Source organism: Mycobacteroides abscessus ATCC 19977 (genome assembly GCF_000069185.1).
GTDB lineage: Bacteria > Actinomycetota > Actinomycetes > Mycobacteriales > Mycobacteriaceae > Mycobacterium > Mycobacterium abscessus.
In genome coordinates, this window is sequence record NC_010397.1 from 2223404 (window position 1) to 2454089 (window position 230686).

General features: G+C 63.7%; 194 protein-coding genes, 2 tRNA genes and 1 pseudogene (2 of these 197 cut by a window edge). 132 read left to right on the forward strand and 65 right to left on the reverse strand.

Annotated features, from left to right (window positions below):
* Both lnt and MAB_RS11255 read left to right on the forward strand, forming a co-directional pair.
* Positions 1–970, forward strand: partial view of an apolipoprotein N-acyltransferase gene (gene lnt, locus MAB_RS11250; RefSeq protein ID WP_005086490.1) — the 3' portion only. It extends 839 nt beyond the left edge of the window; the window shows 970 of its 1809 coding nt (coding positions 840–1809); its start codon lies beyond the left edge, outside the window; it ends in the stop codon at positions 968–970.
* 5 nt (positions 971–975) lie between these two features.
* Positions 976–1737, forward strand: coding sequence for a polyprenol monophosphomannose synthase (locus MAB_RS11255; RefSeq protein ID WP_005061374.1), 762 nt, complete (start codon positions 976–978; stop codon positions 1735–1737).
* A gap of 62 nt (positions 1738–1799) precedes the next feature.
* Here MAB_RS11255 and MAB_RS11260 read toward each other — a convergent pair whose 3' ends face one another.
* Positions 1800–2057 carry an SDR family NAD(P)-dependent oxidoreductase gene (locus MAB_RS11260; RefSeq protein ID WP_005110720.1) on the reverse strand — a complete coding sequence of 86 codons (258 nt, stop codon included), beginning with the start codon at positions 2055–2057 and terminating at the stop codon, positions 1800–1802.
* A 50-nt stretch (positions 2058–2107) separates the two neighbouring features.
* Here MAB_RS11260 and MAB_RS25315 point away from each other — a divergent pair, with 50 nt between their 5' ends.
* The gene (locus tag MAB_RS25315) at positions 2108–2236 is read left to right on the forward strand and encodes a hypothetical protein (RefSeq protein ID WP_005092327.1); all 129 of its coding nucleotides are present in this window, start codon (positions 2108–2110) and stop codon (positions 2234–2236) included.
* Here the strand turns inward: MAB_RS25315 and MAB_RS11265 are convergent.
* The 4 genes from MAB_RS11265 to MAB_RS11280 all read right to left on the reverse strand — a co-directional run bounded on the left by MAB_RS11265 (position 2233) and on the right by MAB_RS11280 (position 7094).
* A complete protein-coding gene (locus MAB_RS11265) occupies positions 2233–2568 on the reverse strand; it encodes an RNA polymerase-binding protein RbpA (RefSeq protein WP_005061379.1) in 336 nt (111 codons plus the stop codon). The genes MAB_RS25315 and MAB_RS11265 overlap by 4 nt on opposite strands.
* A gap of 196 nt (positions 2569–2764) precedes the next feature.
* Positions 2765–3658, reverse strand: coding sequence for a class I SAM-dependent methyltransferase (locus tag MAB_RS11270; RefSeq protein WP_005110723.1), 894 nt, complete (start codon positions 3656–3658; stop codon positions 2765–2767).
* A 32-nt stretch (positions 3659–3690) separates the two neighbouring features.
* Positions 3691–6699: an MMPL/RND family transporter gene (locus MAB_RS11275; protein WP_005092322.1), complete on the reverse strand. Its 3009-nt coding sequence runs from the start codon at positions 6697–6699 to the stop codon at positions 3691–3693.
* Positions 6696–7094, reverse strand: coding sequence for an MmpS family transport accessory protein (locus MAB_RS11280; RefSeq protein WP_005080067.1), 399 nt, complete (start codon positions 7092–7094; stop codon positions 6696–6698). Before MAB_RS11280 ends, MAB_RS11275 begins: the two co-directional genes overlap by 4 nt.
* 225 nt (positions 7095–7319) lie before the next feature.
* On the opposite strand from MAB_RS11280, the gene MAB_RS11285 reads away from it, so the two are divergent.
* Together MAB_RS11285 and MAB_RS11290 are read left to right on the forward strand one after the other, a co-directional pair.
* Positions 7320–13685: a type I polyketide synthase gene (locus tag MAB_RS11285; RefSeq protein ID WP_005096246.1), complete on the forward strand. Its 6366-nt coding sequence runs from the start codon at positions 7320–7322 to the stop codon at positions 13683–13685.
* A gap of 6 nt (positions 13686–13691) precedes the next feature.
* The gene (locus MAB_RS11290) at positions 13692–14483 is read left to right on the forward strand and encodes a thioesterase II family protein (RefSeq protein WP_005098177.1); all 792 of its coding nucleotides are present in this window, start codon (positions 13692–13694) and stop codon (positions 14481–14483) included.
* Between the two features lie 25 nt (positions 14484–14508).
* Here the strand turns inward: MAB_RS11290 and MAB_RS11295 are convergent, their stop codons facing one another.
* The gene (locus MAB_RS11295; RefSeq protein ID WP_005061394.1) at positions 14509–14874 is read right to left on the reverse strand and encodes a hypothetical protein; all 366 of its coding nucleotides are present in this window, start codon (positions 14872–14874) and stop codon (positions 14509–14511) included.
* Between the two features lie 276 nt (positions 14875–15150).
* On the opposite strand from MAB_RS11295, the gene MAB_RS11300 reads away from it, so the two are divergent.
* The 5 genes from MAB_RS11300 to MAB_RS11320 all read left to right on the forward strand — a co-directional run bounded on the left by MAB_RS11300 (position 15151) and on the right by MAB_RS11320 (position 19319).
* The gene (locus tag MAB_RS11300; protein ID WP_005080063.1) at positions 15151–15480 is read left to right on the forward strand and encodes a hypothetical protein; all 330 of its coding nucleotides are present in this window, start codon (positions 15151–15153) and stop codon (positions 15478–15480) included.
* Between the two features lie 108 nt (positions 15481–15588).
* Entirely contained in the window at positions 15589–16422 is an 834-nt protein-coding gene (locus MAB_RS11305; protein WP_005080062.1) for an ABC transporter permease, read from the forward strand.
* A gap of 10 nt (positions 16423–16432) precedes the next feature.
* Entirely contained in the window at positions 16433–17182 is a 750-nt protein-coding gene (locus MAB_RS11310; RefSeq protein ID WP_005080061.1) for an ABC transporter ATP-binding protein, read from the forward strand.
* A complete protein-coding gene (locus MAB_RS11315) occupies positions 17127–18188 on the forward strand; it encodes an ABC transporter substrate-binding protein (protein WP_012296523.1) in 1062 nt (353 codons plus the stop codon). Before MAB_RS11310 ends, MAB_RS11315 begins: the two co-directional genes overlap by 56 nt.
* 33 nt (positions 18189–18221) lie before the next feature.
* On the forward strand, positions 18222–19319 hold the full coding sequence (locus tag MAB_RS11320; protein WP_005080059.1) for an LLM class flavin-dependent oxidoreductase: 1098 nt from the start codon (positions 18222–18224) through the stop codon (positions 19317–19319).
* Here the strand turns inward: MAB_RS11320 and MAB_RS11325 are convergent.
* Positions 19316–20200 carry an SCO6745 family protein gene (locus tag MAB_RS11325; RefSeq protein ID WP_005086484.1) on the reverse strand — a complete coding sequence of 295 codons (885 nt, stop codon included), beginning with the start codon at positions 20198–20200 and terminating at the stop codon, positions 19316–19318. The genes MAB_RS11320 and MAB_RS11325 overlap by 4 nt on opposite strands.
* Positions 20201–20268: 68 nt before the next feature.
* On the opposite strand from MAB_RS11325, the gene MAB_RS11330 reads away from it, so the two are divergent.
* Complete coding sequence (locus MAB_RS11330; protein WP_005080057.1) at positions 20269–20703, forward strand: pyridoxamine 5'-phosphate oxidase family protein; 435 nt, start codon at positions 20269–20271, stop codon at positions 20701–20703.
* Here the strand turns inward: MAB_RS11330 and MAB_RS11335 are convergent.
* Entirely contained in the window at positions 20700–22577 is a 1878-nt protein-coding gene (locus tag MAB_RS11335) for a CocE/NonD family hydrolase (RefSeq protein WP_025269720.1), read from the reverse strand. The two genes, MAB_RS11330 and MAB_RS11335, sit on opposite strands and share 4 nt — an antisense overlap.
* A 74-nt stretch (positions 22578–22651) precedes the next feature.
* On the opposite strand from MAB_RS11335, the gene MAB_RS11340 reads away from it, so the two are divergent.
* Positions 22652–23152, forward strand: coding sequence for a TspO/MBR family protein (locus tag MAB_RS11340; protein ID WP_005092308.1), 501 nt, complete (start codon positions 22652–22654; stop codon positions 23150–23152).
* A 13-nt stretch (positions 23153–23165) separates the two neighbouring features.
* Here the strand turns inward: MAB_RS11340 and eccE are convergent, their stop codons facing one another.
* The 11 genes from eccE to eccA all read right to left on the reverse strand — a co-directional run bounded on the left by eccE (position 23166) and on the right by eccA (position 37894).
* A complete protein-coding gene (gene eccE, locus MAB_RS11345; protein WP_005110729.1) occupies positions 23166–24164 on the reverse strand; it encodes a type VII secretion protein EccE in 999 nt (332 codons plus the stop codon).
* Positions 24161–25546 (reverse strand): type VII secretion-associated serine protease mycosin, encoded by a 1386-nt coding sequence (gene mycP, locus MAB_RS11350; protein ID WP_005110731.1) that lies wholly within the window; start codon positions 25544–25546, stop codon positions 24161–24163. The genes eccE and mycP overlap by 4 nt, the downstream gene beginning before the upstream one ends.
* The gene (gene eccD / locus MAB_RS11355; protein ID WP_005080050.1) at positions 25543–26931 is read right to left on the reverse strand and encodes a type VII secretion integral membrane protein EccD; all 1389 of its coding nucleotides are present in this window, start codon (positions 26929–26931) and stop codon (positions 25543–25545) included. Before eccD ends, mycP begins: the two co-directional genes overlap by 4 nt.
* A gap of 65 nt (positions 26932–26996) precedes the next feature.
* Positions 26997–27860: an ESX secretion-associated protein EspG gene (locus tag MAB_RS11360; protein WP_005122576.1), complete on the reverse strand. Its 864-nt coding sequence runs from the start codon at positions 27858–27860 to the stop codon at positions 26997–26999.
* 32 nt (positions 27861–27892) lie between these two features.
* Complete coding sequence (locus MAB_RS11365) at positions 27893–28183, reverse strand: WXG100 family type VII secretion target (protein WP_005062633.1); 291 nt, start codon at positions 28181–28183, stop codon at positions 27893–27895.
* A gap of 22 nt (positions 28184–28205) precedes the next feature.
* On the reverse strand, positions 28206–28499 hold the full coding sequence (locus MAB_RS11370) for a type VII secretion system protein EsxS (RefSeq protein WP_005058926.1): 294 nt from the start codon (positions 28497–28499) through the stop codon (positions 28206–28208).
* Between the two features lie 60 nt (positions 28500–28559).
* Positions 28560–30131: a PPE domain-containing protein gene (locus MAB_RS11375; RefSeq protein WP_005110738.1), complete on the reverse strand. Its 1572-nt coding sequence runs from the start codon at positions 30129–30131 to the stop codon at positions 28560–28562.
* A gap of 5 nt (positions 30132–30136) precedes the next feature.
* Complete coding sequence (locus tag MAB_RS11380) at positions 30137–30445, reverse strand: PE family protein (RefSeq protein WP_005091736.1); 309 nt, start codon at positions 30443–30445, stop codon at positions 30137–30139.
* Positions 30442–34473, reverse strand: coding sequence for a type VII secretion protein EccC (locus MAB_RS11385; RefSeq protein WP_005110740.1), 4032 nt, complete (start codon positions 34471–34473; stop codon positions 30442–30444). The genes MAB_RS11380 and MAB_RS11385 overlap by 4 nt, the downstream gene beginning before the upstream one ends.
* Positions 34470–36035 (reverse strand): type VII secretion protein EccB, encoded by a 1566-nt coding sequence (eccB, locus tag MAB_RS11390; RefSeq protein ID WP_005110742.1) that lies wholly within the window; start codon positions 36033–36035, stop codon positions 34470–34472. The genes MAB_RS11385 and eccB overlap by 4 nt, the downstream gene beginning before the upstream one ends.
* Positions 36032–37894, reverse strand: coding sequence for a type VII secretion AAA-ATPase EccA (gene eccA, locus MAB_RS11395; protein WP_005091869.1), 1863 nt, complete (start codon positions 37892–37894; stop codon positions 36032–36034). Before eccA ends, eccB begins: the two co-directional genes overlap by 4 nt.
* A 396-nt stretch (positions 37895–38290) precedes the next feature.
* Between eccA and MAB_RS11400 the strand changes: the two genes are divergently transcribed.
* Positions 38291–39004, forward strand: a complete 714-nt coding sequence (locus MAB_RS11400; RefSeq protein WP_005110745.1) for a siderophore-interacting protein — start codon at positions 38291–38293, stop codon at positions 39002–39004.
* Positions 39005–39028: 24 nt separating this feature from the next.
* Here MAB_RS11400 and MAB_RS11405 read toward each other — a convergent pair whose 3' ends face one another.
* Both MAB_RS11405 and MAB_RS11410 read right to left on the reverse strand, forming a co-directional pair.
* A complete protein-coding gene (locus MAB_RS11405) occupies positions 39029–39340 on the reverse strand; it encodes an SDR family NAD(P)-dependent oxidoreductase (RefSeq protein ID WP_005086073.1) in 312 nt (103 codons plus the stop codon).
* 103 nt (positions 39341–39443) lie between these two features.
* On the reverse strand, positions 39444–40601 hold the full coding sequence (locus MAB_RS11410) for a flavin-dependent oxidoreductase (RefSeq protein WP_005091867.1): 1158 nt from the start codon (positions 40599–40601) through the stop codon (positions 39444–39446).
* A gap of 59 nt (positions 40602–40660) precedes the next feature.
* Between MAB_RS11410 and MAB_RS11415 the strand changes: the two genes are divergently transcribed.
* The 9 genes from MAB_RS11415 (at position 40661) to MAB_RS11455 (ending at position 50949) form a co-directional block, all read left to right on the forward strand.
* Positions 40661–41530, forward strand: a complete 870-nt coding sequence (locus tag MAB_RS11415) for a LysR family transcriptional regulator (protein ID WP_005088772.1) — start codon at positions 40661–40663, stop codon at positions 41528–41530.
* Positions 41531–41733: 203 nt separating this feature from the next.
* Positions 41734–42477 (forward strand): GntR family transcriptional regulator, encoded by a 744-nt coding sequence (locus tag MAB_RS11420; RefSeq protein WP_005091866.1) that lies wholly within the window; start codon positions 41734–41736, stop codon positions 42475–42477.
* Positions 42478–42485: 8 nt separating this feature from the next.
* On the forward strand, positions 42486–42713 hold the full coding sequence (locus MAB_RS11425) for a 4Fe-4S dicluster domain-containing protein (protein WP_005058882.1): 228 nt from the start codon (positions 42486–42488) through the stop codon (positions 42711–42713).
* A gap of 12 nt (positions 42714–42725) precedes the next feature.
* Positions 42726–44123, forward strand: a complete 1398-nt coding sequence (locus MAB_RS11430) for an ABC transporter substrate-binding protein (protein WP_012296526.1) — start codon at positions 42726–42728, stop codon at positions 44121–44123.
* Positions 44120–44998 (forward strand): ABC transporter permease, encoded by an 879-nt coding sequence (locus MAB_RS11435; protein ID WP_005086063.1) that lies wholly within the window; start codon positions 44120–44122, stop codon positions 44996–44998. Before MAB_RS11430 ends, MAB_RS11435 begins: the two co-directional genes overlap by 4 nt.
* Entirely contained in the window at positions 44995–45741 is a 747-nt protein-coding gene (locus tag MAB_RS11440; protein WP_005086062.1) for an ABC transporter ATP-binding protein, read from the forward strand. Before MAB_RS11435 ends, MAB_RS11440 begins: the two co-directional genes overlap by 4 nt.
* On the forward strand, positions 45741–48449 hold the full coding sequence (locus MAB_RS11445; protein WP_005110750.1) for a fumarate reductase/succinate dehydrogenase flavoprotein subunit: 2709 nt from the start codon (positions 45741–45743) through the stop codon (positions 48447–48449). The genes MAB_RS11440 and MAB_RS11445 overlap by 1 nt, the downstream gene beginning before the upstream one ends.
* A 101-nt stretch (positions 48450–48550) precedes the next feature.
* Positions 48551–49912 (forward strand): salicylate synthase, encoded by a 1362-nt coding sequence (locus MAB_RS11450; protein ID WP_005096783.1) that lies wholly within the window; start codon positions 48551–48553, stop codon positions 49910–49912.
* Between the two features lie 89 nt (positions 49913–50001).
* On the forward strand, positions 50002–50949 hold the full coding sequence (locus MAB_RS11455) for a MerR family transcriptional regulator (RefSeq protein WP_005088757.1): 948 nt from the start codon (positions 50002–50004) through the stop codon (positions 50947–50949).
* A 4-nt stretch (positions 50950–50953) separates the two neighbouring features.
* Here MAB_RS11455 and MAB_RS11460 read toward each other — a convergent pair whose 3' ends face one another.
* Positions 50954–52606 carry a (2,3-dihydroxybenzoyl)adenylate synthase gene (locus MAB_RS11460; RefSeq protein WP_005088755.1) on the reverse strand — a complete coding sequence of 551 codons (1653 nt, stop codon included), beginning with the start codon at positions 52604–52606 and terminating at the stop codon, positions 50954–50956.
* 98 nt (positions 52607–52704) lie between these two features.
* Between MAB_RS11460 and MAB_RS11465 the strand changes: the two genes are divergently transcribed.
* From MAB_RS11465 to MAB_RS11490, 6 genes are all read left to right on the forward strand, one after another.
* Positions 52705–57081: a non-ribosomal peptide synthetase gene (locus MAB_RS11465; protein WP_005086055.1), complete on the forward strand. Its 4377-nt coding sequence runs from the start codon at positions 52705–52707 to the stop codon at positions 57079–57081.
* The gene (gene mbtG, locus MAB_RS11470) at positions 57078–58367 is read left to right on the forward strand and encodes an NADPH-dependent L-lysine N(6)-monooxygenase MbtG (RefSeq protein ID WP_005086054.1); all 1290 of its coding nucleotides are present in this window, start codon (positions 57078–57080) and stop codon (positions 58365–58367) included. The genes MAB_RS11465 and mbtG overlap by 4 nt, the downstream gene beginning before the upstream one ends.
* Positions 58348–58560: an MbtH family protein gene (locus MAB_RS11475; protein WP_005086053.1), complete on the forward strand. Its 213-nt coding sequence runs from the start codon at positions 58348–58350 to the stop codon at positions 58558–58560. Before mbtG ends, MAB_RS11475 begins: the two co-directional genes overlap by 20 nt.
* Before the next feature lie 61 nt (positions 58561–58621).
* On the forward strand, positions 58622–58771 hold the full coding sequence (locus tag MAB_RS11480; RefSeq protein ID WP_005086052.1) for a ribbon-helix-helix domain-containing protein: 150 nt from the start codon (positions 58622–58624) through the stop codon (positions 58769–58771).
* 27 nt (positions 58772–58798) lie between these two features.
* Positions 58799–59143, forward strand: a complete 345-nt coding sequence (locus MAB_RS11485) for a VOC family protein (RefSeq protein WP_005086051.1) — start codon at positions 58799–58801, stop codon at positions 59141–59143.
* A 4-nt stretch (positions 59144–59147) separates the two neighbouring features.
* Positions 59148–59990 (forward strand): class I SAM-dependent methyltransferase, encoded by an 843-nt coding sequence (locus tag MAB_RS11490; RefSeq protein ID WP_005086050.1) that lies wholly within the window; start codon positions 59148–59150, stop codon positions 59988–59990.
* Between the two features lie 43 nt (positions 59991–60033).
* Here MAB_RS11490 and MAB_RS11495 read toward each other — a convergent pair whose 3' ends face one another.
* Positions 60034–61545, reverse strand: a complete 1512-nt coding sequence (locus tag MAB_RS11495) for a PPE domain-containing protein (RefSeq protein ID WP_005110755.1) — start codon at positions 61543–61545, stop codon at positions 60034–60036.
* Positions 61546–61936: 391 nt separating this feature from the next.
* Here MAB_RS11495 and MAB_RS11500 point away from each other — a divergent pair, with 391 nt between their 5' ends.
* The 6 genes from MAB_RS11500 (at position 61937) to MAB_RS11525 (ending at position 82007) form a co-directional block, all read left to right on the forward strand.
* Positions 61937–65305 (forward strand): non-ribosomal peptide synthetase, encoded by a 3369-nt coding sequence (locus MAB_RS11500; RefSeq protein WP_012296527.1) that lies wholly within the window; start codon positions 61937–61939, stop codon positions 65303–65305.
* A gap of 8 nt (positions 65306–65313) precedes the next feature.
* Positions 65314–69087, forward strand: a complete 3774-nt coding sequence (locus tag MAB_RS11505) for a type I polyketide synthase (protein WP_005088747.1) — start codon at positions 65314–65316, stop codon at positions 69085–69087.
* Positions 69084–74129: a type I polyketide synthase gene (locus tag MAB_RS11510; RefSeq protein WP_005086046.1), complete on the forward strand. Its 5046-nt coding sequence runs from the start codon at positions 69084–69086 to the stop codon at positions 74127–74129. The genes MAB_RS11505 and MAB_RS11510 overlap by 4 nt, the downstream gene beginning before the upstream one ends.
* Positions 74126–80083 (forward strand): condensation domain-containing protein, encoded by a 5958-nt coding sequence (locus MAB_RS11515; protein WP_005110759.1) that lies wholly within the window; start codon positions 74126–74128, stop codon positions 80081–80083. Before MAB_RS11510 ends, MAB_RS11515 begins: the two co-directional genes overlap by 4 nt.
* A 64-nt stretch (positions 80084–80147) precedes the next feature.
* Positions 80148–80948, forward strand: a complete 801-nt coding sequence (locus tag MAB_RS11520) for a class I SAM-dependent methyltransferase (protein ID WP_005086044.1) — start codon at positions 80148–80150, stop codon at positions 80946–80948.
* Positions 80949–81068: 120 nt separating this feature from the next.
* Complete coding sequence (locus MAB_RS11525) at positions 81069–82007, forward strand: methionyl-tRNA formyltransferase (protein WP_005086043.1); 939 nt, start codon at positions 81069–81071, stop codon at positions 82005–82007.
* A gap of 75 nt (positions 82008–82082) precedes the next feature.
* Here MAB_RS11525 and MAB_RS11530 read toward each other — a convergent pair whose 3' ends face one another.
* The 12 genes from MAB_RS11530 to MAB_RS11585 form a co-directional block, all read right to left on the reverse strand.
* The gene (locus MAB_RS11530; protein ID WP_005115909.1) at positions 82083–83831 is read right to left on the reverse strand and encodes an ABC transporter ATP-binding protein; all 1749 of its coding nucleotides are present in this window, start codon (positions 83829–83831) and stop codon (positions 82083–82085) included.
* Positions 83831–86419, reverse strand: coding sequence for an ABC transporter ATP-binding protein/permease (locus MAB_RS11535; RefSeq protein ID WP_005086041.1), 2589 nt, complete (start codon positions 86417–86419; stop codon positions 83831–83833). The genes MAB_RS11530 and MAB_RS11535 overlap by 1 nt, the downstream gene beginning before the upstream one ends.
* A 67-nt stretch (positions 86420–86486) precedes the next feature.
* Positions 86487–87764: an MFS transporter gene (locus MAB_RS11540; RefSeq protein ID WP_005091851.1), complete on the reverse strand. Its 1278-nt coding sequence runs from the start codon at positions 87762–87764 to the stop codon at positions 86487–86489.
* Between the two features lie 113 nt (positions 87765–87877).
* Positions 87878–88789 (reverse strand): ectoine hydroxylase, encoded by a 912-nt coding sequence (thpD, locus tag MAB_RS11545; protein ID WP_005086039.1) that lies wholly within the window; start codon positions 88787–88789, stop codon positions 87878–87880.
* The gene (locus tag MAB_RS11550; protein WP_005086038.1) at positions 88786–89178 is read right to left on the reverse strand and encodes an ectoine synthase; all 393 of its coding nucleotides are present in this window, start codon (positions 89176–89178) and stop codon (positions 88786–88788) included. The genes thpD and MAB_RS11550 overlap by 4 nt, the downstream gene beginning before the upstream one ends.
* Positions 89179–89222: 44 nt before the next feature.
* Positions 89223–90503 (reverse strand): diaminobutyrate--2-oxoglutarate transaminase, encoded by a 1281-nt coding sequence (ectB, locus tag MAB_RS11555; protein ID WP_005086037.1) that lies wholly within the window; start codon positions 90501–90503, stop codon positions 89223–89225.
* A 28-nt stretch (positions 90504–90531) separates the two neighbouring features.
* The gene (gene ectA / locus MAB_RS11560; protein ID WP_005086036.1) at positions 90532–90993 is read right to left on the reverse strand and encodes a diaminobutyrate acetyltransferase; all 462 of its coding nucleotides are present in this window, start codon (positions 90991–90993) and stop codon (positions 90532–90534) included.
* A gap of 310 nt (positions 90994–91303) precedes the next feature.
* Positions 91304–92947: an FUSC family protein gene (locus MAB_RS11565; RefSeq protein WP_005091849.1), complete on the reverse strand. Its 1644-nt coding sequence runs from the start codon at positions 92945–92947 to the stop codon at positions 91304–91306.
* Between the two features lie 3 nt (positions 92948–92950).
* The gene (locus MAB_RS11570) at positions 92951–93574 is read right to left on the reverse strand and encodes a MerR family transcriptional regulator (RefSeq protein ID WP_005086034.1); all 624 of its coding nucleotides are present in this window, start codon (positions 93572–93574) and stop codon (positions 92951–92953) included.
* 79 nt (positions 93575–93653) lie between these two features.
* A complete protein-coding gene (locus tag MAB_RS11575; protein WP_005088731.1) occupies positions 93654–94862 on the reverse strand; it encodes a Dyp-type peroxidase in 1209 nt (402 codons plus the stop codon).
* Positions 94863–94864: 2 nt separating this feature from the next.
* On the reverse strand, positions 94865–95329 hold the full coding sequence (locus tag MAB_RS11580; RefSeq protein ID WP_005086032.1) for a copper chaperone PCu(A)C: 465 nt from the start codon (positions 95327–95329) through the stop codon (positions 94865–94867).
* Between the two features lie 6 nt (positions 95330–95335).
* The gene (locus tag MAB_RS11585; RefSeq protein WP_005086031.1) at positions 95336–96049 is read right to left on the reverse strand and encodes a FadR/GntR family transcriptional regulator; all 714 of its coding nucleotides are present in this window, start codon (positions 96047–96049) and stop codon (positions 95336–95338) included.
* Positions 96050–96142: 93 nt separating this feature from the next.
* On the opposite strand from MAB_RS11585, the gene MAB_RS11590 reads away from it, so the two are divergent.
* Positions 96143–97408, forward strand: coding sequence for a CynX/NimT family MFS transporter (locus MAB_RS11590; RefSeq protein WP_005086030.1), 1266 nt, complete (start codon positions 96143–96145; stop codon positions 97406–97408).
* A 61-nt stretch (positions 97409–97469) separates the two neighbouring features.
* Here the strand turns inward: MAB_RS11590 and MAB_RS11595 are convergent, their stop codons facing one another.
* The gene (locus MAB_RS11595) at positions 97470–97895 is read right to left on the reverse strand and encodes a DoxX family protein (RefSeq protein WP_005091846.1); all 426 of its coding nucleotides are present in this window, start codon (positions 97893–97895) and stop codon (positions 97470–97472) included.
* A 286-nt stretch (positions 97896–98181) separates the two neighbouring features.
* Here MAB_RS11595 and MAB_RS11600 point away from each other — a divergent pair, with 286 nt between their 5' ends.
* Positions 98182–100476, forward strand: a complete 2295-nt coding sequence (locus tag MAB_RS11600) for an MMPL family transporter (protein WP_005096793.1) — start codon at positions 98182–98184, stop codon at positions 100474–100476.
* A 42-nt stretch (positions 100477–100518) separates the two neighbouring features.
* Here MAB_RS11600 and MAB_RS11605 read toward each other — a convergent pair whose 3' ends face one another.
* Positions 100519–101271, reverse strand: a complete 753-nt coding sequence (locus MAB_RS11605; RefSeq protein ID WP_005091844.1) for an AfsR/SARP family transcriptional regulator — start codon at positions 101269–101271, stop codon at positions 100519–100521.
* 254 nt (positions 101272–101525) lie between these two features.
* Between MAB_RS11605 and MAB_RS11610 the strand changes: the two genes are divergently transcribed.
* From MAB_RS11610 to MAB_RS11685, 16 genes are all read left to right on the forward strand, one after another.
* Entirely contained in the window at positions 101526–103148 is a 1623-nt protein-coding gene (locus tag MAB_RS11610) for an aldehyde dehydrogenase family protein (protein WP_005110774.1), read from the forward strand.
* The gene (locus MAB_RS11615; protein ID WP_005110776.1) at positions 103145–104287 is read left to right on the forward strand and encodes an acyl-CoA dehydrogenase family protein; all 1143 of its coding nucleotides are present in this window, start codon (positions 103145–103147) and stop codon (positions 104285–104287) included. The genes MAB_RS11610 and MAB_RS11615 overlap by 4 nt, the downstream gene beginning before the upstream one ends.
* A gap of 20 nt (positions 104288–104307) precedes the next feature.
* Positions 104308–105585, forward strand: a complete 1278-nt coding sequence (locus tag MAB_RS11620) for an aspartate aminotransferase family protein (RefSeq protein WP_005110778.1) — start codon at positions 104308–104310, stop codon at positions 105583–105585.
* Between the two features lie 37 nt (positions 105586–105622).
* A complete protein-coding gene (locus MAB_RS11625; RefSeq protein WP_005086023.1) occupies positions 105623–106120 on the forward strand; it encodes an SRPBCC family protein in 498 nt (165 codons plus the stop codon).
* 38 nt (positions 106121–106158) lie between these two features.
* Positions 106159–106647 carry a hypothetical protein gene (locus MAB_RS11630; protein ID WP_005075257.1) on the forward strand — a complete coding sequence of 163 codons (489 nt, stop codon included), beginning with the start codon at positions 106159–106161 and terminating at the stop codon, positions 106645–106647.
* A complete protein-coding gene (locus MAB_RS11635; protein ID WP_005086022.1) occupies positions 106628–107164 on the forward strand; it encodes a flavin reductase family protein in 537 nt (178 codons plus the stop codon). Before MAB_RS11630 ends, MAB_RS11635 begins: the two co-directional genes overlap by 20 nt.
* Positions 107164–108582 (forward strand): NAD(P)/FAD-dependent oxidoreductase, encoded by a 1419-nt coding sequence (locus MAB_RS11640; RefSeq protein ID WP_005086021.1) that lies wholly within the window; start codon positions 107164–107166, stop codon positions 108580–108582. Before MAB_RS11635 ends, MAB_RS11640 begins: the two co-directional genes overlap by 1 nt.
* The gene (locus tag MAB_RS11645) at positions 108579–110321 is read left to right on the forward strand and encodes an NAD(P)/FAD-dependent oxidoreductase (protein ID WP_005086020.1); all 1743 of its coding nucleotides are present in this window, start codon (positions 108579–108581) and stop codon (positions 110319–110321) included. The genes MAB_RS11640 and MAB_RS11645 overlap by 4 nt, the downstream gene beginning before the upstream one ends.
* 8 nt (positions 110322–110329) lie before the next feature.
* Complete coding sequence (locus MAB_RS11650; protein WP_005110781.1) at positions 110330–111649, forward strand: cation:proton antiporter; 1320 nt, start codon at positions 110330–110332, stop codon at positions 111647–111649.
* Between the two features lie 27 nt (positions 111650–111676).
* Positions 111677–112663: a bifunctional lysylphosphatidylglycerol flippase/synthetase MprF gene (locus MAB_RS11655; protein WP_005110783.1), complete on the forward strand. Its 987-nt coding sequence runs from the start codon at positions 111677–111679 to the stop codon at positions 112661–112663.
* Positions 112664–112731: 68 nt separating this feature from the next.
* Entirely contained in the window at positions 112732–113487 is a 756-nt protein-coding gene (locus MAB_RS11660) for an HD domain-containing protein (protein WP_005088716.1), read from the forward strand.
* A gap of 88 nt (positions 113488–113575) precedes the next feature.
* Complete coding sequence (locus MAB_RS11665) at positions 113576–113968, forward strand: hypothetical protein (protein ID WP_005110786.1); 393 nt, start codon at positions 113576–113578, stop codon at positions 113966–113968.
* The gene (locus MAB_RS11670; RefSeq protein ID WP_005115911.1) at positions 113965–114858 is read left to right on the forward strand and encodes an alpha/beta fold hydrolase; all 894 of its coding nucleotides are present in this window, start codon (positions 113965–113967) and stop codon (positions 114856–114858) included. Before MAB_RS11665 ends, MAB_RS11670 begins: the two co-directional genes overlap by 4 nt.
* A 10-nt stretch (positions 114859–114868) precedes the next feature.
* Entirely contained in the window at positions 114869–115048 is a 180-nt protein-coding gene (locus MAB_RS11675; protein WP_005086014.1) for a DUF1272 domain-containing protein, read from the forward strand.
* Positions 115049–115122: 74 nt separating this feature from the next.
* Positions 115123–115758, forward strand: coding sequence for a TetR/AcrR family transcriptional regulator (locus MAB_RS11680; protein WP_005086013.1), 636 nt, complete (start codon positions 115123–115125; stop codon positions 115756–115758).
* Between the two features lie 9 nt (positions 115759–115767).
* On the forward strand, positions 115768–116262 hold the full coding sequence (locus MAB_RS11685) for an SRPBCC family protein (RefSeq protein WP_005110790.1): 495 nt from the start codon (positions 115768–115770) through the stop codon (positions 116260–116262).
* Between the two features lie 5 nt (positions 116263–116267).
* Here MAB_RS11685 and MAB_RS11690 read toward each other — a convergent pair whose 3' ends face one another.
* Positions 116268–117389: an NAD-dependent epimerase/dehydratase family protein gene (locus MAB_RS11690; RefSeq protein WP_005110793.1), complete on the reverse strand. Its 1122-nt coding sequence runs from the start codon at positions 117387–117389 to the stop codon at positions 116268–116270.
* 241 nt (positions 117390–117630) lie between these two features.
* Here MAB_RS11690 and MAB_RS11695 point away from each other — a divergent pair, with 241 nt between their 5' ends.
* Positions 117631–118086, forward strand: a complete 456-nt coding sequence (locus MAB_RS11695; protein ID WP_005115912.1) for a MarR family winged helix-turn-helix transcriptional regulator — start codon at positions 117631–117633, stop codon at positions 118084–118086.
* On the opposite strand, the gene MAB_RS11700 is transcribed toward MAB_RS11695, so the two are convergent.
* Both MAB_RS11700 and MAB_RS11705 read right to left on the reverse strand, forming a co-directional pair.
* Positions 118083–119582, reverse strand: a complete 1500-nt coding sequence (locus MAB_RS11700) for a flavin-containing monooxygenase (protein WP_005086008.1) — start codon at positions 119580–119582, stop codon at positions 118083–118085. The two genes, MAB_RS11695 and MAB_RS11700, sit on opposite strands and share 4 nt — an antisense overlap.
* 27 nt (positions 119583–119609) lie before the next feature.
* Complete coding sequence (locus MAB_RS11705; protein WP_012296531.1) at positions 119610–120818, reverse strand: PrsW family intramembrane metalloprotease; 1209 nt, start codon at positions 120816–120818, stop codon at positions 119610–119612.
* A gap of 164 nt (positions 120819–120982) precedes the next feature.
* Between MAB_RS11705 and rpsA the strand changes: the two genes are divergently transcribed.
* The 3 genes from rpsA to coaE all read left to right on the forward strand — a co-directional run bounded on the left by rpsA (position 120983) and on the right by coaE (position 124281).
* The gene (rpsA, locus tag MAB_RS11710) at positions 120983–122428 is read left to right on the forward strand and encodes a 30S ribosomal protein S1 (protein WP_005110800.1); all 1446 of its coding nucleotides are present in this window, start codon (positions 120983–120985) and stop codon (positions 122426–122428) included.
* Between the two features lie 123 nt (positions 122429–122551).
* Positions 122552–123073: a 23S rRNA (adenine(2058)-N(6))-methyltransferase Erm(41) gene (gene erm(41) / locus MAB_RS11715; protein WP_012296532.1), complete on the forward strand. Its 522-nt coding sequence runs from the start codon at positions 122552–122554 to the stop codon at positions 123071–123073.
* Positions 123074–123093: 20 nt separating this feature from the next.
* Positions 123094–124281, forward strand: a complete 1188-nt coding sequence (gene coaE / locus MAB_RS11720) for a dephospho-CoA kinase (protein WP_005088698.1) — start codon at positions 123094–123096, stop codon at positions 124279–124281.
* A 10-nt stretch (positions 124282–124291) separates the two neighbouring features.
* Here the strand turns inward: coaE and MAB_RS11725 are convergent, their stop codons facing one another.
* Complete coding sequence (locus MAB_RS11725) at positions 124292–124957, reverse strand: TetR/AcrR family transcriptional regulator (RefSeq protein WP_005058758.1); 666 nt, start codon at positions 124955–124957, stop codon at positions 124292–124294.
* Between the two features lie 363 nt (positions 124958–125320).
* Here MAB_RS11725 and MAB_RS11730 point away from each other — a divergent pair, with 363 nt between their 5' ends.
* From MAB_RS11730 to MAB_RS11745, 4 genes are all read left to right on the forward strand, one after another.
* Positions 125321–125716, forward strand: a complete 396-nt coding sequence (locus tag MAB_RS11730; protein ID WP_005118172.1) for an MmpS family transport accessory protein — start codon at positions 125321–125323, stop codon at positions 125714–125716.
* Positions 125713–128667: an MMPL/RND family transporter gene (locus tag MAB_RS11735; RefSeq protein WP_012296533.1), complete on the forward strand. Its 2955-nt coding sequence runs from the start codon at positions 125713–125715 to the stop codon at positions 128665–128667. Before MAB_RS11730 ends, MAB_RS11735 begins: the two co-directional genes overlap by 4 nt.
* A gap of 824 nt (positions 128668–129491) precedes the next feature.
* On the forward strand, positions 129492–129908 hold the full coding sequence (locus MAB_RS11740; protein WP_014850524.1) for an MmpS family transport accessory protein: 417 nt from the start codon (positions 129492–129494) through the stop codon (positions 129906–129908).
* Positions 129905–132898 carry an MMPL/RND family transporter gene (locus tag MAB_RS11745; RefSeq protein ID WP_005079211.1) on the forward strand — a complete coding sequence of 998 codons (2994 nt, stop codon included), beginning with the start codon at positions 129905–129907 and terminating at the stop codon, positions 132896–132898. Before MAB_RS11740 ends, MAB_RS11745 begins: the two co-directional genes overlap by 4 nt.
* Positions 132899–133045: 147 nt before the next feature.
* Here the strand turns inward: MAB_RS11745 and MAB_RS11750 are convergent, their stop codons facing one another.
* The 4 genes from MAB_RS11750 to MAB_RS11765 form a co-directional block, all read right to left on the reverse strand.
* Positions 133046–133522, reverse strand: coding sequence for a DUF5078 domain-containing protein (locus tag MAB_RS11750; RefSeq protein ID WP_005088941.1), 477 nt, complete (start codon positions 133520–133522; stop codon positions 133046–133048).
* 62 nt (positions 133523–133584) lie between these two features.
* Positions 133585–133995: a hypothetical protein gene (locus tag MAB_RS11755; protein WP_005079214.1), complete on the reverse strand. Its 411-nt coding sequence runs from the start codon at positions 133993–133995 to the stop codon at positions 133585–133587.
* A 42-nt stretch (positions 133996–134037) separates the two neighbouring features.
* Complete coding sequence (locus tag MAB_RS11760) at positions 134038–135036, reverse strand: Gfo/Idh/MocA family protein (protein ID WP_005110811.1); 999 nt, start codon at positions 135034–135036, stop codon at positions 134038–134040.
* Positions 135029–135553, reverse strand: coding sequence for a ribonuclease FAU-1 family protein (locus MAB_RS11765; RefSeq protein ID WP_005110813.1), 525 nt, complete (start codon positions 135551–135553; stop codon positions 135029–135031). Before MAB_RS11765 ends, MAB_RS11760 begins: the two co-directional genes overlap by 8 nt.
* Positions 135554–135620: 67 nt before the next feature.
* Between MAB_RS11765 and uvrB the strand changes: the two genes are divergently transcribed.
* The gene (uvrB, locus tag MAB_RS11770; RefSeq protein WP_005110815.1) at positions 135621–137780 is read left to right on the forward strand and encodes an excinuclease ABC subunit UvrB; all 2160 of its coding nucleotides are present in this window, start codon (positions 135621–135623) and stop codon (positions 137778–137780) included.
* Here uvrB and soxR read toward each other — a convergent pair whose 3' ends face one another.
* The gene (gene soxR / locus MAB_RS11775) at positions 137781–138233 is read right to left on the reverse strand and encodes a redox-sensitive transcriptional activator SoxR (RefSeq protein ID WP_005110817.1); all 453 of its coding nucleotides are present in this window, start codon (positions 138231–138233) and stop codon (positions 137781–137783) included.
* Positions 138234–138307: 74 nt separating this feature from the next.
* Between soxR and MAB_RS11780 the strand changes: the two genes are divergently transcribed.
* The 4 genes from MAB_RS11780 to MAB_RS11795 all read left to right on the forward strand — a co-directional run bounded on the left by MAB_RS11780 (position 138308) and on the right by MAB_RS11795 (position 142571).
* Entirely contained in the window at positions 138308–139744 is a 1437-nt protein-coding gene (locus tag MAB_RS11780) for an MFS transporter (protein ID WP_005110819.1), read from the forward strand.
* Positions 139745–139757: 13 nt separating this feature from the next.
* Positions 139758–141209, forward strand: a complete 1452-nt coding sequence (locus MAB_RS11785) for a M20/M25/M40 family metallo-hydrolase (RefSeq protein ID WP_005110822.1) — start codon at positions 139758–139760, stop codon at positions 141207–141209.
* 161 nt (positions 141210–141370) lie between these two features.
* On the forward strand, positions 141371–141811 hold the full coding sequence (locus MAB_RS11790; RefSeq protein WP_005075327.1) for a universal stress protein: 441 nt from the start codon (positions 141371–141373) through the stop codon (positions 141809–141811).
* 244 nt (positions 141812–142055) lie between these two features.
* Positions 142056–142571, forward strand: a complete 516-nt coding sequence (locus MAB_RS11795; protein WP_005091828.1) for a hypothetical protein — start codon at positions 142056–142058, stop codon at positions 142569–142571.
* Positions 142572–142609: 38 nt separating this feature from the next.
* Here the strand turns inward: MAB_RS11795 and MAB_RS11800 are convergent, their stop codons facing one another.
* Positions 142610–143287, reverse strand: a complete 678-nt coding sequence (locus tag MAB_RS11800) for an MBL fold metallo-hydrolase (RefSeq protein WP_005110825.1) — start codon at positions 143285–143287, stop codon at positions 142610–142612.
* Positions 143288–143438: 151 nt separating this feature from the next.
* Here MAB_RS11800 and uvrA point away from each other — a divergent pair, with 151 nt between their 5' ends.
* Entirely contained in the window at positions 143439–146393 is a 2955-nt protein-coding gene (uvrA, locus tag MAB_RS11805; RefSeq protein WP_005110827.1) for an excinuclease ABC subunit UvrA, read from the forward strand.
* Positions 146394–146403: 10 nt separating this feature from the next.
* Positions 146404–147885, forward strand: a complete 1482-nt coding sequence (locus MAB_RS11810) for an AMP-binding protein (RefSeq protein WP_005079233.1) — start codon at positions 146404–146406, stop codon at positions 147883–147885.
* Here MAB_RS11810 and MAB_RS11815 read toward each other — a convergent pair.
* The 4 genes from MAB_RS11815 to MAB_RS11830 all read right to left on the reverse strand — a co-directional run bounded on the left by MAB_RS11815 (position 147882) and on the right by MAB_RS11830 (position 153360).
* Entirely contained in the window at positions 147882–148100 is a 219-nt protein-coding gene (locus MAB_RS11815; RefSeq protein ID WP_005079236.1) for a hypothetical protein, read from the reverse strand. The two genes, MAB_RS11810 and MAB_RS11815, sit on opposite strands and share 4 nt — an antisense overlap.
* Before the next feature lie 26 nt (positions 148101–148126).
* Positions 148127–149503 carry an alpha/beta hydrolase gene (locus MAB_RS11820; protein WP_005110831.1) on the reverse strand — a complete coding sequence of 459 codons (1377 nt, stop codon included), beginning with the start codon at positions 149501–149503 and terminating at the stop codon, positions 148127–148129.
* A 92-nt stretch (positions 149504–149595) separates the two neighbouring features.
* Entirely contained in the window at positions 149596–152928 is a 3333-nt protein-coding gene (gene lysX / locus MAB_RS11825; protein WP_005110833.1) for a bifunctional lysylphosphatidylglycerol synthetase/lysine--tRNA ligase LysX, read from the reverse strand.
* Between the two features lie 57 nt (positions 152929–152985).
* The gene (locus MAB_RS11830; RefSeq protein ID WP_005058706.1) at positions 152986–153360 is read right to left on the reverse strand and encodes a DUF1844 domain-containing protein; all 375 of its coding nucleotides are present in this window, start codon (positions 153358–153360) and stop codon (positions 152986–152988) included.
* A gap of 266 nt (positions 153361–153626) precedes the next feature.
* On the opposite strand from MAB_RS11830, the gene infC reads away from it, so the two are divergent.
* From infC to MAB_RS11860, 6 genes are all read left to right on the forward strand, one after another.
* Positions 153627–154241, forward strand: a complete 615-nt coding sequence (gene infC, locus MAB_RS11835) for a translation initiation factor IF-3 (RefSeq protein WP_071997922.1) — start codon at positions 153627–153629, stop codon at positions 154239–154241.
* Between the two features lie 31 nt (positions 154242–154272).
* Positions 154273–154467 (forward strand): 50S ribosomal protein L35, encoded by a 195-nt coding sequence (gene rpmI, locus MAB_RS11840; protein WP_005058702.1) that lies wholly within the window; start codon positions 154273–154275, stop codon positions 154465–154467.
* Between the two features lie 62 nt (positions 154468–154529).
* Positions 154530–154919 (forward strand): 50S ribosomal protein L20, encoded by a 390-nt coding sequence (rplT, locus tag MAB_RS11845; RefSeq protein WP_005058700.1) that lies wholly within the window; start codon positions 154530–154532, stop codon positions 154917–154919.
* 44 nt (positions 154920–154963) lie between these two features.
* Positions 154964–155716, forward strand: a complete 753-nt coding sequence (locus MAB_RS11850) for a TrmH family RNA methyltransferase (protein ID WP_005079247.1) — start codon at positions 154964–154966, stop codon at positions 155714–155716.
* A 66-nt stretch (positions 155717–155782) separates the two neighbouring features.
* Complete coding sequence (locus MAB_RS11855; protein WP_005079249.1) at positions 155783–156739, forward strand: oxidoreductase; 957 nt, start codon at positions 155783–155785, stop codon at positions 156737–156739.
* A gap of 69 nt (positions 156740–156808) precedes the next feature.
* A tRNA-Cys gene (locus tag MAB_RS11860) sits at positions 156809–156879 on the forward strand.
* A 46-nt stretch (positions 156880–156925) separates the two neighbouring features.
* Here MAB_RS11860 and MAB_RS11865 read toward each other — a convergent pair.
* The 4 genes from MAB_RS11865 to MAB_RS11880 form a co-directional block, all read right to left on the reverse strand.
* Entirely contained in the window at positions 156926–157228 is a 303-nt protein-coding gene (locus MAB_RS11865) for a WXG100 family type VII secretion target (protein ID WP_005110837.1), read from the reverse strand.
* A gap of 10 nt (positions 157229–157238) precedes the next feature.
* Entirely contained in the window at positions 157239–157544 is a 306-nt protein-coding gene (locus MAB_RS11870; RefSeq protein ID WP_005110839.1) for a WXG100 family type VII secretion target, read from the reverse strand.
* An 88-nt stretch (positions 157545–157632) separates the two neighbouring features.
* The gene (locus MAB_RS11875) at positions 157633–158187 is read right to left on the reverse strand and encodes a hypothetical protein (RefSeq protein WP_005079252.1); all 555 of its coding nucleotides are present in this window, start codon (positions 158185–158187) and stop codon (positions 157633–157635) included.
* Positions 158188–158199: 12 nt separating this feature from the next.
* A complete protein-coding gene (locus MAB_RS11880) occupies positions 158200–158802 on the reverse strand; it encodes an MspA family porin (protein ID WP_005119835.1) in 603 nt (200 codons plus the stop codon).
* Between the two features lie 974 nt (positions 158803–159776).
* On the opposite strand from MAB_RS11880, the gene MAB_RS11885 reads away from it, so the two are divergent.
* Positions 159777–160787: an adenylate/guanylate cyclase domain-containing protein gene (locus MAB_RS11885; RefSeq protein WP_005079255.1), complete on the forward strand. Its 1011-nt coding sequence runs from the start codon at positions 159777–159779 to the stop codon at positions 160785–160787.
* 18 nt (positions 160788–160805) lie between these two features.
* Complete coding sequence (locus tag MAB_RS11890; protein WP_005115237.1) at positions 160806–161576, forward strand: rhomboid-like protein; 771 nt, start codon at positions 160806–160808, stop codon at positions 161574–161576.
* Here MAB_RS11890 and MAB_RS11895 read toward each other — a convergent pair.
* Together MAB_RS11895 and MAB_RS11900 are read right to left on the reverse strand one after the other, a co-directional pair.
* Positions 161533–162036 (reverse strand): methylated-DNA--[protein]-cysteine S-methyltransferase, encoded by a 504-nt coding sequence (locus tag MAB_RS11895; protein WP_005058688.1) that lies wholly within the window; start codon positions 162034–162036, stop codon positions 161533–161535. The genes MAB_RS11890 and MAB_RS11895 overlap by 44 nt on opposite strands.
* The gene (locus tag MAB_RS11900; protein ID WP_005091823.1) at positions 162033–163514 is read right to left on the reverse strand and encodes an Ada metal-binding domain-containing protein; all 1482 of its coding nucleotides are present in this window, start codon (positions 163512–163514) and stop codon (positions 162033–162035) included. The genes MAB_RS11895 and MAB_RS11900 overlap by 4 nt, the downstream gene beginning before the upstream one ends.
* Positions 163515–163815: 301 nt before the next feature.
* Between MAB_RS11900 and pheS the strand changes: the two genes are divergently transcribed.
* From pheS to MAB_RS11965, 13 genes are all read left to right on the forward strand, one after another.
* Positions 163816–164871 carry a phenylalanine--tRNA ligase subunit alpha gene (gene pheS / locus MAB_RS11905; RefSeq protein WP_005079261.1) on the forward strand — a complete coding sequence of 352 codons (1056 nt, stop codon included), beginning with the start codon at positions 163816–163818 and terminating at the stop codon, positions 164869–164871.
* The gene (gene pheT, locus MAB_RS11910) at positions 164871–167354 is read left to right on the forward strand and encodes a phenylalanine--tRNA ligase subunit beta (protein WP_005110844.1); all 2484 of its coding nucleotides are present in this window, start codon (positions 164871–164873) and stop codon (positions 167352–167354) included. The genes pheS and pheT overlap by 1 nt, the downstream gene beginning before the upstream one ends.
* Positions 167355–167618: 264 nt before the next feature.
* On the forward strand, positions 167619–168662 hold the full coding sequence (gene argC, locus MAB_RS11915; protein WP_005079267.1) for an N-acetyl-gamma-glutamyl-phosphate reductase: 1044 nt from the start codon (positions 167619–167621) through the stop codon (positions 168660–168662).
* Complete coding sequence (gene argJ / locus MAB_RS11920; protein WP_005079269.1) at positions 168659–169873, forward strand: bifunctional glutamate N-acetyltransferase/amino-acid acetyltransferase ArgJ; 1215 nt, start codon at positions 168659–168661, stop codon at positions 169871–169873. Before argC ends, argJ begins: the two co-directional genes overlap by 4 nt.
* Entirely contained in the window at positions 169870–170751 is an 882-nt protein-coding gene (gene argB, locus MAB_RS11925; RefSeq protein WP_005058672.1) for an acetylglutamate kinase, read from the forward strand. Before argJ ends, argB begins: the two co-directional genes overlap by 4 nt.
* Entirely contained in the window at positions 170748–171950 is a 1203-nt protein-coding gene (locus MAB_RS11930; protein WP_005110845.1) for an acetylornithine transaminase, read from the forward strand. Before argB ends, MAB_RS11930 begins: the two co-directional genes overlap by 4 nt.
* Positions 171947–172888, forward strand: coding sequence for an ornithine carbamoyltransferase (argF, locus tag MAB_RS11935; protein WP_005110847.1), 942 nt, complete (start codon positions 171947–171949; stop codon positions 172886–172888). The genes MAB_RS11930 and argF overlap by 4 nt, the downstream gene beginning before the upstream one ends.
* Complete coding sequence (locus tag MAB_RS11940; protein ID WP_005058664.1) at positions 172885–173373, forward strand: arginine repressor; 489 nt, start codon at positions 172885–172887, stop codon at positions 173371–173373. The genes argF and MAB_RS11940 overlap by 4 nt, the downstream gene beginning before the upstream one ends.
* Before the next feature lie 22 nt (positions 173374–173395).
* Positions 173396–174610, forward strand: coding sequence for an argininosuccinate synthase (locus tag MAB_RS11945; protein ID WP_005079277.1), 1215 nt, complete (start codon positions 173396–173398; stop codon positions 174608–174610).
* Positions 174607–176028: an argininosuccinate lyase gene (gene argH / locus MAB_RS11950; RefSeq protein WP_005110848.1), complete on the forward strand. Its 1422-nt coding sequence runs from the start codon at positions 174607–174609 to the stop codon at positions 176026–176028. Before MAB_RS11945 ends, argH begins: the two co-directional genes overlap by 4 nt.
* A 9-nt stretch (positions 176029–176037) precedes the next feature.
* Positions 176038–176823: a hypothetical protein gene (locus MAB_RS11955; RefSeq protein ID WP_005110850.1), complete on the forward strand. Its 786-nt coding sequence runs from the start codon at positions 176038–176040 to the stop codon at positions 176821–176823.
* On the forward strand, positions 176820–177458 hold the full coding sequence (locus tag MAB_RS11960) for a hypothetical protein (RefSeq protein ID WP_005115239.1): 639 nt from the start codon (positions 176820–176822) through the stop codon (positions 177456–177458). The genes MAB_RS11955 and MAB_RS11960 overlap by 4 nt, the downstream gene beginning before the upstream one ends.
* The gene (locus tag MAB_RS11965; protein WP_005088913.1) at positions 177455–178009 is read left to right on the forward strand and encodes a CinA family protein; all 555 of its coding nucleotides are present in this window, start codon (positions 177455–177457) and stop codon (positions 178007–178009) included. Before MAB_RS11960 ends, MAB_RS11965 begins: the two co-directional genes overlap by 4 nt.
* Here MAB_RS11965 and MAB_RS11970 read toward each other — a convergent pair.
* Positions 177987–179363: a hypothetical protein gene (locus tag MAB_RS11970; RefSeq protein ID WP_005110852.1), complete on the reverse strand. Its 1377-nt coding sequence runs from the start codon at positions 179361–179363 to the stop codon at positions 177987–177989. The two genes, MAB_RS11965 and MAB_RS11970, sit on opposite strands and share 23 nt — an antisense overlap.
* 143 nt (positions 179364–179506) lie before the next feature.
* On the opposite strand from MAB_RS11970, the gene MAB_RS11975 reads away from it, so the two are divergent.
* From MAB_RS11975 to MAB_RS11985, 3 genes are all read left to right on the forward strand, one after another.
* The gene (locus tag MAB_RS11975; protein WP_005079291.1) at positions 179507–182476 is read left to right on the forward strand and encodes an acyl-CoA synthetase; all 2970 of its coding nucleotides are present in this window, start codon (positions 179507–179509) and stop codon (positions 182474–182476) included.
* Between the two features lie 97 nt (positions 182477–182573).
* The gene (locus tag MAB_RS11980; protein ID WP_005058646.1) at positions 182574–183053 is read left to right on the forward strand and encodes a hypothetical protein; all 480 of its coding nucleotides are present in this window, start codon (positions 182574–182576) and stop codon (positions 183051–183053) included.
* 8 nt (positions 183054–183061) lie between these two features.
* Complete coding sequence (locus MAB_RS11985; RefSeq protein WP_005058643.1) at positions 183062–183265, forward strand: Trm112 family protein; 204 nt, start codon at positions 183062–183064, stop codon at positions 183263–183265.
* Here MAB_RS11985 and MAB_RS11990 read toward each other — a convergent pair.
* Positions 183255–183860 carry a TetR/AcrR family transcriptional regulator gene (locus tag MAB_RS11990; protein ID WP_005058640.1) on the reverse strand — a complete coding sequence of 202 codons (606 nt, stop codon included), beginning with the start codon at positions 183858–183860 and terminating at the stop codon, positions 183255–183257. The genes MAB_RS11985 and MAB_RS11990 overlap by 11 nt on opposite strands.
* 88 nt (positions 183861–183948) lie before the next feature.
* Here MAB_RS11990 and MAB_RS11995 point away from each other — a divergent pair, with 88 nt between their 5' ends.
* From MAB_RS11995 to tyrS, 3 genes are read left to right on the forward strand one after another with little or no spacing between them, the layout of a single operon-like run.
* Complete coding sequence (locus MAB_RS11995; RefSeq protein WP_005091814.1) at positions 183949–184566, forward strand: DNA-3-methyladenine glycosylase; 618 nt, start codon at positions 183949–183951, stop codon at positions 184564–184566.
* Positions 184532–185581 (forward strand): ADP-ribosylglycohydrolase family protein, encoded by a 1050-nt coding sequence (locus MAB_RS12000; protein WP_005091813.1) that lies wholly within the window; start codon positions 184532–184534, stop codon positions 185579–185581. The genes MAB_RS11995 and MAB_RS12000 overlap by 35 nt, the downstream gene beginning before the upstream one ends.
* Before the next feature lie 12 nt (positions 185582–185593).
* Entirely contained in the window at positions 185594–186919 is a 1326-nt protein-coding gene (tyrS, locus tag MAB_RS12005; RefSeq protein ID WP_005091812.1) for a tyrosine--tRNA ligase, read from the forward strand.
* Positions 186920–186931: 12 nt separating this feature from the next.
* On the opposite strand, the gene MAB_RS12010 is transcribed toward tyrS, so the two are convergent.
* The gene (locus tag MAB_RS12010) at positions 186932–188590 is read right to left on the reverse strand and encodes an ABC-F family ATP-binding cassette domain-containing protein (RefSeq protein WP_005114333.1); all 1659 of its coding nucleotides are present in this window, start codon (positions 188588–188590) and stop codon (positions 186932–186934) included.
* Between the two features lie 357 nt (positions 188591–188947).
* Here MAB_RS12010 and MAB_RS12015 point away from each other — a divergent pair, with 357 nt between their 5' ends.
* The 18 genes and pseudogenes from MAB_RS12015 to MAB_RS12100 all read left to right on the forward strand — a co-directional run bounded on the left by MAB_RS12015 (position 188948) and on the right by MAB_RS12100 (position 206250).
* A complete protein-coding gene (locus MAB_RS12015; protein WP_005079304.1) occupies positions 188948–189583 on the forward strand; it encodes a tetratricopeptide repeat protein in 636 nt (211 codons plus the stop codon).
* On the forward strand, positions 189576–190580 hold the full coding sequence (locus MAB_RS12020; protein ID WP_005079306.1) for an HAD-IIA family hydrolase: 1005 nt from the start codon (positions 189576–189578) through the stop codon (positions 190578–190580). The genes MAB_RS12015 and MAB_RS12020 overlap by 8 nt, the downstream gene beginning before the upstream one ends.
* A gap of 49 nt (positions 190581–190629) precedes the next feature.
* Positions 190630–190839 (forward strand): hypothetical protein, encoded by a 210-nt coding sequence (locus MAB_RS12025; RefSeq protein ID WP_005079308.1) that lies wholly within the window; start codon positions 190630–190632, stop codon positions 190837–190839.
* Positions 190840–190841: 2 nt separating this feature from the next.
* Positions 190842–191648, forward strand: coding sequence for a TlyA family RNA methyltransferase (locus MAB_RS12030; RefSeq protein ID WP_005079310.1), 807 nt, complete (start codon positions 190842–190844; stop codon positions 191646–191648).
* The gene (locus MAB_RS12035; RefSeq protein WP_005058622.1) at positions 191645–192565 is read left to right on the forward strand and encodes an NAD kinase; all 921 of its coding nucleotides are present in this window, start codon (positions 191645–191647) and stop codon (positions 192563–192565) included. The genes MAB_RS12030 and MAB_RS12035 overlap by 4 nt, the downstream gene beginning before the upstream one ends.
* Before the next feature lie 2 nt (positions 192566–192567).
* Positions 192568–194328, forward strand: a complete 1761-nt coding sequence (gene recN / locus MAB_RS12040) for a DNA repair protein RecN (RefSeq protein WP_005110859.1) — start codon at positions 192568–192570, stop codon at positions 194326–194328.
* A gap of 140 nt (positions 194329–194468) precedes the next feature.
* Positions 194469–195653 (forward strand): putative cytokinetic ring protein SteA, encoded by a 1185-nt coding sequence (gene steA, locus MAB_RS12045; protein ID WP_005079314.1) that lies wholly within the window; start codon positions 194469–194471, stop codon positions 195651–195653.
* 7 nt (positions 195654–195660) lie between these two features.
* Positions 195661–196593, forward strand: a complete 933-nt coding sequence (locus tag MAB_RS12050; protein WP_005058615.1) for a copper transporter — start codon at positions 195661–195663, stop codon at positions 196591–196593.
* A gap of 133 nt (positions 196594–196726) precedes the next feature.
* Positions 196727–198406, forward strand: a pseudogene (locus MAB_RS12055) (CTP synthase); the annotation flags it as partial.
* 7 nt (positions 198407–198413) lie between these two features.
* The gene (locus tag MAB_RS12060; RefSeq protein ID WP_005110861.1) at positions 198414–199058 is read left to right on the forward strand and encodes an NUDIX domain-containing protein; all 645 of its coding nucleotides are present in this window, start codon (positions 198414–198416) and stop codon (positions 199056–199058) included.
* Positions 199055–200002: a site-specific tyrosine recombinase XerD gene (gene xerD / locus MAB_RS12065; RefSeq protein WP_005079319.1), complete on the forward strand. Its 948-nt coding sequence runs from the start codon at positions 199055–199057 to the stop codon at positions 200000–200002. The genes MAB_RS12060 and xerD overlap by 4 nt, the downstream gene beginning before the upstream one ends.
* A gap of 140 nt (positions 200003–200142) precedes the next feature.
* Positions 200143–201024 carry a ParA family protein gene (locus tag MAB_RS12070; RefSeq protein ID WP_005110864.1) on the forward strand — a complete coding sequence of 294 codons (882 nt, stop codon included), beginning with the start codon at positions 200143–200145 and terminating at the stop codon, positions 201022–201024.
* The gene (locus MAB_RS12075) at positions 201021–201902 is read left to right on the forward strand and encodes a segregation and condensation protein A (protein WP_005075441.1); all 882 of its coding nucleotides are present in this window, start codon (positions 201021–201023) and stop codon (positions 201900–201902) included. The genes MAB_RS12070 and MAB_RS12075 overlap by 4 nt, the downstream gene beginning before the upstream one ends.
* Positions 201899–202660, forward strand: a complete 762-nt coding sequence (gene scpB / locus MAB_RS12080; protein WP_005079323.1) for an SMC-Scp complex subunit ScpB — start codon at positions 201899–201901, stop codon at positions 202658–202660. Before MAB_RS12075 ends, scpB begins: the two co-directional genes overlap by 4 nt.
* A 4-nt stretch (positions 202661–202664) precedes the next feature.
* On the forward strand, positions 202665–203405 hold the full coding sequence (locus MAB_RS12085) for a pseudouridine synthase (protein WP_005079325.1): 741 nt from the start codon (positions 202665–202667) through the stop codon (positions 203403–203405).
* Between the two features lie 8 nt (positions 203406–203413).
* Positions 203414–204085, forward strand: coding sequence for a (d)CMP kinase (gene cmk, locus MAB_RS12090; RefSeq protein ID WP_005110867.1), 672 nt, complete (start codon positions 203414–203416; stop codon positions 204083–204085).
* The gene (gene der, locus MAB_RS12095) at positions 204082–205482 is read left to right on the forward strand and encodes a ribosome biogenesis GTPase Der (protein ID WP_005079328.1); all 1401 of its coding nucleotides are present in this window, start codon (positions 204082–204084) and stop codon (positions 205480–205482) included. The genes cmk and der overlap by 4 nt, the downstream gene beginning before the upstream one ends.
* A gap of 201 nt (positions 205483–205683) precedes the next feature.
* Positions 205684–206250: a LysM peptidoglycan-binding domain-containing protein gene (locus MAB_RS12100; RefSeq protein WP_005079331.1), complete on the forward strand. Its 567-nt coding sequence runs from the start codon at positions 205684–205686 to the stop codon at positions 206248–206250.
* A gap of 71 nt (positions 206251–206321) precedes the next feature.
* Here the strand turns inward: MAB_RS12100 and MAB_RS12105 are convergent, their stop codons facing one another.
* Positions 206322–207686: an HNH endonuclease signature motif containing protein gene (locus MAB_RS12105; protein WP_005110870.1), complete on the reverse strand. Its 1365-nt coding sequence runs from the start codon at positions 207684–207686 to the stop codon at positions 206322–206324.
* Positions 207687–207848: 162 nt separating this feature from the next.
* Here MAB_RS12105 and MAB_RS12110 point away from each other — a divergent pair.
* Positions 207849–207925: transfer RNA gene (locus MAB_RS12110), tRNA-Pro, on the forward strand.
* A 256-nt stretch (positions 207926–208181) separates the two neighbouring features.
* Entirely contained in the window at positions 208182–209630 is a 1449-nt protein-coding gene (locus MAB_RS12115) for a hypothetical protein (protein WP_005134352.1), read from the forward strand.
* A 3-nt stretch (positions 209631–209633) separates the two neighbouring features.
* Here the strand turns inward: MAB_RS12115 and MAB_RS12120 are convergent, their stop codons facing one another.
* Complete coding sequence (locus tag MAB_RS12120; RefSeq protein ID WP_005110873.1) at positions 209634–210719, reverse strand: hypothetical protein; 1086 nt, start codon at positions 210717–210719, stop codon at positions 209634–209636.
* A 171-nt stretch (positions 210720–210890) separates the two neighbouring features.
* Here MAB_RS12120 and MAB_RS12125 point away from each other — a divergent pair, with 171 nt between their 5' ends.
* A complete protein-coding gene (locus tag MAB_RS12125) occupies positions 210891–212390 on the forward strand; it encodes a hypothetical protein (RefSeq protein WP_005110875.1) in 1500 nt (499 codons plus the stop codon).
* A 9-nt stretch (positions 212391–212399) separates the two neighbouring features.
* Here the strand turns inward: MAB_RS12125 and MAB_RS12130 are convergent, their stop codons facing one another.
* Positions 212400–213323 (reverse strand): hypothetical protein, encoded by a 924-nt coding sequence (locus tag MAB_RS12130; RefSeq protein WP_005114340.1) that lies wholly within the window; start codon positions 213321–213323, stop codon positions 212400–212402.
* Between the two features lie 561 nt (positions 213324–213884).
* Here MAB_RS12130 and MAB_RS12135 point away from each other — a divergent pair.
* On the forward strand, positions 213885–214373 hold the full coding sequence (locus tag MAB_RS12135) for a lipoprotein LpqH (protein ID WP_005088888.1): 489 nt from the start codon (positions 213885–213887) through the stop codon (positions 214371–214373).
* Between the two features lie 486 nt (positions 214374–214859).
* Here MAB_RS12135 and MAB_RS12140 read toward each other — a convergent pair whose 3' ends face one another.
* A complete protein-coding gene (locus MAB_RS12140) occupies positions 214860–215519 on the reverse strand; it encodes a TetR/AcrR family transcriptional regulator C-terminal domain-containing protein (RefSeq protein WP_012296540.1) in 660 nt (219 codons plus the stop codon).
* A 63-nt stretch (positions 215520–215582) separates the two neighbouring features.
* On the opposite strand from MAB_RS12140, the gene MAB_RS12145 reads away from it, so the two are divergent.
* The 12 genes from MAB_RS12145 (at position 215583) to MAB_RS12200 (ending at position 225162) form a co-directional block, all read left to right on the forward strand.
* Entirely contained in the window at positions 215583–216533 is a 951-nt protein-coding gene (locus MAB_RS12145) for a PDR/VanB family oxidoreductase (RefSeq protein ID WP_005110882.1), read from the forward strand.
* 11 nt (positions 216534–216544) lie between these two features.
* Positions 216545–217243: an MSMEG_1061 family FMN-dependent PPOX-type flavoprotein gene (locus tag MAB_RS12150; RefSeq protein ID WP_005110883.1), complete on the forward strand. Its 699-nt coding sequence runs from the start codon at positions 216545–216547 to the stop codon at positions 217241–217243.
* Between the two features lie 50 nt (positions 217244–217293).
* Complete coding sequence (locus MAB_RS12155; protein ID WP_005110886.1) at positions 217294–217953, forward strand: DNA alkylation repair protein; 660 nt, start codon at positions 217294–217296, stop codon at positions 217951–217953.
* Between the two features lie 60 nt (positions 217954–218013).
* On the forward strand, positions 218014–218589 hold the full coding sequence (locus MAB_RS12160) for a hypothetical protein (protein WP_005110889.1): 576 nt from the start codon (positions 218014–218016) through the stop codon (positions 218587–218589).
* Complete coding sequence (locus tag MAB_RS12165) at positions 218574–219353, forward strand: APH(3'') family aminoglycoside O-phosphotransferase (RefSeq protein WP_005114345.1); 780 nt, start codon at positions 218574–218576, stop codon at positions 219351–219353. Before MAB_RS12160 ends, MAB_RS12165 begins: the two co-directional genes overlap by 16 nt.
* Before the next feature lie 47 nt (positions 219354–219400).
* Positions 219401–219766 (forward strand): ArsR/SmtB family transcription factor, encoded by a 366-nt coding sequence (locus tag MAB_RS12170; protein ID WP_005079340.1) that lies wholly within the window; start codon positions 219401–219403, stop codon positions 219764–219766.
* Positions 219763–220410: an SRPBCC family protein gene (locus MAB_RS12175; RefSeq protein ID WP_005091790.1), complete on the forward strand. Its 648-nt coding sequence runs from the start codon at positions 219763–219765 to the stop codon at positions 220408–220410. Before MAB_RS12170 ends, MAB_RS12175 begins: the two co-directional genes overlap by 4 nt.
* Before the next feature lie 36 nt (positions 220411–220446).
* The gene (locus MAB_RS12180) at positions 220447–220962 is read left to right on the forward strand and encodes a VOC family protein (RefSeq protein WP_005110894.1); all 516 of its coding nucleotides are present in this window, start codon (positions 220447–220449) and stop codon (positions 220960–220962) included.
* Positions 220959–222422: an FAD-binding protein gene (locus MAB_RS12185; RefSeq protein ID WP_005079346.1), complete on the forward strand. Its 1464-nt coding sequence runs from the start codon at positions 220959–220961 to the stop codon at positions 222420–222422. Before MAB_RS12180 ends, MAB_RS12185 begins: the two co-directional genes overlap by 4 nt.
* A gap of 122 nt (positions 222423–222544) precedes the next feature.
* Positions 222545–222940, forward strand: a complete 396-nt coding sequence (locus MAB_RS12190; protein ID WP_005058575.1) for a hypothetical protein — start codon at positions 222545–222547, stop codon at positions 222938–222940.
* Between the two features lie 132 nt (positions 222941–223072).
* Entirely contained in the window at positions 223073–224449 is a 1377-nt protein-coding gene (locus MAB_RS12195; protein WP_005115243.1) for an ABC1 kinase family protein, read from the forward strand.
* 83 nt (positions 224450–224532) lie between these two features.
* Positions 224533–225162, forward strand: coding sequence for a TetR/AcrR family transcriptional regulator (locus MAB_RS12200; protein WP_005058569.1), 630 nt, complete (start codon positions 224533–224535; stop codon positions 225160–225162).
* 3 nt (positions 225163–225165) lie between these two features.
* Here the strand turns inward: MAB_RS12200 and MAB_RS12205 are convergent, their stop codons facing one another.
* A complete protein-coding gene (locus MAB_RS12205; protein ID WP_012296542.1) occupies positions 225166–226686 on the reverse strand; it encodes an ABC1 kinase family protein in 1521 nt (506 codons plus the stop codon).
* 248 nt (positions 226687–226934) lie between these two features.
* Between MAB_RS12205 and MAB_RS12210 the strand changes: the two genes are divergently transcribed.
* The 4 genes in view from MAB_RS12210 to secA2 are tightly spaced (at most 47 nt apart) and all read left to right on the forward strand, a layout consistent with a single transcriptional unit that may run on beyond the window.
* Positions 226935–227411: a type II toxin-antitoxin system Rv0910 family toxin gene (locus tag MAB_RS12210; RefSeq protein ID WP_005058565.1), complete on the forward strand. Its 477-nt coding sequence runs from the start codon at positions 226935–226937 to the stop codon at positions 227409–227411.
* A gap of 47 nt (positions 227412–227458) precedes the next feature.
* A complete protein-coding gene (locus MAB_RS12215; protein WP_005110899.1) occupies positions 227459–228745 on the forward strand; it encodes an acyl-CoA dehydrogenase family protein in 1287 nt (428 codons plus the stop codon).
* 41 nt (positions 228746–228786) lie between these two features.
* On the forward strand, positions 228787–229620 hold the full coding sequence (locus MAB_RS12220; RefSeq protein ID WP_005114349.1) for a GNAT family N-acetyltransferase: 834 nt from the start codon (positions 228787–228789) through the stop codon (positions 229618–229620).
* A gap of 39 nt (positions 229621–229659) precedes the next feature.
* Positions 229660–230686, forward strand: partial view of an accessory Sec system translocase SecA2 gene (gene secA2 / locus MAB_RS12225; protein WP_005110903.1) — the 5' portion only. It continues 1298 nt past the right edge of the window; the window shows 1027 of its 2325 coding nt (coding positions 1–1027); the start codon lies at positions 229660–229662; the stop codon falls past the right edge of the window.

Sequence of the window (230686 nt, forward strand, 5' to 3'; positions counted from 1 at the left end):
CAGCCATGGCGCGACCGACGGGCGGACTGTCACCGTCGCCGCTGTTCAGGGGAATGTGCCCCGGCTGGGCCTGGATTTCAACGCGCAGCGGCGCGCCGTGCTGGATTACCACGTCAAGGAGACCGTCCTGCTCGCTCAGGATGTCAAGGCCGGGAAGGCCCCCGCCCCGCAGTTCGTGGTGTGGCCCGAGAATTCCTCAGACATCGATCCCATCCGAAACGCCGACGCGGCCGAGGCCATCAACGAGGCGGCGCAAGCCATCGGGGTGCCGATTCTTGTGGGTGGCGTGCTGCGGCACCCGGACTCCACCCCCGAACAACCGAAGTCGATCAACTCGATCATCGTGTGGGACCCGAACACCGGCCCCGGCGAACGTCATGACAAGCAGATCGTGCAGCCGTTCGGTGAGTATTTGCCGTGGCGCAGCTTCTTCGCGCACTTCTCCGAGTACGCCGATCGCGCCGGATACTTCGTGCCTGGGGACGGCAACGGTGTCGTCACTGCCGGCGGCGTCAACATCGGTGTCGCCACGTGCTGGGAGGTGCTCTTCGACAGGGCGCTGCGCCAATCCACACTCAACGGTGCCGAGATTCTCGCGGTACCGAGCAACAATGCCCTGTTCGGCAGCGCGATGAGCGAGCAGCAACTGGCCATCTCGAAGGTGCGGGCCGTTGAACACGACCGTGAAGTCGTCGTCGTCGGAACCACCGGGATCAGCGCCTTTGTCTCCCCGGACGGGGTCGACGCGGGTCGCACCACGTTCTTCGAACCGGCGTACATCGATATGCAGGTGCGACTGCACAACGACCTGACACCCGCCACGCAATGGGGTCCCTGGGTGGAATGGGCGCTTGCTCTGATCGCCGGACTGGCCGTCCTGGCCTCGGCTGGCCTGGCGATACTGCACAATGGAGGGCTGAAGAGGCCGGAACCCGAGGTTGAGCCGGCCTCACCGACTAAGGAGACCTGACCGGAGTGGATCCCGTGACCGAACGTCCGAGTGCCCGGACCCTGGTGATCATTCCGACGTACAACGAGCGGGAGAACCTCCCGCTGATCCTCGGTCGGTTGCACAAGGCACAGCCCGATGTGCACGTGTTGATAGTCGATGACGGGAGTCCGGACGGTACCGGGGAACTGGCCGACGAGGCCGCCCTCGCCGACCCTGACCGTGTGCACGTCATGCATCGCAAGGAAAAGGGCGGCCTGGGTGCCGCGTACATTGCGGGGTTCGGCTGGGGTTTGGCCCGTCAGTACTCGGTGCTGGTGGAGATGGACGCCGACGGCAGCCACGCCCCCGAGCAGCTGTCCCGACTGCTGGACGCAGTGGACGCCGGGGCGGATCTGGCGATCGGTTCGCGGTACGTGCCCGGCGGCACCGTGGTCAACTGGCCGTGGCGCCGACTGGTGCTGTCCCGCAGCGCGAACGTGTATGCCCGGCTGGTGCTGGGCGTGAAACCGCACGACATCACCGCGGGCTACCGCGCGTACCGGCGTGAGGTATTGGAAAAGCTGGATTTGGGAGCCGTCGAATCACACGGCTACTGCTTCCAGATCGACCTGACACTGCGCACCATCGCCCACGGCTTCGAAGTCGCCGAGGTTCCGATCACCTTCACCGAACGTGCGATCGGAGAGTCCAAGATGAGTGGCTCGATCATCAACGAGGCCCTGGTCAAGGTGACCAAGTGGGGTGTGCAAAGCCGCTTGGACCGGGCCCGCGGCGTCAATCGCTGAGGTATCCGATCCTCAGGCGTTGCAGGCCATCAGGCCACCGTCGACAGGAACAACCGCGCCGGTCAGATCTGACGCGACCGGTAGCACACGCGGTGCGCCAGCGAGCGTAGGCGTCCTTGTCCTCGGCGGGGATCGCGTCCGTCATCGCGGTATCGATGGTCCCGGACAGATGCAGTTGACCGTGATTCCGTCCCGTCCCAGATCGTCTGCCAGGCATTGTTCACGAGGATGTCGAGACGGCCGAACCGCGCACCCGCGGCAGCGACGACCTCGCTGATTTGTGCGTCATCGGTGACGTCCAGGGCCCCAGGGCACGGCACGCTCACCGATCGCGTCGGCGACTACTGCCGCGTCTTCCAGACGCCGATCGGTGACTGCGACAAATGCCCCGTCCTCGGCGAAAATCCGGACAGTGGCTCACCCCTGGGCGGCGCCGGTGATCAGCACGGCCGATCCCGCTATAGACCTGCCCGACACACTCATGGGTGTGCGTGACTAGCCGCGGCGGCGACCCTTGATCAGCTCCAGGCGCTCTTTGAGCAGTTCATCAAGCTCTTCGACACTGCGGCGTTCCAGGAGCATGTCCCAGTGTGTGCGGGGCGGCTTGACCTTCTTGGGTTCGGGCACGTCGCCATCAAGCAGTGTGCCCTCCAGGCCGTTGCGGCACGCCCAGTTGGCCGGGATCTCGGCGTCATGAGCGAACGGAACATCGAACTCTTCGCCGTTCTCGGTGCGATAACGGGCCATGCGACGCGGCGCCAGGTCGTGGTCACGATCGGTTTCGTAGCTGACGGCGCCGAGTCGGCTGCCTCGTAGAACACGATCTGCCATGTGTACTTCTCCTCTTCACTGCGGGTCTGTGCGATCGGATCCCGCGTTCGATTGCTGGTGGCTGTCTACCTCAACGCGGTATCCGCGGCGTTAGTTCCCTGTTCACGCAGGTTGTGGCCCTCATTATAGTTCGTGAACACTCGCCTGACCGTCACCGCTACGCATCTGTGACGCGTGGCGGAGTTTTACGTCCGCGTCAACTGCGCTGCGCGGTCGTGATTGCCGCCCGGCCGTCGACCGAGGACCGACCGACATCGGCGGACGCGTAGTGCTGCAGTAGCTCGCGCGTGGTCAGGTGCGCCTCGCAGGTGAAGCCATGCGCGGCCAGCAGAGCGTCCGCGCCGGTCGCGGTGAGCCCGGTGAGATACGGTTCCCCGAACCGGGCAGCGGCCTGGGTCCAGAGCCGGGCGCGAAGGGACGTACTGTCTCCGGCCACGACATCGGTGTCCAGATAGTCGAAAACCAGGCGGCTGCCGGGCGCACACAACGAGGCGAGATCGGCCAAAGTCGCATCAAGCGCTTCCCGGGTGAGGTAAGCGGTGACGCCAAGCCAAACGACCAGGCTCGGCCGGGTGGGGTCGAATCCGCTGTCGAGAAGCTTCTCGCGGAGCGTGTCGTGCTCGAAATCGCAAGGAACCCAAACAATCGGGTTGGGGGATTGCACTGGCCGGAGCCGCTCCATGACGGCCCGTTTGTCTGCTTGAGTGGTTGGTGCGTCCACCTCGAAGATCTTCACGGTGCTGTTCGAGACTCGGCGCAACGCGGTGGTGTCGAATCCGGCACCCAACAGCACCAGCTGGTCGACACCATCGTTGACGGCGGCCTCGACCACGTCGTCGGTGTAGCGCGCCCTCAAGACCAAGAAAAAGTGGCCGGCTGCGCCGAATACAGATTTCAGCACCTCGATGAATGCGCGCGCGGCCAGGGGATGGATCAAACACACCCGTAATAAGGGACTGTGGATGAAGTACCGCGAGTAGGGATCATCGAGCAGACGACGATCCGGCGGCTGCAACGTTTCCGCTGCGCGCTGGGCGGCACAGGATTGCGCCGTGAAGCTCGCCCGGCGATCGAGGCGCCGACTTTTCACGCGGTGGTCTCCGAATCTCTGGTAGCCGACAATTACCGAATCACCGCCGGATCCGTCTCTCGAAATGCGCGGCACGGCACCCGCATGGGCCACCAGAACCACCGTCCCAGCAGTGTCGCGATGGACGGGATGACGAGCGAGCGCACGATGAGGGTGTCCAGCAGCAGTCCGACGCCCACGGTGGTGCCGATCTGCGCCAGGGTGCTGGAGTAGCCGGCGATCAACGCGAACATGGTGAAACCGAAGATGAGGCCCGCTGTGGTCACCACACTGCCGGTGCCCACCATGGAACGGATGATGCCGGTTTTGATTCCGGCCCGGAGCTCCTCCTTGAACCGGGCGACGAGCAATAGGTTGTAGTCGGCGCCGACCGCGACCAGGAATATGAAGGAACACGGCGCCACCGCCCAGTGCAGGGGCAGGCCAATGCCGTACTGCCATATGGCCACGCTGAGGCCCCACGCCGAAAGGAACGACAGCCCCACGGTGCCGACGACGGCGACGGCGGCGACGAAGCTGCGCAACAGCAGCAGAACCACACAGAAGACGAAGGCGAATGCGGCGACGGCGCTGGTGATGAAGTCTTCCTTGGCGAAGGCGGCGATGTTGAGCAGTGTGCCGCCGGCGCCGCCGATGCTGATCTTGCTGCCGCCTAGTGAGGTGCCTTTGAGTGCGGCTTTGGCGGTGGGGATGATCTTCGCGCTGTAGTCCATGCTCTCTTTGCTGAACGAGTTCACGTCGCCCATCACGAGCATGCGGGTGATCTTGCCGTCCGGGGAGAAGAAGACGGACAGCGCGGACTGGAAGAGCGGTGATTCGAAAGCCTGGCTGGGTAGGAAGAAGTACCCACTGGGGTCCCCCTTCATGTACGTGTCGGCGATCTCCCGCAAGAACGCGGTGACTTCGTTCATCTGGACCAGTAGCGAGTCCGCCATGCCGCGGATGGGCGTGAGCGTGCGCTGCGAGTCGGCCAGAAAGCGGTCCAGCAACCGGACTTGTGACACCAAGTTCGGCAAGGACTCCGAGGCGATGCGGGAAGCATCCACGAGGTCTTCGAACTTGCGGCCCCCGGACTGGTTGAGTCCGTCCAGAACCGCCAGACCGGTCAGTGCCGAATTGCACGGGATGAGTTGCCGACAGTCCGGAACCATATCGACTAGCTGGCCCGCCGCATCGATGCCGCTGGCGAGCAGCGGCTGCATCTCATTGTGGATGCCCTTCGCCGTTTTCAACAATTCGATCAGCCGCTGGCGGGTGGCATTGCCTGCGCCGCCGGGCAATTCGACGGCCCGCTGGGTAACCTCAAGATCCTTGAGAACCACTTTCACACCCACGGAGAGCTGATCGATCTGGCCGGTGATCCTGGCAATACCGTTGAGTTGCGTGCTGACCATCTCGGCTATTTGGGACATCCGTTCGCCGATGTAGCCACCCTGATAGGTCAGAGTGCCCTGGGGCAGTGGGGAGATCAGCGGACGGGTAATGCCTTGTACCGCTTGGACGCCATCGACGGAGTAGACGGCGTTGGTGAGTTTGGCCAGGGCGATCAGGTCGGCGGAGTTGCGCATGTCGTGGTCGGATTCGACGAAAAGCAGGTTCGGGTTGAGCAGGTTGGGGGGTAGGTGCCGATCGGCGGCATCCAGGCCCAGGTTTGCTTCGGTGTTGGCCGGTTGTGCGGCGCGTTCGTTGTAGCTGATGACGTAGGTGGGCAGGACCAGGATTGCCAGCGCCAGCACGGCCAGGCTGCCGGCGAGCACGGGGCCGGGCCAACGGACCACGTGGGTGGCGATGCGCCGCCAGCGCCGCACGGCCCGGTCCCCGCGTGGTTCGTAGAGTCCGAGGCGGCAGCCGATGGCCAGTAGCGCCGGGCCCAGGGTCAGCGCGGCGGCCAGGGCGGTAAGGATGCCGATGGTGCAGGGCAGACCGGAGGTGGAAAACGCCGCGAGTCGGGTCAGTGTCATACAGGCGGTGGCGCCGGCAACGGTGAGCCCGGAGGCGAAGATGATGCGTTGCACGCTGGATAACGCGGTGTAGTAGGCCGAGGTGGGGTCTTGGCCGGCGCGGCGTGCTTCTTGATATCTGCCGAGCAGGAAGATGCCGTAGTCGGTACCCGCGCCCAGCACGATGCCGGCCAGCAGGCTGGAGGCGAAGATGGAGATGCCGATGATGCCGTGCTGGCCGAGCAGGGCCACGATCGGGCGGGCGGTCACCAGCGCGACCGCCACCACGAGCAGGGGCATGGAGGCGGTGAACAGTGAGCGGTAGGTCAGCGACATGATGATGGTGATGCAGATGGCGCAGGCGATGATGATCGGCAGGATGGACCGATTGATCGCCAGCAGTTCATCATTGACGACCGCCGAGGGGCCGGTGACGTAGATCTTGACTCCGTCCGGCGGCGGGTAGGCCTTGACGATGTCGCGGACGGCTTGGGTGGATTCCATGGCCAGGGCGGTGCCCATATTTCCGGCCAGGTTCAGATAACTGAAGGAGGCCTTGCGGTCGCGGCTTTCGAACGCCGGCGCGAAGGAGGGGTCGGACCACAGGTCGATGGTGGTGATGACGTGTTTGTTGTCGGCCTTGAATTTTTCCATCAGGTCGGCGTAGTAGCGGTGCATCTCGGCGCCGAACGGCTTGTCGCCCTCGGCCAGGACCGCCACGAAGTTGTTGGTGCCGCCGTTGCCGAAGTACTTGCCCATGTTGGCCAGCGCCTGTACCGAGGACGCCTCGTCGGGCAGGAAGGACAACGCGTGTCCCTCGATCACCTTCTCCAGTTGCGGCCCAGCGGCATTGAGCCCGCACGCCAACAACACCCATAGGATGACGATGGGTATGGATAGTCCATACAACAGTCGGGCGTACAGCGGCCGCCGCTGCCCGGCGTTGGTGCTTGTGCCGGCGTAGGTTCCCCGACGAAACGGCACCACAAACTCGTTGCGTACCCGCCTACCGAATGCCCGTGATCGAGCCGAGAATGTCTCGGCGCCAACGGGAGCCGCTATCGGGCCGGTATCTGCTTCGCTCTCGTCCTTCTTCTTCATGCGACTTGCACCTTGCAGCTGGCGATGCCTCCGCTGGCGGTGGCGACTTGCTCGTCCCGGACCTTCCCATCGACGGTGATCCGGCATCCGACTCCCGAGCTGTTGGACTGTACGACCATGCTGGTCACCAGGGACGGCTCCACGGTGCGTAGCGCCTCCTGCCAGGGCAGGACCGTGTCGACGTTCTGGTTGTGGCCGTCGTCGTCCAGGTAGGACACCGTCGCCGGAGTCCCGGCGGGGCCGACGGCCTCGTATTGGATGGTCCGTTCAGAAAGGCTGCCCAGCGTGGGGAGGCGGCTGACCGTCCCGGCCGCCTCGTCGGGGATATCGCTCGCACGCAGTTTGAGGATGAACAGCGCCGCGACGGTAAGCACTGCCAGCACAACAAGATACACCCAAGTGTTTCTCATTGATTGGCCTTTGAGGGAAGCGGCAAAGTCATTGTGAAACACCCTTCGTGTTGCCAATCATGCGCGTACAGTGCGAATTCCACAGGATGACAGGGCAGGTAAAGCATCTTTGATGGTGACGATGATGGCAGATGAGCTGAGGGTGTCCCGCGGTTTCCGCAAAAGTTTCGGTGTTTCCGGTTGGTCCAATTACTAGGAGAGGGCAGCACATTGGTCGCGGTGGCCATCATTGGCATTGGATGCAGGTTTCCCGGGGGTATTGGTGATGCGGATAGTTTCTGGAACTTTGTGTTACACAAAGGGGACGCGGTCGCAGACATTCCGAAAGACCGGTGGGATGCGGATAAGTATTACGACCCGGACCCCGATACCCCGGGCCGGATGTATACACGCCGGGGTAGTTTTCTGACGCAGGAGTTCCGGCGGTTCGACGCGGATTTCTTCGGGATTTCGCATCGCGAGGCGGCCGTGCTGGATCCGCAGCAGCGGCTGCTTTTGGAGACCACGTGGGAGGCGCTCGACGACGCGGGGATCGCCGGGCAGGCGGTGGGCGGCAATGTGGGTACGTTCATTGGCGGCTTTATGAACGACAACATGATCAGTCGGGGTTTGGCCCGAAACCTCGAGAAGATCAACAACTTTGCGGCCTTTAGTGCCTCGCAGACCTTGCTGTCCAACCGCATCGCCCATGCCCTGGATCTGTGGGGTCCGAGCATGACGGTAGACACGGCGTGTTCGTCCTCACTCGTTACCACCCATCTGGCGGTGCGGGCGGTCGCGAACGGAGAGTGCGACGTGGCGCTTGCCGGCGGGGTGAACGTGATGTTCCAGCCGGAGACGTTCATTACCATGTGTAAGGGCCGATTCCTGGCTGCCGATGGCCGCAGTAAGTCGTTCGACGCCGCGGCCGACGGTTATGGCCGGGGTGAGGGCGTCGGGATTGTGGTGCTCAAGAACCTCGAGCAGGCCCAACGGGACGGTGACCATATCTATGCGGTGATCCGCGGCAGCGGGGTTAATCAAGACGGACGAACGATCGCGCTGCCGGTGCCAAACCCGGTGTCGCAGCAGCGCCTCGCGGACCGGGTGATCAAGGAGGCGGGTATCGATCCGGCACTGGTCGGGTACATCGAGGCGCACGGCACCGGCACCAGTGTGGGTGATCCGCTGGAGGCGCAGGCGTTGGGCCACTCATACGGCAGGGTGGCCGGGCGGGCGCGGCCGTTGGTGATCGGTTCGGTGAAGAACAATTTTGGGCACACCGAGGCCGCGGCCGGAGTCGCGGGCTTGATCAAGGCCGCGCTCACCGTGCAGCGCCGCACCATCGCACCGCAGGTCGTGCTGGACAAGCTCAATCCCGAAATCCCGTTTGACCAGTTGCAGATCCGGATCCCGACGGAGGTCGAGCCGTACCCCGATCTAGGCGCACCAGCCTATGCGGCGGTGAACAGCTTCGGCTATGGCGGGACCAACGCACATGTACTGGTGCAGGAGCCCCCCGCGCCGGTGCAGACGGAGGCTCCGGCTCGAGACAGCATCCGGATATTCCCAGTCTCCGCCCGCAGCGGCTCCGCACTGCACGAGGTGGCCGGGCGCTACGCCAAGCAGTTGAGCTCGGATCTCTCCCAGGACGGTGCGCAGCGTTTGAAGACCGCCGCGACGGCTCGTCGAGCGCAACACTACCTGCGCAAGGGGTTCATCTACCGTGACGCTGATGATCTTCTCGCGCAGCTGAATACCTATGCGGCGAGCGATGAGGCGGCGCCACCGCGCGCCCTCGTCGAGGGGATCTCCGATCCGGTGTTCGTCTTCAGCGGCATGGGCCCACAGTGGTGGGGGATGGCGCGTGCTTTGTTGGAGCGCCCTGGGATCTTCCGGGACGCCGCCGCCGAGATCGATGAAGTCTTCCAAGAGATTTCGGGCTGGTCTGTGATCGCCGAGCTGCTACGGCCACAGGCAGACTCACGCGTGAGCCGCACCGAGATAGCCCAGCCGGCCAACTTCCTGGTGCAGTCCGCGCTGGCAAAGCACTTGCAACAGTTCGGAATCCGGCCCACGGCTGTGGTGGGGCACAGTGTCGGCGAAGTGGCTGCCGCGTATGTCAGCGGCGCGCTCTCGCTGCGGGATGCCGCAACGGTCTCATTCCACCGGTCTCGTCTGCAAGCCAAGACGGCGGGGTCGGGCGGCATGCTCGCGGTGGGCCTGGACGCCGAGGAGGCCCAGCGCCGCGCCGCACGATTCGGTTCCGCGGTATGCGTCGCCGCCATCAACAGCACGGCGGCGACGACACTCTCCGGCGACTCCGCGGCACTGCAGACCCTGCACGACGAGCTTGCCGGCGACGGGATTTTCGCCCGGATGCTGCACGTCGAGGTGCCGTACCACAGTCAGCTGATGGATCCCATCCTCGGTGAACTGGCGACCGCGCTGGCGGGGTTGACCCCACGCAAGGCAGCGGTTCCGGTGTACTCCACGGTCACCGGAGAAAAGATGCACAGCGCGGCCTTCGCCGAGCCCGACTACTGGTGCAAGAACGTGCGCGACAGCGTCTTGTTCGCGAAAGCCGTGGATACGCTCATCGTGGACCGGTACCGGGTGTTCCTGGAACTCGGGCCCCACCCGGTGCTTCTCGGGAACATCCGCGAAAGTTTTGTGCGCCACAGCGTGTCCGGCGCCGCGATCCAGACGCTGCACCGTGACCAGGATGACGAACAGTCGGTGTTGCAGGCCATCGCCGATCTGTATGCGGTGGGGGCGATTGACGCGCCGGGACAGGCCGATATCTACGAGAGTGGCGTGGTCCCGCATATGGATCTGCCGAAGTATCCGTGGTCGCAAGAAGAGGTGTGGGAGGAGGATCCGCTCACGTTGCGTGCGCGATACGGTGACGCCGACCGCTTCGCTCTGCTCGGTGACCGCGTGGACGCGTTGACGCCGCAGTGGGAAGTCACCCTGGCTCCCGCGAATCTGCCCTGGCTACCCGACCATACGGTGTTGGGCTCTGTCGTGTTGCCCGGCACCGCGTACCTGGATGCCGCGTTGTCCGCGGTCCGTCAACGCTCTGGCCGGGCGCAAGCGGGCCTGGATTCGGTGGTGTTCGCGGTGCCGCTGGTGGTCGCCGACCATGACGCCCCGATCACGCGAATCACCGTGGACGAACCGACTAAGCGGTTCACCGTCAACGGCCGGTCCGCGCACACCCAACTGTGGACGGCACATGCCAACGGGCGGCTGGTCGAGGCGAATCTGGGGTCCAAGCGGATCGACGTGTCGGCGTGGTCGGCGAACGACAGGGTGTTCGACGGCGAGGACGTCTACAAGGGACTGTCGGCCGTGGGGCTTTCGTACGGTCCGGCATTTCAGCGCATCCAGAGTGTGCGCATCGGCTCGGCCGGTTGTGTCGCCCAACTGGCGAGTCCGGAATCCGTTTCCGCGCAACGGCATGCCGTGCATCCCGCGCTTGCCGATGCTGCCCTGCAGTGCATAGCGGTGCTGTTGGCGGCACGCCCGGAGCTGGACATACCTCCGACGGCGCATGTGCCGGCGTCGATTGACCGGGTGCGCCTCTATGGCGAGGTTCCCGAGGATCCGGTCGCGGTCGTCGAGATCACCAGCACGCAGCCGTTGTGTGCCAATGCCTACCTGGCTTCGCGGGACGGCGAGGTCGCCTTGGCCATGACCGGGGTCACGCTACGCCCGGTGGGATCGGCCTCGACGCCGCTGTCCGAGCTTGAGCAGTACTTCTACGAGCCTCGCTGGGAGCCTTTGGAAGAGGAGATTGAGGGTCAACCCGCGCCTACTACCACCGCACCCGCGGCCCGTCCCGCGAACGTGATTGTCGAGATCGCGCAGGTACCCCTGGCCGTGGCCGAAGGAGCCCGCCGCGCGGCCGCCGCGGGTGTGGTCGTCCTGAATGCGGACACCGTGGAAAAAGCAAATCTCGCAGTCACTTTCGCCGAGGCCCTGGATCGGGACGAGTTCTTGAGGGTGTTGGTCACGGTGGGCTCCGGAAAGTCCGCGGTGGAGAACGTCGCGGGGCTCGTCACCGTCGCACAGTCGTTGCGCATGGTCATGGAGGCCGAGACCGAACGCGGTGTCGTGAGCCCGGATGTACAGGCAGTCCTCGTGAGCAAGAACGCTTTCCTGGCTCCGGGTGATCGCGACCTGGATCTTGATCAGGCGGCATTGGTGGGCGCACGCAGAGTGCTGGCGAACGAGCAGCATCCCGCCAAATGGTCTCTGGTGGATCTGCCGGCAGCCGTCAGCGCGGAGGAGGTGACCGCGGAGATCGGCGCGATGAACCGCGCCGAAGAAGTCGCGGTGCGCCAGGGCCTGCGCTGGACCCAGCGGATGCGGCGGTCCCTGCCCGAACTCGTCGCACCCTGGGAGGAACCATTTGAGCCCACGGACCCCGAGGTGGCCTATGAGGTGCAGATCCCAGATACCCGCACGCTCAAGGACATCAAGCTACGTGCATGTGATCGCATAGAGCCCGGTCCACGGCAGGTGGAGGTCCGTGTCGAGACTGTGGGACTCAACTACAAGGATCCGCTGAAGGTGCTCGGTATCCTCACGGAGCGTGAGCTCGGCAAGACGTACTTCAAGCTGGAGCCCGGCATGGAGGGCTTCGGCGTCATCACCCGAGTTGGCTCACAGGTCACCGAGGTTCGGGTAGGCGAAAGTATCGCGGTGGCGGAGCGAGGCCTGTTGCGCCGCTACCTGACATTCGACCTCGACGGCGGCGCAGCCTGGGAGCCGATAGCGGACGTGCACCTGCAGCGCGACGAGTTCGACCCGCTCGCCGTGGGTTCCGGTGTTCCGTTCTTCACCGCGGGCTACGCCTTCTACAAGCTCGCTGATGTGCGGCCCGGTGAGACCGTTCTCATCCACGGTGCGGCCGGCGGTATGGGCATGGCCGCGGTACAAGTTGCCGCCAATATGGGTGCGGTCGTCTACGCGACGGCGGGTAGTGAGGAGCGGCGGCGCGCGGCGCTGGACCTGGGCGCGACCGCGGCCTTCGACTCACGGTCTGTCGGATTCGTCGACGACATCCTGCAGATCACCGAAGGACGTGGGGTCGACGTGATCTACAACTCGCTGCCCGGCGAGATGATTGCCCAGAACTTCGCCGTCGCAGGGGAGTTCTGCCGGATCATTGAGATCGGCAAGGCCGATATCTACTTCGGCGGGGCAACCGATCTTAAGCCCTTCAGCGGTAATCTGTCGTTCCACTCGATCGATATGGACCGGATGCTGCGGTTGCGCCCGGAGATTTTCCGTGAGTTGCGGCGCGAATGCACCGAGATGCTCACCGCGGGCAAGCTCACCCCGCTGCCATACACGAGGTTCCCGATCGAAGAGGTCGTCGGGGCGTTCGAGGCGGTGTTCCGCGCCGAGCACATGGGCCGGATTGTCCTGGATCTGCGCGATCAGACCCCGACGCTGTTGCCCCGGAAGCCCGAGCCAGCCCCGGTGCGTCCGGGTCACTCCTACCTCATCACCGGTGGATTCGGCGGGTTCGGTTTGGCCACGGCCCGCTCACTGGCCAGGGCCGGCGCAACCCACCTGATTCTGGCCAGCCGCAGCGGCGCCGCCACCGAGGTGGCGCGCGCCCAGATCGAAGCCTTGCGTGCCGCCGATGTCGACGTGTGGGAAGAACAGGTCGACATCAGTGACTATGACCAAGTCGCGGATCTGATCGCGAAGGTGGAGGCCTCCGGACATCCGCTGCGCGGTGTCTTCCACGCCGCCGCGGTGGCCCACGACGAGGTGATCGCCGATATCAGTGCGGAGTCGCTGCGCAAGGTGTTCCGGCCGAAGGTGCAGGGTGCGCTGAATCTCGACAAGGTCACGCGCGAGCACGATGTTCCGCTCGATCATTTCGTGCTGTATTCCTCGATCAGCGGCCTCATCGGCATCGTTCCGCAACTGACGTATGCGGCAGCCAACAGCGTGTTGGACGGCCTCGCCGCATCGCGGCGCGCGGCCGGGCTGCCTGCGCTGTCGGTGAGTTGGGGTGCGATGAGTGGTGGCGGCATGGCCGAGTCGGATGCGATCGTTAAGTTCCTCGACTCGGTGGGGCTGCGCCGCCTCAACATGGACATGGGGGCGGCCTTCATGCGGGAATGCTCACGCTTCCCGTTGTCGCATGTTGCCATCGCCGGCATCGATTGGGGGGTCTTGCGCACCCCCTTGCCCTCGACCGCCAAGAGCACGCGTTTCGCCCATTTGTCGGCAGAAGCCGCCGCGGTATCCAATGAACAGGCCGCATTCCGTGCGGCGGTGTTGGCACTGCCGGAGGAAGAACGGGGTCCGATGGTCACCAAGGAACTGGCCAAGGAACTCGCCAACGTCCTGAAGGTCGACGTCGACAGCATCGATCCCAAGGGACCGATCGCGGATCTGGGGATCGATTCCCTGATGGCGGTGGAGTTCGCGGCACGCGCCGGTAAGCAGTTGAACATTCAGATCAGTGCCTTCCAGTTCACCCCGGACCTCACCCTCGAGGCGGTGGGTGCCCGGGTGGCACTACTTATCGCTCAAGGGGTCGGCGATCCCGATCACGACGGGATATAACTGGTTGTGACTGTTATCCAGCCCCCTGCTCCGCTTGAATGCTGGTGGTGGCCAAGGCCCTATCAGCAGTCTCTGCCCACGGTGCTGTTTTTCCCGGGTGCCGGGGCGAACCACGCCGGCGAGCAGCACCTCGTCCCATATCTGGCGGGCGTCAACTTCGGGGTCTGGCGAATGCCGGGGCGCAGCACGCGATCGCAGGAACCGCCCCCGGAGAAACTTCGGGTACTTGCCGATGAGTGCGCGTCGGCGATTATCGGACTCGGCTGCCGTCGACCGGTGCTGGCGGGCAAGAGCTTTGGTGGCTTGTTCGGATATGCGGTATGCCAGGCGCTCCAGGCGCGGGACTTCGAAGTGGGCCGGTTCATTCCGGTGGTGAGTGGGCATCCGTCGCTGTGGCGAATGGACGCGTTATACGCCAAGACCCGGGGGCACAGCCCGCAACAGCATGCGCTCTGGAGACTCACCAACGACGAGCAACGCGGGGCGTGGCCACCGAAGAAGATAGCGGACGAATCATTGCTGGCGCAGGCGCGGCTACACGCGGTGATCGATTTCAGCCTTGGCCTGCAATCGATTTCACGGCGCCGGATCACCACACCCATCACCGAGGTGAGCGCCAAGGACGACGAGGTGCTCCCCAAGTTCGCACCACCACGCCGCTGGGCCCCCTACACCCAAGGGGAATTCACCAGCATCCTCGTCACGGGAGGACACTACTTCTACTGGGCCAACCCGCAGGCCCTCTCGACCATCTTGACCCATGAAGCCGAGTTCGCCCTCAGCGGCTCGTTCTCGTAGCCGCCGGGGACGCGTCATGTACCGGCTACGGGTTTTCGCGTTGGCAATCCGGTCCGGTGTATTGCCAGTTCGGGTTGCTTGAGTATTGGCAGCCCGGGCCCACATACTTCCAATTGGGGGCCGGGGCGGGCAGTCGCCCGCCTTCGCCGCGCCAATCGCGTCCTCCGTACCGCCAGCCCCAGTTGTCGAACCAACTGTCCGGGTTGACGCAGCCGGTGACGGTTCCCGGGCCCCACGGCGGTGGGGGTGAGGGGTACGGCCCGTCGAAGCACACATCCGCGGGGGCCGGTGTCGGCTGTGCCGACGCTGTCGCCGCGTTCATGATCGCGACCGGCGCGGCGATGATGCTCGCTGCTAACACGGCCTGCCCGAGCATGGTGATCTTCTTCATCGCACAACCTCCGACGTTGGATGCCGCTGTGATCTCGCAAGATTAGCGCAACGGAAGCCGTTTTCCAGGCAATTGCGGTAATTGCGCTCGTTCACGTAGGGCGGCGCGAACCGGCGGCCGCCATGCGGGTCTACCAGTAGCGTTGCCGGGGGCAGTGTGGGCGTGGGTGCGACCGCAACGAGTTTGCCCGACGGGCACGATGCGCCGCCCGAGCGGCGTGGGTTTCACCGGGGCCGTGCGTGAACGGGGAAACGGCCCACCACTACGCTGCTGCACGTGGCACGTCGCAAACACGCTCAGCCCTGCAAGTGGTGCGGGCGTGAAGTCGACGACGCCGAGCTGGGTCGGCGACGCCAGTATTGCCGCCAGTCCTGCCGACAGCGTGCCTACGAGCAGCGGGCGGCGGTCAAGGGCACCTCGGTACCCGCGGATGCGGTGGTGCTCACCGCTGACGAAGCCGCCGACCTGGCCGATCGGGTCTATCAGGCCCGATGTGCGGCCGAGGATGTCGCAACCGCTGTGGAGGAAGGTGCGACGCAGGACGAGTTGCGCCAGCTGTGCGAGGAGCTGCTGCGGGCCGCCAAGGCTGCCGACGGCTGGCGTTAGTTCTTTTACGTCTGCTCGCGCATAACTCTTCACGGGATCTGAACGCGCTCATAGGTTGTCAGAAACTGCCGATACCGCCGCCGACCCGTAAGGATTCTCGAGCTTTTCATGACCACCCGTAATACGTTGGTGGCCGCTGCGGCGACTGACTCCGACGCTCCTGAATCCGGCCCATCCCGGCGGGAGTGGGTCTTAGAGCGGCGCTGGGAGATTGTCCGTTTTCTCTCGCCGCTCGCCGTGCTGCTGATCTGGCAGGCGGGTAGTGCATGGGGGCTGATCGACCCCGATATCCTGCCCGCGCCATCGACGATCGCTCGCGCCGGATTCGAGCTGATCGCCAACGGACAGCTAGCCGAGGCGCTGCGGGTCTCGGGAGTTCGTGCCGCCGAAGGTCTGTTGCTGGGCGGTGTGATCGGGGTGGTGCTGGGTGCTGCGGTCGGTTTGTCCCGGCTTGCCGATGCCGTGGTAGATCCCACCATGCAGATGATCCGCGCATTGCCACATCTCGGACTCATCCCGCTGTTCATTGTGTGGTTCGGCATCGGTGAGCTGCCCAAGGTGCTGATGGTGGCGCTCGGAGCGGCATTCCCGCTATACCTGAACACCACGTCCGCGATTCGGCAGGTGGATCCCAAACTCTTCGAAACCGCTCAGGTACTGGGTTTCTCCTTCTGGCAGCGCTTGCGGGTCATCGTCATTCCCGGTGCGACCCCGCAGGTGCTCGTGGGACTGCGCCAGTCTTTGGCGCTGTCCTGGCTCACGCTCATCGTCGCCGAGCAGATCAATGCCGACGCCGGCGTTGGATTCCTCATCAACAACGCGCGCGATTTCCTTCGTATCGACGTCATCATCTTCGGCTTGGTGGTCTACGCGTTGCTGGGCATTGTCACCGACGCCATCGTGCGTGTGCTGGAACGGCGTGCGCTGCGATACCGATCATGAAAGGTCAATCATGACAGCGGTCTTCGAGGTCACCGAATTGTCGCCGCACTCCACCACGGCTGCGGCCGAACTGACGTCGGTGACCAAATGGTACGGGCGCAACCGCGTGCTCGACGACGTCTCGCTGCGGGTCGGCTGCGGTGAGATCGTGGCGCTGGTCGGTCGCAGCGGCTCCGGCAAGTCGACGGTGCTCCGGGTGCTGTCCGGATTGGCTGGAGACCATACCGGCGAACGAAAGGTGCTGGGGGCGCCTGCGGTTGCCTTTCAGGAGCCGCGCCTTTTTCCGTGGCGGTCAGTGCGTGACAATGTGCTGTACGGCCTCACTCGGACCAAATTGTCCAGGGATGAGGCGCTTTCGCGCGTTGATCGGGCACTGGACGAGGTCGGCCTCGCGGATAAGGCACAGGCCTGGCCGCTGACACTCTCCGGTGGGCAGGCGCAGCGGGTTTCGCTGGCCCGCGCTCTGGTCGCGGAACCGCAGCTGTTGCTGCTCGACGAGCCTTTCGGCGCCCTCGATGCGCTGACCCGGCTCTCGATGCACCGCCTGCTGCTGAATCTGTGGGAGCAGCACGGCTTCGGAGTATTGCTGGTCACTCACGATGTGGACGAGGCGATATCGCTTGCCGACACCGTGCTGGTGCTCGACGAGGGCCGGCTGGCGCACACCCTGCGCATCCGCAATCCGCGTAAACCCCGGGGGAAGCATGACGCCGAAACCGAGAACCACCGAGGAGAGCTCCTTGCACAGTTGGGTGTTTAAGTCGATCGTCAGCGCGACCGCGGTGGTGCTGTCGTTGACGGCCTGCACCACCGGACGTGACGACAAGGGTGATGCCGCCGCGCCGGCGCTTGTTCCGCTGTCGGGGCTCTCGAATCTCACGCTGCGCGTGGGTGATCAGAAGGGCGGCACCGAGTCACTGTTGCGGGCGGCGGGGGAGCTGGACAATGTGCCCTACAAGATCGAATTCTCGACCTTTACTTTCGGTCCTCCACAGATCGAGGCGCTGACCGCGGGCAAGATCGACTTCGCCGTCACCGGGAACACGCCGCCGATCTTCGGTGCAGCCTCGAAGGCCAGGATCAAGGTGGTATCCGGGTACACAAACGATGCTTCCGGTGATCAGATCCTGGTTGCCGATGCCTCGCCTATCCGATCGGTGGCCGACCTGCGCGGCAAGAAGGTGGCCGTCGGTAAGGGCAGTTCGGCGCACGGCCATCTGCTGCTTCAGCTGCAGAAGGCGAATCTGACCATCAAGGACATCCAGCCGGTCTTCTTGCAGCCAGCCGATGCGTTCACCGCGCTGAGCCAAGGTCAGGCGGACGCCTGGGCCATCTGGGACCCGTACACGGCGCTGGCCCAGAAGCAGTTGAAGGTTCGCACTCTCGTCACCGCGACCGGCGTCTCGAACGGATACGGATTCGGGGTCGCCTCGCAGGTTGCCCTACGTGATGCTCAGCGCAACACCGCGTTGTCGGATGTGGTGCAGCGCATTGCGCGGGCCAGCGCATGGGCCAGGGCTCATCCTCAGGAGTGGTACGGAAAGTACGCCGCCGCGATAGGAATCGATCCGGCGGCGGGAGAGCTTGCGCAGTCGCGCAGCTTGCGGTTGCCGATACCGCTCAACGCGGAGGTGAGCGCCTCGGAGCAGCAGCTGGCGGACCTCTTCGCGCAGTCGGGTCAGATTCAGGGCAAGCCCACCTTTTCCGATTTTATCGACAGCCGGTTCGACAACGTGCTCAAGCAGTTCTTCACCCCTTCCCAATAACCCGCATTTTTCCTCACAAGGAAGGCAATTCCCTTGGCCGCGAAGTTTTTCTGGTTTCTCCCCACCAACGGTGACAGCCGTTCGATTGTGGGCGCCTCACACGCGTCGACGCATCACACAGTTCCGGAGGGGTATCGGGAACCCAGCCTGCGCTATCTCGGCGAGGTCGCACGTGCAGCGGACCGGCTGGGCTTCGAGGGGGTGCTGACCCCCACCGGAACCTGGTGCGAAGACGCATGGCTGACCGCGGCAGGGCTGCTGGATCAGACGGAACGGTTGAAGTTCCTGGTGGCCTTCCGTCCGGGCCTGGTTCCGCCGACGCTTGCCGCACAACAAGCGGCGACTCTGCAACGCTTCTCCAACGGCCGGCTGCTCCTCAACGTCGTCAGCGGCGGAGATGACGCCGAACAACGACGTTTCGGCGATTGGCTCACGCACGATGAGCGCTACGAACGTACGGGGGAGTTCTTGCAAATCGTCCGGGATATCTGGCGGGGCAGTCCCGTCGACTTTTCCGGAAAGCACTACACGGTGACCGATGCGCGGGTGTCGGAGCCGCCAAGCCCATTGCCGGAGTTGTACTTTGGTGGATCTTCTCCGGCGGCGCTGCCGATCGCGGCCGACCATGTCGACGTGTATCTGACCTGGGGTGAGCCCCCCGCTGCCGCCGCCGCGAAGATCGAGGCCGTGCGTGCGCTGGCGAAGGAACGCGGCCGCACCCTGCGGTTTGGTATTCGCCTGCACACCATCAGTCGCGATACATCGGAAGCGGCCTGGGCGGTGGCCAATTCGTTGGTCGGCGAATTGACCCCCGATCAGATAGCCAAGGCGACGGCACTGCACTCGAAGTCCGAATCCGAAGGGCAGCGCCGCATGACGGCCCTGCACGGTGGCCGCCTCGACAAACTGGAGATTTATCCGAACCTGTGGGCGGGGGTCGGCCTGGTGCGCGGCGGTGCCGGTACAGCGTTGGTCGGCAGCCACGAAGAGGTCGCCAACCTGATTTCCGAGTATCACGCGCTCGGGTTTGACGAGTTCATCCTGTCCGGATATCCGCATCTGGAGGAGGCCTACTGGTTCGCCGAGGGCGTGCTTCCATTGTTGAAGAAGCGGGGTGCACTCGCCGCCTAGGTCAGATGGGCACTGTCGTCGTCGAGATCGTTGCGGCGCAGTCCCATCGGGGTAGAGGCCGGCAGGTCACCGGCCGCGATCACCTGCCGGGTGACGGGGGTGAGGGATCGGAAGAGCGTTTCCAGTTCGGCATCGGTGAGGACATCGAGCACCGGTAGGAAGGCCCGGTCGGTTCGGTCTTCGATGTCGGCTTTCACCGCGGCGCCATACGGGCTGAGGCCACCCCCCTCGAGCAGGCCGCGCCGGGTCAGCTCTGCTTCGACCTCGCCCCATTCCTCCTCGTCGTAATCGCGGCTGCGCATGATGGTGTCCTTGGTGGCCCGCCCTGAGGCGACGTGGAACACGTTGGATTCGCGGCCGCCGATGCCGGCGGCGACCAGCGCGGCAACATGGCCGTCTCCGCGCTGCTCGCGAAGCAGTGTGGCGGCGTGCCAGAGCGCTGCCACGGGTTCGTCCGGCCAGGGAACGGTGGTGAGCGCCGCGTACAACGGACGGCCGGATGACGAGGCCTCGTGTGCGGCCCTGCCGAGCAGTTCGGCGGCAGTGCGCAGGTTTTCGTCGTCGGTCAAGCCATAGCGGCGCAACGCGGCGACGGCGCCGGCCTGCCGGACCGCCAGGGCCTGCGCGGGGCTGATGCTGTCCCAGGCGCCGTCGAGCGATTTGCGCACGCGGAAGGAGGCGAAGTTGTAGAAGATGGCCTGCACCACGCGGGCGTCGGCCCTACCCAGGGGTGCTGAGCGAGTGGCGAAGTAACCACGCCAGAAGCCGCGATATCCCAGATCCTCGACGGCGGCACGTGCCTCCGGGGCGAAGTAGACGATTCCGTGCACGGGCTCAAAGCGCTCGTAGAGCCGACGTGCCAGGACTGCTGAACGGGCCATGAATTCAGTGAACCACGCGCTGTTTCCAAGCCGCCGCAGGTGTCGGTGGGGGCTCGTAGGGTTGTGTCATGGGATTGAGTTTGGAAGAACGACAGGCATTTTTGGCTGAGCCCCATGTGGCGGCGATCTCGGTGAGTGCCGGGGTGGGCCGCGGCCCGCTGACCGTGCCGATCTGGTATTACTACACTGCGGGTGGCGAGCTGTGGATTCCGACCGGCAAGGGATCGCGCAAGCATCGGCTGATCGAGGCGGCGGGCCGGTTGACCCTCATGGTGGATCGTGAGCGGCCGACGGTGCGCTATGTCAGCGTGGAGGGCCCGGTGACCAAGATCGGGGCCCTGGCACACGACCAGCATCGGCAGGTGGCCGCGCGTTACATCCCGGAGGAACTGCTCGAGGGCTACCTCAAATACGCCGAAAGCTACGGTGAGCAGATCGCTGTGTACGTCTCGCCGGAGCACTGGCTCTCGGCGGACCTCGGCGGCCCGGAGAACTGGGGCTAGTTTCCGGGTGGGTCATCCGGTCGGCGGGGCATCGGGAAGGTCTCGGTTCCCGGGTCACCGGCCGGTATCACCGGCAGGGTGAGCGTTGACGGGTGCGCCGCATCGTGCAGGATTATTTGTGTCGCGGTGCGCAGCTCGGCATTCCGCCCGAACGGTGCGGCGGTGTTCGGATTCGGGGCGTACTGCGGAAAGTCGCTGCTGGAGATCTCCAGCCGAATGCGCTCGCCGGTGCGGAACTGGTAACTCACCGGCCAGATGTCGATGTGGTACTTATGGGGCTGGCCTATCGGCATCAGACGGCGCTCGGACAGGGATTGGGCCAAGGATGTGCGCACGATGCCGTTGTTGAGGTTCGCCGCTGTGCCATCGGCTTGCACGGCAACAAGTTTCGCGGTGAAGTCGGTGTCTGGCGCCGACGACGACGCCCATAGGTCGACACTGATCGGGCCGGTGATCTCGGTATTGGTGCTCAGTGGCTCGGTGGTGTACGTCAGCACATCCGGCCGCTGCTCCACGGCGCGCTGGTCGTAGCGGCCCTGCGGTGCGCTCTCGGCGGCGCAGCAGGAGTGTCCGCCGGCGCTCGGCACTGGATTGGCCGGGTCATAGAGATAGACATCGGGTGCGTCGTGCGCGGCAGCCGAGTCACGCAGTGTCCCGTTGTGCTGCGTGCCGCGCCCGCCAAGGTGGTATACGGTCCAATTCGTCTGAGGTAGGGGCCAAGCGGACGCGTGCTTCCAGCGGTTGGCTCCCATCAGGTAATAGTCGAGCCGCGGCGACTCGGTCGCTACGCCATTGTCCGAGCCCTTGAGGAAATGATCGAACCACGCTAGCTGCATTTCGTTGACGGGGCTGTTGGCGCCCGGCCCCAGTCCCTTCAACAGCGGTGACGGGCTTGATGATTCGCGCCCCCAGGCCAGATGATCCCACGGGCCGATGACCATGCGCTGATAGCGCCGTGCCCCCGGCGAACCGCCCCTGGCGGTCATGCCTGCGAAGTTCTCCAGACCCCCGCGTAGGAATGCGTCGTACCAGCCTTCGAAATGCAGCACCGGAACCGTGACATTCTGATACCGGTCCCTGATGCTCCAACGCTTCCAGTAGTCGTCCCGGGTCGAATGCCGGATCCAGTCGAAGTACCACGGAGCCACCCGGGGGTCTCCGGGTTGCATCGGTGGAAGATCCTGGTAGGGAAGGTGATTGAGCCAACGGCCGCGTTCGGCCGCGGCGGCCCGTAGCTGCTCCAGGGCAGCGAGGTCGGCCCGGTTCTTCGCCGCGGTGGTGGCGATCGTACCCATGGCCCACGGCTGCACGAACCCGAGCCGGAACGCGCCGCCCTCGTAGGTCCAGCCGTCGTAGTAGTCGGATGCGGTGTTGGAGGGGACGATGGTCGTCAGGTGTGGGGGAGTCGTGGTGGCGGCGAGCCATTGGGTCGCACCCACATACGACGAGCCGTACATGCCGACCTTGCCGGTGGCGCCGGGAAGCCCTGCCGCCCACTCCACGGTGTCATAGCCGTCGTCGCCGTCATTGCCGAACTCGGTGAAAATGCCGTCCGAAGTGCCCTGCCCTCGCACGTCCTGTACGACCACCAGATAGCAGTGAGAGGCGAACCAATCCGGGGTGCGAAATCGCGACGGCTGAATTTGTGCGGTGTCCTTGCCGTACTGAGTGCGCATCAAGATGACCGGCACCGGGTCTTTGAGCTTCGGGCGGTAGATATCGGCACGCAGGATGGTGCCGTCGCGCATGGTGGCGGGCACATCGGATTTCTTGGCGACCGCGCATGGGCCCCGGTCATCCGAAGGTGGCCATGAGTTGAACGTGGTGCCCTGAGCACACCCCGTGAGGACCAGGCTCAGCGTGATGGCGAATATTCCCAAACGTCTGGCCGATGCTGCGCACACCCAGAAAGGGTACCGAGGGCGGAGTTACCCGATAGATTCCCGGGATGACGGATCGAGTATCGCCACGACTCCCTAATGACATCCCCGCGCTGGGCATCTCTTTGGCGGCCGCCGCGGTAGCGGCGGGGGTGGGAGGGTTAGCGTCCGCGAACGCGGCGGCACAGTACGGCGTGCTCGCGCAGCCGTCCTGGGCGCCGCCCGCCTGGGTGTTCGGCCCGGTGTGGACGGTGCTGTACGTGCTGATGGGTGTCGCGGCCTGGTTGGTGTGGCGCACGCGTCCGCCGGTACCCGCCAGTGCGCTGACCGCCTACGGGATACAGCTGGTGCTGAACGCGCTGTGGACACCGCTGTTCTTTGGTCTCGGTTGGCGTGGTGCCGCGCTGGCGGAGATCGCCGTTCTGTGGATCGCCTTGCTGGTGACGATCGCGCTGTTCTGGGTTCGTAGTCGAGCCGCGGCTGTGCTGTTGTTGCCCTATCTGGTGTGGACTACGTTCGCCGCGTGCTTGAACTTCGCGGTCTGGCAACTCAATACCGCGGCCGTCTGAGCGGCGCTGGCCATCAGACCAGCGCCGGCTCCTGGTCCCGCTGAGTGAGGCCGTCAAGAAATTCCGCGGTGACGGCGGCGCCCGCCCCAGCCAGGGTCTTGGACGACAGCGGGTTCAGTGACCGCAGCACGAGCAAGTGCTCGCCCCAGCACGGTGTCAGTCCTGCCAACGGTGCGTGGGCGGCTGGCTTGTCCTGGGTACGCAGCGCGCACACCACCGTCAGACGCGGCGCATCGGTGGTGCCGGTGAGCTCAAGGGCCGTCCAGCGTTCGGGTAGCCCGGCGTCTCCGACATTGTCCAGCGTTTCGGACAGGTCGTTGTTCACCGCGACCCGGTAGGCGGCCAGGTAGCCATGGTCATCGCTCATACCACGCGAACCCTCCTTGGCCTCCGGGGAGAGCGGCTCTTCCGGAGCTTCCGTCGCGGTGACGTGCCAGCCCAGTTCGCGCAGGTGATCGGCCAGGCGCCGCGCCACGGTATCGGCGGTCTCACGCAAGGGGATACGAGCCGAACGTGCCTGCAGCGCGGTGAGGTTGTCCGCCGCGCTCAAGGTCAAGCTGACCCAGGTCCTGCTGGCGGCGCCATCGACATCAGTCGTGGTGATCCGGATCGACGAGCACCGTACGCCGTAGCGATCAAGGTAACCGGCCAGGAGGCCGACGGGTACGTCCTCACCGGACGGACTCGCCGTCAGCTCAAGGACGACCGTGCTACGCGCGTCGACACCCACGGCGACGACTGGTGCGGCGTCGGCGGGAGCCCGGCCGGAGACCCTGCGGGCCAGCATCTTCGTGAGCCGGCCGAGGATGTCGGTGAGGAAGGTGCCGCGCCACCACACCAGTAACACCAGCGCCAACACACCAGCAGTGATCGCGATCCAGCGGTCGGCTGGGTCGCGGCGGTAGAGCGCGAAAGCACCCGCGGCAACCAGCGTGGCGATCAGTGTCAGCCGCAGCGTTCCAGGCACGGGTGGTCGATAAAACGTGAACTTCTTACTCGCATGGGTACTCACTCAGTGCTCTCCTGTCTGCGACGCGCGCTGAGCGCGGCGACGACGACCACCGCGATCAGGCATACACCGGCGCCCAGGAAGGCGAGCCGCCGGGGAAGTGGATTTTCCGGGGTGGGAGGGGGCGGGGGGACGACCGCACGGGCGCCCGGGCCACTAGATGCGTTCCCGTCCGCGGGGACCTCCCAGGTAAGCGCGGCCACCGGGTCCACCGTTCCGGCTCCCACCAGATTGGACGGCGATCGGCCCGCGTCTCGGGCTGTTCTTTGCAGCCGCGAAATAACCTGCGGTGCAGTCAATTCGGGATAGCGGCTACGTACCAGCGCAGCCACACCCGCTACGTATGCTGTCGCATAGCTGGTCCCGAAGAGGGGCACCGGCTTTCCGTTCTGGCCAATCATGCCGTTGGCCAAACCGCCCTCAGCGTCGTTGGACAGCGAGGTCACGTTCTCGCCATTTGCCGCAATGCCCACCCAGGGCCCGGCCATGGTGAACTTCGACGGGCTTCCGTCGATACCCACCGAACCCACCGACAGCACGTACGGCTGCCACCAGGATGGCACCGATACCGACTCCACCCCAGACCAATTCCGTGGGTCGGCGCCCGAACCGGTCAACGGATTCTGTTGGCAGTTGGCGCTGCCGCCGCTGGTGTTGCCCGCGGCGGCCACGACGACCGCGTCCTTTTCGGCGACCGCATAGCGCAACGCCGCCCCAAGCGCGGCTTGGTCAATGGGCTTGGCCGCCGGAACGCACTCGGCCGAAGAAATGTTGATCACGCGGGCGCCGAGGTTTGCGGCATGCACGATGGACCGTGCCAGGGTATTGACGTACTGGGTAGCGGCGTTTGTGGACGGATCGCCTCCCGCGGTGAGTCGTGGGGAGAACTTGGAGGACTCCTGGCGGATCGAGATCAGTTTGGCGGCGGGCGCGATACCGGAGAATCCATCGGGCCCGGGCTGGGCACCGATGATTCCGGCCACCATGGTTCCGTGCCCGTCGCAGTCGGTGAGCCCATCCGTTGACTGGACATAATCGCCCCCGGGTTCGACGTGCAGTCGCGCACTGGGTTTGACGCCGGTGTCGATGATCGCGACGCTCTGCCCCTCACCGCGAGAAAAGCGCCACGCCTCCTCGAACTCTGGCGACGGCTTGCCGCTGGTGCCCGTGCCGGGCAGTAACACCGTGGTGCTGCACGCGGACGATTGCATGCCCGCGGTTGCGCTGGGGGACGAATCCTTGGGCAACGCGGCGGGATCTGCTTCCGGCTGAATCACTGCGCCGGCAACAGGGGCTGCCACGGGGGACAGCGCCAGTAGCGTTGCGGCGACGACACCGCCCAATGCTCTTCGCGCGCGCGGCGCATCGCGGATAAAATGTGTCATCGGTTGAGGATCCAGCTGAACAGTCCGGTGAGGTACGCGATGACCGGCAGCAGCGAGGCGTCGATACCCGAGGCGAGGAATCCGAGGAGCCGACGGCTGGGCAGTGAGTAGCTCTCCGCCTCACCGATTTTCGGGTTGAACACGACTACCGCCACCGCGGCGACCAGCAAGGCCAGCACGCCAAGCGCCACCAGGGCGCCGGTGTAGCGGTCTTCGACGGCGAAGATCACCAGCAGTGCGGTCGATACCAGGAAGGGAACCGCCAGCAGCCACGCCTTGCATACCGCCGAATCCCAGACTCGTGCACGCAGTGCCGCGCCAGCGCTTACCGCGGCTACCAGGTACCACGCCCACGGACTTGCCGGTGCGGCGCCACCCACCACGGCCAGCGATCCCAGGATGGCCAGAATCGAAGCGCCCGCAATGAATCCGCTCTGGTGGGAGTCACTCAACTGAACGCGACGCGGCAGATCCTTCAGAACCGACATCGCTGGAGCAGAGGGGGTCGCATCACCCGGAGCGGGGATGGTCGGCAGCGGGAAGCGCGCGGCGAAGGCTGACAGTTGGGCAGCACGCACGGTAACCAGCAGCGCCACGATGATCAGACCGCAGCCCACCACGAGCAGCGAGGGGTGCCACAGAACGTGGGCGCCCGCCGCACCGGCGATGCCCAGCGACAGCACCGTGGTCGCGGTGAAGAAGGCAATCAGCTGACGCGCCACAATCAGGTAGATCAGTGACCACGCGGCCACCCCGGCGGCACCGAGGAGAACACGCGGCGCCAGCCCACTACCGGGAACGGCGAGAGCAAGGGCGCCGGCGATCGGCACCAGCGCGGCAACCGCCAGCTCAGCTCCCAGGCGGGCAGAACGCACGTGTGCCACCAATGCTCCGATCGCGGCCGCCACCGCGACAACGGCCAAACCGGCGAGGCTCAACGACGACCCGGTGCGGATGCTGTGCACAATGGCCAGAATCGTTGCCGCTGCGATCAAGCCGAGGACCCCAAAGCGGCCGACCCGGGCAATGTGCTCTGCGCCCCACGGGCGCTTGCGTGATTCGGAGAAAATGACTGCTGCGTCCGCGATGTCTTCGACGATGCCGGGCGCCGCAGGTCCGGCAGGAGTCGGGCGCAGGGTCAGCAAGTCGCCGTCTACGACGCCCACGGTGTCCAGGGTCGCGTCGGCACTGAACGGCGCGCCATTCACCGGCGCCAGGCTGAGCCGTTGTGGGGTTGTTGCCTCGGTGGCGTCGGGGGCGACCATCCGGTGTACCGCGGGAATGATGTCGCGCATCGGCAGCTGAGTCGGCAAGGCGACTTCGGTCAGTTTTTCTTCACCGAGCACGGCTACCCGGACGATGGGCATCACGGCGTTGTCAGACATGGTGTTTCGTTTGACTCTCTCGATAGGGGGTGGGGCTCAAAAGGGAACTAATTACAGGGACAGCATCAATCGAAGTCTCGGGTCACGCGGGCATCTGGGAACCAGTGACCGTTCGGGAGCGTGGCCATCAACTGCTCGACGGCGACTGCGATCGCGAACGGCGCCCCGGGGGCGAAGGTGGACAGCCAGGTGCCATCACCCGCGCGGTGTGGGCTGACGAGGATTCGTCCGGCGCTGGTGTCGACCACACTGATGCCAACCTCTGAGGTCTGCTGGGTTGTGCTGTCACGTTGTCCGGCAACCACTTCAACGTAATTTCGGTTTCCGACGAACGCCGATTCCACCACATTCTGAGCGGCGGGGGGGACACCCAGGTATCCCATGACATCGGCCAGCGAGGCACCCGAACGCAGCTGCTCGTCGGCCTTGGCGCCCACATTGGTGGGCAGGGTGAACTCGGGGAAGCGCGCGGGCGCACGCCAACGCAGTCCCGCCACCACGCTGGGAACCAGCGCCGACGAATCGTCGGCATCCACGACGGTGAAGGTGATCAGGTGCGCGTTGCGCAGGGATACCACGGTTTGCGCGCGGCCCTGCGATTGCTTCCTCGCGATGATTCCTCGCATCACATCCGGATTTTCCGAACCTGCTGCGACATAACGTAGTTCGAGCCAACGGTCGGGGCGGCACACGGTGCGGATCCATCCTGCCACCGCAGGATCGACGGTGCCGTCCGGTTCGAGGATGCCGGCCCGGGTCAGTTCCTGGACGCGTTGAGCATTGAATCCGGCGCGCTGTGCTTCGTCTCGGAAGGGAACGGTGACCGCCAGCACCCAGGGAAAGGTGCCGGCGCTCAACGTGTCTGCGAGGAACCAGGCCTGATCGACCGTCAGCTCGACGGCATCCGGCGACCGGTTGGCCTGGTCCATCGCACGATCAGGTGCATGAGCACCAAGGGCGTTTATGCGCCCCACTTGGCTCCTTCGGCCATGTCGCGGGCGTTCATCGACAAGGTGTTGGTTTCGTGGGTGGAGCCCATGGCGCGGTAGGCGCGGATGAGTTCTTCCATGGCGGTGTTCCACTGGGCCTGCCAGGCGGCCTGGCTCATCGAGGTATCACCGTGCCAGGCCGCCTGCAGGGAGGCCTGCTGGGCGGCCAGGTCAGCACCCAGTGCGGTCAGCACCCCCGAGTAGGTGTTCATCTCACCGGCGTGGGCCAGCATCGCGGGGTAGTTGAAAGTAATCTGCGACATTTCTCTGTCCTGTCTGTTGGGGTTAGACGCCGACGTAACGGCTGGCGGCGGCGGCGTCCTCGGCCACATAGGTGGCCGCGGCATCACCGAGGTTGACCTGCGCGATATCCAGCAGCGCGTTGACCTTGGCCGCTACCTCCACAAACCGGGCATGAGCGGCCTGGAACGCCACCGAGGACTCACCCACATGAAACGCCTGCGCCGACAACGCCGCCGACTCCGCCTGCGAAATCGTCGAACGCATCAACGCCGTCTTGGCTGCGAAGGTGCCCTCGGCGGCCACCAGAGCGGGAATGTGTGCGTCAAGCAAACTCATAAGATGCTCTCCTTATTCTCTGTTACTTCGTCGTGTATTGCGTCGTACTTCTGTGGCGGATCAGGTGCTCGCCCCCCTTTCCCCGGGCGGCCAGTCCTCATCCGGTGCTGGCACGGAAGGGGCTCTATCGGGGTCTGGCTCGGGGTCGGTGCCCCAGCTGGTAGGAAGCATCGGCACGGTGCGAGTTCCGTCCATCTCCGAGGCGGCCTCGCGTTCGATCAAACCGGCCGCGCTTGTCGTCGATGTGGTCCGGGGGAGCGTGCCGGCGAAGCCAAGCTGTCCAGCCCCGCGGCCCGAGGCCCCGACTCCGGCGGTGTGCCGGGTCGCCGGCTCCGAAAAGTCCGGGTCCACCGGCGAGTTCATGTCCATGAACTGCGGTGCAGGATCTTTGATCCGGGCGCCGCGCTTGCGGCGCGCGCGTGAGCGTGCCGAGGCGGCAGCCGCGGCGGCGGCAGAGATTCCGGCCGCCGGCGCCTTGGCGCCGCTGCCCTCATTGAGCGTCGGCCCAAACCTTGCCGCCGGTGGATCCTCCTGCACCGCGTACACCATGTAAGCCGGTGTGGCGGCCGCCGCGGCCGGCGAAGCGGGTGCGTTGGCCGGTGTCGCCGGTGCGTTGGCAGGTGTGGCCGGTGCGCCACCGCCACCGGGCATTCCGCCCATCGCAAATGGCTGCTGCTGAGGTGAACTACGTTCCACTCGCGCCTGTTGCGGCGCGGGTTCGTCGGCGGGTGCATCGGCCTCGACTGGAACCGGATTAACCAACTGGGCCAAGCCCACCAAGAGTAGCGGCAGCCACAGTGGGGCCGACAACATGACGCCCCAGAAGGTGAACCCGAAGGGAATGAAGAACGCCTCGTATGCGATGAAGAACAGCAACGGGCCCCAGGCCACCAGCGCCTCAAGCGGATTACGCATGAAGTCCTGCAAGATCTTCTGCAGGGTGCCCAGTGGGTCGCTGAAGAATTCCTGGATCTGCCGCATGAGCTTGTCGAAGAAGCTCTCGCTGTCGTCTAGCGCCATACCGGATTCGGCGGCCTGTGCCTGGGCGGCCATGCCCGACATATCGGCCGACATGCGGGACATTTCGCCGCCGGGTGCCATGATCGTCGGGGCGGGCGGCGTGGGCGCCACCGATGTGACGGCGGCAGTCGAGACACCTTGGTAGACGCCCATGGTGGTGGCGGCCTGAATCCACATCCGGATGTAGTCGGCCTCGTTCAGCGCGATGGGAATGGTGTTGATACCAAAGAAGTTGGTGGCCAGCAGCACTCCGTGGATCATGTGGTTGGCGGCCAGCTCGGCCAGGGTGGGCATGGCCGCCAGGGCGGTGGTGTAGGCAGCGGCGCTGGTTTCGTGCAGCACGGCGTTGGTGGCGCTCATCGCACTCTGCTGGGTCAGCCAGGCCAGGTAAGGGGCGTGACTGGCAACGTATTGTGCCGCGCTGGGTCCCTGCCAGGACCCGGAGCCGGTGGCGGCAAGCAGTTGTGTCAGCTCCGTTGCGGCAGTGGTGTATTGCACCGAGAGCGCCTGCCATTGCGCGGCAGCGGCCAGCAGTGCGCCCGGCCCGGGTCCGGCGCTCAGCAGCGCCGAGTGGACCTCGGGGGGAGAAGCCATCCAAATCGGAGCCGACACCGGTGTTAACCCCGCGCGATCATGTACGCCGCGGCGGCCTGCATGTCCCCGGTGGTGTAGCTGGCCGCGGACTCCGACACACCGAGTCCGGCCCGGCCCAGCTCCTCGACGGCCTGGGCAGCCACACCGCTGTGCTCGATGCCGCGGGCGCTAAAGCCCGCCGCGGTTTCCAGCGACACCGGATCGGCCGCCGGGGGCACGACCGCACCGATCACCGGTGCGGCCGCGGCGTGGGCGGCGGCCAGACGCGCGGTGAGCGCCTCCACTGCCGCACTGGTGGCGGTCAGACCTTCCGGAACGACGTTGAGATTCATCGTGGGTACTCCCTTCCCTGAGCAGCATGCTCACTGACGAGTGGATTAACGGTCTGTACATACGTTGGAACATCGTTGTCGGACAACAAGATTCCGCGTCCTGCGGGCAGCCGCTCGAAGCGATGTCCGCGGATGCGCCCCCCGTCCTGCGGGCTGCCGCTGAGCATCAGGGTGTTGGCCTGCAACTCATGGAAGCGGCGCAGCATGGGGTTGGTCATCAGGATGTGGCCCGAACCGGTGGCCCGTGCGGTGATGATCACCCGTAGGCCAAGCTCGCGGGCCTCGGCGAGCAGCCCGGTGATCGGATTCCAGGGGCGCTGCCCGATGTAGGGACCGCTCACGGCAGGCGCATCGGGGATCTGGTCCACGTCATCGATGATCAGGTAGTGCCGCTGTGCGGTGACTCCGCGCGACACCCAACTGTGCAGTTCCTCTGGAGACAGCCCAGCCGGTGGTCGCCGCTTCTCCAGTAGGGCACCCAGGCCCAGCATCGCCGGGGTGATCCGATCGATGTTGGGGGTGTACTCGTTCTCCGGGAACAGCGGTTCGTCGACCAGATGCAGACGCCGGTCCAGGACGGTGAACGCCACCTGATCGGGTGTTGAGTGCTCGCGGACTGTTCGGATGATGTGACGCAACAGTGTTGTCTTGCCGGATCCGGTGTCGCCCAGCACCATCAAGAGCGGGTTGTGGGAGAAGTCGAGCGCCACCGGTGCCAGATCCTGTTCCCGCTGGCCGATGACAACTTGTTCGCGCCCCGGGTACAGCGGACCGATGGCGCCGGGTGCCAGGTCTGCCGGCAGCAGCCGGACGGCAGGTGCCTTGGCGCCGGGGTAGTTGGCGTTGACCGAATCCACCGTCTTGGCGTCGGAGGCGGCGAACAGGAAGTGCTCGGCTTGCATGGTCAGGCCGCGGCCCGGCTGATCGTGCGGAACGCTCTCGGCAGGCCGACGCAGCGCGCCCGGTACCCGCACATTGCTGTCCGCCGAGTCGTGCAGCTTGAGTTCGAGACGCAGCCCCAGCGAGTCGCGCATCGCCAGCGGCACTTCGATCCAGTTCGGTGTCGTGATCACGACATGGATGCCGTACGACAATCCGGCGTTAGCCAGCTCGGTGAGCCTGGCGAGCAACGGGTTTCGAGTATTGAACTGATCGGTGTTGTCACGGCTGAACGCGTACAGGTTGTCCACGATCAGGAAGGTCTCGCCGTAGCCGTCGTCCAGCGTGCGGTCGCTGTCACGCAAGGCACGTAGCTGGCTGACCGAGGCGATCCCGCGATCTCTGAACAATCGCTGCCGGTATGCCAGCAGCTGTTCCAGCTCGCCGAAGGTACGCCGGATGCGCTCGGGCTCGAGTGCGCTGGCGACGCTGCCGACGTGCGCCAGGCCGTCGAGTGCATGCAGCTGTCCGCCGCCGTAGTCGATGCAGTAGAACGTGACGTCGCGGGGGGAGTGCAGCGCGGCGGCCGAGAGCATGAATGTCTGCAGTGCCGTCGACTTACCGGACTTCGGACCACCGTGAATGATCACGTTCCCGGCCGCCGATGTCGCGTCGAAGATCAGTGGATCGCGACGCATCTGGAACGGCTTGTCGATTTCGCCGAGAGGCCAGCGTAGCTGTCGGGCCGGAAGTCCGGTCTCGTCGAGCACACTCGCCAGCGGTATCGCGGTGTCCAGTGGTGGTAGCCACAACTGCGGTGCGCGCGGCCCCACCTTGGCGAGCTGATCGCCAACGGTCGAGATCAGCTTGCGGGCCGGCTGGGCGGGCCGATCCGACCCGCCCTTGACGATCACCGTCGTGGGATCAGCGGCCACCGGCAGCGCGGTGAACTGCTTGGGCTGTGGGGTCGCCCGGATTTCCACGGTTGTGGTGGTTGACGGCGGTTCGTAAATACCGTCGACGTACGTGCTGCGGAACTTGATGGGAACCGCACCCGGAGCGGGCACCAGGAACCCAACACCCTTGTGGTCCTTGCCCGATTCGATGTGATAGGCGTCCTCGGTGCCGATGATTTGGCGAGAGGCGCTGGGGCTGGCGACCTTCAAGCCGATGCGATATGAGGTGTTCTTGTCGATGTCCTTGATCTTGCCGACGTCCAGGGTCTGCGACGCGAACAGGATGTGGATACGGAAGGAGCGGCCCTTGCGCGCGACGTAGTCGAACAGTTCGGCGTACTCCGGGTGGTCCTGGAGCATCAGGGTGAATTCGTCGGCAACGACGAAGAGCGTGGGAATCGGCGGCAGATCGTGTCCTGCGGCGATGGCCTCCTCATACTCACGGACCGAGTTGAAGGCACTGCCCTGCACATCGCGACCGGCCTGCTTGAGCAGGTTCTCGCGACGCGCCACCTCCCCCCGCAGCGTGTCGGCGAAACGATCTGCCAGAGAACGTTTTTCTGCCATGTTGGAGATCACGGCGACAACCTGCGGGAAGTCGCGGAAGATGTCGGCGCCCGCCTCACCCTTGAAATCGGCGTAGATGACGATCAGGCGGTCCGCCGAATGGGTCGCCAAGAGCGACAACAGAATCGACATGAGGGTCTGGGACTTACCGGAGCCCGTCATACCGATCATCAGACCGTGCGGCCCCATGCCGCCTTCGGCCTCATCCTTCAGGTCGAACATGAGCGGCTCGCCCGAGGATGTCACTCCGATCGGCACGCGTAGTTCCTCGTCGCGGGAGCGCGGCGACCACAGCGCGGGCACGTCCAGCTGGGAAGCATCCTCGATGCCCAGCAGCGACGTGAAGGTCGCGCCTCCGGTGGCAGCGGATCGCAGCCCGGGATGTGTCGGATTTGAGTCCCAGCGCGAGAGCCGACGGGCCACATGCGAAGCGGTTCCGATCGTCAGCTGATCGGCCTCGTCGATGTAAGGCTGCCAATCGTTGCCGTTCCACCGGGCGATACGTGCGCTTACACCGTTGCGGTTGACCTGCAAAACAGGGCGTTCGGGGTTTAGGTAGTCGGGCAGTTTGGTGGTGCCGTCGGCGCCATCGAGCCGCTGGATGACGGTGACTCCGTCCAATCCTGTCGCGGGAATCGGCGAATTGACGCCATTCAGGTCGTATGCCGGATCATCCAGGATGATCAGCAGGTGCTTGTGAGCGCCGGAGTCGGCGCCGAAGAGCTCGCGCTCGGTCAGCACCGGAGTGAGCGCCTCAAAGAGCTCGGCACCGGTGCGGCGCAGATAGCGTGCCGGACCAACGCCGTCGACCTCACCGCTGATATCCACGTGCGGAAGCCATTTGAGCCAAGACCATTCGGCGTCTTCCACACCGGGGCCCGCCATGGCCACCGTCAGTAGTGTCGGATCGTGGAAGGTAACGGCCTGCGCCACCCATGAGCGGATTGCGGCGCGAGCGATATCGTCGTCGCCGAACACCGTGATGCGCGAAACCTTGTTCAGATCAATACCGAGTGGGGCACTACGCACCGTACGCTGGGTATCCAGCAGACCACGCAAAGCGCTGTGGCTCACCGGCTCCAGATCGATCTCGTCGGCGATGTCCTTGACCCGCACCGGGCTGGCCAACGGCACGTCGTGACGTCCGGCGCGGACCACCAGGTAATCGTCATCGCCGGGATCGCGCTCCCATTGGCGGCGGCTGCCGGGGACGGTGGTCAGCTCCTCCGGATCCGGGTGCGACCATTCCAGCGCCTTGCGCTGCGCAGCCGCGTGGGTGCGCAGGTTCTCGCGCACCACCGACAGGTACCTCAGGTAGTCGGCGCGCTCGGCATCCACCTCCTCGGTCCGAACCTTGTCACCGCCGCCGCGGTACAGCGCCGTCGCGGCCAGCAGCAGCACGAAGGGGAAGAACAGGGTCTGGGGGGAGATGAGCCGGATGCCCGAGGCCACCAGCGCCACCACCATGCCGACGATCAGAATCACGATCACGACTGGCATGGCCCGCCGCAGGAAGGAGGGCGGCACCACCCGAGGCAGCTGCGGAGGCGCCTCGACGGTCACCGTGGCATCGGGTACTGCCGGGGGCGCTACGCGTCGATGGGGTTCGAAGATGAGACGGCTCAACGGGACTCCTGCGCATTCTGGGCAAGTTGGGTGTCGGTCTGGACGGGCACGGCCTGCCGATCGGTCGGGGTGAGGCTGTCGCGCGCCAGTAGGGCATCGGCGCGTGACAGCGACGGCCCGGAGGCGAACAGATCCAGAATTGACGAGGGAATGGTGAGTGCCGGCTTGTGCAAGCCGAGAGCCTCAAGGGTCTTGTCGCCCTCGGCTTCGGTGTCGATGCCATAGCGGACTCCGGTGTCGGATATCCACTGATATCCACCGCGGCCACCCGGCTGCACCAGGTACCCGGTGCCGGGGGCGATGGCTACCCGCGTGGGTGTGGCGGCGGGGGAGATCAGCTGCACGGTGTGGACCGAATCTGAAAGGGGCAGAACGGAACCCGCAAGCAGTGACCACGAATCGGCGGTGGCGTCGGCAGTTCTGGTGAACCGTGTGCACAGCACCGGATCCTCGTCGGCGGCCAGCGGCTTAACGGCGACGTTCGGGAACACGCGAGTATCGATCGCCGACGATGTCGGCAGGTGCGCGATCTGATCGGCGGTCAGCCGTGGCGGCTGCTCCAGCCCGTAGGAGTTGGCGTTGCGCAGAGCCGAGGCGATGACCGGTGAAATCTGTTGCACGCCGTCGGTAAGCACCGCGTAGTGCACCGGAGTGTTATCGGTCGAGTAGCTCACCAGCACCGAGCCGATGGGTGCCGCAACCGGTAGCGGGTAGGAGGTGGGCGCCCCGGCCCCCGCGATAGCGGGGATCACGAGTGCCGGAGCCTCGGGTATGGCGTTGAGCAGACGAGTGGTGACAGGACGCACCGCGGGCGGCGCCGTGAAGCCGAGGGCGCTCGTGACGGCGACATCTCCGAGATTGAGGGCACTGCGCTTACCGTCCCACAGCAGCCAGGTGCCGGCCTCGGAGGACACCACGGCGGCGCGGTCGCGCGGTAAGTCGGCGGCCTTGTCGCCGTCGGTATCCAGCGGGCCGGCGATGACCGTGACGCTGCGGTTATCGGTGCTGGTTTGGCCGGCCTCGCACACCGCCCAGGCGGCGTCGGTGGCCTTGGCCTGCACCATGCGTTCCGGGGCGCCCGGAATGCCGATCAGGTTGCCGCGTGGGAACTTGTCGAGTTGAGTGCTCTTGACCATGGTCGGGTCGGCCGCCTTACCGGCAATCAGGCGAGCCGAGGTGAGGTTGAGCACCGGGTGCAGGTTGTCACCAACACGCACATAGAGCGCGGCCGTGGAACGGTCGGCCAGAATCGGGTCGGTTCCGGCGATACCGGACGGCCGCAGCAGGCTGAACACGAAGCATCCGACCAGGCCGGTGACGACGACGACCGCCCCCATGCCGAAGGCGCGCGATTGGGTGCGCAGCGGATCCACGAGCATCCGGGCATCGTGCAGCGCTACACCGGATGCGATGCGCCGCATGACAAATCGCCACCCGGTGACCTGATGGCCGGTAACGAATCCGCGGCGGTACTTCAGCGGTTCGGGGTTCTCGCTGGCCGGAGTGCGTGACGCGAAGGCCCGGCGCTCGGAGTTCGCGTTGTTGTCTCGATTGTCGCTCATTTCTTGACCGACGCCCCCGAGGCCGAAAGTCCAAGGCCGGCGACGATGGCCTCGACAGAGGCCCGCACATCTTCGACGGTGACCGTCATAAGGTCGTCATCGCTGAACTCTTCTGCGCCTGAATTATCAAGGCGGTGTTCACGTTCCTCCTCGGAGCGTTCAACAACGTTACGAACGAAACGGCCGTTACCGGCCACATCGATGCTGCGGCGTGCGATACCGCGGGTATCCGGAGCCTCCGCGGCGCACATCGCGGAGAAGGCGGTGAGCAGCTCGGCCTCCGCGCCCTCGTCGAACTTGCTGTCCCGAACAGACGCCATCGCCGCGGCGATCTCGACGAGTTCGGACGGTGCGTATGAAGGGAAGTTGATTGATCTCGTGAAACGAGAGCGCAGACCTTCGTTGGTATCCAGGAACTGATCCAGCTCTGCGCGGTACCCGGCGACGATCACGACCAAACGGTCGCGATCGTTTTCCATCCGGGCCAGCAGGGTGTCGATGGCCACCAAACCGAAGTCGTTCTTGGCGCCGGTCGATACCAGGGCGTACGCCTCATCGAGGAACAGGACGCCATCCAGAGCACTGTCGATGACGGCGTTGGTCTTGGCCTCGGTCTCACCGATGTGCTGCCCGATGAGATCGGCACGGTGTACTTCGCGGACATTCTCGCGCTTGAGAAGGCCCAGGCCACAATAGATCTTGGCGACCACGCGGGCGATGGTGGTCTTACCGGTGCCGGGAGGACCCGCGAACACCAAGTGATGCGTGCGGTGACCGACGGCGAGCCCGCGGTCCTGACGGCGCAACGCCATTGCCACCGAACTCTTGAGTCGGGCGACCTGGTCCTTGACCTGTTCCAGACCGATGAACTCGCTGAGCTGCTGCTCGGCCTCGGCCAGCAGGATCGCCTTGCGCTCATGGGCCTCGGGATCGATGAAGTCCTCTTCGCTGGGTTCGGTTTCGGGGTCCCAGGGGTCGGTGCGAGCGGCGATGCGGGCGGAGGTCGTGGTGTGCAGTCCTACGCTCGGATCGGTGAGCGCATGCTCGATCTCGGCGTTCTCCGGATTGGCGGCATACAGATCCTGAAGCACCTCGGTAGCGGTCTCCTCGTCACCGTGGTGGCGCAGATTCAGAGCCTTGGCGAGAGCACCATCGGTCGCCGCCACTTCGATTGGGCCACTGGGGTCTTCGAGGTAGGACAGTGCAGGATTGACCATGCCGAGCTTGGCGAGCGCGATGCCCAGGGTGATCCGCACGGCATGGGATGTCGTGGGGTCCAGCGACTCATCGGTGACCACGGGAGTCAGCAGCGAGACCACATCGGCCCACCGCTGGGCCCGGTTCTGCATGGCGACGGCGACCCACCGGGCGTTGAACCACCCCGGGCGCCGCGCGGTCACGGCGGCGATCAGCTCGTTGGCCTTGTCGTACTCACCCTTGTCCACGAGTGCCGCCGCGTAGGCCAGGTGATAGTCGTCGGGGCCGCCGGCGCGAAACTCGAGGTACAGCCCGGTGTCGTAGGTGAAGGTGAGGTCGCCGGGATGCAGGTTGACCGCATGCTGGAGGTGACCCGCGGTGGCGGTGGTCTCTGAGATGGCTTCCAGGACGTCGACGGTGGCACCGCCGGCGGCCGCGAGGCCGACCCACACATCACACTGGTCTTGAGCGGTACGGCACAGCGACGTGAAGCCATAGCGCGCTGCCGGCAAATCGGCGGGACGCCGCCTGTCGTTGACGGAGAGGCCTAGCGCCCGACAGCACGTCGCGAATCGGCTCTCCAATTCGGGGTCGATGCGCGTCGCCGAGGCCACATCCTGGGCCGCCCAACCGCGCTGACCAACTCGTTCACGAATATCCACTTACAGCCCTTCACCCGATCGACACGCTCGCTGATTGGAGTAGTCGGCTCGCGAACGTGATTGGTTCCTGACGTAGCTCGCTTGAGCTGTCAGCAAATTTTTGACAGATCGCCTGCTGCTGCCGGCGTATGCTCCGTGATGTTGGAGATGGTTAAGCCGGTACTCCAGATCGAGGGCCGAGCATCGCGGTGTGACTGCCGCCACACCCGGGCGTTCGAGTTGACCAACTCGCTCGCGAGTACTCATCTACCGCCTTTATTCATGGCACCGTTGCTTGTTCGGCAAGAGATTAGCATTCCCTTACCTAAGTGTCGATAGCTAACCCTAGCCTTATTCTGAGGGGCATAGTTAGGCTAGCCTAAACTAATCGCTACGGTGACGAATCGAGGGTGTGTAATGCCGAACACAGTGACGCAACCGACACGTGGATGGCAGGGAGCCGTCCTCAAATTGTTCCGAGTCGGCGACTACCAGCTAACAGTTACGGGGCGTAGCGAACTGACGGATCACTATGTGCGAATCAGCTTCGCGGCGGGTGGGTTGCTGCGCCGCCGTGAAGCTCACCCCACTATGTGGATCCGGTTGTGGTTCTCGGACGGGGAGAAGCTGCATCAACGTGCATACACACTGGTCAACCCCGATTCGGTGGCTGATACCACCGATATCGAATTCGCATTGCACGACGGGCTGGCCGCGGATTGGGCGCGGACGGCGCGCAGCGGCGACACCATCGAGGGGACCGTCCTGGGCAGTAGCTTCGCGCTCCCGGAACCGTCTCCTCGCGGCTACGTGATCGTTGGCGACACCGCATCGCTACCCGCGATCAACTCGCTGCTCGCGGCGATCGGGAACCGCCCGGCCACGATATTTCTGGAAGCCGCCCATGAGAGCGACAAGACGCTACCCGTCGCCCGCGAAGTGGTCTGGGTAGATCGCGACGGCGGTCTACCGCTCGTCGACGTTGTGCGTGCCGCGGCCTTCGACGCCTCGGGATACTTCGCGTGGGTCGCTTGTGACACCCGGACCACCCGGCACGTCGCTCGTGTCCTCAAGGACGACTACGGCATCCCGCGCCGTTCGATGAAGGTCCAGGCCTACTGGATGGCATAGGGCCGGCGGCGCACCCGATCCGTTCTACGAGGCAAGCCGCAGATGCGGCATCTGCCGGCCGGCAGTGTCCACGATCGTGGTGACGGTGCCGAACCGATCGGTGGCGCGCCGGCACACCTCGCGGAGCTGCCGGGGGTCGGTGGCATCGGCTGCGATGGCCATCACCCGATCGGCGTCGTAGCCATGAAGCATCTTGGTGAGGTCGGAGGCGTGCCGCGCGCAGATGACGACCCGGTGCCCGTTGCGCACCAGTATCTGGACGACCTGGCGGCCGTTGGGAGCGTCGGCGTTGAGGACGACGACCACATCCTGGTCCGGGTTCGCGTGGATCTGCATGCCTCCATTGAGCCAGCGATTCCTGGAACCAGGATGTGAGCGTCATGTGGATTGGTTGGATGACCTCAGCGGTTGGTTGAATTCACGTCGAGTCCGCGATTGGTCATGCCCTCGTGCGCCGCCGGTAGGACTGAGCCGTCTTCCGAAGCCCCTCCGGGGACTGGTCACCCCAAGATCGCAGCATCGCGCGGTTGGCCAGCACCACCTCATGTGTGGCGGCGATCCGCTGGGACTCGTACGCGGACAGCCCGCCCGCGGGATCGCCGGGGTGTCCGGCCAGCGCCACCGCCAGGGCGCGGGCGTCGACAACGGATTGCGATCCGCCGTTGGCGCCCAAGGGGTACATGGGATGTGCGGCGTCACCCAATAGGGTGACTCGATCGCGGCCCCAGTGCGGCAAGGGGTCGCGATCGACCATGGGGTACTCCACGACGTATTCGGCACCGCGAATCATCTTGTCGAGGTCCAGCCAGCCGAAATCCCAGCCCGGGAAGTGATCGAGTACCTCATCGGCGGTGGCGGGGTCATTCCATCGTGCTCCGGCGGGCAACTCCCCGGCGGGATTGGTGCGCGCGAGGGCTACCCAGTTCACGGTGCGATCGCTGATCGGGTAGGCGATGAGTTCGTGATCGGTGTCGTCATGCGCGACGACCATGGTCTTCCCGGTGAGGAACGGGCCGACATCCGAGGCGCCGCGCCACATCCGCACCCCCGACCAGTGCAGCCGATCTGCCGGATGTAATTGCGCGCGGATCGCCGAGTTCACGCCATCGGCGCCCACCAGGACGGCCGCTTCGATGTCCCCGGTAGCCGTGCGCACCCGCACACCGGCCTCGTCGCTCTCGAAGCCGAGAACCCGGCTAGCTGTTCGAACTGCCTGTGGGCCAATGCGTTTCCGCACCGCATCGAGCAGCATGAGTTGCAATCGTCCGCGATGCACCGAGATCTGCGGGTGCGGGTAGTCGCCTGCCAGGCCCCGCGGTTCGGTGAACAGCACGGTGCCGTGCTTGTCGCAGAACCGGATCTCGGTGGTGGCGATTCCCATGCGGGTCAACCGTTCACCCAACCCAAGCTCGGTCAGTACACCCACGGCGTGCGGCAGCATGTTGATGCCGACGCCGAGCGGTTTGACTTCACGCGCGCTCTCCAGCACCACCACCTCAAAACCCGCGGCGTGCAAGGTCAGGGCCGACGCAAGGCCGCCGATGCCGGCCCCGGCAACCACGATCGATGTCTTGTCTGTGCTCATATGTTCCAGCATCGGAGGAGGCGGTTCAGAAGTCCAAGATCTATTGGTTAGTAGACCTATAACCTGTACTTATGGAGATTCACCAGCTGCGCTATCTGCTGGCGGTGGCCGACACATCGAGCTTCACGAAGGCGGCCGCCGCATTGCATGTCGCCCAACCCGGCGTGAGCGCCCAAATCCGGCTTCTGGAACGCGAACTGGGGCAGGACTTGTTCGATCGATCGGGGCGCCAAGTCCGGCTTACCGATGCCGGCAAGGCGGTGATTCCCTACGCGCGAGCCGCGCTCGCCGCTGTGGACGGTGTGCGTGAGGCGGCTGACGAGATCGGCGGACTCATCCGGGGGCATATCGCATTCGGAACCGTGACATCACACGGCGCAGATCTCTCCTCATTGCTTTCGGCGTTTCATCGTGACCATCCCGCCATCTCGATCACCCTCACCGAAGCCGGGTGCGAGGAGCTTGTTGCCGGGCTGCGCGAGGGCCGGCTGGACGGAGCGATCGTGGCCCTGGGGGCACAACGGCTCGCGGGGCTGGGTCTACAAGTCATTGACGACCAACCCTTGGTGGCGGCGGTCGCGGCCGATGATCTGTTGGCGACACGGCGCACGATCACGCTGCAAAGATTGTGCGAGCACACCCTGATCTGCCTGCCCACCGGTAGTGGCGTTCGGTCCATCCTGGAGTCCGAATGCCGGTCGCTCGGGCTCAGCCCGAATGTGGCCTTTGAAGCGAGTTCGCCGCGAGCCTTGGTAAGTCTCGTAGAACAGGGCCTCGGCATCGCGGTGGTGCCTGCTCCATACGTGCGAAACCGGGCCGGGGTGCTGGCATTGGACATCCGGCCCGCGCTGCGCGGGCGGCTGGCATTGGCATGGCGCCTTGACGGTCCGGTCGGTCCGGCGGCGCGCGCCTTTCTGGAGCGCGCTCGCGCCGTTCTCTGACCGCGGTTCCGATCACCCTGAATGCAACCCGGCGCCGGACGCCATGGTGGCGCAATGGCCCACTCGGGGTGGTGCGCAGCAGGTCGCAGGTGGTGTGCACCGGCGCATTGGAACGGACCTGACAGATGTTCATTTCACCCAGCAGGTAGCCGCTGAGCAGGCCTTTAGCGTGTGGGCGAGGTTGATTCACGTCAGGAGGAGTCGTGGCCGCTGCCGAGCCCACACCGTTGCGCCGCCCGCGTGCCGATCAGGCGCGGCTGGTCGCCGACGTGTTGCGTCATCAGATTCACGCCGGTGGCTACGCCGAGGGTGGTCTGCCGAGCGAGCACGCGTTGGCGGCCGAGTTCTTCGTCTCACGTAACACCGTGCGAGAGGCGCTGACCACGCTCAAGGACGAGGGCCTCATTGAGCGGGGGCCCCGCACCGGAACCCATGTCGCGTTGCGCAAGTACGAACACGGGCTGGATGCCCTGCTTGGGCTCAAGGAGACCTTCAAGGGCTATGGCGAGGTGCGTAACGAGGTGAGAGTCATCCAGGAGGTAAACGCCCCGCCCGCTGTCGCCCATAGGTTGCGGCTGGATCCGGGCGCGCGCGTCATCTTCATCGAGCGCTTGCGCTATCTGGGTGATCTCCCGCTGAGCCTGGACAAGACCTATCTCACCCCGGACGTGGGAGAGGCGGTCATCGAGCATCAGCTGGAGACCAACGACGTGTTCGCGTTGATCGAACGCGTCACCGGGCGCCGACTGGGCTCGGCCAACCTCGCGCTGGAAGCCGTTGCCGCGGACTCGCACTCGGCCGCGACGCTGCAGGTGCCCGATAGTGCTCCGCTGCTGCTCCTCGAGCGATTGACCCATCTCGACGACGGAACCCCCGTCGACCTCGAGTACATCAGAATGCGTGGGGATCGAATCACCTTGCGCAGCAATCTACTAAGGGATATTTGAGGATTCTCATGACGCTGGTCAACAACCGCATCGACGTCCCGGTAACCATCGACGAATCGCTGTGTATCGACGGCTGCACACTCTGCGTCGACATCTGCCCGCTCGATTCATTGGCCATCAATCCAGAAAACGGTAAGGCCTTCATGCACGTCGACGAATGCTGGTATTGCGGCCCCTGCGCGGCCCGATGCCCAACCGGCGCTGTCACCGTCAACATGCCCTATCTACTTCGATAAGTCAGGACCTCCATGAAGAGAACAGCCCTTCTCGCTTCCATGCTCATCGCCCTCGCGACCGGCTGCTCGCTGGACTCCGGCTCCGGTTCGTCCCAGGAGGTGACTGTGGTTATCGGATACCAGTCCAAGACCATCAACACCGTCACGGCGGGCACGCTGCTACGCGCCCAGGGTTATCTGGAGAAGCGACTCGGTGACCTCACTTCGCGCACCGGCACCAAGTACACCGTGCAGTGGCAGGATTACGACACCGGAGCCCCGATCACCGCGCAGATGCTGGCCGAGAAGATCGACATCGGTTCCATGGGCGACTACCCGCTACTGATCAACGGCTCCAAGACTCAGGCCAATGAGAAGGCGCGCACCGAGCTGGTTTCAATCACGGGTTACAACGCTAAGGGTTCGCTCAACATGGTTGTGGTTCCCCCGAATTCAGCGATCACTGAACTGCCTGAGTTGAAGGGCAAGAAGGTGTCGGCCAGCGTCGGTTCCGCGGGGCATGGCACCCTGGTGCGCGCGCTGCGCAATGACGGACTCGACCCGACCAGGGACGTCGAGGTTCTCAATCAGCAACCACAGGTCGGCGCCTCGGCCTTGGAATCGGGCCAGGTGCAGGCGTTGTCGCAGTTCGTCGCCTGGCCGGGCCTACTGGTCTTTCAGAACAAGGCCAAGCTGCTCTACGACGGTGCCGAGCTGAATGTTCCGACATTCCACGGTGTCGTGGTGCGCCGCGACTACGCCACTCAGCACCCCGAGGTGCTTGACGCCTTCCTGCAGGCTCAGCTCGATGCCACCGACTTCATTCACGAGAAGTCCCTGGAAGCGGCACGCATCGTGGCTGAGGGCAGCGGCCTACCCCAGGAAGTGGTGTACCTCTACAACGGGCCCGGGGGGACCTCGTTCGACGCCACCCTCAAGCCGTCGCTCATCGAGGCATTCACAAGCGATGTGCCCTATCTGAAATCGATCGGCGACTTCGCCGACCTCAATATCGACGATTTTGTCCACGACGGACCACTGCGCCAGGCATACACGACTCGTGCGAAGAACTATGAAACCGAGTTGGCCGCCATGGTCAATCCATTGGTGCTGCACCCGGCCGATGGCGCTGATCCGGGACAGGCCGCCGAGATCTGGTTTGACGGGAAAGATTCCACCCAGGTGTATCCCACGGCCCAGGAGCTGTTGAAGGCCGTCAACGCGGCCAATGCGGCCGGCCGGAAAGTCCGTGCGGCTTACGTCGCCGATACCGAATTGGGCACTCGCTGGTTTGCCGACCACGCCAGGTGGGTTCAGGATCCGGCCGGGCTCCACCCGTTCACCACCGGCGCGGGCGCGGCCCGGTACGTCGCCGCACACCCGGGTGCCAGGCCGCTGGACTACGCACAGGCATTGGCGGCCGCGTCATGAGCAGCCTGCCCATTCTGGAAACCCGTCCGCGAACGGTTGCGGTAACGCCCGTCGACGACCGAACCGGCGAGGTGGCAACCGCCCGGCGTACCGGTTCTAGATACTTCGCTTGGGGTGTCCGGGCATCGTCGGTGGCAGCTGCGGTGTTGCTCTGGCAACTCCTGACGGCCAACAAGGTGCGCTTTGGATTGAGGTTCGACACCCTGCCGACCGTCACCGAGATTGTCGCCGCGCTTACCAAGCGCATTGGCACCGAACAGTATTGGCTGGACCTCGGCCAGTCCACCATCCGGATTCTCACCGGCTTCGGCCTCGCCGCGGTCTTGGGCGTCATCACCGGTATCTGGCTGGGGCGTTCGCCGCTGTTCGCCAACATCTTTGGTCCGTTGACCGAACTCGCACGGCCCATTCCGGCGATCGCGATTGTGCCCGTGGCCATCCTGTTGTTCCCCAGCGATGAGGCCGGGATTGTCTTCATCACCTTCCTCGCCGCGTACTTTCCGATCATGGTCAGCACCCGGCATGCGGTGCGCGCCTTGCCGACGCTGTGGGAGGAGTCGGTCCGCACCCTCGGCGGCAGCCGCTGGGATGTGCTGTTGCGGGTGGTGCTGCCCGGCAGCCTTCCCGGGGTCTTTGGCGGGCTGTCTGTCGGTATCGGCGTCGCTTGGATCTGCGTTGTCTCTGCCGAAATGATCTCGGGCCGGCTGGGAGTCGGGTACCGCACGTGGCAGTCATACACGGTGTTGGCGTATCCGGACGTCTTCGTGGGCATCATCACCATTGGCGTGCTGGGGTTCGTGACATCCGCCGCCATCGAATTGGTGGGGCGTCGCGTCACGCGCTGGTTGCCTCGCGCGCAGGAGGCCCGTTCATGACACGCGCTTCCGCTCTGGTTCTCGACGAGGTCAGGCTCGGCTACGGCGGACGTACCGTCGTGGACCGCCTCAGTCTCACGGTGCAACCTGGGGAAATACTGGTTCTGACCGGCCCTTCGGGCTGCGGCAAGTCCACTGTGCTGCGCGCCCTGGCGGGGCTGCTCAAGCCCGATGCGGGAACCATCCGCGCCGACGGCGAGACGGTGGTCACCACCTCGCGCGACCGAGCCATGGTCTTCCAAGATAACGCTTTGTTGCCCTGGCGCACAGTGCGATCCAACATAGAACTGGCGTTGAAGCTGGGTGGTATCGCTCGTCAGGGGCGGCGCGAGGCGGCGCAGTCCTGGATCGACGATGTGGGCCTGACCGGGTTCGAGAACTATCTGCCCAAGAGCCTCTCGGGTGGCATGCGCCAGCGTGTCCAGCTCGCCCGCGGTCTCGCGGGAGCTCCACGTGCGGTCATGATGGACGAGCCATTCGGGGCGCTGGATGCCCAGACCCGTGCCAGCATGCAGCGTCTGCTCATCGACACCTGGCGCAGTCATCCCACCACGGTGGTGTTCGTGACTCACGATGTCGATGAGGCGCTGCTACTGGGGGATCGCATTGTCGTCCTGGGCAGGGCGGGGCAGCCATTGCGGGCACTCTTGGACGTGCCCGAACCTCGTGAGGCCGATATCGACCGCAGTGGTCTACGCACTGAAATCCTTGCCGCACTGAATCATACGGAGCTTGTTGCCTAATGGAGACCCCCGAACTAGACAGCGCCATCCGGCTGGACTGTGACGTGCTGGTGATCGGCGGTGGTACTGCCGGCACCATGGCGGCATTGACGGCTGCCGAAAATGGGGCACAGGTGCTTCTTCTGGAGAAGGCGCATGTGCGGCACTCCGGTGCCCTGGCGATGGGTATGGATGGTGTCAACAACGCCGTCATTCCCGGTAAGGCCGAGCCAGAAGATTACGTCGCGGAGATCACCCGCGCCAATGATGGAATCGTCAATCAGCGCACTGTGTATCAAACAGCGACGCGCGGATTCGCTATGGTGCAGCGCCTGGAGCGCTACGGCGTCAAGTTCGAGAAGGACGAGCACGGCGAGTACGCGGTGCGCCGGGTGCACCGGTCGGGCTCCTATGTGCTGCCCATGCCCGAGGGCAAGGACGTCAAGAAGGCGCTGTACCGCGTGCTGCGGCAGAAGTCGATGCGCGAAAAGATCCGCATCGAGAATCGGGTCATGCCGGTGCGGATATTGACCGAGGCACTGGGCGAGGGCGGCGACGGGGGACAGCAGCGCCGAGCCGTCGGTGCGGCGGGCTTCAACACTCGCACCGGCGAATTCGTGACGGTCGGGGCGAAGGCGGTGATCTTGGCGACCGGCCCCTGTGGCCGCCTTGGCCTCCCGGCGTCCGGCTATCTGTATGGCACCTATGAGAATCCGACCAACGCCGGGGACGGGTACGCGATGGCCTACCACGCCGGTGCCGAGCTGTCGGGGATCGAGTGTTTTCAGATCAACCCACTCATCAAGGATTACAACGGTCCGGCATGCGCGTATGTCGCCAACCCGTTCGGCGGGTATCAGGTGAATGCGCAAGGCGAGCGTTTTGTCGACTCCGATTATTGGTCAGGCCAGATGATGACGGAGGTCAAGAATGAAATCGAGTCGGCGCGGGGCCCTATCTATCTGAAAGTCACCCATCTGCCCGAGGAGACGCTGTCGGCGCTGGAAAATATCCTGCATACCACTGAGCGGCCGACCCGCGGAACTTTTCATGCCAATCGTGGACACGACTATCGTACGCACGATATCGAGATGCACATCTCCGAGATTGGTTTGTGCAGTGGGCATTCCGCCTCGGGAGTATGGGTGGACGAACATGCCCGCACTACGGTGCCGGGTCTGTATGCCGCGGGTGACCTGGCCTGTGTGCCGCACAACTACATGATTGGCGCCTTCGTATACGGCGACCTGGCCGGTGAGCACGCGGCCTCCATACTGTCGAAAACGCCTGCACCACTTGAGCTACCGGTAGATCAGCTCAAAGAGGCGCATGAGCTGATCTACCGTCCGCTGCGCCACCCCGACGGCCCACCCCAGCCGCAGGTCGAATACAAGCTGCGTCGCTTCGTCAATGACTACGTGGCTCCGCCCAAGACGGCGGCCAAACTGTCTTTGGCAGTTCAGACATTCGAGCGGATGGCCGAGGAGGTGGGCCAGATCGGGGCGCGTACCCCGCATGAGTTGATGCGGGCCGCCGAGGTGTCGTTCATCAGGGACTGCGCCGAAATGGCGGCACGCTCATCGCTGACGCGCACTGAGTCGCGGTGGGGCCTGTATCACGACAGGGCTGACCTGCCGGATCGCGACGACGATAACTGGCGCTACCACCTCAACCTGCGCAAGAGCGGCGACGGCATGGATTTTGTGAAGCGGCCGGTCGCACCGTATTTCGTCCCGGTCCCGGGTCTGGACGATCTTCCCTCGGGGGAAACGGCGCCCATCGCGGTGCATCAGCCCGAGCTGCTCGGTGCCAAGGCCCCGGCGACTCGGGTCACCACGGCCATCACGATGGACGCGGAGCAGCCTCCGTCGCCACGGATCGCCGCGGTGCTCGCATTGGAGGCGCCCACGGTGCAGGACTTGCTGCAGTACTTGACCGATGACGATCCGGGTGTGCGGCGCACCGCGATTGCCTCATTGACCGAACATATTCCCGTCGGCTATGAGGCGGCTCTGCTGGATGCGTTGAGCGACAACGATTCTTCGGTTCGCCGTACTGCCGCCGAGGGGCTGCGTGAACTGGTCGAGATGCTGGAGAACCCAGCTGCGATTCGCGGTTACGTCGGCGCTCCCGATCCGTTGGTGCGCAGCACCGCGCTGTATGTAGCCAGTGCCCGACGTGTCGGCGATCCGGTTGCCTATGTTGTGTCGCTGCGCGACCCCGATCACCGGGTCCGGATCGAAGCCGTGCGGGCGCTGGTCTCGGTGGATGATGCGGGTTCCGTCGCCACCGCGGCCACGGACGAGAATCGTGAAGTACGGATCGCCGTCGCCAACGGACTTGCCAAGCTGTCCGCCGGAGGCGAGGCGGTGCGGGCGTTGGTACATGACGGTGACCCGCTGGTGAGGGCCGCCGCGCTCACCGCTCTCGGCGAGTTGGGGGTCGACGACGAGATTCTCCATGCGGTTGAACAGGCGCTGAAGGCTCCGGCTTGGCAGATCCGTCAAGGAGCAGTGCGCGCCCTGGCGGGGGCGTCCCCCGGGCAAGCCGTGTCCGCACTCGTGCGGGCATTGGCCGATACACATCTGGATGTGCGCAAGTCGGCGGTACTTAGCCTGAGCCGATGGGTGTCAACGGAGCCCGCTGTGCGGGAGGCGCTGACGGGTGCGCTTCAGGATGGTGATGCGGATGTGAGAGCCTATGCGCGACAGGCACTTGCGTCCGTCTGATTCGGGAGATCCCAAGCACAGTGGATTCCGTCCGGCAACGTGGCGGAGGTCATGTTACGGGCGGGTTCCGGGGGCACTTAGCATAGGCTAGGCTTACTCAGGTGTCGAAGATGAGTGCGGTTGTAGATCCCGATACCGGCGCCCGGACCTGGGTTTCTGTGCAGGAGGGACTGCCGGATGGCTTTGCCCCGGCCGACCTCGCCGGTGCGCTCGCGCAGGAAATCCCGGAGCGCCACGGCGACGAATACTTGATTTACGAGCGCGATGGCGAATGGGTACTCGCCATCGGCGCGCGCGCCTCCGTTGAGCTCGACAGTGACGGACTGCGTATCGTCCGGGACGGAACCATCGAGAAACGCGATTGGTCCGGACACCCAGGGGCTGCCCTCGAACAGGCCGTGAACGAGATCTCCGACGGCACGCATCGAGTTTTTGGATGGGTCGCCTTTGAGTTCGGCACCTACCGATTCAATCTTCAGCACCGGCTGGCTCCTGGTACGCCGTTGGCTCGGGTCTTCGCTCCCCGCGCCGAGGTCGTGATCACTGCGGACGGGGTGTCGGTCTCTGATGAGAGCTATGTGGAGGACATCAGCCGGCTGATCGAGCAGGGCGTACCGGCGATTCCGGCTCCGGCCTCGATCGATCTGGCCCCGGACCCATCCGATTATCGGGGGCGTGTCGGCATCGCGACCGCCGAGATCCGGTCGGGCCTGTACCACAAGGTGATCCTGTCGCGGCGGGTAGAAGTGCCTTTCGCCATGGACTTTCCGTCCACCTACCGTCTTGGACGGCATAACAACACACCGGTTCGTTCCTTCCTATTACGGCTCGGAGGTATACGAGCTCTTGGCTACAGCCCAGAGCTCGTCACCGCGGTCGAGGCCGACGGAACTGTTGTCACCCAGCCGCTGGCGGGAACCCGTGCCTTCGGACGTGGTGAGGACGCAGACCGTGTCGCCCGCGATGACCTCGAATCGAATGCGAAAGAGATTGTCGAGCATGCGATCTCAGTGCGAAGCTCGCTTGCCGAGATCGCCGAGGTGGTGGATCCCAGCAGTACCAAGGTGACCGACTTCATGACCGTGCGTGAGCGTGGCAGTGTTCAGCACCTGGGATCGACAGTCAGTGGTGAGCTGAGTGCCGGCATGACGCGGATGGATGCGCTGGAGGCGCTGTTTCCTGCCGTGACGGCTTCGGGCATCCCGAAGGCGGAAGGTGTCGACGCCATCCTTCGGCTCGATGATCACCCGCGCGGCCTTTACTCCGGTGCGGTTGTCATGCTGTCGCCGAACGGCGGCTTGGACGCCGCGCTGACACTGCGCTCGGCCTACGAACAGGACGGCCACACCTGGCTGCGGGCCGGTGCAGGCATCATCGAGGCATCCACCCCCGAGCGGGAGTTCGAGGAGACCTGCGAGAAGCTCGGCAGTATTGCCCCGTACGTGATCAAGCGCGAGGCATAGCTCTTCGCGACTGACTATCCGCGCCGCCGCCTCGCCCGGATTGACCCTACCCCTGAGGGCAGGGTCTACGGTCCCGGTGAGGATTAAGCATGCAGATTTCCGAGCTGGCCCGCCGGGCGGGTGTATCGCTGAAGGCCGTGCGCTACTACGAGCGCCTCGGTCTGGTGATGCCGTCGCGCCTGGGCAATGGGTATCGGGACTATACCGATGATGACCTACAGATAGTCGGTGAGATCCGATCGCTTGCCGCGGCTGGAATTTCGCCCTCGCTGGCGCGTCCGTTCATCGAGTGCCTGCGCGAGGGCCATGACCACAGCGATGACTGTCCGTCGGCGCTCGCCGCATATCGGGACAGCATCGCGGCTCTGGACCAGAGCATCGCTTCATTGATCATGCGCCGTCGGATCCTCGCGGCGCGGCTGGATGCGGCCGCGGCGAGAACCTTCACCGAGGAGCCCCGAAACATGGATGATTACACCGAACTTCCCTTCGGCCTGCCGGTGCCGGTCGATGATGGCGCCGCCGACCACCTGCAAGACCGGCCTCTGCCGGACCTGACCTTGATGGCAACTGGCGGGTGTGCGGTCCGGCTACGCGGGCTACCCGAGGGGCGCACAGTGTTGTATCTGTACCCACTGACGGGCCGTCCCGGCCTCGACATCCCAGAGGGCTGGGACGCCATACCGGGGGCACGCGGCTGCACCACCGAGGCGTGCGGCTTTCGCGATCATTTCGATGAACTGCGCGCGGCTGGCGCACAACAGGTTTGGGGACTATCGAGCCAAGATACCGACTACCAGGCGGAGGTTGTCCGACGGCTCAGGCTGCCGTTCCACATGCTTTCGGATCCGGACTTCACACTGGCAGAGGCACTGCACCTGCCCACGTTCGCCGCCGTCGGACACCCGCGTCTTTACGCGCGGATCACACTTGTTGTCCGAGACGGGCGCATTGAGCAGGTCTTTTATCCGATCTTTCCGCCGGATACACATGCCCAGCAGGTGCTTGAGTGGTTGACATCGCACCCGATGGATTGACGGCCTAGCCCGTCAGGGAGGCCAGCAGCGCTCGCTTGTCGATCTTGCCCACAGCGGTCAGTGGCAGTGCGGAAACGGCGACCAGTTTGTCGACGCGTGAATGGGTCGCGGCGCCACGGGCTTGCAGATGCTGATTGAGTTCGGCGGCGGCGACCGGTTTTCCCTTGAAAACAATTGCAGCACAGACAATCTCGCCAAGATACTGATCGGGAAGGCCCACCGCCGCTGCGGCGTAGACCGCCGGATGGGTCTGCAAGTGCGATTCGAGATCCAACGCGGCGATGGATTCCCCGCCACGGAGAATGACATCCTTGATGCGTCCGGTGACTTCCAGATAACCGCCCGGTAGTGCGCGTACCCGGTCACCGCTGCGATAGAAACCGTCGACAGTGAACGAGCGCATGTTGTCGGCGTCGGCGCGGTAGTACCCGTTGAGGGTGTATGGCCCACGCACGAGCAGTTCCCCGGTTTCTCCGGCGGGGACGTCGGCGCCGTCCTCGTCGACTATGCGCACCTCGTCCGCGTCGCACATGGGACGGCCCTGGCTGTTATCCAGGATATCGGTGGGATCGCCTGGCTGTGTGAGGCATAACAGGCCCTCTGCCATGCCGAAAACCTGTTGCAGTCCCTGGGTGAGCGACTCTCGTACCGCTCGTGCGTCGTCGGCGCCGAGTTTGGCGCCACCAACCTGGAGCAGCCTCAGTGTTTCCGGCAGCACCGGCTCCCACGCGGTGGCTTGAGCCCATAGCTGTGCAAGCGATGGCACCACTGCCGTCACCGACACTCGATGGCGAGCGATGGTCGCGAAAGCCGACTCCGGACTCGGATCCGAGAGGAAAACCGTGGTCGCACCGGTGCTTATCGCACCAAGCAAGCCCGGGCAAGCCAGGGGGAAATTATGGCCGGCGGGCAGTGCCACGAGGTAAACGTCGTCCTGGGTCAGACCGCAGACCCGTGCTGCCTGTGTGGCGTTGTAGACGTAGTCCTCGTGGGTGCGAGGGATCAGCTTGGGTGCTGCGGTGGTGCCGCCGGACACCAGCAGTAGGGCAGGAGTGTCCGTCTGCACGGTAGGTAGCGGACCCTGCGGCTCAACACTTTTCAGCAGCGACGTCCAGGATGCGAAGGGGCCCGCATCACCCTCCACGACCACCGTGCGCAGGCGCGGATGCCGCTGGGACAGCGCGACCGCCAGCGCGCGGTAATCGAATCCACCGGCCGAATCGGGGATAACCAATCCGACAGCGTCGGCCACCTCGATGAAGTGGGACAGTTCGGCGGCCCGGTGCCCGGGAAGGCACATCACGGGTATTGCGCCGGCACGCATCAAGCCGAATAGCGCGACGGCAAACGATGCCCGATTGGGGAGTTGGAGCAGCACCCGATCGCCGGGCGCTATCCCCAGCCGGAGGAAGGCGTGTGCGGCATTGTCGGCTGCCTCGTCCAGTTCTCGATAGCTCAGCGCGCGGTGTTCGTCGATCACAGCCGGATGGCATGGCCGCCTGGCCGCGGACACGCGAAGCAGCGATTCGACGGTGTTGCCCGTCCAGTACCCGGCCCGGCGATATTCGTCGGCGCGTACCGAGGGAAACGGGACGAAACCATCCAGTGCGGGGGTTGCGGCTGACGACGCGGTGGTGGTCGATCTGGGCTGAGTCATCGGGGCTCCTCGTGGGTGACCCCTCGCAGTCTAGATAGGGTAGCCTCCTCGTAGTTAGGGCAGCCTGTACTAATAGTGAAAACGCGAGGTGAGATCGAGTGCGCACCGTGAGCGATGGTGACGTCGAGGTGGGCGTTACCAGCGGGGAAGCGCCGGTAGGCCTCGGTATAGCCGCGATGCCCCTGTCCGCGGGGCAGCACCGTATCTGGTTCGCACACGGTGTGACGCCAGTTCTGATGAACCTGTGCCGGTCCTATCGGCTCCACGGTGAACTCGATGTAGACAAGCTGCGTGCGGCGGTCGCCGCGGTCGTGCTTCGTCACGCGGCGCTGCGCACCACGGTCCATGCCGGTGCCGATGGCCATCCGGTCGCCGTGCTGCACAGCGATCTGCAGGCTCGATGGATCGAGCACGATGTGACCGACCTTGGCGGTACCGCACAGGAGCTGCGGCTGGCCGTGCTGGCGCAGCGTGAATACGGCACCGCGTTCGATCTGGCCACGGAAGCGCCATTGCGTGTCACCGTCATCCGTACCGGCTCGGCGGAGTATGTGATGCTTGTGGTCGCCCACCGCATTGGCTGGGATGACGAATCATGGCAGGTCTTTCTGGCCGATTTGACCGCAGCCTATGTCCACGGCGGTATCTCGGAGCCGCTGTCCTCGGCGCCGAAGCAGGGCGGACCCGGCGATGCGGCAGTGGACTATTGGCGCGAGGAACTGTCGAATCCCGCTGAACCGTTAGAGCTTCCGGGGCCCAACGGTGCGGTGGTGCCAACCGATTGGAAGGCGGCGCGTTGTACCGCACATCTTTCCGTATCGGTGATGGAGCAGGTCGAGCGACTTGCGCGCGATTCGGGTTCCACGCCCCATGCGGTGCTGTTGGCGGCGTATTCGGTTCTACTGCATCGGTACACACACGCCAATGACTTCATCGTGGCCTCGCCGGTGCCTGCCCTCGATCCCCATGCGCGTGGCCGCATCGGGCACTTCGGCAACGTCCTCCCACTGCGTATGCGGCCACGCGCTGACGAAAGCTTCAAGGATCTGTTGGCCCGGGTGCGGCGGACCACCCTGGATGGGATGGCGCATCAGGGAGTCAGTCTGGATCGCGTGGTACCGCGAGTTGGTTTCTCCATGGCTACCGATTCTGCCGAGTTGTTCTGTCCGCCCGGAATCCGTTGTGAAAAAGCGGCATTCGAAAGCCATGTGGCATATGTTCCACTCGGTTTGACCGTGGAGGTGAAGTCCGGCGGCGCTGACGTGGTGGCCGAGTATCTGGTCACGGTGCTGGACGAGCGGATGGCTACGCAGCTGCTGCGGCATTTTGCCAATGTGCTCGAAGCCGTACTGGCAGATCCGGACCGCATGGTGGGCGCCGTGGATCTCATGGATGACCGTGAGGCGCAGTGGTTGTGGGCCGCATCGTCGGGTGAACGGTTCGAAGCGCCGCCTGCCACCCTCGGCGAACTGGTGGCCGAGCGGGCGGGTGCACAGCCAGATGCCGTCGCGGTCGTGTACGAGGGGCGTCATTACTCGTACCGGGAGACCAATGATTTGGCGAATCGATTGGCGCACTGGATCATCGAGCAGGGGATCGGTACAGAGGATCACGTCGCGGTTCTTCTCGACAAGTCCCCAGACTTGATCATCACCGCGCTGGCCATCGCCAAGGCGGGCGCGGTATACCTGCCAATCGATCCGGAGTATCCCCCCGACCGCATTGCGCATATTCTTGCCGACGCACAGCCCCGGCTGGTGATCCGGGAGCCGGTGACCGGTCTCGATCAGTTCGATGCCCGCGAACCGGTTGACTCCGATCGGGTGCGGCCATTGACGCCAGACAATGCCGCCTACTTGATCTATACATCCGGTTCAACCGGCATGCCTAAGGGCGTAACGGTTACGCACCGCCCTCTTACCGAGTACTTCAACTGGTTCCGTGCCGAATATCGTGTCGGTGGATCAGATCGCGTGCTACAGGTGGGGTCGCCGAGTTTCGACGTGTCGATAGGGGAGATCTTCGGGATTCTCAGTTGTGGTGGACGCTTGGTCATTCCGCGTCCGGGCGGGCTCACCGACGTCGCCTATCTGACGGCCCTGTTGAACAGTGAGGCCGTCACCTCGATGCACATGGTGCCCTCGCTGCTGGGGCTCATCTTGTCACTTCCGGGAGTGACGCAGTGGAAATCGCTACGCCGCGTGCCGGTAGGCGGCGAGGCACTGCCGGGGCCGGTTGCCGACAAATTCCACGCCACCTTTGATGCCTCGCTGCACAATTTTTACGGCCCGACGGAGGCCATCATCAACGCCTCGCGCTACAAGGTCCGTGGGATCCAGGGCACGCGGACCGTACCGATCGGTACTCCCAAGATCAACACTCAGATTCACATTCTTGACGAGACTCTGCGCCCGGTTCCGGTGGGTGCTATCGGTGAGATATACATCGCAGGAACGCATCTGGCGCGTGGATATCACCGCGCCCCTGCTCTTACCGCGCAGCGCTTCATCGCCGACCCCTTTACTCCCGGGCAGCGGATGTATCGGTCCGGCGACCTGGCGCGCCGCAACGCCGGCGGAGATGTGGAGTTCGTCGGGCGAGCCGACGAGCAGGTGAAGATCCGGGGATTCCGTGTCGAGCTCGGTGAGATCTCATCGGCCATCGAGGTTGATCCCAGTGTGAGTCAGGCGCTGGTTGTGGTGGACGAACTGCCGCACCTCGGTAAGCGCCTGGTTGCTTATCTGACACCGATCGGCGGACACGTGGTCGATATCGACCGGATCCGCTCCAGGATCTCGGCGGCCCTGCCCGACTACATGATTCCGGCCGCATACGTTGTGCTGGACGAGATTCCCATCACCCCGCACGGCAAGATCGACCGGGATGCGCTACCGGCACCCGACAGCGGGACCGTCACGGAACGGCGTGAGGCCCAAACACCGACACAACGTGCGGTATCCGTGCTTTTCGCGCAGGTACTCGGAACAGCCGTGGTGGGTATCGACGACTCGTTCGAGTCCCTCGGCGGCCATTCCTTGCTCGCGAGCAAGCTCTCTGCCACGATTCTGTCCGAGTATGGAGTACGGATCGATATTCGCGAGATCCTGCGCCGGGGTACCGTCGCGAGCTTGGCCGAACTGATAGATCAGCACATGGGCAGCACAGCGGATTCGGTGGACAGTGCGCCCGAGGGCGAACCGATTCCGCTGCTGCCGGGCGGGCACAGCCTCTACGAGTACGGAAACCCCCGCAGGCTCGCGGTGACCTGTGTCTTCCGCCTCCATGACGGCGTCAACCGGGCCGCATTGGAGCAGCTGCTCGGCGCCGTTGTCGGAGAACATGAAGCACTGCACAGCCGGCTGGACCGAGAGAGCATGACGCTGGTGCCGCGCGCGCGCCCGGCGCTACGATTTGTCGAGATCGTCGCGGCGGATCCATCTGTCGCCGCAGCCGCGGAGATCGCGCGTGCAGTGGATCGCCTTGACCCGGAGCAAGGTTGGATGTTGTCGGCGGTGTGGCTGCACCCGGACAACGAGCCGGGAGTTCTCATCCTGGCGGTGCACCACCTGGCGGCTGATCCCATTTCCTGGCGCGTCATCATGTCCGAGCTGGAAGCGCGCTGGCAGGCCGTGGCGCATCAGGTGCCATCGGATGTCGATCAGACGAGCATCGGCCTACGGCAGTGGGCGAATTCGCTGGCGGCCGAGGCGCGCGACGTGAACAGCCTGCCATTCTGGGTTGCTCAGCTTGACGGTGACGATCCCGACATCGGTTCGCGCAGGATCGCTCCCGAGACGGATCGGGACAGTGAGGTGGCCATAACCGCTGAAGCCGCCCCGGTCGGAGTCAGTGAGCTGCTGCTGAATTCCGGTGTGCCGATGGAACGGCTCCTTGCGGCGGCGGTGGCGCGCACCATAGCCCAGTGGCGCCGTGGGCGGGGCCAGGCCACGGTAGAGCCTCTACTGGCGATTCAGATTCCCGGCCGTGGCGAGTCCACCGCGGCAACGGTGGGGCCGCTGAGCACGGTGTATCCGTTGCGCCTCGGCGGCACCGATCCGCTCGCGGTCGGGCCACGTCCTCTGGTGGAGCGTATCGCCCAGCAGTATCGGGCGATGCCGGGGCGGAGTATCGACTACGGCTTGCTGCGCTATTTGCGAGGCGACACCAGGGCGGTATTGCGCAAGTACCGCGATCCGCAGGTATTGCTGACTTATCTGGGACATGACGCGGGATTTGAAGGAGACCTCCTGCAACGGGACGAATGGCTCTCGGTATTGGGTTCTCCTGTTCCGGAGCCCGATTCGTCGGTACGTCATGAGCTGTCCATCGCGGCGCTGATCATGGAGACGACCGAGGGGCCGGTCGTAGGGACCTTGTGGCGCGCGATTCCGGAGGTACTCAGTCGCGCGGAGGTCACCCAACTGCAAGCGATATGGCACGAACAGCTGGGAATTCTGGCAAAGGAGCAATGGTGACGTCGACATTGGCAGTGATAGGTGCGGGCGCCAAGGCGGTCGCGGTGGCCGCGAAGGCAGCCGTACTGCGCGAATGCGGTGTCGACGTGCCCGACGTGGTGGCGATCGAACGCCAGCAGGTTGGCGCCAACTGGCAGGCGTGCGGCGGCTGGACCGATGGGCAGCACCGACTGGGCACCAGCCCCGAGAAGGATGTGGGCTTTCCGTATCGATCCGCCATTCTTCCGGGGCGTAACGCCGAGATCGACGCCCGGATGATGCGGCTGAGCTGGCAGTCGTACCTGGTCGCCACCGGTCAATTCGCCGAATGGGTCGACCGCGATAAGCCGGCGCCGACGCACAAGCGGTGGGCCGACTACCTGACATGGGTGGCCAACACGGTCGATATGAAGGTCGTACACGGTGAAGTGACGGGATTGTCGATTGACGACGACCGATGGGTTGTCGGCACCAAGGACTGTGCCATCGCGGCCGATGCCGTGATGGTGACGGGGCCCGGTCAACCGGAACGTTCCGTGCTGCCCGAGCATCCAAATGTCTTGTCCATCGCTGAATTCTGGCGTCGCTGTGCCGGCCCCATGCGGCTCACCGCTGAGCGCGTTGCCGTGATCGGTGGCGGAGAGACCGCCGCCTCGGTACTCAACGAACTATTCGGACACCGGGTTTCCACCGTCACCGTCATCTCGCCAGGCGTCACGCTGTTTACCCGTGGTGAAGGGTACTTCGAGAACGCGCTGTTCAGTGATCCGACCGGATGGCTGCACCACACGATGGAGGAGCGCCGCGACGCGCTGAACCGGACCGACCGTGGGGTTTTCTCAGCACGTGTGCAGGACTCGCTGCTGGCCGACGACCGCATCCGGCATCTGCGCGGCCGGGTCGCTCATGCGGTCGCGCTGGATGACCGGATCAGGCTGACGCTGCGCAGCGACCGTGCTGGGGAGCCGTCCGAAACCGTGCACGGCTTCGATCTGGTGATCGACGGGGCGGGCGCTGACGCACTCTGGTTCCTGCCGTTGTTCGACCAGAGTGCCCTTGATCTCATGGAGCTCAAGCTCGGTGCTCCGGTGGACGGCAACGTGTTGCAGGAATCGCTCGGACACGATCTGTCCGTCAACGGCCTCACGCCCAAGCTCATTCTTCCGACGCTTTCGGGTCTGACTCAGGGGCCGGGGTTTCCCAATCTCAGCTGTCTCGGGTTGTTGTCAGATCGAGTGCTCGGTGGGCACAGCGGCACCGATTCGGTTCGTCGTGAAAGGAAAATTGTTGAGTACCAACCCATTTGATGACGAGAACGGCACCTTCTACGTTCTGGTCAACGACGAGGAGCAGTACAGTTTGTGGCCCAACGCCATCGAGATCCCGGAGCGGTGGCGAGTGGTCTTCGGTGCGGCCTCGCGGGCTGACTGTGTGGAATACGTCGAGGCCAACTGGCTCGATATGCGACCCAAGAGCCTGCGCGACGTGATGGCGGGATAGGGAGTTCCATGGTGAGGTCCTCGGCACGGACGCTTTCCCACCGTGCTAGCATGCTAGCATCATGGGAGATGAGGGAGTCAAGCAGTTCAACGTCTATCTGCCGTTGAGTTTGATCCGTCAGGTCAAACACCGCGCCATCGAGACGGACATGTCGCTGTCGGCGCTTGTGGCAGAGGCCTTGCGCGACTACCTCGACTCCGATGAACGGTAGACAGTGGCGACTTCTGAAGGAGGCTTGATGAGCACCGATGGCATCGAAGCGGTATTCCTGACAACGCACAACTGGGGCAGGGCTGCCCGGTTTTACCAAGCACTCGGTTACGAACTTGACTTCGAGACCGACCACAATTCGGGTCAACTGCGCAACAAGACCGGTCCGTACCTGTTTATCGCCGAAATACCCGAGAGCGAGCCAACAGCAACACAATTGGTCTTCAAGGTGCCAGCTGCCGACGCGTTCGTCGCCGACCCTGTCCTCGATGTCGTGACCCAATTCGAGGAAACACACTTCGGTTCTCGGGCGATGACGGTGCGAGACCCCGACGGCAGAGTTCTTAGTCTTCAGGCCCCAATCGGCGAGTGATCTCGTGAGCAACCCCGCCGCAGGGAAGCCAGACCACACGGCGCTACGTACCGCCTTGTGGCGGGCTCTGCACGTGGAACTCGATCCACCGCCGCATGTGCTGACCGACCTCGTTGGCCTGCAATTGGCGGCGCCCGAAGAGGATTGGCGTGAACGTCCCGATATGGATCCGCATGGAACTGTCGATTCCCGCTTGGGCATGGTGGCCCGGGCTCGCTTTGTCGAGGATCTCGTCAAACGTCGTGCGGCGGAGGGCGTGGGGCAATACGTCATTTTGGGGGCAGGGCTGGACACGTTCGTGCAGCGGCATCCCGATGCGGGCGAGCGGCTCACAGTTTTTGAAGTCGATCGGCCCGAGACGCAGGCCTGGAAAAGAAAACGGCTGACCGACTGCGGCTTCCAGATACCACGTTGGCAGCGGCTGGTCCCCGTGGACTTCGAGGCAGGAGCATGTTGGCGGGAGCAACTGGAGATCGCGGGATTCGACTCCGGTAGACCCGCCGTGGTCGCGTCCACGGGCGTCAGCATGTATCTGACCCGTGCGGCCATCGTTGCGACATTACGTCAATGTGCCTCACTTGCAACGGGTTCCACGTTGGCGATGACCTTCCTGCTGCCGGATGCGCTGCTCAACGAGAGCGCGCGCACCGTTCGGCAACTGATCGTCGCCAGGGCAGCCGCCGCCGGTACGCCGTGGCTGAGCTTCTTCGCTCCCGAGGAGATGCTCTCGCTAGCTCGCGAATGCGGTTTTGCGCAAGCCTCATACGTGTCCGGCCGCGAACTGATTGAGCGCTATGTGCCCGCCGCCGGACTCTCTGCCGAGGAGTTCCTGGTGGCAACTGTCTGACCGATGGTCGTGACATGCAAGCTAGCCGTCGGTTAACCCCGGCTCAGTCGATAGCTTCATCAGAATCTGTACTCCACGTGGTGGGGATCATGGGCACGATCCGGGCGGTTTCCGGCACATCGGTGTCGCTGCCGGCACTGCCGCGCGCGACAAGACCTGCAGCGGTAGCCGTGGTCTTTGGACTGGTGCCGGCCAATCCGAGATGTCCGGCACCACGAGCCGAGGCGGTGCTTTGGCGCTGTGCCGATCCGGGCGGCTCACCGTAGTCGGCATCGACTGTCACGTTCATGTCCATGTATTGCGGGGCTGGGTCTTTCACCCGTGCACCACGTTTACGTCGTGCCCGCGAGCGGGCAGACGCTGCCGCCGCTGCCGCGGCAGAGATCCCGGAGGCCGGCGCCTGGGCCTTGTTGCCCTCATTGAGCGTCGGTCCGAACTGGATGGCGGGTGGTTCGTCGGGTATCGCCCCTACGAGATATGGCGCAAACCCGGCGCCAGCGGCAGTCGGTGCGGGGGCCGGTGCCGGGGCCGAGGGGGCCGACGCACTTGCGGTCGGTACCGGTGTGGCCGTGGGAGCCAATGCGATTGCAGGGAGGGGCTCTATGTGCTCTCGCTGGCCATTGACGGTGCTGCCTAGCTCGGGCCGAATTTCGTCGGCCGGAGCCGCGTCGACGGCGGGGGGTTGTAGATACTGCCAGGCCGCCAAGATCAGTAGTGGCAACCAGAGAGGCGCCGAAAGCAACGCTGCCCAGAACAGCCAAAACACCTGCGCAAAAAGCACATACGTCATCGATGCGAGTACCAGCAGGAAAGGCAGCCAGGTGGCTAGCGCGGCCCCAGGATTTCGGATGAAATCCTCGATGATCTGGCGCAGTGTGCCCAGCGGGTCGCGGAAGAAATTCAACAGCTGATCAATAACACTGTTGCTGCTGTCCAGCGCCGAGCCGGATTCGGTGGCCTGCGCCTGTGCGGCGAATCCGGACATATCGGCGGCCATCCGGCTCAACTCGCTGCCAGGGGGCATGATTAATGGAGAGGTGGTGGTGGGCGCGGCTGCGGCCACCGCGGTGCTCGAAACTCCTTGGTAGACACCCATCGTGGTAGCGGCCTGCACCCACATTCGAACATAGTCGGCTTCGTTGAGGGCAATTGGGATCGTATTGATCCCAAAGAAGTTGGTGCCCACCAAGATGCCATGAACAGTATGGTTCGTCGCCAACTCGGGCAATGTCGGCATCGCTGCCAGGGCCGTGGTGTAGGCAGCTGCGCTGGTCTCGTGCAGTGCAGCGTTGGCGGCACTCGTTGCGCTCTGTTGAGTAAGCCAGGCCAGGTACGGCGTGTGACTGGCCACGTACTGCGTGGCGCTGGATCCTTGCCATACTCCTGCCGCTGTCACTCCCAGTAGTTGAGTCAGTTCTGTTGCGGCCATTGAGTATTCATACGACAGCGCGTGCCATTGCGCCGCCGCCGCCAGCAGTGGACCCGGACCAGGTCCCGCGCCGAGTAGCGCCGAATGCACCTCGGGGGGAAATGCCATCCAGATTGGGGCCGACATCCAGCTAGCCCCGCAAGCTCACGTGCTCGGTCGTGCCGTATTCGGGCCGAACCGCCCGTTCCTGACTACTCAACCCACAGCCTTTCGGTGATTTCAAGGCCTGCCCCAACAACTCATCAGTTCGGGTAAATTAGCATTGGCTTACCTAATTGTCGAGGCCTTCGTTGTGCGCCTCCCGTGCGGCCCGCATGCGCGGCGCATTGAGCTGACCCTAACGAAATCGATTGATATAGGCTAGCCTTGCCAAAGTAACGATAGGCTTATCTACTTGCCATGAGGGTGAATCCACTTTGCCCCGAAGCACTTTCGGCTCTGCGTCCAACGCTGTACGAACCCGATCGTGCAAACCCGCTGTGATCATGCGGCGTCAATGGACAAAGGAGACATAAGAATGTCGACGTCCCGGGCAGGCAACGCGGCCGCTGCGGAGCGCTTGCGATTGCTACGGGCAGTACTGGCCGAACGTGGGCTCACGGGCTCGGCCGCTGGCGCCCAGAACACGACTGTTCAGGCGCGATCGCCCATGGCTGTGGTCCCCCTATCTTCAACGCAGCGGCGGATGTGGTTCGCGCAAACCCTTTTTCCCGACGAGGGTGCCTACAACATGCCGGTCGGTCTCCGAATTGATGGACCGCTCGATGTCGGCGCGTTGTGTAGGAGTCTTGGCAAGTTGGTCGAACGGCACGCCATTTTGCGGACGCGTTGCGGGCATGGCGCTGATGGCGAGCTGATACAACTGATCGGGGACGCTGCAGATTTCACGCTTTCGGTGGTGGACATCGATGTCGATGCGTCGGGGCGACTTGAGGATGCGGTGCACACCCGCACGCGGGAGATTGTTGATCGCCCTTTTGATCTGGCTTTGGAAAACCCGGTGCGAGCGGAGCTTTTGCGGGCCTCAGCCCATACGCATTTTCTGATTCTGGTGCTGCACCATGTCGCCGCGGACGAGATCACCTGGGACCTGTTGTTCGCTGATCTGTCCGGACAGTACGCCTTCGAGACGGGTCAGAGTGGCTCTGCGCCAACGGCTCCGGACCTCGAATACGCGGACTACGCCGTGTGGGAACAACAACGACTCAGGCGCGGTGACCTCGACGGTCAGCTGCAGTACTGGGTCGACCGATTTACCCCAGCGCCGGCCATTGTTGGCTTTCCGGTTACGGCGCAGTCTTCAGGGCAACGCGGCACAACCAGTGGTCGGTGCCGGCATGCTTTGCCGGATGCCGCTGTCGCCGGACTGCGAGATCTTGCTGAGGAGCACAAGACCACGCCGTTCACGATTGCGCTTGCGGGACTGGCCGCGGTACTGCACCGGTATACGGAGGCAACGGATGTGGTGATCGGGATACCGGCACTGATCCGCGATGCGTCCGAAATCGAAGGTGTGTGGGGAAATTTCACCAATACCCTGGCGATGCGGCTGAACGTCGACGGCGAGACCACCTTTATGGATCTGCTGGGGCGCGCCCGAACGGCGTTCTTCGAAGCCTGCGACAACCGCGACATCCCCTTCGAGACGATCATTGAACGGGTTGCACCGCAAAGAACGACCGGCCGTTCACCATTGTTCGAGGTCATGTTCGCGGCGACTCGCTCGGTCACGAGCCAATTGCAGCTAGCCGGAACGACGGCCACTGATCTGAGACTTCGCAATGCGACGTCGATGTTCGACCTCGCGATCGACCTGGTCGACGGGCAAGTCCTGGCGGCCAGCTTCCGCACCGGAAAGTACGCGCCGGAATTCATACAGCAAGTGTTGGAGCATCTTGCGTCGGTGTTGGCCCATGGAGTGTCGAATCCAGGGCAGTGTGTGCGTGATTTCCCGTTACTCACCGAGCGTCAACACCAGCGCATTGTTCACGACTGGAATGCCACCGACGACACCCGCCATCTCGTCAGTGCACCACTGCACAAACTTTTTGAGCGGCATGTCCGACAGAATCCGGATGCCCTGGCGGTCGTGACCGAGGACGCGCACCTTAGCTACGGTCAGCTGGATGAGCATGCCGGACGGCTGGCCTCGTTGTTGCGTTCCCTCGACATCGGTTACGACAGTCTTGTCGGGATCAATATGGAGCGGTCGACGAACCTCGCGGTGGCCTTGCTTGCCGTATTGAAGACCGGTGCCGCGTTTGTGCCGCTGGAACCGGCCTGGCCGCCGAGCCGGATAGCCGAGGTTTGCGCAAGCGCCCGCCTGGCGGCGGTACTCACCCATGGTGGCCCGGCGCTACGGCTGCCGAGCCTGGAGATACCGGTGCTGAGTCTGGATGAGAATCATCCGAGCGCAAGGGCTGCGCGCGCCCCTTCGTTCGGCTCTCAGATGTCCGACCTTGCGTACGTGGTCTTCACGTCCGGTTCCACGGGCGCTCCGAAGGGGGTGATGGTGACACATGCAGGAATCTGTAACCGACTGTTGTGGCAAGCCGATGTCCTGGGATTCGGCGCCGGCGATGTCGCACTGCACAAGTCGTCACTGGGATTCGACATGGGAATCAACGAGATATTGCTGCCGCTGGTCAGCGGTGGCAGGGTGGTGCTGCCCAAGCCAGGGGCAGAGTCGGACCCTGCGTACTTGCTCGATCTGATCGGACGCACCGGTGTGACGTTCATCGATCTGGTGCCCTCACTGCTGGACCCCATGCTGGATCGGCCCGAGTTCGCCGACGCGACACGTTCGTTGGCTTCGGTGTGGACCGGCGGCGAGGTGCTGACCCCCGAGCTGCTTGAGCGGTTTCTTTCTGCCTGCGCGGTTCCCATGTATCACGGGTACGGGCCCACCGAAGCAACCGTGGCGTGTACCTACGAGATCTACCGGTCCGGTTCACGCAGACGTGGTGTGACTATCGGCAGCCCGATTGGCAACAGCCAGGTCTTCATCCTCGACACGTTGCTACGCCCGGTGCCGCCCGGTGTTGCCGGTGAGTTGTATATCGGAGGCGTGCAACTGGCACGCGGATACGTCGAAGATCCGGTGCGCACCGCTGAGCGGTTCGTCGCAGACCCGGTGTCCGGCACCCCGGGCGCTCGCATCTACCGGACCGGCGACCAGGCACGCTTTCTGCCCGACGGCACCATCGAGTTCCTTGGGCGGGTAGACAATCAGTTGAAAATCCGGGGTCGCAGGATCGCCCCGGAAGAGATCGAGAATGCGCTTACCTCGCATCCCTGCGTCCGTCGCGCCGTGGTCATGGCGCAAGGCGACCGATTGGTCGGCTACTGTGCCAGCGATGACCCGGCGCTGACCTGGCTGCAACTGCGTGACTGGCTACGCACACGATTGCCGGAGCATCTCGTGCCGCCGACCGGAACCATCCTCGACACGTTGCCGGAGCTGGCGTCGGGCAAGATCGATCGCGCTGCGATACAGCGAATTCCCATCGAGGTGAGCGCAGCGATCGTGCCCTACCTCGAACCGAGGTACGCCATGGAGCGGGTGTTGGTCGACCTGTGGCGCGTGGTGCTCAAGGTTCCCCGCATCGGCGTTGACGACAACTTTTTCGACATGGGCGGGCATTCGCTGTTACTGGCTCGCGTTCAGGCCAAACTTTCGGAGCAGCTTGGTTTTTCTGTATCGCTGCTCGATTTGTACGCACATCCGACCGTCGCGGAGCTCGCCACGTACCTGAACGCCGCCCGCGACGGGGGCACCGAATCCGAATCAATGGACGGCGGCGGGCTCGTCGCCGCGCGCACTCGAGCCGAGCGTGGGCGTGATGCCCGGGCTCAGCGTCTATCACAGCAACGGCAAAGGCGGTAGATCCAGTGATGCAGCACTCTTCAACAGCGGCGGAACTTCAGCGCAAATGGCTGCGGGGGGGAGCTTTCGAACCCGATCGGCATCCCGCGTTGGTGGTGTTCCCGCATGCGGGCGGTGGAGCGACCTTCTACCGCTCGTGGTTGACCAATCCGGATTTCTCGGTGCATGTCGTGCAGTATCCGGGGCGCGAGGACCGAATTTCCGAACAACTACCGTCGAGTCTGGGCGCGCTCGCCGACGGTGTGGCTGAGGCGTTGTTGACCGTGGGCGATCGGCCGCTTTATCTGTTCGGCCACAGCATGGGAGCACTGGTGGCCTTTGAGGTCGCGCGGCGGTTGGAGACGGCGGACAGATTTCGGCAGCTCCGGTTATGTGTCTCCTCGTACACGGCGCCGCACCTGGTCCGTAGCCGCGGATTACGGGACATGGATGATGAAGCGTTCGTCGCGTACGGACGTTCGGCCACGGGCGAGGTGAGCGCCGCCACGGGTGAAGCCAGCGCGTTCGATGTAACGGCGCTGCGTGATCTGGTCGTTGCGGGTCTGCGGGCAGATTTTCACCTCGTCGAGCAATACCGGGCAGAGCCGAAACCTCCAGTGGATGCACCGATTCTCGCGCTGTGGGGCGATGATGAAGCGATCGATCCAGCGGATATGGATCTTTGGGCCGACGTGACACGAGGTGGCTATCGATCGGCGACCTTTCCTGGCGGACATTTCTACCTCGCCGCCGAGCGGGACGCGGTTCTGGAGACCGTGCGCCAGTGGTGGGCAGAACTCGACGGCGAGTCGGAAGCCAGTGAGGTCCACGAGGTTCGGGACGACGACGTGGCGGTGATCGGAATCGCTGCCCGGGTGCCCGGTGCCGCCAGTCTCGACGAGTTCTGGACGAATCTTTGTGCGGGAGAGGAATCCCTCACTCGGTTCACTGATGAGGAACTGCTGTCGGCGGGTGTCACGCCCGAGGAACTTCGCGATCCGCGATTGGTGCGGGTTCGGCCGATTCTGGCCGATGTGGCCGACTTCGATACCAAGTTTTTCGGATATGCTCCTAGCGAGGCGCGCTCAATTGATCCGCAGCAGCGGCTCTTCCTCGAATGCGCTTGGGAAGCCGTCGAATCGGCAGGTTATGACCTGCAGCGGTACGACGGCTCGGTCGGTGTGTTCGGAGGCAGTGCCGGTTCGACGTACTACAGGGCAGTCCTGTCAACGGATTACGGAAATCTCAACGGAACCGAATATCTGCAGACCGCGCTGGCTACCGAGAACGATTTCCTGGCGCCCCGCGTCTCCTACAAGCTGAATTTGCGCGGTCCCAGTATCTCGTTGGGCACGGGTTGCTCTACCTCGCTGGTTGCCATTCACCTTGCGGTACAGAGTGTTTTGACCGGTGAATCTGACATGGCACTGGCCGGTGGCGCCTCCATCACCTTTCCGCAGACTGCCGGATATGTGGCTACCGAGAGCGGAGCCATTTCCACGTCCGGTCGGTGCCGGGCATTTGACGCGTCCGCCGACGGCACGTTGGTCGGTGACGGCATCGGCATAGTCCTGCTCAAACGTGCGTCAAACGCTGTCGCGGACGGTGATTCGATACTGGGAATTATCAGGGGAACCGCCGTCAACAACGATGGCGGAAACAAGGCCGGCTTTGCGGCGCCCAGTATCAGTGGTCAGGTTGAGGTCATCACGGAGGCGCTGGCGGTAGCCGAGGTGCCGGCACAGACTGTCGATTATGTGGAGACACACGGCACCGGTACGCCCCTGGGCGACCCGATCGAGATCGCCGCTTTGCACAAAGCCTTTCGCGAAGCCGGGGACACGCGAACACAGGCCTGCCGGCTCGGCACACTGAAGCCGAATATCGGACACACGGGACCTGCGTCCGGAGTCCTCGCCCTTATCAAGGTCTTGCTGGCGTTTCAGCACCGGATGTATCCGCCCGCCGCCAACTTCACGGCGCCCAACCCGCAGATCGAATTCTCAAAGAGCCCCTTCTACGTGGGGACGAGGCTGCGGCGCTGGAATGCACCGGGCGGAAAGCCGCGTCGCGCGGGTGTCAGTTCGTACAGCATGGGCGGTACCAATGCCCATGCCGTACTGCAGGAACCGCCGCGTGCCGAGCTGCCTCCCAAGTCTCAAGAGGGCGCGCACCTGCTGGTGCTCTCTGCACGCACCGCTCCGGCTCTCGAGGCCGCCCGGAAGAATCTGGCGCACCATCTGGCACGGCATCCCGAACAAGATCTGGCAGCTGTTGCCGCCACATTGCGTCTGGGGCGGCGAGCTTTCAGCCATCGGTTCGCCGCGGTATGCGCGGACAGGCCCGAGGCGCTACAGGTGCTCGAAGGCACAGGGCATGCTCCATTTCGGACCGGCACCGCCGCGGACAAGCCCCGGCCGGTTGTGTTTCTGTTTCCTGGGCAGGGCAGCCAGTTCAGTGGCATGGGCGAACAGCTGTACACGACGTCGTCCATGTACCGCAGGCACATCGATGAGTGCGCAACTCTGTTCGAGCCGTTGATCGGGGTGGATCTGCGCACGATGTTGTGTGCCGAGGGAGATGAGGCCACGGACGCGGCGCTCATGCAGACTCGCCTGACACAGCCCGCGCTGTTCACGGTCGGATACGCGCTTTCCCAGCTCCTCGGTGCATGGGGTGTGCAACCCGTCGCCATGCTCGGCCACAGCATCGGTGAGCTGGTCGCCGCCTGCGCTGCCGGAGTATTCACGATCGAGGAGGCAGTTCAGCTGGCGGCACGGCGCGGTGACCTGATCCAGCAGTGCCCATCCGGCGCGATGGCCGCGGTCGGCGGGTCACTCGAGGTCGTTTCCGCGCTGCTGCCCGAAGGAGTGTCGGTGGCCGCTGTCAACGGCCCGGAGCAAATCGTTGTCGCCGGCAGGGAAGAGGGGATCGAGGCACTCCTGAGTACGGGAGCGAATGTGGGTGTGCGTTGTACCCGCCTACCGGTGAATCGGGGCTTCCACTCCGCGCTGGTGGACCCGGCGGTCAGCAGTTTCTCGGCCGCCGTGGCGCGGATGCGGTTACAACAGCCGCAGGTCCCATTCATATCTAATGTGACGGGTACCTGGATCACCGGGGCGCAGGCTACCGAACCCGAGTACTGGGGTCGGCAGCTGCGTGAGACGGTGCAGTTCGCGCGCGGCCTGACCACGCTGTGTGCCGAGTACCCGGACGCGCTGCTTGTCGAGGTCGGTCCCGGTCATACCCTGCGTGGCATTGTTGCCGCGAATACGCCGGCATCCGAAGTTGTTTCGATGCTGGGCGATCGGACCGGCGACAGTGCGACCGTCGCCTTGGCGGCAGCCGGGCGCTTGTGGGCGGGTGGCGCCGAGCTGGCATGGCAGCACTTCGGCGCATCACGGCCACGGGTACCCTTGCCCACCTATCCTTTTGAACGGGAGCGGTTGTGGATGAGTCCGCCGCGTTCTGTTCTCGACAAACCGGTGCAGGCACCCATTGCGCCCGCTGTGCAGGTGCCGTTGGTGACCGCGTCCACCCAGACCGATGTACCGGATGCGGCTGTGGTGGAACAGATCTGGTGCGAGGCCCTTGGGGTACCGAGTGTTGAGTCAGACGACAACTTCTTCGACCTGGGGGGTGATTCCCTGATCGCGGCTCGCGTCGTCACGGCGATAGGGGAGCGCTGCCACATCAAGGTATCGGTAGCCGAACTCTGGGACCAGGGCGCGACCCTCGCCGATCTTGCCGAATTGGTAGAGCGCCGTGCCATCAACAGCAAGGTGGGAGAACAACTTAAGTGACCGTGGAGATGGATGCACCGACCACCGAGACAGGGCTGGCCGATATTGCCATCGTCGGGATGCAGTGCCGCTTCGCCGGAGCCGATGACGTCGACAAGTACTGGTCGCTACTTTCGGAAAAACGAGAAGGAGCACGATCTTTGGATGGGCTGGCGGCGGCGCCCGGGTGGGTGCGCCGCGAGGCCGCTATTGACGGAATCGAACTCTTCGACGCCACATTCTTCGGTTACCCGCCGGCCGAGGCCGCGATGATCGATCCGCAGCATCGGCTCTTCCTCGAGTGCGCTTACCACGTGTTCGAGCAGGCCGGCTACGACCCGGATCGCTACGAGGGACTGGTCGGGGTATACGCGGGCTCCGGACAATCGAGCTACCTCATCGCCAATGTGCTTCCCCATCTGGGTGTCAGTCCTTCTTCGGCAGATGCATTGCCGGCCGGATTCGCCAATTCGCCGGGGTCGCTTCCCGGCCGAGTCTCCTACCATCTGAATCTGACCGGTCCGAGTATTGCGGTCAGCACGGCATGTTCGACGTCGCTCGTGGCGGTACACCTGGCATGTCAGGAACTGCTGGACTATCGATGTGACCTGGCTTTGGCCGGTGGAGTGAGCTTGAATCCTCACCCGGGCAAGGGTTATCGACACACACCTAACGGGCCGCTCTCTCCTGATGGCCGGTGCCGGGCCTTCGATGCCGCCGCGGCAGGCATGTTTCCAGGTGACGGCGTGGGAGTTGTGCTGCTCAAGCGTCTGTCCGACGCGCTGGCCGATGGCGACCGAATCCGGGCCGTTGTCAAGGGAAGCGCGGTCAACAACGACGGACGGCACAAGACCGGGTTCACCGCCCCCAGTGTCACTGCCCAGAGCGAGGTCATCATGGCGGCGCACGCGGTTGCCGGGGTAGAGGCGAGTTCGATCGGCATGGTCGAGGCACATGGGACGGGTACGCCGGTGGGCGATCCCATCGAAGTGGCGGCGCTGACCAAGGCGTTCCGGGAATCCACTGATCGGACTGGCTACTGCATGCTGGGCTCCGCCAAGACGAATATCGGTCATACCGACACCGCAGCCGGGGTGGCGGGGCTCATCAAGGCCGTGCTGTCCATCGAGCATGGCGTAATACCCGCGAATCTGCACTACAGCGCCGAGAATCCGCTGCTGGACCTGGCCGGTAGTCCGTTCCGCGTGGCGGCCGACACTGTGGACTGGCCCGAGGGAGACGGACCGCGCCGCGCTGGTGTGAGCGCCTTCGGGATCGGCGGCACCAACGCGCACGTGGTGCTGGAACAGGCACCGGATCACGTCGAGGCTGAGTCCCCCGGGACCGATGGCGGCCTCGAGTCCTTGCTGGTTTTGTCGGCCGCCACCCCGTCAGCGCTGGACCAACAAGCCAAGCAACTGGCCGATTATGTCCGTAGCAATAGTGAAGTCGATCCAGCAGATGTTGCCGACACTCTGCAATGGGGCCGCCGAAAACTGCCCTATCGGCGTTCGGTGGTGTGTGGGTCGGCGAAGCAGGCGGTGTCGCTGCTGACGGCTCCTGCGCAGGCGACCCGCGCTAGTGACGGAGCGGTACCGCTGGTTTTGTTGTTGCCGGGAGGCGGGGCGCAGTACGTCGGGATGGGCCGTGGACTTTACGAAACCGAGGAGGTCTTCCGGTCGTCGATCGATCAGTGCGCTCAGATCCTGGTGCAGCACTGCGATATCGACCTGCGCAGCCATCTATATGGGGACGGGGGGCTCGATGAGCAGCGGCTCGATGTCGTCTTCCCGGCCGTGGTGGCCACCGAGTACGCACTGGCGACTCAGCTTGCGGCCTGGGGGCTGACACCGAACGCGATGCTCGGGCACAGCCTCGGCGAATACACAGCGGCATGCCTGTCCGGCGTAATCGATATTGATCAAGTCCTGCCGCTGGTTTCGGCGCGCGGACGGTTGTTCGCCCGAATGGGTGGTGCCACGACGAGCATCCTGTTGCCGACAGCCGATGTCACGCCGTTGTTGAGCGGTCGGCTCGTTGTTTCCGGTATCACCGACGCATCCTCGTGCACCGTTTCCGGACCAGCTGCCGAAATTGGGGCACTGGAACAGGAATTGGAAATACGTGGCGTGCAATTCCAGCGCGTGCGGGTATCGATGGCCGTGCATTCTCCAGAGTTGGACCCCGTGCTCGGCGAGTTCGCGGATATCTTGGCCGGTGTTACGCTGCGCCCGCCGCGAGTACCGTACCTATCGAATGTCACGGGTACCTGGATCCGGCCGGAAGAGGCGATCGATCCGGGTTACTGGATCAGGCACAGCCGTGAGCCGGTGCAATTGGCCGCGGGATTCGGTGAGCTGGCCGGCTTACCAGATGCCGTCCTGCTGGAGGTTGGCCCCGGCCAGACTTTGACCAGACTTGCCCAGCCGCAAGGTGACGCCTCATTCGCGGCTTTCGCCACGATGCGGCACCGCGACGACCGGCGGAGCGACCGGCGCGCATTGCTTGCGGCCGTGGGAAAGGCATGGGAGTACGGCGTCGACATCGACTGGAGCCTGTTCTCGGGCGGCCGGCGTCCGGCACGTGTCGAACTGCCGGGCTATCCCTTCGAGCGGCAGCGATACTGGATCGCCCCGTCCGACGGTATACAGCCGATCGCCAGTCCAGAGGCGACTGTCCCGGTGTGGCGCAGCACCACACCGGTGATTCCCGCTGCGGAGTTGCCCACGGCGCGTTGGCTGGTTCTGGTCGGCGAGGGGACGGAGGCTCGTCAGTTCGCCGCCGAGTTCGCCGAAACAATCGGCACCGCTGTCGATCTGCTGGAGCCGGGGCTGGCACCCGCCTCGGGCGAATACGAGCACGTGGTCTTCCTTGGCGATGCCCACGCAGCGAGGATTGACCGCGATCGGTACGCGCAATTGGTGGATGCCGTGGATGTCGCGGGTTCAGGGGTGTCGGTGCACGTGTGCCTGTCCAACGCCTTCGATGTCACCGGGGCAGAAGAGCTCGATGCCCGCCAATGGCTCGCGTTCGGCGCGGCCCAATGGCTACGGCGTAGCGCCGAAGCGCGCACCGTGGATGTGGTGGACATGGACCGGCCTGATGTTCGAACGCTGATTGCGGAACTCTCCGTGCCCGGCGTCAATCGGACGGTCGCCTATCGCAACGGGCGACGCTGGATCCTGGACGGCGAGCCCGTCCAGGGGACCGCGGCAGCGTGGTCGAACGCCGCTGCAGACTTGCGTGGAGAGTCGATTGAGGTTGGGGCCGTCCAGGGATCGGCATCGGCGTCGAATGCGCTGGACGACTTGTGCACCCGGCACGTATGTGCGCACTTGCGAAGCGCGGGTGTAGCCCTGACACCAGGAGCCGAGTTCTCACGCGCCGAGTTGATTGCCCGACTGGGAGTGGTGCCGGACTACCACAAGATGGTGGACGCGTTTATCCGCATTTTGAGCGAGGACGGAATCGTTGCCAGCGAGAACGGCAGGCTGCGGGTCCTCAAGGAGGCACCTACGGCCGTGCCAGACCTCGGGCGCTGGTGCGCCGACCATCCCGAGCTGGCGTCATGGGCCCAGCTACTCGACCAATGCGTCGGGGGATATGACGACGTCCTGCGTGGGCGGATTGCCGGCAATGAGGTCGTCACGCCGGGCGGGGATGACGGTCTGTATCGGACCGTTACCGAACAACGCATCGTGCACAGCGATTTCGCTACATACCGCGACTTGATCGGCAGGACGCTCGCCGGGCTGGCCGTGAACGCCTCCCCGGCGCGACCGCTGCGCGTTCTTGAAATCGGTGCGGGCCGAGGTTATTTGACGTGGCCGGTGATTCATGCGCTGCGCGGCCTGCCGCCCGGCGCGGTGGAATACCACGTCACCGATATCGGCCGGTCCTTTGTGGTGGCCGCTCAGCAGCAGGCCGAATCGGAGGGGCTGGATTTCGTACGCTTCGCCGCGCTCGATATTGTCGCGGATCCGGCCGGACAGAGTGTGCCGCTCGATGCGTTCGACGTCGTCCTGGCGTTCAATGTGTTGCATGTGGCACCGGACCTGACTGGCGCTATTCGCAATACCGCCGCATTCACCGCCCCCGGCGGCCTGGTGTTCATACTGGAAGCCACGTGTGAAGGGCGCGGCGACTCACTGATCGATCCGCTGTTGACCGGTTGGCTCGATTTCGACGACGACATGCGGACCGATTCACCGCTGGTGGCGCCGCAGCAGTGGGCGGCGTTGCTTGACGCCAACGGATTCGCCGGTTCGACCATCTATGACTCCGGTCCGGCAGGTGACCATGCGCTGATTATCGCCGAACGTCCGGAGCCGGTGCGCACTCTGCATCCGGACTTCGATCGGGCGGTCGCCGCGATCGAGGAGATCGCGGCATCGGAACCGTCGGCGCAACGCATGATGCTTACCGGGCCGGGCACGGAATCCATCGACGCCGCGATGACCGAGGCGTACGCCCATGGCACCCTCGCGGTCCGATACCGGGCCGGTGTCGCGGACTGGACCTTTGTCGACAGTTCGGCCTGCGGCGCGAGCGCGGTGACGCCAGACCGATTGGCCGAGGTACTCACCGCGCCCGCGGTGCCCGCGATAGCACTGTGTGGTCCGACGGCCACAGCGGCACACGAGGGGCAGGAATCGGTACCGATGCCGAAGGAATCGGCATCGGCGAACTCGTCATTCAATCAGCGGCCGACACTCGCGACGGAGTACTGCGCACCCCGTTCGGAACTGGAGGAACGCATCGCCGCCATCTGGAGGCGTTTCTTCGGCTACGACCGCATCGGCGTAAACGACCGCTTCCTCGAACTCGGTGGTGAGTCGTTACTGGCCATGCAGATTGCCGCCGAACAACGCAATGCGCTAGGGATCGAAGTAAGCATGCGGCAATTGCTCGAATCTACAACCGTGGCCGATATCGCCGCAGCCATGACGAATGTGCCGACGAAACAAGACGCTTCAACTCCGCCCACACCGCCCGCACGTCGCGGACGTGCCGCGCGGCGTACCGCGGACGGCGTCATACTGCTTGAGGGAGTGCACGAGTGACAGCCGTCGACTACCGTCCCGCACCTGAGTCGGGTGAGGAGATCATTCTCTTCCGGGCGTCCTTCGCGCAGCAGCGCATGTGGTTCCTGAGTCGGCTGGAACCCGGCAGCCACTATTACAACGTCCCGATCGTCCTGCATTTCCGCGGAGCGGTGCGCCGTGACGCGCTCCAGCGCGCGCTCGCGGGAATGGTTTCCCGACACGAGATCCTGCGGACAACCTTCGTCGAGGTGGAGGGCGAAGTGATGCAGGCGGTGGCTGCCGACTCGGCGGTACCGGTTCCGTTGACGGCAATCGAATCCTCCGCGGCGCACTCGTTACCGCCCATAGCGCGTCCCGAGGTGCGCACGGCGGTGCTTGAGCTGGTGTGCACCCCGTTCGACCTGAGCAGCGGACCGCTGCTGCGGGCACATCTGCTCGACGTGCAGGACGGTGAATACCTTTTGGTGTTGACGATGCACCACATCATCGTCGATGGCTGGTCCATCGGTGTCATATGCAAGGAACTGCGCGAACTCTACGCATCCGAAGTCGGGGGTATTCCTGCGGCATTGCCGTCATTGGAGCTGCAGATCGGCGACTTGGCCGAGCAAGAGCACGAGCTCATGTCGGCACCTACGCGAGAGCGTCATCTCGCGTACTGGCGGTCGCAGTTGGCAGGGGACTTGAGCGCACCAGCGCTGCCGTTCGACCGCGACCGCCCTTCGCGCAACGTGTTTCACGGAGCTACCGTCGACTTCACGCTGTCGCCTTCGGATACGGCAGTGATTGCCGCATTCGGGCGCGACAGGGACGCGACAATCTTCGCGACGCTGCTCGCAGCGTTCTACGCACTGTTGTACCGCTACAGCGGATCTGATGACCAGGTTGTGGGCGCCCCGATGGCGAACCGGGAAGACCACCGGGTCTCCGCGCTCATCGGGTTGTTCGTGAACACCGTTCCGTTGCGTGCCCGGGTCGACCCGAACGCCGGTTTCGCGGCCTTGGTAAGCCACGTCCGCGAGGTAACCCTGGGAGCCTACGAGCACCAGGAACTGCCTCTCGAACAGATCATCGACGAGGTTGCTCCTACGAGGCTTCCCGGACGCAACCCGATGGTGGCTGTGCTGTTCGCGATGCAGAGTCCGCCACCGGTCGACCTCGACTTCGCCGGAACGCGGGCTTCCTTCGTCGGAGTGCCGACAGGCACCACTCGGGCCGATGTGGAAATGCACTTCTGGCCCCTCGGAGATCGCATCGGGGTGCAGTTCGTGTACAGCACCGAATTATTCGATGCCGCCACGGTAGAGCAGATGCGTGACGACTACACCGCACTGTTGCGTGCGGCGCTCGCGTCGCCCCACCTGCCGATAGGCCACCTGCCCCTCGGTGCCGGCGAGGCGCTGGTGGTGCAGAGCCTGGCACCGATGTTCCGGCATGCCGAAAACTCGGTGGCGATCGTCGATGCCGGTGTGGAGATCACACATGCCCACTTGCGCAAGACGGCAGCACAATTGGTGGCCGCCATGCCAGGTGTACGCGGCGGGACGGTTGTGCTTGGGTTCGAACGAGGATCGGACCTCGTGGCTGCGGTGGTGGCAGCGGTGTCCGCTGGTGCAGGGCGGCTGGTGTGGCTACCGGCGTCGCTGCCGGCGCCGTATCGGGAACACTCGTTGCGACAGCTGGCGCCCACAGCGGTCGTGGACGACGCCACGGTCGCCGACGCCGCGGCGACCGGTATTCGCGCGATGGGCGAGTCCGAGACGCTGAACACGGATGCGGCGGTTGGGCTTCTCGACAGCAGCCTCGCCGAGCTTCTCGTCGCGTTGTTGTATTCCGGCAGAATAGATTTAAAGAACGACGCTCCGGCCTCACGTGCTGTGCTGACCGCAGACGGCCGATCGGCGCCACCTGGTGTACTAGGTGAGCTGTGCATCGGCCGGCCCGGCGAAGGCGTGCTGCCTACGGGAATTCAGGCACGAATGCGCCGAGACTCCTCGGTGGAGATTGCGCACACCGTAAGGGGGTGCGTTTGGGACGGTAACCGCTGGGCGGACCTGACCACTGTCGAAGCCGTGCTGATTGATCACGAATTGGTCGACGATTGCGCGGTATTGTCGCGGCGGATCAACTCGGGTACCGCCGAGTTGGTTGCTTACGTCGCAACTTCCGCTCCGGCCAGCACGCGCCGGCTCGCGGAGATCGCGCGAACCGTGCTGCCTCCGCTGCTCGTGCCGCGGGCATTCGTTCCCGTTGCCGCGTTACCGGTTACCCCGGCCGGAGCGCTCGATAGCGCGGCGTTGGCCCGTTTACCGGTGATTGACGATGAGCTGGTCGAGCAATGGTCGGCACGGCTCCCCGAAGCCACCATGGTGCGGGCCGTGCCCGATATAGACGAGGCGCCAAGCGTTCTCGTAGGCGACCCGAATCCACCGGCCAAGCAAGCACCGGCGGCTCCCGGGGCGCAGCCCGGCGGCCAGGAGCCCTCCGTGCTCCATGGCGGGCCCGCGGTGATACCGGTAGTTGCATCTCTGCCCGGCGCGCTGACCCGAGCGGCACGTGAAGCAGCTACGACAGAGCTTGTCTTCCTCGATGAATCGGGTACTGAGCGCACACTGAACTATGCGGAAGTACTCGATTCCGCGCAGCGGGTACTCGGCGGACTGCGAGCCGTGGGAATGGCTCCGGGAGATCTGGCGATTGTTCATCTGTCCCGCAACGACGACTTTGTCGCCGCGATCTGGGGATGTTTCCTTGGCGGTATCGTGCCGGTGCCGGTGGCCCCGAACGTGGTCGGCGGCACCGAGAAAGTGGCGGCGGCCTGGCACACACTGAAACAGCCGCTGATTGTCGGCGAAATCCCGCAGCCGGTAGCGCACCAGGGCGCGCGAGTTCTCCTGATCGGCGATCTGCTGACACACGAACCGGACACCGATCACCATGAGCCCGATCCCGATGAGGTCGCGTTGCTCCTGTTGACGTCCGGCAGTACGGGACAGCCTAAGGGGGTGCAGCTGTCGCACCGCAATATCCTGAGTCGCTCGGCGTCGACCGCGCAAAGCAATGCGTTTGGTCCAGAAGATATCTCCTTCAATTGGATGCCGCTGGAGCATGTAGGCGGCATCGTCATGTCGCATCTGCAAGACGTATATGTGCATTGCCGACAGGTGCATGCGGCCACCTCGTGGGTGCTGGCGGATCCACTGCGCTGGTTGACCATCGCAGACCGTTACGGGGTGACGAACACATGGGCGCCGAATTTCGCATTCGGACTGATCGCCGATCGACTCGCCGAGACGCCAGACGCCGCGCAGTTCGACCTGACCCGTCTGCGCTTCATTCTCAATGGTGGCGAGGCGATTGTGCCACGCGTCGCACGACGATTCCTGCGCATGATGGAGGGCTTCGGCCTGCCACGCAATGCCATGCGGCCTTCGTGGGGTATGTCGGAAACCTCATCGGGAGTGGTCTTCTCCCAGAACTTTTCGATAGAAACCACCGCTGACACCGATGAATTCACTGATCTTGGCGGGCCGATACCGGGCACTCGGCTGCGGGTGGCCGATATGGACGGCTCGGTTGTGCCCGAGGGGCAGATCGGGCGGGTGCAGATCAGCGGGCCTACGGTTACGCGCGGATACTATGCCGACCCAGAACGTACCGCGGAAGCATTCGCTACCGACGGTTGGTTCGACACGGGCGATCTTGGCCGTATTCGGGCCGGTGTGCTGACGCTCACCGGCCGGGCCAAGGACATCATCATCGTCAACGGCGTGAACTACTCCTGCCATGCGATCGAGTCGGCGGTGGAGGAGTCACCTTTGGTGATAAGCAGTTACGTGGCAGCGATCGCGGTGAGGTTGCCGGGCAGCGATACCGACGGCCTGGCCATCGTGTTCAGTGCCCAGGCGGCAGTGGCGGAAGAGGATGTGCTCGCCGATGTCCGTGCCCGCGTGCTGGCGGTCGGTCCCAACCCCGATCTGCTCATTCCTGTTCCGCCGGAGAGCATCCCGAAAACGGACATCGGCAAGATTCAACGCAACCTGCTAAGACAACAGTTCGCTGAGGGCAAGTTCGCCGATATCGTGCGCAGGGTGCGTACGTCTGGCGCGCCCACAGACACCATCCCGAACTGGTTCTTCCGGCCGCTATGGCACCGGCGCGATCGTTTGCGGCCCAGTGTCCCCGTTGACGGCGCGGTGCTGCTATTGGGTGATTCGGGTGCCCTTGGCTCCCTACTGGCAGATCGGTTGCGTGCACAGGGTGCACACGTGGTGTGTGCCGCCGTAGCGGATGTTGCCGAGAGATCCGACCGGCCGGCCGGGGTGGGCGCAGTGCAGACCGTGGTGTACCTAGCCGCACCGCAGGAAGACGACGCGAAGGCGAAGAATCATCCAGAACTGTTGGCAGGAAGCCTTCTCGATGTGGCGCGCATAGTTCGAAGTGTCACCAACGGGCGTTTCAACGAGCCGCCACCGGCAGTGTATGTGGTCGGTAGGGGCATTGAGCGGGTCGCGAATACGGACATGGCGGATCCCGAGCTTGCCCCGATTCCGGTGTTGCTGCGTAGCGCAGTGGCCGAGATGCCGGGGTTGAGAGTCCGCTTCATCGATCTGGACCCCCGCGATCTGGCTGCCGGTGCCGATGACATCGTGGGTGAACTGGGTTACGCCACGAATGACATCGAGGTTGCATATCGGGACGGCGTGCGTTGGGTGAAGGGGCTGCAACGGCTGCCTGATGACGCCACGTTGGCTGCGCAGATTCCTTCCGGCGCTGTGCATCTGATCAGCGGGGGATTGGGTGGGCTGGCCTACGAGTTGGCGCGGATGCTGATAGAGCGCTTCGACGGCCGGGTGCTGCTCGTGGGGCATCGCGACCCCGATGAACGGCAGTTGGCGGCGTATCGAAGATTATGCGATATCGCAGGAGGTGCCTCGGTTCGCCTCGAGGTCGCGGACGTGTGCGATACCGGCCGGGTATGGGATGCGGTCACGGCAGCAGAGAACGCGTGGGGCATCCAGCTGGCCGGCATCTGGCATCTGGCCGGTATCTATCGCGAACAATCGTTGGCCGCGATGACTGATGCGGAGTTCGCCGATATCGCAAGGGCTAAGGTCGGCGGAGCGCGCGCACTGCATGCTATTGCCTTGCACCGCCCCGGTATTCGCTTTGTCTCCTTCTCGTCGGTCAATGGATTCTTTGGCGGTTCCACCGTCGGCGGATACTCGGTCGCGAACGCCTATCTGGATGCCTTTGCCCTTTATCAGCGCCGTACGTGTGGTATTGCCGCGCACAGCGTTGCGTGGACAATGTGGGACCGCGTCGGGATGTCGGCCCAGGTAGAGCACGTCGAGGGCACTCGGGCCAGGGGATACCGCGTCGTCGGCCGCGTCGCGGCGCTGAACTCGCTGCTGGTCGCACTGGCCCACGACGAGCCGCATGTGTTGGTCGGCCTGGATGACACCAAGCCCGCGATTCGTGCTCGGTTGAGCGGTGTGGCACCGGCAGGTCAGGTGCTGGTGGCAGACCTGGCGGAGGCGGTACCGGGGTTCGCCGATATGCCGCTCCGCGACAAGTACGACGCCATCGTGCCCACCCGGGTCCAGTCCGCCGGCGTGGCCCGCACGTTCGTGGCGGCGCGTGATGAGACCGAACGGCGGGTGTCCGGGATCTGGCGGCGGGTGCTCGGATCCGATCACTTCGGAGTGACTGACAGCTTCTTCGATATCGGCGGAAACTCGGTACTACTGGCGTTGGCGCAGCGGCTGGTGCAGGAGGAATTCGGGTGCCAGATCGCCCTTGTGGACCTGTTCCGGTATCCGACGGTGTCCAGTCTGGCGGTCTACCTGTCCAGCCGCGAGTTCGCCAGCGATCCGAGCGATCCCGAACCAGTGGCGGTGGCTGACGCCGGCGTGGGTAGCGGCCGTGCCCGGATTCGTCAGGAAGCGCGCCGGCGCCGCCGCGCACGGTAGGCGTGCGGGTGAATGTCGTACTTGTACCGATAGTTCTTTCAGTACTGATGTGAGGAGTGACGAAATGGCACAGATCGACCTGAGCGGTGTAGCGGAGACAGCAATGTGGACGCTGTACACCCGTGCGAACGAAGCGCAACGGTCTGATGGCGTCCTGAAGGACCCGCGGTGTATCGAGTTGTTCGAATCCATCGACTACCCCTATGAAAGCAAGTTTGGAAAAGACCAGACCGGCTTGCATGGTGAGAAATCTCGAATCTTCGACGTCGTGGTTCGTCAGTGGCTGGCCGAGAACCCTAGCGGCACAATCGTCGAGCTGGGTGCTGGTCTGGAAACTCAGTTCCATCGCCTCGATAACGGAACGGTTTTGTGGATATGCCTTGACCTTGACGAGGTCATCGCAGTGCGGGAAAAGTTCCTGGCTCCCACCGAGCGGTGCCGTTACATTGCTGCGGATGCCTGCGACGTGTCATGGTTCGAGCAGGTGGGCCCCGGCCCGGTTCTCATTACCGCGCAGAGCTTTCTGATGTTCTTACACGAAGAGCAGGCTCGGCACTTGCTTGTCGCCATCATCGACCGGTTTCCGGGCGTGGAAATTGTCTTCGACACGATTTCGCCTGCCATATCCCAAAAAATGGTCAAGGGCTACAAGCCGACCGAAAACTACGAGTTTCCCGCTGCGCCATGGGGTATCAAGTGGGATGCCATCGCCCCGTTACTACGGCGATGGCATACAGGTATTTCCAGCGTCGAGGTCCAGAGTTTCGGTGCCGTCCACGGAGCCTTGAATGTCATCAAGCCGCTGTTCCTGCGGATTCCCGCGCTGCGCGGCATGTTGCCGGCGGTGGCGCATCTGAAAGCGTAAGGCAGATAGTCCCCTCGTCTGGGTGGCGAGCTCTGTTATCGAATCATCGAAAAATGCTGGCTATCAGTCGGGTTCGTAAATCGGCGTGTTGGGCAGCGGCGAAGAATGGAAAGGAACGATATGCGCGTAGTGTTTTTCGGGTATCAAACATGGGGTTACCGGACTTTGCAGGCATTGATAGATCTGGGGCATGAGATCGTACTTGCGGTCACTCATCCCATGAGCGAGGATGCCTACAAAGCGATTTGGGCAGCTCCGGTCGAGGAACTCGCGCGCGAACACGGCATACCTGCGCATTTCACCAAGAGGGTCGACGCCGAGACGATCGATCTGGTCCGGAGTGTCGATCCAGACGTCATCGTCGTCAATAGCTGGTACAACCGGATGCCGGTCGAGCTATACGATTTACCGCCATACGGCACCTTGAACTTCCACGATTCGTTGCTGCCGAAATTTACTGGATTCTCACCGGTGCTATGGGCATTGATCAGTGGTGAGTCCGAGTTTGGACTGACCGTGCATCGAATGGACAGCGGGCTCGATACGGGTGACATCCTGGTACAGCGTTCACTGCCGATCGGCCCCACCGATACCGGCACCGAGTTGGTGCTGCGAGGGATGGAACTGATCCCGCGTGTGCTGGCGGAGGCGCTGAATGCGCTGGAGTCCGGCTCGGCCGCCTGGCGGCCGCAGAACAAGGCTGAACGAACCTTCTGCCACAAGCGATCTGAGCAGGATAGCGCGCTGGACTGGGCGTGGCCGGCGGAGGATCTGGAACGGTTTGTTCGTGCGCTGTCCGAGCCGTATCCTCGTGCGTTCGCTTTCTACAATACGGAGCGGATAGAGGTTTTGGAGGCGCGTGTGTCCGAGGCCCGCTACGGCGGCACGCCGGGGCGAGTGACGGTCCAGGAACAGGGCGGCGCTGTGGTGTGCGGACCCGGCGCTCATCGCGCCGCAAACCGTGGATTGGTCATTACACGTATTCGGCGTGCTGACGGAAGCGAAGTCAGTGGGGAAGAGTACTTTCGTCGCGGCGGATACCTAGACGGCGGCAACTGATCTCGCCGCAGCGCTGTGGGGGCGCTGTAGCACGGGATCGACCACGGGATCGACAGCGCCGCGGGCCGTGTCGGCCTAATGGGTGGCTGCGGCGATACGCCAACCCGAGGTGGATTCCTGTTGACGCCAGAACTCGGCGAACCGGCCGCCGAATTCGGTGAGCTCGGCGATCGAACCTTCCTCGACAATCTTGCCGTCATCGATGAACAGGACGTGGTCTGCGTTGCGGATGGCGCTGAGTCGATGCGCGATCATCACCTTGGTGCGAGCGCGTGGATCGCTACCGATGGCCTCGGTGACTGCCGTCTCGTTCTCGGTGTCCAGGGCACTGGTGGCTTCGTCGATGAGCAGTATGGGCGCGGGTTTGAGCAGGGCACGGGCGATGCTGACGCGCTGACGCTCTCCTCCCGACAATGCGGTGCCGGCTTCACCGACGCGGGTTTGGTCGGCGTGGGGGAGCCGTTGGATGATTTCGTCGACACGGGCCAATGCGATGGCCTGTTGGGTTTGTTGCTCGTTCGCGCTGGGGTGCCCGACGAGGATGTTGTCACGAATCGGGCCGTCGAAGAGGTAAGGATGTTGGAAGATCATGCTGACCTGTGCGCGACGGGTGGCCGGGTCCAGAGCGGCGATATCGGTTCCGTCGATCAGTATTTGGCCACTCTCCGGTTCCTGCAGGCCGGCGATGAGCGACAAGATGGTGCTCTTCCCAGAGCCAGACGGACCGATGATGGCGGTGGTGGTGCCCGGTTCGAGGGTGAAGTTGATGCCCCTGAGTACGTGTTCGCCCGCGTCGCGATAGCGGAAGGCCACATCGCGGAATTGGATACGGGGGGCCGGGGTTTGGGCGGAGGCGGGGGCGGGCGCCGGTTGGTCCGCGGCTTCTGCGGTGATGATGGTGTTGAGGCGTTCGAACACAGCGCGGGAGTTTTCCACGGCTCCGGCAAGATCCGCCAGGACGGTGAAGGGCTCCAGGAACCGCACGACCACGACCATCAGCGCGACGGCTTGGGGGGCGCCGATTTCACCGCGCACCGCCAGCATCGTGATGGTGCCGACCAGTAGGATCAGCGCGATTTGGCTTACGACGCTGAATATCAGTTGCCCGGGAATTTGAAACAGCAGCAGCCGCATAGTGGTACCGCGTGCGGCAGCGACGGCTTGACCGGTTTGGCTGCGCGCCGGCGCCACACGTCGGCTGGCCCGCAACGCAGCTTGAGTGCGTGCGAATTCCAGGATGCGTTCGGTGAGTGCGCTATGTGCCCGGGTGTCCGCTTCATCGGCAGAACGCACGATGCGGATACCTGCCAGCAATGCGCCGAGGAGCAGCGGCAGGGTGATCGCGGCGGCCACCCCCAACTTCCAGGAGATGAAGAACAGTCCGGCGGTGAGCGCCGCGGGTAACAGGGCGGCACCGATTAGCGGGGTCAGCAGGTTGGCGATGAATCCGACCAGCTCGGGCCCGCCGGAGGAGATCGCCTGTCGTGCCAGGGCGGTGCGCTCAGCCGAGAACCAGCCGAGGGGGATATGAGTGAGTCTGTCCGCGACCTGGTGCTGGGAGTCGTTCAGCAACGCAAATCCGATGCTATATCCGAGGCGGGCCAGCGCGGTGTCCACCATCCAGCCGCCCACGGTGACCGCAGTCAGCACTCCGAGCCAGGGCAATGCGTCAGCGGGGGCTGTTCCGAAAAGGGCGCCCAGTAGCGGGACCAAGAGCAGGCAGCTCGCTGCCCGTATCGCAACCGAGACAACCGAGAGTACGCAGTAGGCGTATAGCGGGCCGCGGTGCGTGGGCGGAATCAAGCGAATCAGGCTAGAAAGCATCAGAGGTTTCCTCCAGCAAGGACGCTCGACTGCTCGTGGCGGTGGCCCTCCCACAAGCGCCGATACCGGCCGTTATTGGCGAGTAGATCAGTGTGGGTGCCGGTTTCGGCGACCCGGCCGTGATCAAGAACCACAATCTGGTCGGCGTCGGCGATGGTGTGCAGGCGGTGAGCGATAACCAGCACCGTGCGATTGTCAATCAGCCTGCCGAGAGCCTGTTGAACCAGATATTCGGACTCAGGGTCGGCGAATGCGGTGGCTTCGTCGAGGATCAGGATCGGGGTGTCGGCCAACAGCGCGCGGGCAATGGTGAGCCGTTGCTTTTCGCCGCCGGAGAGCTGAGTGTCGGTATCCAGCACGGTGTCATACCCGTTGGGCAGACGCAGGATCCGCTCATGGATCTGCGCATCACGGGCTGCTGATTCGACGTCGTCGTCGGTAGCTTCCGGGCATGCCAGCGCGATGTTCTCGCGGACGGTACCGGCCACCAGCTGCACATCCTGGAAAACAAATCCCACCTTGGCATACAGCTCGTCGGGTGTCAGTGTACGAATGTCGGTGCCGTCGATGCGGATAGCGCCGCGTTCCACATCGTGGAACCGCGCCAACAACGAAGCCAGTGTCGACTTGCCCGAGCCGGATGGTCCCACCAGAGCTGTCACGGTTCCGTGCCGCAACGTCAAGCTCACGTCGTGGATGACCGGAACCCCGGGCCGATAACCAAATGTGACGCCCTCGAAGGACACCGACGCGACAGCGTCAGCCGTCACGGGCGCTTCGATGACGTCGAGTTCGGTCTCGTCGAGCGCAACGGCGATATGGCGGGCGGACTCCAGGCCGCCACGAATACTGCCGAGGCCGTAGGCGATTCCTAGGAGCCGAGCACCAAAGGTAGTACCGAGCACGAGGAACGGCAGCAGCGTAACGGGCTGCATGGCCCCGGACACGACGAACAACGTACCCGCGGTGGCAATCAGCCACAGGAAGGTGGTCGGCCTGGTGACCAGGTCCATGAACGTCTTTCTCCCGATGAACGGCCGCTGCCAGTCGTTGAGGAATCGGAGGTAGTCGTCGAGACGGCGCTTGAATGAGGACGCCGCGGCGCCGCCGAATATCCGGATCACCGGCTGCCCTTCGAGATACGCGGTCGACTCGGTGCTCATTCGGTCTGCCCAACGCGAGGCTTCGACGATTTTCGGCCCGCTCTGGTACATCATCGCCATCATCGTCAGCAAGTAGACGAGTATCGGGATGAGCAGGATGAGGGCCATCCGCCATTCGATGACAAACAGATACACCAGCACTGCGACGGGGCCGACCACGGCCGCCACCGCGTCCGGGATCGAGTGGGTGATCAGGTAGTGCAGGGACATGGTGTCGTCTTGGATGAGTTTCTTGACCGACCCGGAACCACGCTGAGTGAACCACCCCAACGGAACTCGGGACAGTTTGTCCAGCAGTCGCCGCCGGACGTCGGCGCTGAAGCGCAGATCGACCACATGGAGCCACAGCGTGAGAGCCATTCCCAGTGTGGCACCCAGCACCAGCAGCACCAGAAAGACGAATCCGGTATGCCGCAATTGCGCTTCGTCCGCGCCGGCCAACAACTGGCGCGTGAGCTCGACGAGGACAACAAACGGGGCCAGCTCGACCATCGTGATGATCGCCTGTAAGACACCGCCCGCGATCATCTGCTTCTTGACCGGGGCCAGTAGCTCGCCGGCGGCCTGTGATCGCCACCGTCCCTGTGGGGCAGTGGTTTCGGGAGTTGCTGACGGCTTGACCTGCGTATCAGTAGGCACCACAACAGGTTTCGGTGTTGCCTTCTGAGGTGTCTCGCTGTCTCCACGGCGGCTGCCCATCGCGCGGCCGAAGGTCCAGTAGGCGGCGGCATGCACATCCGCCTTGGGGAATCCAAATTCGTCGCGTAGTCGCTTGCGTAGGTGCTTGAGTGATCCTGACTCGGAGCTTGCCCATCCATACCAGTTGGACCAGTCACGGCCCTCGATGGCGGCGGCCAGTGAGGTCTCATCGATCCGATCTACCCAATGCAGCCGCCGCCGGGGATGAGTGGTCAAGGGAATCAACTCATCGTCGGGGCTGTGACGTTCCAGGTATACCTCGATATCCACCTCGGCGGGAAGGGCCGCCACGATCGAGTTGATCGCCGGGATAGACGCGGAGTCGCCGATCAGGAGGAACCCCGACGGAAGGTCCGCGGGCACCTCAAAGCGCGCGGATCCGAACGCCACGACCGGGATGGTCATTCCCGGTTGTGCGGCTACGGCCCACTGGCAGGCGGGGCCGGCCGGTTCATGGATCACGACGTCGATGCTGAATTCGCCCGCATCTTCGTCGGTGGTAACGATCGTGTATGCGCGTTGATGCTCGCTGGTTCCCCCATCGGGATCGGGGAACCAGAATCGGAGCCATTCAGCCGGGGTGTGTAAAAGGTCTTCGAAGAGCGTCGGCGCGGACATCGTGATACGTACGCAGTTCGGTGCGACGGGCGCGGTGCCAACTACGGTGGCCACGTGATCACGCGCCCCGAGCCCGCGCAGTATCGCGCCCTGGAACCCTCTACCCATGTTTAAGTGACCTTTGTTCGTGCCCGCCAGTACTTAGCCCATCCTAACCTAAGAGGTAGGGGCTAGGTCAGGCTCGAACGGTGTCGGTAGGCACGGCGGCCTCATTGCAGGGGATCTCGGTTCCGGCGATCGAGGCCCCGGCCGTTTCGATGAGGAAGGGCAGCGCGCACAGCCCGACGACACAGGCCACCATGAGGTAGGCGGCGGGAAACAAGTCCCAGCCGGTTCTAGCCACCACCAGGTCATTGACCAGCGGCGCGGTCCCGCCGAATGCCGCCGTGGACAGGTTGTACGAGATTGCGAAACCGGCATAGCGCACCTGGGTCGGGAACATGCAAGGGAAGGTTGCGGTGATGGTCGAGAGCTGCGGTATGTACAGCAATCCCAGGACAGCGAAACCAACTATCGCCCAACCGAATCCCTGCCCCATGAGCCAGAACATGGGTAGTGACAGCACCAGTAGTCCGGTCAGCGAGAATGCCCACATCGGTTTACGCCCTACGCGGTCCGACAGCGCACCGCAGAAGGGCAGGAACGCCATCATGGCGACTTCGCCGATGAGGATCACGATCTGGCCTTGAGTCTCGGACATTCCGAGCCTGGTCTTGAGGTATGTGGGCTGATAGCTGAGCAGTGTGTAGTTGGTGATGTTGAGCGCGATGACCAAGAGCATCATGACGACCATGGGCCGCCGGTAGTCGCGCACCAGATCCCTGAGCCGCTCAAAGGCCGTCTCGCGCCCCTCCGGCTCCTGCTCCTGCATCTCCTTGAACAACGGCGGATCGTCGAGGCGGCTGCGCAGGTACCAGCCGATCAGTCCCATCGGAAGCGCGACGAGAAAGGGTATCCGCCAGCCCCAGGTGTGCATGGCGTCGTCGCTGAGGGTGGCGTCCAGGACGAGGACGAACGCGGCCCCGACGGCGAACCCACCCAGGGTGCCGAATTCGAGGAAAGAGCCATACTTGCCGCGCTTCTTGTCGGGCGCGAACTCGGCCATGAACGTTGCCGCACCGCCGTATTCGCCACCGGTGGAGAAGCCCTGTATGACGCGCAGGAGGATCAAGAGCGCGGGCGCGGCCATCCCGATGGTCGCCCAGCTGGGCAAGATGCCGATGAGGGTGGTGGACAAGGCCATCAGCACGATGGTGATGGCCATGACGCTCTTGCGTCCCAGTCGGTCGCCCAGTGGCCCCCAAACCATTCCGCCCAGTGGCCGCAACAGGAAGGAGATCGCATACCCGAGCATGGTGAACGCCGTGCCCAGGGTCGGAAAAAATGCCTGCGTCAGAAAGGTGGTGGTGGCAGCGTAGACGCCGTAGTCGTACCACTCGGTGGCATTACCCATGGCCGATGCCGCGATCGCGCGGTGAAGTTGCCGCCGGCCCTCGGGTGATTGGAAATCCGGTCGAGGGACCGGGGGAGGTTCCGTTTCACCCTCGCGTGGGCCGGCGGACGACATCAGGGCGTGCTCGGTGATTTGGGAGTCAGCGGGGTGAAGTCTCGCGCCGCGATGTATTCCGGCCGCGGCTCGTAGCCCGCGAAGGGTTTCTGTGGCGTGTTCTCCACCGAGTTGAACACCAGGAATACGTTTGAGCGCGGGTAGGGGCTGATGTTTGATCCAGACCCATGCATCAGGTTGCAGTCGAACCACAGCGCATCACCGGGCTGGCCGAGGAATAGCTCGATACCGCTCGTAACAGCGGCCTCGGCCAGAGTCTTGGTTGAAGGTACGCCAATCTCTTGTTCCACCAACGATTTCCGGTGATTGTCGCGCGGCGTTGCCCCCACGCACGGGTAAAACGTGCGATGCGTACCCGGCATTACCTGCAGGGTCCCGTTGTATGCGACATTGACGGTCAGGGCGATCGAGCAGGACACCGTGCGCATCTGGGGCAGGCCGTCTTCGGTGTGCCAGGTCTCGAAGTCCGAATGCCAGTAGAAGCCGCGCCCGCGGAAGGCCGGCATCGCGTTGATGCGAGACTGATGCAGGTATACGGGTCCACCCAGTAGTTGCTCGGCTACATCGAGGACGCCCGGCGAACGCGCCACATCCATCACTACCGAGCTGAGCACGTGGGCCTCGAAGATGGAGCGCACCTCTTGAGACCCAGCCTCCCGGATGATGCGCGGATCGTCATCGCCGATCTGTGCAGGCACCCTGTCGATTTCGTTACGCAACGCGGAGACGGTGGCGTCGTAGACGGTGCTCGGCCGGATGAGGAAGCCTTGCTCGGACATCTGGGTCAGTGCCGGTGGCGCGAGTGGACCACTGCCCGTGGCGCCCCAGACGACGGGTTCCTTGCGGGCGATCGGAGGCTGCTCGGATTCGAGGCGGCTGGGGTAGCGATCGGTGATCGCGGGGGCGCTCATGAGAGCGCAGGCGCAGCCGGGTATGCGCCGGACTCGTCGTGGACCTCCCGTCCGGTGACGGGAGGATTGAACACGCACATCATGCGCATCTCGCTATCGGCGGAAAGCTGATGACGTTCATTGCCGTCGAGCAGGTACATACTGCCCGGTCCCAGCGTGAACACGTCTCCGTTTTCCAGATTCGTCAGCGTGCCGGTGCCCGCGGTGAGCCACACGGCCTCGATGTGGTGCTGGTAGTGGAAGACGTGGACCGTACCCGCATCGATGGTGGTTTCGTGGAAGGAGAATCCGACTCCGTCATCCGCCAGCACGATCCTCTTGCTGTGCCAGCCATCACCGCTGACATCGCGCTCGGTACCCGTGATCTGTTGGGTAGTACGGACGATCAAGATACTTCCTTTCTCTCGTTGAGTGCCCGGGGGCTGTGTGGGAGTTACTGAGCCGATTCGGTGATTGCTTCACGCAGGGTGGCTATACCGATATCGAGTTGCTCATCGGTGGTGGTCAGGGCCGGTAGCAGCTTGACGACCTCGTCCTTGGGGCCGGAGGTCTCTACCAGCAGTCCGCGCTCGAACGCTGCCCGGCTTACCCGCGGTCCTCGTTCGGCGTCGGCGAAGGCGATGCCCTGCACCATGCCGCGGCCGCGTATCGACACCGAGTCGTCGTCGGCGACCAGCGCAGTGAGTTCGTCATGCAGCCTGTCGCCCTTGCGTCGCACGTCATCGCTGAACGTGTTGTCCTGCCAGTACTTTTGCAATGTCGCGGTCGCGGTGACGAAGGCCGGATTGTTGCCGCGGAACGTCCCGTTGTGCTCGCCGGGAGTCCACTGGTCCAGATCTGGCCTGATGAGCGTCAGGGCCATGGGCAGGCCATATCCGCTGATGGACTTCGACAACGTCACGATATCGGGTTTGATTCCGGCTTCCTCGAACGAAAAGAATGAACCCGTTCGGCCGCAACCCATCTGGACGTCATCGACGATAAGAATGATCTCGCGCTTGCGGCACAGGTCTGCGAGCGCCTGCAGCCATTCCGCGCGCGCCACATTCACACCGCCCTCACCTTGTACGGTCTCGACGATGACGGCGGCGGGCTTGTTGAGGCCACCGCCCTCATCGTCAAGCACCTTCTCGAACCATTGAAAGTCCTCGGTAACGCCTCCGAAGTAGTTGTCGTAGGGCATGGGCGTCGAATGCACGAGCGGCACTCCGGCACCGGCACGCTTCATCGAATTGCCGGTTACCGCGAGCGACCCCAGCGTCATCCCGTGGAATGCGTTGGTAAAGCTGATGATCGACTCGCGCCCGGTGATGTTCCGCGCCAGCTTGAGTGCGGACTCGACGGCATTGGTCCCGGTGGGGCCGGGGAACTGCACCTTGTAGTCCATGCCGCGGGGCAGCAGGATGGTCCGTTCGAATTCCTCGAGGAACTGTTGCTTAGCGACGGTGGCCATGTCCAGGCCATGCACCACGCCATCGGTGGTCAGGTAGTCGATGAGAGCGGTCTTCAGTACCGGATTGTTGTGCCCGTAGTTGAGTGCGCCGGCACCGGCGAAGAAATCTAGGTAGCGCTCACCGCTGGTATCGGTGAGCCAGGATCCGGAGGCGGAGGCGAAGGTGGTGGGCCAGGTGCGGCAATAACTCCGAACCTCGGATTCGCGCTCGTTGATGACCTTGGGTAGCCCGGCTTCCTGCGCGGGCATGGTGGCGGTCATTTCTGTATCCCCTTTCGGCCTAATGTTTTTAGGCACTTTCTCTGGGCGCTTGATGTGGTTTCAGTGGAATGAGCCGAAGTAGCGGCTCGGCCTCGTGTGCGTCGGGAAATAGATCCTCGCCGAATCCGGGAGATTCGGTGAGCCTCATGTCCCGCCGGCGGGCAAATCCGGCGAATAACGCACGCGAAGCGGTATTTGACTGTGTGACAGTGGTTTCCATAACCAAGGGCTCGCCCTGCAAGGTGGCGAGGGAGTCTGCGAGCCAGCCCAGCATGCTGGCGGCAAGTCCAAATCCACGGTACGCCTCATCTACGCCCACCTGCCAGATCATCAGTGAACCGGAAGGGCGTAGGTATCCGGCGATGAATCCAATGGGTTCACCGTCCACCCGGGCGACCGCCGACGTGGAAGGAAAATCGGTGCACCACAGCAGGTATGCGTAGGAAGAATTGAGATCCAGCACGCCGGAATCGCGGGCGATGCGCCACATGTGGCGAGCGTCCGACTGTGTCGGGTGGCTAATCGACCACACGGGGGTACAACGTTTTTCAGTCTGTAGTTCAGTATCGACCACTAAAAATCACCATCACGACAACGTGTTTCGTATCAACTCGGGTTTCGTACCGTTCGACCGTAACCACATCGACACCCGAATGGCCAGGACCGGTGTCGGCAAACGGGGCCAACCGGTAGCGTTTGCCGAGGGTATCCACGTGATGTGACCCTCGTCACATTATTGCGGGACTATGAGAACTTGACGGGATCTTGACGCATATGCGTCGAGATGGCCGACCGCCGCATCAGGCCTCGCCGCGGAAACGACGTTCCCAGCGATCGGGGTCGGCAAGCATCTGTCCCGGCGGTGTGGCCCAGCAGGCGGCCACCAGGTCGTAGCCGTGATGAATGAGTGCGGCGTGTGCGGGCCAGTGCACCTGTGTCCATTCCGGTTCGTCGTGAGCGCTGTCCACTCCGGCCCGGATTGCTCCCTCGAGCTCGAAAGAGAGGTCTCGGGCGTGCGCGTAGGCCGCGTCGTGGGCGGCCTGAATCCGGGCTGCGGCCACCAGCCCCAGGGCCGCCCTGCGGATCCGGGCCTCGGTAAATGCGAAGGTGCGGCGATGTGCATGCGGTGCCACCAGATAGATCGAGGCCATGGCCACCGCCACGCCGATCAGCGTCTCGGCCAGCCTGTCACGCACGATCGACGTGACCGATCCGTGCAGGGTGACCACACCTGCCGACAGCAGTGCGATCGGAGTCACGAAGGTCACGGCGACCGCGTAGTTGCGCGGCAGGAACAGCTCGGTGCAGAACTGCAGGGTCGCGATGGCCGCGATCAGTGCGTACCCGGTGAGCGACAGCTGATACAACACCGCGAAGAGTGCGAGTCCGACCACGGTCCCTGCGAACCGGTGCAGCCCGCGCACGGTTCCATGCAGCCGATCGGGTCCCATGTGGACGATCACCAGGGCGCTCAGAATGGCCCATTGGGGTCGCGTCAGGCCGACGGCCGCACTGAGGACTCCTGCTCCGAGGCAGGCGATACCGGCCCGCCCGGCGGTGATCGTCGCGTGCGAACGAAACCGTACCGACCGGCGTAGCCGGTACCAAATACTCGGCCGCACGACAAGAACGTGGTCTCCGGGAATGAGGTGGTCGAGCACCATCTTGTTGCCGACGGAGATTTCGGTGAACCTGCGGTGCGTGTCCAGCATCGTGGTGACCAACGGAGAATCGGACCGGGAGGAGAGTCCGGCGTCGTGCAGGGCCGTCCATGCCGAAGAGATTGCGGCGCCCGCGGCATGCCTGGCGTCGACCGTGGCGTTGCCCGGCCGCGCATAGACGTCTACGGCTTCGACGGCGCGGTGGGTCGCGACGCGCTCGGGTTTCTGACGGTCGATGACGGCACCGGTCATCGAAACAAGTACGGCCGCGCCCGCGCCGAGGCTGGCGCAGACCAGAATCCGCACCGGAGCCACGCCCCACTCGGTAGCCCCGAGCGCACCGCCACATACCAGTACGAAGAACAGTGCGCCCGGCGGCCCGAGCCGAAGTGCGTCGACGGTGTAGACCGCCGGTATCGCGATGGCCGCCAGGGTCAGAATGGTCGCAGCCTTGTTGGTCACACCACCTGGTGCGCAGCTACCCACGACCACGCCGACTGCGGTGACGAGCATCAGGGCGATACCGGCGGTCGCCACCACGGCGGCGCGCACCCGGTAGGGGCGGCCCTCGCCGTACAGGACCGCGAACGCCCCATAGGTGACGTAGAGCGCGGCATTCGGGTAGCCGGCAGCAACCACCAGCGTCCCGGGTATGGCGACGGCGGCCGCAGCGCGTAGCCCGATGCTCCAGCGCCGTCCCGCGGGTGGCGCGGAGAACAGGATGGAGCGAGCCCGGGCGATCTGCGGAAGCGGGTCCGGTGATTCAGGCGCGGGCGGGGTCACACGTCATTTCATACCGTGTCTGTGCCGGTAGGCGCGCTGTTTACAGGCGGGGGAGCAGTAGCGCTGTGGACGGCCCTTGGCGTGGCTGCTCAATTGCCCTCCGCAGAAGCCGCAACGTCCAGGCTGGCCAGCCGCCGTTTCGTCACGCGCAGGCGTGGATTCGTAACCAGCGCTACGTGCCGCGGATATCAGGTTGGCGCCGGGCGCCCGGCCGCGAGGGGTCCGCAGACGTAGCTCGCCGTCAAGGTACGGGCAATCGACGATGTCCTCGTTCTGGCAGCACAGCAAGTGGTTCAGATAGTCGCGTGCACGATGTAGTCGTTCGATCCGGGCCGATATCTCGGCCACCTGTCCGGTCACCGCGCTGCGCCAGGTATCCGGTTGTGCCGAATGCGATGTCACGATGGCGGCCTGCCGTAGCGGCATCATTCCGGTGATGCAGCACAGGTAGGCGATACCGATGCATCGTAGATCCCGTTCGGTATATGTGCGGCGGCCGCTGTGCTGCGCTGGCGAACTGAGAACGCCCTGTTTCTCCCACCACCGCAGTGTGGACGGCGCCACGTCGTACAGCGCGGCCGCCTCGCCGATGTTCACCGTGGGTTCCGCAATCGCGGGTCTCGACATCAAGCTCACTTCACCATTGAAACTTAGGTAACCCTAACTTGCAAGGGGTTTCTTGCCGTAACCTCTCGGGTCAGAACAGCTAGCCCAGCAGTGACCGGCCTAGATAGCCGTCCTCCGTGGTGCCTGGTGGCATGACGAACACGGCAGAACCGACTGCGGTGTTCCATTGGTTGAACTCGTCTTTTTCGGCCAAGCGTTGTTGCACGGGTACGAATTGGCTGGCGATATCGCGTTGGTAGGCCGCAAAGATCAATCCTGCGTTCGAGGATGTGCCCGGAAGGGGTGCGTCATCGAAGTTGTAGGGACGGCGCAGAAATCTTTCGTGTGGATTGCGGTGGCGCGCAAGGGCGACATGTGAAGTCGCGGGGATAACGGGGATGCCGCCCCGGGTCATCGTCAAGTCGGGTTCGTCGGATTCCTTCTCGCCGGAGAGCGGCGCACCATTGTCCGACCGCCTGCCCATCACCAGATCCCGGAGCTTGCGATCCAGCTGGTCCCACCCGTCCAGATTCATCGTGATCCGGCGGAGAACCAGAAGCGTGCCGCCCTTGAGCCACTCGTGGTCCTCGCCTTGGTGCCACAGCAGGCTGTCCAGCTCTGGCGCCGTGGGGTTTACGGTGCCGTCGACCTGCCCCATGAGATTGCGCATCGTGCCCCCGGAGGGGTCTTCGGGGCGCGGTGTGCGGAATCCAGTCTGGCGCCATCGCTCGGAGGCCAGCGAGCGCACGTTCTTAAGGAGCACCCGGGCGGCATGTGCCACCAGCAGTGGACTATCGGCGCATATCTGGAGCAGGAGATCCCCTCCGCACCAACGCTTATCCAGTCGGTCGGTGGAGAACGCGGGGAAGTCCCGCGCCGAGGCGGGGCACCGGTCGGCCAGGCCGGTCTTGGCGAAGACCGATGGGCCCAGTCCCGCGGAAACCGTCAATCGTGCCGTGGTCGTTGCCAGCTCGGGCTCGGTATCGGCCAGGGCCGGAATGCCCTGGGTCAGCCGGGCGGCATCGGTAGTCCAGAGACGCAGTATGGATCTCAGGTTCTCGCGTGCCGTTCCCATGTCTGCGTCGGCGGCGGACAGCAGATCGAGGGCCAAGAACATCGCGTGCGCCTGCGGTGCGGTGGCGATCCCGGCTTGGTGGTCCCCGTAGAACGGTTCGACCTGGCGTTCTGCGCTCGGTCGTGCCGCGTGCGACTGAGCGGACCAGGCCGACAACCCGGCGCCCGCGGTGAGGGCGGCCGCTGCGCCGCCGCCGACAATGAGCCCCCGTCGGGACAGAGAACGAGACGACATGGTCAGGGCTGGTAGTTCTCGTTGCCGCCTGCGAAGTCGCGGATCTGGGCGGTCATCGGCGTGGTCGAGCCATCCTGGAAGGCCAGGGTGATGACGACGTCCTGGCCCGGGCGCAGGGGAGTGGTCAGTCCCATAAGCATGACGTGGTCGCCCCCGGGTGAGAGCTTATGTTCGCCGTGGGCCGGAATGACGACCCCACCTTCCTTGGGACGCATCAAACCGCCTGCGGTCACCTCATGAAGCTCCACGGATTTCGCGGCAGGCGAGGTGGCCGAGACGATGCGCGCCTCGGTGGAACCGTTGTTGTGCACGGTGCCGAATACAGAGGTCATCGAGCCGTCTGGGGCGGACTTGGCCCACTGGTCGGTGATGGTTACCGTCGCTGCCTGCTCGGCGGGGGTGGACTCATGCGCCGAACAACCGGCGAGCAATGACAGCGCGACTGCTGCCGGGATGACGATCTTCACGTTCAGCTAGTCGTGTGGATGGTGGGGAAAGTTCCGCCCGGGCTGATCGCGGCTCAGCCTCAGCTCGGCGAAGAGCTGCTCCGTGGCGGATGTGGCACCCCCGATATCGCCGGCGATGACGCTCTCGACGAGCCTGGTGTGCTCGTGTTCGAATGAACATTCCGCGCCGATGGGGTTACCGCGCATGTAGTGGTCCATCAGTCCCAGCAGCGAGTCGTAAAGTTCCAGGTAGAGGGCGTTGTGACTGGCGGCTACCACGGCCCGGTGTACCGCGATGTCGGTGGAGATGGCTTCCTCGACGTTGTGCGGCTCGACATGGTGTGGCGCCCAAAGTTCGTTGCGGCGTACCAACAGTGCGCGCAGCTGCTCGATGTCATCTTCGTCACGCCGCTGGGCGGCCAGCCCGGCCGCGGTCACTTCGAGGGTCTGCCGCAATTCGATCAGGTCGCGGTTGTTGGCGGCGGCGAAGTAGTCGGCGATGGCCGAGCTGCCACCCAGGGAGAGCACGTAGGTGCCCGAGCCCTGGCGTCGTTCGAGCATGCCCGCGTGGACCAGGGCCTGGACCGCTTCTCTAATGGTGTTGCGGGAAGTTCCAGTGAGCTCGCACAATTCCGGTTCGGTAGGGATGCGTGCCCCGATAGCCCAGCGTCCCGACACAATCTCCTCCCGGAGTTGCTCGGTGACCTGGCCAATCAATGTTTGGCGACGGACCGGCTGCATGACGGCTCATCGTAGCGTGCGTCGGAAATCAGCTTGAACGCATTCATCCATTCATCCTATGATTTGCCGGGCTGTATTTGAGGAGGATGAACGGTGACCGCGACCCTGCGCGACGAAACCCACATGATCTCGGCCGCCGCATTGCGGCGTGGGCGTCTGATGGTGCTGGCCGCTATCCTGCTGTTCGCGCTCTGCCTGCGTTCGGCGGTTACCTCGTTGAGCCCGCTGTTGACCCAGATCTCGCATGAGATCGGGTTCGGTTCCGCCGTGATCGGTGTGTTCGGGATGCTGCCTACGGCCATGTTCGCCATCGCAGGGTTGGTGACGCCGGCGCTCACGGAGCGGTTCGGACTGGAACGCACGACGTTGGCCGCGGTGGTGGCCACCGTCATCGGGATGGCGGCGCGGACCGCGATGAACTCCACCGGCGGACTGTTGGTGTTGTCCTGTTTGGCCCTGCTGGGTATGGGTATCGGCAACGTGGTCATCCCGCCGCTGGTCAAGCGTTACTTCTCGCATCGGGTCGCGCTGATGAGCGCTGCCTACCTGACGGTGCTGCAGATCGGCACGACGGTTCCCGCGTTGACGGCGGTGCCGCTGGCCGACGCCTACGGATGGCGATTCTCCCTGGTGGCTTGGGTGCTGGTTCCGGTGGCGGCCCTGCTGCCGTGGATCGGTGTCGTGATCGCCCGCCGAGGCCATGACGTTGAGGACCACAGCGCCGAACCGCACGCGGATTCTGCTGCCGTTGGACAGGTTTGGCGCTCGCCGCTGGCGTGGGGCATGGCCGGCATGTTCGGTATGACGTCGCTGGTGACGTATTCGATGTTCACTTGGATCCCGGCGATCCTGGCCTCCGCGGGTGGCAGCGCCAAATTGGGCGGGGTGATGGTCGCGCTCTTCTCGGCTGTGGGATTCGTTGGCACGCTTGCTATCCCGCCGTTGGCCGCGCGCATGCGCAACCCCTTCCCATTGGTGGTGGCCTGCCTGGTGTGCTTCCTCATCGGTTTTGCCGGATTGTTGTGGCTGCCAATGCACGGGACCGCCGTGTGGGTGGTCGCGCTTGGATTCGGGCCCTCTACCTTCCCGTTAGGGCTCACGCTGGTAAACCTGCGTACCCGCACCCCAGCCGGTTCCGCGGCACTATCCGGTTTTACGCAGGGAGTCGGTTATGCCGTTGCATGCCTGGGTCCCTTGCTGTTCGGCGTGTTGCATGATGTGAGCGGCGGTTGGTACGCGCCGTTCGGTCTGCTACTGGTGGCGATCACCGTCCTAGGTGTCGGCGCATTTCAGGCATGCAAGCCCCGGACTCTCGAGGACACCTGGAACCGCGGCTCAGGGGCTGTCGTATCAAGCTAACTCAGCTGTGGCGGCCATGGCTACAGGTGACCGCTATCTGCCTACAGTGTCCGGACGGCCTCTAAACGCCTTGGGACACTGCGCCTTCAAGCGCGTCGCTGCGGCGTGATGACCGCTGCGCCGCGGTCAGCGTGGGGCGCAACGTGTGGACTGACAGCGCGGCATAGACGGCGAGCAAGGAGCTTGCGGCGAGGGCGTTGAAACTCAGATCCCGAGCTTTGACGTGGGCGCCGACCGCGAGTGAGAAGTAGAAGGTCAGCATCACTAGCGTTAGCTTCGCGAGCGCCGGCACTCGTGTGCCCAGGAGAAGCCCGGCTGCCGAGGCTCCCTTGACCACAGGAAACACCCAGCGCCCTTGCTGCGGAAACCGCACGGTATCCAGGCATTTGGTGACGTAGTCGATGGGTTGCACACACAGCGCCGCGTCTATGGCTTGGAACGTGGCGAGCAGAGTCAGGATACGTGCTTGCTGTGAGGTCTCGGTCATGCGGTCAGTAGATCACAAAAGTGTCATGTTGCGCAGCGGAACGACGAGCCTGGGAATCCTAATTGATTTGTAACGCAACAAATTTAACCTTCACTGCGGAAGAGTGCAGCTCACTACTGCCAATCCGATGTTGGCTCGTGTGCTGTTTGCTAAGGCGTAGGTTCCGCATCGTTGCCGACACTCGCGTTTGCTCTTACTACTAGGGTACGTCACAGGGCGAGAATTGTTCACCTACTACTCTATGTTAACCGACTCTGAGTGTGTTAACGTCCCGAGTATGCAGCCAATGGTGGACGGCAGGAACAAAAAAGGGCTTCTCGTAACAGTTGCTGGAGTGGTGCAAAAATATCCAGCACTGCTGGTTTGCGCGGCAGCCCTGTTTGCCATTTGTGCGGGTCTCTACGGTCTGCCGGCCAGTCAGCAGCTGCCTGCCGGCGGCTACGACGTCCCGAATTCGGAGTCAATGCGGGCGCAACAGATGCTGCAGGACAAGTTCGGAGTGGGCGGCAATCCGATCTACTTCACCGTGACTTCCCAAGGCGGGGCCACCGACACCGCAGCCCTGGCGGCGGGGCGCAGGGTGCTTGACGCGCTGAACGAATCTCCTTACATCCGACAGGTCACCTGGTGGGGAGCTATACCCGTGGGCACCGCGAATCCGCTGCTGTCCAACGATGGCAAGACGGGGCTGGTAGCGGCCCGTCTTGAAGGTGACGACACGGATGCTCCTGCGCGCGCACGCAATCTGGCTGATCCCTTGATAGGAGATCGCAACGGCGTCTCTATTCAGGGCGGCGGACAAGCCCTGACTTATGACGCTGGAAATCGGCAGTCGCGCGAGGACCTCATCGTCATGGAAGTCATCGCATTCCCCGTGACGTTCCTTGCCTTGGTGTGGATTTTCGGCAGTCTTGTCGCCGCACTGCTCCCGTTGGCTGTTTCCGTGTTCGCGATCGCGGGCACAACGGCCGCACTTAGTGCCCTAAATTTAGCCACAAATGTATCTATTTTCGGTGTTAACGTAGCTACCGCACTCAGCTTGGCGCTTGCTATCGACTACACCCTGTTCATTGTGAGCAGGTACCGCGAAGAACAGGTCGCGGGCGCCACGCCCGCGCGGGCCCTCCATGTCACGATGCTTACTGCCGGGCGAACTGTCCTGTACTCGGCGTTGACGATGGCCTGTACGGTCGCAGTCATGCTGGTCTTTCCTCAGTATTTGCTGAAGTCGCTTGCTTATGCCAGCTTACTGAGTGTACTCCTATCTCTCATAGGCGCTTTATTCCTAGCACCAGCTTTGCTAGTTATTCTTGGCGACAAGCTAGAGAGATTCGATATCAGAAGCGTTGTCGGCAAGCTGTTCAAAGCCAGGAAGATCGGTTCACCGACGGCCAGTGATCGTGCATGGGCTCGTATCGCCGCGTTCTCTACTAATCGCCCCGTTGTTGTCGTAATAATTGTTGGAGCTATCCTTCTGCTGCTGGGCCTGCCGGTCCTCGGCATAAAGATCGCGTATCCCGATGATCGTGTTCTGCCGGTATCGCAGACCGCGCGTTTGGCGGGCGATATTGTGCGCACTGAATTCAGTCAGAATTTCACAGCCGATACACGAATTGTGATCAGAGAAAATGCTTCGTCACGAGAATCTGTTGACGACTACGCAATGAAGATCTCCCACATCAGCGGGGTCCAGTCCGTCAGTGCCCCGGGCGCAACGTTTGCCGATGGCCATCGCGTGGGCCCCGGCGACGCCGGCCGGTCGGGGATCGAGGGTGCCAGCGCCTACATCTCCCTGAGCACGGATACCGACCCGTTCAGTGACCCCGGCAAGCGGCAGCTCGAGACCCTCAAGAGCGTGCCCGCCCCCGGGCCGGTGTTGGTTGACAGCCTGGCCCAACGGAATCTGGACAACATCGGCGGGATCACCGATCGGCTGCCGCTGGTCATGGCGGCCATCGCGGTGGTGACATTCGTCTTGATCTTCCTGATGACCGGAAGTGTGATCTTGCCCATCAAGGCGCTGGTGATGAACCTGTTGTCGTTGTGTGTCGCCTTCGGTGCCTTGGTGTGGATCTTCCAAGACGGTCACCTGGGAGGCCTCGGTACCGTGGCTACCGGACATTTCACCGCGTTCATTCCGCCGCTACTCGCCTGTATCGCGTATGCATTGGCCATTGACTACGAAATATTCGTTCTCTCGCGGATTCGCGAAGCATGGCTGGCCTTGCCTGACAACACCCCGAACCGTAACAAGCAGGCGGTGGCGTTCGGGCTCATTCGCACGGGCCGGATCGTCACGGCCGCAGCCACCGTGATGATCGTGGTGTTCATCGCGATCAGCGCTGGCCAGGTGGCGTTCATGCGCGGCCTGGGGGTTGGGCTGGCTGTCGGTGTGGCAGTGGACGCGTTCTTGGTTCGCCCACTGCTGGTTCCGGCGTTTATGCAGCTGATGGGGCGATTGAACTGGTGGGCTCCGGGCCCTCTCGCGCGGTGGCACCAGCGCTGGGGTCTGGTCGAGGAGCAGGAGATTCCTGCCGAACCCGCAATGACCGCGGCGCCCGAGCCTGACCCGGTGCGCTAACCGGTTCTAAGACGGCTTGAAACAGACACCGGTTACACCTGCTCAGGCCGTCGCCCAGCGGGTGTCGGTCAGCGCGCTGCGCAAGGACTTGGAGGGCGCCACCCTGAGCTCGTCGTACAGAAGTTTTTGGACCTGGCGAAAGATGTGCGCCGCTTCGGCGTGCCGGCCGAGCATGCGCAGCGCCACGATGTGGCTCTCCCAAATCTTCTCGTTGTAAGGCATCTCCAGGGTGAACTGGTGTGCGACGACCGCGGCCTTCTGATAGCGCTGTAAGGCTAGATAGCAGTCGAGCAAGACTTCCTGAGCGAGCTCCTTGTGAGAATTGAGCTCACGCAAGAACCCCTGCGCACGAACACTCTCGGACATGGCGGTCAGGGGTGCGCCCCGCCACTGGGCCAGCGCGTTCTCCAGCATCGCCACCGCAATCGAGGGCACTTTGTTTTGTAGGGCGACTGCTTCATTTACGGCGTCGATAAATAGATGCGCGTCCACATCTCGGCGGTGGATATCGAGAAAATAACCGGAGCGGCCCGCTGTTTGCAGGATATTTGAAGTGGCGCCTTCGTTATCAAGCCATTGTCTCAAACGGCGTACATGAGCGTGCAATGCGTTGATTGTGTCTTTAGTAGTCTCATTAAGTCCGAGTTCTTCAATCAATTCATCGCGTTGTATGACTTCTCTCGGACGAATGGCAAGCAGTGCCAACGCACATTGAAGTCTTACCCCTGATGGGATGCAGATTCGGTCGGCGACCCTTACCTGAACGGGTCCCAACAGATCGATTTTGGCGTGCATCGATAAGGCCCCCTACAGCTACCAGGTTTGGTTAAACCCATGGTCTTGTTTGCGTATTGAGCTTAGCCGTAAACGAAACCCATGTCACCTCGAGGCCACACGGTGAGGATGCTGGCAAAAAATCATCAACAAGTAGCTGCACTGCATCTGTAGTGCCGATATCCCCGATTTCAGAGACAAGTCAGCATCGTTTCAGAGGGCTCTGGCACTGTCCTGGCGAAGGTCGGAAGAGAACCATGAATAGAGGGGCACATATGACGATCAGCGACACCGCGCCCGCGGCCACACTGGTCTCCTACGGGAGCTATATCGGCGGTGAACAAGTAACTGAAGACCGGTGGATTTATGTTGCTGACCCACGTGCAGTACTTCAGGACTCATTTGCTACATTGACGCTGAAGCGACGCCTGGATTCCGGTGAGCAGCAATACGGCGAGGACATGGCCGGCATCGTCGGCCGAGTCGCCGTTGGAACAGACAGGCATATGCAGGCCGCCTTGGCGGCCGCGACACGGGCCGCCAAGGTGTGGCGCGGAGCTCCACTGCAGGTGCGGGTGGATGACTTCCTGGCGCACCTGGGTGCGCGGATCCTCGGTCATCGCGAGCAGATTGAGCAGATGGCTCTTTACGAGGGCCATCCGCGGGAGTTGGTGAAGTGGGAAGTCTCGGGCTGGTTGGCCACCACGACCGCACAGTCCAGAGACTTCTACCGCAGTCAGCTGTGGTACGAGACATTCGACGGTGACTCGCGGCGCATCGTGCGCCGTTGCGCCGATGGTGTGGTGTGCATCAACCCACCGGCCAACGCTCCGATGTCCAGCGCAATGCTCGCGGCCACCAGTGTGATGGCAGGCAACGCGGTGGTAATCCGCGCGCCCCGGTCCGTGCCGTTGGGTGTCTTCTACAGCATGATCGAGATCATTGCGCCGGTCCTCGAAGAGATCGGTGCGCCCGTGGGAACGATCAACGTGGTCTGCTCCGAGCCTGCGCCTACCTTCGAGCAGTGGCTAGGTAGCCCGCTGGTCAACGACATCATGTACTTCGGTGCGGTCGAACCGGGGCTCGAAATCGAGCGCCGATGTGTGGCTGCCGGCAAGAAGCCGATCCTCGAGCTGGCCGGTAACGATGTCGTCGTGGTGTGGTCAGATGCCAATCTCGACTATGCCTCCGATGCGCTTCTCGAAGCGTTCTTCGGTTCCGGGCAGCTCTGCATGATCCCGAACCTTGTTGTTGCACACCCTGATATCGCAGAGGAGCTTATCGCCCTAGTCATCGCGAAGGCGGCGAGCATCCGCATTGGATATCCCGACGAAGACGGTGTACTCCTGTCGCCGGTGCTTCGCCATGACAAGTTCCACAGCGCGCTCGGCGACGCCCTGGACAACGGGGCTCAACTGCTGGCCGGCGGCGGCAGCGTCCATGTCGACGGCTCCCCGTCCGAGGCCGGAATGTTTCTGCAGCCCACCGTAATCCGCGTTGACGGTTTGAAAAACTCGCGACGCGTAAAGGCTGTCGAACACGAGACCTTCTTTCCGCTGCTGCCGATCGTGGTGCCGGACACTAGCGACGGTGACCTGGCTCTCTCGACTGTCATTGATTTCGTGAATACAAACCTCTATGGCCTGCGAAATTCGTTATGGTCAAGTAGCGCAACGGTTATCGATACCTATGTGGCCAATGTCACCAACAGCGGCATCATCAAGGTGAACGAGTCTCATATCGCCTTCGGCGCGCCGCTACCCACACATGGTGGCACCGCCCTGACCGGTGGGGCATTCGGAGAAGCCAACTATCCGGCGCTGCGGACCTCTCATATCCAGGGTGTGTCCGTCTCGTATGTCCCGCATCCGCCGCGGTACTACAAGGAGCAGGCATGATTCTCGAAACTACGGGTGCTGCATACGAAATCACCGAGAACCTGTTGCCGGGAATCCTTGATGCCCTGTCTGACGATCCGTTGCACGAGTTGGAGTCCCCGGGTAACCGCGGAATCGAGATCTTCCGCAAGTTCAATGGGCCTGCCTTGGTCATCCCCGCAGCGCATTCGGGAGTGGGGGCCAGTCCCTTGCAGACGGTGGCGGTGATGCGGGCCATCGCCACAAAGTCTCCGTCGCTGGCGGTGGCGACCGCGATGCATCACTTCTCGGTGGCGACATTGTTCACCTTGGCGGAAAGTTTGCAGGCCAGCGGATTTGAATGGGCGATGCTGGAGGCGATCGCTTCCCAGCGGATGCTGGTCTCCTCGGCGTTCGCCGAGGGCAGCCCGGGACAAAGCGTGATCTCACCCACAGTCACGGCACGGCGCACAGACGGCGGGGTGATCGTCAATGGTTCCAAAAAGCCCTGCAGCCTTTCGGCATCCATGGACTTTTTGTCGATGAGCATGGCCTTACCGGCGCAGGACGGCGGTCAACGGGAAACTATCTTCGCCCTCATCCCCGCCCAGACCGAAGGCGTCACCGTCCATCCGTTCTGGGGCACGGACATCCTGGCCGGTGCCGAAAGCGATGAAGTGCGTCTGACCGACGTGTTCGTCGACGACCAATTGACCGTGCCGGCGAATAACGACGGCGGTGCCCTGGATCTTCTGCAGACGATCGGATTCGTGTGGTTCGAACTGCTGATCACAAGCTGCTACCTGGGCGCGGCAACCGCGCTCGCCGAGCGAGTATTCCAGCGGCGCCGCACCTCGCCGACCGTGCTGTCAGAGCTATCGGTGCGGCTGGAGACGGCCACTTTGTTGCTGGAGAGAATCGCTATGCATCTGCAACACGAAGCGGTGAACCATCGTTCCCTGGTGGGGGCACTTCACGCCCGGTACGGCGCTCAGGACGCCATCCGTGATGCCGCGGCTTTGTCGGTGGAAGCCCTCGGCGGAATCGGCTTTATCACGTCGAATGACACCGCGTACCTCTCCAGTGTCTGCCAGTGCGCGCCCTTTCATCCGCCCTCACGGCTGTCGCTGGCCGACGCGCTGGCCCGTGCGGCCATCGGCGAACCGTTGCGCCTGGACTAGGTAGGGGAGAGGACATTGTCATGTCAGTGACAGCAAGCCCGCAGGCACCGAGTGCCGCGCATATTGCACGGATATACAAAACGCATCTCAGCGGTGGCCGGGCCACCCTGGGCGACATCTTCGGTGGCCACATCGAAACATCTTCCGACGGAGCGTGGCTCACCACGGCCGAAGGCACCCGTTTCCTCAACGCCGGTGGCTACGGCGTCGCCCTCGCCGGCTATCGACACCCGGTTGTCGTCGACCACATTCGTAGGCAGCTGGACCAGCACCCGGTGGCCTCCCGCATGTTCTATGAACCCGCCGCCGCCGAGGCGGCCGCAGCCCTGGCCGCCGTAACGCCCAAGGGCCTTGACCGGATTCATTTCGCATGTTCGGGGGCCGAGGCCACGGAGGCCGCCATGAAGCTCGCCCGCCTCAACGGGTGCCGGCGATTTATCTCGATGACGGGCGGATACCACGGAAAGACATTGGGCGCACTGTCCTTAACGGCCCGGGAAGTGTTCCAGGCGCCGTTCCGACCACTGTTACCCGGTGTGAGCCATGTGCCGTACGGAGACCTCGCGGCGCTACGTACCGAACTCGCGATGAGTACGGCGCGCGCGTGCGTGATTGTAGAACCGGTACAGGGCGAGGCCGGCGTCATCATCCCTCCCGACGGATATCTGGCGGGTCTGCGTGCGGTGTGCGACGAGTACGGGGCGCTGCTGGTCGCCGACGAAATCCAAACCGGACTCGGGAGATTGGGGCAGTGGTGGGGTGTGGACCGGGAGCGTGTAATTCCGGATATCTTGTTGTCCGGCAAGATGCTCGGCGGTGGCGTAATGCCTGTCTCGGCGGCCATCACCACCACCGAGTGTTTCCGTCAACTCGACCGTGACCCCTATCTGCACACCTCGACATTCTCAACCAGCCCACTGGGTATGGCGGCGGTCAGCGGAGCGTTGCGCGTGATCGCCGAGGAGAGATTGGTTGAGCGGGCCGCGGAGCTCGGGCAGATCCTTTTGGACAGGATCAGCTCGGCAAGTGCGCAGTGGTTCGGCCCGGATCAGGTACAGGTACGCGGTCAAGGGCTGCTGATCGGCATTGAGTTCACAGACGCCTCGATCGTGGGAGACCTGCTGATCGAGCTCATCAGCAACAACATCATCGTCAACCACTCACTGAATTCGGATCACGTCCTGCGGTTGACACCGCCGGCCGTCATCACCGACGACGACGTCGAATTCCTCGTCCAGGGCTACCTCAACGCGATTGAGCAGGTGGCTATCCGTGCCAAGGCAGCACTGCCCGGCTGATCACACATAAGCACACAGAAGTAGGAAGGACCCCTTTATGCGTACTGCGCAACTGATCGTCGATTCCAGCTCCCACCCCGATGAGGCCTACCGCGCCATCGCCCAGTTCGAGGAGTACCCCCAATACGTCGAAGACATCTCCTCGATCACCGTACGCCAGGACGACCCGAGTGCTCTGGTGCCGGAAACCACCTACAGCGACTGGGAGGTGATCTTCCGCAACGGTCCACTGCGCTGGACGGAGGTCGATTATCACAACCCCGCCGACCGCAGCATCGCGTTCGAGCAGCTCTCGGGTGACTTTGAGATATTCCGCGGCCGATGGCTGGTCGAGCCCAGCCCGACCGGGTCTCGGGTCAGTTTCGAGGTCACATTCGACTTCGGGATCCCCAGCCTGGCAGGGGTTCTCGAACCGATCGCCGAACGTGTGCTGAAAGAAAGCATTTTCACCATCATGTCCCGCACCATCGCGGATGTGACACCAGTCATCGAGGAGAGTCGAGCCCTGGCCGCAGAAGCCGTTGCCGTGCACTGAACCTCAACCTCCCACGAAAGAACTAGGGGAAAAACGATATGGACCACATCAACCGTTTCGAAACGAAGACCACATTCGGCCTATTGCGCGCCGAATACTTCGTCGGCATGACAGTCTCAGGGGCCCTGCTGATCTGGAACATCTCCGAGGTGCGGTGGCTGCCGGCGATCCTGCTGTTCAGTTACATCGACCTGGTTGGCTACATACCCGGTGTCATTGCTCACTTCACCAAGAAGCGCGAGCCCCTACCGAAGTACTACTACGTGCTCTACAACACCATGCACAGTTTCTTGACCCAGTCGGTGGTGGTGGCGCTGTGGGCCTACTTCATCGGATGGGAATGGGCGCTGCTGGTCATCCCGCTGCACCTATGCGGGGACCGGGCACTGTTTGGCAATTTCATGAAACAGTTCTCGATTCCTTTCGAGCCCAAGGTGATACCGGAGTTTCAAGAGTTCGAGCAGAAACTGAACCAAGCGTCTGCGCATGCCACGAAAGCGCCGGGATATGCCGACATCGCTGGATGAGTACCGGCGCCTGCGCGACACTCGCGTCGGCGTGGACCGGACCCGAACCCTGAGCTTCTACCGCACTCTGTCATCGACCGTGAGCATCGTCTCGGCGATGAGCGAAGAACTCGGCCCCCTGGGACTGACCGTCTCCGCGGTTTCCGCGGTGTCCGCCGAACCGCCGTTGCTGTCGGTATGCCTGGCTCACGAGTCGCAAACCTTGCGGGCCGCAGCAGAATCCGGCAGGTTCGCCGTGCATGTGCTGCAAGCACACCAGCGCGGGTTGGCCACCGAGTTCGCCACGTCGAATACGCCGAGGTTTCGCGCGCACGGATTTGCGCACACCTACGGGGCGCCGGTGTTGACGGAGGCCGAAACCTGGACAGTCTGCGAGGTCGTCGACACGTGTGGGTACGGGGACCGCACGCTGCTGATTGGGCACGTGATCCATACCCACGAGGGCACCAAGGGCGCACCGCTGGTCTGGCATGACAGCAGCTTCCTGCCTGTCACCGAACACCAAGAGAGGGACTAATGAACGGAACAGAAATCGGGCATCTTGCCGAAACGGCTCCCATTTGGTGGCCAGGTAGTCCGGAAAGCGCTGCCCCGATCACCGACGGCCGCCACGACGTCGACGTGCTCGTGATCGGGGCCGGGCTGGCCGGGCTCGCGGCCGCCTACTTCGTCACTGAATTGCGTCCGGAACTGTCGGTGGCGGTGCTGGAGGCCAAACATGTCGGTGCCGGCGCCACCGGCCGCAGCACAGGGATCGTTTCACCCGGCTTGAGCATGCCGATGGCCGCGTTCCGGCGGAAGTACGGCGATGACGCCGCCATCGCCTCGTTCGACGCCACCTTTCACGGAGTGGGACTGCTGCGGGATCTGGTGGCCAAGGAGAACATCGACTGTGACGCCCGCGATGAGCCGCACACCCTTGTCGCCCTGACCGACCGCTCGCTGGCCCGCATGGTCACTCATTTGGAAAATCTCGCCGAACTGGGCCGCGAGGTGCCCTGGCTGAGCTCCCAAGAAGTCGTCCAATGGGCCGGCGCCGGCTACAAGGCGGGATTTGCGTACCGCGATGCCATGGTCGTGGACCCGTACCGGTTGGTCACCGGCATGGCCGACATCCTGCGCCGTCGCGGTGCCCCGGTGTACGAACACAGCCCCGTGATCAGTATCGAGGCCGACGCCACCGGGGTGTGTGTATTCACCGCTCGCGCTCAGGTGCGGGCCCGGCACGCCTTCTTGGCCACCGACGGCTATTCAGGCACTCTGAACCCACTGAAATCATCGGTTATCCCACTGCGCACCCATCTCTTGGCCACGGCGCCGTTGACCGAGGGGCAACTCGCCGAACTGGGCTGGTCGGGTCGCGGCGCGATCATCGACCAACGGACCTTCTTCAACTATTATCGGATGTCCGCGGACAAGCGGGTGGTGTTCGGCGGCGGACCGGCGTTTGTGCCCTCGCGAATTCCTTCCCGAGACATCAAGCGATCCAGGGTAATCCAGCAGCGTGTCCGTCGGGAACTGACCGAGCGATTCCCGGTTCTGGCCGATGTCGAGATTGACGCCGCCTGGTCAGGCATCACCGCCAGTTCTTTTGATCGCAACCCCGTGGTCGGTCCAGTACCTGGAATGGATGGCCTCTGGTTCGCCGGAAGTTGGTGTGGGCATGGATTTTCCACCTCTGTAGATACGGGCTGGCGTTTCGCTAAGACCTTGGTGGGGGAGCCGTTGCCCGCCAATATCCCTTGGTTCCGCTCCGGCGCTCAACGTGTGCCGACCACACTCCTACGCAACGTGGCCACCGGTGCCTATTTGAAGGCCCTTGATGCCGCCGATGCGCTGGACGCCAAAACCAGCAACCCGCCGCAGGTCGCACGACCAACCGCGGGGCGACAGACATCAAGGGGCACGACAACATTGGCGGAGGCGGACAAATGACGACGCAAGAACTGGCCCGTAATCATGACGTGATCATCGTGGGAGGCGGGATCGGCGGCTCGACCCTGGCAGCCATTTTGGCGCGCCACGGGGTGCGGGTGCTCATGGTTGAAGCCAGTGGGCACCCACGGTTCGCGATCGGCGAATCAACGGTCCCGGAAACCATCATGGGGCTTCGCAACCTCGCGCTGCGCTACGACGTCCCGGAGATCGGTGACCTGTCGGCACACGGGACCTTGTCGAAGAAAGTCAGTGCGGGCTCCGGAGTCAAGCGCAACTTCAGCTTCGTCTATCACCGGGAAGGGTTGCGGTCCAAGCCCACTGAATACACCCAATACCCCACCTGGGGACCTCCGATCGGCCCGGACTCCCACTTCTTCCGCCAAGACGTCGACGCCTACATGTACCAAGTAGCCTTGTCATACGGTGCCAAAGGTCTCACTCACACACCGGTGACCGATGTGGCATTCGGCGCCGATGGGGTCACCATCGAGACCGAAGGAGAAGGAGAGTTCACCGCCGGTTATCTGGTTGATGCCGGGGGAATGCGCAGCATCCTTGGTGAGAAGTTGGACCTGCGAATTGACCCGCCCTACCGGACGAAATCACGCACCATCTTCAGCCATTTCACCGGAGTGCGGCCATTCGACGAGGTAGTAGAGGCACAGGCGCGTCAAGGAGCGGTGAGCCCGTTCAGTCAAGGGACACTGCACCATTTGTTTGAAGGCGGCTGGGCATGGGTGATCCCCTTCGACAACTACCTGGGATCGACGAGCAGGCTGTGCAGCGTCGGAATCAATGTGGATCTGGACCGCTACCCGGTTCAGTCCGAACTATCGCCCGAAGCGGAATTTTGGAAGCACGTCGGCAGGTTCCCGGATTTCGCCGCGCAGATGGCAGGCGCCAGTGCGGTACGGCCGTACACCGCCTCGCGGCGCAGCCAGTTCGCGTCCAAGCAGGTGGTCGGCGACCGGTGGTGCCTGTTGCCACACGCCTCGGACTTCATCGACCCGCTGTTCTCGAGCGGTCTGGCGGTCACCGTCATGATCCTTAACGCGTTGGGACACCGCTTGATCGACGCCGTGCGCAACAACTGCTTCAGTACCGAGCGGTTCTCGTACGTGCAGGAATGGACGAAACTTTCATTCGATTACTACGACAAGCTGGTCTCCGCGTCGTACACCAGCTTCGACAGTTTCGAGCTGTGGAACGCCTGGTTCCGGGTCTGGACCATCGGAACCCTATACGGGGTCAACGGGCAGATGGAGGCTTCATTCGACTTCGACAGGTCGCACAATCGATCGGCGTTCGGGGTGCTGGAATGCGCGCCGTATCGCGGTATCCAGGGTATCGACAACAAAGTCATCTCCGAGATGTTCCATCGGGCGTTGGCCGCCATCGACGAATACGATGCGGGGCTGATCGATGCGGCCCAGGCTCAGCAGCAGATCTATGCGGCGCTGCGCGAGAGTGAATTGATCCCGGGTTTCTGGAACACCCTAGATCCCGCAGACCAATGCCCGTCGGGGGCTTTCACCCTGTTCTCGATGACCCGAATTCTCACCTGGGGTAAGTACCAAAGCCCCGAACATGTTCGCGGACAGTACTTCAAATCCGGGTTTGGCCCCGTTATCAAAGAAGCCGCCAAGTTCTACGGCGGTACCGTCAAATCCGGCGTCCGCGACGCGAACCACGCCATACGGGACATGGTGACCTCAAGAAACAGCGACTGGAAGTAGCCCCGGTCGTGAGTAACACAGCGGTGACCGCCGCGGCGGCCTTGTCCAAGGACGTATCCCTGATCTTCTTTGCAGACCTGGTCATCTTGCTGGTGGCGGCCCTGGCGTGCGGTGCCGTCGCCGGCAAGATCGGACTACCCAAAATGGTCGGCGAGATCGCCGCAGGTGTTCTCCTGGGCCCCACAGTGTTCGGCAGGTTGTTCCCCGAAACCAAAGATGCGCTGTTTCCCTCCGCCGGGACCGGCTCGGAAATAATCTCCGGACTGTGCCTGCTGGCGGTGGTGTTGTTGGTCGGCGTCGCGGGCATGCACGTCGACGTCGATAAGCTCAAACAACGGCTGGCCGGTATCGCCACGATCAGCGTGCTCGGGCTCGCCGTACCGCTGGCCGGGGGCATGGCCGTCGGATATCTGGTTCCCGAGCCGTTGCGTCCGGCTGCCGTCGATCGCACCGTGTTCGCGTTGTTCTTGGGCACGGCGGTCGCGGTCTCCGCGATACCGGTTATTGCCCGGATCCTGATGGACCTGGGCTTGGCATCGCACGAGATCGCTCAGGTGATCCTGGCCGCCGCGATTGTCGATGATGTCGCCGGATGGCTGCTGCTGTCGGCAGTCACCGGCATGGCGTCCGACTCCGGAACTGGAGGCGTTGCCGTGCTGAAAATGGCTGTCGCAGCCATCGTCGCGGTGGTCGCACTCACCGCACTTACCCGCCCTGCGCTACGAAATCGGTTGGCGCGCCGATGCTCTCGATGGAGTGCCCCAACATCCACCACCGTCACCGTGGCCACTATCATCGTGTGCGCCACCGCCGGACAACTGCTGGGTTTTGAACCCGTCATCGGAGCCTTCTTCGCGGGCATCCTGGTCATCGCGGCGACACCGGCCGGAAGCCGAGTGCATAAACCGCTGCACGCCATGGCTGTTGCGTTCTTCGGACCGATCTTCTTCGCGACCATCGGGCTGCAACTGGACCTGGGAAGGCTGCTTTCCGGACCGGTGCTGGCGCTGACCGCCTCCATATGTGTGGTGGCGGTTTTCTCGAAATTCCTGGGTGCGGGCATGGGCGCCAGAATCAGCGGATTCAGCTGGCCCGAGTCCGTAGCGGTGGGCGCAGGACTGAACACCCGTGGCGTCATCCAGATCGTGATTGCCATGGTCGGGGTGCGATGCGGGGTGTTCAGCCCCGAGGTGTTCACCGCACTCGTCGTCACCACCATCGCCACGACCGCGATTGCGGGCCCGGTCCTCAAACGCACACTGACACCCCGCCGACAGCTGCCGGCGGTGATATCGAAACCCCCGCAAGAGCCCGCGCTCAACCGATAAATGCCTGCAAAAAGGGAAGTGATAGCCGTGCCTGAGAAAACCGCCAACATCGGCGACCCTGTCGTCGCCATCGCCTCATATGCCGACCACCCCAGCGCCTTTATTGCCTGTAACGACGACACCAGCCACTTCACCACCCCGGATATCGCCGGAATTGTTGCCTACCGCCGCCGCGGCCGAACGGTGTTCGTGCTCGGGGGCCCATTCGCCGCCGAACCTGAACGTGGACCCCTACTCGACCGGTTCCTCGAAGAAGTGGTCGCGGGTCGCAATATGGTCGCAGTGCAAGTGCGAGAAGACGACACGGCATTGTTCGCGTCCCGCGGCTTCACCGTAGACCAATTCGGCAGCTCCTACTCGGTCCGCCTGGCCGATTTCACGAAAAAGGGCAAGCCGCTGGCCAAGGTCCGTCAAAACGTCTCGCGCGCCGGTCGTGAAGGCACTGTCGTGCGGGAAATCGATATTGCCAACGCGCCAAGAGAATTGGAGGAGATCGATCGTACCTGGCTGCGTGCCAAAGGATGGCACGTCAAAAAACTCGACTTCATGGTCGGGCAGCGGGCCGGCCGCGGCAGCGACCGCAAGCGGCTGTTCATCGCCGAACGCGACGGGCACGTCACGGGCTACATCTCGTATTCGCCCGCATACGGAGCCAGACCCGGCTGGCTGTACGACCTGACCCGTCGCCACCCAGATGCCTCGGTGGGCACCATCGAGATGATCAATCTAGCGGCTATCGAGCAGTTCCGCAGTGAAGGTGCCGGATGGCTACATCTGGGCCTGACGCCCTTCGCGAGCATCGACCAGCAATGTCCCGACGGATCCAGCGGCATGGTGCGCTGGATGGTGCGCCAGCTTGCCGAGAAGGGCGACAAGATCTACCCGGCCAAAACACAGGAAGCATTCAAACGTAAATGGGCACCTCACGTCATCGAACCGGAATATCTCGCGTTCGCCAATGGTCCGCGCCTGTCTTCCGTATGGCACCTGCTGCGCCTGACCAATGCCCTCTAAACGAAACGCATGCCTGCCCCAAACACATGTCTGCTAAATCCGTTTACTCCCCTCCGGAAGGCCACATCATGACAACCACGAGCGCACAACCTGGCAGCCTCAGTCGCCCCGAGCAGATGCGCTTCGCGCGCGCCGCGGTGGCCGCCCAGATGAAATCCCTTCCCGGCACCCTCCGGGCGCGGCTACGACGGGTCGATTCCAGCGCGCTGGCACGCGAAAGCGCTCCGCCGGATTCCGCGTTGGCGCGGGACGCCGAACGGTTTGTGGCGGAGCATTACACCACGAGCTTGTACAACCACTGCCTGCGCTGCTGGTACTTCGGGGATTTTTTCGCCCAGTTGGAAGGCCATCGATACGACCCGGAACTGCTTTACATTTCGAGCCTGTTCCACGACATCGCACTCACTCGCCAGTTTCGTGATCAGCGCCCGTACGCTTGCTTTGCGGTCGAGGGCGCAGACCTTGCCAAAGCGTGGCTTGCGCGGAACAATGCCGATGACGCCCTCGCCGCCAATGTCGCCGAAGTGATTGCCGCTCACATGGATGTGCACGTACCCGTCGGCTCGGGCGCCGAGATCGAAACGTACCTGCTGCACGAAGCCGCCCACCTCGATGTGGCAGGCACTCGGGCATCACAGGTGCCGTCGAGCTATACGCGCCTGGTCGCGGGGCGGCACCCGCGCACCGGCTTCGCCCGGGCGTTCAGCGACGCGATGAAGTATGAGTCGTTGCAGCGCAAAGCATCACGGGCAGCAGTGCTATGGAAGGTTGGTATGGCAATCCCGATCAACACCAATCCGCTGGACTCGGCGGCTCACCGATGACGGAGATGTACAGGCTTGATACGTCTGGTGGTGTCGCATGACGCGGTCCCCGGCTGCAGAGCACAGCCGCGACGCTCTCGGACCTGCCATGGCGGTTTTCGGCTTCGTGTTCGTAGTCCTGGGTATCTGGGGTGCCACCGATCCCAAGTCGTTCGGCAGCACGATCGCCAACTTCGGTGAGTACAACCCCCACCTGATCCACGACTACGCGGTGTGTTCCATCACCTTTGGCACCGGCCTGCTGTTGGGCTGGAGGCTACCGATGTGGCGGGCGCCAACCCTGATTCTGGCCGCGATCTGGAACGGCCTGCACGGCTACTTCCACATTGTCGACATGGACATGGCCAACGCCCGATTTCTGGGGCCCGCCGAGGCCGTACTGCTGTGCCTGACCAGTGCCGCCCTGGCCACGCTCGGGATATGGGAGTGGCGGCGCACCAACAGATCTACCGTCCAGTATCGGGACACGGGGGAGCGATGAGCTTGGGACTCGAGAAGCACCGCCGCAGCGTGGATATCGAACGTGGCCGCATCAGCTATCTCGACATCGGTGCCGGTTCACCGACGGTATTCGTTCACGGGGTCCTCACCAACAGTCTGCTCTGGCGCGATGTCGTGACCGCCGTCGCGGCCACGGGACGGCGCTGCATCGCACTGGATCTGCCCGGTCACGGGCACTCGCCCGTTCCGGCGGATGGCATCGACGTCACACTGTCGGGGCTAGCCCAACTTATCGCGGAATTTCTGGACAGCATTGGGATTGACGAGTTCGACCTGGTAGCCAACGACACCGGGGGAGCGGTTGCGCAAATCATGGTTGCCCGTCAACCGGACCGAATCAGAACCCTGGCGCTGACCAACTGTGACACCGAAGGCCATGTGCCTCCCAAACTGTTCAAACCGGTAGTGGCACTGGCCCGGCCACCGCTGATGGCCCTGATCGGCCCACGTCTGTTTGCGCGCCGCAAAGTGCTCAGAGCGCTGTTAGGTGCCGGGTACCGTAAGCCCGGCCGCCTGCCGGATAGCATCGTGGAGTCATACGGACAGCCCGTGTTTGGAACCGCAGAGTCATCCCGTTTTCTGTCAAAGATGTTGCGGGCGATGCATACCCGAGACCTTGAAGCCGCACGTGCCGGCCTGGTGACATTTACCAAACCGACGCTGATCGCCTGGGGTCTGGGCGACTACTTTTTTCCACTCAAGTACGGGCAGCGACTCGCCGAACTTTTCGGTGGCCCAGTAACCTTCGAAACCGTACCGGACGGCCGACTGTACTTTCCCGATGAGGATGCAGACCGGCTGCTGCCGCTGCTTTACAGACACTGGCACTCGGCGGGTCGGCAAGAGTCCTCCACAGAGGTGGGGAGTTGACATGTTGGAGATGAAGCCGGGGTGTGAGAAATGTGGAACGCCGCTGAATCATGCCGCGGCCGCGTGGATTTGCAGTTACGAATGCACGTTTTGCCCGCATTGTCACAATATCGTGAATACGTGCCCGAACTGTGGAGGCGAACTGACACCACGCCCGCGTAGGGCGGCACGCGGCGCCTCGGCTTCATGAGTGCGGTAGCCAACCCGCTTCTAGATACCGGGAGTCGATTACAAAATGGTGTTCAGAGAGTAGTATCGAGGTCTATGAGCGAATCCAAGCCGGGTCGCCGCGAGCGGTATGCCGCGCTGACACGCTCGGCCATCGTCGAGGCCGCCAGAATGCTGTTCGTCGAGCGCGGATTCGATGACACCTCGGTGGACGACATCGCCGAGGCGGCCCAGGTGAGTAAGGGTGCCATCTACCACCATTTCAAAGACAAGCAAGAGATATTCATCGATGTTTACCGCGATGCCACCAAAGGGGTCATCGAGAACGTTGTCAAGGTTCTCATCGATGTACCTGCCGGATCGTGGAATCGGATCGAAGCTGCGGCCAGTGCGGTGATCAAGGGGTATACCGACAATCGCGAGCCCCGAGTGCTCGTACGCCAAGTCATGGGCGTGCTGGGTGCCGAACGCACCCAGGCACTGGAAGGCGAGCTGGCTCTGCCTCTCATCCGGACCCTGCTTACCGAGGCCGAAGAGAACGGCGAATTGAGGGACCTGTCGATCGAAAAGGCGTCCCAACTGATTTTCCGCGTGCTGTGTGAATCGTCCCTATTGATCGCCAATTCCGCCGATTACGCCGAAGCGGCACAAGAGGTGGAGACAGTAATGTTGTGCATGTTCGCCGGATTGCGTAAACCGCCTGCGGCCACCCGCGGGCGGCGTAAGAGCTAGCGGCGTCCCGTGGAAACCATCGAGGTACGACGCAGCATCGCCGCACCGATTGCCGATGTCTTCGACTGGATCAGCAATGCCGAAAACTACACCGACTCACCACTGTTCTTGGCGGCAAAACTGATCCGCTCCGGAAGCGCCGCGGCATACGGAGCCGGTGCGATACGCAGATTCACCTTCCCCTTTGCGGTTGTGCACGAAGAGATCACGCGCTTCGACCCGCCCTATTCGTTCAGCTATCGGGTTGTCAAATGCATGCCACCGGTGCGACATGAAGGTGGTGCCGTAGTTCTGACACCAACCGCCCAGGGCACGGATCTCATGTGGTCGTCGAGTGCCGAGCTTCGGCTGCCGGTCTTTGCGGCACAAACAACGAGAGCGATATTGCCAAGACTGTTCGGCCGTGCTTTCTCCCAGGTCCTCGATGCCGCGCAATCCGCGCTGGAGGTGAACCACGGCCGTGCGAGTACGGCCATGCCTTCGGCCGACGGCCAACTCTCATAAGGCGTCTAACGAGGGGTGTCGGTGCCGCTCCAGCGATCGCGCTCACCCAGACCGGGGGCCCAGCCGGCGGCCGGACGGCCCGCGTACGCCGGTACTGCGCGGTGAATCCCGATCTCGGGAAGGTGGTTATGCACCACGACGCCGCATTCTTGCAGTGGGACGGCAAGTTCGGCGAGAGTGAATGCCTCGTTCGAGTCCAGGCAGCCGCGGCCCGCGAGATGCTCGCTATTGAGCAGCTGCGCGGCCATCACCTCGGCCGCCTTGGCTGAACTGAGATACCACCCGGTGCACGTGATGATCCTGGAGTGCTCAAACTCGGGTGTTTTTAACGAGACCCAAATGGAAACGGGCTCTTCCGTGGGTGCGTCGAACCTGCGCTGAAACCTCAGGAACGGCCACAGTGGAAGTCGACCCAAGATGTCCCGCTTGTTCAGACGCACAATCCAGGAGTTGAGCCGCCGGTTGTCGATGTAGCAGTACGCACGAACCATACGACCGGCGGCCAGCCGCTGCACCCAGCCGTCGTTTCGTTCGGACCAACCGATGCACTCCGTGTCACCGATCGGCTCGGGGAACGAAATGATCACCGCATCATGGGATCCCGAGTAAGCTCCGTGTCTTCCTGATGTGGTGAAGTTCGCGTGCACCAGCCGAATCCCTTCGGCGCCCCGATATCCATTCCATGGCAGGGGGACCGCGATCGTGATGCGTCCCTTCCAATACCGGTCATGCGAAACCAGGTCGTTGACTACGAGATTCGTCACACCTGGTGCGAGACCGGCATTCAAGACAACGGTCCCCGAGGCCCTCAGGTATTGGTTCCTCAATCCCTGTTGTGCGGACATCTCGGTGATGGCGAGGCTGAGCAGCTTGGCGCCGGTGGTCAATGCGATTCTTTCGGCCGTGTAGTTGAGCGGCACCGTGTTCACCACGATGTCCACGCCAGCCATGGCCTCGGCGACCGACTGTTCATCCTCAAGGTCTACATAGACGGAATCGGGTTGGCCATCGGGAGTTCGTAAGCCCCGCAGTACATTCCAGTGTCGTGCACTGAACACGTCACAGACGGCCCTGCCCAGCGCCCCCGATGCGCCAATGACAAGAACCTTCGGCTTGAGATCACTCATGAGCAGGGCGCTCCCTTCGGTGTGGCTGGGCCAAGTTGGTGAAGCAGCTTTCCTAAAAATAACCGACTTGTAGTCGGTAGGCAAGTGATAGTCGGTGGTAATAATTCGGTATGGCCAAGGAAGGGATGTCGATGTCGCCCGGTGGCGGGCAGGAGGCGGTGCCCGGTAGCCCGCATATCATGTGTTCGGGCGTATCATTTATCGATGAATATGATCATCGGGCTTGGTTTATTCTGATCTCGTGGCGCAACAGAACCTCGACGGTAGGCCGGACATCGCAGCGTTACTGGTGCCGCTCGGCCGGTCTTTCATGCGCGCGGAGTTACCGCTTTTGGAGACCCATGGCGTGTCGATGTGGGCGTACGCAGTACTAACGGCCTTGCGGGACAATGAGGCCAGCAGTCAGGCCAGTCTCGCCGATGCCATCGGTGCCGACCGCACCCGCATTATCGCGGTGTTGGACGATTTGCAGGAACGGAAGCTGATCAACCGGCAGCCCGATCCCAGCGATCGCAGAAGCAACCTGTTGTCGCTGACCCCTGCCGGACGTAAGACCGTTACGGCAGTGCAGAAAGCGATACAGGACAACGAGAATCGGATCCTGGCTGGGGTATCTTCCGTCGATCGCGGTGCATTCCTGCGGGTGCTCGAGTACCTCGCGCACCTAGATGATCCGCAGTTCTCGCCCAGGAACTAAGCCGCCGAAGACACGGCCTTGGACTTCGCGATGCCGAACTGCATGTTTTCGTCAATCCGATCACGATGGAACGCAAGGAAATCCAGTACGTAATTGTGCCGGATTGCCCATGGCCCCGAAACTCCCGAGCGGGGCATGTGTGCGTCACCGCGGGTCACGTACCCCGACGACAGGTTGAAGAAGGGCCGGGCCTCGAGTTCCTCGCCGTGCCGGTCCGGATAGGCGTGGGTGTAACCGTGTCGATCCATGTAGTCGAGAAGTCGCACCACGGCACGCGCGCTCAAGTCGGCACGCAGTGTCCATGACGCATTGGTGTATCCGACGCTCCAGGCGGCGTTCGGTACTCCCTCGATCAGATAGCCCTTGTAGATGAACCGATTCGGCGCGTCCACAGGGGAGCCGTCCACGCTCAGCGCGATGCCGCCGAAGATCTGCAGATTCAGCCCTGTGGCAGTGATGATCACATCGGCAGGCAACTCCTGGCCCGAGCCCAACCGGATTCCCGCGGACGTGAAGGTGTCGATGGTGTCGGTGACCATCCGGACCCCTCCATTGCTGATGGCCTCGAAGAGGTCGCCGTCGGTATCCGCGCATACGCGTTGATCCCACGGGTTGTAGCGGGGTGCGAAATGCACGTCGACCGGGTAGCCCGCAGGGAGCAGTTTGGTGATGCGCCGTCTGAGGAACCACTTCGCGAAGCCGGGTGCCTTGCGGCATACCTGATACATGATCCAGTTGAATCCGCCCAGCCAGATGCGTGCGAAATGCTGAACAATGCTGAGTGGAAAGACTTTTCGCATCACATCGACAACCGCGTCAACTCGGGCGATCGGGTAGATATAGCTGGGGGAACGCTGCAGCATATTCACCTTGGCCCCGGCGCGCGCCAACGACGGCACCAGGGTGATCGCGGTCGCGCCGCTGCCGATGACAGTGATCTCCTTGCCGGAGCAATCCAGGTCATCTGGCCAATGTTGGGGATGGATCAATCGCCCGGCGAACTTCTCCACCCCCGGGAATTCCGGGGTGTAGCCGTCGTCGTAGTTGTAGTAGCCGGTGCACAGGTACAGGAACTTGGCGCGGTAAGTCGTCGGGCCGGCCGGTGTGTCGACGCGCACCGACCAGATGTCGGTATCGGTCCCGAAATCGGCGCTGGTGACCTTGGCCGAGAAGGTGATATGCCCGTCGATGTCGTAGTCGCTGGCCGCGTGCTCCAGATAGTCGCGAATGTCCGCGCCATCGGCGATGGTGTTGCGTTCATGCCAGGGGTGGTACCCGAAACTGAGCGTATAGATATCGCTGTCGGAGCGGATTCCGGGGTAGCGGAACAGGTCCCAGGTCCCGCCGATGCGCTCGCGGCGCTCGACGATGTGAAAGCTGCGGCCGGCGCCGCTCAATCGGATAGCGGCATTGATACCGGATATCCCGGCGCCGACGATGAGAACGTCTACTAATTCATCTCTCGGCATGTCCGACATGATGCTCCTGATCGTCATTGATGAGACAACATCTGGCCCATCACGCTACCCCGAGAGGGAAGCCCGATAGCCCGCGAGTGCTTGCAAGATCGGCGCGGCCGCGCGGGCGGCCATGACCGCGTATGCCTCCTCGGTCTGCATCGCGACGTCCCGTGGATCCCGGGAGCCCCGTTCGATGCGATCCCGCACGAAGGCGAGCTCAACGACCTGGGCCGCGAAGTTTTTCACGGCGGCCCCGCCGGGGGCCCCGCCGATTCGTCTGGCAGCGGCGATGGCGTGTTTGCGTTCCTTGAGCGATCCCAGCCAGGTCGCCTCATTGGGAGTGATCAACCCGACTGCCACCATCCCGGGCAGTTTCCCGGCGACCACGTGCTGTTCCCTACGCCGGCTGCGTACGCCGACCACGATCATCAGTACGAACATCGGCACCATCCAGAGCACGTACACGGCTAGATAGCCCTTGAGCCCGAGGAACGATGAGCCATTCCACAAACCGTGCATGACCACCGCCGCCAGGTATCCGGCCAGGATGCGGAAGAACTTGCCCGTGGCGTCACGTCGCCGCAGGGCGTAATACACGCCGACCCCCGTCATGCTTGTGAAGAGCGAATGCGCGAACGGGCCCAGTCCGAGCCGGACGATCGCGGTCAGCACGGACTCTCCCACGGTGTTGCCGCTGCCGATGTAGGCGATGTCTTCGAGCCACGCGAATCCCGCCGCGGTGATACCCGCGTACACCAGGCAGTCGGTCAGTGAATTCAGCTCGTGGCGGCGCCGGCCGGTCAGCATCAGCAGCAGGAAGGCGCCCTTGGCGGCCTCTTCGATGAATGGTGCACGGATGGCGATCGAGGCGAAGGACGTGCTGCCGTCCGGGGCGTAGACCGAGCCGAAGGCCATCTCAAGGACGATCGACACGACGACGGCAAGCGATGCGCCCCAGACGAATGCCAGCACAAGGAGCCGGGAGGGCTCCGGTTCCCAGCGATCCAGCCAGAGATAGCACAGAACCACGATCCCGATGGCGACGCTGGAGAGGACCAGGCCGATCATCGCCCCAACGGGATTGGACAGCAGCAGGCCCGTAATGATCAATCCCGTCACCAGCGCAAGAGCGATGATGACGCCGATCGGCGCACCTACCTGCTTGATCCGCTGCCCAAATCCGGGCATCGGTGGAAGGGGTGTGGGCGCCGGCGCGTAGGACACCACCGAAGAGTAGCTGCGACCTCCCGGGCGCGTGCGGTAGCGCCCCATTGACGCCGCCCCTCGGGGCGGCCGGGTTTGTGCTGGTGGAGCGCGGTCTAGTAAGGTGAAGCACATCTCTGCCGCACGTGCGGAGGTAGAAGCGCGTCCGCAGCTGAGGCTAGCTGCACCCAGCACTGTCCCTACTACACAACCTGTCCGGAGCAACCCCACACATGCCAAGTCCCACCGTCACCTCGCCGCAAGTAGCCGTCAACGACATCGGCTCGGCCGAGGATTTTCTCGCCGCTATCGACAAGACGATCAAGTACTTCAACGATGGCGACATCGTCGAAGGGACCATCGTCAAGGTTGACCGCGACGAAGTTCTTCTTGACATCGGTTACAAGACCGAAGGTGTCATCCCGTCCCGCGAGCTCTCGATCAAGCACGATGTCGACCCCAACGAGGTCGTTTCCGTGGGCGACGAGGTCGAGGCCCTGGTTCTCACCAAGGAAGACAAAGAAGGCCGCCTGATCCTGTCCAAGAAGCGCGCTCAGTACGAGCGGGCCTGGGGCACGATCGAGGAGCTCAAGGAGAAGGACGAGGCCGTCAAGGGCACCGTCATCGAGGTCGTCAAGGGCGGCCTGATCCTGGACATCGGTCTGCGCGGCTTCCTGCCCGCGTCGCTGGTCGAGATGCGTCGCGTCCGCGATCTGCAGCCGTATATCGGCAAGGAGATCGAGGCCAAGATCATCGAGCTGGACCGCAACCGCAACAACGTGGTGCTCTCGCGTCGCGCGTGGCTCGAGCAGACCCAGAGCGAAGTTCGCTCTGAATTCCTCAACCAGCTCACCAAGGGTGCCATCCGCAAGGGTGTCGTGTCCTCGATCGTCAACTTCGGCGCGTTCGTCGATCTCGGAGGGGTTGACGGCCTGGTTCACGTGTCCGAGCTGTCCTGGAAGCACATCGATCACCCGTCCGAGGTTGTTCAGGTGGGCGACGAGGTCACCGTCGAGGTTCTCGACGTCGACATGGACCGTGAGCGGGTCTCGTTGTCGCTCAAGGCCACTCAGGAAGACCCGTGGCGCCACTTCGCCCGCACGCATGCCATCGGCCAGATTGTGCCGGGTAAGGTCACCAAGCTGGTGCCGTTCGGTGCGTTCGTCCGTGTCGAGGAGGGCATCGAGGGCCTGGTGCACATCTCCGAGCTCTCGGAGCGCCACGTTGAGGTGCCGGACCAGGTTGTGGGTGTCGGCGACGACGCGATGGTCAAGGTCATCGACATCGACCTGGAGCGTCGCCGGATCTCGCTGAGCCTCAAGCAGGCCAACGAGGATTACACCGAGGAGTTCGACCCCTCGAAGTACGGCATGGCCGACAGCTACGACGACGCCGGGAACTACATCTTCCCGGAGGGCTTCGACGCCGAGACCAACGAATGGCTCGAGGGCTTCGACAAGCAGCGTGAGGAGTGGGAAGCCCGGTACGCCGAGGCCGAGCGCCGTCACAAGATGCACACCGTGCAGATGGAGAAGTCGGCGGCAGCTGCCGAGGCAGAGGCCGCGGCGGCGTCCACGAGCAGTTCCTCGCGATCCGACGATTCTGCTTCGCAGGGCGGCTCGCTCGCCAACGACGAGCAGCTCGCCGCACTGCGCGAGAAGCTGGCAGGCAACGCCTAAGCGCACGTTCTGACGAAAGAAGGCCCCGGTCATGGCGACCGGGGCCTTCTTCGTGATCTATCGAAACCAGTTGCATGCCCCGATATCTTTGGAGCATGGGCATATTCATGATGGTGCTGCGTCGTGTCCGGCCAACGGTCGCGACGCCAGTGGGGCTGGTATCCGCTCACTGATGACTGGGCGGCGCGGATCGTCGCCGAATCCGGTGTTCGCTCAGGGGAGTTCGTTGTGGATCTGGGCGCAGGACACGGCGCGCTGACGGCACATCTGGTTGCCGCTGGTGCCAGGGTGCTAGCCGTCGAGCTGCATCCGGGGCGGGCTCGACACCTTCGTTCACGGTTTGCCGAGGAAGATGTCCGGATAGCGGAAGCGGACCTGCTCGCCTTCCGGTGGCCGCGACGGCCATTTCGGGTGGTGGCGAGCCCGCCCTACCAAGTCACCAGCGCACTGATACGGAGTCTCTTGACGCCGGAATCCCGGCTGCTGGCTGCCGACCTGGTGCTGCAGCGCGGGGCTGTGCACAAACATGCGAAGCGAGCACCTGTTCGCCATTGGACGCTACGGGCCGGAATCACATTGCCGCGAAGCGCTTTCCATCATCCACCGCAGGTGGATTCGTCGGTGCTGGTGATCAGGCGGCGCTGACCCTGTGACAGACTGCGGGCATGTTGCGTATCGGCCTAACCGGTGGAATCGGTGCGGGGAAGTCCACCGTCTCGCGGACCCTCGCCGGGTGCGGGGCTTTCATCGTGGACAGCGATGTGATCGCACGCGAGGTGGTGGAACCCGGAACGCCTGGGCTGGCGGCGCTCGTGGAGGCCTTTGGAGAAACGATACTGCGTGCCGACGGTGCCCTGGATCGTCCGGCATTGGCGGCCATCGCATTCCAGGACGATGAGCACCGCGCCACTCTCAATGGGATAGTGCATCCGTTGGTGGGGGCGCGCCGGGCTGAACTGATTGCGGCTGCGGGTGAGGAAGCTGTTGTGGTGGAAGATATTCCGCTGCTCACCGAAAACTCACTCGCGCCGTTTTATCACCTGGTTCTGGTCGTTCACGCGGACATCGAAACTCGGGTGACACGGCTTGTCACTCATCGTGGGATGAATGAGCAGGACGCCCGCTCGCGCGTCGCCGCGCAGGCCTCCGATGAGCAGCGCCGCGCGATCGCGGATGTGTGGCTGGACAACTCTGGCGATACCGAGGTGCTTGCGCACGCGGTGCGTGATCTGTGGGCTTCCCGGCTGCTGCCCTACGCACATAATCTGCGCATGCGGCAACGCGCGCCGTGGCGGCCCGAGCTGATGCCTGCGGATCCGACGTGGCCGGTGCAGGCGCAGCGCGTCATCAATCGCCTTGCGGTGGCTTGTGGCTCGCGGGCGCTGCGGATCGACCATATCGGCTCCACGGCAGTACCTGGTCTGGATGCCAAAGACGTCATCGATATCCAGGTGACGGTGGAGTCACTTGCCGTGGCCGACACGCTGGCGGATCCCTTAGCGGGCATCGGGTTGCCGTCGATCCCGGGTATCACCACAGATGACCCACATGACTCTGACACCGCCCATTGGGGTAAGCGCATCCATGCCGCAGCCGATCCGGGACGCGCCGTTCTGGTGCACGTGAGAGTGGACGGCTGGCCGGGGCAGCGATTCGCGCTGATTTTCCGGGATTGGCTGCGGTCCGACCACCAGGCGTGCGCCGAGTATCTTTCGATCAAGCAGGCGGCTGAGCGGGCGGCGGCTGCGGCCGGCGGCGATCCCGGCGCCTACGTGGATGCCAAGGAGCCTTGGTTCGCCCAGGCGTACACGCGGGCACTGGATTGGGCCAATGCATCCCAATGGACGCCTTAGCTTTTCCGTTTCAGTGCTTCTGCTCGACGATGCCGATGCAGGTGGCCGTTAACAGCCTGGTCAGAGCGGGTTCGAAATCGAGGCTCCAGTCCGGTGGGACACCGGGTTCGCTGCGGTAGTCGTGCTCCAGGCCCTCGGGAGGATGCGCAATCTGCCACAGCATTGCGGCCAGCGAGAACCCGGCGACGAGGATGTCCAGCGAGCCTTTGCGGCCGATTTCTGGAAGGGTGCGTTCGATCGACTCGGCGATCGACATGACGGCCACGTTGCTGATTTGCTTGACCTCGGCGACTCGTTCGACGTCGACCTCATGCTCCAGGTGAAGGTGCTGGTTGGCTAGCAGATCGCAAAACAGGGGGTCGTCGACCAGGCCGTGGACCAGAGACTCGGCCACTCGGGCGGGGGACCCGGGTCCGGGTTCGGCAAGCGCCGCGCACACCGTGGCCGACCATCGGGTCCAGCCCTCGGCAGCCAGATGCAACAACACTTCTTTATGCGAACTGAAGTAGCGCCGGACCGCGGAGTAGTGCACTCCGGCGCGATTGGCGACAGCCGTCAACGTCACCGAGGTGACGCCTGATTCCACAGCCAGCGACCGCGCAGCTTCCACGATTGCCGCTGCCCGCTGACGCTTCTTTTCGTCAGTCCGGGCGCGTTGGAATGTCAGTTGCGCCACTTGCCGAGGATAACGCACGGCGTGTGATTTGCGAGCCAACGAACCACCCGGTAGCGTGCGTTACGCACGTCATATGCGTTAAAGATCCTGATGAAACGCGCTGGAAGGGAGCCAACTGTTCCGACCTTAGGCATGGTTTACTTCGAGAAACGTCTGGGCGCCCTCGCCCGGGCAGTGCGGGCTCGAAGCAACCAGCACGCAGCGATTGCTGTGCCGCCCTTTCGCGGGGGGTGGATGGTGCGGAATCCGATCGGTAGTTGAGCCAGGTTCGAGCAAGCACGCGGTACCGGCTTGCGAAACGCCAACGGGTGAAGGGGTTTTACGATTCTCAGCGTTCTGAAGCGGGCTTGGATCCCGGTGGTCATGGTCCTGGTCCTGGTCATCGCGGGCTTCGCGGTATGGCGGATTCGCGGCATCTTCGGTTCGCATCAGCTGCCCACCTACGCCGGCAGCATGACCGACGACAAAAACAACTCCAAGCCCAAGCATGTCCTCTACGAGATCTTCGGCCCGCCCGGCACCATTGCGGACATCAACTACATCGACAAGGAAGGGGAGCCCCACCAAATCAACGGGGCGGTCCTGCCGTGGTCGATCGAGATCATCACCACCGCGCCGTCGATGACGGGCAACATCTTGGCCCAGACGCGCAATGCCGACGGGCTGGGTTGCCGCATCACGGCCAATGACGAGAAAAAAGATGAAAGGTATACCAACGAGGTGAGCGCCTACGTCTACTGCTTTGTGAAGTCCGCATGAGCGGGTCGCACGCAGGACGTTCGGCGGCCGAACCCACCTTCTTGGCCAAATGGATCCGCCGCCTGTCGATCCCCATCGTCATCGGCTGGCTGGCCATCGTCTTTGCCCTGAATACCTTTGTTCCGCAGCTAGAGCAGGTGGGTAAGGAACATACGGTCTCACTGAGCCCGCAGAGTGCGCCGTCGATGCAGGCGATGAAGCACATGGGCAAGATGTTCAAGGAGTCTGACTCCGACAGCGTGGTCATGATCGTGCTCGAAGGGCAGGAACGGCTGGGCCCAGGCTCCCACAAGTTCTACGACGAGATGGTGGCGCGTCTCCGTGCCGACACCAAACACGTTCAGCATGTTCAGGATTTCTGGGGTGATCCGCTGACCGAAGCCGGTGCGCAGAGCACCGACGGCAAGGCCACCTACGTTCAGGTGAACCTCGCGGGAAACATGGGCGAGACGCTGTCCAACGAATCCACCGAGGCCGCCCGAAACATCGTCAAACAGCTCGAGGCGGACTGGACCAAGGACGGCAACAAGCTGCCGGACGGGCTCACCGTATACGTCACCGGCCCCGGCGCGCTGCAGACCGACATGAACCACGCCGGCGATGGCAGCCTACAGCTGATCACCGGGCTGACTTTCCTGGTCATCGTCGTGATGCTGCTGTTCTTCTATCGGTCGATCTTCACCGTGATCATGGTGTTCATGCTGGTGGGTATCCAGCTCAGCGCGGCGCGTGGCGTGATCGCCTTCCTCGGCAACACCGAAATCATCGGACTGTCGACATTCGCGGTGAACCTGTTGGTGATGCTTTCTATTGCCGCGGGAACCGACTACGCGATCTTCCTCATCGGCCGTTATCAGGAAGCCCGGGCCATGGGCGCGGACAAGGAAGCCGCCTACTACGAGATGTTCCATGGCACCGCACACGTCATCCTGGGATCGGGTATGACCATCGCGGGCGCCATGTACTGCCTGAGCTTCACCCGCATGCCGTACTTCCAGACCCTGGGCGTGCCCTGCTCCGTGGGCCTGCTCGTGGGCGTGCTGGTGTCACTGACCCTGGGGCCTGCTCTCATCACTATCGGCAGCCGCTTCGGATTGTTCGAACCCAAGCGCGCCATGCGGATTCGCAGCTGGCGCAAGATCGGGACAACGATCGTGCGTTGGCCGGGCCCGGTTCTGGCGGCCGCCATGGCGATCGCGATCATCGGCCTCGCGGCGCTGCCCGGCTACCGGACGAGCTACGACGACAAGAAGTACATCCCTAAGGACATCCCCGCCAACGCGGGGTTCCAGGCCGCCGATCGGCACTTCTCGCAGGCCCGGATGAACCCGGAAATGCTACTGATCGAGTCCGATCACGATATGCGCAATTCGGCGGACTTCCTGGTGATCGACAAGATCGCCAAGGCCGTGTTCCGGGTGCCGGGAATCGCACGCGTGCAAGCGATTACCCGGCCACAGGGCACCCCGATCGAGCACAGCTCCATCCCATTCCTTATCAGCATGCAAAGCGTCGGTCAGCGGCAGAACATGAAGCTGATGAAGGACCGTATGGCCGATATGAAGGTCCAGGCCGACAAGATGGGCGAAAACGTCGTCATCATGAAGCGGACCCTGGCCAACATGACCACCATGGCGGGCATCACCCACTCGCTCGTCGGTGACATGCATACCCTGCAGGGCACCATCCACGAGATGCGAGACAGTATCTCGAATTTCGACGACTGGTTCCGGCCCATTCGCAACTACTTGTATTGGGAGAAGCACTGCTTCGACATCCCGATGTGTTGGGCCATGCGCTCGATCTTCGACACTCTCGACAAGATCGACGAAATGACCGAAACCATGGACGGCATGGTCGTCAACATGGAGCGGATGGACACACTGATGCCCAAGATGGTGTCGGACATGTCGGCGATGATTCCGATCATGGAAGACATGCAGCGGATGATGCTGACCCAGCACAGCACCATGTCTGGCTTCTACAACCAAATGGACGAGATGAGCCAGAACTCGACCGCCATGGGTAAGGCGTTCGACGCCGCGAAGAACGATGACTCGTTCTACCTACCACCGGAGATCTTCGACAACGCGGATTTCAAACGAGGGATGAAGTCATTCCTGTCACCGGACGGCAAGGCGGTCCGGATGATCATCTCGCATCGGGGCGATCCCGCGACGCCCGAAGGCCTTTCTCACGTCGAGCCGATCAAGCAGGCCGCGATCGAAGCAGTGAAAGGTACACCGCTTGAGGATGCCAAGATCGAATTGGGTGGCACCGCGGCGGTCTTCAAAGACATGTCGGACGGCGCCAAGTACGACCTGATGATCGCGGGCATCTCCGCGTTGTGCTTGATCTTCCTGATCATGCTGTTGATCACGCGAAGCTTCGTGGCCTCGCTGGTCATCGTGGGTACGGTCGCGCTCTCACTGGGCGCCTCGTTTGGTCTATCCGTCATTATCTGGCAGTACATCCTGGGCATCGAATTGCACTGGCTCGTCATGCAGATGGCGATCATCGTGCTACTGGCCGTTGGCTCCGACTACAACCTGTTGTTGGTCTCGCGACTCAAAGAGGAACTGCATGGCGGTCTGAAGACCGGCATCATCCGCTCGATGGGCGGCACCGGTAGCGTGGTGACCTCGGCGGGGCTGGTCTTCGCTTTCACCATGGCAGTCATGGTGGTCAGTGATCTGCGCATCATCGGACAGGTCGGTACCACGATCGCATTGGGCCTGCTCTTCGACACCCTCATCGTGCGATCCTTCATGACGCCGGCCGTCGCCACCTTGCTCGGTCGCTGGTTCTGGTGGCCCCTGAATGTGCGCACGCGCCCGCTACCACCGCCCAGGACGACGGTGGCCGCAGATCCCACACCGCCACCGGTTCCGGTGGGCCCGGGCCACGGCGATGACCCGATCACGACGGAGTTTCCCCGCCCTTCGGTCTAGCAGCTCCGATCCGCGTGGTGTCGGCGGCGGATTATCTGCCGGCACGTCGGCCTGGGGTAATCACGACACCATTCAAGATCACTTCGTAATATCCGAGGTGTTCTCTCCGCGGTCAGCATGAGAATTCCTGCACCGGCGCACTGAACAGTCGCCGGAAATTGTTTGCTGTCTGGGTGGCTGGCGACATGCCGCATGCGTGCGGGCGGTGATATGTGAGAACTCGCCGCTAGTGGTGACGAACGACACGTCTGCCGCGGCGCCCGGTTGTCGATCACGTTTTCACGCCTCGGCGCCGGTGCGTGTCTTGGGCCATTTCCCGGGCCGCGGCCAGGCGGCATCGCACCATTGAGAATTAGCGATGGCAAACACCCTGTGGGTCCGGTAGCTGGTGCGATTCTGAGATCAGTCACCAATGTCGATGTGCAAGCAGGCGCTTTCGTTACATGTAGGAAAAGAAACGCGGAATAGATCTGTGTCATCGGTTGTTGACATCTGCTTGTAGCTAACTAGGCTATTGCGGGTGCTTAGGGCGGTGAACGGGCACGTTGTGAGTGACGACACATGTACAGTTCCCTGACAACCGTATGTAGTATCCCTTACGAATTACTAAGAAATCGGCATGAGCGGAGCCACGTGGGATGAACCGGCGAAGTGGACGGACGCCCCGCGTGCTGACTAACTCCGCAAAAACAACACGGTGTCGTACTGGCTGGTAGATATTTGCGCGCGAATCGCGCTGCTGTGTAGCCGGACGCGATAAGCAGAGTCGAGTTGTTGGCCCCCTGGGCCACACGGGTGAAGGGGAACGGACGATTTTCAAGGTCTTGACGCGGGTATGGATCCCACTAGTCGTGGTGTTGGTGGTCGCGGCCGCCGCATTCGGCGTCTATCGGCTCCACGGGGTATTCGGCTCCACCAACATCAATCAGGCGGTCGGCATCAAGGATGATTCCAAGAACATCATCCCCAAGGACATCGTCTACGAAATCTTCGGTCCCGCAGGGACAAAGGGTGAGGTGAACTATCTGGACGACAAGGCCCAGCCGCAACGTGCTGTGTTCACCACATTGCCGTGGAAGCTGACCATCACGACGACCATGACTTCTGTTTTTGCCAATGTCGTCGCGATGGGGGATAGCGACGAAATTGGCTGCCGCATCCTGTCCAACGGTGAAGTCAAGGACGAACAAAACGCGTCCAACCACAACGCCCAAGTCTTCTGCATGGTGAAATCTGCATGAGTACACACAGCGCTCCTACGCACGGCGCCGCTCAAAAGCCTTCGCGCATCGCGCGATTCATCCACACATTCTCTGTCCCGATCATTCTCGCCTGGCTGGTGCTGACGGTCATCGTCAACGTTGTGGTGCCGCAGCTCGAAGAGGTCGGTAAAGAGCACTCGGTCTCGCTGGCGTCCAAGGACGCCCCGTCCTACCAAGCCATCAAACGTCAGGGTGAACTGTTCCAGCAGTTCAAGGACGACAGCATGGTCATGGTTCTGCTGGAGAACGACACCAAGTTCTCCACGGACATGAACGACAAGGCGCATACCTTCTATCGCGAGCTGGTCAAGCGGCTGCGGGCCGACACCAAACATGTGGAGTATGCCCAGGACTTCTGGGGTGACCGGATCACGGCCGGTGGCGCCCAGAGCGTCGACGAGAAAGCCGCCTACGTCCAGCTGAATCTCCGTGGGGATCAAGGCACGACGGAAGGCAAGGAGTCCGTCACCGCGGTTCAGGACAACGTTGCCAAGCTCATCGACGAGAGCAAGAAGAACGGTACCTATCCGGACGGCCTGAAGGTCTTCGTCACCGGCCAGGCCGCGCTGACCATGGACATGAACGACGCCGGCGACAAGAGCATGCTCAAGATGACGGGTATCACCTTCATCGTCATCACGATCATGCTGTTGTTCATCTACCGCTCGATTACGACGGTGCTGCTCATCCTGTTCATGGTCTTCGTGGAACTGGGCGCCGCCCGCGGTGTGGTCGCGATCTTGGGCAATGCCGAGATCATCGGTTTGTCGACATTCGCGGTGAACCTGCTGACCTCGTTGGCCATCGCCGCCGGTACTGACTATGCGATCTTCTTGATCGGGCGATATCAAGAGCTAAGAGCGGAGGGTAAGGAGCGTCTCGAGTCCTTCTACCTGACGTATCACAGTGTTTCGCACGTGATCCTGGGATCCGGCCTGACCATTGCCGGGGCTACGTTCTGCCTGAAGTTCACCCGTCTGCCGTACTTCGAGTCTCTGGGTGTGCCGTGCGCCATCGGCATGCTGGTCGTGGTGGCCGCGTCGCTGACCATCGGGCCTGCGGTGCTGCTCGTCGCGACGAAGTTCGGGCTGCTGGAGTCCAAGCGGACCATCAAGAACCGGACCTGGCGCAAGGTCGGCACCGCCATCGTGCGCTGGCCGGGGCCGATCCTGGCCGTCACCATGATCATCGCGCTGCTGGGCCTGGGCATTCTTCCGTCGTACACGGTCAACTACAACGACCGGTACTACATCCCGGCAAGTCTGCCCTCGATCCAGGGATTCCAGGCCTCGGACCGGCACTTCTCGAAGGCGAGAATGAACCCGGACATCCTGATTGTCGAGGCGGACAAGGATCTGCGGACTCCGGCGAACATGCTGGTGCTGGACCGCATCGCGAAGAACGTCTTCCGTGTCGAGGGCATCAACAAGGTGCAGAGCATGACGCGCCCCATGGGTGCGCCGATCGACCACAGTTCGGTGCCGTTCCAGGTCAGCATGCAATCGGTGTCCATGACCGAGAACATGAATTACCTCAAGAACAGCATGTCGGACATGTTGAAGATGACCGACGATATGGGTTCGATGATCGCGATCATGGAACGCATGTACAGCCTCATGAAGGAATTGACGGGCGTAACGCACCATATGGCGACTGTTACGACGCCGGACATGATTCATGTTGCCGATGAAATGCGCGACAATATGGCGAATTTCGATGATTTCTATCGCCCATTGCGAAATTACCTGTATTGGGAGAAGCACTGCTTCGATATCCCGATGTGCTGGTCCATGCGTTCGCTGTTCGATGCCCTCGACGGCATCGACAAGCTCACCGAAAGCATGCGCGGGCTGCTGGACGACGTCACCAACATGGACAAGCTGATGCCACAGGTGGTCGAGCAGCTGCCACCCATGATCGCCATCACCAAGAACATGCGAAACACCATGTTGACCATGTACAGCACGATGAACGGCATGATCGGCCAGATGGATCGCATGACCGACACCGCAACGGTGATGGGTCAGGCGTTCGATGAGGCGAAGAACGACGACTTCTTCTATCTGCCGCCGGAGGCCTTCGATAACGAAGACTTCAAGAAGGGCGTCAAGCTGATGATGTCGCCCGACGGTAAGGCCGCGCAGTTCATCATCACGCACGAGGGTGACTACGCCAGCAACGAGTCGTTGGCCAATACGGAGGTCGAACTCAAGGCCGCCAAGGAAGCCATCAAGGGCACACCGCTGGATGAGTCCAAGCTCTACCTCGGTGGTACCGCGCCCACCTATCACGACATCGGTGAGATGGTGAAGTACGACCTGATGATCGCGGTCATCGCGTCGCTGTGCCTGATCTTCGTGATCATGCTGGTCATCACACGAAGCATCGTGGCCGCGTTCACGATCGTCGGCACCATCGCAGTATCACTGGGTGCGTCGTTCGGTCTATCGGTGCTGCTGTGGGAGCACATCCTCGGCCTACAGTTGCACTGGTTTGTGCTGCCGTTCACCGTCATCATCTTGTTGGCGGTCGGGTCGGACTACAACCTGCTCCTGGTGTCCAGGTTCAAAGAGGAGCTGCATGGTGGTCTGAATACCGCAATCCTGCGCGGTGTGGGCGGATCGGGAAGCGTGGCTACCCAGGCTGGTCTGGTGTTCGCGTTCACCATGGGTTCGATGATCACCAGTGATCTCATCGCGATTGGACAATCCGGATCGGCCATCTGCCTGGGTCTGCTCTTCGACACCTTCATCATCCGGGCGTTCATGACGCCGGCGATTGCCGCCCTCATGGGCCGGTGGTTCTGGTGGCCCATGAAGGTGAGCAAGTACGCGACGGACCCGCCGCCGCCCCCGGTGCCCGTTGAGTCGCAGACGCCACCACCCCCGGCTCCTGTACCGGTCGGCCCGAGCCCGGGGCCCGCACACGATGACGCGGTGACCACCGAGTTCCCCCGCCCGCCGGTCTAAACGGTTGGTGCAGTTCGGCCCCCATGCCATGAGCATGGGGGCCGAACTCGTCTACGGGAATCCAGACAATTGGCAGGCATAAGAACAGGTATAAGAAAAAGCCCCGCGGCGTGATGACCACGGGGCTTTTTCTGCGCGCTTGTGTGTTTAGGGACCGTCCCAGACTGACATGTCGGAAGGGTACTTGCTGCAATTCTCGGTGCCCTTGGCAACGACACCCTTGTTGTTGAAGAAGATCTTGCCCCAGTTGGGCCACTGGGATGTCAGAGCCTCGGGCGGGTAGTTCACCGCGAAGACCTCAGACTCTTCCCGACGCCCCGCATAATCCTTGGCGAAGAATTGGTGAATACGATCGATCGTCGCGTCCTGCACTTGCTGCGGCTTGTTGTTCTTGTCGATCATGTACCGCGTGTAATAGATCGGGTCATAATCGCGAACCGCGGCCAGATATTGCTCGGCAGTACACGTGGTCTTCAGCATTCGCCGGGGAACCGGGTAATCATCGGTGGAATCTGCGGAGGCAATGGCGGGAAATGTGCTCGCGGCAATTCCCGCGGTGACTATCGCAATTCCCGCGCTGCGGGCGGGACCACGAAAATAAGCACGAATAGAGTTCAGGCGCATGGCGCTATTGTAGCGGTTCTCGTGCAGGTCCGGGGTACGGAAGTGACTGATTTGACTCGTGATTACGAGTTGAAATGACCGCAGGTGACGGTGTCATTGACAGGGCCGTTGAAGATCCCGAGCGCCGGGGGCACAGTCAGATCCTGAGAGTCGACCACCACATCGTCGACCTGTATCTCGCAGTGCAATCCAACGCCATAGGGCGGCAGCACCCGGACAGTCATCCCGGCTTGCTGCGGGTCTTCCATCACCAGGTTGACTTCCCAGCTCTCACCGGGTCCGAGACGAGGTTGCTCGGTGCGTCGATCCACCGGATCGGTTTTGAATGTCACGGAGATACCGCGGCCAAGTCCATCGACACGAGCGATGTAACTGATGTTGTGTAGCTCGGCTGCGGAGGCTGGTGCTGCCAGAACGGCGAGGGATACCGCCGCCACTCCGACAGTGCCAAGCCCTCTGGTGAGGGGGCGCATACCGCGAATCCTACCGGGGCCCGCCAGGCCGCGGCAACGTGATTAGTCCAGGTCAGCGGGGTCTTCGGTGTGGTCAACTCCGAGTTGTTCGCAGGCTGTGTTGAGCACCCGCTGGACTGCCAGGGTGTCCGCCAGCGGCATCACTGAGCTTTGTGCCCTGCCGTTGAGCAGACACTCGGTGACTTCCGCGAGTTCATGGCTGTAGCCGCCACCGACGGGCGGACGCACCATGGGTTCCGGGGCGGCTCCCTTGCGGTGCAATACGATTTCACGTGGGTGGTGGAAGCGGGGAAGGATGTCGATCCAGCCCTCGGTGCCGAAGATGCGAGCCTGGCCCGGCGTGTGGTGCAGGAGCGAGCACAACAGCGTCGCGGTGCGGCCGTCGTCGTAGCGCAGCAGCAATCCCGCCTCGGCATCCACCCCGGTGGGAAACAACGAGCCGTGGGCCACGACTGCCGCCGGATCTCCGAGGAAGTACTGCGCCAGCGACACCACATATACGCCGAGGTCGAGAAGGGCACCGCCGCCGAGTGCGGGATTGAACAATCGATCCTCGCGGTCGAACGGCCGGTCGACGCCGAGGTCTGCCTGCACCTGGCGAACCTCGCCGATGGCGCCGTCGTCGACAAGGTCTTTCGCGGCGACGATCGCGGGCTGGAACCGTGTCCACATTGCCTCCATCGCGAAAACGCCACGGGCCCTTGCGATGTCGATAACCTCCTGTGCGCCGGAAACGGTCGCGGTGAAGGTCTTCTCGACCAGGATGGCCTTGCCGGCGGTGAGTGCGGCGATAGCGGTTTGGCGATGCTGGGGATGCGGAGTTGCGATGTACACCGCGTCGATGTCTGGGTCGGCGAGGAGCTCCCGATATGAACCGTAGGCCCGGGGAATCTGGTGCGCTCCCGCAAAGTCCTGGGCACGCGGCAGGGATCGCGAGGCCACGGCTGCCAGCTCGGCTCGGGGCGTGAGGGGGAAATCGCGGGCCACATTGCCGGCGATACGACCGGGTCCGACGATTCCCCAGCGAATGGACTCAGGCATGAGCATCTCCACATCTGTCGCGCCAGGTCAACGGCATCCCGGCATCGGCGAGCCAAGCGTTCAGGTCATGCCCGTGCTTGGCAAGTCCGTCGATGGCCGCAACCGCCCGGCGAATGGCGAGTTCTGCTGTGGCGGTGGTTAACAGTCCCGCTTGGTGTGCTTCGAGAAGCTCGTCGATATCAGCCAATTCGGTTTCGCGTCCGCCACGCACCACCAGGTCAAGATAGTGGTCGGTGGCTACCCACCGCGATGGCCCGGCGACGAACTCCCCGATATCCAGGTAGTAGTCCTGATCGCGCTCGTGGCCCGGGTTGAAATGAAAGATATTTGCGCGCAGTCCTAGTGCCGGAACCAGCCAGGACTCCACATAGTGAAACTGCGCGCGCCCGGGTGTCGGCCGCGCCATGTACAGTCCCCACGGCCGTACCTGGTACTGATCCACCGACCGAACGATTCCCTTCGGGTCGGTGTTGGTCAGTGCCGCCAGGTCGAAGATCTCGTGTTTCGGCGGGTGCACGGTGGTTTTCTGCCGCCTTCCTCGCTGGTATTGGAGGGATGTCAGACCCTCGGCTTACCCTGGGGCCATGGCTTTCGCAACAGAACACCCCATCGTTGCGCATTCCGAGTATCGCCCGGTCACCGATATCTTGCGTACCGAGGGGCGGTTCGAGGTCGTCAGTCAGTATGAACCCGCTGGCGACCAGCCCGGTGCTATCGCCGAGCTCGAACGCAGGGTCCGCGCGGGGGAGAAGGACGTGGTACTCCTCGGTGCCACCGGTACCGGTAAGTCGGCCACGACGGCCTGGCTCATCGAACGCTTGCAGCGACCGACGCTCGTCATGGCACCCAACAAGACCCTCGCGGCACAGTTGGCCAACGAGCTCCGGGAAATGTTGCCGCACAATGCCGTCGAGTATTTCGTTTCGTATTACGACTACTACCAGCCGGAAGCGTATATCGCGCAAACCGATACCTACATCGAAAAAGACAGCTCCATCAACGATGACGTGGAGCGTCTGCGGCACTCGGCGACATCCAACTTGCTGTCCCGCCGGGATGTCGTGGTAGTGGCCTCGGTCTCATGCATCTACGGATTGGGTACTCCGCAGTCGTACCTGGATCGTTCGGTGCAGTTGGACGTGGGGCTGGAGGTGCCTCGCGATGCGCTGCTGCGGCTGCTGGTCGACATGCAGTACAACCGCAATGACATGGCCTTCACCCGGGGCACCTTCCGGGTACGCGGCGACACCGTCGAGATCATCCCGTCCTACGAAGAGCTGGCCGTTCGCATCGAATTCTTCGGTGACGAGGTAGAGGCACTCTATTATCTGCATCCGCTCACGGGAGATGTTGTGCGGCAGACTAATTCGCTGAGAATTTTTCCCGCCACGCATTACGTGGCCGGGCCGGAGCGAATGGGGAAGGCGCTGGAGGGTATCGAGCAGGAGCTCGAGGAGCGTCTGTCCGAATTGGAAGGGCAAGGCAAGCTGTTGGAGGCGCAGCGCCTGCGGATGCGCACCAACTACGACATCGAGATGATGCGCAATGTCGGCTTCTGCTCGGGTATCGAAAACTATTCGCGGCATATCGACGGACGCGGTGCCGGTACGCCGCCGGCCACCTTGCTGGACTACTTCCCGGATGACTTCCTGCTGGTCATCGACGAATCTCACGTGACTGTTCCGCAGATCGGTGCCATGTATGAGGGCGACATGTCGCGTAAACGGAACCTGGTGGACTTCGGTTTCCGGCTCCCGTCCGCCGTCGACAATCGTCCACTCACCTGGGAAGAGTTCGCCGACCGTATCGGCCAGACGGTGTATCTGTCCGCAACCCCCGGAAACTATGAGCGCAGTGCGGCGGGTGGCGAGTTCGTGGAACAGGTCATCCGGCCGACCGGGCTGGTGGATCCCAAGGTGGTGGTCAAACCCACCAAGGGGCAGATCGACGATCTCATCGCATCGATCCGGCAGCGCACCGAGGCCGACGAACGTGTGCTGGTGACCACGTTGACGAAAAAGATGGCGGAGGACCTCACCGACTACCTTCTGGAAATGGGTATTCGGGTGCGTTATCTGCACTCCGAGGTGGACACGCTGCGGCGAGTCGAGCTGTTGCGCCAGCTCAGGCTTGGCGAGTACGACGTCCTGGTGGGTATCAACCTGCTACGGGAAGGCCTTGACCTGCCCGAAGTGTCGTTGGTTGCGATTCTGGACGCCGACAAGGAAGGGTTCCTGCGGTCCAGTCGAAGCCTGATCCAGACCATCGGTCGTGCCGCGCGCAACGTCTCCGGCGAGGTGCACATGTATGCCGACACCATGACCGACTCCATGAAGGAGGCGATCGACGAGACGGATCGTCGACGTGCCAAGCAGATCGCCTATAACCAGGCCAATGGAATCGACCCACAACCTTTGCGCAAGAAGATCGCCGACATCCTGGACCAGGTGTACCGGGAGGCCGAGGACACCGAGGAAGTGGCGGTCGGTGGATCCGGCCGAAACTCCAGCCGGGGTCGGCGGGCTCAAGGCGAGCCCGGTCGCGCGGTCAGCGCCGGGGTCTTCGAAGGTCGTGACACCAAGACTATGCCGCGCGCGGAGCTGGCCGATCTGATCAAGGACATGACCGAGCAGATGATGACGGCGGCACGCGATCTGCAGTTTGAGTTGGCGGCCCGGTTCCGCGACGAGATCGCCGATCTCAAAAAGGAATTGCGCGGCATGGATGCCGCGGGCCTGAAGTAGTCAGCCGAGATCGGCAAGCAACAGTGCGCCGGTCGAGCCGTCGTCGGCCAGGATGTCCGCAGGGTTGAACAGGGCGCATTTCGTCATCGACAGGCAGCCGCAACCGATGCATCCCGTGAGCTTCTCCTGCATATCGGCGATGGCGTTCTTGCGCGCTTCTAGGTGTGCGTGCCAGCGGCGGGAGATGCGCTGCCAATCGCGGGTGCTGGGGGCGCGATAGTCCGGCAGGGTCGACAGCACCTCAGCGACTTCCGATAGCGGGATACCGAACCCTGTTGCCACCCGGATCAACGAGATGCGCCGTAGGGCGTGGCGGCGGAAGACCCGCACGTTCCCGGAGGTGCGTTCGGCCGGAACCAGTCCGATATCGGCGTAGTAGCGGACGGCGGACACTGCGATTCCGCTACGCCTGGCCACCTCGCCGATCGGCAGCAGCTCGGTCTTGCCCTTCATGAGGCCTCCTCTATGAAGAGATGTTCGCCGCCCAGAGTTGATCTCAAGTGAACTTTAGCTCATACGGTATCGGCATGGTTCGCGAGTTGGGCGCCGGTGGTTGGCGAGATCTGTTGGACGGGCGCCAACTCGGAATCGTCACCGTCCTGGCTGGCGGCGTGGCGCTATACGCCACGAATGTCTACCTCACCACCAGTCTGTTACCAAGCGCAGTTGTGGAGATCGGCGGCGAGCGCTTCTATGCCTGGGTGACAACGGTGTACCTGATCGCCTCGGTGAGTGCCGCCACAGTGGTGAGCCCCCTGCTGGGGTGGGCCGGCCCACGCGGCGCGTACCTTCTGGCCTTCGGGGCCTTCGCGGTTGGCACCCTGGTCTGCGCGGTCGCTCCCGGGATGCACGTCTTGCTTGCCGGACGAGCCGTACAGGGTGCGGCGGGTGGACTGCTGGCCGGGCTTGCTTATGCCGTCATCAATTTGGCGCTGCCACAGGGCCTATGGACTCGGGCATCGGCACTCACCTCGGCGATGTGGGGTGTTGGAACCTTTGTCGGTCCCGCGGCCGGCGGTCTTTTCGCCCAATGGGGGCTCTGGCGGTGGGCATTCGGGATGCTGGCGGTCATCACCGCGGGGATTGCCGCGATGGTGCCCTACGTGTTGACGCGCGCGCAAAAGCCGAACGCCGCGCGTGCCGGGAACCAGGTTCCGGTCTGGTCGTTGCTCGTGCTCACGGCGGCGGCCAGCCTGGTAGCGGCAGCGGGGCTCCAATCGACGTTGCCCTTCATGGCCACGTTGCTCGCCGCCGCCGTCGTTCTCGTGATCCTCTTCGTCGCGCTCGATCGTCGCTCCCGGGCATCGGTACTGCCGAAGGCGGTATTCGCGCGCAATCCGCTGAAGTGGATCTACTTGACGATCGCGGTGCTGGCGGTGGCCTCGATGGCCGAGACGTACATTCCCTTCTTCGGGCAGCGGCTCGGACATCTGAGCCCTGTCGCTGCCGGATTCTTGGGCGCCACCTTGGCATTCGGATGGACTGTCGGCGAAATGATCAGCGCGTCGGCCCAAGTGCGGACGGTCTCCCGGGTGGTGTCCGTCGCCCCGGCCGTGGTGGCGGCTGGGCTGTTTCTGGCCGGAGTATTACAGCGCGACGGCGCCACCGTCCTCGAGATCGGGTGCTGGGCACTCGGCTTCGTCGTCACGGGTGCGGGTATCGGGATGGCCTGGCCGCATCTGGCGGCCGCAGCGATGTCGGTGTCTGACGACGGTTCGGAAAGCGGGACCGGTGCCGCGGCCATCAGCACCGTACAGCTGATCGCCGGAGCTCTTGGCGCCGGACTGGCCGGTGTGTTCGTCAACCTCGGCGGATCGGCCAGACACGGCGCACAGCTGTTGTTCGTGGGGTTCGCCGTGATGGTGCTGTGCGGTGTAGTGGTGTCTGTCAGGGTGTTTCGCACGGGCTCCGCATCGGAGATGACGGATCGGGCCGGGCAACAGGCGGTTCGCATCCCCAGCTAGGCGTCACAGGTGTATGAACGACACCATGCACCGGATTCTCACTCTCGCCGTCGCCGTGCTCGCCCTCGCGTCCTGCGGAACAACGCAGAACCAGGGTTCTCCGGCGACCACCGTCCCCGCCGTCAACGACGATCGCGGCGCGTTTCGAGATCTGTACCGGGAATTGGTCGAAACCAACACAACGGCGTCGCAGGGGAGTTGCACCGAGGCCGCGCAGAAGATGGCCGCGCGCCTCAAGGGCGCCGGATACGCGGACAAGGACCTGGTGTTTTTCAGCCCGCCGGATCACCCCAAGGACGGCGGGCTGGTGGCGACTCTGGGTGGCTCCGATGCTGCCGCCAAACCGATTCTGCTCCTGGCACATATCGACGTCGTCGAGGCCAAACGCGAGGACTGGAAGCGTGATCCGTTCACGCTCGCCGAGGACAATGGGTATTTCTATGCGCGCGGAGCCGAGGATGACAAGGCGATGGCCGCAATCTTTGTGGACAGCCTGATGCGGTACCGCACGGAGAATTTTGTCCCGAAACGCCCGATTCGCGTCGCACTGACCTGCGGTGAAGAGGGCGGCGGCCAGGTCAACGGTGCCGAGTGGCTCCATCAGAATCGGCCCCAGCTCGTTGACGCCGAATTCGTCATCAACGAGGGTGCCGGTGGCGATCTGAATGAGGACAACAAACCCGTTCTGCTGGAAATCCAGGCAGGTCAGAAGATCTATCAGGACTTCACCCTCGAGGTGACCGACGAGGGCGGACACAGCAGCCAGCCCGGATCGTTCAATGCGATACAGGCCCTCGGGGCGGCCCTGAACCGTCTTGCCGCCACGCCGTTCCCCGTCCAGCTCAACGACATCACCCGGGCCTACTTCAAGGCTCAGGCCCCGCTGCGGCCGGGTGAGGTGGGCCAGGCCATGTCGACAATCGTTGCCAATCCGCAAGATCCGGCCGCCGTAGCGGTACTTTCGAGAAATCCCCTCTACAACGCGATGTTGCGTACCACCTGTGTGCCGACGAAAATTGAAGGCGGACATGCCAACAACGCGTTGCCGCAACGTGCTACCGCCAATGTGAACTGCCGAATACTGCCCGGGCCAGGCTCGGTGCAGCAGGGAGCCCAGGACGCCATCGTCAAGGCCGTCAACGACCCCAAGATCACGGTGAAGCCCGCCGCACCCTTCCGCGCCAATGTTGCGAGCGTCCCGCCGTTGACTCCGCAGATCGTGGACCCCATCAAGGCCGTGGCCGGTGCGATGTGGCCGGGTGTGCCCCTGGTGCCCACCATGTCCACCGGCGCGACAGACGCGATCTACTTCGGCCGTACTCCTGTGTACGGACTCAGCGGCATATTCGCCCAGCCGGGGGAGACGCACGCGCACGGTCTGGATGAACGAATCCAGGTGAAATCCCTCTATGACGGCCGCGCGTTTCTGTATCAAGTAGTCAAGCTCTACGCGAACGGCGCGTGATCGTCCTCATAACCAGATTGAGGCGCGCGCCATACCTGTCCGGCGATCCGACGAGGGAAAATCACCCCTATAGCCCGACACAATCGGCCAAATGACGCATGGCCGGGCCCCTTCCCGGCTAATCTCATCTGGCCTGGTCAAACGGAACTGGAGGACCTTTCATGAGTGCATACAGCACTGTCGTTGTCGGTACTGACGGATCGGATTCGTCGTACCGGGCGGTCGACCGCGCTGGAGCCATCGCGGGCGCCGCCGGCGCCAAGCTGATCGTCGCGACCGCGTACTTCCCGGAGAACAACCCCCATTCGGCAGATGTGCTCAAGGACGACGCGTACAAGGTCACCGGCAAGGCACCCGTCTACGACATCCTGCGTACCGCACGCGAGCGCGCTACCGCAGCGGGAGCGGGCAGTGTCGAGGAGCGCTCGATCGAAGGAGCGCCGGTGGATGCGCTGCTCGACCTGGTGGTCAATTCCAAGGCGGACCTGCTGGTCGTGGGCAACGTCGGCCTGAACACCATCGCCGGACGCCTGCTGGGATCGGTGCCCTCGGATGTCGCGCGCCGCTCCAAGTGCGACGTGCTGATCGTGCACACCACCTAGAACTGGGTAAGCGCGCGAACGGGCCGACATCACCAGCCCGTTCGCGACCAGCCCGTTCGCGCCGTTGAACAACCTCGCTTGCGTTGCGGTCGGTCGCGGTGAGCATAGAGCGACCCTGACCGATCGCTCTATGCTCCGGTCGGTGGATACGCATTCGAGCGACGATGCACGCAATCCCGTGACTGTGCCGAGATGGGTGCAGCGGGTCGAACGCTGGAAAGTTCCCCTCACGATAGCCGTTTCAGTGATTGCACTGGCGGCCCCCATCAGCTCCGCCGCGGCGGCATTCCTGTCCTGGCGAACTGCTCAAGCGTCGGAAGCCGTGGCGCGCCAGGCCTTCGAGTCCGCCGGAGCCAGCCTGACTGTTAGCTCGACGGCAAGACTGACGGGTATGTGCGGAGCAGATTTCGACCCCCTGCATGTCCGGATCACCGTGCAGAATTACGGGCGTCTTGCCGGCAGAGTTCTGAACGTGCGCATGTTCGTGTGGATGATCACGCCGGACGGCTACCGATCCACTGTTCTCGCGTCAACGAGCTCAGGTCCGGTTGAAGTTGCGCCGCTGGACAGTTCAACGGCCAGCCTTGAGGTCGACTGCCAGGGATTGATTCGGATGATGAAGAGCAACCCGAAGAATCTTGTCAACGGGGAACCTTCCGTAGGCCAACTTCTGCAGACCGGGGTTGGCGATACGTTCGTTGAGGTTGAGTTCCCATTGAGAACCTCGGTGAGCTTCCCGTTGGAGCATGTCTCTTGGTGAAGAAGCGGGATGCAGAACAGCGCTGTTCTCTGCCCGTTCTACCAGCCGCGTTTACGCCATTCGGCGAGGTGCGGACGTTCGCTGCCTAGCGTTGTATCGTCGCCGTGACCAGGGTAAACAACGGTATCGTCCGGGTAGCGGCCGAATACGAGGCCTTCGAGGTCGTCCATCAGCGACGTGAATTCTTCCGGGTTCGTCGTACGCCCTGGACCCCCGGGGAACAGCGAATCCCCCGTGAACAGGTGGGTCACACCGGCGGCTGTGAACGCCAGTGCCACCGAGCCCGGGGTGTGTCCACGCAGGTGGATCACGTCGAAGTGCAGGTCCCCGATGTCGAGGCTGTCGCCACCGGCCAGTAGCGTGTTGGGCCGGACGGGGAGTGGCCCGGCGTCCAGATCGTGTGCGGCGCTCGGTGATTGAGTCTTGCCGACGATCGCTTCGAGGGCCTGCCAGTGGTCGAAATGCTGATGGGTGGTCACGATGAGTTCGATATTCGGTGCGCTCTCGTCCACCAGGGTCGCCAGTCGTTCGGCATCGTTGGCGGCGTCGATCAGCAGCGATTTGCCGGTCTTGGTGCACGTGACGATGTATGCGTTGTTGTCCATCGGCCCCACCGAGGCCTTGATGATGGTCGCGCCGTCCACGGAGCGACGTGCCACCCCCGAACCCGGCTCGACGTGGCCGGAGTAGTCGTCATCGATAGTGATGGAGGTCATGCTGCAACCGTAGTGGCCGACAGTGGCGCGAGGGTTGTCGGTACCTCGTCCTAGCATGGAGTGGACGACTCAGTCGGCCTGGTTTACGCATGGGGCAGCAGGGACTGAGCGACGCGAAAACACCTGCATAGGGCAGTGTGAAAGGAGACCGGTGGCCGACCGTCTGATCGTGCGGGGCGCGCGTGAGCACAACCTGCGCGGTATCGACCTTGACCTACCCCGCGACAGTCTCATCGTCTTCACGGGTCTCTCGGGATCCGGCAAATCGAGCCTGGCATTCGACACCATTTTCGCCGAGGGCCAACGTCGGTATGTCGAGTCACTTTCTGCCTACGCCCGGCAGTTCCTGGGGCAGATGGATAAACCCGATGTCGATTTCATTGAGGGGCTTTCCCCGGCGGTCTCGATCGACCAGAAGTCGACCAACCGGAACCCGCGGTCGACCGTGGGCACTATCACCGAGGTTTACGACTATCTGCGTCTGCTGTACGCACGCGCCGGAACGCCGCATTGCCCGGTATGCGGCGAGAAGATCGCCAAGCAGACACCCCAGCAGATCGTGGATCAGGTGCTGGATATGGAAGAGGGCCTGCGGTTCCAGGTGCTCGCTCCGGTGGTGCGCACGCGCAAGGGCGAGTTCGTTGACCTGTTCGAGCAGCTGAACTCGCAGGGCTACAGCAGAATTCGCGTGGACGGTGTAGTGCACTCGCTCACCGATCCGCCCAAGCTGAAAAAGCAGGAGAAGCACGATATCGAGGTGGTCATCGACCGCCTGTCGGTCAAGGCGAGCTCCAAGCAGCGCCTTACCGACTCGGTGGAGACCGCGCTACACCTCGCCGACGGCATCGTGGTACTGGAGTTCGTGGATGCGGATGAAGATTCTCCCCAGCGAGAGCGTAGGTTCTCCGAGAAACTCGCCTGCCCCAACGGCCACCCGCTCGCTGTGGATGATCTTGAACCGCGGTCGTTTTCGTTCAACTCTCCCTATGGTGCATGTCCCGAATGCGCCGGCTTGGGGATCAAGAAGGAGGTCGATCCCGACCTGGTGGTCCCGGACCCGGACATGACACTGGCCGAGGGCGCGATCGCACCCTGGTCGATGGGGCAGAACGCCGACTACTTCGTCCGGCTCATGGCCGGACTCGGTGATGCTCTCGGATTCGATGTGGATACCCCGTGGAAGAAACTGCCCGCGGCCGCCAAGAAGGCAATTCTGGACGGCTCCTCCGAGCAGGTCCACGTGAGGTACAAGAACCGGTACGGGCGCACTCGTTCGTACTACGCGGAATTCGAAGGCGTGCTTGCCTTCCTGCAACGTCGCATGGAACAAACCGAGTCGGAATGGGCGAAGGAACGCTACGAGGGCTTCATGCGGGATATCCCGTGCCCCGTATGTGAGGGCACCCGCCTCAAGCCTGAGATTCTCTCCGTCACATTGACGGCGGGGGAGCATGGCACCAAGTCGATCGCAGAGGTCTGCGACCTATCCATCGCCGACTGCGCGCAGTTCCTGGGCGCCTTGACCCTCGGGCACCGTGAGCAGGCCATCGCGGGTCAGGTACTCAAGGAGGTCCAATTCCGGCTGGGATTCCTGCTGGACGTCGGCCTGCAGTACCTGTCGTTGTCGCGCGCGGCAGGCACATTGTCCGGCGGTGAGGCGCAGCGTATTCGGCTGGCGACTCAGATCGGTTCGGGTCTGGTCGGCGTCCTCTATGTTCTCGATGAACCCTCGATCGGACTGCATCAGCGGGACAATCGTCGCCTCATCGAAACCCTCACCCGGCTAAGGGATCTGGGTAATACGCTGATAGTCGTCGAACATGATGAGGACACCATCAAACATGCCGACTGGGTGGTGGACATCGGTCCAGCGGCGGGGGAGCACGGCGGCCAGGTGGTGCACAGCGGCACCTATGCGGAGCTGTTGAAAAACAAGAACTCGGTCACCGGTTCGTATCTCTCTGGCGCCGAGAGCATTCCGCTGCCGCTGATACGCCGCGTGATAGACCCGAAACGTCAGGTCACGGTGGTCGGAGCGCGTGAACACAACCTCAAAGACATTGATGTCTCCTTCCCGCTAGGGGTGTTGACCTCTGTTACCGGCGTATCAGGTTCAGGGAAGTCGACTCTGGTCAACGACATCCTCGCCACTGTGCTGGCCAACAAGCTCAACGGGGCGCGCCAGGTGCCGGGCAGGCACACCCGGGTGACGGGCCTGGACAAGGTGGACAAACTGGTGCGGGTGGATCAGTCGCCTATCGGGCGCACACCCCGCTCGAATCCGGCCACCTATACCGGAGTTTTCGACAAGATCCGCACGCTCTTCGCGGCGACCACAGAGGCCAAGGTGCGGGGTTATCAGCCGGGCCGGTTCTCCTTCAACGTCAAGGGTGGCCGCTGCGAAGCGTGCACGGGCGACGGCACCATCAAGATCGAGATGAACTTCCTGCCGGATGTTTACGTGCCCTGCGAGGTGTGCCACGGCGCACGCTACAACCGGGAAACGCTCGAGGTGCACTACAAGGGCAAGACCATCGCCCAGGTGCTCGACATGCCCATCGAAGAGGCCGCAGAGTTCTTCGAGCCCATCACCTCGATCCACCGTTATCTGAAGACTCTGGTCGAGGTCGGTCTCGGCTATGTGCGGCTGGGGCAGCCGGCCCCGACCCTCTCCGGTGGAGAGGCTCAGCGCGTCAAGCTGGCCGCTGAGCTGCAGAAGCGCTCAACGGGCAAGACCATCTACATCCTGGACGAGCCCACCACCGGCTTGCACTTCGAAGACATTCGCAAGCTACTCACGGTGATCAACGGCCTGGTGGATAAGGGCAACACCGTCATCGTCATCGAGCACAACCTCGATGTCATCAAGACGTCTGACTGGATCATCGACATGGGCCCCGAAGGCGGCTCCGGTGGTGGCACCGTGGTGGCCGAGGGCACACCCGAATCCGTCGCACAGACGGCGGGCAGCTACACCGGCGAGTTCCTGGTGGACTTGCTGCCCAGGCCCGTGCGAAACGGCAAGGCGCCTGCGAAGGCGCCCGCCAAGAGTACCGGGAAGACACTGGCCAAAGCGCGGACCAGGAAGGTTGTCACTCCGGTCTAGGGTGGCAGTCATGACTGACGCCGCCGTTGGTGAACCGTTCGTTCGCATCCTCGCCAACTTGGCAGATGCAGAACCGGACGCCCCGGCTGTCACATGCGGTACCGATTCGGTTACCCGGGCAGAACTGGAGCGGCGTGCCACCGCGTTGGCGCATGCGTACCAGCGTCTCGGTGTGCGACAGGGTGACCTCGTCACCATCGGGCTGCCCAACTCGGTGGAGTTCTTCGCTGCCCAGATCGCGGTGTGGAAACTGGGTGCGACGCCGCAGCCGGTGTCCTGGCGGCTGCCCCTTGCCGAACGCCGCGCCATCGTCGAACTGGCCGACTCGACGCTCGTGGTCGGGGTAGACCCGGCCGACCATCCTGATCGGGTTTGTGTATCAGCGGGATTCGAGCCCGGTGCCGAGGACTACCTTGCCGGTCCCGTGCCCGAGGTGGTATCTCCGGCCTGGAAGGCGCCCACCTCCGGTGGCAGCACCGGCCGGCCCAAGATCATCGTCGCGCCTACCCCCGCGGTCATCACCGGAACGGCAGCCGGCGAGATTATGGGTATGCAGCACGCCGACGCCCAACTGGTCGCCGGCCCGCTGTATCACAATGCCCCGCTGATGTTTTCGTCATATGGCCTGCTCCTTGGACATCATCTGGTGGTGCAACCGAAGTTCGACGCACTGGAGGCGCTTGAGCTGATCGGTACCCACAAGGTCACCTGGCTGCAAGTGGTACCCACCATGATGTCGCGCATGCTGCGTGAACTCCGTCAGCATCCCGGACGGTTCGATCTGTCTACTATTCGGGTCCTGTGGCATATGGCGGCTCCCTGCCCGGTGTGGTTGAAGCAAGCGTGGATTGACCTGCTGGGCCCCGAGGTCATCTGGGAGCTGTATGCCGGCACCGAGGCCATCGGCGGAACCATCATCACCGGACAGGAATGGCTGGCGCACCGTGGGTCCGTCGGTAAGCCGGCACTCGGTGAACTCGCCATCCTCGACGAGAACGGAAACCCGCTTCCCGCGGGCGAGGTGGGGGAGATCTTCATGCGCCCGTGGGAAGGAATGCCCACCCCGTACAAGTACCTGGGTGCTGAGATCAAGCGGTTCGGCACCTGGGAATCGATCGGCGATCTCGGCTGGCTGGACGATGACGGCTACCTGTACATGAGTGATCGCCGTACCGACTTGATCGTCACGGGCGGGGCGAATGTGTTTCCCGCGGAAGTGGAATCGGTGATGAACGGCTACCCGGGTGTGATCGACAGCGTTGTCGTGGGTCTACCCGATGATGACCTCGGGCAGAGCGTGCATGCCGTTGTACACGCCGAACCCAACGTGACCGAGGATCAGTTGCGCGACTATCTGCTGGACCAGATTGTCCGGTACAAGGTTCCGCGCACCATCGAGTTTGTCGCCGACCCGCTGCGGGAGGACTCGGGCAAGGTGCGGCGCAGCCTCATCCGTGAGCAGGCGACTGCCCGTCGGGCAGCCGCGGGTTAGTCCTCGCGCATAGACTCACGGATTTCCGCAAGCCGCTGTGCGGCCGCCCTGTTTTTCGCTTCGAACTGTGCCTCGACAGCGCGGCCTTCTGCACTCTCGGCGTCCAGCTCGGCGGAACCGGCGGCCGTACTGGACCGAGATTCGATCTTTTCGCGCACCGACTCGAACGTCGGTACACCGCTGTCGGTGTATCCCGGATCAGGAGTATCGGACATACCGGTCGACGGTACCCCCGCAGGGGCTAGCGCGGCAGCGGCATATCAGGGACCGTCGGCGTGCCGATCCGGCCTGCCATCCATGGAAGCGCCGACGTGAACGCGGTCTGTGCGAACGGCCACTTGTGCTCACCGGGTTTGTGCTGCACCGTGCATGCGATCCCTTGTGCCGTGGCCACCTCGCAGAGTTTGTGCGCAGCACGGTCCTGATCGCTGAGTGGCACGTTCGCCGCAGTGCCCGGGGAAGCGCCGGTACTGGTGATCGCCCCGGAGCCGGCTCGATGCAGCCCGTTGACGTCGAACCAGCCTGCGGTATTGGCATATCGTCCGTGGCGGGTCATCACGGTTGCTGGGTCGAACTGCTCCCATGCTCCGGCGTCGCCCCCGAACAGGCGGGCGATTGTCTGTGCCTTGTTGCCGGTATTGGGCGACATATCGCCGGCGATGTCTTCGAAAGCGCTGAACAACTCGGGATGTTTGGCTGCGAGCGTCACCGCGCAGGTGCCGCCCATCGACCAGCCCACCACACCCCAATTCTGCGGGCGAGGGCTGACTCCGAAGCGTGAAATCATGAACGGGACAACATCGTTCGTCAGGTGATCGGCCGAGTTGCCGCGTGGCCCATTCACGCATTCGGTGTCGTTGTTGAACGAACCACCGGCGTCCACGAACACCATGACGGGAGCATTTCCGCCGTGCTGGCTGGCGAAGGCATCGGCCACCTCGACGGCATTCCCACTGCGGATCCAGTCGCTCGGGGTATTGAACTCGCCGCCGATCATCATGATGGTCGGCAATTCGGTGCGCGTGGAGTCGAACCAGGCTGGCGGCAGGTAGACGATCTCCTTGCGATGCCGGAAGCCGCTGGCGTCCGCCGGGATGTCGACCGGGACGAGCTTGCCCTTGGTCATCGTGGGCCCGCGACGCTCCTCGCGTGCGGCGGTCACGGTGGCCATATCGGCCTGGTTGGGCAGCGGGCCAGCGGTTAACTGCGCCCAGCCGGATTGGATACTCCGGACGTAACCGACCCATTGGTTCAGCATGAGCGAACCGGAGAGGATGGTGAGTGGAACCGCGGTGAGCGCGACCGCGCGGCGCCACCAGCGTGCCGTGCGCCACCCCACCACCAAGACGGTGGCGGCCACGCCCGTGAGCGCGATCCATACCCACAACATCAGCGGAGCCGGGTTGCCTCTGTCCGCCCACCCCTCGGACTGGATATACCAGTAGGCCCACCCGGCCAGCGCGACACCGATACCTACCGCAACGGGGACCCAGCGCCGAAACCACCGGCGGGTCCGCAGCCCGATGGCAATGACGAGCGCAAAGCCGGTGATGACCTGCATGGAGACAGGAAAGTTTCCATGTAACAGGGAGATGTCATGACCGGACACGGCACTCATGATGACCTAGGTTTCTGTGAATTATCTGTCAGCTGTCCGACGAGTCCGGATACGGAACGCCAACAACTTCAGACTACTCAGTGCGTCCCGGGCTAGCGGGGCTTGGCCAGCGGGAAGGGCAGTGTTTCGCGGATGCTGCGCCCGGTGATCAGCATGACCACCCGGTCCACTCCCATGCCCATCCCTCCGGTTGGCGCCATTGCGTACTCCATCGCGCGCAGGAAATCCTCGTCGAGTTCCATCGCTTCGGCGTCTCCGCCGGCCGCCAGCAGTGATTGCTCATACAGGCGTCGGCGCTGTTCCACCGGGTCGGTCAACTCGGTATAGGCGGTGCCGAGTTCGACACCCCACGCGACCAGATCCCACCGCTCGGCGAGCCCGGCGATGCTGCGGTGCGGGCGGGTAAGCGGCGACACCGAGACCGGGAAATCGCTATAGAACGTGGGTGAGGTCGTGTGTTTCTCCACCAGCCGTTCGTAGAGTTCCAGGACCAGGTGACCGGCATCCCAGCGCGGATTGAACTGCACCTCCGCGGACTGGCAGAACCTTTGCAATGTCGGCACTTCCGTCGCAGCGTTGACCTCTTCACCCAGCGCGCGAGAGACCGCCTCATGCACGGGAACGATCGGCCATTCGCCACCGATGTCCACCGGCGCCAGCCTCCCGTCGGCTCCGGGCCGCATCACCACTTCGGCGCCGTGGGCGGCTTTCGCGGCGTTCTGGATGAGCCGCTGCGTGGTCTGGGCCCAGGTCACATAGTCGGCGTGCGCCTGATAGGCCTCGAGCAGGGTGAATTCGGGATTATGGCTGAAGTCGACGCCCTCGTTGCGGAAGGCCCGCCCCAATTCGAAGACCTTCTCCACGCCACCGACGCAGAGCCGCTTGAGGTACAGCTCCGGCGCGATACGCAGATACAGATCCAAGTTGTACGCGTTGATGTGTGTCAGGAAGGGACGCGCGTTGGCTCCGCCGTGCACCTGCTGCAGAATCGGTGTTTCCACCTCTAGGAAACCTTGAGCCAAAAGGGTATTGCGCAGCGATGTGATGATCGCGCTACGGGCCGCGATCTGCTCGCGAGCCTCGGGGTTGATCGCCAGGTCGAGGTATCGTGCACGCACCCTGGCTTCGGGGTCGGTAAGGCCCTTGCGCTTGTCGGGGAGCGGGTGCAGGCATTTGCCGATGATCCGCCACGACTCCACCAGGACCGATCGGGTGCCGTTGTTCGATTGACCCATGACCCCGCTGGCCTCGACCAGATCACCCAGATCGACGGCGGCGGTGAACTCTTCGTGCAGCCGCGGATCGTCGATAAGCAGCTGCACCTCCGCGGACCAATCCCGTAGCTGTGCGAACAACACACCGCCGTAGTCGCGGATTCGCAACAATCGCCCGCTGATGACCACTTCGCTACCGTCGGGTGCGGCAAGCGCCTCGGCCACGGTATGGGACGGTGGCGATCCCACCGGGTATGTGTCGATTCCCTTCTCCTGTAAGGCGGCCAGCTTGCCCAGTCGAACCTTGACCTGCTCCGGTACGCGCTGTTGAGGTGCTGTCTGGGGCAGTAGCTCGGGTGTGCTGCCATCGTGATGCAGCAGGCCCGTGGCCACGATGGCCTGTGGAACCGCGCTGTACTGGCCGGTGTGCCTCGGCTTGTCGCGGTTGCCGAAGGGCAGCACCAGGAAGCCTTCGGCGATCACCGACGCGATGCCGATGCGGGGGATGAGCCGGGCGTCTTCGTAGCAGGCGAACCGGGGCACCCATTCCGGCTGATACTTCACATTGGAGCGATATAACTGCTCGAACTGCCAGAACCGTGAGGCGAACATCAGCACCGAGCGCCACAGTCGAAGTACCGGGCCCGCTCCGATTCGGGAGCCGTCGGCGTAGACCGAGCGAAACATCACAAAGTTGAGGGAAACGCGGGTGATCCCCATACCCTCTGCGCGTGTGAGCAGCTCCGTGACCATGAATTCGATAGTGCCGTTGGGTGATTGACGCGAGCGGCGCATGAGTTCGAGGGACACCCCGTTGGTGCCCCACGGTACGAGAGACAGCATGGCGACGGGATCGCCCGTGGAATCGATCGCCTCAACCAACAGGCAGTCGCCATCGGTGGAATCCCCCAACCGTCCCAGTGCCATCGAGAAGCCGCGCTCGGTATTGCCATCACGCCACAGGTCGGCATTGACGATGATCTGTTTCGTCTCTTCGGCGCTCAGTTCGCGATGGCGGCGGATGCGCACCGATAGTCCCGAACGTCGTGCGCGGTTGACCGCCTGCCGGACCGTGGCCATATGCGGACCCGAAATCGAGAATGAGCGCGGGTACAAGATGGCCTCGTCGCCGAGTTCCAGTGCGTTGAGCCCATGTTCGCGATACGCCAGCGCACCTTCGGCGCTGGCGCCCATGACCGCCGGCGCCCAGCCGTAAGCGTCGCATACCTGCAGCCATGCGGAAATGGCTTGGCCCCAAGCCGATTTGTCCCCAATGGGATCGGCACTGACCAGGCAGACGCCAACTTCCACCCGATATGTCACGGCCGCTCGGCCATTGGGCGCGAAGATGACGGCCTTGTCGCGTCTCGTCGCGAAATAACCCAGGGAGTCGTCCTGCCCATAGCGCTCCAGGAGCCCGCGGATTAGAGATTCGTCATCACCGGTCAGCGCGTTGACGGCTCGTTGCGAGCGGAACAACACGATGGCCGCGGCGATCAGGGCCAGCGCGCCGAATAACCCGAAGAGCCAGTTCAGGAAGTGAGGGGGCAGACCATCGAAATCGCGGTGTGAGGCGATCGAAAAGCCGGCCACCCGATTGAGTGCCCACCAGAAACGATCACCGGGGACAAGCGTGCGGGGGAAGAGTTCCAGCAGGCCCCATGCCAGGACTGTTCCGGCGGCCATCCCCGCGATCAGCACCAGCGCCGCCTTGACCGTCGCACCGCGGCGTACCTTGGCGTAGAACTCCTTACGCGCGAGCAGCAGCAACAGGATGAACGCGCCGTGCACGACGAGACCGATCAGCTCGGTGGTGTCACGATGCTCTATGAAGCCGCCCACGTTTAGTGCTGACCGTCCCAGTAGGTCGATCAAGAGCACCCACCAGGCGATGCTCTTGCGCACCGCCAGGGCGGCGGCCAGTAGCGACAGTACAAAAGCCCAGGACAGGCTGCCGTCGGGCCAACCGAACAGGTATTCGTCGACGAACTCGCGAGGCAGCTTCGTCACCATCCGAATGAATGGCGAGATGCTCGACAGGAAGTTCAGGATCGCCTGGATGCCGACAAACCAGCCGAAGAACGCCGGGACCCAGCGCCACCGTGAGGTTACGGGTGGTCGCGCTGCCGGGCGTGCACCGATTCCCGGGAGCGCCGTGACAGCGGGATGATCCGGGGCGGGTGGTTCAACTGCCGGTTTGATGGATGTCACCTTGCGAGAATAAGTGGCATGCCTTGGCGTTCCCTGCGAGTTTGAGTTCCCGGCGTTTTAACGCAGGTACTTCTCGCCGGGGCCCTGCCCGGGCTCGTCCGGCACTGCGCTGGCCTCGCGGAAAGCCTTCTGCAGACTCTGTAACCCGTCCCGAATCGGTGCGGCATGCGGTCCCAGGTACTCGACTGAGGCGGCCACCAAGCCCGCGAGTGCGGTGATCAGCCGGCGTGCTTCATCCAGGTCACGGTGCGGGCTCTCGTCGGGATCGGCGGAGGACAGCCCCAGTTTTTCGGCACTGGAGCTCATCAGCATGACGATGGCCTTGGTTATCACCTCGATCGCAGGGATGTCGGCAAGCTCGCGGACACTCTCGGCCGGGGACTGGTCGTACTGATCCCGGTCGTACTGATCATGGTCAAGGTCATCGGTCACGGCTGCTAGACTGTCACGTGCGACCGTTCCCGACTCTGTCGGGGACATCAAGTGGAGTCCCGCTCCCACCGCTGGCCACAAGGTACAGCGGTCCGGTCCAGCCACCTTTGGTGGGTGTTCTGCGCTACGCAGAACGGCGTATCTCGTCGTGACCGGTCGGCTTCGGGCCCTGCCATGTGCAGGGCTTTCTTGCTGATGGGCCCGCTTTTGTCCCCGTCGAACCGAGCTTCGGTCACGACAGGTAGAGGACGAGCCAGGGAGGCCACATCAGCACTGAGACCCGCATCAATGAACGTATCCGCGTACCCGAAGTCCGCCTGATCGGCCCGAAAGGCGAGCAGGTCGGCATCGTGCGGATCGAAGATGCGCTCCGCGTCGCAGCCGACGCCGATCTCGACCTTGTCGAGGTAGCCCCAGATGCCAGACCGCCGGTCTGCAAGATCATGGACTACGGCAAGTTCAAGTACGAGACGGCCCAGAAAGCGCGTGAGTCTCGCAAGAATCAGCAACAGACCGTCGTCAAGGAACAGAAGCTTCGGCCCAAGATCGACGATCACGACTACGAAACCAAGAAGGGCCACGTGGTCCGCTTCTTGGAAGCCGGATCCAAGGTCAAGGTCACGATCATGTTCCGCGGACGTGAGCAGTCCCGGCCCGAACTGGGATACCGGCTGCTGCAGCGGCTCGGCGCGGACGTCGCCGACTACGGCTTCGTGGAGACATCCGCGAAGCAGGACGGCCGCAACATGACGATGGTGCTGGCGCCGCACCGGGGCGCGAAGACCCGGGCCAAGGCGGCACAGCAGGCGGAGGCTCCTGCAGGACCGGCGACGGCTTCGGCGGCCGCGCCGGCCGAGCAAGCGCCCACCGAACAGACCTAGTACGGAAAACAAAGGAACAGGGAACACCAAGATGCCCAAGGCCAAGACCCACAGCGGTGCGTCGAAGCGCTTCCGCACCACCGGTAGCGGAAAGATCGTGCGCCAGAAGGCGAACCGTCGCCACTTGCTGGAGCACAAGCCCACCTCTCGCACCCGCCGTCTCGACGGCCGCGCCGTGGTTGCGGAGAACGACGCCAAGCGCGTCAAGAAGATGCTGACCGGCTAGCAGCCCACCACGACCACCCCAACACCACAGCACCACTCTGCATCACTAGAAGGAACAAATTTATGGCACGCGTGAAAAGGGCTGTCAATGCCCAGAAGAAGCGCCGGACAATCCTGAAGGCCTCCAAGGGCTACCGCGGTCAGCGGTCGCGCCTGTACCGGAAGGCCAAGGAGCAGCAGCTGCACTCGCTGACCTACGCCTACCGGGATCGTCGCGCCCGTAAGGGTGAGTTCCGCAAGCTGTGGATCGCGCGCATCAATGCCGCGGCCCGCGCCAACGACATCACCTACAACCGCTTCATCCAGGGGCTGAAAATTGCCGGCGTCGAGGTCGACCGTAAGAACCTCGCCGAGTTGGCAGTCAGCGATGCCGCTGCGTTCACCGCGCTGGTCGAGGTCGCCAAGGCCGCGCTGCCTGAGGATGTTAACGCTCCGGCCGGGGAAGCCGCCTGAGCATTCCGGCTGACTCAACGGCACTGACTGAGCGGTCACAGACAGTGATCGACGCGGTCAAACTGCACCGGCCCGCCGCCCGTCGGCGGGCCGGTCTTTTTCTGGCAGAAGGCCCCAACCTCGTCGAGGCCGCACTGCGTTCCGGTGCGGTTGAGCGGATTTTTGCGACGGATGCCGCGATAGAGCGATTTGTCGATCTGTTGGCCGAAGCGCCCGTACGCCGGGTCACCGAGCGCGCTGCTAAAGCGTTGTCCGACACCGTGACTCCGGTGGGGCTGGTCGCCCAGTGCCGCACTGTCGTATCCACCTGGTCTCAAGTCACCGCGCGATCGCCCCGATTTGTCATTGTCGCCGTGGATATCTCGGAACCTGGCAACGCGGGCACCCTCATCCGGGTCGCGGACGCGATGGGTGCCGATGCCGTCGTACTGGCGGGCAATAGCGTCGACCCCTTCAACGGCAAAAGCTTGCGTGCTTCGGCGGGAAGCATTTTCAACATTCCGGTGGTGCCCGAAGGGGACGTCGGGGCGATCGCCGCCGATCTTGCGCAGACGGGGGTGGCTCTATTGGCCACCACTCTCGACGGTGACCTTTCCCTCGATGAGGCGGACGCGGTCCTTGCGGGCCCCTGCGCTTGGTTCTTCGGAAACGAGGCCCATGGGCTCGACGGGGCGACCGCAGCCTTGGCCACGCATCGGATCAACATCCCGATGCGTGGGGGAGCTGAGAGCCTCAACCTGGCCAGCGCCGCCTCCATTTGTCTGTACGCCACGGCGCGGATGCATCGCCGTCAATAGCCTCCAGTACTATCCGACAAAGCCGTAACGGCGAGTACTAGTAACTTCGATGGATCGAGGAACCTCATGCCCGCACCTCTGCAGATCAGGCACTTTCGTGAATCGGATGTTCCCGACCAGACTGGCAAGACACACGTCATCACCGGTGCGAATAACGGTCTGGGTCTGGTTGCCGCGGAGGCGCTCGCACGTGCCGGCGCCCGCGTCGTGCTTGCCTGCCGCAACCAGCAGACCGGGCGCGCGGCCCTGGACAAGGTGCGTGCCCTGGGTCCGAATGCTGACCACGCGCTCGTTGAATTGGACCTCACCAGTCTGGCATCGGTGCGATCGGCCGCGGACGCCATCCGCACCCAGGCGCCGACCATCGACGTGCTGCTGAACAACGCGGGTGTCATGGCGATCCCGTTGCAGCGCACCGCCGAAGGATTCGAGATGCAGATCGGCGTGAACCATCTCGGCCACTTCGTGCTGACCGACGCGCTGCTGCCGTCGCTACTGGCCGCCGACGCGCCCCGGGTGATTTCTCTGGGCAGCGTCGCGCACGCGCAGGGACGCAATAACCTGAAGGTCGACGACCTGAACTTCACTCAGCGTCGGTACAACCGGATGACCGCCTATCGCGCCTCGAAGCTCGCGTGCATGCTGTTCGGCTCGGAGTTGGCTCGAAAGGCCGCGGCCGCCGGATCCTCGCTGGTGTCGGTGAATGTGCACCCCGGAGTGGCGGCCACCAACCTGTTCGACTCCATGATTCCGAAACTCCCGGGGCTGCATAAGGCCTTCTACTTCGGCATGGGCCTGGTGCTGCAGGACGAGCGCCAAGGTGCGGAGTCCGAGCTGTACGCCGCGTCGATGCCGGATGTCCAGCCCGACGACTATCTGGGCCCCACCCAGTTGACCGGCGCCAGGGGACCGGTAGCGCGCGCACCCCGGAGCAAGGAAGCACGTGACCCCAAGCTGGCGGCGCAGTTGTGGCAGAAGTCGGTGGAACTCACCGGGGCCGACTACTCGCGACTCAGCGGTTAGCGCCGCTGGGATCACTCTGAGTCCAACACTCGTGTCGCGCATCGTGGTTCGGCATTATCGGTGCTCGACGCGGGTGTGGCTGAGAGGCTAGGCACCGGCCTGCAAAGCCGTTCACACGGGTTCGAGTCCCGTCACTCGCTCTATCTGACCGTAGGTCTAGCTGCGGATTCTCCCTGCGCCGGAGACCTAGTCGGACCCACTGAATTGGGGGTTATTCGCTACCCCGGCCTCGGTCTTCGCCATCGCCTCAGCGGCTGCGCTAATCAGTCCGCCGAGCTTCTTCGCCGCAGCCAAAAGGGTGTCCGCTGTCTGTTGCCAAATCTTTTGTTCGCGACGGAACGCATCACCGGTTGCGCCCGTCCAGCTTTCAGCGAGTTTGTTCACCTCAGCCCTCTGTTCATCGAGCAACTGCTGCAGTCTCGCTATCGAGGCTTGCCAATCACCAACTAGTGCGCTTATTTTCGCGTAGTCGTAGACCAAATCGGCCATGAGGCCCCGCCTACCGATCCAGCGTCTGAGTGATCGAGGTGGCTCTCAGGCCCTCACTGCTGGCGAAGGTGCTTGCGAAATCACTGACCTTCTCGGCAATGTGTTGTTCCTCGATGGCCAGCTCAGATAGTGCAGAGGTGAACTCGCCCATCGCGGCATGCGCTGCCTTACCGCCTTCGCCCTGTAGTGATTGCGCGAGTTCCTGAGCAAGCTGAGTGAGGTGACCAGCAGTAGAGTTGAATTCTGTCACCGTGCCATGTAGCTGTTCCGCAAGCTTCTTGAGCTCTTCAGGATTTACGCTTAATCCAGGATTCATCCCCGCCCCCTTGTTGTCGCACGAAGCTATCAGCCACCGCGGGGGTGTACAAGCGAACGGGGCCGAATCCCTCTCGCCCGGTCGAGCTCTAGCCGCCGGCTGGTGCCTCTTCGGCCTTGGGAGGTTGGCCGTCCGGCGATTCCAGCACAGGAGGTGTGGGCGCACCCGGCATCACCGTCGGAGCGGCGGCCTCGATCGGAGCGATGCTCTGCGGTGGCTGACCATGCGGATCTTCCAACGCGGGATTCTCATTGCCTGCGGCGAACTGCACCCCGGTGGTGCTGGCCGGGGCCGCGGGGTTGACGCCGCCCTGGATGCCGTATCGCGTGCTCGACGAGGTCAGCACGTTCGCGGGGTGCGCGGCGTTGCCCAGTTTGCTGCCCGGCAGGCCGGCGGCACCGGCCGCCGGGTCTGCATTGGCCGCGATCTTGACTCCCCGGGCATCGACCGTGGCGGGTGCCACCGCCGGGAAGTTGTTGTAGATGTACGTGTAGCTACCCGGGGTGGCCGGTAGGGGAGCCGGCACGCCGGGCACAAAGGGAATGCCCGGCGGGTCGGCTGCTGCTGTCGGTGCGGCGAATCCCGCCAAGGCGAGGGCTCCGGCCACACCAGCCGCGGTGGCGGCAATTTTCTTCTTCGGCACAGGGACTCCTCCTTAGATCTTCATCGGGTCGCCGTAGATGGCGAACTCAGTATGCGCAGAAGCGGTCGAGATTCGCAGATAGACATACGAGCGGATCGTGACATCGCCACCGCAAGCATCCGCCTTGATGTGCAGATTGTCCACGTCCAGCATGGCCTTGCCGCCATCGCTGAGGGCCATGTTCGCCAGCGGCAGGTCCGTGATCACACCCGGCTGCAGGATCGTCTGGACGAAACCGGCAAGTCCACCGGAACCACCAACCGACGGCCCGCCGCTATAGCCAACGGACCCTGCGAGACCACCCGTGCCACCAATCTGCAGACCGCTGGAAACGTCTGTCTGGCAACCCAGTTGATACCCGGCGATGAAAAGACTGTCGGTGATCGGGGCCGATCCGCCCGTGGCGACCGCTGTCGCGTCGAAGGTGACGAACGCCTCGCGTGAGTTGGACGCCTCGGCCAGGTTGGGCACCGAGTTGATGGTCTCGTGGTCGATCCGGATCACCAGAGTCCAGCCGTCACGAGTGACCTTTGTGTACGTCTGGGGCGCCATGGCGACCGGATCAGCGTGCGCCGGCGCCGTTGCGAAGGTACAGATCGCAGTGACCAGCGCCATGACGGCGCCAACTCGTTTGCGTACGGCCATGTGGATGCCTCGTTTCCCCTTGTGGATATGACCCTTGTGGATATGAACGGTGGTGAACCAGTACCTGAAGTTGAGAGCTTGCGGCGTCATCGATTGCGTATCGGTGTGATCAGTTCGTGATGTGAGCTGACGGAAAGATACGCCGACGGAATCGCCGCCGCTGGTCACTTTTCACAGGTTTTTCACAGAAATTGCCGCCGGAGACGATTCCGCTCACTTTCGACTTTCTTTCGATGTGAGTTGATGTCATGTTGCTGGACGCTGGCAAATAACAAAGGGCAGGCTGTCCAAATATGTACTTATGCTGGGTCAATCGACTGGTGAACGGTATGTGTCAAACCGTCCACGGTAGGGTAAACCCGTTCTCCGGACGAGTAGTTTTCGTCTGTCAGACGACAGAAATGGAACACGGAAAAATGTGGCCCACGCCATAGTAAAGCCCTGTAAAAGCTGCGTAAACGGGTGTTACGCATGGGTGCGACCTGCCTGAACGGCATGCGCGGGCTAATTAACAGCTGGGTTGCGTACGGTAATCCGAGCGTCGATGAGCCATCGATTTTGGTGACGCTCTCCACGTCGTGTCGGGGAGGGGGCAATGACTAGATCGGACGCCCGCGTGGGACGTGTCAGCGAATGCGGGCCCTAACCTCTCCGGCGCTCTCTGGGGCCGAGTCTCCGCCTTGTTTTGCAGCGCTGAGTGTCTGCGAAGGTGGGGGCCAGGCTGGGGCCATGCGACGCCTGTCACGGACGTTGCGGGGAGGGGCGGCCGTCGCAAGGACATGTCGCCGGAATCGGCGGCGGGATTTGCGCGCGCGGGTGAGCGTTCGCCGCGCCGTTACCAGCCATAACGGACGACGACCTGGCGCGATGGAAACGCTCGTCATGTCGGCGACATGGGTAACCGCAAGATTGCCGCCACCCACCGCAGCACATAGGCTGATCACGTGGATGTCGAGCCGTCAGGCCTCGATGCCGAACCGGACGGTGAGTTCGACTCTGGGATCCGTAAGCGCAGGCGAGGCCGTACCCGTGGACCTGTGCGGCATGATTCCGCCCAGGTGACGGACGGCATTGACACGACGGCGGATGAGGTCCCGTCGACGGAGTCTGCCTCCCGTCACTTCGCGCGTGCGTCGCGCACGGCGGGCAGTTGGTTCCGCAAGATGGATCGCGATCCCGCGGTAGTGGCGGCGCTGCGCCGTGCGCGGCGCTCTCTGCCCGGTGACCCCTATTTCGGTGACCCGTTGTCCACCAGTGGTTTTGGCGGTGCGAGCGCAGTCGCGCGCGCCGCCGATCGATTGGTGACCGACAGGGACACCGCGGTCCGTGAGTTTGGTTTCGGCGCATTGCAGATTTGGCAGGCCTTCACCGAGAAGGTGAGCAAGCAGCCGGCCAACCGTGAGGTCACTTTGGTCTTCACCGATCTTGTCGGCTTTTCCGGATGGGCGCTTGAGGCTGGTGACGAAGCGACTCTCAAGCTGCTGCGCCGTGTCGCGTCCGTGTCCGAGCCTCCGCTGCTCAGCGCGGGGGGCCAGGTAGTCAAGCGCATGGGCGATGGCATCATGGCGGTTTTCGATGACCCGGTAACCGCGCTACGTGCCATCATTCCTGCCCGAGACGCGCTGAAAAACGTTGAGATCCAGGGATATACGCCGGTGATGCGGATCGGCATCCATGCGGGTACGCCCCAGCGTATCGGCTCCGATTGGCTCGGTGTGGATGTGAACATCGCGGCGCGGGTGATGGAGAGTGCCGCGAAAGGCGGGCTCGCCATCTCTCAGCCGGCATTGGCCAAGGTGCCGCTGGCGTTTCTTGACCACATGGGACTCACGCCCACTCCGGTGCGGCGTCCGCTGTTCTCCAGCCGACCGGCCGGAGTACCCGAAAATATGAAGATGTACCTGCTCGAAACTCGCAGACAACTGCCAGCTCCGGGAGATGACGGTCGCGTCTAGTGGGTGCGATCATGGGTCATGCGGAGAGTATGGGCCGCGCTGGTTCGCCTACGCGTGACGATCGGCTACGCGGTGGCCCTGGTCGCTGTCGCCGTGGTGCTGGTCATAGAGGGCCCACGGATGCAAGACCGGGTCGTCGCCCACGCGAGTACCAACCTGCACAATCTCCACCAAGGGCATCTGGGCACCCTCATCGGCAGCGCATTCGTGACTGACGCCGGTCCGATCTACCTGTGGCTTCCGGGCTTGATGAGCATTCTTGCGCTGGCGGAACTGCAGTGGCGTAGTGGACGATTGGCGCTGACATTCGTATTGGGCCACATCGGGGCCACCCTCATCGTCGGGCTGGGGCTTGCCTTTGCGGTCTGGCTTCATTGGGCTCCCGTATCCATCGCGCGCGCCAGCGATGTCGGGATGAGCTATGGGACGGCCGCCGTATTGGGAGCGCTCACCTTTTCGATCCCACCGCGATGGCGGACCTCGTGGGGGTGGGGATGGATCACGATCGGGCTCGTCGCCATTGTATGTAACCAGACCTTCACCGAAGTCGGTCACCTGACGGCACTGTTACTCGGGATGCTGGGTGCGCGGCTGACACCATCGTACGCGCCTCATTGGTCCGCTCTTCGGCTGTCGCTCTTGGCTTGTGGTTGTCTTTTCGCGTTGATGCTGTTCTCTGAGGACGGTCAAACGCTGGCTGTGGCCCTGCCGGCTGGGCTCGCTGCGGTGCTGATCACGCATTGGGTCAGCGAACGGCGGCGGCCTCATGGTCAAGTAGCCATCGCTTGATCGGGAGCCCATAGCGGAAGCCCCCTAGCGCGCCACCGATCCGAAAAACACGGTGGCATGGCACAAACAACGCCGCCGCGTTCCGTGCGCAGGCACTTGCGGCGGCGCGGATGGCGGCGGGCCGCCCGGCGCGGTCGGCGAACTCGCTGTAGGTGATGGGTGCCTGTGGATCTACAGTTCGCAGCACATCCCACGCATGCATGAGGAACGCCCCGGAACGCTGAACTACAGGGATCGAGTCGATACAAGTCAGGTCGCCGGCGTGATAGTCGGTGATCGCCTCGGTGACCTTTCCCAGATCGCGTTTGGGCGTCAGGGTCTTGGGGCGCAGGGATGGGTGAATCAGTGCGCGGAGCAGTTCAGGTGAGTCGGTCCACCCCGAGGCCAAGACGGCGCCCGTATCATCCACGATGGCGGTAAATGGGCCCACCGGGGTGGTGAGAGTCGCATGATCGGTCACGATTTTCCCTTCGGTTTGCGAGTGAGTTGCCGCGGTAGCGCGGCGATTCCCTTGCGCCACAGGTGCATGGAGACATAAGAGCGCCATGGCGAACTAGCACGGGCGGTTGCCATGTCGACACCTGCGGCGGTGGCGCCGCGCCGCAGCACAAGATCGTGTTCCAGCAGCACGTCGGGGTCGGCCAGTTGGCGCATGACCACGTAGTCTGCGGTCCATGGGCCAATCCCCTTGATATCCAACAACTGCCGACGTAGATCGGTGCCAGTCATGCCATGATGCAACTCCAATTTTCCTGTTGCGAGCCTGTCGGCGGCCCCGGCGATCGCTGCGATCCGTGCCGCTGGCCCGGCCATGACCTCCTGGGCTGCGGCAGCAACGGTTTCGGCGGTCGGAAAAAGATGGGTCACTCGTCCCGTGGCGTCGGTAACTTCCTCGCCAAGGGCCGCCACCAGGGACGCCGTCGCCGTATTGGCCGCCGCCACGGAGATCTGCTGGCCGATCATGGTGCGCAACAATAGCTCTGCACCGTCGACGGTCCCTGGAACCCTGATCCCCGGGGCCTCGGTCACCAGCGGGGCAAGGACGCGGTGTGACAGTAGGGCTTCGTCGACAGCCGACGGGTCGGCGTCCAGATCCAGCAGGTGGCGCAGGCGTGCCACCGCGGGGGCCAAGTCGCGCATGTCCGTGAGCTGCAAGTCGGCCCGCACCTGGTCGGCGCTGACCGTCAACGTCGCGATCACCGGCCCATGCGGCATCCGCAACGCCCGCGTATACCGGCCGTCGGAAAAATCCTCTACGCCTCGCGCGCAATGATGCTCCAACAGCCACGTTGACCATGCGATGTTGTGTGGCTGCCGTAGAGGAAGTTTGAGGCTGACGGCGCCGGGAATGGGTTCCGGCGCGGGACATTCCTTGCGGGGGAGCTCGGTCCGTAGCTTGGAGGGTGTGGTCGCGAAGACTGCGGCAATCGTGTCGTTGAATTGGCGAATGCTGGAAAATCCTGCGGCAAAGGCGATATCGGACATCGGCAGATCAGTGCGCTGAATCAGCACACGCGCCGTGGTGGCCCGATTGGCGCGGGCAAGTGCCAGTGGGCTCGCCCCGAGCTCGGCCAGCAGGACCCTGTTCAGCTGGCGACTCGAGTATCCGAGTGCCCGGGACAGCCCGTCTACACCGTCGCGCTCGACCAGGCCGTCCCCGATAAGTCGCATCGCGCGGACGGCCAAATCGGACTTGATATTCCACAATGGCGATCCCGGTGCTGCGTCGGGAAGGCAGCGCCGGCAGGCCCGGTATCCCGCCGCCTGCGCCGAGGCGGCGGTGGGGTGGAAGGAAACGTTCTGTCGTTTCGGCGTGATGGCGGGACAGGATGGCCGACAGTAGATTCCGGTGGTGTGTACGGCGGTGAAGAACTGCCCGTCGAATCGTGTGTCGCGGGATTGAACGGCCCGGTAGCAGGCCTCCGCGTCAAGCTCCATGACTTGAGCATGCCCGGCCGCTGGGGTCGGCGCTAGCGGAAATCGGACATTATCGTCTGGCCGGCCCTCCGCGGGTATTTAGGCATACCGGGCCGACCAGCACGGTGATGGTCATGGACGACGCGGTTTGCCACCACGGCTCCTGGCAGTGAACGCATGATCGTCACCGGGCGGCGCAGTCATGATCGGATTGATTGCCGGCCAGACACGCGCTCACCGGATGGCTGTGCCCTGACGTCCCGAATGTCCCGACTGACATGACGGGAAGGTGGCTAACCGGCTTACCCTATGATCGGCATCCGTGGCCGATCACACCCAGCACCCTTCGGCGGAGTCTTCAGCGGAACTTTTGACAACTGCCGTTGATGCTGCTCGCGCTGCCTTTGATACCGCCGACAACCTGGATGGCCTCGCGCAGGCGAAGATCGACCATCTCGGAGAAAAGTCGCCGCTGGCGCAGGCTCGTCAGGCGCTGGGTTCGCTCCCGAAGGACCAGCGGGCCGAGGCCGGCAAGCTCGTCAACGCGGCTCGCACGCAGGCGCAGCAGGCCTATGACGACAGGCTGGAGACGCTGCGTGCCGAACGCGACGCCGCGGTACTCGTCGCGGAACGCATCGACGTGACATTGCCCTCGACTAGGCAGCCCCTGGGGGCCCGCCACCCCATCACGATCTTGTCGGAGAACATCGCCGACACCTTCATCGCGATGGGATGGGAAGTGGCGGACGGCCCCGAGGTCGAAACCGAGCATTTCAACTTCGATGCCCTGAATTTTCTGCCCGACCACCCGGCGCGCAGCACGCAGGACACCTTCTACATCGCGCCGGAAGACTCGCGGCAGGTCTTGCGTACACATACCTCGCCGGTACAAGTCCGCACGCTGTTGGCACGTGAACTGCCGGTCTACGTGATCTCGCTGGGACGCGCCTTCCGTACCGACGAGATCGACGCCACCCACCTGCCCGCTTTCCATCAGGTGGAAGGGCTCGCCGTGGATCGGGGACTGACCTTGGCCAATCTCAAGGGCACCCTTGACGCGTTTGCCCGGGCGATGTTCGGGGCGCAGGCGCACACACGGATGCGGCCGCACTACTTCCCATTCACCGAGCCCTCCGCGGAGGTCGACGTCTGGTTTGAGAACAAGAAGGGTGGTGCGGGCTGGGTCGAATGGGGCGGTTGCGGCATGGTGAATCCGAATGTTTTACGGGCCAGCGGTATTGACCCCGGCGAGTACAGTGGCTTCGCGTTCGGCATGGGATTGGAGCGCACCCTGCAGTTCCGCAATGGGCTTCCCGATATGCGCGACATGATCGAGGGCGACGTCCGCTTCAGCTTGCCGTTCGGAGTGAGTGCCTGATGCGAGTTCCTTACAGCTGGCTGCTTGAGGTGTTGCGGGTCGGTGCCCCGGAGTTCACCGCCAGTGCGGCCGATATCGAAGAAACCCTGATTCGCATTGGCCATGAGGTCGAAGAGGTCGTGATCCCCGGGCCGGTGACAGGGCCTCTCGTGGTGGGACGAGTTGTTCAGATCACCGAACTCACCGAGTTCAAGAAGCCGATCCGCTTCTGCCTGGTTGACGTTGGCGAGGCCGAGCCTCGTGAAATCGTGTGTGGTGCTTCTAATTTCGCGGTCGATGATCTAGTTGTAGTGGCACTTCCGGGCGTCACGCTGCCGGGTGACTTCACGATCGCGACGCGAAAGACATACGGGCATACGTCCGATGGCATGATCTGCTCTACGAGCGAGCTCGGCCTGGGCATCGAATCGTCAGGATCGCCGGGCATCTTGGTGCTGCCACCGGAAACCGCGGCGCCCGGAGCCGATGCCATCGCGGTGGTGGGACTGGATGATGCCATTTACGATCTGTCCATCACGCCCGATCGGGGTTACTGTCTGTCTGTCCGCGGGCTGGCTCGCGATCTGGCCTGCGCATACGACCTGAACTTCGTAGACCCCGCTGCAGTACAGCCTCTTCCGGCGGAAGGGGCGTCGTTACCCGTACATATCGATGCCGGGACCGGAGTGAAGCGCTTCGGGCTGCGGCCTGTGGTCGGCATCGATCCGGCCGCGGTCTCGCCCTGGTGGTTACAGCGGCGACTGATGCTTTGTGGGATCCGGGCAATCTCGCCCGCGGTAGACGCGACCAACTACGTGATGCTCGAGATCGGGCACCCCATGCATGCGCACGACAAGACGCATGTCCGTGGCGATTTCCGAGTACGGTTCGCAACACCCGGCGAAACGGTGGTCACGCTGGACGATCTGGAGCGCAGACTCGAACCCGGCGACGTGCTTATTGCCGACGATGCGGGTGTCACCGCCATCGGCGGCGTGATGGGCGCCGGCAGCACCGAGATGCGGGAGGATTCCACCGATGTGCTGCTGGAAGCCGCGGTGTGGGATCCGGCGGCCGTGCTGCGCACGCAACGCCGGCTTCATCTGCACAGCGAGGCGGGGCGTCGCTATGAGCGCTCCGTGGATCCTGCAATATCCGTTGCCGCGCTTGATCGCTGCGCATCTCTGCTGTGCGATATCGCCGGCGGGACCGCACCTGCCGAACTCACGGACTGGCGTGCTGACAGCGAAGCCCGGCCAGAGATTGTTATGGCCGCCGATCTTCCGGCGCGGATCGCCGGGGTCGATTATGCGGACGGCGTGGTGGAACGACGGCTGCGCCAAATCGGCGCCGGAGTGGTCGTCGAGGGCGACACACTGCGAGTGACGCCGCCGAGCTGGCGCCCGGACATCACCGAAGGCGCCGATCTGGTCGAGGAAGTGCTCCGCCTTGAAGGTCTCAGCGATATTCCCTCCATACTGCCCGCGGCACCGCAAGGCGGAGGTCTCACGCCGGTGCAGCGCCGTCGTCGTGCGGTAGGGAAGTCGTTGGCGCTGAACGGTTACACAGAGATCTTGCCGATGCCGTTCCTGCCTGCCGGCGTGTTCGACGCGTGGGGTCTGGATGACAACGACCCGCGCCGTCACACCACGAAGGTGCTCAATCCACTGGAATCGGATCGCCCGGAGCTCGCCAGCACCCTGTTGCCGGGCGTGCTGGAAGCACTGTCGCGCAACATTTCCCGAGGAAATGCCGACGTTGCGCTCTTTACCATCGGCCAGGTGGTGCGGCCGACGGAGACCACCCGGGCGATTCCATTGCTCGACGTGAGCGGTCGACCTTCGGAGGCCGAGCTCCATGCGCTGCTCGAATCGCTACCCGCACAACCGGTCCACGTGGCGCTGGTGCTGGCCGGTGCGCGCGAGCCGAGCGGGCCGTGGGGACGTGGTCGCACGGCCGATGTCACCGACGCGCTGGAGGCGGCCCGGGTCATCGGGCGTGCTGCCTACGTCGACATAGCGCTGCGCGCAGGTGAGGAACTGCCGTGGCATCCGGGGCGTTGTGCCGAGATCGTGGTCGACGGCCAGATTGTCGGGCATACCGGAGAGCTGCATCCTGCGGTAATCGAGCGTCTCGGCCTGCCGAAGCGGACCTGCGCCCTGGAGCTCAGCCTTGACGCGCTTCCTGTTGCCAATCCGCTTCCGGCACCGAGGATTTCGCCCTTCCCGGCGGTACACCAAGACGTGTCGCTGGTGGTTACCGAGACGGTCCCGGCCGATGCCGTCACCGAAGCGCTGCGTGATGGCGCGGGGGAGCTGATCGAGGATGTGCGGCTGGTGGAGGTCTACACCGGACCGCAGGTTGGCGAGGGCAACAAATCTCTGAACTTCCGGCTGCGCTTCCGGGCGGCGGACCGAACTCTCACAGAAGACGAAGCCACCGCCGCGCGGGTGGCGGCGGTGGCTTCTGCGGCTGAGCGCGTGGGGGCGGCCCAACGCGCTTAGCAGGTCTTACTGTCCTCGGCGCTGGTCAGCCTGCTCGCGGTGCTGCTCCTGGCGCTGACGATCGGCACGATCCGACATGGAAGGCTCCCTTCTCGTACTCGTTCTCGTTCGTTCTCGACTGCCGGCGATCTGCGCCAGCTACCTCACCGTAACTGTGGGCACCGCGCATTACACCGTTTAGCTCAAGTTGAGGTTGACCGGCGGTGGCCGAAGGCTTGCCGAATATATTTGCGCTCTTGTGCATAATGATACAGAATTGGTCTCATGACTACTGGGTTCTCGGTCGCGGTCGCCGGTGCCAGCGGATATGCAGGCGGGGAAATCCTGCGCCTGCTGCTGGCACATCCGGCGTACACCGCGGGCCGTCTGCGTATCGGAGTGCTGACCGCCGGTTCGAACGCCGGCAGCAGCCTCATCGAGCACCACCCGAATCTGACGCCGCTCGCTGACCACAAACTACAGCCCACCGATTCCACGCTGTTGCGGGGGCATGACGTGGTTTTCCTGGCGTTACCGCATGGATCTTCGGCAAAGATCGCCGAGGAACTGGGCCCGCAGACCCTCATCATCGACTGCGGTGCCGATTTCCGGCTGACCGATGCCGCGGCATGGGAGCGTTACTACGGGTCAAAGCACGCGGGAAGCTGGCCGTACGGGCTGCCTGAGCTTCCGGGCGGCCGGGATGCGCTGCATGGCACCAAGCGCGTCGCGGTGCCGGGCTGTTACCCGACTGCGGCACTGCTGGCCCTGTCGCCCGCGGTGACCGCCGGTTTGGTGGAGCCATCGGTCACGGTGGTGGCGGTGAGCGGCACCACCGGTGCGGGCCGCGCCCCCAAGGCCGAGCTACTTGCCTCCGAGGTGATGGGGTCGGCTCGCGCGTACAACATCGCCGGCGCCCACCGGCATACCCCTGAAATCGCTCAGGGGCTCAAGCATCCGTCGGGTGGTCCGGTGAGCGTGTCGTTCACGCCGGTTCTCATCCCGATGCCCCGCGGCATTCTCGCCACCTGTACGGCGCCGACCACGGCCTCCCTGTCGGAGATACGCGACGCTTACGAGGACGCTTATCGGACCGAAGAGTTCATTCACGTGCTGCCCGAGGGGCACTTGCCCACCACGAAGGCGGTGGTGGGGAGCAACGCGGTACACATCGGACTCGCGGTCGACCCCGATGCCGGTGTGCTGGTTGCCGTCGCCGCTATCGACAACCTGGTCAAGGGCACCGCGGGTGCCGCAATCCAGTCCATGAACCTCGCCCTCGGCTGGCCCGAGGCCGACGGGCTGTCCATCGTGGGAGTGGCGCCGTGACCAACGAAACTGTGATCTCACGGCTCGTGCGCACGCAAGGCGTCACCGCACCCGCGGGCTTCAAGGCCGCCGGAATCAGCGCTGGTATCAAGGCTTCCGGAAAACCGGACCTTGCGCTGATATTCAACGAGGGCCCCGACTACGCCGCGGCGGGCGTCTTCACCCGCAACAAGGTCAAGGCCGCCCCGGTGCTGTGGTCACAGCAGGTACTCACGACGGGCCGCCTGCGTGCCGTGATTCTCAACTCGGGTGGGGCCAACGCCTGCACCGGACCGCAAGGATTCCAGGACAGCCATGCCACCGCCGAAGAGGTCGCCAAGACGCTGAGCGACTGGGGAACGCAGACCGGTGCCATTGAGGTCGCGGTGTGCTCCACCGGCTTGATCGGTGATCGACTGCCGATGGACAAGGTGCTGGCCGGGGTACAGGAGATCGTGCACGAACTGGCCGGGGGACTGGGCGGTGGAACCGACGCCGCGCACGCCATCATGACCACCGATACCGTGCCCAAAGAGGTTGCGCTGCATCACAAGGACGGTTGGACGGTGGGCGCCATGGGCAAGGGGGCGGGCATGCTTGCCCCGTCCCTTGCCACCATGCTGGTGGTCATCACGACCGATGCGGCGGTGCCGGCCGAACAACTTGATTCCACGCTCCGCTTGGCGACCGCACGCACCTTCGACCGGCTCGATGTCGACGGCAGTTGCTCCACTAACGACACCGTACTTCTGTTGGCTTCCGGGGCCAGCGAGATCACGCCCGACGCGGCGGAATTCGCCGAGGCGGTGTTCCAGGTGTGTGACGATCTCGCCGCGCAACTACAGGCCGACGCCGAGGGCGTCACCAAGCGGATCTTGATCACTGTCACCGGTGCTCTCAGTGAGGACGACGCGGTGGCCACCGCGCGGGTTGTCGCTCGCGACAGCCTGGTGAAAACGGCCCTGTTCGGCTCCGACCCCAACTGGGGGCGGGTGTTGGCCGCGGTCGGCATGGCGCCGGTAGAGCTCGATCCAGATCGAGTCACGGTGTCGTTCAACGGAAATCTTGTGTGTGCCAACTGCACCGGGCTGCCGAGTGCCCGCCAGATCGACCTGTCGGGGCCCGAGGTCGAGGTACTCATCGACCTTGGTGCCGGAGACCGGTCGGCAACCATCCGCACCACCGATCTGTCGCACGCCTATGTCGAAGAGAACTCGGCGTACAGCTCGTGAAGGCAACCAAGAAGGCCACGAAAAAGGCCGCTGTGCTGGCGGGCGCGCTCCCGTGGCTCAAGAAGCTGCACGGCACCATCGTCGTCATCAAGTACGGCGGTAACGCGATGACCGACGACGCGCTGAAGAACGCCTTCGCCGAAGACATGGTGTTTCTGCGCAACTGTGGTATCCACCCGGTCGTCGTGCACGGCGGAGGCCCGCAGATCAGCGCGATGCTGAAAAAACTCGGTGTCGACGGTGAATTCAAGGGTGGGTTCCGCGTCACCACGCCGGAGGTGCTCGATATCGCGCGCATGGTGCTATTCGGCCAGGTTGGCCGCGAGTTGGTCGGATTGATCAACAGCCACGGACCGTATGCGGTCGGGATCACGGGTGAGGACGCGCAGCTGTTCACGGCCGTCCGGCGCACCGCGACGGTGGATGGAGTCGAGACCGATATCGGATTGGTCGGTGATGTCGCACAGGTGAGTCCCGAGGCTATTCTCGACCTGATCGACGCCGGCCGTATCCCGGTGGTCTCGACGGTGGCGCCGGATGCGGACGGCGTGGTACACAACCTGAACGCCGATACAGCAGCCGGTGCGCTCGCGGAAGCCCTTGGCGCCGAACGTCTCCTGATGCTCACCGACATCGAAGGCCTGTACACAGACTGGCCGGACCGAGAGTCCTTGGTCACGGAGATCGCGGCCGAAGATCTGCGGTCGCTGCTACCGAAGCTGGAATCGGGGATGATCCCGAAGATCGAGGCTTGCTTGCGAGCCGTCGACGGTGGGGTGCCCAGCGCCCACATCATCGACGGGCGTGTCGAGCATTGCGTGCTGGTCGAACTGTTCACCGACGAGGGCGTCGGGACAATCATCAGGAGTAAGTCGTGACCGAAGCACCAGACAGCACCTCCCGGGCACAGCAGCGCTGGGAGCACGTCATGATGAACAACTACGGCACACCGCCGATTGTTCTCGCCGAGGGCGAGGGCGCCGTGGTTACCGACGTTGACGGCAAGCGGTATCTGGATCTATTGGGCGGTATCGCGGTCAATGTGCTGGGGCACCGCAACCAATCAGTCATCGACGCCGTCACCCAACAGCTCTCCACCCTGGGCCACACGTCGAATCTGTACGCGACAGGGCCGGCCATCGAACTCTCCGAGGCGCTGGTCGCCCGGCTGGGGGTGCCCGGCAGGGTCTTTCTCTGCAACTCCGGCACCGAGGCCAACGAGGCCGCCTTCAAACTGACCCGTCTTACCGGTCGCACCAAAGTCGTAGCGGCCGAAGGGGCTTTCCACGGCCGGACCATGGGATCGCTGGCGCTCACCGGCCAGCCGGCCAAACAGGCACCATTCGAACCGCTACCGGCGGGTGTGCTCCATGTGCCGTACGGCGATCTCGCCGCCATAGAGGCTGCTGTCGACGGTGACACGGCCGCCGTGTTCCTGGAGCCGATCATGGGTGAGGGCGGCGTGGTCGTGCCACCGGAGGGCTACCTGGCGGGGGTGCGCGAGATCACCGCACGCCATGGCGCGCTCCTGGTGCTCGACGAGGTGCAGACCGGAATCGGCCGCACCGGAACGTTCTTCGCGCATCAGCAGGCCGGTATCACCCCTGATGTCGTCACCCTGGCCAAGGGCCTGGGCGGAGGGCTCCCCATCGGGGCATGCATCGCCACCGGCGCGGCAGCCGACTTACTCACCCCTGGCATGCACGGCAGCACGTTCGGCGGCAATCCGGTCTGCGTGGCAGCGGCATTGGCGGTGCTGCGCGTGCTCGACGAACAGGACCTTGTCGACCATGCCGCCGCGGCGGGCAAGTCATTGAGTCATTCCGTTGAAGAACTCAACCATCCGTTGGTCGATCGGGTGCGCGGTGCGGGACTGCTTCTCGGCATCGTCTTGACGGAGCAACGCGCCAAGGCCGCCGAGACGGCCGCGCGCGAGGCCGGGTTCCTCGTCAACGCCGCCGCACCCGATGTGCTGCGGCTGGCGCCACCGCTGATCATCACCGATGAACAAATCGGGGAATTTGTCACCGCGCTGCCGGGAATCCTCGACACCGCCGCAGAACAGGAGCAGGCATGATTCAGTCGAAGTCACTTCGCCATTTTCTGAGGGACGACGACCTCTCACCTGCCGAACAGGCCGAAGTCCTCACGTTGGCAGCCGAACTCAAGAAGGCGCCGTTCTCGCGGCGCCCGCTGGAGGGGCCGCATGGGGTAGCCGTCATCTTCGAGAAAAACTCCACGCGAACCCGATTCTCGTTCGAAATGGGTATCGCGCAGTTGGGCGGGCACGCGGTGGTCGTCGATAGCCGCACGACTCAGCTCGGGCGCGAAGAGACCCTGGAGGACACCGGGCAGGTGCTGTCGCGCTACGTGGAAGCCATCGTGTGGCGTACCTACGCGCAGGAGCGCTTGACCGCCATGGCAAGTGGTGCCTCCGTACCCATTGTCAATGCCCTCTCCGACGATTTTCATCCGTGCCAGGTACTCGCTGATCTGCAGACGCTGGCCGAGCGCAAGGGCTCGCTGGATGGGCTTCGTCTGACGTACCTGGGTGATGGCGCCAACAATATGGCCCACTCGTTGATGCTCGGTGGGGTGACAGCCGGTATCCACGTGACCATCGCCGCGCCCAACGGGTTTGCGCCACACGCCAAATACGTGGCCGAGGCCGAGAAGGTGGCCGCGACTACGGGTGCTTCGGTGTCGGTCACCGCCGACCCGCGCTCCGCCGTGGCCAGGGCCGATGTGCTGGTCACCGATGCCTGGACCTCGATGGGGCAGGAGAACGATGGGCTCGACAGGGTACGGCCGTTCCGGGCGTTCCAGGTGAACGAGGACCTGCTTGCCCTGGCGGATTCCGAAGCCGTTGTCCTGCACTGCCTTCCCGCTCACCGCGGTCATGAAATCACGGACGGGGTGATAGACGGCCCGCGCAGCGCGGTGTGGGACGAGGCCGAAAACCGTCTGCACGCCCAGAAGGCGCTGCTGGTGTGGTTACTGGAGAACCGACGATGACTGCCTCGCACGCGGCCGATACCCGAGCCGGGCGGCAAGCGCGCATCATCGCGCTGCTGTCCACCCAGTCGGTGCGCAGCCAGAGCGAATTGGCCGCGTTGTTGGCCGCCGAGGGCATCGATACCACCCAAGCCACCCTGTCGAGGGATCTGGACGAGCTCGGAGCCGTCAAGCTCCGCGCGGCCGATGGTGGGGTGGGTGTCTACGTGGTACCCGAGGACGGTAGTCCAGTTCGTGGGGTGTCCGGCGGCACCGATCGGCTCTCCCGGTTGCTGGGGGAGTTGCTGGTGTCCACCGACGCCAGCGGTAATCTCGCGGTACTGCGCACGCCGCCCGGTGCCGCGCACTATCTCGCCAGCGCAATCGACCGCGCCGCATTACCCGACGTTGTCGGGACCATTGCGGGGGATGACACCATTGCGGTGATCGCCCGCGAACCCTTGACCGGAGCCCAGCTCGCCGCACAGTTCGAACAGCTTGCCTAGAAACTAGAAAGAAGAAGTAGGAATGCCCGTAGAACACTCTGACCGCGTAATCCTCGCCTACTCGGGCGGTCTCGATACTTCCGTGGCGATCAGCTGGATCGGCAAGGAGACCGGCCGTGAGGTCGTCGCCGTCGCCATCGATCTGGGCCAGGGCGGCGAGGACATGGAAGTGGTGCGCCAGCGCGCCCTGGACTGCGGCGCGGTTGAGGCCGTTGTGGTGGACGCACGCGACGAATTCGCCGAGGAATACTGCCTACCCACGATCCAATCCAACGCGCTGTACATGGATCGGTACCCGCTGGTGTCCGCGATCAGCCGTCCGCTGATCGTCAAGCACCTGGTTGCCGCGGCACGCGAGCACGGTGGCGGGATCGTCGCTCACGGCTGCACCGGCAAGGGCAACGATCAGGTGCGCTTCGAGGTTGGCTTTGCCTCGCTAGCACCAGATTTGGAAGTACTGGCGCCGGTGCGTGACTACGCGTGGACCCGCGAGAAGGCGATCGCGTTCGCGGCAGAGAACGAGATTCCGATCAACGTGACGAAGAAGTCGCCGTTCTCGATCGATCAGAACGTATGGGGACGCGCGGTGGAAACCGGCTTCCTGGAAGACCTTTGGAACGCGCCGACCAAAGATGTGTACGACTACACCGAAGACCCGACCCTGAACTGGGGCGCACCCGACGAGCTGATCGTCACCTTCGACAAGGGTGTACCAACTGCCATCGACGGCCACCCGGTCAGCGTGTTGGAGGCCATCGTCGAGCTCAACCGCCGGGCGGGTGCACAGGGCGTGGGTCGCCTGGACGTGGTCGAAGACCGGCTGGTCGGCATCAAGAGCCGTGAAATCTATGAGGCGCCGGGTGCGATGGTTCTGATCACCGCACACGAGGAGCTCGAACACGTCACCCTGGAGCGCGAACTTGGCCGCTACAAGCGACGCACGGACCAGAAGTGGGCCGAGCTGGTGTACGACGGGCTCTGGTACTCGCCGCTGAAGCGTTCACTGGAGGCCTTTGTCGCCGATACCCAGCAGCATGTGTCCGGCGACATCCGGCTGGTGCTGCACGGCGGCAACATCGCCGTCAATGGCCGCCGCAGTCCTGAATCCCTGTACGACTTCAACCTGGCGACCTACGACGAGGGCGACAGCTTCGATCAGTCCAGCGCCAAGGGCTTCGTGCATATTCACGGTCTGTCCTCCAAGATCTCCGCGCAGAGGGACCTCTCGGGCAAGTGAGCACCAACGAAGGCTCGCTGTGGGGCGGCCGGTTCGCCGGCGGCCCAGCCCCGGCGCTGGCGGCATTGAGCAAATCCACTCATTTCGATTGGGCGCTGGCGCCTTACGACATTCAGGCGTCGGTTGCTCATGCCCGAGTGCTCCGCAAGGCGGGCCTGCTCACCGATGAACAACTCGGTGCCCTGGTCGAGGGCTTAGAGCAGCTGGGTCGGGATGTCGCGTCGGGCGTGTTCGTCCCAGCCGATACCGACGAGGACGTACACGGTGCCCTCGAACGCGGGTTGATCGAACGGGTGGGCCCTGACATCGGCGGCCGTCTCCGTGCCGGCCGATCCCGAAACGATCAGGTGGCCACACTGTTTCGGATGTGGCTGCGCGACGCGGCCGGACGCATCTCCGAGGGCGTGCTCGACGTCGTGCAGGCATTGGCGGATCAGGCCGGGGCACATCCGGATGCGATCATGCCGGGCAAGACTCATTTGCAGGCCGCCCAACCGGTGCTGCTTGCGCATCATCTGCTCGCGCACGCGCAGCCGCTGCTGCGCGACGTCGACCGGCTCGTGGACTGGGACCGGCGCACCGCCGTCTCGCCCTACGGCGCCGGGGCGCTGGCGGGTTCCTCGTTGGGCCTAGACCCCGATGCCATCGCGCTGGATCTGGGTTTCACCGCGGCCGCGGACAATTCGATCGATGCGACGTCGTCACGCGATTTCGCTGCCGAGGCTGGCTTTGTTTTCGCGATGATCGGCATCGATTTGTCGCGGCTGTCCGAAGACATCATTTTGTGGGGCACCACCGAATTCGGGTACGTCACCCTCGACGACTCATGGTCTACCGGCAGTTCGATCATGCCGCAGAAGAAGAACCCCGATATCGCCGAGCTGGCGCGCGGCAAGACGGGGAGGTTGATCGGTAATCTCACCGGCTTGCTCGCCACTTTGAAAGCGCAACCGTTGGCGTACAACCGGGACCTGCAGGAGGACAAGGAGCCCCTGTTCGATTCGGTGTCCCAGTTGGAGCTGCTGCTACCCGCGATGGCGGGGCTCGTCGCCACGCTGCGGTTCCACACCGAACGGATGGCGCAGCTCGCGCCCGCCGGATTCACGCTGGCCACCGATCTAGCGGAATGGATGGTGCGACAAGGCATTCCGTTCCGCGTCGCGCATGAGGCGGCGGGGGAGGCGGTTCGGGTGGCCGAGGCACGTGGTGTCGGACTGGAGGACCTTACCGACGAGGAGTTCGCAGCCATTCATCCGGAACTGACCGGAGATGTACGCGCCGTGCTCACCACGGCCGGCTCTGTCGCCTCGCGCGATGCACGCGGTGGCACCGCCCCAGAGCGGGTAGCGGAGCAGCGTGAACTGGTGCTGGCCCGTCTGAACGTGCTTCGCGGTCAGAACGGCCGCCATCCAGGCTAATATCCAGCCATGGACGGTGAGCCGGACCCGACATTGTCGGGCCCCGGTCCGGGGGGAGAGACGCCGGACGACCCGAACGCGGTATGGCGCCGCCCCGGTGCGGAGGGGCCATTTGCGCCCGCCGCGCCCGCCACGCCCACCGCCGAAGGCCAGCAGCCTCCCGCGTCGCAGGGGGTCGTCGGCCGGCTGACCACCTGGGTCCGGTCCTGGTGGCACGACCTTGAGTTTGTCCAGATGTGGCATGTCGTGGCCGTGGCGGCGATTCTTGCCACCGCGGGTTTTGGCGGTCTGGACACCGTAGATAAAACGCCGAAGACCTTCGACGTGGGACAGCCGTTCGACAACAATCAATTCGTTATCGTGGTGAAGAAGGCCAGAGTCGTGCCAGAAGTCGTTGGCGACGGCCGCGTGCTGGCAAAGGCGAAGCCGGGGCGCGTCTATCTGGGTGTGATCGCCGAGGTCACGAACAAGGGCTCGATGCCCGGCAGTGTCTCGGCCATGTTCTCGTTACCCGAGGTGCCCGATGTCTGGGATCCGGAAATGATGAGCAAGGGAAAACCAACAAGTTTCCGACTCCATGACCAGACACCGCTGTACGTATTGCAGCCTGGGCTGACCGAGGACGCAGTGGTGATTTGGAACATTCCTGCGACTGCGGTGAAGCCGGGGGCAAACGTCGAAGTAAAAGTGCCCTTTCGTAAATACGCAGCGGCAGGCTATGTGATCTACGGAGCCAGCTGGCGTGACACCGACGATTACGCGACAGTTCTTGTCCCTGTAGAGGCTCCACAATGAACCCGATGAAATGGTCTAGGCCGCGTATTGAATCAGCACCATTGCGGATAGCGGTGATCATCTGCGTGGTGATCGCGACGCTTGCGGCTTCCGTGTTTGTCTGGCGGCGGCTTCCGTACGCCACCGATGTCGCCGCGCCATTCGAGGTGCGTGGTTCAGCGGGCACCGTGGTGAGCGGACGACTGTTCTCGGTAACTGTCACGAAAGCTGGCATAGCGCCGGTGGTCAAGCACACCGGGGCTATGCCGAAGGCGCGCAATTTGCAGGCACGAGGGCAGTGGATAGTGGTGAAGGCGACGGTCACCTCGTTGATCGATGCCCATGGTGCGTCTGCGCGGCTCGTCCTCGACGGCAAGGTTTTCTTGCCGGATGACCGACTTCGTTACTCGACATTGGACGCCGCGCTCTTGAGTCCGCTCATTCCGCTCACGGGTGTGTACGTGTTTGAGGTGCCTACTGATTCAGTTGACCGATCCTCACACGCGCAGCTTGGCATCATTTACCAGGAACCCAAACCGATACCCGAACCGACCAAATGGGATTCGGCGTTGCTGATCGATATTCCCATCGATGCACAGCATGCCCCACGCGCAGCGGTTATCGCGTTGCCCGCCAACAAGGCAGGTGCATCGTGACAGAAAATTACGAGATCCCCGGCCCCAAGCATCGCCGTTCTCGAGCGCGAAACCTACTCTCGCAGTTGTGGTTCCGAAATGTGGTGGCCGCGGTGGTGGCTGCGGTCACCATTGCCGCAATCGGATTTTTGTCGTTTCGGGCTCCGTGGGAAACATACCGGGCCAGCGTGACGCCTGCGCACACCGTGCCCGCGGGCCAGTCGCAAGTGATCGACGGCCAAACGTGGGAGTTGGGCGCTATCCGTCATCTTGGCAAATGGCCACGCTCGTTCGCATCCGCCATTCCCAAGGGCACCGAGATCTCCGTGGTCACCATCAAGCGGTCTGGCCCGGCGCCGGCGGTGTACTGCCGGGCACGAATAACCGACGGCACTCACGCGTGGCTGGCCGAAAGCTACAGCGGAATCCCATTCCCGGATGGCACGTCGGATATGTGCTCCAAACCCGGTTCCCTACAGTTCGCGTTCGTTCTGCCCGAGCAGACACAGGCCACCGCCGTCGAGATCATGGATGGCGACCGGATCTCGGTCAGGCTGAATATCCCTGACTAGGCCCTGGCGGCGCCAGTTGGCTTTGATTGTGCGGGTCCGGGTAGTCGAGCACGTCATCTGAAGCAGCGACGGGCGCAGGTTTCAGTTGGTCCTCGGTACGTTCCACGCAATGCGCGAATACCGACGCGATCAAGCAGACCCTTAGTGTCGCAACGAGTATGCCGGAGAGCGCGGCCAGGATCGGCCCGACTCCCGTCCAGAAATAGTCGGGGTGCGGGCCCAGTAGCCATGCGAACCCACGGGTCAGGTATCCGCCGATCTGCATCTGGGGCCGATAAAAACTATCGGCCATATCCAGCCACGACAAACACAAGTACAACAGCACGTATGTCGCAATCACCACAAAGCCGCCATGTAACACCAAGCGCGCCGAATCGACTATGGGCCGGAATTTTCCGAACTGCGACATGGCAAGTTCGCGGGTTTTGCTGCGCGCGCCCTCGGATACGCCGGACAGGCGGCTTTGCACACGATCCGCGGTAGGTGCCAGCCGGTCCGCCACCAGGTCGCCTTGAGCGCCGACGACCGTCCGCAGCACGCCGCGCCAACTCGTCTGATTCGACGAGCCGTAGATGATTCCGGCGATGGCCAGCCAGATCAGCGGAACGCCCGCGCCACTGAAAGCGGTACTCAACGCATCGGTCAATATGTTCCACACTATTTCCAGCGGACGGAAGTGGGAGAAGAGCTCCGCGCGCGTCGTCTCCGCCCAGACCACAACTCGCCGCTCCTTGAACCACGAAGCCGGCTTCAGGAAGAAGGTCAACCCCTTGCTCGCAGAAAACGTCAGCACGAGAAAGACCCACAGCGCGTCCAAATAGACCTGTATCAGCACAAACCATGCGGGCAGGCGTTCCTTAATCGGCTTGACCTTCAGAAGGAATCTGAGCACAAAGGCGCCCACGATCAGGTACCAAACAATGTTGCTAACCGGCAGATTTGATGGATCGAGGTCACTGCCTTGGCCAGGCACGTACGCGGCCTCTCGGTGAAGTCCGACTTTTCTCTCGAAGGCGATCCAGTCATCGGCAAACATCTGCCAGGCCAGGTAGATGGCGAAGAAGGGCAGCACGACATTTGCGAACAGATCGAGATTCTTCAACGACGCTCTCGGCGTGGCGGCCAGTGAGGGAATTGCGGACCGCAGGACCAGGAACATGGCGACGATAGAGCCGAGCCGGGCCAGACCGGCGAAAGGCATCAGCAGGTCCGCCCACAGATAGTTCTTCCAGCCGAACTGCGCCGCTAACTCGATCGCAATGTTTCGGCCCAGCAGGCCCAGCAGATAACACGCAGCCAGCTGAGGCAGATACATCACCCAGAGGCGTAGTGGCCGCAGCAACAGATTCCCCACCGCGTCATCGTAGAGGTTCAGGTGAGGCTGCCGCCCCCGATCCGGGTGACAGGGATTTGGTCTGCCCGATCCGCCCATTGTGACAGGATGTGCAGGCCCTCACCTGGGCAATATGGTGGACGACCGGTATCTAAGGAGCAGCAGTGGCCTTCAACATTTCCTCCTTGACCAAGCCCGTCGCACGCCTGGCCGCCACCGCGCAAAACGGGTTGGAGGTCCTACGGCTGGGGGGACTGGAAACCGGGAGCACAGCCTCGTCGCACCAAATTGTCGAGAGCGTGCCCATGTACCGGCTGCGCCGCTACTTCGCGCCGGGTGCGGGGACGGAGGATGCCGGGCCCGTCGTGCTCATGGTGCATCCGATGATGATGGCCGCCGACATGTGGGATGTCACCCAGGACGGCGGTGCGGTGGGCATCCTGCACCGGGCCGGCATCGACCCGTGGGTCATCGACTTCGGCAGCCCCGACCGGATGGCGGGGGGCATGGAACGCACACTGTCCGATCACGTCGTCGCCGTCAGTGACGCCATCGAGACCGTGCATCGCATCACCGGCCGCCAGATCCATCTGGCGGGCTACTCGCAGGGCGGCATGTTCTGCTATCAGACTGCGGCACTGCGCAAATCGCGGACCATCGCGAGCATCATCACGTTCGGCTCGCCGGTAGACGCCAACGCCGCCATGCCCATGGGTATGCCCGCCGGGCTTTCGGCCGACATCGCCGAGTTCATGGCCGATCATGTCTTCAGCCGATTCTCGATACCCGCGTGGTCCGCGCGGATCGGATTCCAGATGCTGGACCCGGTCAAGACCATCAAGGGACGCCTCGATTTCCTGCGGCAACTGCACGACCGCGACGCGCTGCTTCCGCGCGAGCAGCAGCGCAAGTTCCTGGCTAACGAGGGGTGGATCGCGTGGTCCGGCCCCGCTATTGCTGAGCTACTGCGCCAGTTTGTGGTGCACAACCGCATGACCACCGGTGGTTTCACGGTCAACGATCGCGTCGTCACCCTCAGCGACATCACCTGCCCGGTTCTGGCGGTCGTGGGCGAGGTCGACGACATTGGCCAGCCGGCCTCGGTACGCGGCATCCTGCGCGCCGCCCCCAAGGCCGATGTCTACGAGTACCTCATCCGCGCCGGCCATTTCGGTCTTGTGGTCGGCTCGACCGCCGTCGCCCAGACCTGGCCGACGGTCAGTCAATGGGTGCAATGGCGCGAAGGTGAGGCCGCCAAGCCGCCGTCGGTGGACCTCATGTACGAGCATGAGGCCGGTCAGCTCGATCGCGGTGGTGTTCCGCTGGCTTCCCGTGTCGCGCACGGCCTGAGCACCACAACCGAGGTGGCTATCACCGCCGCCCGCACCGCGGGGGCGGCCGCGGCGGCTGCCAACAAGTCGGTGAAATCCATTGCCGTCGAGGCGGTTCGTACGCTTCCGCGATTAACCCGACTGGGGCAGATTCACGATCACACCCGAATCTCCATGGGCCGCTTGATGACCGAACAGGCCCGGCGCACGCCGCATGGCGAGTGCTTCCTGTTCGACGGCAGGGTGCACACCTACGAGGCGGTGGATCGCCGCATCAACAACGTGGTCAAGGGGCTCATCGAGGTGGGGGTCCGGCAAGGGGTGCGGGTGGGCATTCTGATGGAGACCCGTCCCAGCGCCCTGGTCGCCATCGCCGCGCTGTCGCGGCTGGGTGCCGTCGCCGTCCTGCTGCCCCCGGACGCCGACCTCGAGGTGGCAGTCAAGCTGGGGGAGATCTCCGAACTGCTCACGGACCCGCCGAACCTTCCTGCCGCGCAGGATCTTCCGGTACACGTGCTGGTGCTCGGCGGTGGTGAGTCTCGCGATCTGTCGATTCCCGACGACGGCTCGACCATCGACATGGAAAAGATCGATCCCGACGCGGTAGAGCTGCCCGGCTGGTACCGGCCCGACCCCGGCCAGGCTCGCGACCTGGCTTTCGTGATGTTCAGTGGCGCCGGCTCCAAGCTGCTGCCCAAGCAGATCACCAACCACCGGTGGGCGCTGTCCGCCTTCGGTACCGCGTCGGCCGCCGCACTCAGCTCCAATGACACCGTGTACTGCCTGACGCCCATGCATCATCAGTCCGGCCTGTTGGTGAGCATTGGCGGTTCGGTGGCCGGCGGTGCTCGAATTGCCTTGTCGCGCGGCCTGGATCCGGATCGATTTGTCCAAGAGATCCACCAGTACGGCGTCAGCGTGGTCTCCTACACCTGGGCGATGATGCATGAGGTCATCGACGATCCGGCGCTGGCTCTCGGCGCGCATCATCCCGTCCGACTGTTCATCGGATCCGGCATGCCCGCGGGCCTATGGCGGCGGGTCACCGAGAAGTTCGACCCGGCGCATGTCGTCGAGTTCTTCGCGACAACCGACGGAGAAGCGGTGCTGGCCAACGTCTCGGGCACCAAGGTCGGAAGCAAGGGTCGCCCGCTACCCGGCGGGGGCAAGGTTCGGCTGGCCGCATATGACCCCGTCGAGGACGTGATCATCGAGGGTGAAGACGGCTTCGTGCAGATCGCCGAACCCGGAGAGGTCGGCCTGCTGCTGGCCAAGCCGCCGGGCGACGTGGACCCCACGGCCGCGGTGCGGCGTGGCGTGTTCGCGCCCGGCGACACCTGGGTTTCCTCCGAGTTCCTGTTCCGTCGCGATGAAGACGGCGACTTCTGGATGCTGGACGGTCGCGGCACCGCGATTCGCACCGCGCACGGCGTGGTCTATGCGGAAGCCACCAGCAACGCGTTGGGCGCCTTGGGTGCCATCGATCTGGTGGCGACATATCCGGTGGAAACGGGCGAGACGACGGTCGCGGTGACGGCCGTGGTGTTGCGCCCCGGCGAGGCGCTGTCGCCGGCGGACCTGGCAGAGGCATTCGCCGCTGTCGCGATTTCCGAACGGCCGGACATCATCAAGGTCGTACCCAATCTGCCGTTGAGTGCCTCCTACCGCCCGTCGACCACCCACCTGCGCGCTTCAGGGTTACCGAAGCCGGGACGTCAGACCTGGCATCTTGACCCGGAATCGGGCGCCTACCACCGGCTCACTGCCGCGACGTATGAGGCGTTGCGGGGTGCCGTGCTGTAGTCCGTTCCGAGGTCAGCGCGCCGCAGGTGTTGGCTTCCGCTGCTGATGTGACGGCGGGTTGTTAGGCTGACGTCTGCGAAACCGGAAGGAACTCGTCATGCCGACACGCCTACGTGCCCTCGCTGGCACCGCACTGGCCACGGCCGGTCTGTCCGCCGCCCTGGTGCTCGGACCCGGTGCCGGCACCGCCCGCGCAGACGTCCTGGATGACATCGCGCACGAGTACTCGACGGGCACCAGCGGTGGTCAGGTTTCCAATCTGGTCCGCACCTCGTTGCAGCTGCGTGCAAAGGGCGCCCAGGTCAGTTCGGCACAAAACGACGCGCTCAAGGCCGCGCTGGACAAACGTCCCAGCCAGATGCCGCTGATCAACACGTTGAAGTCGGTCATCGCAACCCAGACGCAGTTCCTCAAGGCCGCCCAGAAGCCGCAGCAGCCCGTCCACATCGGCATCAGTGGAACCAACGGAACCAACAATCCGAACGGTGGGCCTCCCAACGTCAACCCGGGGCCGGGTATCGGTGTCAGCGGTGGCGGTGGCCAGGAAATTTTCAACCAGAACATCCCGCTGGGCTGATCACCGACATGCCTCTTGACGCCGCACTCCTAGACATCCTGGTCTGCCCGGTCGATCGTGGGACGCTCCTGCTCGTCGGAAGCGATACCGACGGCATCCTTTACAACCCCCGCCTGCGCAGGGCCTATCGGATCGAGAACTCGATCCCGGTATTGCTGCCGGACGAGGCCCGCGAGGTGTCCGACGAAGAGCACCAGCGCTTCACGGCGTGATGCTTGGCAGCGCACCGGTCAGGTATCGCTGAATATTGGGTCCCACGGTCAGGGCGATTTGCTCGGCCGTGAGTGAGGCCAGCGGTTCGATCGCCATGATGTAACGGCCGACCAAGATGCCGGCCATCTGTGTGATCGCGAATTCAGCACGCAGCACACCGCTACCGGGGGGACTGTCGACGCGTTCGGCGATGATGTTGACCAGGACTTCCCGGAAAAACACGCGCACCAATCCGTCATCGGCCCCAGTCAAGGCGGATCGGAACACCGCCAGCATGTTGGCGCCGAGCTCGGAGTCCCAGAGCGCGATGATGAGCCGCGGAATCGTCACTCCCAACTCGTCGACAGGAACGTCACGCAGCGGCTGCAACACCACACTGGGATCCACCGGCAGCTGCACCACCTCGCGGAACAGATCGAGCTTGGTGCCGAAGTAGTGGTGAACAAGTGCGGGGTCGACACCCGCGTCGCTGGCGATAGCCCGTATCGAGGTCTTGTCGATCCCATTGAGAGAAAACAGCTTTCGGGCACTCGCGAGGATGTCGTCGCGAGCGCTGCTGGTGCCCGGACGGCGGCCGGGCCGTTTCGAACTCATCGGCATCACGTTACTGACCGGCGCGACTTGTCAGGGGTCTCGCCGCGCGGGGAGACGCAAGCCGGGAGGCGTCAAGCACAATCGGGGAGTGAGTGCCGAAATCCTCAACACCCACCCGGTGAAGGCCGCGCGGCGCCTGCTTGGCGCCACCATCGAATCGCGGGGCGTGTCTGCCGTGATCGTCGAGGTGGAAGCCTACGGCGGAGTGCCTGACGGGCCGTGGCCCGATCCCGCCGCACATTCATTTCGCGGGCCCACGAAACGCAACCGGGTGATGTTCGGCCCCGCCGGCCATCTATATGTGTATCAAAGCCATGGAATTCACATGTGCGCCAATGTGGTGTGCGGCCCAGACGGCGTGGCCGGCGGTGTTCTGATGCGCGCCGCGGCGATTGTTGACGGGGCCCCGTTGTGTTGGCAGCGGCGCCCCACCGCGCGCGACGACGCCGGGTTGGCGCGCGGACCCGGGAACCTCGGGGCGGCGCTCGCGATCACGCTCGAGGACGGTGGTCTCGACGTTTTCTCCCCGTGCAGCCCGGTGCGAGTGACATTGAACCGACAGCGCACGGCGCTGTCGGGCCCGCGGGTGGGTGTCAGCGTGGCGGCAGACCGGCCGTGGCGATTCTGGCTGCCCGGGTATCCCGAGGTGTCGGCCTATCGGCGCAGTCCCCGTGCACCTCAACCCGATACTGGGTTGTATGCCTGATTCGCGCGTACGCGCAACACTGCTCGGCGGCGCCCTCGGCGATGCCCTCGGAGGATTCGTCGAGTTCGACAGCATCGAGCAGATCCGGCTGCAGTTCGGCCGTCACGGTATTGCCGAACCGCCCGCCGGGCAGCCGATGCTCATCACCGACGACACCCAAATGACGCTGTTCACCGCCGAGGCCGTGATCCGCGCGCGCCGCATACACGATCATGAGCCGGCTGAGATCGCACACCGTGCCTATCTGCGATGGCTGCATACTCAGGGTGGCCACCCACCGGCCGACGTCATCGACGGGTGGCTGGTCGCCGTCCCCGAACTGCATTCTCTGCGCGCACCCGGCCACACTTGTCTGTCGGCACTGGAACACACCAGCTCGGCTGCGCGGGAACGCGGTTCGCGCACACAACGGCTGAACAATTCCAAGGGGTGCGGCGCGGTGATGCGCGCCGCACCGGTCGGCTTTGCGGGCGCAGACCCCGCCAGCATCTTCGTGATGTCTGCCGACATCGGCGCGTTGACGCATTCGCACCCCACCGGGTACCTCAGCGCGGCAGCGCTTTCCGTGATCATCGCGGAAGTCTGTGCCGGCAAGACGATACCGGTGGCGGTCGAAACGGCGAGCGCACTGCTACGTGCGGAACCGGATCACGAGGAGACATATCGGGCGCTGCGCCGTGCCGTCGAGCTGGCCGACACCCGCCTGACGCCCGAACAGATTGCGGCGCGGCTCGGCGGTGGCTGGGTCGGGGAGGAGGCCCTGGCCATCGGCGTCTATGCGGCGCTGGCGGCGCACGACTTCAAGGACGGTATCCGGCTGTCGGTGAATCATTCCGGCGATTCCGATTCGACCGGAGCCATCGCCGGGAACATCTTGGGGGCGATGTGCGGGACAGAAAGTCTGCCCCAGGATTGGCTCGACGAGCTCGAGCTGCGCGAGGTCATCACGACGATCGCCGACGACCTCGTCGGGCCGCCGGGACCAGACTGGGATGAGCGGTATCCGCCGCGTTAGACCCCATAGGGGATGATTGTCCGCGTGGCTTCCCCGACTCATGATCTTCGTGTAAGCGGCTCATCCATCCTTGACGAGCTGACGTGGCGCGGCCTCATCGCGCAAACGACCGACCGCGACGCGCTCGCGGCCGATATCGCGAAGGGCCCGATCAGTGTGTATGGAGGGTTTGACCCCACTGCCGCGAGTCTGCACGCCGGGCACCTGGTGCCGTTGCTCACCCTGAGTCGATTCCAGCGGGCCGGCCACCGGCCCATCGTGCTGGCCGGGGGAGCCACCGGCCTCATCGGGGACCCCCGCGACACCTCCGAACGAAACCTGCACGGAACAGACGTCGTCGCAGAATGGGCCGACCGGATACGTGGGCAGCTGGAGCGATTCGTCGAATTCAACGACACCCCAACCGGAGCGATCGTCGCGAACAATCTTGAATGGACCGGTCAGCTGACCGCCCTAGAGTTTCTGCGCGATCTGGGTAAACACTTCTCGGTCAACGTGATGCTCGACCGTGACACCATCCGCCGGCGCCTGGAAGGCGACGGCATCTCCTACACCGAATTCTCGTACATGCTGCTGCAGGCCAACGACTACGTGCAGTTGCACCGCAAGTACGGCTGCTCATTGCAGATCGGCGGATCGGATCAGTGGGGCAACATCGTTGCCGGAGTTCGGCTTGCCCGTCAGCAGGACGGTGCGTCGGTGCATGCCTTGACAGTTCCGCTGGTGACGGCGGCCGACGGCACCAAGTTCGGCAAGTCCACCGGCGGCGGCAATCTGTGGCTCGATCCCGAGATGACGAGCCCGTACGCCTGGTACCAGTACTTCATCAACACCGCCGACGCTGACGTCGTCCGGTACCTGCGCTGGTTCACGTTCCTGTCTGCCGAAGAGATCGGCGAACTGGAGACGGCGACCACGGAACGCGCGCACGAGCGTGCCGCCCAGCGCCGGTTGGCAGCCGAGGTCACCACGCTCGTGCATGGCGAAAGCGCCACGCTGGCGGTCGAACACGCCAGCGGTGCGCTGTTCGGCCGCGGCGATTTGGACCGGCTTGACGAGGGCACCCTGACCGCGGCTCTTACCGAAGCGGGTAATGGCGAACCGGCGCGGATCGCCGACGGCGAACCCGACACCATCGTGGATCTCCTGGTGAGCAGCGGACTTTCGGAAAGCAAGGGTGCTGCGCGCCGCACCGTCAAGGAGGGCGGCGTATACGTCAACAACACCCGGGTGGACGCTGAGGATTGGACCCCGGGCGATGGCGACTACCTCACCGGAGGTTGGCTGGTGCTGCGCCGCGGCAAGCGCAATATCGCCGGGGTGCAGCGGCTCCGCTAGCCGATCGCTCCGTTATACCCATTGGGGTTCAACGGATTCCCTTACCTTGCCGTCCTCGCCGAAGATGAGGAAACGGGTGAAAGTTCGGGCGAACCACCGATCGTGGGTGACGGCGATGACCGTTCCGTCGAAGGCTGCCAGGGCGTCCTCCAGCGCTTCGGCGGAATGCAGATCCAGGTTGTCGGTGGGCTCATCGAGCAGCAGCAGGGTCGAGCCCATCAACTCCAGCAGCAGGATCTGGAAGCGGCCCTGCTGCCCGCCGGACAGCGAGCTGAATGTCTGCTCTGCCGAGGGCGCGAGCCCGTAGCGATCCAGGATTCGCGAAGCCTGCTCACGCCCGTGCCCGGCGCGCCTTTCGTCCCCGTGATGCAGGATGTCCAGCAGCGTCCGATCCATCAGCCCCGCGTGATGATGTGTCTGTGCGAACCAGCCAGGACGCACCCGCGCGCCCAACCGAAGCCGCCCGTCGTGATTTACCGGCTCGGGAATCATGTCGCCGACCGGCAGCTGGTCCAGTTCCGGGTCGGTGCCGCCGCAGGCCAGTAGGCGCAGGAAATGCGACTTGCCGGTTCCGTTTCCACCCAACACCGCAACCCGATCGCCGTACCACAGCTCGGTATCGAAAGGTCTTGTCAAGCCGGTTAATTCGAGGTTGTCCGCGATCACGGCACGCTTGGCGGTGCGTCCGCCGGCGAGCCGCATGCGAACGTTCTGCCGCAATGGAACTGCCTCCGGCGGCCCGGCCTCATCGAAGCGGCGCAGCCGCGTCTCGGCGGCCTGCAGGCGGCTAGCCATATCGGAGTTGTAGGCCGCCTTCTGCCGGTACATCAACACCAGGTCGCGAAGCGCCGCCCGCTGTTCGTCCCACCGGCGTCGTAGTTCCGCGAGTTTGGCATTCCGGTCCGCGCGTGCCTGGTGGTACGTCGTGAACGAACCCGGATGCACCCATAGCGTCGATCCGGCCCGGGTGGGTTCCAGGGTGGCAATCTGCCCGGCCGCGCGATTGATCAGCTCGCGGTCGTGACTGACGAACAGGATGGTCTTGGGCGACTCCACGAGCCGCTCCTCGAGCCAACGTTTGGCCGGGACATCCAGATAGTTGTCGGGTTCATCCAGCAGCAAGACCTGGTGGGGCCCGCCCAGCAGCGATTCCAGAACCAATCGCTTCTGCTGACCGCCGGAAAGTGTGTTGACGCCGCGAAATCTGGCCAGCTCATACGGAATTCCGAGCGCGGCTGTGGTGTGTACGTCGCACTGAGTCTCGAATTCGTAGCCGCCAACGTCGGCCCAGTCCGCCAGCGCCTGTGCGTACTTGATCTGGTCCTGCTCACTGTCGCACTCCATGAGTGCCAGCTCCGCGCGGTCGAGATGCTCGGCGGCCCGCCTGATGCGATCGGGTGCTACCGACAGCAGCAGATCGCGGACCGTCGAATCATCACGAACCGAACCGATGAACTGCCGCATCACTCCAAGCTGCCCACCGCGGGTGACGGCTCCGTCGTGTGGATCGGCATCGCCGGCGATAATCCGCAGCAGTGTCGTCTTACCGGTCCCGTTGGGGCCTATCAGGGCGGTCTTGCTGCCCTCGCCGACCCGCAGGCTGACATCGTGAAGTAGTGCTCTGCCGTCGGGAAGGTGGTAGCCGATGGCATCGAGCTGCACATGGCTCATGCCGTCCAGTGTGCGGAACCGGTCACATGGATCGCCACCGAATTTCCTGCAGAGGGTCCGCTACCGGCATACTCGCGCTCGTAGAAGGAGGACACGCCCATGGGGCAAGACGCCAGCCAGCGAGGACCCAGGCAGCAAGGGCCCAGAAGGCAAGGCCCGGGTCGGCCCGCGCGCGATGCAGGCGCGCGCCGCGACGATCGCGGGAGCGGTGCGGCACGCCCACGCCGGTCAGACGAGCGCCCTCAGCGGTCTGACGAGCGGGGCGGGGATCGGCCGCAGCGAAATCAGTCACCGCGGCCCCGGCGCACCGAGGATCGCCCGGCTCCACGAAACTTCGGCCCGCACATCCCCGACGAGGTGGAAGCCAAGCAGCTGGCTCCGGACGTTCGTGCCGAGCTACGAACCTTGGACAAGAACACCGCCGAGACGGTGGCCAGGCACCTGGTGACCGCAGGCAACTTGCTCGACGAGGATCCGCAGGCCGCCCTGGAACACGCCAAGGCCGCCAAAAGCCGCGCCGCGCGTATCGCCGCTGTGCGTGAGGCGGTCGGCATTGCCGCCTATCACTGCGGGGACTGGGCGCAGGCGCTGTCCGAACTGCGCGCGGCCCGCCGGATGGGCAGCAAGTCGCCGCTGCTGGCGCTGATCGCCGATTGTGAGCGCGGCGTGGGCCGCCCGGAGCGCGCGATCGAACTCGCTCGCGGGGACGAGGCCAAGGCACTCACCGGCGATGCCGCCGACGAGCTGCGCATCGTCGTCGCGGGGGCACGTGCCGATATGGGCCAGCTGGATCAGGCCTTGGCGGTGCTGTCCACTCCGGCGCCCGATCCGTCCCGGGTGGGCGAGATCGCGGCCCGCTTGTTCTACGCGTATGCGGACATTTTGTTGGCCCTGGACCGCAAAGCCGAAGCGGTGCAATGGTTCCTGCATGCCGCCGATGCCGATGTCGAAGGTCACACCGACGCCGAGGATCGGGCCGCCGAACTTGCCTGACACACTTGCCACCTCATACGACTGTCTGCTGCTGGACCTCGATGGAACCGTATTCCGGGGCGCCGAGCCGACTGCGAACGCCATCGAGTCACTGGCGGCTGCCAGCGGAGCGCGCCAGCTGTACGTCACCAACAACGCAAGCCGCTCGGCACCCGAGGTAGCCGATCACCTCGCCGCGCTTGGCTTCACGGCCGCCGCGGGTGACGTGGTCACGAGCGCGCAAAGCGCGGCTCGGCTGCTCGCCGAAGAGCTCAACCGTGGGGACGCGGTCTTGGTGGTCGGCACCGAGGCGCTGGCCGCGGAAGTGGCCGCCGTCGGGCTCACCCCGGTACGCAGCTTCGACGAGGCGCCTCGCGCCGTCGTGCAGGGGCATTCACCGGATACCGGCTGGACCACGCTTGCCGAGGCCGCGCTCGCCATCCGCGCGGGCGCCTACTGGGTGGCGGCCAACGTCGATGCGACCCTGCCGACCGAACGGGGCCTGCTGCCCGGAAACGGATCGATGGTCGCCGCATTGCGCACAGCGACCGATGCCGATCCGGTGGTCGCGGGCAAACCGGGGCGTGCGCTCATCGAGGACGCGTTGGCGCGCGGCAGCTTTGCCCGGCCGCTCGTTGTCGGCGACCGCCTGGACACCGACATCTCTGGGGCCAATGGCGCCGGTCTGCCCAGTCTCATGGTGCTTACCGGGGTGAACAGCGCGATCGATGCGATCTGGGCGGATATCGCACACCGCCCCACCTTCTTGGGAGCGGACTTGAGTGCACTGCACCTGCCGCAGGCCGATGTGCGAATCGAGCCGAAGCCCTCGTGGCAGGTTTCGGTGTCTTCCGATGAGGTGTCGGTGACGGCAGGCGATCCCACCGGGTCGTCCGTGTCGCTGGCACAGGCGGTGGCCGCCGCGGTGTGGGCGACGGGCCCGGCACCGGATGCTAGACCCATCGTGGCCACCGGTGACCTGGCGGAACGCGCCGTACAGCAGCTTTCTGCCGGATAGTGTGTCGTCGGCCCGGCCGCCTCGGGTCGATCCACTAGCCTTGAGCGCGATGACCACCCCGAACGATGTCGCACGCCAGACCGCCGGACCGGACCCCGATGAGGTCAGATCCAGGGTGCAGGCGCTGCTCGGCCAGCTGGACTCGCCCGCCGGCGCGGGTGACACGGAGTCAGATCTGGACCTGGAGAACCAGGCCCAGATCCTTGAGCAGGCCCACGACGTGTTGGTCCGAGCACTGGAATCTGCGGAGCAGGGATAGCCATGGCCCGGCATGCCAGGGTCGACGCCGAGTTGGTGCGGCGCGGGCTGGCCCGTTCTCGTCAGCAGGCGGCTGAACTGATCGAGGCGGGCCGGGTACGCATCGACGGCATCCCTGCGGTGAAAGCTGCTACCGCGGTTCCTGCGACGGCTTCTCTTGTCGTGCAAGGAGAGGCCGGGGACCGGTGGGTCTCGCGTGGCGCACATAAGCTTCTCGGCGCTCTGGAGGTCTTCGGTCCGCAGGGGCTCTCTGTCGAGGGCAAGCGGTGCCTGGACGCCGGGGCCTCCACGGGCGGGTTCACCGAGGTGTTACTGCGATCAGGCGCGCGGGAGGTGGTGGCGGCCGATGTCGGATACGGCCAGCTGGCTTGGTCGCTGCAGTCCGACGACCGTGTCACCGTCCTCGACCGGACGAATGTGCGCACCCTGACACCCGCGTTGATCGGTGGAACCGCACAGCTCATCGTCAGTGACTTGTCGTTCATTTCGCTCGCGCTGGTGCTCGATGCCCTCATCGCCTGCGCCGGGCCCGACGCTGACATCCTGCCCATGGTCAAGCCCCAGTTCGAGGTGGGCAAGGAGCTCGTCGGCGCGGGCGGCGTGGTGCGCGACCCGCAGCTGCGCGCCGATGCCGTGGTGTCCGTCGCTCGGCGCGCTCGGTCGCAGGGTTGGTTCACCGCGGGTGTTACGGCGAGTCCGCTACCCGGGCCGTCGGGCAACGTCGAATACTTCCTGTGGCTGCGCAGGACAGATTCGGATGTGGATGTCGAAGCGGCAGTTGCCGAAGCCGTGTCTAGGGGACCTCAGTGAACGAACGCAAAATTCTGCTTGTCGCACACACCGGCCGCGACGAGGTGACAGAGACCGCTCGCCGTGTCGCCAAGACATTGGGGGAGAACGGTATAGCGCTGCGGGTGCTGTCTGCCGAGGCTATCGATCGCGGACCGGTGCACCTGGATCCGTCCGAGTTCCGTTCCCTGGGTGTCGATGTCGAAGTCGTCGACGCCGATCAGGACGCGGCGACCGGCTGTGAACTGGTGCTGGTCCTGGGTGGCGACGGTACCTTTCTGCGGGCGGCGGAACTGGCGCGCAGCGCCACCGCACCTGTGCTCGGAGTCAATTTGGGCCGCATCGGTTTTCTCGCCGAAGTCGAGGCCGAAGCCATCGATTCGGTGCTCACCCACGTTGTGGAAGGCACTTACCGCGTCGAGACCCGGATGACATTGGACGTCCTGGTCCGTATTGGCGACGAAGTGGCAGAGCGGGGCTGGGCACTCAACGAGGTCAGCATCGAAAAGGGTCCCCGGCTGGGGGTGCTCGGTGTGGTGCTGGAGGTGGATGCCCGGCCGGTATCGGCCTTCGGATGCGACGGCGTGCTCATCTCCACACCCACGGGTTCCACTGCCTATGCGTTCTCCGCCGGTGGTCCGGTGGTATGGCCCGATCTGGATGCAATCTTGGTGGTGCCCAACAACGCTCACGCCTTGTTCGCCCGGCCCATGGTGACCAGTCCGGCCGCCACCGTCGCGGTCGAGATCGAGGCCGATGGGCATGACGCACTGCTCTTCTGCGATGGGCGACGCGAGATCAGGGTGCCACCGGGCGGGCGGGTCGAGGTTGTCCGTGGCCACCAGCCGGTGCTGTGGGCCCGCCTGGACAGCAAGCCGTTCGCGGACCGGGTGGTGCGCAAGTTCCAGTTGCCCGTCAAGGGCTGGCGGGGAAGGTAATCGTGCTCACCGAGATTCGCATCGAGTCCCTTGGTGCCATTCCCGCCGCCACCGCGGAGTTCGACAGTGGCCTTACCGTGCTGACCGGCGAGACCGGTGCAGGAAAGACCATGGTGGTCACCAGTTTGCACCTGCTCGGAGGGGCGCGCGCCGACGCCAACCGGGTCCGGGCGGGCGCCGACCGTGCGGTGGTGGAGGGCAGATTTCTCACCGCCGATCCGTTGGGTGCCGAGCCCGCGGAGGTCACCGAGGTGCTGGATTCCTCGGGGGCGCAACGTGACGACGACGGCAGTGTGATCGCCGCACGATCGGTGACCTCCGATGGCCGCTCACGGGCATATCTGGGTGGGCGCAGCGTGCCTGCCAAATCCCTGGCCAGCTTCACCGCGGGATTACTCACGGTGCACGGCCAGAACGACCAGCTGCGACTGATGCGCCCGGAGCAGCAGCTCGCCGCGCTGGACAAATTCGCGAGCGACAGCATCGAGGCGCTGCTGACCACCTACCGCAAACTGCGCGAGGAATGGCTCGCCGCGCGGCGCGATCTGATCGATCGCACCAATCGGGTGCGTGAGCTTGCGCAGGAAGCGGATCGGCTCGGGTTCGCACTGAATGAGATCGATACCGTCGACCCCAAGCCGGGGGAGGACGACCAACTCACGGCCGATATTCACCGGCTGTCCGAACTCGACGCGCTGCGGGACGCCGCGGCCTCGGCACGTGAGGCACTGGCAGGTGCGGATGCCGACGGCGACGCGCACGATTCCCATTCGGCGATCGATCGCATCGCCAGGGCCAAGGCCCTGGTGGAAGCCACCGATGACGCCACCTTGCGGGCTCTGGCGCCGCAGCTGGCCGAGGCACTCGCGGTGGTCAGCGACGTGTCTCGCGAGCTGACCGCCTTCACCGACGAATTACCGAGTGACGCAAGCACTCTCGAAGAGAAACTGGCTCGCCAGGGGCAGCTGCGCACGCTGACCCGCAAGTATGCCGCCGATCTGAACGGGGTCATCGCATGGGCCAAGGAGGCGCGCACCCGGCTGGCCGAGGTCGATACCTCCGAAGAAACACTCAACGCGATCGCTGCGCGCGTGGATCGGCTCGGCGCGGAATTGGCTACCGCGGCAACAGGTCTGAGCAAGGCGCGTGCCAAGGCTGCGAAGGCTTTGAGTAAGGCGGTCACCGCCGAGCTGGCCGGTCTGGCGATGGACCGCGCCGCATTCTCCATCGGTGTGGAGCCGATAGCGGCCCGGCCCGACGATTCTGCGCCCTTGACGCTGCCATCCGGGCAGACCGTTCACGCCGGATCCTCGGGCACCGATGTCGTCGAATTCGGATTCGCCGCGCACCGGGACAACCCGATGTTGCCGCTGGCCAAGAGCGCCTCCGGGGGCGAGCTTTCCCGCGTGATGTTAGCGCTCGAGGTGGTGCTCGCCGCCTCGACCGCGGGGACCACCATGGTGTTCGACGAGGTCGACGCCGGTGTCGGTGGCCGCGCGGCGGTGCAGATCGGGCGGCGCTTGGCCAAGCTGGCGCATACCCATCAGGTCATCGTGGTCACCCATCTGCCGCAGGTGGCGGCCTTCGCCGATATCCACCTGACCGTCGACCGCGTGAACAGCAAGGGCAGCGGGGTCCGCCGTCTGGACGACGAGGACCGGGTCGCCGAACTTGCCCGGATGCTTGCCGGGCTCGGGGACTCCGACACCGGCCGGGCGCATGCCCGCGAGCTTCTCGACGCCGCCCGCGCCGAGCGCACCTAGCCCTCACCCGCGTAACCCCCTACTACCTGCGAATACGTGCTGTTCGCTGCCTGAAACTAGGGGTGCTGGAGTGACTAATGTGACAGGTGTTACGGCGCGCCTCCACAGGCTCGGCGGGGCTCGGCGTCATGATCACCCCTATGAACTTGACCACGATGCTCACTCGAAGCAGCAGCTCCCGGCCCGGCATCGTCGGAACAGTGCGTACCGACAGGGACATCAACCGGCTGCTGCAACGCCTCAACCCGGGTGATATCGCCGTCATCGACATCCTCGATCTGGACCGCATCACCGCGGACGCCCTGGTCGATGCGCGTGTCAGCGCGGTGGTGAATGCCTCACCCTCGATCTCGGGCCGCTACCCGAATCTGGGGCCGGAGGTGCTGGTCGCCAACGGCATCACCCTGATCGACAGCATCGGCCCCGAGGTCTTCAAAAAGGTCAAGGACGGCTCCACGGTCCGGGTGCACAACGGCGGCATCTACAACGGTGACCGCCGGCTCATCGCCGGCACTCCGCGCACCGACGCCGACGTGCACGATCTGATGACCGAAGCCAAAACCGGCCTGGTGGCCCACCTGGAAGCCTTCTCCGGGAACACCATCGAGTTCATCCGCAGTGAGAGTCCGCTGCTCATCGACGGCATCGGCATTCCGGACGTGGACATCGATCTGCGCAATCGCCACGTAGTCGTCGTATCCGATGGTGTGGGTGCCGCGCACGATCTGAAAAACCTCAAGCCGTTCATCAAGGAGTACCAGCCGGTTCTCATCGGTGTAGGCACAGGTGCGGACACCCTTCGCAAGGCCGGGTACCGGCCGCTCATCGTGGTGGGTGACCCATTGCTGATGAGTAACGACGTCCTGAAATCCGGTGCGCAGGTTGTCCTGCCCGCCGACGCCGACGGACACGCCGCCGGTCTGGAGCGTATCCAGGATCTGGGCGTCGGGGCGGTGACCTTCCCGGCCGCCGGTTCCGCCGCGGATCTGGCGCTGCTGCTGGCGGACCACCACGGGGCATCGCTGATCGTCACGGTGGGGCACACGGCCTCCATCGAGGAGTTCTTCGACCGTGAACGTCAGCAGTCCAACCCCTCCACCTTCCTGACCCGGCTCAAGGTCGGCGCCAAGTTGGTCGATGCCAAAGCCGTTGCGACCCTGTACCGCAACCGATTCTCCGGTGGGGCAATCGCGCTACTGATCCTGGCGGTGCTGGTGGCAGTGATCACAATGCTGTGGGTCACCAGCGCGGGCGACAGCGCAGCCGAATGGCTGCTCGCCTACTGGAACAGGATGACGGTGTGGGTGCAGAACCTGGTCAGCTGAGGCACTCGTGATCACCCTGCGCCAGCACGCCATATCCCTTGCCGCGGTGTTTCTTGCCCTCGCGGTGGGCGTCATACTCGGTTCCGGACTGCTCAACGACACGCTGCTGTCAGGCCTGCGTGAGGACAAACGCAGCCAGCAGCGGCAGATCGAGGATCTGAATCAAGACAAGAACGCGTTGAATGAAAAACTCAACGCGGCAAGCAATTTCGATGCCACTATGGCTCCGCGCATGGTTAAGGACGCACTCGCCGATCGCAAGGTCGTGCTGATCACCACCCCAGAGGCCGATCGCTCCGACGTGGACGGCATCGCTCAGTTGATCTCCACTGCGGGCGGCTCGGTATCGGGCCGGATCGGATTGACCGATCAGTTCACCGACGCCAATCAGGGCGAGCGGTTGCGCACCATCGTCAACTCGTCGATCCTGCCCGCGGGCACGCAACTGCGCACCGATGCCGTGGACCAGGGATCGCAGGCGGGCGACTTGGTTGGCATCGTCCTGCAAATCCCGAGGGATCCCGCACCGCCGGTCACCGACGAACAACGCAACACGGCGCTATCGGCGTTGCGTCAAAGCGGATTCATCACCTACACCGACGGACAGGTGGCGCCGGGGAACCTCGCCGTCGTCGTCACCGGCGGTGGTCTGCCCGACGATGCCGGGAACAAGGGCTCTACCGTGGCGCGATTCGCCGCCGCGCTCGATCGTCGCGGATCCGGCACCGTACTGACCGGACGCAGCGGTTCGGCCAACGGCATCGCGGCGATCTCGGTCACGCGGGCCGACAGCTCCCTGGCCTCGGCGGCCAGCACGGTTGACGACATCGAAATGGCCTCCGGCCGCATCACCACCGTGTTGGCGCTGCGCGAACAGTCCGACGGGCACTCGGGACGCTACGGGCTTGGCCCCGGAGCTACCTCCATCACCGTCCCCTAGCGAGGGGATCTAGCCCACATCCCGCGGCGTGTTCGGCGCCGGTTGTCGGCGTATTTGTTAGGGTGAGGTTCCGTGGGTCAGCAGGGCCCCGAGCTTTGAAGAATTGCCCTGCGCAGTCGTCACGGGAGCCAACTTGGCAGGTCTACGTAAGCATCCGCAAACCGCTACCAAGCATCTTTTTGTGAGCGGTGGAGTTGCCTCCTCGCTGGGTAAGGGTTTGACCGCGTCCAGCCTTGGGCAACTTCTCACCTCACGCGGCCTGCAAGTGACCATGCAGAAGCTCGACCCGTATCTCAACGTGGACCCGGGCACCATGAACCCGTTCCAGCACGGCGAGGTCTTCGTCACCGAGGACGGCGCGGAGACCGATCTGGACGTCGGGCACTACGAGCGCTTCTTGGACCGTGATCTGTCTGGGTCGGCGAATGTGACTACCGGGCAGGTGTATTCGTCGGTCATCGCCAAGGAACGGCGTGGCGAGTACCTGGGTGACACCGTGCAGGTGATTCCGCATATCACCGACGAGATCAAGAGCCGCATCCTGGCGATGGCCGAGCCTAACGAAAACGGGCAGCGGCCCGACATCGTCATCACCGAGATCGGCGGCACCGTCGGCGACATCGAATCGCAGCCGTTCCTGGAGGCCGCGCGGCAGATCCGCCATGACGTCGGCCGTGACAACGTCTTCTTCCTGCACGTCTCGCTGGTGCCGTACCTGAAGCCGTCCGGCGAGCTCAAGACCAAGCCGACGCAGCACTCCGTCGCCGCGCTGCGCAGCATCGGTATCACTCCGGATGCACTGATCCTGCGCTGTGACCGGGATGTGCCCGAGCCGCTCAAGAACAAGATCGCCCTCATGTGTGACGTGGACGTCGACGGTGTCATCTCCACGCCCGACGCGCCATCCATCTACGACATCCCCAAGGTGTTGCATCGTGAGGAACTCGACGCATACGTGGTGCGCCGGCTCAACCTGCCCTTCCGCGACGTGGACTGGACCGAGTGGGGCGATCTGCTGCAGCGGGTCCACGAGCCCAGTGAATCGGTACGAATCGCCTTGGTGGGCAAGTATATTGACCTACCCGATGCCTATCTGTCGGTCACCGAGGCGCTGCGCGCTGGCGGATTCCGGCACCATACGAAGGTTGACATCAAGTGGGTGCCGTCGGATGACTGCGAAACCGAGAGTGGGGCGCAGGCGGCACTCGGAGATGTCGACGGTGTGCTGATTCCCGGCGGCTTCGGCATCCGGGGTATCGAGGGCAAACTCGGCGCCATCCGCTATGCCCGCAAGCGGCGGGTGCCGATACTCGGGCTGTGTCTTGGCTTGCAGTGCATGGTTATCGAGGCGGCGCGGTCGGCGGGGCTTGCCGACGCCAACTCCGCCGAGTTCGATCCCGACACCCCGAGCCCGGTGATCGCCACCATGGCGGACCAGGTGCGGGCTGTCGCCGGTGAGGCCGACCTGGGCGGAACGATGCGCCTGGGCGCCTATCCCGCTGTCCTGGAGCCTGATTCCATCGTCGCCGAGGCGTACGGCACCACCGAGGTGTCCGAACGGCACCGGCATCGTTACGAGGTGAACAACCCCTACCGCGACAAGATCGCCGAGAGCGGCCTGCGGTTCTCTGGGACGTCGCCCGACGGGCATCTGGTGGAATTCGTGGAGTACCCGCGGGAGGTTCACCCGTTCGCGGTGGCCACTCAGGCGCACCCTGAGCTCAAGAGCCGTCCCACCCGTCCGCATCCGCTGTTCAGCGCGTTCATTCGCGCTGCCATGGAGTACAAAGCGGCCGAGCGTCTTCCGCTGGACCCCGACAGTGAGTGACGGGACTTCGGGAGAGCGCGAACGGCACGAGTTCGTCACCCTGGAGTCCGAGCCCGTCTACATGGGCGGCATCCTGGCGCTGCGCCGCGATCGGGTGGCGATGCCCGGAGGCGGGAGCGCCACCCGTGAGGTTGTCGAACACTATGGCGCGGTGGCGGTGGCGGCCGTGGATGAGGCTGGCCGGGTTGCGCTGGTGTACCAGTATCGGCACCCGCTGGGGCACCGCCTGTGGGAGCTGCCCGCCGGGCTACTCGATATCGCGGGGGAGGACAGCCAGCGGGCCGCGGCACGCGAGCTGCTGGAGGAAGCGGGTATCGAGGCCGGGACCTGGCGGGTGCTGGTGGATGCCGCTGCCTCGCCCGGATTCACCGATGAGGTGGTCCGGGTATTCCTGGCCACCGGGCTGTCACACCCGGGCCGGGGAGAGAGCCACGACGAAGAGGCCGATATGACGGTGCACTGGGTGCCGCTATCCGAAGCGGTGTCGATGGTGATGGCCGGCGAGGTGGTCAATGCCATTGCGGTGGCGGGCATTCTGGCCACGCATATCGCACTCGGGGGTCACCACACCCGGCCGGTGGACGCGCCCTGGCCGGACCGGCCCACGGCCTTCGCGGAACGCAAGGCCGCAACGTGACGGCCGCGGTCGGGCTCCTTGACGGCGAGATCCAGTCCTACCTGGATCATCTCGACGTGGAACGCGGCGTCGCCGCCAATACGCTGAGCTCCTACCGTCGGGACCTGCGCCGCTACCAGCAGCATCTCGCCGACCGCAAGATCGACCGGTTGGCCGAGGTCTGCGAAACCGATGTCAGCGATTTCGTGGTCACGCTGCGCCGGGGCGATCCGGCGAACGGAGTGCCCGAGCTGTCCGCGTCCTCGGCGGCCCGCGCATTGATCGCCGTGCGAGGGCTGCACCGGTTTGCCGCCATCGAGGGGCTGGCGCCCACGGATGTCGCCCGTGCGGTGAAACCGCCGACCCCCAACCGCCGGCTGCCGAAGAGCCTGACGGTCGAACAGGTGGAAGCACTGCTGAATGCCGCGGGTGGCGGCGGCTCGGACGGACCACTGGATCTGCGCAACCGTGCACTGCTGGAGCTGCTGTACTCGACCGGAGCACGCATCTCCGAGGCCGTGGGGCTGGACGTCGACGATGTGGATGTGCAGGCTCGTTCGGTGCTGCTGTGGGGCAAGGGCGGCAAGCAGCGCCTGGTGCCGGTGGGTCGGCCTGCCGTAGAGGCGCTGCAGGCATACCTGGTGCGTGGCCGTCCCGATCTGGCACGCCGGGGACGCGGCGGCGTCCCCGCCCTGTTTCTGAACTCCCGGGGCGGACGGCTTTCCCGCCAGAGCGCATGGCAGGTGCTGGCCGACGCCGCCGAACGGGCCAAGATCAGCGCGGCGGTTTCCCCGCACACCCTGCGACATTCCTTTGCGACACATCTGCTGGAGGGCGGCGCCGACGTTCGTGTTGTCCAGGAGTTACTCGGCCATGCGTCGGTGACAACGACCCAGATCTACACGTTGGTCACGGTCAGTGCGCTGCGCGAAGTATGGGCAGGTGCGCATCCCCGTGCCCGTTAGCAGTCGCCACATGCGCGGGTTGCCGCTACCGAAGGCCGCAACCCCACTAGACTTGCCCGAATGCCTTCGATGAGGCCCCCGCATGCGGGAGCTACCACCAGCGTGCGTGAAGAGGGCCGAATAGATGACCGGGAGGTGACGTGACGGACGGCAGTCTCGACTCTGACTTCCCCGCCGACGACGGCGACCTTGATCTCACCGGCCGCCCCCCGAAAGACATCCCCGAGCCCAAGCCGCTGACCAGTCACGGGCCGGCCAAGGTGATCGCGATGTGCAACCAGAAGGGCGGCGTGGGGAAGACCACGTCGACCATCAATCTGGGCGCCGCGCTGGCCGGATACGGCCGCCGGGTGCTGCTCGTCGACCTCGATCCACAAGGTGCGCTATCGGCCGGTCTGGGCATCGCCCACCACGAGCTGGAAACCACTGTGCACAACCTGCTGGTGGAGCCCAGGGTGTCGGTGGACGACGTGCTGATGCGCACGCGCGTCGAGGGACTGGACCTGATCCCGAGCAATATCGACCTCTCCGCCGCCGAGATTCAGCTGGTCAACGAGGTGGGGCGCGAGCATTCACTGGCGCGGGCGCTGCACCCTGTGCTCGATCGCTACGACTACGTGCTCATCGACTGCCAGCCGTCGCTGGGACTGTTGACGGTGAACGCGCTGGCCTGCTCCGAGGGCGTCGTCATCCCGATGGAATGTGCGTTCTTCTCGCTGCGCGGGCTGGCCCTGCTCACCGACACCGTGGCCAAGGTGCGCGACCGGCTCAACCCGAAACTGGCGGTGTCCGGAATCGTCATCACCATGTTCGATGCCCGGACCCTGCACGCGCGTGAGGTGATGGCCCGGGTCATCGAGGTGTTCGGCGACCAGGTCTTCCACACCGTCATCACTCGCACCGTCCGCTTCCCGGAGACCAGCGTGGCGGGGGAGCCGATCACCACGTGGGCACCGAAGTCTTCGGGTGCCCAGGCGTACATCTCGTTGGCTCGCGAGGTAATCGACCGGTTCGAAACGTGACGGTCGGTTTGGACCAGGAACCGGACGTCGTCGAGACCGCCGCGGAACCCGCGGCGCCCGATGCCGCCACCGCGGCACCGGAGACCACGGACGCACATGGCTTCCGGATTCGGCTCACGAACTTCGAGGGGCCGTTCGACCTACTGCTACAACTCATTTCGCAGCATCGGCTTGATGTCACCGAAGTGGCGTTGCACCAGGTGACCGACGAATTCATCGCGTACACCAAGTCGCTGGGCGATACCTACAGCCTCGACGAGGTGACGGCCTTCCTGGTGGTGGCGGCCACATTGCTGGACCTGAAGGCGGCGCGGTTGCTGCCTTCCGGTCAGGTGGATAACGACGATGACCTGGCACTGCTGGAAATCCGCGACCTGTTGTTCGCGCGGCTGTTGCAGTACCGGGCCTTCAAGCATGTGGCAGAGATGTTCGCCGAACTAGAGGCTGCCGCGCTGCGCTCATACCCGCGTGCGGTCTCGCTGGAGGAGCGCTTCAGCGACCTGCTCCCGCCGGTTCACCTGGGGCTCGACGGGGACCAGTTCGCCCAGCTCGCCGCCGGTGCCTTCACGCCGCGGCCGGTTCCCACGGTGGGGCTGAGCCACCTGCACATTCCGCGCGTATCGGTGCCAGAGCACGCCAAACGGATGGTCGAGCTGCTGGCCGAGCGCGGCGCCGGGCAATGGATGACCTTCACCGAGCTGGTGGCCGAATGCACGGCGCCGATCGAGATCGTGGCCCGCTTCCTGGGCGTGCTCGAGCTGTACCGCTCCAAGGCGGTATTATTCGAGCAATCCGAACCGCTTGGACCGCTCCAAGTTTCATGGACCGGTGAGCGCCCGGCGCAGGATGATCTAGAAAAGGCAGTGGACTACACATGAGCGAGCAGACGACCGCTGTCGAGGGCACGGAGGAGTCCGCCGAGCCCGACGCCTCAGCGGAAGCCGCCCCCGCGGAGTCCCTGGAGGACGAAACGGGCGACGGTGAATTCGTTCCGATGGCCGAGGATGAACTCATCAGCACCCTCGAGGCGTTGCTGCTGGTCGTGGACACCCCGATCAGCGCGGCGGCCGTCGCTTCCGTCGTCGCTCAGCCATTGGACCGTGTAGCCGAAGCACTGCAACGGATTTCGGAAATCTTGACCGATCGCAGCAGTGGCATCGATCTGCGTGAGACCGCCGACGGCTGGCGCATGTACACCCGCGCCCAGTACGCCCCCTACGTGGAGAAGCTGCTGCTCGATGGCGCACGCTCCAAGCTGACCCGGGCCGCGCTGGAGACCCTCGCGGTGGTGGCCTACCGGCAGCCGGTGACGAGATCGCGTGTCAGCGCTGTGCGCGGTGTGAACGTCGATGCCGTCATGCGGACCCTGCTGATGCGGGGCCTGATCGCCGAGGCGGGCACCGACGACGAATCCGGTGCGGTGATGTTCCGCACCACCGAGCTGTTCCTCGAGCGGCTTGGGCTGACGTCGCTGTCCGACCTTCCCGATATCGCACCGCTGCTTCCCGATATCGATGTGATCGACGACCTATCCGAAAACCTCGGCGACGAGCCGCGGTTCGCGCGGCTCAACCGGACAGCCGATAGCGGTGCTGGTTCTGGTGATGCTCCCGCTTTTACCGTTGATCAGGACTGAGACCATGAGCGAAGAAGGCATTCGGCTCCAGAAGGTGTTGTCGCAAGCGGGTATTGCGTCACGCCGGGTTGCCGAAAGGATGATTTACGACGGTCGCGTCGAGGTGGACGGCGAGATTGTCACCGAGCAGGGCAGACGAATCGACCCGGCTGTCAACGTGGTTCGCGTTGACGGTGCGCGTGTGATCATGAACACCGATCTGGTGTATCTGGCTCTCAACAAGCCCTTCGGCATGCTGTCGACCATGTCGGACGACCGTGGCCGCCCCTGCGTCGGCAAGCTGATCGAGGAACGGGTTCGGGGCAACCAGGGGGTGCGCAATGTCGGCCGTCTGGATGCCGACACCGTCGGGCTGATCCTGCTCACCAACGACGGAGAGCTGACCCACCGGCTCATGCACCCGTCTTACGAGGTGCCTAAGACGTACATCGCGACCGTCGCCGGCACGATCCCGCGTGGCTTGGGGCGGCAGTTACGAGACGGCGTCGAGCTCGCCGACGGCCCGGCCAAGGTGGACGAGTTCAAGTTCCTGGGCACCACGGACGGCCAGAGCATGGTGCAGCTGACGCTGCATGAGGGCCGCAATCGCATTGTGCGACGCATGATGGACGCTGCCGGGCACCCGGTAGTGGAATTGGTGCGCACCAAGATCGGCGATGTGACGCTGGGCAATCAGCGCCCCGGGAGCCTACGTGCCCTGGGCCGCGATGAGATCGGCTCGCTGTACAAGGCGGTAGGACTGTGACGCGCCTAGTGGTTGCCGTAGATGGCCCATCCGGTACCGGAAAGTCCTCCGTCGCAAAAGAATTGGCTCGTCAGCTAGGGGCCTCATATCTCGATACCGGTGCGATGTACCGGATCGTGACGCTCTGGGTGCTGCGTGCCGGTGTAGACCTCACCGACCCCGCGGCCATCGCCGCGGCAACCGATCAGGTGCCCATGTCCGTGAGTTCGGATCCCGATGCGCAGACGGCTCTGCTTGCGGGTGAAGATGTTTCGGTCCCAATCCGGGGTAATGAGGTGACCGGCGCGGTCTCCGCCGTGTCCGCGGTACCGGCCGTCCGTGAACGACTGGTGCGGCAGCAGCGCGAGCTGGCCGAGTCCAGTGGCGCCGTGGTGGTGGAGGGCCGTGATATCGGCACCGTGGTGCTGCCGGACGCCGACGTGAAGATCTATCTGACCGCATCGGCACAGGCGCGGGCGCAGCGCCGCAACGCGCAGAACGTCTCCGGTGGTGGCGACGACGAATATGAAAAGGTGCTTGCCGATGTGCAGCGCCGTGACCATCTGGATTCCACCCGGGCCGTCTCGCCGCTGCGCCCGGCCGAGGATGCTTTAGAGGTCGATACCAGCGATATGACACAGGAACAGGTCGTGGCCCACCTGCTGGACCTGGTGCGCACTAGGGCAGGGGCATCACGATGACCGATGGCACGTGGGAAGACGAGAGTGAGTGGGAGCTCACCGAATTCGATGGAGATGAGGGACTCGACGAGCCGAGTGTTCCGCCGGCGGTGGTTGCGGTGGTGGGCCGGCCCAATGTCGGCAAGTCGACATTGGTGAACCGGATCATCGGCCGGCGTGAGGCCGTCGTCCAAGACATTCCCGGGGTGACCCGTGACCGCGTCTCCTATCCCGCCGAGTGGCTCGACAGACGTTTCACGGTCCAGGACACCGGCGGTTGGGAGGCCGACGCGACCGGCCTGCAACAGCTCGTCGCGGAACAGGCGCGCCACGCCATGGCCACCGCCGACCTGATCATCCTTGTCGTGGATGCCACGGTGGGTGCCACGTCTACCGACGAAGAGGCGGCCAAGCTGCTGCGTAGATCCGGGAAGCCGGTCTTCCTGGCGGCCAACAAGGTTGACAGTGACCGCGCGGAGGCCGACGCCGCGGTGCTGTGGTCGCTGGGATTGGGCGAGCCGATGCCGATCAGTGCCATGCACGGCCGCGGCGTGGCGGATCTGCTCGACCGCGTGGTCGCCGACCTGCCCGAGATCTCCGCGCGCGGGTCGGGGGAGGGCGGCCCGCGACGGGTGGCGCTGGTGGGAAAACCGAACGTGGGCAAGAGTTCCCTGTTGAACCGGCTCTCGGGTGATCAGCGGGCGGTGGTTCATGACACCGCGGGCACCACCGTCGACCCGGTGGATACGCTGATCGAACTCGGCGGCAAGACTTGGCGTTTCGTCGATACTGCCGGATTGCGCCGGAAGGTGGGGCAGGCCTCGGGACACGAGTACTACGCGTCGCTGCGCACCCACGGCGCCATCGAGGCGGCCGAGGTTGCCATCGTCCTGCTGGACGCGTCGCAGCCCATCACCGAACAGGACCAGCGAGTGCTGTCGATGGTGATCGAATCCGGACGTGCCTTGGTGCTCGCGTTCAACAAGTGGGATCTGGTCGATGAGGACCGTCGCGACCTCCTTGAACGTGAAGTAGACCTTCAGCTTGCGCAGCTCAATTGGGCACAACGCGTGAACATCTCAGCTAAAAGCGGACGAGCTGTCCAGAAGCTGGTGCCGGCGCTGGAGTCTGCGCTGGATTCCTGGGACAAGCGAATCTCCACCGGTCAGCTGAATACTTGGGTCAAGGAAGTAGTTGCCGCTACGCCGCCTCCGGTGCGTGGCGGGAAACAGCCGCGGGTGTTGTTCGCCACTCAGGCCACCTCGCGGCCGCCCACTTTTGTGTTGTTTACCACCGGTTTCCTTGAGGCCGGGTACCGACGATTCCTGGAACGCAGGTTGCGCGAGAGCTTCGGCTTTGACGGAACCCCCATCCGGATAAACGTTCGGGTTCGTGAAAAGCGAAGCGCCAAGCGCTAACTCATCGTGAGATGGCAACGGGCACAAGCTAAAAGACTGTATGCACATTGCCTTCTCAGGTTCCGTTTACCGAATATTCGCGCTCGCGTTGGGATCTACCCGATCCGAATCGCCCACTTTTTCCGTTTGCCGACCTAGGCTGGTTTCACCGTCTACCATCCTGCGGCGGTATCAAAACCACCTACTGAAAGGCGCAACACAGTGGCGGACACACTCACCCAGGGCCAGAAGCTGGACTCGGGACAGAGCCTCACCTCGAACAACGGCGCGTACACCCTGACTTTGCAGGATGACGGCAACCTCGTGCTGACCGAGGGCGGCAGCCCGGTATGGGCCTCGGACACCAGCGGGCACTCCGCCGGCCGTGCAGAGGTGCAGAGCGACGGCAACTTCGTCGTGTACGACAACGGCGGCGGCGCACTGTGGAGCAGCAACACCGAGGGCCGTACCGACGTGAAGCTGGTTCTGCAGGACGACCGCAACCTGGTGCTGTACTCGGGCGCGGACTCCGTGTGGTCCTCGGGTACCCAGACCGACACCCCGGTTGCTCCGGCAGCTGAGTCCGTCGAGGTCGCTCCCGCGGCCGTGGAGGAGCCGGCTCCCGCGCCGGAGCCCCGCACCTACACCGTCGAGTCCGGTGACACCCTCTGGGCCATCGCTGAGCGCTTCTACGGCGACGGCAACCAGTACCAGAAGATCGCTGACGCCAGCGGCATCGCCAACCCCGATCTGATTCAGCCGGGTCAGGTACTGACCATCCCGGAGTAGTCACACCGGCATAAGCAAGCAGTACTGCCTCATCGGCCCCGTCGGGTGACCCCCGCCGGGGCCGATGTCGCTTACTCCCGCAGGTAGCCGTCCGGGTGGTGGAACCAATTGCTACGTGGGGTGCGATATGGGTCGACATGCGCGGGCGGGATCCACCAGGTACGCCCGTCCGGGCCGCGGATGGTCTGCCAACACTGGTGGTCGGTTCCGAGGAGTTTGTGATGCCGCTCGCAGCCCAGCGTGAGGGACGCTATGTCGGTGTTGCCGCCGGCCGCCCATTCATCCATGTGATGTGCCTGGCAGTGATATGCCGGTCGATCGCAGCCGGGGTAGGTGCAGCCACGCTCCTTGGCGGTCAACACAATTCGCTGATCTGCGGTGGCGATCCGCTTCGCACGACCAAGGTAGAGCGCGCGGCCGTCATCGTCGAAGACCGCCAGATAGTGGTGGGCGTGACTGGCCATCCGAATCGGGTCCGGCATGGGTAAGAGCGAGCCCCCACCCGTCGCCGCGTGACCCGCGCCGGACTCCAATTCCCGCAATGTGGTGGTGACAATGGTGGTTACCGGCAGCCCACGGTGATGGCCAAGTTCACCGGAGCACAAGATCGACCGGCAGACGGCCTTGAGTGCGTCGTGCTGGCGCTGCGCGACCGATCGAACATCGTGCCGGGCCGCGTCTGAATCTGGATCACCGTCCACACAGGGGTTTTCATCGTCGGGATGGCATACGCCGGGTGCGGCGTATTTGGCGAAGATCGCGTCGAGGTAGGAACGTAACTCTGGATCGAGATCGAACGCACCAGCTGTCATGAGGTCCGCGCCTTGGCGACCCATCCGGAACCCGCGCCGGCGAGCCCGGTCGGTATCGCTGGTGAGACTGCCATCGGGATCGAGATGGGCCAGTAGGCGCTGGGCTGCCTTGCCGAGCTCATCGGGCCGCAGTGTCTGCGTAAGTCTGGCAAGCTGCCTTTCCGCGGTCATCCGGGTCTGAACATCGACGGTGCGGGGGACACGGTCCCAGAACCGGCGAATGACGGCGATGTGGTCGCCTCCGGCGGTGCCCGCACGCTGCGCGGCGGACGTGGCCGCCAGTACCGGTTCGATGGAGGTACCAGTCAGTGCGACGGTCGGCGCGAGCTCGGCGGCGTCCCGGATACGCCGACGTGCGTCGGCCCGGGTGATACGCAAGGTATCGGCGAGTACATCGCCCAGGCTCGCGCCCCCGAACTGTCCCGGAACATGTCCGGCGACAAGCTCATTGACAATCCCGTGGGTTGCCGTCGGGATGCGCCGCAGCAGCGTCTCCACGTCACGCAGAATCGTGAGTCGGTCATGACGCGTCAGCGCGCTCGTGTCGAGTTCCGACAGTGCGTCGACAGCCCCACAGAGCCCGGCGAGGACCTCTGCCGCATCGCTATCCGCTATCGAACTCATGTTCGAATGATACCGCGCCACTCCGACACGAGGGCGCCAAATGTTTTGAATGATTCACATGTGACACAAGTGTTTTCGGGGATTAGGGGCGGCCAGGGGTAAACCGAATTCAGAAAATGGCCAGACCTGCGGTAGGCTTCCGTCTGCTGCTCATCGCAGCGGCGGGCTGTGGCGCAGCTTGGTAGCGCACTTGACTGGGGGTCAAGTGGTCGCAGGTTCAAATCCTGTCAGCCCGACCAGGTAGGAGGCGGTTTTGGTGCCCTCGCCGGGTTTCCGGTGGGGACCAGTTTGTTCGTTGCCGGCTGTTGGACCGCACTTGTCCGATAGTCAGGGGTTCCCCTCTCTGGACGGCACCATCTTCGATCGACAGGGTCGGAGATGGGATGGCCGAGTGTCGGCGATGGCGGCAGAAGGGGGTCCATTGCTTCAAATAGGGGGTCTGTGGGAACGGTGCGGTAATGGTTCGCGATCTGCAGTGCAGATATCCTCGGGCGGATGTTTCCTCGTTCATTTCTGCGTGGCGGTCTGGCCGGCGTTCTGCTCGGGGCTGGAATCGGAATCGCAGCTTTCAGCACCCTGGCCTGGCTGCTGATCGCGATCCCCTTGGTCGTGGCCGGTATTGCCGTAGCGATCCGCCCACCAGAGCGGGGAGGGGGCACAGGCATCGCTGACGTCCCGTTCCGGGCTATGGCGATCGATCGCAGTGCCGATCCGCTCGGTGGTGACGACGAAGCTCTGCTCACGGGGACCGTCACGGTGCCTGGGGATGTGGCACGGGATGTGATGCTGCGCCTACCGATGTCCGATGAGCAGGTGCGTCGCGCGGCCTCGGGGCAAGAGGTCCGCATACCTGCCCGAGACGTACCTGCGCCCGGCGATACGGTCTCACCTAGTTTTTCCGGTCGGCCGCCGACGCAGGCAGCGCTCTCGGGGGCCGTTGCCCTGGCTGTTGCGCTCACGGTGTTGACCACTGTCCCGGAGCATGTGTTCGCACTGTCGCTGCCCCGATCCGTCACCACCGCAGTGCCGTTGGTCGATGAGAGTAAAGACGGTGCTACGGTCGTCGATCTGTTCGAAACGGCGTTGGCCCACGTCCGGGCCGTCGATCCCGGCGCGCTGTCGACGCTGCTGCTCGTGTCCTCGGACACAGAAGGCTGGACCGTTGACGCGCATCGCGGGGGTGATCGTTATGTCCATCATCGCTACACCAAGACGTTCGGACAGAGCGAGCCGGAGGTCGACACCCGCGACGACGCGCGCACCAGAAACATCTTCACCGACCAGGATTTCGCGACGCTCAACATCCGCGATGTCGTCGCGCGGACCTCGGCGATGTTTCCGAAGGGCGCCGATGAGGTGCGATCAATCGAGTTGCGGCGCCTCGATGCTGACGCGGGACGTGCGCTGCGCCTGCGGTTGAATATGGAGAGCGGTGTCGTCGTTGAGGTGCTTCCCGACGGCACCGTCGCGCCGTGGTGGGATGTCATTGATGTCGGCGAGACGATGCGTCAAGTCGTGAAAGTGGTTGCCACTCAGTGGCCGCCAGGGGCAGAAGCGATGCTCAGTCACTTCCGCTTCTATACCTCCTCGACGCAATACGGGACATTCGACGTCGAAGCCAACATCGGCGAGGAGAAACGCAAGATCGATGTGTATGCGGGCAAATTCCCCGTCGAGGGCGTTATCGGCGCCGCCGACTCCATGCCGACGCCGTTCGCCGTCCAGGACATCGACCCGATGCGGCTGCGCGCCATACTCGATGACGCCGCCCGCCGTTTGGGTGTCGACGACGTCGATCGGCGGGAGCTGTCGTTGACGATCTTTACCCGGTCGCGCCCGAACCCGTCATGGCCGGTGGCGCGGGTGGAATACAGCCATGCAGACTCCGAGGACAGCTTGCTTTACGAGCTGCGCACAGGTCAGTACCTCGGCGCGGAAAGCTGACGGTCAGGGCTCCAGCGCCCGACGGGCGGCGGCCTCGATCGCTGCTAGGACTTGCAGCGGTGGGTGCAGGACGCCACGGTCGGTCAACCGGGCCACGGTGTCTTGCACACGTCGCAGGTAGGCAGCCTTCTCAGCACCGTGCGTGGTGCCCTCGGCGTGGGCCAGCAGCTTGCCTGCGGTGGTGAGGTCGGCGCGAGCCGCCGCCGGAAGATCATCGAGTGCAGCTGATTTGCCATCGGCTTCGCAGCGCACCCAGGCCCGACGCAGGGTGTCGGCCGCGGCACGGTAACGGCCGGCAAGGGCAGGATCGCCAGGATAGGCATCGGTGCGCAGCGCCTGCGCCTCGGCCAGGGCAATCTGGAAGTCCATCACCGGTCCGCGGGTCACGTCGGTGACACCCGGGTAGCGCAGGAACAGCGCCGGGTCGAGTTCGTAGCGGCCGTATTCGGTGAGCACCGAATCGTGAATCTGGCGGGCGACGCCCCACAGCCGCTCGTCGGCTGCCGGTGAGGCTGCGGCAGGGGACAGCACCGATTCGGTCGCCGGCTTCACGTCGGTGGGCGCGGCGTCACGCAGCGCTTCGATGATGGTCTCCGCCACTGGATCAGACGCGTTTGCCGCCACCTTAACCGTCTGCACCGAGGTCGATGAGCCGACATCGCGGGACTGGAACCCGATCGTGAGGTACTCCGAGCCCATGACTTGATACACCCCGGCGTCGGGATGTATCAGGGTGCGGTCGGCCAGCGCGTCGCTGATCTCGACGGATACGACCTCTGCCAGCGGGCGCACGAGATCCTGGTGGCCGATGACCTCGTCGCCGATCACCACATGGTCATCGATGATGCCCAGCCGCACCGACGCCCGGCGGCTGGCGGCTGGTCCGAAGAACCGCAGTACATAGGCCAGCGTGAGCGCGGCACTACAGGCAGAAATGATCGCCGCAGGCGCAGCGTCGAGCACTTTGAGGACGACCAGCAGGGTCGGCCCCAGCAAGACGAGACCGCCGACGATCGCCGTACGGGCTCGCATCATTGGATCGGTGTACTCGACACGCGCCGTGAGCGCGGCCAATCGTGTATCGGACACGGGCAGGCACCTCCGCTGTACGAGTATGGCACTACCGGAAATTCGATCCTCTCATCTTGGCCCGCGTACGCTGCCGCGCAGTGGAATCACGCACTGCCGACAATTCAAGCCACATGGATCTTCTTGAGGCGCGCTACTAGCATCAGGAGACCGTCGTCGGCAGGGGGTTTGATGAATCGCGCGACGCGACGTGTTGGCTGGGTCGGTGCGGCTGGTGCCGTCATCGGGATTGGTATTGGACTCGGCTCCTATAACCCTTGGCCGGTGGCGTTGATTGTGGGGATACCACTTGTGACGGTGGGGCTCGCGGTTGTGCTGCGGGTCTCCCGTGCTTCCGAGTATGAGAGGTTTCGTCTTGCGGCAGCTTCGGATGGAGTGCCGACCCGAATCGAGGCACTAACCCGCAGCAGTGTTGGTGACGGCGATCTGCAACCGACTTTGATGGTGGCGACGATCAGTCCACCGCATGACACCGAGTATCAGGGGCGGTGGATAGCGTCGATGTCAGGCGAGGACTTCAAGTCTCTGGCTGCCAGTCCGGTCACCGCACTGGCACCGGATAGGTTGCCTTCACGGCAAGTACCGGGCACGCCAAGCTTCAACGATCGCCGCCGGACGTGGGCGTTGATCTCTCCGGCGCTGTCTATCCTGGTGGCAATGGCCGTGCTCTTCGGTGTCGGCGATGCCTGGCACATTTCATTGACCACGCCTGCAGCGCCGACGCCGAGTGTGAACAATGACTCCAAGTCGAAGAGCATGGAACTCAATGCTCGCCGAGACGGCATGATCCGGGCCATCACCGAACAATTCGGTCCTGCCGCCACCAACAATCTGCTCGATCTACGCTTCACCGGCAGCGGCTCGGACTATGGCACGATACTGGACCCCACGAACGGCGCGGTGAGCATTGTCTATATCAATAACAATGGAGATGCGTTCACCACAGCCTCACCGCAGGTTCTACGCAAGGACAGCACCTTCACTGCCGGCGAGATCGCATCGACCGATTTGAGCGCACTCATCGAGAAGATGGCCCATCAAGCCGATTCGGCTCAACGGTTGAGCGCCCTGGGGACACTGGAGATTAAGCGATCAGGCCCGGGCGCGCCGGTGATCCTGACCGGCTCATTCGGCCGCAGAAGCATCAACGCACTTCCGAATGGCACCGTGGGTGAGATCTTCGATCCGGCAGATTTCGCTGTCTCGTTCCAGAGGGCTCGGGATGCCCTGAGACTGGCGGGAATCACCGCATCAGATCGAGTGTTGACCGACTTCGAGATCCGGGGCAGCCACCGGGCCACCCCCATCGCGCGGCCAAGTGAGGTCCAGAACACTGGTGGTGTGGTGCTGGAGTTTGTAACCGGTGATCGATCCGGCCAGATTGTCCTGGTGCCAGGAGAAATCCCGAAGGTCACCGATAAATCCTACCGTTCAGCATCGCAACCATTTGCCTTCGACGATGTTTCTGCGGAGGTCTTCGAATCTGTTCGGGCACAGGCGATGCAGCGCGGGGCCCTTGAGCCCTATGAACGCGAGGCCGTCGACATCTGGGTAGGCGACCAGGTGATCGACCCGTTCCGGTTGGCGATCCGCGTGGAGCTCGCCGGTGTCGACGCGGCGACGGGGACGTATTCGCTAGATGGCCGATTCCTGGCCCCTGGGTCCCGCTGACTGGTGATCTTAGGTCGGCTGTGCCGCCTCGATGGCCCGGCGAGTCACAGCTTCTAGTTGCGCCAATTGCACTTTGGGTGGATGCAGAACACCCCGCTCGACGAGTTTGGTGATGATGTCTCGGACACGGCCGTAATAGGCGGCTTGTTCTGCGGGCGTCGCGCCCGATATAGCGTGGTTGTAAAGCTTTACTGCCGTGCCCATTTCGGTTCGGTCGGCCGGTTCGAGGTAAGAGGTCCCAACCTTCTTGCCATACGATTCACATGCGATCCAGGCTCGGCGTAATGCCACTACAGCCTGCCCGTAGGCGTCGGCCAGGCTCCGGTTACCGGGGTAGGCCTCGGTGCGCAATGCCTGTGCCCGATCGAGGGCGACGTGGAACATCTGGGTAGGTTCGGCGGTCACATCGGTGATAGCCGGGTAACGCAACAAGCTCGCCGGGTCCAATTCGTAGGCGCCGTACGCGCCGAGAATATCGTCGTGACGCTGACAGGCATACTCCCACAACCGTTTAGCCGCCTCATCGGTACCGGCATCAGCAATCCGCGCACCCGAACCGAAATCAGACGGGACGTCTCCAGGCGGCGACTCAGACAGTGCGGCGTGGATACGACTGACTATGTGCGTGACCGCGGGATCTGATCCGACAACTGCGACCCGCCACTCATCGTCTCCGCCGTCCGTGGCGAAGGTCAGCGTCAAATACTTCTGGCCTCGCACCATCAGGCGCCGGATATCCATGTCCACCAACGTTTCGCTGGCTGGACCGTCTTGGCTCATCGCAACCAGCGATGCGAGCTGGTAGCTGACAACCCCGTGAGTCTCGTCGCCGAAATGAACGGTGTCCCGGTCAACGGTGAGCTGGACCGCCCCCGGTGCACCGAGACGCCCATAGGCCACCGCAGCCAACCCGACAGTGATAAGGACGGCCACTACCGACCCGGTTAACGCCCCCGACGCGCCGGCATAATTGAGCCCCGTCAGCGCAATCAGCCCGGACGCTAAAACCGCCCCCGCAGCAAGAGCCGACCATCGATGACGTCTGGTCACATACTCAGTGCGAGCGGTCACCGGAACCGTCACGGCACCCTCAGCGCAATTCATCGAACTGAGCATACGGACACACCGCGGCTCCATCGAGCGCACGCGGCAACGGCGTACCGGTGTTTGGAACCTTGCGCGAAGTCGCGTTCAAAACCGAACACCATCCCATCCGGGCCCGACGCAGATTAAGGCCACATAAGTCAATACTAAGAACCATACTTAATATTTGTGTTGCTGAGAATTACTCCACGCGGGATAGCCGGTCAACAAGCGCAACGGCCCTCGGCACCCGAGCGTAGCGAGAAGCCAATGGCGGTCTAAGAATTCGCCAAGGCTTAGCCATTCCTATCGGGTGATCGGCTACGGTGCAGTTTCGAGATTGATTGTGCGCGCCCAGCTTTAACGTGTGACCGTCTGGCTGGGCGCCGAAACATCGTGAAGGAGAACGCAATGCAGCGCACCGGCAGTGTGGTTGTCATAGGAGCAGGGGCGATCATCGCTTTGGGCTTGGCTGGGTGTTCGGGTGATGGGAATGAATCGGCGCCCTCTTCAGCGGAAAAGACCACGGTCAGCGCCGAAGGTGGTGCCGCAGCGATGAATAGCAGCGCCAAAGTGGTCGTGGACGGCAAAGAGAAAAAGGTCGAAGGCGCTATCGCGTGCTCCACTGCAGCCGGGCAAGTCAATATCGGAATGGGCGCCGGGATGCAGGCAATCGCCGTGGTGCTATCCGACGGCGATTCGCCCAAGGTGACCTCGGTAGGCCTGGGCAACATCGACGGTGTGACCCTGGGCTTTGCGGACGGGGCTCCAGGTGGAAAGGCAACCGCAACAAAAGATGGCAAGAAATACACCGTGACCGGCACGGCAACCGGCGTGGACACAGCCAACCCCATGCAACCGATTGAGAAGCCCTTCGAAATCGAAGTCACCTGCCCCTAGTACACGCGACAAGAGCGCCAAAGCGCATACTTCTTGGCCCGGGCGCCTCCCAGCGGGGTGGGGCGCCCGGACCAAGATTACTGCACTCCAATCTATTTGGCGTATGCATCGCGACTGTCGGTATCAGCATCCGATTTCACGTCAGCACGTGTGCGCCGACAAGCGGCCAAAGTTGGGGCTTGCCCTAAACGCAACGCCAACGACAGCGGTGCATCCCTCTATGAACGCCGCCCGAGGCCGGTGTGGAACAGCCGGTGCGGGGAATCTCTGTCCGTAGTAGATCCCCATCCGGCCTGAATAAACTCGCGTACCTGAAGGCGGTGGGGACCGCACGGCATGCGCACCCTCACACAATCGCCAGATCGGCGCACACAGGTGAACGTTGTGAAAACCTCCCTGACCAGTGATAGCGCCTTCGTATCTGTACTGGGGGTCAAGTGGTCGCAGGTTCAAATCCTGTCGGTCCGACCAATGTGACAATGTGGTCTATCCAGGCGACGGCACTGCCTCCAGAAGTCGACGCATCCCGCCGACGAGCAGGCCAAGACCGAAATCGAATCTTTCCTCGAATTCGAAGAGCCGCTCCACCGGACTGGCGGCAAGATGCGGATACAGCTCAGGATGCGCGATGCCCCTGACGGCGTCGAGCTCCTCCCCAGTAGCGCCCTGCTGTTCGAGTGCCTCGCCCAACACAAAGCAGAAGACCGAACTGGCGGCCCACAGCGCAGATTCTGGCGCTAGCCCGGATTTGGACGCATGCGCCACCAGCAGGTCGACAAAGGTCAAATTGTGCCGTTTGGCGGCATAGTTTCCGCCGACGATTCGCGCTCCGTCGCGCTGGCCGAGCAGGGCGGACCGCAAGGACCGGGCGAGATCTACCAGCTTGTCATCCCAATTGCCCCGCCCGGCTTGGGCATTGGCTGACGCCTGGGCCAGGATCGACTCGGCCATCTCATCGATGAGCGCGTCCTTATTGCCGAACAGTCGATAGAGCGTCGGGAGATGCGCGTCGAGGTCGGTAGCGAGCCGCCTCATCGTCAGGGCCTCCAGCCCGCCCTCGTTGACCAGCGCGAGCGCCTGGGTCACGACTGCTTCCAATTGCAGGGTGGCGCCACGCCTGGTTGTTTCGTCTGCGCGCATTGACATGTTATCGATGTTATCAGTATGTTTGAAGGAGAATTAACGTTGTTAACAGATGGGCTGACAAGCATGAATGATACCGGTGCCACACTGAAGGTCGCCGTTCGGCAGCTTCGGTGGGAGGCCGATGGTGTGGTGTCCCTGCAGCTCAGCTCCGCGTGCAACGAACCGCTACCGGCCTGGGAACCAGGCGCACATGTCGACCTAGTTCTGCCGACCGGCATCGAACGTCAATACTCGCTGTGCGGACCAGTCGACGACCGATCCGTCTACCAGGTAGGAGTTCGGCGCGAACGAACGAGTCGCGGCGGCTCGGAGTACGTGCACGCCTTCCTGCGGCCCGGTCAACAGCTGAGGATCAAAGGACCGCGCAACAACTTCGGTCTGCACCGGGCGGACGGCTATCTGTTCATCGCAGCCGGAATCGGAATCACCCCCATCCTTCCGATGATCCGTCAAGCCCAGGACTGGGGTGCGGACTGGACCCTGTACTACGGGGGCCACACGGCGGCATCGATGGCATTCCTTGAGGAACTCCGACAGTACGGGCCGCGGGTGCATCTCTATCCGGCAGACGAAGTGGGCAGGATTCCTTTGCGGGAACTCACCACCGACGTCCGTCCCGGATTGCAGATCTATGCCTGCGGACCAACCGAACTGATATCAGATCTCACTGCGGCAGTTTCGCATTGGCCGGCGGACACACTTCATGTCGAGCGGTTCAAGCCCATACCGTGCGCGCCCGCTGAGGACAAACCGGTCGACGTCACCTGTGCGGCGTCGCGCCAAACGATCGCGGTGCCGCCGGGACAGAGCATCCTCGCGGCGGTCGAACAGGCCGGCATCCAGGTCTCCGCATCGTGCCGCGCGGGTGTATGTGGCTCGTGCGAGACGGCCGTGCTTGAGGGGGTGCCCGATCATCGTGATGACATTTTGTCCGAGGAGGACCGGGCGGCGGGGGATCGCATGTACATCTGCGTATCACGGGCGCTGACACCGCGACTGGTGCTCGATCTGTAAGGAGAATTCACGTGAGTGCGACACCTACTGATACGTCCCCACCGCATCCGCCGGAGACCGCGGCGGACCGCTACTCACCGATCACCATGGACCGCGTACGGGAGGTGATCGGATTTCCGGCCCGGTTCATCGCCGATAAGAAGGACACCGAGCTGAGGGAGTTCGCGGCCCGATTTATTGCACACAGCCCGTTTTTCTGTATGGCAACCGTAGGCGCCGATGGCCTGTTGGACACCAGTCCCAAGGGCGACCCACCGGGCTCGGTGCGCATTCTCGATGCCCGGACTTTGGCGATTCCCGATCGACCGGGGAACAAACTCGCGGACAGCTTCGAGAACATCACCCGCAATCCCGCAGTGGGGTTGGTGTTCTTCGTTCCCGGCTTGCGCGAGGTGATCAGGGTGAACGGTGATGCCTTCGTCACCGACGATCCCGAATTACTCGCCATGCTCAGCGCGGATGGTAAACCCGCGGTGCTCGCGACAATTGTGCGCATCCGCGAGGTGTTCGGCCAGTGCGGTAAGGCGGTCATCCGCGCGAAACTCTGGGAGGGTGATCAGCGCGGGCTCGCCGAGGCCGTGACCCTGGGCGGGGATTTCTACACGCTTACCATTGCCGAAAACGCCGCCAAGATGGCCGACAAATTGGGCCAACTCGCGGGCGGCATTCACGATCTCGTCGATGACAGCTACGCAAACGAGCTCTTCTGACCGTCATCCCTCCGGCACCCTGTAGGCGGGCGCAACGGACGGAGGCTGAGATGACGACGGCGACCGATATACTGGCCGAGCTGGCCTCGCTTGAGGATCCGAGAATCCGCGCGATCAACGAACGACACGGAGACGATCACGGGGTCAACCTCACCCAGCTGCGTGCGGTCGCCAAACGACTCAAGACCCAGCATGGCCTCGCCTGTGAACTGTGGGCCACCGGAGACACCTCCGCCCGCCTGCTGGCCACGCTGATCTGCCGCCCGAAGGCATTCGAACAACACGATCTCGACGCAATGGTGCGTCAGGCGCACTTTCCGAAGATGCACGACTGGCTCGTCAGCTACGTCGTCAAGAAGAACCCACACGCCGAGAAACTGGGCCTGTCCTGGTTCGACGATCCGGACCCAGTGGTCGCGAGCGCAGGCTGGGCACTGACCACCGACCGCGCCGCGAAGAAGCCCGACGGTCTAGACCTCGCAGGCCTCCTCGACATCATCGAGAAAGACATGAAGCGGGCCCCGGATCGCTTGCAGTGGGCCATGAACCACACGTTGGCCCAGACCGGGATCGAGCACCCTGAGCATCGAGCGCGCGCAATCGACGTCGGGCAGCGCCTGGAGGTGCTCAAGGATTACCCGACACCACCGAACTGCACGTCGCAGTTCGCGCCCATCTGGATCGCCGAGATGGTGAAGCGGCGCGGCTAGACACGCCACGAGCTGGGGGTTCACACTTGGAGGCGCTTCCGTGAGACCGTATCTCTCACTATGGACAGCGAGCCGGTTGACCACCAGTACCTCACCTACGAGGAATTCGGCAGGGCGTTCTTCGAGATAGCCGTCAGTGAAGCTCGGGTGCGGGCGGCCGTCGCATCGATCGCCGGCGAACCATTCGAAGTCGGCCCCATGGCGCAGGGCCCCGGCAAGATCGCGAAGGTGACGGCAAAAGTCCAGATCCTGGACCCGATCGTCACCCGGAACGATGGCGAGACCATCACGTTCGACATCCAGGTGCCGCTGGCCATCGACCTGTTGATCGATCTCAAGCTCGACAAAAGCCGGTTCAAGGTGGCAGGCAACATCGCGCTCAAGGCCACTGCCCGCGCCGCCGCACCGCTGCAGCTGGTCATCGATGTCGCGCCCCCGGGCCCGTCGGATATCACTGTCGATGTTTCCTCCAACACCATCCGGGGCGAGCTGCTCCGCATTCTGGCTGGTGTCGATCAGCTGATCAGCCGGTTCATCGCCAACTATGTGGCCCATGAGGTCGACAACCCGAAGGCCATGGCGGCGCGCACGATCGACGTCGCACATCGGCTCGACGAGGCGTGGACGGGCGTTTGATCGATCTGTCGGCCTGGGAGCCGATCGTGACGGGGGAGTCCGGTGCCTGCGTGTACCGCTCGCCCGACGGTTCTCGCTATGCGAAAAAAGGCGGTGCCGATCTTGCGGGCGAGCGGGACCGCATCGAATGGCTTAGTGCTCAACGTATTCCGGGCCCATCGGTGCTCGAATGGGCGACCACGTCGGACGGTCCGCTGCTGATCACCTCGGCGGTACCGGGCGTACCCGCCGACCAGCTCGACTCCGAGGATTTGGGCAGGGCATGGTCTGGGATCGCCGCAGCGGTGCGGGACCTGCACGCGCTGCCGACAGCGGGCTGTCCGTTTTCGCGAGGGCTGGCCGCCATGGCAACGTTGGCCCGCGACGTCGTGGCCCGCGACGCCGTGAACCCGGATTTTCTGACCGACGAAGACCGGGAGAGGCCGGCGACCGAGCTGCTATGCCGTGTTGTGGCCGAACTGCCTCGGCGCCTGGCTCAGGAGCCCGACGACCTGGTGGTGTGCCATGGGGACTTGTGCCTGCCGAATATCGTCATCGCGCCCGGAGACTTCTCAGTGGCGGGCTTCATCGATCTCGGCCGGCTCGGGTTGGCCGACCGGCACGCCGATCTGGCCTTGCTCTTTGCCAATGCCCGGGAGACCTGGCCCGGGGACGGCTGGGTCACGGCCGCCGCCCACGAGCGGTTCCTGAACCGGTACGGAGCGTCTGCCGACCCCGAACGGTTGGCGTTCTACCTGCGGTTGGATCCGCTGACCTGGGGATAGTGATTAAGCATTGACTTATATAAGCAGTCCCTTTTAATATCGGTGACGTGCACGCCTTCGACATACTCGGAGACCCGGTGCGCCGGCGCATCCTGGAGCTGATCCAGGCGGGGGAGATGTCCTCCGGCGCCGTCACCGAAATCATCCGATCGGAGTTCGCGATCAGCCAGCCTGCCGTGTCGCAGCATCTGAAGGTATTGCGCGACAACGGTTTTGCGATCGTGCGTAGCGAGGGGACGCGACGGATGTACCGCGTCGACACCACGCCTATGCGCGAGGTCGACCAATGGCTGGAGACCTTCCGCCGCAACTGGGTGCCGCGCCTGGACGCACTGGCCACCGAGATCGCCCGCGGCAAGCGGCAGCGCCGCGCACCCACACCGCACCGAAACACCAAGGAGAGCGCCTCGTGATCGATGTTCAGCACCAACTCAATTCCGTGCGCCGCAGCGTGGGCGCCAAGACGTTTCAGGCCCGCCAGGCGCGTGTGGTGACCGTCAGTCAGACCTATGACACCGCGGCCGACGACTTGTGGGAGGCCTGCACCAATGCCGAACGTATTGCCCGCTGGTTCTTGCCAATCACCGGAGACCTGCGCGCTGGGGGGCATTATTCATTACAGGGCAATGCGTCTGGAACAGTGCTGAGCTGCGACCCGCCACGCTCCTTCATGGCGAGCTGGGAAGCGATGGGTGCCGTCAGCTGGATCGAGGTGACAATCACCCCGGAACCGGAAGCCCCAGAGAGCCGGGCCACTTTCACCCTTGAGCACATCTCCGATATCAGCGACGACGACGAGCACTGGTTGCAGTTCGGTCCGGGTGCCGTCGGGGTCGGTTGGGATTCCGGTCTGCTAGGTCTGGCAGGCTATCTCGCCGCGCCCAATGATCGCATCACCCCCGAGGAGGGGGCGGCGTGGGCGGCCGGCGCCGAAGGCCGGGCATTCATGGCAGGTTCCAGCGAGCTGTGGTTCGCGGCGGCCGTCGCCTCGGGTATGGATCCCGCGCAGGCCCGCGAGATGGCGGATCGCACCACGGCGGCCTATACGGCGGGCTGAAGTGGCCCCCGCCACAGCGGACGCTACTATCGGCCCATGACCACATCGGCAATGCCGCCGGATGTATCTGGATTTGGACGCGTCACCCAAATTGCTTGGGTTACTGATGATCTCGATGCCACGGAAGCCATGCTCAGCGCCGTGTTCGGGGTCAAGAAATGGACGCGAATTCCAGATGTGCACTTTGGCCCCGAGACGTGTACGTACCGGGGTGCACCGGCCGATTTCACGGCGACCATCGCGCTGAGCTATCTCGACGACATGCAGCTCGAGCTGATTCTCCCGGTCAGCGGGACGAGCATCTACACCGAGTTTCTCGAGCGCAATTCCGCGGGTCTGCATCACGTGTGTGTCGAGCCGCCCGATCTCGACGTGGCGCTCGACCACGCCACCTCCCAGGGTATGGAGGTGGTGCAGGACGGCGTGATGCCCGGCGGTATGCGATTTGCCTATCTGTCGGCACCGGCGGCCGCCCTTCCGTACATGGAACTGGTCTTCGTCCCGCCCGAGATCCGGGCGTTCTACGACTACATCAAGAATGAGCAGGCATGAGTGCAGCGATTCCGGAAACCGTAGCGGTCCAAGACATCACCGAATGGTCCGACGAGGTCGACGTACTGGTCATCGGCTTTGGGATGGGCGGCGGATGCGCCGCTGTCTCGGCCGCCGAGGCGGGCGCGCAGGTTTTGGCGCTCGAACGTGCCGCCTCCGCGGGCGGCACCACCGCGATGGCGGGTGGGCACTTTTACCTCGGCGGCGGCACCGCTGTTCAGCAAGCCACTGGGCATGCGGACAGCGCCGACGAGATGTACAAGTACCTGATGGCGGTGTCTCCCGATCCGGACCCAGAGAAGATCCGCCTGTACTGCGACGGTAGCGTCGAACATTTCAATTGGCTTGAGGCACTGGGCTTTCAATTCGAACGCAGCTTCTATCCGGAGAAGGCCGTCATTCAGCCCAATACCGAAGGACTGATGTTCACCGGGAACGAGCTGGTGTGGCCCTACCGTGACGAAGCCATCCCGGCGCCCCGGGGGCACAAGGTGCCCAAGCCCGGCGACACCGGCGGTGCGGGCATGGTCGTGGAACTACTCGCCCAACGTGCCGCCGAGCTCGGTATACCGATCCGATACGAGACCGGCGCGACCGCGCTCATTCTCGACGAGGGGGGAGCGGTGGTGGGTGTGACATGGAAACACTTCACCGAAACCGGTGCGATACGCGCCAAATCGGTGATCATCGCGGCCGGAGGATTTGTGATGAACCCCGCCATGGTGGCCGAATACACCCCCAAGCTCGCCGAGAAGCCGTTCGTGCTGGGCAGCACCTACGACGACGGGCTGGGCATCAGGCTCGGGGTGTCCGCGGGGGGCGCGACCCGCAACATGAATCAAATTTTCGTGACAGCTCCCGTGTATCCGCCGTCGGGACTGCTGACCGGGATCATCGTGAACAAGAACGGGGAGCGGTTCGTCTCCGAGGATTCCTACCATTCCCGGACCTCTGGATTCGTGATGGATCAGGTGGATAGTGCCGCGTATCTGATTGTCGACTCCGAGCACATGGACCGGCCGACACTGCCACTGACTCCCTTCATTGATGGTTGGGAGACCGTCGCGGAAATGGAAGCAGCCCTGGGTATCCCGGCCGGAAACCTGGACAAGACGCTGCAACGCTACAACGAGTACGCCGCCAAGGGTGAGGATCCAGACTTCCACAAACACCCGAAATACCTTGCCGCGCAGGGGACTGGTCCCTGGGGCGCATTCGATCTCACCCTCGGCAAAGCGATGTACGCCGGTTTCACACTCGGTGGCCTGCGGACCGACGCCGACGGTCGGGTGCTCACCGAATCCGGAGAGGCGATTCCGGGCCTGTATGCCGCGGGTGCCAGCGCGTCGAACATTGCTCAGGACGGTAAGGGCTACAGCAGTGGAACCAGGCTCGGCGAAGCCTCGTTCTTCGGCCGGCGGGCGGGTTCACACGCGTCAGTGCGGGTATCGGTCGCCTAGACGGAGCGCCTGCGCTATGTGAGGCCGGTCACAAAAGTGCATCAAATGCCCGCTCGTATGGGTAGCCGGTGGGCCCTGGTGTGCCCGTCGCCTAGGCTGGGCGCAACGGAAAGGTGACTCCAATGGCGGAGGTCTATACCAGCAACGGGAATCGGCCCGCGCCGACCCGCAAGATCCGCAAGCTGGCCAACGTCGCACTCAATATCGACGGGACCGTCGGGCACATCGAATCGATGGCCGTCGAGGTACACGACCTGACCGACAGGGTCGGTTCGATGTTGGATCACCTGGACTCGAGCCTGGAACGGTTGGACGATTCCCTGGACTCGCTGAACCTCACGCTGAACAACCTGGCGGAGACGACATCGACCCTGGCCAACACGATGACCAGCCTCGAAACCCTCATCGATGTCGTCAATCCACTCATCCGGGTGCTCAGGGTCGCGTTGTATCCGACGAAGATCGTGCTGGATTTCGCCGATGACCGGATCGCTCAGATTGAACGCGCCCTGCGCTGACCCCTTCGCGCACGGCTCGCCGTTACCGCGCTGATCATTCCCGGCCGCTCCCGGGCATTCGATTAACATACATACCAGTTTGTCGGTAATGTCTCACCGACGTACGACCGGTGAGGACGGGAGGGAGTGGCGGTGAGCGATACGTCCGATGAGTCTCGACGGCCCCGGAAACTGGATCCGGTCTCCGCCGAGGTTCAGTTCGATCGATTGGCGGCGACGGCCGGTCAGCTCCTCAAGGCGGGATCGCGAATACTGAGTCAGCGACCGACGGAGCGCGACCTGCGCCAGGTGGTGGCCAAGGAGATGCGCAGGTCATTTGCCGAACTTGGGCCCGCCTACGTCAAATTCGGCCAGCTCATCGCCTCGTCACCGGGGATGTTCCCCGAGGACCTCTCGGCGGAGTTCCGATCGCTGCTCGATCAAGTGCCACCCGCCGACCCTCAGACGATTCGCTCCATGTTGAGTAACGAGCTCGGCGCGTCGCCGGAGAATGTATTCGGCTCATTCGACGAGGTCCCGTTCGCGTCGGCGTCGATTGCCCAGGTGCACAGGGCGACATTGAAGGACGGCACCGCGGTTGTCGTGAAGATACAACGCCCCGCGATCCGCACCCGCCTCGCGGCCGACCTGCAGATTCTCAAACAGATCGCCCGGGGTCTCGAACTGACCGAGATGGGCCGGATGTCGAACATCTATGAGGTGATGCGGGACTTTGAGTCGAACCTCGCCGAGGAACTGGATTTCAGCCTGGAAGCTCGGGCCATGCGAGATTGGACCGCTGGGCTTGCGGGCTCCAGGTATGCGTCGAAGGTGCGTGTCCCCGAAATCTATTCGGATCTCTGCACCGACAAGGTGCTCACCATGGAGTATGTCGAGGGCATCAGGATTGATGATGCGGACGCGATTCGGGCGGCGGGGTTCGACGGACCCGAAGTGGTGAAGACCCTGATGCTCACACTGTTCGATTCCGCGTTCACCGCCGGAACCTTCCATGGTGATCTGCATGCCGGGAACCTCATGGTGGATCCGCACGGACGAATCGTGTTCTTGGACTTCGGGATTGTTGGCCGCCTTGATCAGCGGACGCGCAAGACACTGCGTGAGCTGATCGGCGCACTCATCCTCGAACCCGATGACGAGGCGGCGGCGCGCACGCTGATCAAACTCGGGGCGATCGATGCCCATGCGGACCCGGCCAGGGTCGCTGAGTCACTTCGGAAGGTCACCCGCCCCATGGGTACCTCGTTGGGCAAGATCTCCTACGGGACCATCGGCCGCCAGCTCACCGCCCTGGGGCGCGAACATGACGCCATCCTTCCCAAGGAGTTCATCCTGGTCGGCAAGCAGCTGCTCTATGTCGAGCGCTACACCAAACTGCTTGCGCCCGACTGGCAGCCGGTGGGCGATCCGGAGATCCTCACCTACTTCGGCACCTTGATAGCGGAGTATCAACAGGCCCGCGAAGAAATCAAGCACAGCAAGAACGACACGGACGGGCTCGGAGAATGACACGTACCGCCGGTAGCCCAGCACGCTCAAGCACGCGTCCCCAGCGTGCCGAGCGGCGGACCCAGGAGGAACGCAGCGCGGCCATGCGTGGCCGGCTGCTCGATGCCACGGTGGACTGCCTGGTCAAGTATGGATACGCGGGGACCACGACTACCCGCGTCGCGCAACGTGCCGGTGTCACGCGGGGCGCGTTGGTGCACCACTTCCAATCGAAATCCGAGCTTCTCGGAGAATCAGTGCGACACTTGGCGTTCAGGCAGGGGCAGGAGATCCTTTCCGAACTCATCGCGCTGGACCGCGACAGCGATGCCGACTTCATCAGCCGCTGCCTCGATGCGCTCTGGCGCATGCACCAGGGGTCGATGTTCATCGCGACCATGGAACTCTGGATCGCTGCCCGCACCGATGCAGAACTATCTGCGCAGATGGATCAGTTCGAATTCATTGTGATGCAGCAATTTTCCACCCTGGGGCAATCGGTGAGCCAGACCGATGAAGAGCTGCGTGTCATTCGCAACATCACACTGACGGCGATGGATGCCGTGCGGGGAATCCTGGTCAACAGCATGACGGCGCCGCAGGAGGTTCGCGACCAACGCTGGGCCCGGGCCAAGGCGATGTTGTTGAACATCGTCGAGTCGCCCGCGGTAGGTGCACCGCTCGACTCGGCTCTGCGCACAATCGACCCCGGAAAGCTGAGCCTTTCCGACTAGAGTTCAGCTGCCGCGCACCGGCTGCCGTGCCGCCGCGTCCTCCAGGCGCGACTGCTCGGCCGCAATGACCATGTTGCCGAAGTACCCGATGAACGACGGATCGGCGAGCAGTGCCCAGTCGGGGGCCAGTAGCTTCATGTAGCGCTCGACATAGAGCAGCTGTTTGGAGATCAGCACCAGCTCGCGGGGCAGCCGCACGTCGTATTCCTTGGCCAGCACGGCCAACTGCTTGCCCAACTGGCCGTACTCAATGGCCGAGAGTTTGGACTGCTGCAGCGGGCTCGTGAAGTTGGAAATCGTCTTGGCGGCAGTCGTCGAATCGGCTACCTTGCCCCGGTCGCCGATCGCGCCCAGCTTGTAGATGCCCCTGGCCACGGCCGCGTGGTCGTTCTTCACGAACAGATCGACCATGATCTCGGTGAAGATCTTGCGGCTGCGGTCGTCGATGCGCCCGACGATGCCGAAGTCGAGAAACACGATCCGGCCGTCGGAGTCCACCAACAAATTGCCGGCATGCAGATCTCCGTGGAAGAGGCCCTTGTGAAAGCCCGTTTCGAACAGTGAATAGACGATCGCCTTGACCAACGCGACGCCGTCGAAGCCTGCCGCGGCCAGCTCGGTGATGTTGTCGATGCGGATGCCTTGGACATACTCCATCGTGAGCACCCGCTCGGTGGTGTACTCCCAAAACACCTTGGGGACGCGCACCTTGTCGCCGTATTCGGTATCGGCAAGACTGGCGATCCACTGTTCCATCGCGTGCCCCTCGGCCGCGAAATCCAGCTCTTCGTTGAGGTTCTGCTCAAAGTCCTCGACCACCTCTATGGCGTTGGTGGCCCGGCCCAGATCGGTTTTGACGATCAAGCGCGCGAGTCGCCCGATGATGCGCACGTCGGCGGCAAGCCGGGTACGGATCTTCGGGCGCTGAATCTTGACCACCACCCGTTCACCGGATTTGAGGGTGGCGTGGTGAACCTGGGCAATGGATGCCGAGGCGAACGGATGCTCGTCGAAAGTGGCGAATATCGTTGCCGGATCGGCACCCAACTGTTCTCGCACGGTCTGGCGAATCAACTGCGAGGAGGCCGGTGGCACCCTGTCGAGCAGTGTCCGGAACTCGTTGGAGAGTGTTTCGGGGAAGACTCCGGGGGAGGAGGCGATGAGCTGGCCGAGTTTGACGTAGGTGGGGCCCATGAGGGCGAAGGTGCGCCGCAGCTCATGCGCGGCGCGCACCTCCAGGGATCTTCCACGCCGCGGTTTGACCAGCAATCGCGCGCCCGATCCGGCCAGCCGGGAGACTGTCAGGCCAAAACGCCCGGCCTCCACGCGCAGTGGCGGCTGACGCAGTCTGACTCGCGGACGGGTGATCTCGAGATCTATCGTTGCGCCGGCAGGACGCGAATCTGCCCCCGCCGACGGTGGCTCCGAGGTAGATTCCGGGATGACGGGCTGTTGTTTCCCGTTCTCGGACAGTTCGGCAGCGAGGGGCGCCGCGTCGTTGCCCGCGCCCTCGGGGGTGCTCATGAGCGCCACTGTAATACATACGAGCACAGTTGTATGTAACGTGCGCCGGGCTACCGCTGAGTAGCTGTCGAATCCCGCGCCAACACCCACAGGCCTGTCGGTATTTCACCCATGTATACCTGCAATTTGTCGGCGCAATAGGCCAGATCTGCGGAAATTGCATCTTACATACACGAGGGTATGTATGTTACGTTCGAAACCGTTGGCAACAATCCGTATCAGACCACTGACAAAGGAGTCTTTCGCCCATGTCTGAGCTGCACTCCAGCATCGACCTCCCGTACAGCATCGACAAGCTCTGGTCGGTGTTGCCGGACCTCAACAAGTACGACGAATGGATGACCATTCACACCGGATTCAAGGGCGACGTACCCGCGATCGAGGACATCAAGGTCGGCACCAAGTTCTCCGAGATCGTGACCCTGATGGGCATGGCGAACACCGTCGAATGGACTGTGCAGGAGTTCACCCCGGCCGACGAGGTGCTGTCCGCCAAGCGGGGTGCCTTCAAGCTGGGCGGCACCGGTATGGCGGGGGTCGAGGCCGTCATCAAGTCCAGCGTCGAAGAGATCGACGCCGACAACACCCGCGTGAACGTGGACTCGTCCTTCACCGGTCAGATGCTGACCGGAGCGATCGGTACCGCCATCGACAAGGCGGTGCAGGAGGAACTCGAAAACTCTGTTGCCCGGCTCAAGGAATTGCTGGCCAAGGAGCTCGGGTAGTCGCCCGCGTCCGCACGAACCACTTTCACGGAAAGAAAGCAGGACACATGCTCGACTGGTCACCCATCGACCTAGCGGTGCGCGACGCCGTTCGACAGTTCATCGACAAAGAGGTGCGCCCGCACGTGGATGCCCTGGAGTCCGGAGAGATGGAGCCGTACCCCATCATCCGGAAGATGTTCGCCACCTTCGGCATTGACGCTCTCGCCAAGGAGGGGCTGCAGAAGCAAATCGAGAAGAAGAAGGCCCGCGAGGCCGCACTCGCAGCGGGAGAGCAGCCCGCGGAATCCAAGAAGTCCGACGGCGGCGGGGCCATGGGACTCGCCGGCGGATCGGCCGGCATGGGCTTCGTCCTCACCAGCGAGATCTCGCGAGTCTGCATGGGTCTGGTCACCGGTATGGGCGTCAGCATGGGACTGACGGTGCCGACGATCGCTTCACGCGGCACCGCAGCGCAGATGGAGTGCTGGCTGCCCGAACTGGTCACCTACGAGAAGGTGGGTGCCTGGGCCATCACCGAACCCGATTCGGGCTCGGACGCGTTCGGCGGCATGAAGACCTACGTGACACGCGACGGTGAGGACTACATCCTCAACGGCCAGAAGACCTTCATCACCAACGGCCCCGACGCGGATGTGATTGTGGTCTACGCGAAGCTGAACGAAGGCGCCGGAAAGGATTCCGTTGATCCGCGGGATCGCAAGGTGCTCACCTTCGTGCTGGACAAGGGCATGGAAGGCTTCACGCAGTCGAAACCCTTCCGCAAGATGGGTATTCACAGCTCCCGCACCGGCCAGCTGTTCTTCGAGAACGTGCGATTGGGCAAGGACCGGCTGCTCGGCGAGACCGAGACCAATGATCAAGGCGACGGTCGCGACAGTGCGCGTGCCAACTTCTCGATGGAACGCATCGGAGTGGCGGCACTGGCGCTCGGTGTCATCGAGGAGTGCCTGCGCTTGTCGCTGGACTATGCCAAGTCGCGCACCTTGTGGGGCAAGGAGATCGCTCAGTTCCAGCTCATCCAGCTCAAACTGGCCAAGATGGAGGTGGCCCGGCTCAACGTGCGCAACATGCTGTTCCATGCCATCGAGAGCCTGTCGGAGAACAAGACGCCTTCTCTGGCCGAGGCCTCGGCGATCAAGCTCTACTGTTCGGAGGCGGCCACCGACGTCGCGATGGACGCCGTGCAACTCTTCGGCGGCAACGGCTACATGACCGAGTACCGCGTCGAACAACTCGCGCGTGACGCCAAGTCCCTGATGATTTACGCCGGCAGCAACGAGGTGCAGATCACCCACATAGCCAAGGGGTTGTTGGCGGACAAAGCGCGGTAAATCGACTCGACACGCGCGCACCCCCGTATCAAGCTGGGGCGATGCGGGCGCACCTTCACGAGGATGTGGCGGAGTACTGGGCCGCGGTCGGCTCGCTGTACTCCGCCGATCCCGTGTTACACACCCTTGAGCTCCACGTCGCGGCGCGGCTTCGGCATGTGGACCCCGATGCCGCTCGGGTTCTGGTGACGGTCACCGACCACGAGTGTCTCGTGGGCGCCGCGCTCGGCACCGATCAGGGACTTATCTGCAATGCTGTCCCCGCTGCGGGAGTTGGCATGACAGTGAAACTATTGGCAGACAACGCTATTCAGTTGCCCTCGGTGCGTGGATCGCGTGAAGTGACCTTGGCGGTGGCCGACGCCTGGATATCGGCCACCGGAGCCACGGTCCGCGCCACCACTGATGAGCGGCTCTATCGCCTTGTGGACCTCGTACTGCCCCGTGTGCCGGGTGACTCCCGGCTGATTGCCGCGGGCTCGTCCGAGGCTCTGGTGCCGTGGAGCATCGAATACGGCACGGAGACGTTCGGCATCCAGAAGCCCGCCGCCGAGGTGCGCCGTTGGCTCGCGGGGTCCTACCAATTGGGAGATGTCTACCTACAGTGGGAACGAGGCGGGACACCGGTCGCGATGGCGGGTGTGCGGGCGCCCATCGCCGGGGTGTCCCGAATCGGCCCCGTCTACACCCCGCCGCCGTACCGGGGCCAGGGCTACGGCAGCGCAGTCACCGCGGCCGCCTGCGAATGGGCCTACCGGGCAGGGGCCGAAGAGGTTGTTCTGACCACTGACCTGGACAACCCGACCTCCAATTCGATATATCGCAAGCTCGGATTCCGGGCAGTCTCCGATTCGGTGATCGTCGAGTTCACCTGACAGTGCTCATCGGGGGCCTCCTGGCCCCTGACGTACCGTGTGCATGTGCGCAAGTCGAACACCGCCTCACGGTTCACCGGGAAGTTCTGGAAGCTGCTCGGTGCCGCTACCGACAAGAACCAAAGCCAGTCGCTGGCCCTCGTGGACGCCTCGAAGAAGTATGACGAGAAGGCCAAGGACCTCACCGACGAGCAGCTCACCAAGGCGGCGAAGAAACTCGATCTCACCGAGGGCCTCGAGTCCAAGGACATCGGCCAGTTCCTCGCGATCGTGCGTGAGGCCGCCGAACGCACCATCGACGAGCGCCCATTCGACGTTCAGCTGCTGGGTGCGCTGCGCATGCTGGACGGCGACGTCATCGAGATGGCCACGGGTGAGGGCAAGACCTTGACCGGTGCGATCACCGCCGCCGGATACGCGCTGGGCGGGCGCAGTGTGCACGTCATCTCCGTCAACGACTACCTGGCCCGGCGCGACGCCGAATGGATGGGGCCGTTCCTGGAGCGCATGGGCCTGACGGTCGGGTGGATCACCGAGGAATCGACCGCCGAGGAGCGCCGCAAGGCCTACGCCTGCGACGTCACCTACGGGTCGGTCAACGAAATCGGTTTCGACGTGCTGCGTGACCAGCTGGCCATTGACGTCGACGACCTGGTGTCGCCGAGCCCCGACGTGGCCGTGGTCGACGAGGCCGACTCGGTGCTCGTGGACGAGGCACTGGTTCCCCTGGTGCTGGCGGGTACCAGCCATCGGGAAGCGCCGAGCTCTGAGGTCATCGAAGCGGTACGCGAGCTGATCGCCGGAGAGGACTACGAGGCCGACAACGATCGCCGCAATATCTTCCTCACCGACACCGGTGCCCGGAAGCTGGAGAAGCAGCTGGGAAATATCGACCTGTATTCCGAACATCATGTCGGAACCACCCTGACCGAGGTCAACGTCGCGCTGCACGCCCATGTGCTCCTGGAGCGCGATGTCCACTACATCGTGCGCGACGGCGCCGTGCATCTCATCAACTCCTCACGCGGGCGCATCGCGGCCCTGCAGCGCTGGCCCGACGGCCTGC

Bases quoted from the DNA above. Each gene is read 5' to 3' on its own strand.
- MAB_RS11265 (WP_005061379.1), bottom strand. From the start codon at position 2,568: ATGGCAGATCGTGTTCTACGAGGCAGCCGACTCGGCGCCGTCAGCTAC.
- MAB_RS11275 (WP_005092322.1), bottom strand. From the start codon at position 6,699: ATGAAGAAGAAGGACGAGAGCGAAGCAGATACCGGCCCGATAGCGGCT.
- MAB_RS11295 (WP_005061394.1), bottom strand. From the start codon at position 14,874: ATGAAGAAGATCACCATGCTCGGGCAGGCCGTGTTAGCAGCGAGCATC.
- MAB_RS11305 (WP_005080062.1), top strand. From the start codon at position 15,589: ATGACCACCCGTAATACGTTGGTGGCCGCTGCGGCGACTGACTCCGAC.
- MAB_RS11310 (WP_005080061.1), top strand. From the start codon at position 16,433: ATGACAGCGGTCTTCGAGGTCACCGAATTGTCGCCGCACTCCACCACG.
- MAB_RS11315 (WP_012296523.1), top strand. From the start codon at position 17,127: ATGACGCCGAAACCGAGAACCACCGAGGAGAGCTCCTTGCACAGTTGG.
- MAB_RS11325 (WP_005086484.1), bottom strand. From the start codon at position 20,200: ATGGCCCGTTCAGCAGTCCTGGCACGTCGGCTCTACGAGCGCTTTGAG.
- MAB_RS11330 (WP_005080057.1), top strand. From the start codon at position 20,269: ATGGGATTGAGTTTGGAAGAACGACAGGCATTTTTGGCTGAGCCCCAT.
- MAB_RS11340 (WP_005092308.1), top strand. From the start codon at position 22,652: ATGACGGATCGAGTATCGCCACGACTCCCTAATGACATCCCCGCGCTG.
- mycP (WP_005110731.1), bottom strand. From the start codon at position 25,546: ATGACACATTTTATCCGCGATGCGCCGCGCGCGCGAAGAGCATTGGGC.
- eccD (WP_005080050.1), bottom strand. From the start codon at position 26,931: ATGTCTGACAACGCCGTGATGCCCATCGTCCGGGTAGCCGTGCTCGGT.
- MAB_RS11360 (WP_005122576.1), bottom strand. From the start codon at position 27,860: ATGGACCAGGCCAACCGGTCGCCGGATGCCGTCGAGCTGACGGTCGAT.
- MAB_RS11365 (WP_005062633.1), bottom strand. From the start codon at position 28,183: ATGTCGCAGATTACTTTCAACTACCCCGCGATGCTGGCCCACGCCGGT.
- MAB_RS11370 (WP_005058926.1), bottom strand. From the start codon at position 28,499: ATGAGTTTGCTTGACGCACACATTCCCGCTCTGGTGGCCGCCGAGGGC.
- MAB_RS11380 (WP_005091736.1), bottom strand. From the start codon at position 30,445: ATGAATCTCAACGTCGTTCCGGAAGGTCTGACCGCCACCAGTGCGGCA.
- eccB (WP_005110742.1), bottom strand. From the start codon at position 36,035: ATGAGCGACAATCGAGACAACAACGCGAACTCCGAGCGCCGGGCCTTC.
- MAB_RS11400 (WP_005110745.1), top strand. From the start codon at position 38,291: ATGCCGAACACAGTGACGCAACCGACACGTGGATGGCAGGGAGCCGTC.
- MAB_RS11405 (WP_005086073.1), bottom strand. From the start codon at position 39,340: ATGCAGATCCACGCGAACCCGGACCAGGATGTGGTCGTCGTCCTCAAC.
- MAB_RS11410 (WP_005091867.1), bottom strand. From the start codon at position 40,601: ATGCTGGAACATATGAGCACAGACAAGACATCGATCGTGGTTGCCGGG.
- MAB_RS11415 (WP_005088772.1), top strand. From the start codon at position 40,661: ATGGAGATTCACCAGCTGCGCTATCTGCTGGCGGTGGCCGACACATCG.
- MAB_RS11425 (WP_005058882.1), top strand. From the start codon at position 42,486: ATGACGCTGGTCAACAACCGCATCGACGTCCCGGTAACCATCGACGAA.
- MAB_RS11430 (WP_012296526.1), top strand. From the start codon at position 42,726: ATGAAGAGAACAGCCCTTCTCGCTTCCATGCTCATCGCCCTCGCGACC.
- MAB_RS11435 (WP_005086063.1), top strand. From the start codon at position 44,120: ATGAGCAGCCTGCCCATTCTGGAAACCCGTCCGCGAACGGTTGCGGTA.
- MAB_RS11440 (WP_005086062.1), top strand. From the start codon at position 44,995: ATGACACGCGCTTCCGCTCTGGTTCTCGACGAGGTCAGGCTCGGCTAC.
- MAB_RS11445 (WP_005110750.1), top strand. From the start codon at position 45,741: ATGGAGACCCCCGAACTAGACAGCGCCATCCGGCTGGACTGTGACGTG.
- MAB_RS11455 (WP_005088757.1), top strand. From the start codon at position 50,002: ATGCAGATTTCCGAGCTGGCCCGCCGGGCGGGTGTATCGCTGAAGGCC.
- MAB_RS11460 (WP_005088755.1), bottom strand. From the start codon at position 52,606: ATGACTCAGCCCAGATCGACCACCACCGCGTCGTCAGCCGCAACCCCC.
- MAB_RS11480 (WP_005086052.1), top strand. From the start codon at position 58,622: ATGGGAGATGAGGGAGTCAAGCAGTTCAACGTCTATCTGCCGTTGAGT.
- MAB_RS11485 (WP_005086051.1), top strand. From the start codon at position 58,799: ATGAGCACCGATGGCATCGAAGCGGTATTCCTGACAACGCACAACTGG.
- MAB_RS11495 (WP_005110755.1), bottom strand. From the start codon at position 61,545: ATGTCGGCCCCAATCTGGATGGCATTTCCCCCCGAGGTGCATTCGGCG.
- MAB_RS11500 (WP_012296527.1), top strand. From the start codon at position 61,937: ATGTCGACGTCCCGGGCAGGCAACGCGGCCGCTGCGGAGCGCTTGCGA.
- MAB_RS11505 (WP_005088747.1), top strand. From the start codon at position 65,314: ATGCAGCACTCTTCAACAGCGGCGGAACTTCAGCGCAAATGGCTGCGG.
- MAB_RS11520 (WP_005086044.1), top strand. From the start codon at position 80,148: ATGGCACAGATCGACCTGAGCGGTGTAGCGGAGACAGCAATGTGGACG.
- MAB_RS11525 (WP_005086043.1), top strand. From the start codon at position 81,069: ATGCGCGTAGTGTTTTTCGGGTATCAAACATGGGGTTACCGGACTTTG.
- MAB_RS11530 (WP_005115909.1), bottom strand. From the start codon at position 83,831: ATGCTTTCTAGCCTGATTCGCTTGATTCCGCCCACGCACCGCGGCCCG.
- MAB_RS11535 (WP_005086041.1), bottom strand. From the start codon at position 86,419: ATGGGTAGAGGGTTCCAGGGCGCGATACTGCGCGGGCTCGGGGCGCGT.
- MAB_RS11540 (WP_005091851.1), bottom strand. From the start codon at position 87,764: ATGGGTAATGCCACCGAGTGGTACGACTACGGCGTCTACGCTGCCACC.
- thpD (WP_005086039.1), bottom strand. From the start codon at position 88,789: ATGAGCGCCCCCGCGATCACCGATCGCTACCCCAGCCGCCTCGAATCC.
- ectB (WP_005086037.1), bottom strand. From the start codon at position 90,503: ATGACCGCCACCATGCCCGCGCAGGAAGCCGGGCTACCCAAGGTCATC.
- ectA (WP_005086036.1), bottom strand. From the start codon at position 90,993: ATGTGGCGCATCGCCCGCGATTCCGGCGTGCTGGATCTCAATTCTTCC.
- MAB_RS11570 (WP_005086034.1), bottom strand. From the start codon at position 93,574: ATGTCGAGACCCGCGATTGCGGAACCCACGGTGAACATCGGCGAGGCG.
- MAB_RS11575 (WP_005088731.1), bottom strand. From the start codon at position 94,862: ATGTCGTCTCGTTCTCTGTCCCGACGGGGGCTCATTGTCGGCGGCGGC.
- MAB_RS11585 (WP_005086031.1), bottom strand. From the start codon at position 96,049: ATGCAGCCGGTCCGTCGCCAAACATTGATTGGCCAGGTCACCGAGCAA.
- MAB_RS11595 (WP_005091846.1), bottom strand. From the start codon at position 97,895: ATGACCGAGACCTCACAGCAAGCACGTATCCTGACTCTGCTCGCCACG.
- MAB_RS11600 (WP_005096793.1), top strand. From the start codon at position 98,182: ATGGTGGACGGCAGGAACAAAAAAGGGCTTCTCGTAACAGTTGCTGGA.
- MAB_RS11605 (WP_005091844.1), bottom strand. From the start codon at position 101,271: ATGCACGCCAAAATCGATCTGTTGGGACCCGTTCAGGTAAGGGTCGCC.
- MAB_RS11610 (WP_005110774.1), top strand. From the start codon at position 101,526: ATGACGATCAGCGACACCGCGCCCGCGGCCACACTGGTCTCCTACGGG.
- MAB_RS11615 (WP_005110776.1), top strand. From the start codon at position 103,145: ATGATTCTCGAAACTACGGGTGCTGCATACGAAATCACCGAGAACCTG.
- MAB_RS11620 (WP_005110778.1), top strand. From the start codon at position 104,308: ATGTCAGTGACAGCAAGCCCGCAGGCACCGAGTGCCGCGCATATTGCA.
- MAB_RS11625 (WP_005086023.1), top strand. From the start codon at position 105,623: ATGCGTACTGCGCAACTGATCGTCGATTCCAGCTCCCACCCCGATGAG.
- MAB_RS11630 (WP_005075257.1), top strand. From the start codon at position 106,159: ATGGACCACATCAACCGTTTCGAAACGAAGACCACATTCGGCCTATTG.
- MAB_RS11635 (WP_005086022.1), top strand. From the start codon at position 106,628: ATGCCGACATCGCTGGATGAGTACCGGCGCCTGCGCGACACTCGCGTC.
- MAB_RS11640 (WP_005086021.1), top strand. From the start codon at position 107,164: ATGAACGGAACAGAAATCGGGCATCTTGCCGAAACGGCTCCCATTTGG.
- MAB_RS11645 (WP_005086020.1), top strand. From the start codon at position 108,579: ATGACGACGCAAGAACTGGCCCGTAATCATGACGTGATCATCGTGGGA.
- MAB_RS11660 (WP_005088716.1), top strand. From the start codon at position 112,732: ATGACAACCACGAGCGCACAACCTGGCAGCCTCAGTCGCCCCGAGCAG.
- MAB_RS11665 (WP_005110786.1), top strand. From the start codon at position 113,576: ATGGCGGTTTTCGGCTTCGTGTTCGTAGTCCTGGGTATCTGGGGTGCC.
- MAB_RS11670 (WP_005115911.1), top strand. From the start codon at position 113,965: ATGAGCTTGGGACTCGAGAAGCACCGCCGCAGCGTGGATATCGAACGT.
- MAB_RS11675 (WP_005086014.1), top strand. From the start codon at position 114,869: ATGAAGCCGGGGTGTGAGAAATGTGGAACGCCGCTGAATCATGCCGCG.
- MAB_RS11680 (WP_005086013.1), top strand. From the start codon at position 115,123: ATGAGCGAATCCAAGCCGGGTCGCCGCGAGCGGTATGCCGCGCTGACA.
- MAB_RS11690 (WP_005110793.1), bottom strand. From the start codon at position 117,389: ATGAGTGATCTCAAGCCGAAGGTTCTTGTCATTGGCGCATCGGGGGCG.
- MAB_RS11700 (WP_005086008.1), bottom strand. From the start codon at position 119,582: ATGACGATCAGGAGCATCATGTCGGACATGCCGAGAGATGAATTAGTA.
- MAB_RS11705 (WP_012296531.1), bottom strand. From the start codon at position 120,818: ATGGGGCGCTACCGCACGCGCCCGGGAGGTCGCAGCTACTCTTCGGTG.
- rpsA (WP_005110800.1), top strand. From the start codon at position 120,983: ATGCCAAGTCCCACCGTCACCTCGCCGCAAGTAGCCGTCAACGACATC.
- coaE (WP_005088698.1), top strand. From the start codon at position 123,094: ATGTTGCGTATCGGCCTAACCGGTGGAATCGGTGCGGGGAAGTCCACC.
- MAB_RS11730 (WP_005118172.1), top strand. From the start codon at position 125,321: ATGGTCCTGGTCCTGGTCATCGCGGGCTTCGCGGTATGGCGGATTCGC.
- MAB_RS11735 (WP_012296533.1), top strand. From the start codon at position 125,713: ATGAGCGGGTCGCACGCAGGACGTTCGGCGGCCGAACCCACCTTCTTG.
- MAB_RS11745 (WP_005079211.1), top strand. From the start codon at position 129,905: ATGAGTACACACAGCGCTCCTACGCACGGCGCCGCTCAAAAGCCTTCG.
- MAB_RS11750 (WP_005088941.1), bottom strand. From the start codon at position 133,522: ATGCGCCTGAACTCTATTCGTGCTTATTTTCGTGGTCCCGCCCGCAGC.
- MAB_RS11755 (WP_005079214.1), bottom strand. From the start codon at position 133,995: ATGCGCCCCCTCACCAGAGGGCTTGGCACTGTCGGAGTGGCGGCGGTA.
- MAB_RS11760 (WP_005110811.1), bottom strand. From the start codon at position 135,036: ATGCCTGAGTCCATTCGCTGGGGAATCGTCGGACCCGGTCGTATCGCC.
- uvrB (WP_005110815.1), top strand. From the start codon at position 135,621: ATGGCTTTCGCAACAGAACACCCCATCGTTGCGCATTCCGAGTATCGC.
- soxR (WP_005110817.1), bottom strand. From the start codon at position 138,233: ATGAAGGGCAAGACCGAGCTGCTGCCGATCGGCGAGGTGGCCAGGCGT.
- MAB_RS11780 (WP_005110819.1), top strand. From the start codon at position 138,308: ATGGTTCGCGAGTTGGGCGCCGGTGGTTGGCGAGATCTGTTGGACGGG.
- MAB_RS11785 (WP_005110822.1), top strand. From the start codon at position 139,758: ATGAACGACACCATGCACCGGATTCTCACTCTCGCCGTCGCCGTGCTC.
- MAB_RS11790 (WP_005075327.1), top strand. From the start codon at position 141,371: ATGAGTGCATACAGCACTGTCGTTGTCGGTACTGACGGATCGGATTCG.
- MAB_RS11800 (WP_005110825.1), bottom strand. From the start codon at position 143,287: ATGACCTCCATCACTATCGATGACGACTACTCCGGCCACGTCGAGCCG.
- MAB_RS11810 (WP_005079233.1), top strand. From the start codon at position 146,404: ATGACTGACGCCGCCGTTGGTGAACCGTTCGTTCGCATCCTCGCCAAC.
- MAB_RS11815 (WP_005079236.1), bottom strand. From the start codon at position 148,100: ATGTCCGATACTCCTGATCCGGGATACACCGACAGCGGTGTACCGACG.
- MAB_RS11820 (WP_005110831.1), bottom strand. From the start codon at position 149,503: ATGAGTGCCGTGTCCGGTCATGACATCTCCCTGTTACATGGAAACTTT.
- rpmI (WP_005058702.1), top strand. From the start codon at position 154,273: ATGCCCAAGGCCAAGACCCACAGCGGTGCGTCGAAGCGCTTCCGCACC.
- rplT (WP_005058700.1), top strand. From the start codon at position 154,530: ATGGCACGCGTGAAAAGGGCTGTCAATGCCCAGAAGAAGCGCCGGACA.
- MAB_RS11855 (WP_005079249.1), top strand. From the start codon at position 155,783: ATGCCCGCACCTCTGCAGATCAGGCACTTTCGTGAATCGGATGTTCCC.
- MAB_RS11865 (WP_005110837.1), bottom strand. From the start codon at position 157,228: ATGGCCGATTTGGTCTACGACTACGCGAAAATAAGCGCACTAGTTGGT.
- MAB_RS11870 (WP_005110839.1), bottom strand. From the start codon at position 157,544: ATGAATCCTGGATTAAGCGTAAATCCTGAAGAGCTCAAGAAGCTTGCG.
- MAB_RS11880 (WP_005119835.1), bottom strand. From the start codon at position 158,802: ATGGCGCTGGTCACTGCGATCTGTACCTTCGCAACGGCGCCGGCGCAC.
- MAB_RS11890 (WP_005115237.1), top strand. From the start codon at position 160,806: ATGCGGAGAGTATGGGCCGCGCTGGTTCGCCTACGCGTGACGATCGGC.
- MAB_RS11900 (WP_005091823.1), bottom strand. From the start codon at position 163,514: ATGGAGCTTGACGCGGAGGCCTGCTACCGGGCCGTTCAATCCCGCGAC.
- pheT (WP_005110844.1), top strand. From the start codon at position 164,871: ATGCGAGTTCCTTACAGCTGGCTGCTTGAGGTGTTGCGGGTCGGTGCC.
- argC (WP_005079267.1), top strand. From the start codon at position 167,619: ATGACTACTGGGTTCTCGGTCGCGGTCGCCGGTGCCAGCGGATATGCA.
- argF (WP_005110847.1), top strand. From the start codon at position 171,947: ATGATTCAGTCGAAGTCACTTCGCCATTTTCTGAGGGACGACGACCTC.
- MAB_RS11940 (WP_005058664.1), top strand. From the start codon at position 172,885: ATGACTGCCTCGCACGCGGCCGATACCCGAGCCGGGCGGCAAGCGCGC.
- MAB_RS11945 (WP_005079277.1), top strand. From the start codon at position 173,396: ATGCCCGTAGAACACTCTGACCGCGTAATCCTCGCCTACTCGGGCGGT.
- MAB_RS11955 (WP_005110850.1), top strand. From the start codon at position 176,038: ATGGACGGTGAGCCGGACCCGACATTGTCGGGCCCCGGTCCGGGGGGA.
- MAB_RS11960 (WP_005115239.1), top strand. From the start codon at position 176,820: ATGAACCCGATGAAATGGTCTAGGCCGCGTATTGAATCAGCACCATTG.
- MAB_RS11980 (WP_005058646.1), top strand. From the start codon at position 182,574: ATGCCGACACGCCTACGTGCCCTCGCTGGCACCGCACTGGCCACGGCC.
- MAB_RS11985 (WP_005058643.1), top strand. From the start codon at position 183,062: ATGCCTCTTGACGCCGCACTCCTAGACATCCTGGTCTGCCCGGTCGAT.
- MAB_RS11990 (WP_005058640.1), bottom strand. From the start codon at position 183,860: ATGAGTTCGAAACGGCCCGGCCGCCGTCCGGGCACCAGCAGCGCTCGC.
- tyrS (WP_005091812.1), top strand. From the start codon at position 185,594: ATGATTGTCCGCGTGGCTTCCCCGACTCATGATCTTCGTGTAAGCGGC.
- MAB_RS12010 (WP_005114333.1), bottom strand. From the start codon at position 188,590: ATGAGCCATGTGCAGCTCGATGCCATCGGCTACCACCTTCCCGACGGC.
- MAB_RS12025 (WP_005079308.1), top strand. From the start codon at position 190,630: ATGACCACCCCGAACGATGTCGCACGCCAGACCGCCGGACCGGACCCC.
- MAB_RS12030 (WP_005079310.1), top strand. From the start codon at position 190,842: ATGGCCCGGCATGCCAGGGTCGACGCCGAGTTGGTGCGGCGCGGGCTG.
- steA (WP_005079314.1), top strand. From the start codon at position 194,469: ATGAACTTGACCACGATGCTCACTCGAAGCAGCAGCTCCCGGCCCGGC.
- scpB (WP_005079323.1), top strand. From the start codon at position 201,899: ATGAGCGAGCAGACGACCGCTGTCGAGGGCACGGAGGAGTCCGCCGAG.
- MAB_RS12085 (WP_005079325.1), top strand. From the start codon at position 202,665: ATGAGCGAAGAAGGCATTCGGCTCCAGAAGGTGTTGTCGCAAGCGGGT.
- der (WP_005079328.1), top strand. From the start codon at position 204,082: ATGACCGATGGCACGTGGGAAGACGAGAGTGAGTGGGAGCTCACCGAA.
- MAB_RS12105 (WP_005110870.1), bottom strand. From the start codon at position 207,686: ATGAGTTCGATAGCGGATAGCGATGCGGCAGAGGTCCTCGCCGGGCTC.
- MAB_RS12115 (WP_005134352.1), top strand. From the start codon at position 208,182: ATGTTTCCTCGTTCATTTCTGCGTGGCGGTCTGGCCGGCGTTCTGCTC.
- MAB_RS12125 (WP_005110875.1), top strand. From the start codon at position 210,891: ATGAATCGCGCGACGCGACGTGTTGGCTGGGTCGGTGCGGCTGGTGCC.
- MAB_RS12135 (WP_005088888.1), top strand. From the start codon at position 213,885: ATGCAGCGCACCGGCAGTGTGGTTGTCATAGGAGCAGGGGCGATCATC.
- MAB_RS12140 (WP_012296540.1), bottom strand. From the start codon at position 215,519: ATGTCAATGCGCGCAGACGAAACAACCAGGCGTGGCGCCACCCTGCAA.
- MAB_RS12145 (WP_005110882.1), top strand. From the start codon at position 215,583: ATGAATGATACCGGTGCCACACTGAAGGTCGCCGTTCGGCAGCTTCGG.
- MAB_RS12155 (WP_005110886.1), top strand. From the start codon at position 217,294: ATGACGACGGCGACCGATATACTGGCCGAGCTGGCCTCGCTTGAGGAT.
- MAB_RS12160 (WP_005110889.1), top strand. From the start codon at position 218,014: ATGGACAGCGAGCCGGTTGACCACCAGTACCTCACCTACGAGGAATTC.
- MAB_RS12180 (WP_005110894.1), top strand. From the start codon at position 220,447: ATGACCACATCGGCAATGCCGCCGGATGTATCTGGATTTGGACGCGTC.
- MAB_RS12185 (WP_005079346.1), top strand. From the start codon at position 220,959: ATGAGTGCAGCGATTCCGGAAACCGTAGCGGTCCAAGACATCACCGAA.
- MAB_RS12190 (WP_005058575.1), top strand. From the start codon at position 222,545: ATGGCGGAGGTCTATACCAGCAACGGGAATCGGCCCGCGCCGACCCGC.
- MAB_RS12200 (WP_005058569.1), top strand. From the start codon at position 224,533: ATGCGTGGCCGGCTGCTCGATGCCACGGTGGACTGCCTGGTCAAGTAT.
- MAB_RS12205 (WP_012296542.1), bottom strand. From the start codon at position 226,686: ATGAGCACCCCCGAGGGCGCGGGCAACGACGCGGCGCCCCTCGCTGCC.
- MAB_RS12210 (WP_005058565.1), top strand. From the start codon at position 226,935: ATGTCTGAGCTGCACTCCAGCATCGACCTCCCGTACAGCATCGACAAG.
- MAB_RS12215 (WP_005110899.1), top strand. From the start codon at position 227,459: ATGCTCGACTGGTCACCCATCGACCTAGCGGTGCGCGACGCCGTTCGA.
- MAB_RS12220 (WP_005114349.1), top strand. From the start codon at position 228,787: ATGCGGGCGCACCTTCACGAGGATGTGGCGGAGTACTGGGCCGCGGTC.